Origin of the sequence: Bradyrhizobium sp. USDA 4532 (assembly GCF_024171315.1) — a bacterium.
Classification (GTDB): domain Bacteria; phylum Pseudomonadota; class Alphaproteobacteria; order Rhizobiales; family Xanthobacteraceae; genus Bradyrhizobium; species Bradyrhizobium australafricanum.
Map to the genome: position 1 here is coordinate 5342516 of NZ_JALJZN010000001.1, position 225831 is coordinate 5568346.

Consider the following 225831-nt stretch of genomic DNA (forward strand, 5'->3'; position numbering starts at 1 on the left):
GTTTTTTGGGTTTAAACCGGTTTTGCGGGCCAATTCAGCCCCTTCTTTAGAGCATGATCCGGAAAAGTGGAAACCGGTTTTCCGAGAGAATCATGCTCCGAAAGTCGAGCCATGAAGGGTGCGAGTCAGCCCTTCATGAAGCGGTCAATGATCTCCTGCGGAAACGGCGCCGATTTCAGCTTGGCGGGATCGTCCGGGTGGCGGCCGACCAGCACCCTGGTCTCGAACGCCTCGATCGCCAACGCCTCGCCCTTGAACACGCGGTGCACCACCTCGAAGCTCGAGCGCTTGATGCTCTCGACCCGGCTCTCGATGGTAATCCAGTCGCCATGGGTCGACGGGATGTGAAATTTCGCCCGCGTGTCGACCATGGGAATGCCGACCAGGCCGTATTTGTGGACGAGGTCCTGCTTCGAATAGCCGGCGGCTTCGAACATGATCGAGGTCGAGTCGTCGAACATCGCAAAATAGCGCGGGTAATAGACGATGTTGGCGGGGTCGCAATCGCCCCACTGGATCTGCACGTCGCGCCGATTGACGAACATGGTTTATCCTCGATCGAGCATGAGCGATCCGGAAGGGCGTTCATGCTCTTCCGGATCATGCTTCAGCGCGGCGCCATCCGGAGCGCGGCATCGAGCCGCACCACTTCGCCGTTCAGATAGGGGTTGTCGATCATGTGCAGCGCCAGCGAGGCGAACTCGTCGGCCTGGCCGAGCCGGCGCGGGAACGGGATCGCGGCGGCGAGCGAATCCTGCGCTTCCTGCGGCAGGCCGGCCAGCAGGGGCGTCATGAACAGGCCGGGCGCGATGGTCAGAACGCGGATGCCGAATTGCGCGAGCTCGCGCGCGATCGGCAGCGTCATCGCGACGATGCCGCCCTTCGATGCCGAATAGGCCGCCTGCCCGATCTGGCCGTCATAGGCCGCGACCGAGGCCGTTGAGATCACGACGCCGCGCTCGCCGGTTGCGAGCGGCTCGAGCTTGGCCATGTCAGCGGTCGCAAGCCGCAGCATGTTGAACGAGCCGATCAGGTTGACCTTGATCACCTTGTCGAAGTCGCCCAGCGCCATCGGCCCCTCGCGACCGATCACGCGTTTTGCCACCCCAATGCCGGCACAGTTCACCAGCACGCGCGCGGGGCCGTGCGCCTTGGCGGCGGCGGCCACCGCGGCCTCGGCCGCCGCAGCATCGGCGACGTCGCAGACGACGGGAATGCCGCCGATCTCCGCCGCGACGCTCTCGGCGAGCTTGGCGTTGAGATCGCAGACCGCGACCTTGGCGCCCTGCGCGGCGAGACGGCGCGCGGTCGCAGCGCCCAATCCCGATGCACCGCCGGTGACGATGGCGGCCTGGTCCTTCAACTGCATGGCTTTCTCCTGTTCGAGAACTAGACTGACGTGATCACCGATGCCGGCGGCACCGGCGCATAAAGCGCTTCGATGATGTCCGTGCGATGCTCCAGCACCGCGCGCTGGTTGATCGAGCCCTTGTCGGTGACCTCGCCGCGATCGATCGACAGCGGCGTGTCGAGCAGGATCGCGCGCGCGATCCGGTTCGACGAGCCGGTGGCGCCGGCCAGGACGCGCGCGAAGCGCTCGCGGAAGGCCGTCCGCACCAGCGGATCATTGGCCGCGACGGCGATGTCGCCAGAGGCGAGCTGCGGATTGATCAGGCGGCAGCCGTCGAGATCGAGGATCACGATCGCGGCGAGCTCGTCGCGGTTGAGCCCCGCGATCACGACGTCGCGCACCAGCGGCGCGCAGGTGCCGACGAAGCGCGCCCGCAACGGTCCGACGCTGACCCAGGTGCCGCTCGCCAGCTTGAAATCCTCGGCGATGCGGCCGTCGAAATCGAAACCGGCATCAAGATCACCAGCGTCGGCAGGCTTCAGCGCGTCGCCGAACTTGTAAAAGCCCTCCTCGTCGAACGCCTTGGCGGTCAGCTCGGGCTGCCGCCAATAGCCCGGGGTCACGTTCGGGCCCTTGGCGCGGACCTCGAGCTTGCCGTTGTTCGGAACGAGCTTCGCGTCATTGCCCGACACCGGAAGCCCGACATGGCCGGAGCGGCTGGTATCCGGGCGCACCGACATGAAGAACGGCGAAGTCTCGGTGGCGCCGAGGCCGGTCAGCATGGGCACGCGATAGCCCTTCTCCTGCACGGCGAGCGCATCGAGGCTGTTCCAGACGAACGGCGACAGCGCGGCGCCCGAGAAGAACATCGCATGCAGCCGGTCGAAGAATTTTGCCCGCAGACCGGCGTCGTCGCGCAGATAGGGCAGCAGCGATTCATAGCCCTTGGGCACGTTGAAATAGACCGTCGGCGAGATCTCGCGCAGGTTACGCACCGTCTCCTCGATGCCGCCGGGCATCGGCTTGCCCTCATCGAGATACATCGAGCCGCCGTTATAGAGCGTCAGCCCGACGTTATGGTTGCCACCAAAGGTGTGATTCCACGGCAGCCAGTCGACGATCACCGGCGGCTCGTCCTTGAGGAACGCCAACGTCTCGCGCAGCATCACCTGGTTGGCGCAGATCATGCGCTGGGTGTTAATAACGGCCTTGGGATTGCCGGTCGACCCCGACGTCAGCAGGAATTTCGCGATCGTGTCCGGACCGATTGCCGCATGGGCCGCATCGAGGCGCGGGTCTTCCGGCGTCGCCAAGAGGCCGGCAAGGCGCGTCACCTCACGGCCGGGCACGGTGCCGCGGCTCGCGGCGATCTCGACATCGGATCCGATATTGGCACGCAGCGCGTCGGCGAATTTATCGGCATCGTCGACAAAGATGAGGCCCGGCGTCAGAAGCTTGATGACGAAGCTGAGCTTGCCATAGTCGCGCGACACCAGCGAATAGGCCGGCGACACCGGGCAGAACGGAACGCCGGCATAGAGCGCGCCGAGCGCCATCAGGGCATGATCGATCGAATTGCCCGACAGGATCACGATCGGCCGCTCGGCCGACAATCCGCGCGCGATCAATGCGGAGGCGATGCGCCTGATAGACTCGAGCAATTGCGCGTAGGTGATTTGCCGCCAGCCGCCACCGGGGGCACGCTCGGCCATGAACACGCGGTTCGGCTCGGCCTTTACCCAGTGGTGCAGGCGATCGGTGAGGCGAACCGGAAAATCGGCGAGGCTGAGCTTCGGTCGGAGATAGATGGTGCCGTCGTCGCGGCGCTCGACGGTAACGTCGGGATTGCCGAACGAGATCGGGCGCAGCGGATGCGCGCTCGCAGTGTTCGCAGACGGCGCGGCGCTCATGTCGGCTTTACCTTGGCGGTCTTGCGATCAAGAAACGCGCGGATGCGCTTCTTGGCTTCCTTGTCGCTCTGCGCCACCGTCGCCATCAGCGATTCCATCAACAGGCCGGTCTGCGGATTGGCCTCGGCGATCATCGGCAGCGCCTGCAACACGGCGAAGTTGGTCAGCGGCGCATTGGCGGCGACGCGCTCGGCAAGCTCCAGCGCTTTCGGCAGCGCGCCGTCGGCCTCGGTGAGGTATTGCGAGAAGCCGTAGGCGGCGCCCTCGGTCGCCGAATAGACCCGCCCGGTCAGCATCATGTCCGCCATCCTGGGCACGCCGATCAGGCGCGGCAGCCGCACCGATCCGCCGCCGCCGACGAAGATGCCGCGCTGGCCCTCGGGCAGCGCGAAATAGGCCGACGGCTCGGCGACGCGGATATGCGCGGCGCAAGCCAACTCCAGTCCGCCGCCGATCACCGCGCCCTTCAGTGCGGCGATGACAGGCACGCGGCAATACTGGATGCGGTCGAACACGCGATGCCACATCTGGGAATGCACCAGGCCCTCGGTGGCGTCGCGCTCGGTCAGTTCGGAGAGGTCGAGGCCGGACGAGAAGTGGTCGCCGATGCCATGGATGACGACGGCGCCGACCGCATCCGGTATCGCGGAGAAGCAATCCCGCAGCGCCAGGATGATGCCGTCGTTCAGCGCATTGCGCTTGGCGGGACGGTTCAGCCCGACCGTCAGCACCGCCCCTCGCGTCTCGATCCTGAGCAGCGAGGCGTCTCCCTCGCCGGCAGCGTTTCCCATGGCGTTATTGTTTCCCGTTCAGAATAGTTATGTTTTATAACGATTAGCGGGAGAGTCAATATGGGCGCGCACGGCTGGTGGCCATCGACCCTTCGAGACGGCCGCTGCGCGGCCTCCTCAGGGTGACGGTGATGGAGTTGATACGCGCGGCTCCCTCCACCCGTCGTCCCTGCGAAAAGCGGGGACCCATAACCACAAACGGTTATTGCTGCGCGACGGCGGAACGACGAGTCCCGTTCACGGCACAGACCGCGGAGTATGGGTCCCTGCTTCGCAGGGACGACACCGAATGTGTGGCGGATCCCGGCGGGTGAGACGGCAAGTGTGCGAAGCTACAGCACCTGATGCACGTCGATCACGACGCGGTCGGCGTGGCGGGCGGCGGAGCCGACGAAGATGTGCTGCATCAGCCAGCGGTAGTTTTCGGCGCCGGTTTCGAATTTCGGCACGGTGCGGAAATAGATCAGCTTCGGGTCGACCGGCTCGCCGCGCTTCAGCTTCTGCAACAGCTCGACCGGCCCGAAGCGGATGCCCTTGTTCTCGACATAGACGACGGCGCCGTCGTCGGTCTCGAACGCATATTTCGCCTCCAGCTCGATCAGCTCATTGGGCCGGATGATCTGGAAGTCCGCACCGAACGCCAGCACCTTGCCGTTGACCTTCTCGCCCTTCACCTCGCCGCCGATGATCGGAATGATGCGGCGGACGCCGGTGCCGATGTCGCCGGCGGACGTCACCTCCGCGATCCGGGCGGTGATGGTGAAGACGTATCTGGTCTCAAGCTCGGGATTCATAGGCCTAACCAATCATGCGCTGCGGCAGCCAGGTCGCGAGCAGCGGGAACAGGATCAGGATCACCAGCCGGATCAGGTCGGTGATGACGAACGGCAGCACCCCGACAAAGATCGTCGACATGTTGACGTCCTTGATGACGCTCTTGATCACGAACACGTTCATACCGACCGGCGGATGGATCAGGCCGAGCTCGACCGTCATGACGATGATGATGCCGAACCAGATCGGATCGAAGCCGAGCGCGGTCACCACCGGAAACACGATCGGCACGGTGAGGATCACCATCGCCATCGCGTCCATCAGGCAGCCGAGCACCAGATACATCAGGAGGATCAGCGCCAGCACGCCATAGGGGCCGATGCCAAGCCCGGTGAGGAATTCAGTGACGTGCTGCGGCGTCTGGGTGATGGTGAGGAAATAGCGGAAGCAGAGCGCGCCGATCAGCACCGTGAACACGGCGGCCGCGGTGCGCGTCGCCTGCAGCAGCGATTGCAGGATGCCGTCCCTGGTCAGCTTGCCGCGGAGGATACCGATGATGAAGGCGCCCACCGCGCCGACCGCGCCGGCTTCGGTCGGGACAAAGAAGCCGCCATAGAGCCCGCCGATCACGAACAGGAACAGCAGCAGCGGCGACCAGACGTCGCGCAGCGCAACGAAGCGCTCGTGCCACGACGCCTTCTTTCCCGCCGGCAGGAAAGCGGGCCGCGTCACGCCGATGATGCCGATCGTGATCATATGCATCAGGATCGCGAGCAGGCCCGGCACCACGCCCGCGATGAACAGCTTGCCGATGTCCTGCTGGGTGATGATGCCGTAGACCGCGAGCACGGTGGACGGCGGCAGCATCGCTCCGAGCGTGCCGCCGACCGCGATCACGCCGGCGGCGAATGATTGCGGATAGCCGAAGCGGCGCATCTCGGGATAGGCGACGGCCGAGAAGGTCGCGGCGGTCGCGACCGACGAGCCGGAGATCGCGGCGAAGCCGCCGCAGGCGGCGATCGTCGCAATGCCGAGCCCACCCTTCCAATGGCCGACGAAGGTGTTGGCGGCGCGGAACAGCTCGCGGCTGATTCCCGAGACCGACACGAAGGCGCCCATCAGCAGGAACATCGGGATCACGCCGAAGGAATAATCCGTCACCGTGCGCATCGTGGTCTGGCCGACCAGCTTGAGCGCCGGCGCGAAGCCGGTGAGATAGCCAAAGCCGGTGATGCCGACGAGGCCCATCGCCATGCCGACGGGGACACGGAGCAGCATCAGCACGAACAGGCTGACAAAGCCGATGACGGCGACGGTCTCGGGACTGAGGTCGAGACTCATGGCCGTCTACTCCGCGGTCTTGATCTTGGCGTCATGGATATCTTCCGGATGGAAGATCAGGCGGTAGGTGCGGATCGCGATCAGCAGCACCGCGGAGACGTCGCCGATCCACGACACCAGGAAGAACGGCCAGACCGGCACGCCGAGATCCATGGTGACGATATGGCTGTTCCTGGTGTCGATCACCTTGTCGACCAGCGTGTAGGTCTGCACGCTCACCACGAACAGCAGCACCAGCGTCGCGAAGATGTCGATCCAGCGCTGGTAGCGCGGCGAGGCATTGGCCCAGACCAGATCCACCGTAATGTGGGTACCGCGATAGCTCGTCGCCGCAATTCCCCAGAAGATCAGGATGCCGAGCAGGAACTGGCCGAAATTGTAGTAGTCGGGGATCGTCACCGCGAAGAATTTGCGCATGAACACCGCGGTGAAGGTGTTGAGCGCGACGACGCCAACGAAGAAGGCCGCGACCCATTCGATCGAATCGATGAAGCGATCCATGAAATTCTTGCGCGCCGGCTCGGGTGGGCCGGTGATCGCGCCGTCTTGGGAAACTTCGGCAGATTGCGTCATGCGTTGCTTCGATGAGCTCCCTCTCCCCCGCTCTTGCGGGGAGAGGGTTGGGGTGAGGGGCTGCTTCCACGAGTCGTGAATGCGGTGAGACCTGTACCCCCTCACCCGGATCGCATCTGACGATGCGATCCGACCTCTCCCCGCAATCGGGGAGAGGTGAAGGGGAGCGGGATCAGATCCCCGCCTCGAACTTCTTCAGCGTGGCCTGCAGATCGGCATCGATCTTTGCCGCATCGCCGCCGGCCTTCTTCACCGCCTCGGCCCAGCTGTCGCGCAGCGGCTTGACCGCCTTCTTCCACTCGGCGAGCTGATCCGAAGTCAGCGGATAGACCTCGTGGCCTTCCAGCGCCTTCATCTTGGTGCGGCCATTGGCTTCGAAATCGGTCCAGGGGTCGGTGACCTTGGAGGCCCATTCCGGCGTGCAGTGATCGTCGATCACCTTCTTCTGGGCAGCCGACATCGAATTATATTTGGCGAGGTTCATGTTGTAGGTGAACACCGTCGAATAGAGCGGCACGTCCATGTGGTACTTCACCACCTTGTCGATGCCGAACAGGAAGATCGAGCCCCAGGGGAAGGTGATCTCGTCGGCCACGCCGCGCTCGATCGCGTCGCGCGATTCCGGCGCGGAGGCCTGCACATTGGTGCCGCCGAACATCTTCACCATCTCGCCGATGGTGCTCTGCGCGGGCCGCACCTTGACGCCGGAGAGGTCGCTCGGCAGCACGATCTTCTTCTTGCCGTGCAGCGCGCCCGGATCGTGGATGAAGGCGAAGCACAGCTTGGTGTCCTTCATCTCGGTCGGCGCATATTTGTGATACCACTCGTTCAGCGCCAGCGTGCCCTTCTTGCCGTCGGAGAAGGTGAACGGAAGCTGGCCGGCGGCCGCGATCGGGAAACGGCCGGGCTGATAGCCAGGATTGACATAGGTGACGTCGGCGATGCCGTCGCGCGCCATGTCGTAATGGTCGAACGCCTTGCCGAGTTGCTCGGACGGAAACACGGTGACCTTGATGGTGCCGCCCGATGCCTTCTCGATGTCGGCGGCCCAGGCCTGGGTCGCGGGCACCAGCGGATGCGCCGGCGGCACCCATAGCGACACCTTGAGATTGACGGTCCTGTCCTGCGCGACGGCAGGTCCCGCGGCCGGCACGATGGCGGCGGCCATCACCACCGCCAACATTGTCTTCCTCATCACGTCTCCTCCTCTCCAGGACGGGCTTCGTGCCCGGCTCATTACTTAACATGTTATCTAATTCGCGCGGATATTCAAGATGAAATCCGGCGGGCGGACGCCTCGTCGCACCCTCCGCCCGGTCCCGCGCCACCGCATCTTGCGCTGCGGCGAACGCGCGGGTCCCGCGCAAATCCGCCTTGCCAAAATCGTTATATGATATAGTTGCCTTGGCAAGTTGCCGGCGCGGGCACCGGCTAAAAGCCTATCCGATCGGGAGGACAAGGTATTGCGGACAAAAGTAGCAATCATTGGTGCAGGTCCGGCCGGACTGTTGCTTGGGCAACTACTTCATACTTTCGGCGTAGACAACATCATTCTTGAGCGGCAGACCCCGGACTATGTGCTGGGGCGGATTCGCGCCGGGCTGCTCGAGGAAGGCACCGTGTCGCTGCTCGAGAGCGTCGGCGCCGCTGCCCGGCTGCACCAGGAGGGCCTGATCCATCACGGTCTCGAACTGGCGTTCGGCGGCGCACGGCACCGCATCGACCTGCATGGATCGACCGGCAAGACCGTGACCATCTACGGCCAGACCGAGGTCACGCTCGACCTGATGAATGCCCGCAAGGCGGCCGGCCTGACCTCGATCTACTCGGCGGCCGACGTCAAGCCGCTTGATTTCGATACCGATCATCCGCGCGTCAGCTACGTCAAGGACGGCGTCACCCACGAGATCGCCTGCGACTTCATCGCCGGCTGCGACGGCTTCCACGGCATCAGCCGCGCCAGCATGCCGGCGTCGGCGATCACCAGCTACGAACGGGTGTATCCGTTCGGCTGGCTCGGCATCCTCTCGGAGACGCCGCCGGTCTCGCCGGAGCTGATCTACAACAACCACGAGCGCGGCTTTGCGCTGTGCACGATGCGCTCGTCCCACCGCAGCCGCTATTACGTGCAGTGCCCGCTCGACGATCATGTCGACCAATGGTCGGACGAGCGGTTCTGGGACGAATTGAAGCGGCGCCTCGACCAGAAGGCCGCCGACGAGATCGTCACCGGCCCCTCGATCGAAAAGAGCATCGCGCCGCTGCGCAGCTTCGTCGCCGAGCCGATGCGGTTCGGCCGCATGTTTCTGGCGGGCGACGCCTCGCACATCGTGCCGCCGACCGGTGCCAAGGGCCTCAACCTTGCCGCCAGCGACGTGCATTATCTGTCGCAGGCGCTGCGCGAATACTACGACGAGAAATCCTCCGCCGGCATCGATGCCTATTCGGGACGCGCGCTGGCGCGGGTCTGGAAGGCGGTGCGCTTCTCCTGGTGGATGACCTCGATGCTGCACAAATTCCCCGACGAGGGCGAATTCGCCGCGCGCATCCAGATCGCCGAGCTCGACTACCTCGTCAGCTCGAAGGCGGCCTCGACCTCGCTGGCGGAGAATTATGTGGGGCTGCCGTTCTAGATAAGTCGCGGATGCTTTTGTCGAGCAGCATCCTCTTCGCAATCTCCGTCGTCATACCCCGCGCATGCGGGGTATCCAGTACGCCGCGGCTTCTCGATTCATGCGGTGCGGTCTCTGGAATACTGGATCACCCGCTTTCGCGGGTGATGACGAGCCGGGCCGCTTCAAACAGCCGTGCAAATCCCGTTTAAAACTTTGTAGGCGGTGAAACCGTCATCGACATCGCGTTCAATGGCGTCAACCCAACGTCATATGCGAGCTTCAGATGACCACCGATACGCAAGTCGTGCCCGACAATCCCCAAGACGTCCCTCAAGGCTTCGAGCCGCTGTTCCGCAAGAGCCCGCTCACCGAGCCCTGGGAGCCGCTTTACCAGAAGAAGACCGAGCGTGCCGTCATCATCGGCCTGCGGCTGGCGAGGCCGCATACCAACGGCCGCGGCCTGATCCATGGCGGCCTGATCGCAGCCCTTGCCGACAACGCGATGGGCTATAGCTGCGGCCAGGCGACCGGCTGGACCACCTCGTTCGTGACGATCTCGCTCGCGGTCGATTTCGTAGGCTCCGCCAAGGTCGGGCAATGGCTCGCGATCGAGAGCGACGTGATCAAGACCGGCAGCACGATCTGCTTCGCGCAGAGCCTGATCAAGGCCGACGGGGTGACCATCGCGCGCGCCAACGGCACCTTCCGCGTGGTGCCGAAGAAGCCGCCGGTGAGCTAGTCGAAATACCAGTCGGTGACCTCGGTCACGAGATCGATGAAGGTCCGCACCTTGGCCGACAACAGCCGCGTCGTCGGATAGACGACGTGGATCGGCACAGCCGGCTGCTCGAACTCGGCGAGCACGATCTGGAGCCGCCGCGCCTTCAGCGATTCGGCCGCCTGGTAGGCCATCACCCGGGTCAGTCCGCCGTCCTGCTCGGCGTACTGGATGGCGGCGTCCGAGCTGTTGCTGGTGAAGCGCGGCGTAGGGGTGATGCGGACTTCGCGGCCATCCTCCATGAAGCGCCAATCCGGCGTCGCGGTCATGGCGCCGAACTGGATCGTGTCGTGGGCGGTGAGGTCCGCCGGCCGCTTCGGCCTGCCGCGAAGCTTGAGATAGCCGGCCGACGCCACCACGATGCGGCGCATCCGGCCGACATGCCGCGCCACCAGCGTCGAATCCGGCAGGTGCCCGAGCCTGACCGCGAGGTCGACGCCGTCCTCGACCAGATTGATCCTGCGGTCCGACAGCCGCAGGTCGACGCCGACGCCGGGATAGCGCTTCAGATAGGCGCTCACCACCGGGCTGACATGGAGCCGCCCGAAGCCGAACGGTGCCGAGATCACCAGCCGCCCCTCGGGGCGGGTGCGCTCGTTCTCCACCGCGTCCTCGGCCTCCTCGACATCGGCGAGGATCCGGCGCGCCCGCTCCAGATAGCGCGAGCCGGCGTCCGTCAGCGTCACCTGCCGCGTGGTCCGCTGCAGCAGCCGCGCGCCGAGCCGCTCCTCCAGCGCCGCGATCAGCCGCGTGATGGCGGACGGCGACAGGCCGAGCTTGCGGGCGGCGGGGGCGAACCCCTCGAGGTCCGCCACCGCGACGAAGGCCTGCATGGCGTCGATCCGGTCCATGGCACTATTGCATAATCGGCAACAGTGAAGTGTCAATGCACAAGATTGCTTACGATCTGGGAATGTCCATCTTGAGCGGCGAGGACAACCACTCAGGCGCCCGTCACGGGAGGCTCCGATGTCAGATGGTCACAGCTATGCGAGCGACGTCGCATTCAGTCCGGCGGTGAAGGCGATCCAGACCCGCAAGGGCTCACGCGCCACCTACGCCGAAGTCGAGGCACATGGCGGCTGGCGCAGCGAGATCGACGAGAACCTCGCCGGCTTCCTCGGCGAGGTGAACAGCTTCTATCTCGCGACCGCCTCGGCCGACGGCCAGCCCTACATCCAGCATCGCGGCGGACCGAAGGGTTTTATCAAGGTGCTCGACAAGCACACCATCGCGTTCGCCGACTACAGCGGCAATCGCCAGTTCATCACCCAGGGCAATCTCTCGGAGAATGCCAAGGCCTATATCTTCGTGATGGATTACGCGCACCGCCGCCGCGTCAAGCTGTGGGGCGAGGCGAAGGTGGTGGAGGACGATCCGGCGCTGACCCGCACGCTGATGCCGCAGGGCTACCGGGCGCGGCCCGAGCAGGTGATCCTGTTCAAGGTCACGGCGTGGGACACCAACTGCCCGCAGCACATTCCGCAAAAGTTCGACGCGGCCGATGTGGCGGCAGCGCTGGCCTCGCGCGACCAGCGCATCGCCGAGCTCGAGGCGGAGCTGGCCGCATTGAAGGGCCAGCCCGCTCCTGCCGCGCCGGCTTAGGCATGATCCGGAAAAGTGCGAAGCGGTTTTCCGAAAGGATCATGCCCCGAACTAAACCTAAAGCGCGATCGCGCTTTAGGCCGCCTGCTGCTGCAGCGGCGCCCAGGCGAATTCCGGATAGTATTGCCGCATCATCCGGCCGACATAGGCGGTGAGATTGTCGAACTTCTCGGTGCGCTCGCGCAGCGGCGAATCGAAGAACGGGGTGAGGATTCCCGCCAGCGCGCCGAACGCGGTGGCATCGGTGCCGCACGGCGCATCGCCCATCAGATACGGCTTGTCGCCGAGTTGCACAGACAGCGCGAACAGCGAGCGGATCGCGAGATCGACGTCTTCGTCCGGTCCGTGACGGCCAAGCCCGCTCAGCAGATAGTTCTCGGCAACGCGGAACTGGGCGTCCTCGCGCATCTTGTCGCGCATATGGTCGGGCGCGCCGTCGAAGAAATGCGCGGGCCCCTTGGCGAAATTGGTGTCGTCGACCCAGCGCGCGCCGACCAGCGCCCAGTAGACGTGATGCTCGATCATGCGCTCGAAGGCCCAGGCCTGGGCGCGCGCCTGCAGGCTGAGCGGCGCGTCGAAATCGAAGCCGTATTTGCCCTCGATATGGGCGCGGATGAAGGTCGAATCGGCGATCGTCTCGCCGTCGTCGACGATGAACGGCAGCTGGCCCTTGGGAGAGGCCGGTGGCATCGCCTTCTCCTTGCGATAGTCGAGCCCGGCCATCTTGAGCTGGACCTCGGTTTTGGTCACGAAGGGGCTGATTTCCGGCAAGCCGAAGCCCGTGCCAAAGCCAAAAAGCGTAATCATGTGAAGCTCCCGATCGCCTGTGGTCGTGAATTGAAGCTAGCCGTCCCCTGCTGCCAGCATGGTGTCAGCAGTAGTGGCATTCACTGTCGAACGGGCCGGCGGGTGCGAGGCGGCGAACCGCCCCGCGAACGCGCTTGACCAGCCGTGCCCGCCCGTAGGACCAGACCGTGCTGATCGACTGTGCGATCAGCGCGACCAGGGCCCAGCGCAGGTCGCCGGAGGTGGAGTAGACCGTGACCAGCTGTTCCAGCGCAAAGCCTTGCGCCTGCCGGAAACCGAGTTCGTCAAGATTCGTCATGGACAAATTCCCTTCACTTGAGGTGTTGTCCTGATATAGCCCCCACCTGCTGCCAACATGCTGTCAGCAGCAGCCGGACGGGACCCAGAAAAGCCTGCGCACCGAGAGACGACGAGACCCGTCAAGACACTCGTCAAGACGGCTGCCAAAACAGCTACCGAGACACTCGACAAGACACGTGCCAAGAGAGCGATCGAGAGAGTTGCCATGAGACGCGCCGACCGGCTGTTTCAGATCATCCAGGTGCTCCGACGCACCCGTAAGCCTTTGACTGCCGATGCAATCGCCGCCGAGCTCGAGACATCGAAGCGGACGATCTATCGCGACATCGCCAGCCTGATCGAGCAGCGGGTGCCGATCCGCGGCGAGGCCGGCATGGGCTACATCCTGGAGAAGGGATTCGACCTGCCGCCCTTGATGCTGACACCCGACGAGATCGAGGCCTGCGTGCTCGGCGCGCAATGGGTGGTCGGCCACGCCGATCCCGCGCTGGCGCGCGCGGCCGAGGACCTGATGGCCAAGATCGCCGAGACCGTGCCCGACCGGCTGCGGCCGTTCGTGCTGGAGCCGGCGAGCCGGGCCCGCTCGGCCTGGAACCGGGAGCCCGACCGCATCGACATGGTCAGGACCCGCAGCCAGATCCATGAGGGCAAGAAGATCACGCTGAACTATCGCGACGAGCATGGCCGCGATAGCGAGCGCACGATCTGGCCGATCGCGGTCGGCTATCACGAGGCGGTGCGGCTGCTCGCCGCCTGGTGCGAGCTGCGCAAGGATTTCCGCAGCTTCCGCACCGACCGCGTGGTCACGGCGGTCTATCACGACGAGAAGTATCCGGAGCGGCGCGACCTGCTCAGGGCGCGCTGGCGGCGCAGCCTGGTCTGGGAAGCGCCGAGGGACACGTGATGGCCGACAACGCGACCGACACAAGCCCCTGCCAGTCCTGCGGCGCCTGCTGCAGCTATTCGGAGAACTGGCCGCGCTTCACCATCGAGGACGACGCGCAGCTCGATCTGATCCCACCGCAATTCGTCAATGCGCGACAATCAGGCATGCGCTGCGAGGGCGATCGCTGCTCGGCGCTAGCGGGCCGGGTCGGAGAAGCAACGCGCTGCGAAGTCTATGCGGTGCGGCCGGAAGTATGCCGGACCTGCCAGCCGGGCGACGCGGAATGCGCGATGGCGCGGCGCCGGCACGGGCTGCCGCTCATCGCGAGCGCGCAGCCGATCTAACCAGACGTTACGCCGTGACCCTGTCGCTGACGTCCTCGTCGTCGAGTTCGTCATCGACGATCGGCGCGAAGGTCGTCAGCGGCTTGGTCGACAGCGTGATCGGCTTGCGGCCACCATGCGAAACGGTGGCGGCGCGGGCCGGCTCGCGCGACAGCGCGTAGAGCGTCGAGCCGACACGGCCGCCTGAATTCGCCAGCTCCCACTCGCTGCAGCTCGACGCGATCGCGACCGCGAGCGCGTGCAGATGGCTGCGGCGATAGCAGAACAGCGCGAGCCTCGCCCTGACATCGGGCGCGACATTGGCAACCAGCAACGAGAGCCCGTTCGGATTGGCGCGATACATCTGGCCGAGCAGATCGTCGGCCACCGGGCAGGCATCGTTCTCGAAGGCGTCGCGGCTTGAAAACATTTGCAAATCCCCCTCGATCGGGAAGATGCCGCGTAATCCTCTAACGAAAGGTTAACCACGGCCTCCGGTCGCTTCCGGAGGGTCTTGCCCGTTGCGCGCGAATCACATCCGCCCGCCGCAACCCGGCTGGATTCGTGGTTCAGGACGGGAGGAAAGGTGCGCGCGAGCCGCTCAGTTCGCGGCCATGTAGATCGACAGCGCGAAGCCGGTGAGGTGGTGCAGCGCCTGGTCGACCCCGATCAGGGTCCAGAACCAGGGGTGGCCGGATTCCAGCGTCACGCCGAAATGCGAGGCGCAGATGCCCTTGGCCCGATCGACGATGATGTGGATCACGAAGTCGATGAAGGCGACATACCAGAACCGCGGCGCCACCACCAGGATCAGCGCCAGCGCGACCGCGAGATGGACCAGGCAGTGCGCCAGCAGCGGCAGCGCCCAGCCGGTCTTCTGGTCCTTTCCGATCGCCATCCAGGCGTTCTGCAGCATGAAGTCGGCGATGATGTGCTTTGCGGTGAGAAGCGACATCCATCCCACCAGGGCACCAACCGACACCGACGATGACATGGAGGGAAACAACAAGCTGACGCCCTTTTACTTCGATGAATGTGATTGCAAGAAATCCGGGTCAGGCCGTCAGCACAATTCCGCAAACCGAAGCGTGTCTCATTTATGACATCTCCGGCGCCGGAATGCACCTGCGCCTCCTCGAAAAACACATCTCGCTCCGACCGTCGATAGTGGCAATGGTCATGTGGCATCGCGGCGCAGGCCGGCCGAGATTAAGGTTACGGCCGGCGGCCGGTTTGCATTCCCCCCGGGGAGGTATATCGTCGGCAACATAGGAAATTTTCTTTCTTTTATAGCCATTTACGGATTCACCGGGCAGCGCCGCGCCGATCGGGTCGCGGCAACGGGCCGTCCCGGACGGGTGATGAGCCAGGTAATCAGCCATGAGTGCCGAAGCCCCCTCGCCTGCGCCGCTGCCGCCGCCGAGCCCTCCGGTCGCCAAACCGGTCGTCAAGACCAACCGCGCGCAGATCATCGTCTTCACCCTGCTGACGCTGCTCCTGAGCGCGGTCACCGTGATCGGCGGCCGGCTCTGGCTGCGCAATTCCGAATTGCTGGTGTTCGCGGTCGGCGATGCCAAGGGCCCGGAGGCGAAATTCGCCGCCAAGCTCGCCACCGTGCTGAAGAACAATTCGTCGCGGCTGCGGCTGAAGATCGCGCCGAACCCCGACAACGCCAGGGCGCTGGCGCAATTCGATCGCCGCGACGCCTCGCTTGCCATCCTGCGTACCGACGCAAGGGTGCCGCCGCGTGCCCGCGCCATCGCGATCCTCGAGCATGACGTGGTGCTGGTGCTCAGCCCCGGCGGCAAGAAGATCAAATCGCTGAGCGAGCTCAAGAAGAAGCGGATCGCGGTCGTCGGCGACGGCGAGAACAGCGTCAATTTCGTCCGCAGCGCGCTCGAGATTGCGGACAGCCCCGACGCGGCGCAGCGGGTACAGCAGGCGCCGCCGAACACACCTTTCGACAAGCTGTTCGCCTCCGGCTTTGCCGCCGTGATCGCGATCGAGCATGCTTCGAAGATCGTGAAGGACAAGACCTACGAGCAATATGCCAAGCGCGCCGGCGGCTTCACGCTGAATGCGATCGACGCGGCCAAGGCGCTGGCGCGCAAATACCCGGCGATTTCGGAGGAGACGGTCTCGACCGGCATGCTGTCGTCCTCGCCGGCGATCCCCGATGACGAGGTCGACACCATCGGGCTGGAATGGCTGCTGGTCGCGCAATCCTCGATGTCCACGACGACAGCCGCCGAGCTCGCGCGCATCATCTATGAGAACAAGTCGGAGCTCGCGCTCGACGACGGCTTTGCCTCCAAGATCGAGCCGGCGGCGACCGACAAGGACGCCTTCATCGTCGCCCATCAGGGCGCCGCCGAATACATCAACGACGATACCAAGTCGTTCATGGATCGCTACAGCGACGTGATGTATCTCGGCGCCGCCGCGCTCAGCATCATCGGCTCGATCTTCGCCGCGATCTACACCAAGATCACCCGCGTCGCACCGGAGAAGGCCAGCGAGCTGGCGGGCAGGATCCTCGACATCGGCGAGCGCGTCGAGCACGCCACTTGCGCCGAGCATCTCGACGAATTGCAGGATGAGCTCGAGGCGATCCTGCGCGGCGCGGTGACCGGCCTGCGCGACGGCACCGTTTCCGGCGACGGAATGGACACGTTCAAGCTCGGCTACGAATTGGTCCGCGACGAGATCGCACTGCGCCGCGATCACCTCAAGCGCCACCCGGCGACGCCGGACGAGAACCTCGTGGTGGTGAAGGCGGCCAATGGGTGAACCAAGCCGTTGGTCACGCCACAGATACAACTGTCGTCCCTGCGATCGCGCCGCATGCACCACTGTCGTCCTGGCGAAAGCCAGGACCCATTACCACCGCTTTCGCTGATGAACGGGATCGCGGCCCCAGCATCGCGCAACAATTGAGACTTGGGGTAATGGGTCCTGGCTTTCCCCAGGACGACACCGCGTATGTTGAACGGCCGGTGAACCATACATCGGCACGCTCTCGACATGCACCGGAGCGCAGCGCTTATCACCCGACCGCCGCGTCCGTCGGCGTCGCAGCGGCGTCGAGCTGCCGTCCCTCGTGATCCATATGCAGGTAGTTCGGGTTGAACAGGCCGGCGTGCATCAGCCGCTCGAGATTGGGGACGACCAGGGTCTTTCCCTTGAGTACGATCAGGCCGCCGGCGCGCAATTCCTGCAGCGTTCGGTTGACGTGAACCTTGGAGAGCCCGGTGGCATCGGCGAGATCGCCCTGGGTCAGCGGGAAATCGCAGCTGTCGCCCTGGGTCAGGCCTGCGGCCCGCAGCCGGAGCCAGATCTCGCACAGCAGATGGGCCATCCGCTCCAGCGCCGTTCGCTGGCCGAGGCTCATGGTCCATTCGCGCTGGATCGCCGCGTTGACCAGGGTTTCCCACCAGAACGCGGTCACGATGCGCGGATGTCCGGCTGCGACCTTGTCGAAGAATTCGCGGGAGAGGTCGGCGATCGACACTGCGGTGACGGTACCGATCGAATGATCCATCTCGCGCAGGATGAAGACGTTCACATCGCAAATGTCGCCGGGCAGGAAGAAGGCCACGATCTGACGCCGGCCGTCCTCGAGCTGCTTGTAGCGATAGGCCCAGCCGGACAGGATCAGATGGACGTCCTTCGGCTTCTCGCCCTCGCGGACGATGTCGACCCGCGGACCAAAATGGCGGACGCGCTCGGTAGACGCGCGATTGAGAAGAACCTGGTCTACCGGCGAAAGCCGTGCAAACTGCTCCAATTTCCGGACTAGCGACGCCAACGATTGGTCTCCCGCATGTTTAATCGGGCAACTGCAGGACCGACTTCAATTACGTATGTTACCTTGCACAGTTATTGAGGTATGTTCACTAGTGTACAGACGTCCCAAGGATGCGACGGTTACATCCCCGAGCATCACGCACACCTCGACGCCCGGTGGTACCACCGGTGAAATACGGATCCCCCGGCTCAGGGGGACGTCTAAGGGACGTTCAGACGAACGGCACGCCGTAGTAGTCGTTCACCGCGCGCGTGGTGCCGATATCGGACCAATTCCACTCGCGCTCGCTGCCGTATTTCGGCGCGCCGCGCAGCTGGCTCTCGGTGACGCCGGTGACATAGCCGCCCAGCCTCGTATCGTATTTGAGCGACTGCCAGGGCAGCGGATAATGGTCGTTGCCGAGACCGAGAATGCCGCCGAAACCGAGCACGGCGTAAGACACCCGCCCGCTCTTCTTGTCGATCATCACCCGTTCGATCGAGCCGATCTTGCGCTCGTCGGAGCCATAGACCGCGGTGCCCTCGACCTTGTCGCTGCCGATCAGGTTTCCGACCTCCTTCTCGTCCATCGCCATGTCGATTCTCCATTGATCCCTCGACGCCAACGGTCAACCCGGGTCATCGTTCCTGCCGCATTGCCGCGATTGCTGCAAAAGCAGAACGCCGTTCAGCCCGTTGGAGGATCGCCCCGGTCGTCCGATGTCATGCCGGATCCCAGTGTCTTGTCGGCATCGTTCAATTTCGGATCACGCGTCGCTTCGCGCGCATTCGACTTTCGCGGGTCGGTCTTGTGCGCGGCCTGCGCGCGCTGCTTGTCGGCCGGCTGCTCCTGCCCCTTGTCGTCTTTGACGATACCCTGATTGGAATGTGCCACTGCTTATGTCCTTCTTGTTGCCTTGGCTGCCTTGCCTGAAGACATGCGGGCCCCGGCGATCAAATTCGCCGAGGCCCGTCACCGGAGTGGTCCACCGCCTTTCGGGGAGCAAAGCAGCGAACGCACGGGTGTTACGCAGAGCGCCGAAGATCGTTCCTGCGATCTTCGCGATCCCGGGTCGCGATCTCAGGTCCCGATTTTGGGTCGCAATTTCCGGCGCGCGTTTTTTCAATTCGACCGATGTCATGGGTTAACGACGGCATCCGGGGAACAAGCCTAGTATTGCTGGTTCCAGCTCGGAGACGGCATGATCAAGAAGAAGCGCAACAGGTCGCGGCCTCCCGGATCGTTCGAAAACCGCTTGCAAAAATTCGCCGAAGATTCGCGCATTGCGGCACGCAAGCTGCCGCCGGGACGGGAACGCGAAATGCTGATGAAGAAGGCCAGACAGACCGAGACGGTGATGGAAGTCAGCGAATGGCTGACGTTCCGCAAGTAGCCGCGAGTCGCAAAGGAGAGCTGCGATGATCGAGGAACGGTTTGACTCACGCACGCTCTTCGCCATGAACGTTGCGCTCGATCGCGTTTGCGCAGACGCACCTCACGGCGAGGAACATGACACCCGCCGCCGCGTTGCCCGATACATCATCAAATGCGCCAAGAGCGGCAGGACGACGCTTTCCGAGCTGACCGAAGCCGGACGGCAGGCGTTGGCCAAGGCCACCGCCGCGGCGTGAAAACCGGCGTAAGTGCCTGTTGCCCTCGGCCCTCAGCAGAGGCAGCTACGCATGCGCATTGCAATCAGTATCGGCCTGCTGGCCTTTTTGGCCGCCGTCGGCGCCTACGCCTATGAAGGCCTGACCGTGGATGCTCCGGTGCCGACCTACGGCATCGTGGTGTTTACGATCGGCATTGCGCTTCTGGCCGCGGTCTGCATCGGCCTGATGGGCCTGTTGTTTTATTCCAGCCGTCGCGGCTACGACGAGCCGCCGCACATCAAGCAGTAGATAGCTTCGGCAGATTCCCGCTGCATTGCGAGCGAAGCGAAGCAATCCACAGCGCCGCAAGCGGGGAACTGGATTGCTTCGTCGCTTCGCTCCTCGCAATGACGGCGAAGGTTCTTACGACACCGCCGGCGCCCGAGCGCGGATCTCCGCGATCTTGCGCTTCAGCGCTGCCTGCCGCGGATCGGGCATGGTGGCAGCGCGCGCTTCCGCAATGGCGCCGGCAAGGTCGGGGAGCACGAGCACGCCGTCGAAGGTCGGCTTGGCGAGCCCGTCGATGATCACGTGCCAGTCCGCGATGCCCTGGCGGTAGGGATCGCCGTAACCCTGGATCATGGTCGCGGTCTGCACGACCGCCGGGGCGGCGCTCGGCTGCTTGGTCAGGCTGCGGTCGATCATGTGCAGCCAGCGCTCGACCCAGACGCGCTCCCTGGCATAGCGTCCCGAGAACAGCCGCCAGCGCTTCAGGCCCGCTTCGATCCTGAGCCGGCGAACGCTGAAGCGGTTGTTCGCGCTGAAGCGGATCGAGACCCGGCGACGCCGCCAGCCGAACTGATCCAGCACGCCGAGCACCGGATCGGCGACCACCGCCGGCAGGGCGTCGATCAACTCGTCAAGGCGAAACTTCTTGACGTCGTCGGCCGAGCGCGCCGCAAGGCCGCCCACCGCACTGACTTCGCCAAGCTTGAGCTGCGCGATGCGGATCGCGTCCTCATAGGCCATGCGCTCCGCCATCAGGCGGGCGATCTCGGCAAGCAGGGCGTCGTCAACGCCGCGGCGGCCGACGAAGCGCTTGAGCCGGTCGATATAGAGCTGGGCGTAGCTCGTGCTCTGATAGGCGATCAACAGATCGATGGCCTTGGTGACGGCCGGCCCGAGATGGTCCGGGCAGGCGTCGGGCAGCACCGGCGGCCCCTCGTCCTCATCGCCGATGATATCGGCAAAGAGGTAACGGAGCGAAGCCAGGAGACCGTCGTCATCCGCCACTGCGGCGCCTCCAGAACTCGTCACGGGGCTCATGCAGGTTTGGGCTCCGCGACCTGTGGGGTGGCGTGCTGCGCGAGCTGCTGCTCGAGCGTCGAGATATTCTGGAACAGGCGGGCGCTGGCGAGGCGCAGGAAGTAGAAGCCGAACGCCGGGTTCTGGACGTAGAGCTGCTCGACCTGGTCATAGGTCACCGACAGCACCATGCCGGTCTCGACGCACTCCAGCGTCTGGGTTCGCGTGTTCGACGGCGACAGCATGCCGAACTCGCCGACGAGGGCGCCGACCGGCAGCTCGATGCCGGATTCGACCAGGCGGAAGCGGCCACTGACAATGTAGAACATGCTGTCGGCCTTCTCGTCCTTGTAGAACAGGACTTCGCCCGCGGTGCATTTGCGTTCCGTCGTGAACGGCTTCAGCCATTCCATCGACAGATCGCTGTTGACCGATTTCTTCACGTTGCGGACCAGTTGCAGCATCTGGTGCAGCCGATAGGTGTTCACCGGCAGCAGCACGGCATGCAGGATCAGCGTCGCGTAATTGTGGGTCGGGACGGCGGTCGCGATCAGGATGATGTTGGTCAGGATGGCGAAGACGCGCAACGGGATCATGGTCCGCATCGACAGCGTGGCAACCACGAAGATCGATGCGAAGAAACTGCCGGCGGCGCCTGCGTGCTCCGCGAGATGTGAGGTATCCATCGGAAACCAACCAATTTCTCAAGAAGTGAATAAGATCGCCTTATTAGTCGCTTCATTCCGGCCAAGGTCGCATCGGCGAACCAGCATCCCTGATATACGGGGAAAAAGCGACGTTTTGTCCGATTTCTCACATTCGCGGGCGCAAAATCGGGCCAACATGGTTAGGCCTTTCGTCCAACTGATCGGTCTTCCGCCGCGAGCATCCCGCCATGGCCTGCGCGTTGACGGCCTCAACCGGGAGGGGCACGTTGTGACATCGGCTCTGCCGTTCGCAGGGCCTCAATTCCAGCAATTCATCGACAGGCAAGCTTCGTTCCGATGTCCAAGCGGCTCGTCCTTCCGGCCCTGACGCGCTTCGTTTCCGCCACCGCCGGCCGCAACATGACCACGGCGGCCTATGTCGCCGTCGCGGCCGGTGTCGCCATGATGACGCTGCTGACGGTCGCGCCGGCCCATGACGCGGCGCCGCGCTGGGTGGATGCGCTGCTGTGGGCCTGCCTTGCCTATTTCGTATTCGAATGGCTGGTGCGGCTGCGCCACATGGGCCGGCAGGGCAAATTCTGGTTCTACGCGCTGTCCAGCGCCGGCGTGGTCGACGCGATCGGCGCGCTGGCCGTGCCGGTGGCCTTGCTGTCCGGAGTCGAGCCGAAAACCGCCTGGCTGCTCGGCGTGCTCTGGGTGCTCAAGGTGGTGCCGGGCATTCCCGGCCTGCGCCAGCTCCGGCGCGTGCTGGTGGTGGAATCCGGGCCGCTGCTCAGCGTGCTCGTGATCTTCCTGATGGTGGTGTTCCTGGCCTCCGTTGCGGAATATTTCCTGGAGCGGGACGTCCAGCCGCAGACCTTCGGCAGCGTGCCGGCGGCGCTGTGGTGGGCGGTGGTGACGCTGACCACGACCGGCTACGGCGACGTGGTGCCGATCACCCCGCTCGGCCGCGTGGTCGCCGCCATGGTGATGATCTCGGGCCTCGGCGTGTTCGGGCTGTGGACCGGTATCCTGGCGACCGGTTTTGCCGCCGAAACCCGCCGCGACAATTTCTTGAGAACCTGGGAGACCGTCAGCAAGGTGCCGTTCTTCGCGCATCTCGGCCCGGCCGCGATCGCCGACGTCACCCAAATGCTGCGGACCATGGACCTGCCGCCGCGCACCATGATCATCCGCAAGGACACCAATGGCGACTGCATGTATTTCGTCGCCGCCGGCGAGGTCGAGGTCGACCTGCCCGGGCGCAAGGTGAAGCTTGGCGAAGGCGAGTTCTTCGGCGAGATGGCGTTGCTAGGCAACACCAAGCGCGGCGCCAGCGTCTCGACCAGCAAGGTGACCAGGCTGTTGGTGCTTGACCTGGTCGATTTCCGCCTGTTGATGGCAAGGCATCCCGATCTCGCCGAGACCATCGACGCCGAGGCCAAGCGGCGCGAACGTGAGAATCAATAATGATGGAGACCAAGATGGCTGACGCGGCCGACACCGCCAGCGGACCCGTGCTCGAAATCGCGGGCGCACGCGCAACGATCCGCCTCAACCGGCCGAAGCATCTCAACCGCCTGCAGGCCGAGGACCTCGGCGAGTTGCTGACATTGTTCGACCGGATCGAGGCCGATCCCGCGATCCGCGTGCTGGTGCTGACCGGAACCGGCCGCGCATTCTCCGCCGGCTACGACCTCAACTCCGTCGCCGAGCGTGCGGTGAGCGCCAGCGAACAACAGAGCGCGGGTTCGGCGTTCGAGGTCGTGGTCAACCGCCTCGAGGATCTCAGCGTGCCGACGATCTGCCGGCTCAATGGCGGGGTCTATGGCGGCTCGACCGACCTCGCGCTCGCCTGCGACTTCCGCATCGGCGTCGATACCGCCGAGATGTTCATGCCGGCGGCGCGGCTCGGGCTGCACTATTACAAGAGCGGCATCCAGCGCTACGTCACGCGGCTTGGCGTCGACAACGCCAGGATGCTGTTCCTGACCGCGCAGAAGATATCGGCGCCGGAGATGCTGCGGATCGGCTACCTCACCGCGATGGTATCGCTCGACCTGCTCGACGAGGAAGTCGACAAGCTCGCGACGATTTTAGCGGGCAACGCGCCCAAGGCGATGGCCGGCATGAAGCGCGCAATCAACGAATTCGCCCGCGGCGCACTGGATGAAGCCGCCGCCGACGCCCGCCACCGCGACAGCATGCGCGGCGACGAGATCAAGGAAGGCATCAAGGCCTTCGCCGAGAAGCGGGCGCCGCGGTTTTAGCGATTGTTCGCACGGCACACCCTTCACCCTCCCCTGGAGGGGGGGGGGGGGTCGGGTCACATGGAGCGCAGCGGAATGTGAGACGGGGTGGGGTGATCTCTCAGCACGAACGGTGCCCGAGTGGAGAGATCACCCCACCTCGGTTCGCATTGCATGCGAACCGATCCTCCCCCTCCAGGGGAGGATGAGAGCAGTGCCTCTTCACGCCCGCTTCGACCGCATCGCGCGGACCTGCGCGATGTCAGGATCCGCGGCGAGTGCCTGGTAGCGCTTGCTGTCGACGGCGTAGAGCGCGATGCGGCCCTCGGCGTCGGCATGGACACCCCAGCCGAAACGCTTGCCGAGCGGCGAGGCGCGCATGCAGGCCTGGCCGCGCGAGAAGAACGTCTCGCGGGCGAGGCTGCGCGCCTTCTTCGCTGCTTTCGCATCGAGCACGCGGCCGGCCGCCGACGTCGCGAACACCACATCGTCGGAGGTGTACTTGTAGGGCGCGCCCGCGATCATCCGGTATTGCAGCACGGCAACCGTCGGCTGGCCGCCGCGCAACTGCGGCTCCTCGCCGCGCTGCGCCGGGCAGTCCTCCGCGACGCGGATCAGGGTGTTGAAGCAGTTGGTGCTGTGCAGGACTTTCGCCATCGGCCCGATCCGTATCACACCCCGGCGGCCGCGGCATGCTGCGCCGCCATCTCGTCGTCAGCCTTCGATATCCGCTGGAAGGCCGGGCGCGCGGCGATGCGCTCGGCATGGCGGACGAACACGTCCCTTTTCGGCACGATGCCGAACATCATGGTCCAAGAGAGCGCGATGCCCCAGAGGATGTCGGCCGCCGTGATCTCTTCGCCGAGCAGATAGGGCCCCTTTGCCAGTTGCGATTCCAGCGCGCCCAGCATGGTGTCGTAATCGGCATAGGGCGACTGCGTGATCGGCGCGCGCTCGCGCTTCATGAAATGGTCGATCACGGCCGGCTCGAACGATGCGCCGTAATAGGCGATCCAGCGCAGATACGGGCCGCGGCGCGGATCGTTCAGCGCCGGCGTCAGGCCGGCCTGCGGAAACAGATCGGCGAGATAGATGAAGATCGCGACCTGCTCGGTGACCAGCGCGTCACCATGGCGGATCGCCGGCACCTTGCCGAGCGGATTGATGGCGAGATAGGCGTCCTTGCGCTGCTCGCCGGCCTTCATGTTCAGGACGTGCAGGTTATACGGCGCGCCGAGTTCCTCCAGCAGCACGCGGGTGCCGGTGGCGCGGCTTTGCGGCGAATAATACAGCGTGACGCGGTCGGTAGTGGTGGTCATGGCGGGTCTCCTTGCGCCGTCGGGGGCATGGCCTCCTTATGTCCGCCTATACCTGACATCTTGTGTCAGGTATGATCCAGCCATGCGCGCGAGCCGGCTGTTTTCCATCCTCACCACCCTGCAGGCGCGGGGGCAGGTCACCGCGCCTGAGCTTGCGGAGGCCTGCGAGGTTTCGGTGCGCACGATCTACCGCGACATCGACGCGCTCGCCGCCGCCGGCGTTCCCGTCTATGCCGACCGCGGTGCCGAGGGCGGCTATCGCCTGCTCGACGGCTATCGCGTCCGGCTCAACGGCCTGTCGCAGGGCGAGGCCGAGGCGCTGTTCATGGCCGGTCTCCCGGGGCCCGCCGCCGCGCTTGGCCTCGATGCCGCGATGGTGGCGGCGCAGACCAAGCTGATGGCGGCGCTGCCGGAGAACCTGCGGCCCAACGTGAGAGGGATGCAGCAGCGCTTCCATCTCGACGCGCCCGGCTGGTTCGGCGAGACCGAGGAGCCGGAGCATCTGCGCGCCATCGCCGGCGCCGTGCTGCGCGAGACCATGCTCGAGATCCGCTACCAGAGCTGGAAAGCCGAGAAGCGGCGGCGCGTGGCGCCGCTCGGCCTCGTGCTGAAGGGCGGCAGCTGGTATCTCGCCGGCCTCGTCGACGGCAATGTGCGCACCTACCGCGTCGCGCGCGTACTGGATTGCACCGCGCTGGAGACGCCGTTCGCGTGGCCGGCGGAGTTCGACCTCGCCGCCTATTGGCGCGCCTCGATCGAGCGGCTGGAGGCCGAGCTGCATCCGAACGAGGCCACGGTGCGGCTGTCGCCGCTCGGGCTGAAACTGTTCGATGCGCTGGCCCACCCTTACGTGAAGGCGCGGATGCGGCTCACTGATGGCACCGACGCCGACGGCTGGCGGCTCGCCACCATGCCGGTCGGCAAGACGGTGTGGCATGCGGCGACCGAGCTGCTGCGGCTCGGCGCCGAGGCCGAAGTGGTCGCGCCGTTAGAGTTGCGCGAGAAGATGGCCGAGCTGACGGGCGCGATGGCCGCGCGCTATGCCGACGCGCCAGCCCGCCGCGCGGTGGCGGGACGCTGAAGCGTAATGAGATTGGGTTGAATGGAGCCGCAGGAGCAGTGCGCTCCCTCGCCCCGTTCTTACGGGGAGAGGGTTGGGGTGAGAGGCTGTCTCCGCGCATACGGTGATAGCTGCGCTTGCTGAGCCCCCTCACCCGGAACGCATCTAACGATGCGTTCCGACCTCTCCCCGCGCGCGGGCGAGGTGGAGCAGAGTCTGCGGTTCGCTGCTTGCTAGTAGCGGCTGTCGGAGCTGATCACGAAGCGGTCGAAAAAATTGACCGGCAGGATCTCGAACCGCTCCAGCGTCAGCGTAATCCCGGTCACGAAGTCGACGCCCTTGATCGTGCCCTCAAGATCGATCCGCCGGCCGCGACGCAGGCCGCGGGTTTCCGGATGTTGCTCGATGTCGATATAGGCATAGATCGGATTGTCGAGCCGCGAATGGCGATGCCAGCCGCGTTGCAGGAAGCTGAATTGCAGCACCGAGCCCGCGCCCCAGTCGATCGCGTCGAAGAAGCGGGTCTTCCAGGCAACGCCCTGTCCCAGGTAATGCGCGGCGATGAACGCGTCGCGCTCGAGTGCAGGCAGACGGTGCAGCTGCCAGCTGATCTCAGCCGGCGTCAGGGAGGCGTTATTCGCCATTTTTGTTCTTGTCGTTTCTTTGTAGCTTTTCTTGTCCTCGGCGGGGAGTGAACCGACCTTCCCGCCTTGAGGAAATTATACATCGACGAATGTGACAGTGTCTTCCACGGTCGCGCGCGACGTGCGGTAGCTGTTCACCTTTTGCGCGTGATCCGCATAGCCGAACGAGATACCGCAGACAACCCGGCGATCGTCGGCCAGGTTGAAATGACGACGGATCAGCCCGGAATGGCGCGCGATCGCCGCCTGCGGGATGGTGCCGAGCCCGAGCGCCTGCGCCGCCAGCATGAAGTTCGAGACATAGCCGCCGCAGTCGATCGCACCATAGATGCCGAGCGGCTCATTGGTGTGGATCACGGCAATGTGCGGCGCGCCGAAGAAATTGTAGTTCTCCAGCGCCTGTTTTGCATAGGCCGCCTTGTCGCCGCGCGCGATGCCGAGCGTGTTGTAGAGCTGGAAACCGCTTTCGCGGCGGCGCTCCAGATAGACCCCGACATATTCGCGCGGCGGCGTGAAGTCGTAATCCTCGCCGAGGCCGCGCGACGCCTCGGCATAGATCGCCTTGCGAAACCGCTCCTTGGCCTCGCCGGAGACGATCAGCACCTGCCAAGGCTGGCTGTTGCACCAGGATGCGGTGCGCTGCGCGGTCGACACAATGTGCTCGATGACCTCGCGCGGCACCTCGCGCGGCTGGAACGCGCGCACCGAGTAGCGCTCGTTGAGCAATTCCTCGAGCGCGCCGATACGGTCCTCGGTCGCGTAGCGCGGGTTCGGTGTCTTCGCGTCCATGATATATCCTCTTTTTTCGTCATTCCGGGGCACGCGAAGCGTGAATCCGGAATCTCGAGATTCCGGGTTCGATGCTTCGCATCGCCCCGGAATGACGACTAACCACCCCGCCCCTTGGTCGGGATCTTGTTGTAGGGCACATCCTTGTCGACGCGAATGTCGCCGGGCAGGCCCAGCACGCGCTCGGCGATGATGTTGCGCAGGATCTCGTCGGTGCCGCCGGCGATGCGCATCGAGGGCGACGACAGCAGCATCTGCTGGAACTGGCCGTTGGCCTGCTCCTCATCGGTGCCGGTGAGGCTGCCCGCCGCGCCTTCAAGGTCCATCGCATAGGTCGCGATATCCTGCAGCATCAGGCCGGAGACGAGCTTGCCGATGGAGTTTTCCGGGCCCGGTCGCTCGCCCTTCGACAGCGCCGAGATGGCGCGGTAGCTGGTGTATTTCAGCCCGCTCGCCTTCACCGCCCAGCTCGCAAGTCGGGAGCGCACCGCCGGATCGTCGATCGCAAGACCGTCCTCCAGCATCAAATTGGAGCAGAACTCGAACATCTCGGGCACGCCGGTGGCGAGCCGCGCGCCGATCGACATGCGCTCGTTCATCAGCGTGGTCAGCGACACGCTCCAGCCCTCGCCGACCGCCCCTAACCGCTGGCTGTCCGGGATTACGACGTCGGTGAAATAGACCTCGTTGAACTCCTGCATGCCGTTGGCCTGCTTGATCGGCCGCACCTCGACGCCGGGGCTCTTCATGTCGAGGAAGAACATCGTGAGGCCCTTGTGCTTCGGGACATTCGGATCGGTGCGCGCGATCAGGAGGCCGTAGTCGGAGTAATGCGCGCCTGACGTCCAGATCTTCTGGCCGTTGACGACCCAATTGTCGCCTTTCTTCTCGGCGCGGGTGCGCAGCCCCGCGACGTCGGAGCCGGCCGACGGCTCGGAGAACAGCTGGCACCAGATCTCCTCGCCGGAGGCGAGCTTCGGCAGATAGCGGCGCTTGGCATCCTCGCTGCCCCAGGCCATCACAGTCGGGCCGCACATGCCCTCGCCGATCTGGAACGGCTGGGTCAATTTGCCGTAGACGCCCTCTTCCTGCTGCCAGATCACGCGCTCGATCGGGGTGGCGCCGCGGCCGCCATATTCCTTCGGCCAGTGCAAGCAGGCCCAGCCGCCCTCGGCCTTCTTCTTCTGCCAAGCCTTGCCGACCTCGACCATGTCGTGCCTGGCGAGCCTGATACGGCCGAGCGACGACTTCGAGAGCTCCTCTTCGAACTCCTTCGGCGCATTGGCCGCGATCCAGTTGCGGGCGATGGCGCGGAACTCGGCTTCCTGCGGCGTGTCATCGAAATTCATGGCGGCTCCTTTTCTTTGTCATTCCGGGGCGCGCGCAGCGCGAACCTCAGATGCGCGGTTGCGCATCGGGGAATCTAGAAGTTATGTCGCTCGAGTTCCGGGTTCGCCGCTTCGCGCCGCCCCGGAACGACGGTTAAGCTCTTCCCTTGGTCGGGATCTTGTTGAAGGGGACGTCCTTGTCGACCCTGATGTCGCCGGGCAGGCCCAGCACGCGTTCGGCGATGATGTTGCGCATGATCTCGTCGGTGCCACCCTCGACGCGGGTGCCCGGCGCGCGCAGCAGCATCGCCTGGAATTTGCCGGCGACCTCGGCATCCTCAATCCCGTTCAGCGCGCCGGCCGCGCCCTGCAGATCGAGCGCATAGGTCGCGACGTCCTGGATCATCGAGCCGGCGACCAGCTTGCCGATCGAATTCTCCGGTCCCGGACGCTCGCCCTTCGACAGCGCCGAGATCGCGCGCATGCTGGTGTATTTCAGCCCGCTCGCCTTCACGGCCCAGTTGGCGAGCTTGGAGCGCACCGCGCGGTTCTCGATCGCGGGGCCGTCCTCCAGCATCAGGCTGTTGCAGAAGTCGAACAGCTCGGGAAAGCCGGTGGCGACACCGGCGCCGATCGACATCCGCTCGTTCATCAGCGTGGTCAGCGACACGTTCCAGCCGTCATTGACATTGCCGAGCCGCTGCGAGTCCGGAATGCGCACGTCGGTGAAATAGACCTCGTTGAAGTCGGAGGCGCCGCTCGCCTGCTTGATCGGCCTGACCTCGACGCCCGGGCTCTTCATGTCCAGGAAGAACATGGTGAGGCCCTTGTGCTTGGGCACGGTCGGGTCGGTGCGGGTGAGCAAGATGCCGTAGTCGGAATAATGCGCGCCCGAGGTCCAGATCTTCTGGCCGTTGATCACCCACTCGTCGCCATGCTTCTCGGCGCGGGTGCGCAGGCCGGCGACGTCGGAGCCGCCGGCCGGCTCGGAGAACAGTTGGCACCAGATCTTCTCGCCGGAGGCAAGCGGCGGCAGATATTTGCGCTTCTGCTCCTCGCCGGCGAACGCCATCATGGTCGGGCCGCACATGCCGTGGCCGATGATGAACATCGAGCTAAGGCGGCCGAACGGGCCCTCCTCCTGCTGCCAGATCACGCGCTCGATCGGCGACGAGCCGCGGCCGCCATACTCCTTCGGCCAGTGCAGGCAGGCCCAGCCGGCATCGGCCTTCTTCTTCTGCCAGGCCTTCGCGACCTCGAGAATGTTGGCGCCCTTGAGCGCAACACGGCCGAGCGAGGCCTTGCGCAGCTCGTCCTCATGTTGCTTCGGTGCATTGGCCGCGATCCAGGCTTTCGCCTCGGCGCGGAATGCGGCCTCCTGCGGGGTGTCATCGAAATTCATGGTGGCTTTCTTTCCGTCATTCCGGGGCGATGCGCAGCATCGAACCCGGAATCTCGATTCCCAACCTCTGGATTCCGGGTTCGCGCTACGCGCGCCCCGGAATGACGAATCGTATCGTTACGCCGCGTTCTTCTTGCGCATGCGGTCGATCAGCGCGTCTTCCCAATAGGACAGGCTGCCGAGACCGAGCGCCACCGCATTGGCGCGGCGGTAGTACATGTGGCAGTCGAACTCCCAGGTGAAGCCCATGCCGCCATGAACCTGGATGTTGTTTTTGGCGCAGTGCTGGAACGCCTGCGTCGCGCTGATGCGCGCGGCGGCGGCGGCTTCCGGCAATTCGCCGGCATTGGTCGAGAGCGCCCAGGCGCCGTAGTAGCAATTTGAGCGCGCCAGCGTCGCCGACACATACATGTCGGCCAGCATGTGCTTGACCGCCTGGAACGAGCCGATCGGACGGCCAAAGGCAATACGATCAAGCGCATAGTCGCGGCCCATCTCCAGCGCGCGGTCGGCGCCGCCGACCTGCTCGAATGCCGTCAACACGGCCGCGCGATCCAGCACCTGGGAGATGACGCTCCAGCCCTCGCCGGTAGCGCCGAGCGGCTCGGCCTTCGCATCCTTGAAGGTGAATTCGGCCTGGCCGCGGGTCAGGTCGATGTTGGTGAGCGACTTGACCTCGACGCCGCCGGCCTTGAGATCGACGATGAACAGGGAAATATCGGACTCGCGTCCGCTCGAGCCGGTGCGCGCGGCGACAACGGCGAAATCGGCGATCGCGCCATCCGGCACCGGCTTCTTGACGCCGTTGAGCACGCCGCCATTGGCCGTGAGCTTGATCGCTTTCGGCGACGGGTTGCCCTTGCCTTCGAACAGCGCCAGCGTGCCGATGGCTTCGCCCGCGGCGATCTTCGGCAGCCACTTCTGCTTCTGCGCGTCGCTGCCTGCGATCAGGATCGCTTCGGCGGCGAGATAGACGGTGGAGGAAAACGGCACCGGCGCCAGCGCGCGGCCCATTTCCTCCGCGATCACGCAGAGCTCGAGATGGCCGGCGCCCGCACCGCCGAACTGTTCCGGGATCGCAACGCCAAGGAAGCCCATCTCGGCGAGGCCCTTCCACAGCGCCTTGTCGTAAGGCGCCTTGCCGTCGAGCACCTCGCGCACGGCTTTCGGCGGGCACTGTTCGCTGAGGAATTTCCGCGCCTCGTCGCGCATCTGCTTCTGTTCGTCGGAGAAATCGAAATTCATGGCGCTTACCTTTTCTTGCTGTCATTCCGGGGCGATGCGCAGCATCGAACCCGGAATCTCGACGTAAGGAACCTCTGGATTCCGGGTTCACGCTTCGCGCGCCCCGAAATGACGCGTTTGCTTTCGTAGGATCAGTTCAAGATGATCACGTCGTCGCCGGGCTTGCCGGCATACAGCTTCTCGACCAGTGCGGCGCGGCGTTCGAGGCCGGCGCGCTGGTTGATGTAGCCCTTGTCGGTGAGCTCGTTGCCGTCGATCGACGGCGGCTCGACCATTAGCATCGCACGCGCGATACGCATGCTGCTGCCGGTGGTGGACGCATTGTGCGCCTGCAAACCCTTCTTCAGGCAGGCAAGCACTTCGGGATGCCGGATCACGTCCTCGTAGCTGGCATCGGCATTGCCGACGAGCTGGCGGCAGGCGTGCAGGTTCGGCCAGCACAGCAGGCCGATGAACTCACGGTCCTGCCCCGCAACCAGCGCGTCATGCACGACCGGCGTCGCGGCTGATATCGCATCGGTGCGCAACGAGCCGACATGCACGAACGTGCCGGTGGTCAGCTTGAAATCCTCGACCACCCGGCCGGCAAAGATGATGCCCTGCAGCGGGTCTTCGGGGTTCACGAACACGCCGGCGTCGCCGATGCAGTAGAAGCCCTCCTCGTCGAACATCTTGGCCGTGAGGTCCGGCTGGCCGAAATAGCCTGGCGTGACGTTGACGCCGCGCAGCCGCAATTCATATTTCGAGCCGCACGGCACCATCTTCAGCTCGACGCCAGGGAACGGCAGGCCGATCAGGCCGACGCGCTCGGTGTCCCAATAGGTGCCGGTCGAGGTCGGCGCGGTCTCGGTCGAGCCCCAACCGGTGTAGAACACGATGCGCTCGCCCGTGGTCTTCACCGCCAGCGCCTGCATGCGGTCATAGAGATCGTCGGGCAGCCGGGCGCCGCCATAGGCCATGATCGAGAGGTTCTTGAAGAAGCTCGCGCACAGCGCCTCGTCCTTCTCCATCGCGGCGGCGAGCGCCGCATAGCCGGCCGGCACGTTGGCGTAATAGGTCGGCGACACCTCGCGCAGGTTCCTGATGGTCTCCTCGAGCTGGCCCGGCATCGGCCGGCCGTCGTCGATATAGAGCGTGCCGCCATCGACCAGCACCGGATTGAACGCGGCGTTGCCGCCCATGGTGTGATTCCACGGCATCCAGTCGAGCACCGTCGCGATCGGTCCCTCCGTTTCACGCGGGCGCACCTGCATCATCATCGCCGCGTTGGCACACATCATCTCCTGGGTGTTGATGACGGCCTTGGGCATGCCGGTCGAGCCCGAGGTGAACAGCAGCTTGCCGACGGTCCTGGGCGTGATCTTCGCGATGGACTCGCCGACCGCAGCCGTCACCGGCGTTGCCGCGAGGTCGGCAAAGGCCGCGCTCCTGATGCCCTCGCAGGGACGCAGGACGTGGACGACCGTGATGCCGGTGAGATCGATCGCCTTCATCGCCTTCTCGAAGGTCGGGCCGTCCTGCACCATCACGACGGCCGGCTTGATCAGGTTGAACAGGTATTTAAGCTTGAGATGATCCTGGCTCATCAGCGAATAGGCCGGCGACACCGGCGCGGCCGGCAGCCGCGCCTGCATCGCGGCCTGCGTCATCAGCGCGTGCTCGATCGAATTGCCTGACAGGATCGCGACGGGCCGGCCGTCGCCGCCGCCGAGATCGAGCAGGCCTTGCGTCAGCGCATCGACGGTGCGCTTGGCTTCGCCATAGGAGACCTTGCGCCATTGGCGGTCGGGACCACCGCGTTGCGCGAGCCAGATCCGCTCCGGCGCCTGCGCCGCCCATTTGGCGAGATAGGCCGGAATATGCGTCTCGTAGGCCTGGAGCGGAATCCGCGACTTCAGGACGACGGTGCCGTCACCGCGCCGCTCGACCGCGATGTCACGTGCGAGCCAATCCACCTTGCGAAAGGCAGGTTTCGTCAGCATCGCCGCGTCTCCATCCATTTTGCGTCTCCCGGAATTCTTGTCCTTTTGAGGATCTGTTCTCAGCGCCTGATATAGACAGGCTTTCGTTTCTCGAGAAAGGCCCTGATGCCTTCCTGGAAATCTTCCGAGCGGCTGCACAGCACCTGATTGCGATCCTCCATCGCAATCACGGCCTCGATCGAGCCGGCATCGACGCTCATGTTGATGCATTCCTTCGAGAGGCGGAGACCGACCGGCGAGGCCGTCATCATCGCCTCGACATAAGGATTGGCCGCAGCATCAAGATCGGCGACCTCGACCACCTCGGACACCAGGCCGACCGCAAGCGCGCGGTCGGCATGGATGAAGCGCCCGGTGAGGATCAATTCGGACGCAACCGACACACCGACGAGGCGCGGCAGGAAATAGCTGGTGCCGATATCGCAGCCGCCGAGACCGAGCTTGATGAAGGCGCAATTCATCCGCGCGTTCTTCGCCGCGATGCGGATGTCGGCGGCAAGCGCCAGCGCGAAGCCGCCGCCGGCGGCCGCGCCCTGCACCAGCGCGATGATCGGCTGCGGAGCGCGCCGCATCAGCATCACGATGTCGGCGATGCGCCGCTGCGAGTCCAGCGACTCCGTGACGCCGGGCGGCTCGGTCTGTCCACCACGGCGCGCCATCGCGTGCTTGAGATCGAGCCCGGCGCAGAAATTCGCACCGGCGCCCTTCAGCACCACGACGCGGGTGTCGCGATTGCGCTGCAGGCCCTGGAAATAGACGTTGAGCGCGTCGATCAGCGAAGGGTCGAGTGCGTTGAGGCTCTCGGGACGATTGAGCGTGACCCAATCGACCCCGTCGTGATGTTCGATCAGCAGCGGCTGAGACACGCGCATGGTCCTCCCGACCGTCGTCCCGGCCAAGCGAAACGCGAGCCGGGACCCATAACCACAGGCTTTTGTTGTTTTGCGCGGTGTCTGCCAGCTTGCCTGTTACAGACGCCGCGGAGTATGGGTCCCGGCTCCAGCGCGCAATTGCGCGCAAGGCCGGGACGACAGCGGAATTCGCCGTTAGCGCGGCGCCATGCGGATGGCGCCGTCGAGGCGGATGGTTTCGCCGTTGAGCATCGGGTTCTCGACGATGTGGACCGCGAGATTGCCGTATTCCGAGGCATCGCCGAGGCGGGCCGGATGCGGCACCTGGGCGCCGAGGCTCTTACGCGCTTCCTCGTTCAGACCCATCAACAGCGGCGTCAGGAACAGGCCCGGCGCGATGGTGTTGACGCGGATCTTCAGGCTGGCGAGGTCGCGCGCAGCCGGCAGCGTGAGGCCGACGACGCCGCCTTTCGAGGCGGAATAGGCGATCTGGCCGATCTGGCCTTCATAGGCCGCGACCGATGCGGTGTTGATCGCGACGCCGCGCTCCTCGCCGATCGGGGCTTCGGTCGCCAGCCGCTCGGCGAACAGGCGCAGCACGTTGAAGGTGCCGATCAAATTGACGTTGATGATGCGGACGAACTTTGCCAGCGGATAGACGCCGTCCTTGCCGACGATGCGCTGCGAACCGCCGATGCCGGCGCAGTTCATCAGCACGCGCGCGATGCCGTGCGCGGCCTCGGCCTTGGCGATCGCAGCCTTGATCGCGTCCTCGTCGGTGACGTCGGCATGCAGCGCGACGCCCTTCACCTCGGCGGCGACTTTCTCAGCGTTTTCCTTGTTCTGGTCGATCACGCCGATCTTGGCGCCCTTGGCGGCCATGGCGCGCGCGGTTGCGGCACCAAGGCCGGAGCCACCGCCGGTGATGAGAACGGCAACGTCTTTCAACTGCATGGATACAACCTTTCCTTGGGCGTTTCTTCTCTAGACTCGAACTTTGTTATCCGGCGGCGACTGCTGCCGTTTCCTTATCGGGATTGAGCACGCCGCCGAAGATCAAGGCTTCCATGTGCTTGATGTAATCGCGGCAGACCTCGTCGGTGACCGGACCGACGCCGACCGCGCGCGACATCGCGTGGCGGCCGAAGAACAGATGATCGCAGGCGCCGATCAGGCTGGTGTAGAACAGCACCGGATCGATCTTGCGGAATTCACCGGCCTTGATGCCTTCTGCGAGCAGCCGGCGGTGAAAATCCAAAAGCGGCGCGACGAAGAATTTCGACACCTCGTTCGCAGCGGCAGGCGAGCTCTCGTGCAGGAGATAATGGATCAGCCGGTTCATATAGGGGAACTGGTGATAGGCGCGGATGATGCCGCCGATATGCAGCCGCAATTTTGCGGACGGCGTGATCGGTTGGCTGATGAGATATTCGAGTTGCGATATCTCGGTGGCGGCGTCGCGCGCCAGCAGCGCCAGCAACAACCCGTCCTTGTTGCCGAAATGATATTTCACCAGCGCGGCGTTGACGCCCGACTTCTGCGCGATGTCGGACAACGAGACCTCGATCGAGGCGCGCTCGATCATCAGCTCACTGGCCGCAACCAAAAGCTTGTCGGCGGTGGCATTTTTGCCGGCCGGAAGTTTCGTCGGTACGCTGGTATTCAACTGCGCTCTGGTCCCGCTCTGTGTCAGGGGTCGACGGTAAATCGAGGCCGCACATAAGCCCATGGCGGGGCCGCACTCAAGAGTTAATTGATTGATTGACTAAATGCTGAGCCACCCCTTAAATCCGGCCCAACTTTCAGACCGCCCAATCCGGAAACATCAGGGAGATCAGACATGGCCGAGGCATATATCGTCGCCGCCGCTCGCACCGCGGGCGGCCGCAAGGGAGGACGCCTCGCCGGCTGGCATCCGGCCGATCTGGCCGCGACCGTGCTCGATGCGCTGGTCGAGCGCACCGGCGCCGACCCCGCGCAGGTCGAGGACGTGATCATGGGCTGCGTGATGCAGACCGGCGAGCAGTCCACCAACATCGCGCGCAACGCTGTCATGGCCTCGAAGCTGCCGGAGAGCGTGCCGGCGACCTCGATCGACCGCCAGTGCGGTTCCTCGCAGCAGGCGCTGCACTTCGCGGCGCAGGCGGTGATGTCTGGCACGATGGACTGCGTGATCGCCGCCGGCGTGGAATCGATGACCCGCGTGCCGATGGGCCTCGCCTCCTCGCTGCCCGCCAAGAACGGCTTCGGCCACTACAAGAGCCCGGGCATCGAGGCGAAATATCCCAACATCGTGTTCAGCCAGTTCACCGGCGCGGAGATGATGGCCGAGAAGTACGGCCTGTCGAAGGACGAGCTCGACGAATACTCCTATGACAGCCATCAGCGCGCGATCGCGGCCACGCAAGCCGGCCACTTCAAGGACGAGATCGTGCCGGTCAAGATCACCCGCGCCGACGGCTCGACCGACACCCATCACATCGACGAAGGCATCCGCTTCGACGCCAGCCTCGACGGCATCAAGGGCGTCAAGCTGATCGCCGAGAACGGCAAGCTCACCGCGGCGAGCGCCAGCCAGATCTGCGACGGCGCCTCCGGCGTCATGGTCGTCAACGAGAAGGGCCTGAAGGCGCTCGGCGTCAAGCCGATGGCGCGCATCCATCACCTCACCATGATGGGCGGCGACCCCGTGATCATGCTGGAAGCGCCGCTGCCGGCAACCCAGCGCGCGCTGCAGAAGGCCGGCATGAAGATTGACGACATTGATCTCTTCGAGGTCAACGAGGCCTTCGCCTCGGTGCCGACCGCTTGGCTGAAGACCACCGGCGCCGATCCGGCCCGGCTCAACGTCAACGGCGGCGCGATCGCGCTCGGCCATCCGCTCGGCGGCAGCGGCACCAAGCTGATGACGACGCTGCTGCATGCCCTCAAGCAGCGCAACAAGCGCTACGGCCTGCAGACCATGTGCGAAGGCGGCGGCATGGCGAATGTGACGATTGTCGAGCGGCTGTAAGAAAAGTCCGCATCAGCGGCCACAACAATGATGTCGTCCCGGCGTAGGCCGGGACCCATAACCACAGCCGTTTGTGGTTAGGCGCGGCTGGGGCCACAACTCAGTCCAACAAGAAAAATTGGTGGTTATGGGTCCCCGCGTTCGCGGGGACGACCACTATTGATGCTCCGAGGAAACACAATGACCCATCCGTCGATCCACGCGCGCACCCATCCGAACAAGATCGCCTATCAGATGGCGGCGTCCGGCAAGGCCATCACCTATCGCGAGCTCGACGAGCTTTCGAACCAGGGCGCGCATCTGTTCCGCTCGCTCGGCCTGAAGGCCGGTGACCACATCGCGCTGCTGATGGAAAACCGGCTCGCATTCATGGAGATCTGCTGGGCAGCGCAGCGCTCGGGTCTCTATTACACGGCGATCAGCCGCTATCTGACGGAAGAAGAGATCGCCTACATCATCAAGGACTGCGGCGCGAAGGTGTTCATCACCACCCCGCAGTGCGCCGACAAGGTGAAGGGCCTGATCAAGGGCGAAGCGGGCGAGCCGCTGTTCTACATGATGGACGAGCCCTCACCGGGCTTCCGCTCCTACGACAAGGAAGCCGGCGCGCAGCCGACCACGCCGGTTGCCGACGAGGTCGCCGGCTACGACATGCTGTATTCCTCCGGCACCACCGGCCGACCCAAGGGCATCAAGAAGCAGTTCGAAGGCAACCGGATCGACGTGCCGAACCCGTTCCTGCGCATTCTCACCGCCGACATGTGCGGCATGAATGCCGACAGCATCTATCTGTCGCCGGCGCCGCTCTATCACGCGGCCCCGCTGCGCTTCAACATGATGGCCACCGTGCTCGGAGGCACCTCCGTCATCATGGAGCATTTCGACGCCGAGGAATTTCTGAAGCAGGTCGAGAAGCACAAGGTGACGCAGTCGCAGCTGGTGCCGACCATGTTCGTGCGCATGCTGAAGCTGCCCGACGAAGTGCGCGCACGCTACAAGGTCTCGTCGCTGAAAGGCGCGATCCATGCCGCGGCGCCCTGCCCGGTCGACGTCAAGGCCAAGATGATCGAATGGTGGGGACCGATCCTGATCGAGTATTACGCCGGCTCCGAAGGCAATGGCGTCACGGTCTCGACCTCGCAGCAATGGCTGACCCACCGCGGCACGGTCGGCCGCGCGGTGGTCGGCAAGGTCAAGATCCTCGACGAGAACGACGAGGAAGCGCCGACCGGCCAGATCGGTCAGGTCTTTTTCGCCGACGCGCCGGCGTTCTCCTATCACAACGATCCGGAGAAGACGAAGAAGGCCTACAACACCAAGGGCTGGTCGACGCTCGGCGATGTCGGCTACCTCGACGAAGAGGGCTTCCTCTATCTGACCGACCGCAAGAGCTACATGATCATCTCCGGCGGCGTGAACATCTATCCGCAGGAGACCGAGGACGTCCTGATCACGCATCCGGCGGTGTCCGACGTCGCGGTGTTCGGCGTGCCGAACGAGGAGATGGGCGAAGAGGTCAAGGCCGTGGTGCAGCCGCACGACATCACCAGGGCCGGCAAGGAGCTCGAGGCCGAGCTGATCGCGTTCTGCCGGCAGCATCTGTCGCCGATCAAATGCCCCAAGAGCATCGACTTCGAGCAAGAGCTGCCGCGCACGCCGACCGGCAAACTGGTGAAGCGCCATCTGCGCGACCGCTATTGGCCGAAGGTGCCTGCCAGGCCGTGACCGCGGTTCGCCGCTCCCCGGAGGGGCCGTCGTCGCGCCGCGGCCAAAATATCGAAAACAACCCCATGCAAAGGAGCTGGCGGCTGCCCGCGTTCGACAAGGCAGCTTGACACGTCGGGCAACTCAGAGATAGATTTCCAATATTCCGAAATAGTGCAAATGGTCCGGTGGAGGATGAAGAGCGCACGCGGGACGCCGCTTGCGCGCACCCCGCCGACCTACAACTCCGCCGCCGGTTCGCAAGCGGCAGACGCCGCGGCGCGCAGATGCAGTTGGCCGTGCTTGCCATTTGCCGTGGTGGTCCACTGCGCATCGATCTGCTGAAAATCCTCCGACAGCTTGCCGCGGTGGCTGCCCTCGGTCTCGAACGATCCACTGTCGTCGGGCGACCGCTCAAACAGCTCGACCTCGAGATCGGACAGCCGGATGAACATCTGCACGCCGATCTTGGTTACGTGACCGCCGACCTCGTATGACCCGCAGCCGCGCGCTTCCGCGTTCTGCTCGTTCAGCGCTTGCACCTTGTCGAAGGTGATGACGAGGTGCTGCACCGTCGTGTCACCGTCCCACAGGAATTCGCCGATATAGGCGTGCGGCAGTCTTTCGGTCAGTTGCTTGATGTCGGCGGCACGCACGGCCGATGCCAGCATCAAGCTTGCGGCCACGACCGTCAGACCGAGGCGCGACATCGAGCCGGTCAGCTCTGCAATCCTGGCGTGGCGCATGCGGTATGCATCCCCTGGGCAAAGTTGCTATCGTGAAACAATGGCCGCCAGCATACAGCGAAATGCGCTGGTTGTGCGGCGATGCCAAACAGGTGATCTCCGATGCCAGCCCTCCCCGACATCCCGCTGCCCTCCACCATCCGCTCGCGTTATGTCGACGGGATCAACGGCCTGCGCATGCATGTGCTGGAAGCGGGCTTCGAAACATCCGGCCGGCCCTGCCTGTTGCTGCTGCACGGCTTTCCGGAGCTGGCGTTCTCCTGGCGCAAGGTGATGCCGAAGCTCGCCGCCGCCGGCTATCATGTGATCGCGCCGGACCAGCGCGGCTATGGCCGCACATCAGGGTGGAGTGCGGAGTATGACGGCGATCTTGCGTCATTCCGCCTGCCCAATCTGGTGCGCGATGCGCTCGGGCTGGTCGCTGCGTTCGGCTACAAGCACGTCGATGCGGTGATCGGGCACGATTTCGGCTCGTCGGTTGCGGCGTGGTGCGCACTGATCCGGCCCGACGTGTTCCGCGCGGTGGTGATGATGAGCGCGCCGTTTTCGGGGCCACCGTCGCTGCCGTTCAACACCGCGAGCGCGCCGACAAAGCCAGCGACCGACGACCCCGTGCATCGCGAGCTCGCCGCGCTGCCGCGGCCGCGCAAGCACTACCAATGGTACTATTCGACGCGCCCGGCCAGTGACGACATGCATCGCGCGCCGCAGGGCGTGCACGACTTCCTGCGTGCCTATTACCACCACAAAAGCGCGGACTGGAAAGACAACAAGCCGTATCCGCTGCAATCCTGGTCGGCAGGCGAACTGGCAAAACTGCCGACCTATTACGTGATGGATATCGCCAAGGACATGGCCGCGACCGTCGCCGAGGAGATGCCGTCACGCGAGGCGATCGCCGCCAACACGTGGCTGCCGGATAGCGAGCTCGCATATTACAGCGCCGAATATCAGCGGACCGGATTCCAGGGCGGGCTGCAATGGTATCGCTGCGGCACCTCGGGGGCGTTCGTCCCGGAGCTACAGACCTGGAGCGGCCGCACGATCGACCAGCCGTCCGCCTTCATTTCGGGCAAACAGGATTGGGGCACCTATCAGCGGCCTGGCGTGTTCGAGGCGATGCAGACGAAAGCCTGCACCAACATGATCGGCTGTCATCTGGTCGACGGTGCCGGCCACTGGGTGCAGCAGGAGCAGCCCGATGAGGTGAGCCGGCTGCTGCTCACATTCCTGCGAGACGCCGGCGCACAGCGCTAGATTCCCGTTCGGCCGTCGCGTCGCATCCCGTTGATCTCAGGCGTTTTCTTCGCTCAACCCGCGCGGCTTGCCGGTGCTGCAACAGCGAATCCGGGCCGATCCGGATTTGACCCGGCGCCGGTGCAACCCTATAGTTTAGAACTATTCTAATTTTAAACTCTGTGAACAAGGCGTTGCCGTGAAGAACTTTGCCGATCTGACCGAGCGCGAGGTGCTGGCGGTCGCGATCGCCTCCGAGGAGGAGGACAGCCGCATCTACATGACGTTCGCGGAGGATCTCGCCGGGCGCTATCCCGATACCGCCAAGATTTTCGAGGAGATGGCCGAGGAGGAGCGCGGCCATCGCCACCGACTGCTGGAAACCTACGAGCAGCGCTTCGGGGCGCATCTGCCGCCGATCCGGCGCGAGGACGTCAAAGGCTTCCTGCGCCGCCGCCCGATCTGGCTCACCAAGAACCTGCCGCTCGACACCATCCGCAAGGAAGTCGAGACCATGGAGTTGGAAGCCGAGCGCTTCTATGCCAAAGCCGCCGAGAAGGCCGAGGATGTCGGCGTGCGGCGGCTGCTCGGCGATCTCGCCGAGGAGGAGAAGGGCCACGAGAAGCTCGCGGTGAAGCTGACCGGCGAGATCCTCAAGCCGGACGTGCGCGCCGAGGAAGACCGCACGCGGCGGCGGATGTTCGTGCTGCAATATGTGCAGCCGGGTCTCGCCGGATTGATGGACGGCTCGGTCTCGACCCTGGCGCCGCTGTTCGCCGCCGCCTTCGCAACGCATCACAACTGGCAAACCTTCCTGGTCGGGCTTGCCGCCTCGATCGGCGCCGGCATCAGCATGGGCTTTGCCGAGGCGCTGTCCGACGACGGCTCGCTGACCGGCCGCGGCTCGCCCTGGCTGCGCGGCCTGACCTGCGGCTTGATGACGACGCTCGGCGGGCTCGGCCACACCATTCCCTATCTGGTGCCCGATGCCTGGCCGAACGCATTCTGGATCGCGACCGCGATCGCCGGGATCGTGGTGTTCTTCGAATTGTGGGCGATCGCCTTCATCCGCGCGCGCTACATGGACACGCCGTTCCTGCAGGCGGTATTCCAGATCGTGCTCGGCGGCGCGATCGTGCTCGCGGTCGGCATCCTGATCGGCGCGGCGTAGCAACGGTTCAATTCTCCCTCTCCCCGTTCTTACGGGGAGGGTTGGGGTGAGGGGCCATATCCACACGTGACGCAAGTCGACGTACCTGTACCCCCTCACCCGCCGCGCAAGCGCGCGGCGACCTCTCCCCGCAAGCGGGGCGAGGTAGAGCAGAGCAATTCCGATCAAACACGGCGACAACGTCACGGCTACAGCGCTTGCGGGCGACAGCCAAACTGCCCATCATCGCGCCAACAACAAACCGGGAGCACGCCGTGGCCAAATCGCAATACAGCTTCAAGACCGCCGTCGAATTGTCGGAGGCGCTGCGTAACAAAAAGGTCTCGGCGGTTGAACTCGCACAGGACGCGATCGGCCGCATCGAGCGCCACGACGGCAAGGTCAACGCGGTCTGCGTGCGCGACTTCGAGCGCGGCCTCGCCGCTGCGCGCGCTGCGGATGCCGCGATCGCGCGCGGCGAGCACAGGCCGCTGCTCGGCATCCCCATGACGGTGAAGGAATCCTTCAACGTCGCCGGCTTGCCGACGACCTGGGGCTTCCTGCCGCAAAAGGATTTTGTCCCGACCGAGGACGCGCTGTCGATTCAGCGCGTGAAGGACGCCGGCGGCGTCATCCTCGGCAAGACCAACGTGCCGGTCGGGCTCGCCGACTGGCAGAGCTACAACGAGATCTACGGCACCACCAACAATCCCTACGACCTCGGCCGCACACCGGGCGGCTCCTCCGGCGGATCGTCGGCGGCGCTCGCCGCGGGCTACGGCGCGCTGTCGCTCGGCTCCGACATCGGCGGCTCGCTGCGCGTGCCGGCGTTTCATTGCGGCGTCTATGCGCACAAGCCGACCTTCGCGCTGCTGCCGTCGCGCGGCCACACCGCGCCGCCGGCGCCGCCCATCATCTATGAGCGCGACCTTGCGGTAACCGGCCCGATGGCGCGCGGCGCGACCGACCTGTCGCTGCTGCTCGACGTGATGGCGGTTCCCGATCCGCTCGATGCCGGCAAGGCCTATCGCCTCGACCTGCCTGCGGCGCGCCACGCCAGCCTGAAGGATTTCCGGATCCTCGTCATCGACACCGATCCGGTGTTGCCGACCGACAAGGCGGTGCGCGGCAGCATCGACAAGCTCGCCAGCCACCTCGACAAGGCCGGCGCAAAGATATCGCGTTCGAGCCCGCTGCTGCCGGATTTCGCGGCGTCCTCGCGGCTCTATATGCGGATGCTGCTGTCGTTCCTCGCCGCGACCTTCCCGCCGGAGGTCTATGCCGGCGCCTGCGCGGCGGCGGCCGCGCTGCCCGTCGGCGACACCAGCCTGCAGGCCGAGCGGCTGCGCGGCATCGCGCTCAGCCACCGCGACTGGGTGCAGGCGACGGTCGCCCGCTCGCGGTTGCGCGCGCAATGGCGCGAGCTGTTCAAGTCGTTCGACGCGGTGATCTGCCCGATCATGCCAACGCCGGCCTATCCGCACGATCATGAGCCCGACCAGGAGCAGCGGCGAATCCTGATCGACGGCGAGCCTTACATCTACACCGACCAGCTCGCCTGGCCCGGCATCGCGACCCTGCCCGGCCTGCCTTCGACTGCGATCCCGACCGGCTTTGCGCCCGACGGATTGCCGGTCGGCGTGCAGATCGTCGGCCCATGGCTCGAGGACCGCACGCCGCTCAAGCTCGCCGAGCTGATCGAGCACGAATTCGGCGGCTTCGTGCCGCCGAAGATGTTCGATGATTAGGTGCTGGAAAAAACCGTCATTGCGAGGAGCGAAGCGACGAAGCAATCCATATCTCAACGAGCGGCGAGATGGATTGCTTCGCTGCGCTCGCAATGACGGACAACAAAACCAGGGAGAAGGCCAATGAGCAACGATCTCGAGGAGCTGACAAAGCTCAACAAGGACTACGTTGACTCCGTTCAGAACTGCGACGTCAAGCGCTTCGACGAAATTCTGGCGCAGGACTTCTACTGCACCAATCCCGACAAGAGCCTGGTCGACCGCGCTGCCTTCCTGAAGCAGACCGCGATCCCGGTGAAGATCAAGGGCCTGAAGGCCGAGGACGTCAAAATCCGCATCCTCGGCGATTTCGCCATCATCCACGCCCAGACCAGCTACACCAACGCGGACGGTGAGCCGGCGCACGGCCGCTATACCGATTGCTGGGCGCGGCAGAACGGAAAATGGCGCGCGGTATCCGCGCATGTCGCGCGGTGAGCGATTCAGGTGTCGTCCCGGCGCAGGCCGGGACCCATAACCACCGCAGCTTGTGGTGAGTAAAGAAAGTCGTCCACCCACGTGCCCAAAGCGAGGCCGCGGCGTATGGGTCCCTGGCCTACGCCGGGACGACACACGCTCAGCTATCAAACATGATCACGCTGCGCAGCGTCTTGCCGGCTTTCATGTTGGCAAAGCCCTCGTTGATCTCGGAGAGCTTCAGCTTGGCCGAGATCCAGTCTTCCAGATGCAGCTTGCCGCGCATGTAGAAGTCGACGAGGCGCGGCATGTCGACGCGGAAGTGGTTGGAGCCCATCGACGAGCCCTGGATGCGGCGCTCGCGCAGGAAGTCGAAGCCGTGCAGCTCGATCTTCTGGCCGAACGGGATCATGCCGACGATGGTCGCGGTGCCGCCCGCCGCCAGCATGGCGAAGGCCTGCTCGGCGGTGTCCTTGCGGCCGAGCACCTCGAAGGAGTGCTGCACGCCGCCGCCGGTGAGCTCGCGCACCTGCTGGACCACGTCGCCGCGGGCCGGATCGACGATATCGGTGGCGCCGAGCTTGGTCGCAAGCTGCAACTTGGCCGGATTGGTATCGATCGCGATGATGCGGCCGGCGCCGGCGATCTGCGCACCGTTGATCGCGGCCATGCCGACGCCGCCGCAACCGATCACAGCCACCGTCTCGCCGGCGGTCACCTTCGCGGTGTTCACCACCGCGCCATAACCGGTGATGACGCCGCAGCCGATCAGCGCGGCGAGATCGAGCGGCATCTCCTTCTTGATCTTCACGATGGCGTTCTCGTGCACCAGCATCTGCTCGGCGAACGACGACAGATTGAGGAACTGGTTGAGCTTCTCCTTCCTGCCCCATGACAGGCGGTTGGAGGCGCCGGGCAGCATCTTCACCGTGGTGTCGGTGCACAGCACGGTGCGGCCGGTGGTGCAGTTGTCGCAGGTGCCGCAGAACACCGACAGGCAGGTGACGACGTGATCGCCGGGCTTCACGTAATTGACGTCGGAGCCGACCTTCTCAACCACGCCGGCCGATTCATGGCCGAGCACCGCCGGCAGCGGATGCGGATAGAGGCCTTCCATGAAGTGCAGATCGGAATGGCAGAGGCCCGCGACCGCGGTGCGGATCAAGACCTCGCGCGGCCCCGGATTGGGCACGCTGACATCCTCGATCACCAGCGGTTGATTGACTTCATGCAGGACGGCGGCCTTCATCGGGGTCTCCCTTGACGTTTTTGATTGTTTGAAAAGTTCGCTCGCGCAGCAGCCTACGCTGCGTCAAGCAATTCGCCAACCTCGGCCATGCCGACCGCGCGATCGCCGAGCAGGTGCTCGGTCATCCTGCGCTGAACGGTATTTTCCGTTAGCCGGAACGGATCGCCCGGCAGCACGCGGTGGTCGATCACCATCCGCGACAGCAACAGCCGACGCGCATCGCCGCGCATCTGGTGGATGCGCCCGCCCTCCCACGCCAGCGCGACCGCGCTTGCGACATGATAGAGCAGGCTGGTGGCGCGGCGCGCATCGCCCTCATTGTCGATGCGGCTCGCCACCTCGCGCGCAAACGCGACCGCACGGTCGCTAAGATCGCGCAGCCGGTTGCGCCAGGCTTGCGGAACATTCGCGCTATCATCGAGCCGCGCATGCAGATCGGCGGCGAAAGCATTGTCGGCGCCATGGCGGCCGACCGCACGCTTCAGCGCATCGATCGCGACGATATTGCCGGTGCCCTCCCAGATCGAGCCGAGATGCGCGTCGCGCAGCAGCCGCGGCGTGACGAATTCCTCGATGTAGCCGATGCCGCCGCGCATCTCCATCGCATCGCCGCAGACCTTTCGGGCGTCGCGAGTGGCGCGGAATTTCAGCGTCGGCGTCAGGATGCGAAGCAGCGCCGCGGCGTCCTGACTGCCGGCCTCGGCGCGGTCGAGCGCGTCAGCGGTCAAAAAGCTCATCGACAGCGCCTGTTCGGTCGGCAGCATGATCTTCATCAGCTGCCGCCGCGCCAGCGGCAGGTCGATGATGCGCTGGCCGAACACCACGCGGCCACGCGCCACTGTCATCGCGTCGTGCCAGGCGCGGCGCATCAGCGCAGTCGATTTCACGCCGTTGGAGAGCCGCGACGAGTTCACCATCTCGGCCATCTGCACGAAGCCGCGGTCGAGCTTGCCGACGGCGTAGGCGATCGCGCCGTCGAACTTGATCTCGCCCGAGGCCATCGAGCGGGTGCCGAGCTTGTCCTTCAACCGCACGATCCGGTAATGGTTCTGCGAACCGTCGTCGAGGAAACGCGGCATCAGGAACAGGCCGACGCCGCGGGTGCCCGGCCCGGCGCCTTCCGGCCGCGCCAGCAGCATCACCACCTTGGCATCGGCGTTGGAGCAGAACCACTTCTCGCCATAGAGCCGCCAGTGGTCGCCCTCCTGCACGGCGCGCGTGGTCAGCGTGCCGACATCGGAGCCGCCCTCCTTCTCGGTCATGAACTGGCCGCCCTGCGTCAGCTTGCTCATGTCGGTCTGGGTCAGGCCGTCGAGATATTTCGCCTTCAATGCCTCGCTGCCGAAATTTGCCAGCAGCTTGGCGCACCCGTCGGTGACGTTGATCGGGCAGCCCATGCCGAATTCGGTCTGGTTGAACAGGAAGGTGAAGGCGTGCTTGGCGACGACAGGATACTTGTCGGGCCAGCCCATGATGCCCTTGCGGAGCGACAGCGCGTGAATGCCGAACTCGCCGAACGCGGCCTTCTCGATCTCGCGATAGGCCGGATGATATTCGATGTGCTGCACGTCGCGGCCGAACTTGTCGCGCTGGTGCAACACCGGCGTATGCCGGTCGGCAAGCCGCGCGCATTCGTCGAGATAGCCTCCGGCCAATCCACCGAGGCGGTCGAGATGCGGCTCGATATGGCGGAACAATGCATCGGGCAAATGCAGCTTCAGAAGATCGGTCAGCGCCGGATCGGCCCGGTAGAAATTCATTCCCGTCGTGTCGGGCGCCAGCAGGCCCGGCTGGCTGGCGGCTGACGTTTTCGGATCCTGCTTGTGCGGCTGCATTGAATTCCCGGCTTCGGTGCTCATTTGTTTGGGCACGACTATCCTCCTCCGGCCGAGCAAAGGAAAGCCCAATGGATATTCCAAAATACAAGATCGCCCTGATCGTCGGCGCCGGCGAGGGCCTCAGCGCCTCGCTGACGCGGCTATTTTCGCGGGAGGGAATTCGTGTGGCACTCGGCGCCCGCAGCATCGAGAAGCTCGGCGCGCTCTGCACCGAAACAGGCGCGCGGGCCTACGCCTGCGACGCCACCAAGGCCGAGGATGTCGAACGTCTTTTTGGTCTGGTCGAGCGCGAGATCGGAACGCCTGATCTCGTGGTCTACAACGCCTCCGGCCGCTCGCGCGGGCCCTTCGTCGAACTGGTCCCTTCAGAGGTCGAACAGGCGATCGCGGTCTTGGCGTTCGGCGGATTCCTGGTGGCGCAGGAGGCGGCGAAGCGCATGCTGCCCAACAAGAAGGGCGCAATCCTGTTCACCGGCGCCTCCGCCAGCGTGAAGGGCTATGCGCAATCGGCGCCGTTCGCGATGGGCAAGTTCGCCTTGCGCGGCCTCGCGCAGAGCATGGCGCGCGAACTGTCGCCGCAGGGTATTCACGTCGCGCATTTCGTGATCGACGGCGGCATCCGCAGCGCTGCCCGCGCCGAGCCCGCCGACCGGCCGGACTCGATGCTCGATCCCGACGCGATTGCACTGAGCTACTGGAGCGTGCTGCAGCAGCCGCGCAGTGCCTGGACCTGGGAGCTGGAATTGCGGCCCTGGGTTGAGAAGTTTTGAGATGACGAAGATCATGTAAGCAGCGTAGGCTGGACGAAACGCCAACGTGATCAAGATCGCGAGCAAGCTGTGAGGCGGTGCGCACGAGGCTTGGCGCCTTTTGCTCACCGCGTGAAGTAACTTTCACCGTCATTCCGGGATGGTGCGCTATCACCAGACCCGGAATCTCGAGATTCCGGTCTGGTGCTAGCGCACCATCCCGGAATGACGAAACAAACAGACATGGGGAGCGACGACATGACCGCTGAAATCAAGATCGAGACCGGCACCGACGAACTGCTCTGCGTGATCCGCGATCGCGTCGCCGTCATCACGCTGAATCGCCCGGACGCCCGCAACTCGCTGTCGGACACACTGACGCCGGCGCTGCGCACGATGATCAAGACCTGCGGCGAGAACCCCGAGGTCGGCGTGCTGCTCGTCACCGGCGCCGGCAAGGCGTTCTGCGCCGGCGGCAACGTCAAGGGCATGGGCGCGCATCGCGACAAAAAGAAGCTCGAAATGTCCTATGAGGACAAGGTCGCGGATTTGCAGGAGCGCCAGCGCCTGCTCACCGGCTCGCTGGCCTCGGTGCGCAAGCCGACCATTGCTGCCCTTCCCGGTCCCGCGGTCGGCGCCGGCCTTGCGATCGCGATGGCCTGCGACATCCGGATCGCGGCGCAATCCGCCTTCATCTCGACCGGTTACTTGCGCGTGGCGCTGAGCGGCGATTACGGCATGGCATGGCTGTTGACGCGGCTGGTCGGCACCTCGCGCGCCCGCGAGCTGATGTTCACCTCGGAGAAGGTCGACGCCACGAGATGCGAGCAGATCGGTCTCGTCAATCGCGTGGTGCCGGACGAAACGCTGCAGGACGACGCCTTTGCGCTGGCGAAGTCCATCGCCGAAGGCCCGACGCTGGCGCTGCGCTACATGAAGGACAATCTCGACGAGGCGCTGCAGTTCGACTTCGCCACCGCACGCGACCACGAGGCCGAGCGGCTAATCCGCCTCACCACGACTGCCGATCACAAGGAGGCGGTGCAGGCCTTCATCGAGAAGCGCAAGCCGGTGTTTCGGGGGAGTTGATCCCAGTTCGGTGTCCCGTCATTGCCGGGCCTGACCCGGCAATGCATCGAAAGAAACGCTTTCGCTCAATGGATGCGCGGGTCAAGCCCGCGCATGACGAGTAGCAGTCGCGGCACCGGTTGGGAAAAGAAAAGGGCCCGGTTCTGGAGGGGCCAGAACCGGGCCTAGTCAGTCAAACCGCAAGCGAGGACATCGCGGCCAAGCGGGAAGTGGCGGCAAGCCGCCAGCTGGCACAGGGAATGTCTTGCGGTTCGACGTGGATCTCTTTCACGAAGCGTACCAGCTTCCAGTCGCCGGGGCTCTGGGTGAAGGCGTAGCCCGACTTGCGGGCGAGGCCGATCATCGTCGCATTGGAACGCAGCGTGTCGCCGAAGATGCGTTCGGCTCCGAAGGACGCCGCACGGCATTCGAGATTCCTGAGCAGCGCCTTGCCAATGCCGTGGCCCTGCCACCGATCATCGATCGACAGGCCGAACTCGACGCTCGACGTATCGGCATGGAAGGCGTAGCGGGCTTCGCCGACGATGGTCTCAAAGCCATCGACCGGCATCGTCGCGACCACCGTGAACCGGTCAGCCTCGCCGACATGGATGAAACGTTCGAGCTCCGTCTTCGGCAGCTCGCTCAACGCGCCCAGGAAGCGGTTGTAACGGGACACCGCGGAGAGCGAGCGGATGTAGCTCTGCAGCTCTTCGCGGTCGCGCGGCTCGACGAAGCGCACCTTGACCTCGCTGCCGTTCTTGGCGCGCAGCACGTCAGAGTATTGCTTGAGATCGTCGAGATGCAGCGCAACCATGACACGCTCCTCGGGTGAAGAAATTAGCCAGCGTCCCTCGATCGAGGCGACGCCAGCGGTGGCGTCCTTCTCAGGCCCGCCAGAACGGCTTCTCGGTCTCGAACACGATGTCGCTGCGGGACATGCCGATGTCGTGCAGGTCGCGCTCGGTCCACTGCGACAGCTCGCGGCGGCGCTCGTAGCGCTCCCACCAGACATGCAGCGTCTCGCCGACCTGGTTCAGCAGGCCCGATGCGTGATGATTTGGCGTATGATGATTTGTCATCGGTTCATGGGTGAAAATGGACATCTGCGGCTCCTGTCGGTAACCTGTTGGCGGTAATATCGGGGCTATTCGGCCCGCTCACAAACGACACTTTGTACCGTTTCGCATGAATTAAAGTCATGTATTTGGAGACGCCCCAGAGATGACCAGCCGCCTGCCTTCGCTGAATGGCCTGAGGGCGTTCGAGGCCGCCGCGCGGCATATGAGCTTCACGCTGGCGGCGTCCGAACTGAACGTGACGCAGACCGCGATCAGCCATCAGATCCGGCGGCTTGAGGAGGAGCTCGGCGTCCGCCTGTTCGTCCGCCAAAACCGCTCGCTGAGCCCGACGCCGGAGGCTGCCGAATACCTTCCCGGCGTCCGGGCCGCCTTCAACGACCTCAGGCTCGCCACGGATCGCCTGTTGCGCCGGGACGACGATCACGTGCTGACGGTCTCGACGCTGGCATCGCTTGCCGCCAAATGGCTACTGCCGCGGCTGTCGGCCTTCCAGGAGGCGCATTCCGGCATCGACGTTCGCATCACCACCTCGACCAGCCTGGTCGACTTCCAGCGCGACAAGGTCGACGCGGCGATCCGCTATGGCCGCGGCCAATGGGCGGGCCTGCGTGCCGACTGGCTGATGGCGGATGAGCTCTTTCCGGTGTGCAGCCCGTCGCTGCTGCAGGGCACCAGGCCGCTGAAATGCCCTGAAGACCTCAGGGATCACACGCTCCTGCACACCAGCAACGCCAACAGCGACGATTGGCGGCTGTGGCTGACCGCGGCGGGGCTGCCGACCGATATTTCCAAGCAGCCCGGCGTCACCTTCGACCTGCTGTTCGTGACGATCCAGGCCGCGATCGACGGCATCGGCATCGCGATGGGCCGCACCTCCTATGTGCAGGACGACATCGCCAAGGGTCGCCTCGTGGTTCCCTTCAAGATCGCGCTACCGGCCGACGCCGGCTTCTACCTGGTTTCGCCGCAGGGACGCGCCGATACGCCAAAGCTCTCCGCGTTCCGGAGCTGGCTCGGCACAACGGCGCACGCCGCGCCTTGATGCGGCGCACGCGCCGGCCGGAGCTTCGGTTCTGATTGGACCTGGGCCAAAGCGCCAGATCGTTGTTTTGACGAGGTTTCTTCGCGCGAACCAATATCCCCTTCGCTCGAAAGGCTCCCTGCGATTTCCACCTACGGCTTTTTTCCCATAGCCCCCCGCGTGATTCCGGGTTGGTCGCGCCGGACAGCCGTGCCAAATTGCCGCACATGGCAGTTAACTGCTTTGGCCGGCGAGACAATTTGCGCCGGCCGTTTTTGTCACGGGGAGGAAGGGCGTTATGTCGCAGTCGAGTTCATCGCAAGTCCCGCAGATCAAATCGCGTCTTGGCGCCATCCTGCGCGCGACCAGCGGCAATTTCCTCGAGCAGTTCGACTTCTTCCTGTTCGGCTTCTACGCCCAGGCGATTGCGAAGGCCTTCTTCCCCTCCGAGAACGAGACCGCGGCGCTGCTCAACGCGTTCGGCGTGTTCTGGCTCGGCGCCCTGATGCGCCCGGTCGGCGCCGTCGTGCTCGGCGCGTATATCGACCGCATCGGCCGCCGCAAGGGCCTGATCGTGACGCTGTCGATCATGGCTATCGGCACCGTGGTGATCGCGCTCTGCCCGAGCTATTCGACCATCGGCATTGCGGCGCCGATCATCGTGCTGATCGCGCGCCTGCTGCAGGGCTTCTCCGCCGGCGTCGAGCTCGGCGGCGTCTCGGTCTATCTCGCGGAGATCGCCACGCCCGGCAATCGCGGCTTCTACACCTCGTTCCAGTCGGCGAGCCAGCAGGTCGCGATCTTCGTCGCCTCGATCCTCGGCTTCGTCCTCAGCGAGAGCATGCCGGCCGCGACCGTGGCCTCCTGGGGCTGGCGCATCCCGTTCTTCGTCGGCTGCCTGATCATCCCGGTGATCTTCTTCCTGCGCCGGACGCTGGAGGAGACCCCGGCGTTCCTCGCGATGAAGAAGCATCCGACCGCAAGCGAGGTGTTCGCCTCGGCGATCGCGAACTGGCGCATCGTCGTGCTCGGCATGATGATCGCGGTGCTGACCACCACCACCTTCTACTTCGTCACCGTCTATACGCCGACCTTCGGCAAGACCGTGCTGAAGCTCTCGACCCAGGATGCGCTGCTGGTGACGCTGCTGGTTGCGGTGACCAATTTCATATGGAATCCGGTCGGCGGCGCGGTGTCCGACCGGATCGGCCGCAAGCCGGTGCTGCTGGCGATCGCCGGCCTGTCCCTCATCACGGCCTATCCGGCGCTGCACTGGCTGGTGACCAATCCCTCGTTCGGCAAGATGCTGGCGGTCGAGATGATGTTCTCGTTCTATTTCGGCGTCTACAGCGGCACCATGCTGGGCTGCCTGGTCGAGATCGTGCCGGCGCATGTCCGCACCACCTGCTTCTCGCTGGCCTTTGCATTGGCGGCCGGGCTGTTCGGCACCTTCACGCCGTTCGCCTCGACCTGGCTGATCCAGCAGACCGGCGACAAGGCTTCGCCCGGCTACTGGCTGATGTGCGCCGCAGCTCTCGGCATCGTCGCCGCGCTGATCGTCTATCGTGGCGGCCAGACCATCGAGCAGCGCGAGACGGTTGCGGCCTGATATTCCACTTCGCGGCCGGGTGGGCTCGCTGGGCATGACTTCTCCGGAAAATCGCGACACGCTTTTCCGGATCATGCTCATGCGTCCGGCCGTGTTGCTTTCCATGCCAACAACGATAACAAGAGCGCATGGTTGATCTGACGCGCAGGTTCGACGTGCTGGTGATCGGCGGCGGCAACGCCGCGCTCTGCGCTGCGATCAGCGCACGGCGCGCCGGCGCTTCCGTCCTGGTGCTGGAAGGCGCCCCGAAATTCTATCGCGGCGGCAACACCCGCCACACCCGCAACATGCGCTGCGCCCATGACGCGGCGACCGAGATCCTCACCGGTCCCTACACCGAGGAGGAGTTCTGGAAGGATTTGCTGCTGGTGACCGGCGGCCAGACCGACGAGGAACTGGCCCGCTTCATGATCCACGAGTCCAAGGACATCCTGAACTGGATCGTCGAGCAGGGCGTGCGCTGGCAGCCGTCGCTCGGCGGCACGCTGAGCCTTGGCCGCACCAACTCGTTCTTCCTCGGCGGCGGGCGCGCGATGCTGAACGCGCTCTATCGCACCGCCGAGGAGCTCGGCGTCGACATCCTCTACGATGCCGAGGTCATCGATCTCACGGTCGAGGACGGCATGTTCCTTTCGGCGCAGCTGAAGCAGCCGGTCGGCGGCAAGACCGAGGTCCGCGCCTCGACCCTGGTTGCGGCCGCCGGCGGCTTCGAGGCCAACATCGAATGGCTGAAGGAATCCTGGGGCGATGCGGCCGACAATTTCCTGATCCGCGGCACACCCTATAATCGCGGCGCGATCCTCAAGATGCTGCTCGCGAAGGGCGTTCAGGAGATCGGCGATCCGACGCAATGCCATGCGGTGGCGATCGACGCCCGCGCACCGAAATTCGACGGCGGCATCATCACCCGTCACGATTCGGTCGTGTTCGGCATCGTCGTCAACAGGCATGCCGAGCGCTTCTACGACGAGGGCGAGGACATCTGGCCCAAGCGCTATGCGATCTGGGGCCGGCTGGTCGCCGCGCAGCCGGACCAGATCGCCTACATCATCTTCGACTCGACCGTGGTGACGAGCTTCATGCCGACGCTGTTTCCGCCGATCGCGGGCGCGACGATTGCCGAGCTCGCCGGCAAGCTCGAGCTCGACGCGGCCGCGCTGGAAAAGACCATCACCGAGTTCAACGCCGCGGTGCAGCCCGGCACCTTCGACCACACCATCCTCGACGACTGCGCTACCCAAGGCATCACGCCGCCGAAGACGCATTGGGCGCGCCGGATCGAGACGCCGTCCTATCTCGCCTATCCGGTGCGGCCCGGCATCACCTTCACCTATCTCGGCACCCGCGTGAACAGGGAGGCGCGGATACTGATGAAGGACGGCAAGCCGTCCGCCAACATGTTCGCCGCCGGCGAGATCATGGCCGGCAACGTGCTCGGCAAGGGCTATGCCGCCGGCATCGGCATGACCATCGGCAGCGTGTTCGGCCGCGTCGCCGGCCGGGAAGCAGCCAAGAATGCGCGGAACTGAAGGTGGGACAGACGCGATGCACGGGACGAGGATCTTGCAGGAAGCCGACCGTCTGATGACGGTGTGCAATTCCTGCCGCTATTGCGAGGGCCTGTGCGCGGTGTTTCCCGCGATGGAGATGCGCCGCGCCTTCTCCGACGGCGATCTCAACTACCTCGCCAACCTCTGCCATAGCTGCGGCGCCTGCTACACCGACTGCCAGTTCTCGCCGCCGCACGAATTCAACGTCAATGTACCGAAGACGCTCGCGGTCGCGCGCGCCGAATCCTATGCCTCCTATGCCTGGCCGCGCGCCTTTGCCGGCGCGTTCGCGCGCAACGGCCTCGTCATCAGCCTGATCGCAGCGCTCAGCGTCGCCGCCTTTATCTTCGGCTTCGCCGCGGTCAATGATCGCGGCGTGCTCACCGGCATCCACACCGGCCCCGGCGCGTTCTACAAACTGATGCCGCACAATGCGATGGCGCTGCTGTTCGGCTTAGCCCTGCTCTACGCGATCCTGGCGCTGGTGATGGGCGTGCGCGCGTTCTGGCGCGACATCGGCGAGCCGGTCGGCATGACGACGGATGCGAAGGCGCTGTTGCAGGCGGTCCGCGACGCCGGCGAGCTGCGCTATCTCGACGGCGGCGGTGTCGGCTGCTTCAACGAGGACGACCAGCCGACCGACCGCCGCAAGCTGTATCACCACTTCACCTTCTATGGCTTCGCGCTGTGCTTCGCCGCGACCTGCGTCGGCACGTTGTATCACTACCTCCTGGCGCGCGAGGCACCTTATGCGTGGTGGGACCTGCCCGTCGTGCTCGGCACGCTCGGCGGCATCGGGCTCGTGGTCGGCCCGCTCGGACTCCTGTCGGAGAAATGGAAGCGCGACCGCGTGCTGGTCGACGAACAGCGCATGGGCATGGACACCGCGTTCATCCTGATGCTGTTCCTGACCAGCATCACCGGCCTCGCCTTGCTGCTGTGGCGCGAGACCGCCGCGATGGGCCCGCTGCTGGCGCTGCATCTCGGCGTGGTGTTCGCGCTGTTCATCACCATGCCCTACGGCAAATTCGTGCACGGTATCTACCGCTTTGTCGCGCTGGTGCGCTATGCGCGCGAACGGCAGATGATGGCGGAATGAATGGTGGTGGGTTAGTGCAGCGTAGCCCGGCTTACACTTGCATCGGGCTTTGTCGCCAGGGCACAGAACCACTCATTTGTCTCGACCAGCTGAGCCTGCGTGAAGCCGGCCGCTGCCAGCTTTTCCGTCACCCCTTCCTTGGGCTGTCCGGAGTAGCGCGTAAAGCCGAGTGCGATCCTGCCGCTCGGCTTCATCACGCGACGGACCTCACGTAGCCCGGCGACGGCGTCCGGCCAGACTTGCATCGAGTTGATCGCCAGCGCCGCATCGAAGCTGTCCGCATCGAATGGCATGCGCTCACGGAGCCAAGCCAAAGCTCGACACGACCATCCTCGATCGCGGCCGCGTTCCGGGCTCGAGCTTGCCCGACCATCTCCTGCGACGGATCGATGCCCGCGACGCGTCCCGCCGGCACCAATGTCGACAGGCGTTGAAGGACGACGCCCGGACCAAACCCGACTTCGAGCACGCTGTCGTCAGGTCCGACCTCGAGGCGATCTGCGACCCACGCGCCGCAATCTGCATTGGTGCGCGACATGATCATGCCGCCGAGCCTCCCCAGGAGGCCCCGAGGACGGCCAAACGCACGCAAGAGGATGCTTTGCATGACGCTCACCGATTGCCATCTCCGGTGAACAGGATTTCGGGACGGTCGCGGCTACAAATCCACCACCACGTAGTCACTCTCCACCGCGACCTTGATGGTCTCGGCGACATACGGTCCCTTCACCACATTGGTGCCCGGCTCGACGCTGACCGGATAGGCGCGCACGCGGAAGCGGCGCGGGTCGCAATAGGACTGGCCGGTGCGGATGTCGAACTCCCAGCCGTGCCAGGGGCAGCGCAGGATCTCGCCGAGCTTGGTGTATTCGATTTCGCCGGGGTCCGACGACGACGCGAGCCCGATCAGCGGCCCCTCACACAGCGCCGCGCCCTGATGCGGGCAGCGGTTCAGCAGGCCGAAGAACTCGCCCTTGACGTTGAAGACCGCGATCGGCCGTCCGTCGATCTCGAGAAATTTTCGCGAACCCGGCGGCAGCTCGTCCACCGGGGCTATCACATGCCGCGCCATCAATCGTTCTCACGCATGATCTGATTCGAAAAACCGGTTCCCACTTTTTCGGATCATGCGATACCGTACAGCTGCTTGGCGTTGTCGAGATAGAACGCCTGGCGATTGGCATCGCTGACGCCGGCCGGCAGCACGCGCGACGGCTCGTCGTAATCCCAATGCGGGTAATCGGTCGCGAACAGCAGCCTGTCCCAGCCGATCCACTCGATGGTCTGGAACAGATGGTCGCGGCTCTCCGGATCCTCCATCGGCTGCGTCGTCCACCAGATGTGGTCGCGGATATATTCCGACGGCTTGCGCTTCAGATGCGGCACCTCGGCATGCAGCCGCGAAAACACCTTGTCGAGCCGCCAGGCCAGCGACGGCGCCCAACCGAAGCCGGCCTCGACCATCACCATCTTCAGTTTCGGGAAGCGCTCGAACACGCCCTCGAGCACGAGGCTCGCCAGCGCGGTCTGCTGGCACTGCGAATGCCCGACCATCTCCTCGATATAGTAGCTCGGCCACCCCGACGCGGTAATCGGGTTGCCGCCGAAGCCGAAGGCGTGCACACCGATCGGAAGGCCGGCTTCCTGTGCCGCCTCATAGATCGGCCAGTAACGGCGCTGGCCGAGCGGCTCGACATTGCGGCTGAGCAGCAGCACCTGGACGAAATTTGTGTCGCCCGCGCGCTTGCGGATTTCGGCGGCGGCCGACATGCCATCCTCATTGGCGACGACGACCGAGCCTTTCAGGCGGGAATCCTTGCTGGTCCATTTCTCGATCTGCCAGTCGTTGATTGCCGAACAGATCGCGCCGGCGAGATCCTGGTTGCGGATGCCCTGTCCGGTGTTGAGCGGGTTGAGCACGCCGAGCGCGACATTGTTGGGATCGAGGTGCTGCTTCTGCATGAAGGACAGCGACGAGCCCTGCGGGCCTCCTTCCGGCGGATAGGCATCGCGGCGCGACGCATTCGGCTGCGCCTTCGGATAGGGCGGGCCTCCCATCATGCCCTGATAGGCATGGACGCCGAAGGTCTCGAGATGCGCATGCCAGCGCTTTTCGAGATAAGGATACAATTCATCCTTGGTGGCGCGGGCCGGATGGATGTCGCAGTCGGCGATCGCGGTCTTGATGCTGGTCGGCGATGCGGTTTCGGGACGCTCGCGGAGCTGGATGTTCATGGCGTCTTCTCCTTCACCTTGAGCCGGCCATAGGTCGCATGCGGATTATCGATCATGATCTTGCGTACCAGATCCTGCGACAACCCGTGCGGCAGCACCTCGTCACCGTCGAACTGCCAATGCGGATAATCTGACGAGAATAGGATCAATTCGTCCGACTGCATATGGTCGAACAGGCGGTTCAGCGTGTCTCCGTCCGGCGGCGCATCGACCGGCTGCAGCGAGAAGCGGATGTTGCTGCGCACAATCTCCAGCGGCGCGCGGTCGACCCACGGGGTCTCCATGCGCACGCCGCGCCAGAACTTGTGCAGCCGCCACAGGAATGGCGGCAGCCAGGTGAAGCCGGACTCCAGCATCACCATTTTCAGGTTCGGATGGCGCGCGAACACGCCCTCGACGATCAGGCTGGTGAGCTGGGTCTGGAACGCCTGCGCCTGCGCAACATAATCCTCGATGTGATAGGAGCCCCAGCCGACCGAGGTCGGCGGATTGTGATAGGCGCTGCCGGCATGGATGCCGACCGGCAGGCCGAGCCGTTCCGCCGCGGCGTAGATCGGCCAGTAGTGCCGCTTGCCAAGCGGCATGTCGCCCATCACCAGCATCAACACCTGCACGAAGCGCTTGTCCTGCGCACAGCGCTCGATCTCGGCGACCGCCTTCTCGATGCTCTGCACCGGGATCACGATCGAGCCGCGCAGGCGATCGTCCTTGTCGAGCCATTCCTTGACCAGCCAGTCGTTCAGCGCGCGGCAGAACGCATCGGCCATGTCCTCGGAGAACACCATCTGCACGCCGTAGAGCGGATTGCAGATGCCGTAGGCCGTGCCGAACTGGTCGAGTGCCTGGCGCTGCATGTCCGCAAGGCTCGAGCCCGGCTTGCCTTGCGCTGGACGCCAGTCCGGCCGCGACGAGATCGGCGAATTGGTCGGGTAGGATTGCGAGATCAGGTCGGTCATGCCGCGCGTCGTCACCTGGTCGCGCCAGTAGTCGTTCATGTACGGCAGCAGGCTGGTGAGGTGAGGCACGGCGGGATGCAGATCGCAATCCACGCCGCCCGCGATCGGCGACGTCATGATGTTTCCTCCGCGCACGCTCTCACGACAAGCTTGTCGGGCGGCGCCTGGTTCTTGTCTTGCATTCAATCAGGCCATGCCGCGGCCTGCAACTCGGCAAAGGGCTGCGTGGTGTGCTAGGAGGGCAGGACGCCCCACGGGATTTTCATGGCAAGCAACGAGAAAGAAGGCCGATGAACGCGCTCACATCCATCGCCGAACAGGTCGCCGCAAAACTGATCGCGAACAAGCAGACGATTGCGGTCGCGGAATCCTCAACCGGCGGACTGATCTCCGCATCGCTGCTCGCGGTTCCCGGCGCGTCGGCCTATTTCCTCGGCGGCGGCGTGATCTACACCCGCGACGCGCGGCGCGCGCTGATGGACATTCCCGACGACGCCATGCGTGGGCTCCGCTCGGCGTCGGAACCTTACGCGCAATTGCTGGCGCGGCAGATCCGCGAGCGCCTCGCGACCGACTGGGGATTGTCGGAGACCGGTGCCGCCGGCCCGACCGGCAACCGCTACGGCGATGCCGCCGGCCACAGCTGCATGGCGGTCGCAGGCCCCCACCAGCAGGTGATCACGCTGGAGACCGCGAGCGGCGACCGGCAGGCGAACATGCTGGCATTTGCGAAGGCGGCGCTGGAGCTGTTGTTGAAGAATCTGGAACGGTAATTTTTCCCTGTCGTCCCGGGCAAGCGACTTGTCTCACCGAAGCTCGAAGAGCGGAGGCGGAAGCGCGACCCGGGACCCATAATCACCGATGGCAATTGACGATGGTCCGCTGGAGCCACAGCCTGCTTCAACAACTCGATCCTGTGGTTATGGGTCCTTGGTTTCGCAGGGACGACTTGGGGAAAGAGCCTGCAATCTAACGAGGACTGCGTAGCCCGGATGAAGCGAAGCGCAATCCGGGACGACTTCATCCGCTGAGCGACTGTTCCCGGATTTCGCTGCGCTTCATCCGGGCTACAAGAGCAGCGCGCGGCTCACTTTTCGCGGAACGAGCGCATGAACTGGTCGCTCATCGGCTTCATCAGATAGGACAGCATGGTGCGGTCGCCGGTCTGGACGAAGGCTTCCACCGGCATGCCCGGGATGATCTTCACCTCGCTGCCGAGGCGCGCCACTTCTTCCGGCGGCATCGAGACGCGGATGGTGTAATAGCTCTGCCCGGTGCGCTGGTCGGTGGTGACGTCGGCGGAGACGCGGGTGACGACGCCGTTCAGCTCCGGCGTGGTGCGCTGGTTGAAGGCGGAGAGCCGCAGCACTGTCTTCTGTCCGACCTGCAGCTTGTCGATGTCCTGCGGATTGACCTTGGCCTCGACCGACAGATCGTCGGCCTTCGGCACGATCATCATGATGGCATCGCCCGCGGTAATGACGCCGCCGACGGTGTGCACGGTCGATTGCAGCACGACGCCGTCCTGCGGCGCGCGGATGTCGATGCGGCGAAGCTGATCCTCGGCGGTGACCTTGCGCTCGACGAACTCGCCGATCTTGTCGTTGGTCTCGCGCAGGTCCTTCGAGACCTCTGCCAGCATGTCCTTGTCGACCTGGATGATCTGCAGCTCGGTCTCGGTGATCTTGCCCTTGGCCTGCGCGCGCGAGGCGATGTACTGCGCGCGCTCGCCGGAGAGCCGCGCCGCGTCGCGCTCGAGCGTGGTCAGGCGGGTCAGCTGCACCAGATGCTGCTCATAGAGCTGGCGGACGCCGACCAGCTCCTGCTGCACCAGCGCGATCTCCTTGTCCTTGGCGCTCTCCTGCGCCTGCAGGCCGGAGATCTCCTCGTTGAGCTGGGTGACGCGCTCGCGCAGCTGCGCCTTCTGGCCGGTGCGGCCGTTGACGCGGACCTCGAACAGCTTGGTTTCGCTCGCCATGATGTCGCGAACGTCCGGCTCCTTGGCCTGCTCGAGCAGCTGCGGCGGGAAGGCGATCTTGTCGCGGCCCTGCTGCTCGGCCTCGAGCCGGGCCGCGCGCGCATAAAGACCGTTCAGCGTCTTGACCACGATCGCAAGGCTGGCCTTCACGACGGTCTCGTCGAGGCGCACGACGATGTCGCCCGCCTTGACCACGTCGCCGTCGCGCACCCGCACCTCGCCGACCACGCCGCCGGTCGGATGCTGCACCTTCTTGACGTTGGATTCGACCACCACCGAGCCCGGCGCGATCAGCGCACCCGAGATCGGCACCGTTGCGGCCCAGCCGCCGACGCCCCCGCCGAGAACCAGAACCACGGCGAGGCCGACGATCAGATGCTTGCGGATCGAGCGATGTGCGTTGCGCGGTTGATCGGTCATGACTTTGCGGCTCCCGCATCCGCGACGATCTTGATCGGCGTCGGCACCGGCGGCGCGGCACGCTGCAGCACCTGCGCGAGCACAGCCTCCTTCGGCCCGAAGGTCTGCATGCGGCCGTCCTTCAGCACCAGCAGATGGTCGACGCCCTCGATGCCGATCGGCCGGTGCGCAACCACGATGACGACCGCGCCGCGCTCGCGGGCGCCGCGCACCGCGCGGGTCAGCGCCTCGTCGCCTTCGCTGTCGAGATTGGAGTTCGGCTCATCCAGCACGATCAGGAACGGGTTGCCGTACAGCGCCCGCGCCAGCGCCACGCGCTGCGCCTGGCCCGCGGAGAGCGCGGTGCCCTGCTCGCCGACCTGGGTGTCGTAGCCCTCGCGCATCTTGATGATCATCTCATGCACGCCGGCCTCCTTGGCCGCCGCGATGATGCCGTCGGACTTGGCGTCGGGATCGAACCGGCAGATGTTCTGGGCGACCGTACCGGCAAACAGTTCGACGTCCTGCGGCAAATAGCCGACGTGGCGCCCCAGTTGGTCGGACGACCATTGGTCGAGCGCGGCGCCGTCGAGCCGTACCTTGCCCCGCGCCGGCATCCAGACGCCGACCAGCGCCCGGATCAGCGACGACTTGCCGGAGCCGCTCGGGCCGATCACGCCGACGCCGCTGCCGGCTTCGACGGCGAAGGTGATGTCCTGCACGATGGCGCGCTGGTCGCCCGGCGCGACCATGGTCACGGCCTCGACCGAAAGCTTCTTCTCCGGCGCCTGCAACAGCGTCTGCTCGGGCCGCGCCGGAATTTGCTGCAGCAGGCGGTTGAGCCGCTGCCAGCTCTGCCGCGCGGCGACGAAGCCCTTCCAATGCGCGATCGCGAGATCGACCGGCGCCAGTGCCCGCGCGCTCAGGATCGAGCCGGCGATGATGATGCCGCCGGTGGCCTCCTGATGGATCACGAGATAGGCGCCGACCGCGAGCACGGCGGACTGCAGCATCATGCGCAGCACCTTGGCGACCGCGCCGAGCCCGCCGGTGACGTCGCTCGCACGCTGGTTGCCGGACAGATATTCCTCGTTGGCCTCGTTCCAGCGCCTGTTCATGCGGCCGGCCATGCCCATCGCCACCAGCACCTCGGCGTTGCGGCGGCTGGAGGCGGCAAGATCGTTGCGCCGCGCCGCGAGCGTCATCGCTTCCTTGGCCGGCGTGCGCGACAAGTATTCGGTGATCAGCGTCAGCGTCACCAGGATGACGGCGCCGATCAGCGCCGTGACGCCAAGCAGCCAATGGAAGGCAAAGCAGATCACCATGTAGAACGGCAGCCAGGGCAGATCGAAGAACGCGCCGGGACCCATGCTGCCGAGGAAGGAGCGCACATTGTCGAGGTCGCGCAGCGGCTGCAGGCCTTCGCTGCGATTGCCGGCCATCAGCGGCAGCCGAACGACGGTGTCGAACACCCGCGCATTGAGCGCTTCGTCGAGCGAGGTGCCGACGCGGCCGAGGATCCGTCCGCGCAGCAGGTCGAGCACGCCCTGAGCCATGTAGAGGACCGCGGCGATGACCACGAGGCCGACCAGGGTCGGAACGCTGCGGCTCGGCAGCACCCGGTCGTAGACTTGCAGCATGAACATCGAACCTGTCAGGTAGAGCAGGTTGATCATGCAACTGATGAGGCCGACGCCGATAAAGGCGCTGCGGCAAGCGCGCAGCGCCTCAGCCAGTTCGGAACGCCGGACAGCGGGCGCGGCTGCCATAAAAACTGATCTCTGCAAAACAAAAGGGTTACGTGATCACCACGTTGTATAGACGTTTGCGACCACCGTCCATTTTAAGTCGCGTGAACCAAAGCATGGTTCGCGGCCTCATTTTGTGATCGCACCGACAGTTGACGGAATAAATCAGGGTTAACCGGCGGCGGAACCCTGGCCTCGCGCGGGCGCGCTTCCCGGAAGCGGCACGAGAATGACCGACATCGAGACCCGGCCGATCTCGCCATCCACATCGAGCAACACCCCGCTGCCGACACCGAGCCCCGCCTCCGGGCGCCAGCGCGCATCGGCGCGAACGCCGATCCAGGCGCCCCGCGGCGACCGGAATAGCTGCACCGCAAGGTTCGGATTGGGGTCTGCCACCACGTTCTGGACCGGCCGCGCGATGCCGTGGGTCCAGTCAGCCGGGCCGAGCACCCGCGCCAATGGGCCGGCGTCCGCAATGACGGCGTGATGCAAGCGAAACCAGGCGGTATCGCCGCCGGCACGGGCTTCCATCGCATCCATGAACCAGCTGCGGCCATGGACGGCGTGTAGGTTGCGCAACGGAAATGCCGTGGGATCCACCGGATCGGCTGCGCTCCCGTAAAACCCCGGGACCTCGACGGCACGCTCGCGCGACAGCGTCACGCGCACCGTCGCGCAGGGTCGCTCCTCACCGGCCGGCCAGAGCGTGTTGTCGACGACGCTGACCCGGCCGCCTTCGGTCACCACGGTAACGTGCGTGCGCAGTTCCGCCATTGGCGTCGGCCGCAGGAACCAGGCCGCCGCCGAGATCGCGGTGCCCCAATTGCGCGCACCGGCCATGGCCTCGACCTCGCCGGTCAGCAGGCTTGCGACCGCCCCGCCCTGAAGGCCGGTGAACGGCCCGGCCGCCAGCGCCGCGGGCTTCCAGTGATGGGGCGTGGCGAGCGGTTCGAAGATGGCCAAGGCGAATGGTCCCTTGAGATGAACAGGATTGAGCGTTCAGCCAATCTCATCCAAGAATAGCGGCCATGACAAAAGGCCATTCATCACTTCAGGTGAGCAAGATTCACCCATTGGATGCCCCCGATCCGCGGGTGATCCCGCCGCTGCCGGCGCTGCTCGCCTTCGAGCGCGCGGCCACCCAACTCAGCTTCCGGCGCGCCGCGCGAGACCTGTCGCTGAGCCCGTCGGCGATCAGCCACCAGATCCGCGGGCTGGAAGAGCAGTTCGGCACTAAACTGTTCGTCCGCGGCGCGCGCCAGGTGCGGTTGACCGACGACGGCGAGCGCTACCTTGCAAAAGTGTCGGCCGCGCTGGCGACGCTGCAGGAGGCGAGCCGTGACATGCTGCGGCGACGCGGTGAGGCCGGCAGCGAGCTCTGGATCAGCTCATTGCCGTTCTTCACCAGTGCCGTGCTGCTGCCGGCGCTGCCGGATTTCAAGCGGCGCCATCCGCAACTGACGCTGCGGATCGAGGCCACCCACCAATATGCCGACTTCAACGGATCACGCGTCGATGTCGCGATCCGTTACGGGCGGGAACATGCCACCGGGCTGAAAGTCGAGCCGCTGGTACAGGTCAAAGGATTGCCGGTCTGTACGCCGGCGCTGGTCAAGGCAGGTCTTCGGACCCCAGCGGACCTGTCGCGCGAGGTGCTGATCCATGTCACGACGCAGCCGCGGGCGTGGCCGGCCTGGCTGAGGGAGGCCGGGCTGCCGAATCTCGCTCCGCGCGGACATCTGTGGCTCGACAGCGTGCCGGCGATGCTGGAGGCCGCCGAACACGGACTCGGCGTCGCGATTGCGATCGCGCCGCTGATCAAGGCGCGGCCGGGCTTCGGCAAGCGGCTCGTGGCGCCGTTTGCGTTCGAGGCGGCGCACAGCGAGACGATCTACCTGGTCTCCCGCACCGAGCAGGCGCGGGACCGTCGCATCGCGGCGGTGCGGCGCTGGATCACGGACGCCGTCGCGCGGGCGAGCTAGGCCGTGGCGGGCGCCGGCTCGGCCAGGATGCACCGTGCCAAACGGCCGGGAGCGACCTGCACGACCGGCGGCAAGCGCTCGCTGCAGCGCGGCTCGGCGAACTTGCAACGCGGTGCAAAGGAGCAACTGGCCGGCGCATGATCGAGCGAGGGCGGGGTGCCCGGAATGGTTTCCAGCCGCTGGCCGCGCATCGCGCCGTGAATGGTCGAGGCCAGCAGGCCCTTGGCATAGGGATGCACCGGTGAGCGCACGATATCGCGCAAGGCGCCCTGCTCCACGATCTGGCCGGCATACATCACCGCGACCCGATCGCAGATCTCGATCGCGACACCAATGTCGTGAGTGACGAAGATGACCGACATGCCGAACTCGCGCTGCAGCTCGCGCAGCAGCAGCAGGATCTGAATCTGGACGGTGGCATCGAGCGCCGTGGTCGGCTCGTCGGCGAGCAGGATCTTCGGCTTGCAAGCCAGCGCCAGCGCGATCATCGCACGCTGGCGCATCCCGCCCGACATTTCGTGCGGATAGGAGTCCAGCCGTCGCTTCGCGGAGGGGATCCGCACCACCTCGAGCATTTCAAGCGCACGCGCGGTAGCCTCGCGCTCGCTCTTGCCCTCGTGGCGCATCACCGTCTCCGCGATCTGGCGGCCGATGGTGTAGACCGGATCGAGCGCCAGCGCCGGCTCCTGGAAGATCATCGAGACGGTCTGGCCGCGGAACGCGGACAGCGCCTCATCGTCCATCGCCAGCACCTCTTGTCCCAGCACCTTGACGCTGCCGGAGATCTGCGTGCGTTTCTTCGGCAACAGCCGCATCAACGCGCGCAGCGTCACGCTCTTGCCCGAGCCGGACTCGCCGAGCAGCCCCAACACCTCGCCCTCGCCGAGCTGCAGGCTGAGATCGTTCACGGCATGGACCGTGCGATCGCCGGTGAAGCGGATATTGAGGTTGTTGATCTCGACGAGGTTGGTCATGCGAGCTTGGGCACCCTGGCGTGGAAATCAGCGGCACGCTGGAACGCGGCGCCGATCCGGAGCAGAACCGCTTCCTCGAAGGAGCGACCAATCAGCTGCATGCCGACCGGCAGACCCGTCTTGGTGAAGCCGGAGGGAATCGAGAGCGATGGCAGACCGAGATAGTTGACCGGGCGGGTGAAGCGCGTCAGGCGCTGCAGCACCGCGTCGGCGCCCGGACCATTGCCGACATCACTCTCGGCAATCGTGGGCGCCGGCACCGGCGACGACGGCGCGATCACCGCATCGACCCCGTTGACCGCCGCGTTATGCGCGGCGAGCGCGGGGCCACGCCAGCGCATCGCCTCGAGATAGGTGACCGCCGGAATGGTCAGGCCGTTCTGCAGCCGCATCAGGACCTGCGCGCCGTAATCCTGCGGCCGCTCGATCATCCAGCGCTTGTGGAAGGCGGCAGCCTCGACCGCGAGCACCAGCTGCGATGCCGAGGAGAGCTGGCGCTGATCGGGCAGCTCGACCTTGACGATCTCGGCGCCCTCTTTCTTCAAGGTGGCGATAGTCTCGTCGAGGATACGCGCCACCTCAGGGTCGAGGTCGTCGACATAGAACGCCGTCGGCACGCCGATCTTCAGGCCCTTCAGCGACTGTTTGGTCGCGGCCATATAGTCCGGGACCGGCTGCGTCGACGCTGTCAGGTCCTCCGGGTCCGCCCCGGCCATCAGGCCGAGCAGCAGCGCGCAGTCCTCCGCGGTCTGCGCCAGTGGGCCGACCGTATCGAGCGACTGCGACAGCGGCATCGCACCGGCGCGGCTGACGCGGCCGACCGTCGTCTTCAGGCCGGTGACGCCACAGAAATGCGCCGGCATGCGCACCGAGCCGCCGGTGTCGGAGCCGAGCGCCGCGAAGGTGAGCCGCGCGGCGACCGCCGAGCCCGAGCCCGACGACGAGCCGCCGGTGATGTGCTCGGTGTTCCAGGGATTGCGCACCGCGCCGTAATGCACGTTGTGGCCGGTCGGCCCATAGGCGAACTCGACCATTTGCAACGAGCCGAGGCGGACCTGTCCGGCATCCTTCAGCCGCTGCAGGGCGGTCGCGGTCGTCTTCGGCGCGAAGTCGCGGCGAATCAGCGAGCCGCAGGTCACGACCTTGCCGGCATCATAATACATGTCCTTGTGCGCCAGCGGCACGCCGTGCAGCGCACCGCGACTATTGCCCCTGGCAAGCGCGGTATCGGCCTCGGTGGCGGCGGCCAGCGCCTGCTCGGATTCGACCGCCATATAGGCGTTGAGGCGCGGCTGCCATTCCGCAACGCGATGCAGCACGGCGCGCGTCACCTCATGCGAGGAAACTTTCTTGTCGGCAATCGCCTTGGCGACCGCGGTCAGCGTCATCAGGGCCGGATCAGAACTCATTTCGACACCTTCTCGATCTTCTGCGCGATCTGCGCCAGCAGGAAGCTCGCGGGTTCGAGATCGAAGGGCAGCGTGCCGGAGATCGGTGCGAAGCCGTCGAATGCCGGCCCGATCGAATTGGCGATCCGGGTGGCGACTTCGTCGTCGGCGGGCACGTCGGCGACGTGCGCGATCACCTTGGCATCCTTGGGAGTAGGTCTGGTCATGCCGCGTTTTCTCCTTTTGCTTTTGCCGGCGCGCGGCTGTGCCCCGAGCCAGGAATGGCCATGTAGCACGCCGCTTGATGGCCCATTGTATCGAGATCGCTGAGTTTTGGCGTGTCGTTTGCGCAGAGCGGCTCCGCAAACGGACAACGGGTGTGAAACCGACAGCCCGATGGCGGATCGATCGGATTGGGCGGATCGCCCGAGATCGGCGGCACCTCGGTGCGCCTGTCGGGATCGGATGACGGCATCGCCGCCAGCAGTGCGCGGGTATAGGGATGCGCCGGCGCGTCCCAGACCGCATCGACCGGGCCGAGTTCGACGACCTCGCCGAGATACATCACCAGCACGCGGTCGGAGATGTAGCGGACGACGTTGAGGTCGTGGCTGATGAACAGGTAGGTCAGGCCGAATTCCCGCTTCAGGTCGGCGAGCAGATTGAGCACCTGCGCCTCGACCGATTTGTCGAGTGCGGACACCGCTTCATCGAGGATCACGAGCCGCGGCGACAGCGCGAGCGCACGCGCGATATTGACGCGCTGACGCTGGCCGCCGGACACCTCGTGCGGATAGCGGTTGGCGAAAATCTCCGGCCGCAAGCCGACCTTGCCGAGCAATTCGCGCGCCAGCGTCCGCGCCGTGTCGTCGGCCATGCCGTGGACCTTTGGCCCGAAGGCGATCGATTCCTCGATGGTGAGGCGCGGATTGAGCGAGGCGTAGCTGTCCTGGAACACCATCTGCACGCCGCGCCGCAAATCGCGCAGCGAGAGCGACGGGCCGACCTGCCTTCCGTCATAGATGATATCGCCGGCATCGCGTGCCATCAGGTGCATCAACAGCCGCGCGGTGGTCGATTTGCCGCAGCCGGATTCGCCGACAATGCCGACGGTCTCGCCCTTCATGACCGCGAAGGTGACGTCGTCGACGGCGCGCACGGTCTTGCGCGGACTGAACAGGCCGCCGCGCACCGGGAAGTGCTTGGTCAGTCCCTTGACCTGCAGCAGCGGCTGCGCGGCGCCGCCGATGTCGGCGACCGGCTCCAGCATATCGACGGAGAGATTGGCGTCGCTCATGCTCTAATTCCTGATGTCCATGGCGCTGCGCATGCCGTCGCTCAGCAGATTGAAGCAGATCGAGACCGCGAAGATCATCGCGCCCGGCAGCGCCGCGACCCACGGATTGACGTAGATCGCGGTGCGCAGCGTATTCAGCATCAAGCCCCACTCCGGCTCCGGCGGCTTGGTGCCGAGCCCGAGGAACGACAGACCGGCGGCGAGGATCATCGACACCGAGATCAGGCCAGTGGCGTAGACGAAGATCGGGCCGAGCACATTGCCGAGCATGTGGACGCGCATGATGGTGAAGGGCCCGGCGCCGGACGCGCGCGCCGCCTCGACGAAATCCATGTTGCGCACGCCGGTGGTGACGCTTTCGGCGACGCGGGTGATCTGCGGCACGAACACGATGGTCAGCGACACGATCGAATTGGTGATGCCGGCGCCGAGCGCTCCCGAGATCGCGATCGCCAGCAGCACCGACGGGAAGGCGTAGAACACGTCGACCGTGCGCATGATCGCGGTGTTGAGCTTGCCGCCGACATAGCCGGCGACGAGGCCGAGCGAGGTGCCGATCACGAAGGCGAAGATCACCGGCAGAATGCCGATGACCAGCGACAGCCGTCCGCCATAGATCAGCCGCGCCAGCATGTCGCGGCCGAGCTCGTCGGTGCCGAGCGGATAGCCCGGCGTGCCGATATGGCGGAGACGGCGGATCATCGAGCCCTGATAGGGATCGGCAAGATGCAGCCATGGTGCCAGCAGCGCCGAGGCAAAGATCAGCACCAGGATGATGGCGCAAGCCATGCTGACCTTGTCGCGCCTGATGCGGCGGCCAACCGTCGCCCAATAGCCACGCGCCTTGGTCGCGGGGACGGCCTGCAATGCGGTATCCAACATCGCACTCATGGCTAGCTCCGCTTGATGCGCGGATCGATCGCGGCCTGCGCGATGTCGACCAGGAGGTTGAGCAGCACGAAGAACAGCGCCAGCACCAGGATCGTGCCCTGCAGCAGCGGCAGATCGCGCTGAAAGATCGCCGAGTTCAACAGCAGGCCCGAACCCGGCCAGGAGAACACGGTCTCGATCAGGATCGAGCCGCCCAGCATGTAGCCGAGCTGCAGGCCCATCACCGCGAGCGCGGTCGGCGCCGCATTCTTGATGACGTGGCGAAACACCTCGGTCTCGCGCAGGCCTTTTGCGCGCAGCGCCTCGACGAAATCCTGGCTCAGGATGTCGCCGGTCAGCGCGCGCACCGTACGGGTGACGATGCCCATCGGGATCACCGAGGTGGTGATCGCCGGCAGCACCAGATAACGCAGATGCTCCCAGTCCCACGCCCAGGCGCCGGAGCCGCCGGGACCTGCGCCGACCGCGGGCAGCCAGTTGAGCTGCACCGAGAAGATGATGACCAGCACCATGCCGAGCCAGTAATGCGGCAGCGACACGCCGGCTATCGCAACCGAGGTCGCGACCTTGTCGACCCAGGTGTCGCGGAAATAGCCGGCGATCAGGCCGAACAGCAGGCCGAGCGTAAAGCCGATCATCGCGGCCGCGATCGCCAGCATCACGGTGTTGCCGACGGCGCGCATCACCTCGGTCAGGACGGGCCGCCCGGTCGCGATCGAATTGCCGAGATCGCCGTGGATCGCGCGCCACAGCCACAGACCGAATTGCACGGGCAACGGGCGATCGAAGCCGTAGGCCGTGCGCAATTGCGCGGCGAGCTCCTGCGAGGCATCGGCCGGCAGCACCGCGACCAGGGGGTCGCCGGGCGTGATGTGCACCAAGAGGAAGCACACCAGCGCCACGCTGAGCACGATCGGAATGACGTAGACAATCCGTCTGGACGTATAGGCGAACACGTTGCGTTCTTTCTTCCTTCTCACCTTGTGGGAGAAGGTGGCGCGCCGAGCGCGCCGGATGAGGGGTTTCTATCCGCGGACAAAGTCATTTCAGATCGGAGAGGAGCGCCCGCGGAGACAACCCTCACCCGGCTTCGCTTTGCGAAGCCACCCTCTCCCACAAGGGGAGAGGGTACACCTATTGCGCGGCTAGCGCCTCACGGCGCGACCGTGACCGGCGAGAAGTCGACGAACCAGCTCTTCGGCTGCACAAATCCCTTGATCTTCGGGCTCATCGCGCGCGGTGCGACGTCGTGGGCGACATAGAGGAAGGCCGCGTCGTCGACCGAGGCCGCATGCAGCTCGGCCAGCGCGGCGTCGCGCGCCGCCGGCTCGAAGGTCTGGCGGGCCTTCTTGACCAGCTCGTCGAACTTCGGGTTGTTGTTGAAGCCCCAATTGTTCGATACCGGCGGCGCCATGCCCGACTGCAGGAAGCGCACCAGCGCGAAGAACGGATCCATCGCCGCATAGGTGACGTTGATGGCGTTCGAGCCGTTGGCGGTCGGATCCTTGGTGCCGCGCCGCCAATTGGTGAACAGCGTGTTCCACTCGATGACGTCGAGCTGCACATCGAAGTAGCATTCGGCCAACGCCTGTTGCAGATACTCGTTCATCGGCAGCGGCAGCATCTGGCCCGAGCCCGATGCCGAGGTCTGGATCTTGACCGTCAGCTTCTTGTTCGGACCGAAGCCCGCCTCCTGCATCAGCTTCTGCGCGGCCGGCTTGTCGTACTTGATCTGGAAGGTCGGGTTGCCGCGCCAGGGATGGCCGGGCTCGAACGTGCCGGTCGCCGGCACCATCAGGCCGGCAAGCAGGCCGTCACGCAGCCCTTCGCGATCGATGCAGAGATTGGCCGCCTTGCGGACGCGGATGTCATTCCACGGCGAGCCCTCGACGCGCGAGAACTGCCACGGCCAGACATGTGGCTCCTCGTTGGAATAGAGGTTGAAACCACGCTGCTTGATCTCGGGCAGCGCGTCCGGCGCCGGCGCCTCGATCCAGTTGACCTGTCCCGACAGCAGCGCCGCCGTCCGGGCATTGGCCTCCGGCATCGGCAACAGCACCATCTTGTCAGCCTTCGGCACCCGTGCCTTGTCCCAGTAATTCTCGTTCTTCACCAACTCGAGCCGCTCGCGCGGGGTGAAGCTCGACATCTTCCAGGGGCCGGTGCCCGACGCGTCCTTGGCGAACGCGGCCCACGCGGCCTGCGACTTCGCCTTGGCGTCGGCGCCTTCGGCCTTGTCGTAGAATTTCTGCCACTTGGCCGGGCTCGCCATGAACAAATTGGTGAGGTTGATCGGCAGGAAGCTGTCCGGCTCCTTGGTGGTCAGCTCCACCGTCATGTCGTCGATCTTGCGCGCCGAGACCAGCGTCGGCATGCGCGAGGCGGTGACGCCGACCTGGCTCGCATCGTATTGCGGCGCGTCCTGCTTCAAGACCTTGTCGACGTTCCAGACCACGGCGTCGGCATTGAACGGCGAGCCGTCATGAAAGGTGACGCCGGGACGCAGCTTGAAAATCCACTTGGTCTTGTCGGCATCGTCGACCTTCCACTCGGTGGCGAGGCCCGGAATCATCGCACTCGCCTTGTCCGACGACGACAGGTCCCACATCGTCAGCGCGTCATACATCGTCAGACCCGTGAAGCGATTGCCCTCAAAGCCCTGGTCGGGCTGGCCGAGCGTGCGCGGAATATCGGCAGCGGTCATGCCAATGCGCAGCACAGTCTCGGCGCCGGCGATCGCCGGCACGCCTATGGCTATCGCAAGCGCCAGCATGATCGCCGTCGCATTGGTTTTCCTGTTACGCATCTGAGCAGCCCCTTCGAGTCTGGTGACGTTTTGGTGATTATTTCTTGGGCAAGCGTATGCAATGCCTGTGCCAAGGGGAATAGTTCATCAGCAAATAACCGCCGGGCGCGTCATTTCTTCCCACCTCGGGGCCTGAACGGAGCGAAGATGCCTATTCTGGCATCATGCTTGCAGGATTTGGCTCCAACGTCTTTCCAACGGAGCCTTCATATGCGTGCGCGCAATTCGATCCTGATGGCGGCAATGGCGCTTGCCTTGACCGCGGGCTGGCCGGCCATGTCGGCGCAAGCCGAGTCCATTGTGCGCTACGGCATTTCGATGGCCGACATTCCGCTGACCACCGGCCAGCCCGATCGCGGCGCCGGCGCCTATCAGTTCACCGCCTACACGATCTACGATCCGCTGGTTGCCTGGGAGATGGATGTTGCCGACCGGCCGGGCAAGCTGGTGCCCGGGCTTGCGACCGAATGGAAGGTCGACGACAGCGACAAGACCAAATGGCGCTTCACGCTGCGCAAGGGCGTCAAATTCCACGACGGCAGCGACTTCAATGCCGACGCGGTGATCTGGAATCTCGACAAGGTGCTGAACGACAAGGCACCGCAATTCGACAAGCGGCAGAGCGCGCAGGTCAAGACTCGCCTGCCTTCGGTTGCGAGCTACGCCAAGGTCGACGATTTCACCATCGAGATCACCACCAAGACGGTCGACTCCTTCTTCCCCTATCAGATGCTCTGGTTCCTGGTCTCGAGCCCCGCACAATATGAAAAGCTCGGCAAGGACTGGGACAAGTTCGCCAGCCAGCCCTCCGGCACCGGTCCGTTCAAGCTGACCAAGCTGGTACCGCGCGAGCTCGCCGAGCTGACGAAGAACCCGGACTATTGGGACAAGAAGCGGCTTGCGAAGGTCGACAAGATGATCCTGATTCCGATGCCGGAGGCGCTGACCCGCACCAACGCGCTGCTGGCCGGCCAGGTCGACCTGATCGAAACGCCGGCGCCCGACGCCGTGCCGCAGCTCAAGGCCGCCGGCATGCGGATCGTCGACAACGTGACGCCGCATGTCTGGAACTATCACTTGAGCGTCCTGCCGGGCTCGCCATGGACCGACATCCGCCTGCGCAAGGCGCTCAACCTCGCGATCGACCGCGACGCGGTGGTTGGCCTGATGAACGGCCTCGCCAAGCCCGCCAAGGGCCAGGTCGATCCGTCGAGCCCGTGGTTCGGCAAGCCGACGTTCGAACTGAAATACGACCTCGCGGCCGCGAAGAAGCTGGTGGAGGAAGCCGGCTATTCGAAGGATAAGCCGCTGAAGACGACGTTCATCATTGCCCAGGGCGGCACCGGGCAGATGCTGTCGCTGCCGATGAACGAGTTCCTGCAGCAGAGCTTCAAGGAGATCGGCATCGACATCGACTTCAAGGTGGTCGAGCTCGAGACATTATATACGCACTGGCGCAAGGGCGCGGCGGACGAGATGAATGCCGGCATCACCGCCAACAACATCGCCTATGTCACGTCGGATCCGCTCTACGCCATCGTGCGGTTCTTCCACTCCGGCCAGGTGGCGCCGGTCGGCGTCAACTGGGGCGGCTACAAGAACCCGAAGGTCGATGCGCTGATCGACGAGGCCAAGCAGACCTTCGATTCCGCCAAACAGGATGCGCTGCTGGCGCAGGCGCACGCGCTGATCGTCGACGATGCCGCGCTGGTGTGGGTGGTACACGACACGAATCCGCACGCGCTGTCGCCGAAGGTGAAGACCTTCGTGCAGGCGCAGCACTGGTTCCAGGATCTGACCCAGATCGGGCTGGAATAGACATTCCATCGTCGTCCCGGCCTAGTGCGCAATTGCGCACGGGAGCCGGGACCCATACGCCGCGGCCGCCGCAATGGGCACGCGGCGAGACGATCTTCCGTCAACGACCATTCGTGGTTATGGGTCCCGGCCTTCGCCGGGACGACAGCGGGCTTGCGTCGGCTATTTCGTCGTCAACGCGAATGCGCCGTTCCAGTCGTCGGGCGGCGGCTCCTTCTCGAAGGCGTGGATGCGCGCCTCGTAGAGGCGGTAGAGATGTTGCAGCGTCTGCGCCTCGTCGGTCTTGCGGCCGCGTTCGATCGCGCCGAGCGCGCCGTCCCAATCGCGGCCGCGGTAGCAGGCGAGCATCTCGATGGTCAGGTTGCGCAGCCGCTGGAAACGGCCGGAGCTCGCGACATCCTCGCGGCCGGCAATCGCATAGATCACCTCGGGCTCCTTCTTGCCCTTGACCATGATGAAATCGAGCTCGAGGATCGCAAACTTCTCCTTCACCGCAAGCGCAGTCTTCGATCCGACGATGATCGGGAAGCCGTATTCCTTGGACTGTCCCTCGAGCCGCGAGGCCAGATTGACGCTGTCGCCGAACACCGAATAGTCGAAACGCACATCGGAGCCCATATTACCGACCACGCAGGAGCCGGTGTTGAGACCGACACCGATGTTGAGCGGCACATAGACGTGGCCGCCGTCCTTCGCTTCCTGCTCGCGCTCACGGTTGAGGTCGTCGACGCGCTCCAGCATGTCGAGCGCCGCATCGCAGGCGTTGAGCTGGTGCTGCTTGTCATCGAGCGGCGCGTTCCAGAACGCCATGATGGCGTCACCCATATATTTGTCGATGGTGCCCTTGCGGGCGAGGATCGCGTTGGAAAGCGGAGTAAGGAAGCGGTTCATCAGCGCCGTGAGGCCCTGCGGATTGCTCTTGTAGGTTTCCGAGATCGAGGTGAAGCCGCGCATGTCCGAGAACATGATGGTCATCTCGCGTTCCTCGCCGCCGAGCACCAGCCGCTCTGGCGACTGCGCCAGTTGCTCGACCAGCGCCGGCGACATGTACTGCACGAATTGCGACCTGATCTGTCGACGCTGCTGCTGCTCGCGCACGAAGGCGGAGAAGATCAGCGTGAGATAGATCGCCGTGGTCGACATCAGCGGATAGGTGAAGTCGATCAGCAGCCGGTGCTGGGAATAGAAATACCAGGAGGTGCCGATCAGCACCGAGGCAAACATTCCGCCGACGGCGACCAACGTGATCGGACCGAACTTCGGCGCGAAGGCGATGACAAGGAGCCCCATGATCAGCGCGGCGAAGAACTCGATGCCGATGCCGTAATTCGGCTGCGAAACGACATCGCCGGTCAGCGCGCTCTCCAGCACCTGGGCGTGAACCTCGACACCAGGCATCGCCGGCGTCACCGGCGTCGTCTTGATGTCGTTCAGCCCGGTTGCTGAGGTGCCGATCACGATCAGCTTGCCGGCAATTCGGTCCGGTGAGACGCGCCCGTCCAGCACATCGACCGCCGAGACATAGATCGAGGGATCGCGGCGGGCGTAGTGGATCCAGAGTTGGCCGTGGAGATCGGTCGGGATCGCAAAGCCCTTGAGACCCAGGCTCTTGATACCGGCCTTGTCGGCCTTGATCAGGATCGTGCCGGAGCCGCTCGCCACCCGCAGCATCTCGAAGCTCAGCGACGGCATGGTGATGCCCTGCGCCACCATGATCATCGGCACGCGCCTGACGATGCCGTCGCGCTCCGGCCTGATCGTGAACAGGCCGCGCCCGGCAGCCGCCTCCTCAAGCACCGGCACGTTGCGCAGCAACCCCGGGAACATGTACATGAAAGGCTGCGGCTCCTCACCGAGCATCGCAAGTCCGGTGACCGGAAGCTTTTCGTTGAGGTCGGCGCGCACGTTGGGCCCGCCGGATTCGCCGAGCACCACGCGCGAGTTCTTGATGGCTTCGGCCATGATGCTGTCGTTGCTCGGCAGCTGCCGCAGCCTCGCGCGCATCTCCTCATCGAGGCTGCTGAACGTATCGGCGGCGATATCGGGGTTGAGACGATCCGGCTCGGAGAACACCGCGTCGAACGCGATCACCACGGCGCCGAGCCGGGTGAGATTGGTGACGATGTCGGCGAGCCGGGTCCGTGGCCACGGCCACTGTCCGAGCCGGGGATCGGCGAGGCTCTTTTCGTCGATGTCGACGATGGTGACGGGCCGCGCGGTCTTCTGGCGTGGTTGCAGCGCCTGGAATGTGTCAAACGTCCTGACGCGAAGCTCCTGAACCGGAGCCGGATCCACGATCCGCAGCGCAGCAATGCCGATCAACAGCGCCACGCAGACCAGCCGCGCGTAGCCGAAGCGCCGTGCGAACCACCTACGTATCGCCTTCAGCCGTTTCATGCCATCTGGATATCACGCGCGCAGAATTGTTCCAATCGAGCAAGCATGCGCAGTGCACAATCAGCCGGACCAGCCCCCCGGCGGCACGGCCGGGCGTCCGTCACGTAAAATGAATAATGAAGTCGTTCTGGGACAGGCTCGCCTTCGCGACATTGTGCAATGTGATCGTATCTGCGCTGTCGATCGTGATCAGCGTGTCCGCTGAATTGGTCGGCGATGTCGCAACATGCTGATCGAACCAGGTGCTGAAGGTGCTTGCCGAGACGACCGTGGACAGATCGATCTGGTCCTCGCCTGGCGTGAAGTTCAGGATCGTGTCGTGGTTGAAGTTCGGCGCAAACACGAACTTGTCCTGGTAACCCGACCCGAAGAACACGTCCTTGTCGCTGGTCCCGGTCAGAATCACGGGCTCGGGCCGATCCTGTTGGACGTTGAAGATCAGGTTGACCGTATCGGTTGCGCCATGGCCATCGGTCACGGAAAGCGCGATCGTGTCGGTCGCCGGAGCCGTCTGGCCGGGGTTGTAAACGAGACCCGACGATCCAAGCGCGGTGTTGATGCCGGAGAGAAGCCCCTCCTGCGACGAAGGCGCAACGCTGCTGCCCGCACCGGGCGTCGTCGCCGCGGCCATGTTGAAGGTCTCGTCGGCCGTCGCATCGGCGTCCGTCACGGTCAGGCCGGAGATCGTCTCGGTCCCGTTGGGATGTTCGGTGATACTGACGTTGTCGGTGTGGATCACGGGCGCGTCGTTGGCGCCGATCACGTCGATCGTCAGCTTCGCGGTCCCGACGGCGCCATGCGCGTCGATCGTCTCCACATCGAACGTGTCGGCATAGGTGCCCTTGCCCAACGCGTTGATCGCGGCAGCATCGGGAACATAGCTGTAGGTGCCGTCCGGGTTGACGGTCAGCGAGCCGTAGAGGCCCGCGATCTGCGTGACCGCAGTGTGGTCCGAATTGAGCGCGGCATAAGTCAGCGTCGCGGTTTCGCCATGGTCGACGTCGTTGCCATGGAGCGTGCCGGTCAGCGTGCCGAACGTGTCGTTATCGGCGGTATCGGTGAGCGTGCCGGCATTGACGTCGGCGAGTGTCGGCGCGTCGTTGGCGCCGTTGATCGTGATCGTCACGGGCTCGTTGACGACGCCGCCATGGTGGTCGTCGATCTGGATCGTGTAGGTCAGCGTCAGCGTCTCGCCGAGGGCGAGATAGTCGAAATTCTGGTCCGCGGCCGAGAACGTCCAGGTCGACGATCCGGTTGAACCGCCGGTCGCGTCCGTCAACGTCCCCAGCGACAGCCAGTTCAGGATCGTGGCCTCGTCGGGCAGGCCCGTGGTCGCCCCGGATTCGGCGACGCCGGTGATGGTCATGGTGTGGGTGTCGCTGAGATCCACATCGGTGAAGGTCACGGTGCCGGATGCGCTGTCCAGCGTCGATGAACCGGTCGTATCGGGTTGTTCGGGGATGATGGCCGCCTGAGGCGCCGACGTGACGATCGGCGCGTCATTGCTGCCGGTAATCGTGATCGTCACCGGTTGGCTGATCACGCCGCCATGATGGTCATTGACCTCGACCGTATAGGTCAGCGTCAGTGTCTCACCGTCGGCAAGATAATCGAAATTGCGGTCGGCGGCCGAGAAGGTCCAGGCCTGGGATCCGGCGACCCCGCCGGTCGAATCGGTCAGCGTCCCCAGCGAGAGCCAGTTCAGAATCGTGGACTCGTCCTCAGGCAGGCCTGTGGTCGTTCCGGATTCCGCGACGCCGGTGATGGACACGATGTGGGTGTCGCCGAGATCGACGTCGGCAAATGTCACCGCGCCCTGGGCCACGTCGAGCTTGATCGATCCGGTCTCGCCGATCATCTCGGGGACCGTGGCGGTCGGCGGCTCCGACGTGAACGTCGGCACGTCGTTGGTGCCCGTGATGGTGATGGTGACGGGCTGGGTGACGACACCGCCGTGGTGGTCGTCGACCTGGATCAGGTAAGTCAGCGTCAACGTCTCGCCGACAGCGAGATAGTCGAAATTCCTGTCGGCGGCCGAGAAAGTCCAGGCGCGCGATCCGGTTACTCCGCCGGTCGAATCCGTCAGCGTGCCGAGCGACATCCAGCCCAGTATCGTCGCCTGATCGGGAAGCCCCGTGGTCACGCCCGTTTCGGTGACGCCGGCAACGGTGACGCTGTGGGTGTCGCTGAGATCGACATCGACGAAGGTCACGGTACCGGATGCGGTATCCGGCACGACCGAGCCGGTCGTCTCCTCGGCTTCAGTGATGGCGGCCGCCTGGGTCGGCGAGGTGATCACCGGCCTGTCGTCGGTGCCGACGATCGTGATGGTGACCGGCAGCGTGACGACGCCGCCCTGATGGTCGTCGATCTCGACCGTGTAGGTCAGCGTCAGCGTCTCGCCGGTGGCGAGATAGTCGAAGCTCCTGTCGGCGGCCGAGAACGTCCAGGAGCGCAATCCCGTCACGCCATCGGTCGAATCCGTCAGCGCGCCCAACGACAGCCAGCTCAGCACGGTGGCATGGCTGGCAAGTCCGGTGGTGACGCCGGCCTCGGTGACGCCGGTGATGGTGACCGTATGCGTGTCGGTCAGATCCGCATCGGTAAATGTCAGCGTGCCGTGCGCCGTATCAGGCTGGGCGGAATTCGTCGTTGCTGGGAGTTCGGTGATCGAACCGGCCTGCGCCGAGGACGTCACCACCGGGGAGTCGTTGGTGCCGGTGATCGTGATCGTGAAGGTCTTGAACGTGGTCTCGTTGTTCGGTGCGAAATTGTTATCGACGCGCGCGACATAGGCCAGCGTCAGCGTTTCTCCGGCAGCCAGGAAGTCGAACGCGCTGTCGGCAAGGTTGTAGGTCCAGGTCGCCGAACCGGCATTCTTGTTGTTCGGATCGGGCTCAAGCAGCAACGGGATCTCGACGGTCTTGATGGCCGCAAGCTGCGCTGCCGTCAGCGATGAGGTCACGTCGCTGCCGTTGGCGTCCCGGTAGCTGAACGCGGAATAGTCGACCTTCGCACTCGGTATGTCACCGACATTGAGGTCCAGCCATTTGATCTGGCCCGTCGCGGTGTCGAACAGCCCGCTTTGGGTCAGCCCCGGCCGCTCGGTAAACGCCGCGTCCTGGGTCACGACCTGCGGCGGCCCCGGAATGTGCTCGATCCTGCTGTTGGGAACGCCGCCGGCCTGAGGGCCGGTCGTGTTGACGAAGGTCAGCAGAATGATGATCGGCGCGCCACTGTCGCTGCTGGTGAGCTTGAAGCTGCTCGAGACCGGGACGACGCTGTCCGTGAAGTTGGTGGTGAGCTTGGTGTTGGGATTGTTGTTGTCCGTGAACTTCAGCGCAAAGACGTCAGAGATCAGCTTCTGCGCATCGGTCGACAGTTGCGCCGACGAGACGAAGCTGACGCTGCCCTGGCCGTTGACAATGGTCTGGGTGCCGGCCTGATCGACGGTCGCGATCGGATTGAGCGTCGTCTTGTCGAACAGGATGTAGGAGCCGGTGCTGCCATCGGGCTCGACCAGCACCTGGAATTTGGCCGGCGGCACGCCGCCGGTGCCCTGCACGTCGAAATCGATCTCGACCAGCACCGCGGTGCCGCGGATGCCCATGGTCGCGACCGGCGTATCGACCTTCATGTCGCCGTGCTTGGCGGTCGCGCCGGCCACGAAGGAGATCGTGCCCGAGACCAGACTCATCAGCGACGTATTGCTCGACCCGTTCGGGTCGTAGATCATTTCGTTCAGCACCATCTTGGCGTTCGGGCCGAGACCGAACACGGTGCCGTCGATGAAGGTGATGCCGAGCGTCGAGTCGCCGCCGGATTGCACCACGTCACCCTTGTTGACGTTATCGCCCTGGTTCAGGACGATCGCGACGCCGTTGCGGATGGCCGTCGCGTTCCCGGTCAGCTTGGTGACATGGCCGATGACCTTGGCCGGCTCCGCCGCGCCGCCGGCCTGGGCATATTGAGTATAGCCGGTGAGTGCGCTGACGAGATCACCGGTGAGATGCGCGCCGTCAGGCGACGCCAGCGGCGCGCGCTTCTCGCCCTTGAAATAGTCGTGCAGGACGAGTTCCCGATCGTCCTTCGCGATGACGAGGTCGAGCCCGGCCCGCTTGAAGTCGCCGGTGAACAGCAATTGCCCGTCGTCGACGATGATCGCGCCGGGCGGAGCATGCGTGGAAACGCTGTCGACGTGCACGTATCCACGGGCATAAGCGTCCGTGTTCGGCAACAGGCCGTCGAATTTCTCGACAAAGTTCACTGCGGATCACCGCACGAGAGTTAATATTGTTAAAATATCCGAATGATTATGCCTGCATATCATCGGATAAAGCTTGGCGAAACCACTCTGTGCTTGCGCAAGGTGGCCCTGTTGTGCGGTTTGACTGGATGTGACTTGGCTCACGCTGTGAAGAGCCGTGTAGTTCGGATTCGTTTGACGGTACCATAAGGTGGGATTCAAGCCAAGATACGTACTGAGCCACGTATTCGTGGTATTGATTGGCATTTCTGTACTTGCCTCTATTTCCCCTTAGCCCAGAGCGGGCATTTGACCCCAATTTCCCGGCCAAAGCTGTGACTTAGCTTACAAATCACAGCAGTCCCGTGCGCGGACCGGCCGGGTTAACCAGAGGGCAAGGATGAGTTGCAAAGCAGTGGAAAAAGGTTCGCCGCTTCCTTTCACAAACCGGTAAAGTTTTCGGGACCCCAAGCAGGCGCCCTTTAGCCTCTTCCCCTGATTCCCCACATCTTAAGTCGATTCGAAGGGATCGTTCGCCATGCTGCCCGGCATGAAACGATCCGGTCGCGTGCGCGGTGCAATGTCCACCCGCCGAAGAGCGGACAGGGGGTGTCAGATGAGATTCTCGCTTCGCCCGCTTGCGCTGCGCGCCGTCATGCTGGGCTTCGGCCTGGCCCTGGCCGCGCCGGTTGCCGAGCTCAATGCCGCTTCGCTGCTTTCGCCCGGTCCGGCGACGCTGATCAGAAAATCGACCGAGCCGTTCGGCCTGACGACCAGCCTGCTTGCCGACGGCGGCCTGCACGACAAATGGCTCGGCGTGCAGCGCCAGCTCGCCGACGAATTGGAGCAACTGGCAGCCTGCGAGAGCGACCGCGCCGGCTGCGCGTCGCCGGCGGCGCTGCGATTCCTGGCGATCGTCGATGCCGGACGGGCGCGTCAGGGTCGCGCCCGGCTCGGCGAGATCAACCGCGCGATCAACCTTGCGATCCGTCCGGGCAGCGATCTTGCGGCCTATGGCGAGCCCGACGTCTGGGCGACGCCGCTCGCCACCTTCGCCCGCGGCAGCGGCGACTGCGAGGACTATGCGATCGCGAAACTCGTGGCGCTGCGCAAGGCCGGCGTGGCGCCGGAAGATCTGCGGATCGTCGTCCTGCATGACCTCGTCGGCGGCGAAGACCATGCGGTGCTCGCCGCGCGGCTCGACGGCCGCTGGCTGACGCTCGACAACCGCCGCATGGCGATGATCGAGGACAGCGACATCAGGAGTTTTCGGCCGACCTTCGTGATCGACCAGCACGGCATCAGCCGCTATGTCGATGCCCCGCTCGTCGCCGAGGCCGCTTGGCGGCCGGCGGCGCGTACGAACTAAGAGCCGGCCAGACATACTTTCCGTGATTGCGAGCGAAGCGAAGCAATCCATCCCTCCGCGGAAAGATGGATTGCTTCGTCGCTCGCTCCTCGCAATGACGAGTGAATCCAGATGAGCGACTACCCGTCAGAACATCAGATTATCCTTCACCAGCACCCAGCGGCCGCCCTTGACCTGCTGCACCTGGGTGATGGTGTTGGCGAGATGATCCGTCTTGGAGAACTTGGTCGGCGGCGAGCTGAAGATGTCGAGGAACTTGTCGCCTGACTCCAGCGAGTCCAGCATCTTCTGGCCGGAGAGATCCTTGCCCGCCTTCTGCGCGTAGAAGGCAAAGGTCATCACCGCGTTGTAGCCGATGATCGCCTGGGTATTGGCGTCGGTGTTGAACATCTTCTTGTAGTTCACCAGCCAGTCCTTCACCTTGCCCTTGGCCGTGTCCTCGTAGGGAATCTCGAAGCCCGAGGCCGCATAGAGCCCTTCGACGGCATCCTTGCCGAGCGCCGGCACTTCGAGCACGTTGGTCGGGGTGGCGCCGAGGAAGGTCACATCCCAGCCGAGCTTCTTGGCCTCGTTCATCGCGCCGATGGTCTCGCGGATCACGGTGCCGAGCACGACGAGGTCGCAGCCGTCGGCCTTCATCTTGGCGACCTGCGCCGAGAAGTCGGAGGCGCCGCGCTTGTAGCTCGTGACCGATGCCGGCTGCACCTTCATCGCGCCAAGCTGCTGGGTGAAGCCGTCGAGCACGTTTTTGCCGTACTCGTCATCCTGATGCATGATGCAGGGCTTCTTGAAGTTCTTCCACTCCATCATGTATTTGAGCGCGGCGCGCGTGCTCTCGACATAGGGCAGGAGGTTGTTGAACTTCAGCCGCTCCTGCGGCTTGGCGGGATCGAACTTGAAGGTGAATTCGGCGGCCGTCAGCGGGAACAGCTGCAGCACGCCGGCGTCGAACAGGACGTCCTGCGCGGCGAGCACGGTCGGCGAGCCCATCGGGCCGATCATCGCGAACACCTTGTCGCGCTCGACCATCTTCTGCGAGGCCAGCACCGCCTTCTTCGGATCGTAGCCGTTGTCCTCCAGGATCATCTTGATCTTGCGGCCGTTGATGCCGCCGCCGGCGTTGATCTCCTCAACCGCCATCTTCATGCCGTTGGACACCGGAACGCCCCAGACCTTGATCGGGCCGGACAAGTCCTGATGCGTTCCGATCACGATCTCGGTCGGCGAGATGCCTTCATTGGTGACCTTGGTCTGGGCTGCGGCCGGCAGACAGGTCAGCGCCAGCGCACTCACCGCAAGGCCCAGCGCCTTCAGCGATTTCGACATTGCAGTCTCCTCCTTACATGGCCCATGTTAAGCGAAGGGTCGGGCCTGCTCGCTCCTTCGCCAATTTCTTTCTCCTCGGCTATGCTACCGCGCGTTCGCCATACATGGCGGCGATCTCGGCCGCGTAGCGCTTGTTCACGAAGCTGCGCTTCAGCTTCATGGTCGGCGTCAGCTCCTCGTCCTCGGGCGTGAGCTGGCGCTCGATCAGATAGAATTTCTTGACGGTCTCGACGCGCGCGAACTTGACGTTGACCGCCTCGACCTCGCGCTGGATCAGATCCTGGATTTCGCGTGCGCGGCACAGGCTCGCGTAATTGGTGAAGGGGATGTCGTGGTCCTGGGCGTATTTCTCGACATTCTCCTGGTCGATCATGATCAGGCAGGTGAGATACGGCCGCTTGTCACCGATCACGACCGCATCCGAGACATAGGGTGAGAACTTGAGCTGGTTCTCGATCTCGGACGGCGTGATGTTCTTGCCGCCGGAGGTGATGATGATGTCCTTCATCCGGTCGGTGATCTTGACATAGCCTTCATTGTCGATCGTCCCCACGTCGCCGGTGTGCAGCCAGCCTTTAGCGTCGATCGTCTCGGCGGTCCTCTCCGGCTGGTTGAGATAGCCCATGAACAGGAAATCGCCCTTGATCAGGATCTCGCCCTTCGGGCAGATCATCACCTCGCCCCAGGGCGCGGCCTTGCCGACCGAGCCGAGCTTGATGCGATCCGCCGGCATCATGGTCGCGACGCCGCAATTCTCGGTCTGGCCGTAGACCTCGCGCATGTCGATGCCGAGCGCGAGATACCAGCGGATCAGATCCGGCGAGATCGGCGCGGCGCCGGTCAGCGCAATCCGGCAGCGGTCGAGCCCGAGCATGCGGCGGATGTTGCGGAACACCAGCCAATAGGCCGCGCGGTTGGCGAGCCGCAGCGACAAGGGCGGCGTCTCGCCCTGCAGCCGACAGTCGGTCATCCGGTTGCCGATCGCGAGCGCGCGGGCATACATCCAGTTCTGGAACGGGGTCGCATCCTTCAGCGCGATGGTGATGCCGGAATAGAACTTCTCCCAGATCCGGGGCACCGCGAGGAATGCGGTCGGTTGCACCTCGCGAAGATTGTCCGGCACCGTCTCCGGGCTCTCGGCGAAATTCATCACCGATCCCAGGGCGAGCGAGAGGTAATAGCCGCCGACCCGCTCGGCGACGTGGCAGAGCGGCAGAAACACCAGCCGCTCCTCGCTGTCGGTCGAGGGGTAGAGATCGTTGGCGTGGCGCATCTGGTGCGTCACGCTGCGGTTGGAGTGCATCGCGCCCTTGGGCGGGCCCGTGGTGCCGGAGGTGTAAACCAGGATCGCGAGATCGGAGGCGGTGCGGCTGCCGGTCATCTCGTCCCACAGCGCCGGATTGCCCCAGGCATGATTGCGGCCGAGCGACGTGAATTCCGCGAGCGACAGCACCATCGGATCGGAGAAGCCGGAGAGGCCCTCCATGTCGAACACGACGATCCTCTCCAGCGTCGGACAGCGCGACCGGCAGGTCAGCACCTTGTCGAGCTGCTCCTCATCCTCGACGAAGATCACCCGCGTGCGGGAATCATTGATGAGGTATTCGACCTGCGCGGCCGAATCGGTCGGATAGATGCCGGACGAGACGCCGCCGGCGCACAGGATGCCCATGTCGGCGTAGACCCATTCCGGCACCGCGTTGGCGATGATCGAGCCAACGTCGCCGGGACGGAAGCCTGTGGCATGCAGGCCGTAGGAGATGTCCTTGGAGATCTGCAGCCATTCGCGCCAGCTGGTCGGTTGCCAGATGCCGAACTTCTTCTCGCGGATCGCGGGCCTGTCGCCACGCGTTTGAACCGCGAGCAGAAAGCTCCTCGCGATCGTGTCGGCAACCGTCAGCACCGCTGGTCCGGCCATGCGCGCTCCCTCCTCTGCCGCCCGTCTCACGCGCCGGCTTGTGTTGCCGGTCTTGTTGGCGAAGCGGGCCTGAAATCTAGCTCCAACTCTCGTTCAGTGCCAAACCTTCCTCGGCGCCATTGCCAGCGCCCAGTCATTCTCAACGCCACGTCTTCTTCTTTTTCCAGCGCCGCTCGCCGCGCGCACCGGCTTCCTTGGCGCCGAGGTAGAACTCCTGGATATCGGGTGAATTCATCAGCCGCTCGCAGCTGTCGTTCATGACGACGCGGCCGATCTCCAGCACATAGCCGTAATGCGCCGTCTCCAGCGCGATCTTGGCATTCTGCTCGACCAGCAGGATCGACATGCCCTGCTCCTCATTGACGCGGCGGATGATGGTGAAGATCTCCTTCACCAGGATCGGCGACAGCCCGAGCGACGGCTCATCGAGCAACAGCAGCGTCGGCCGGTTCATCAGCGCCCGCCCGATCGCCAGCATCTGCTGCTCGCCGCCCGAAAGCTGCCCGGCCGGCTGGCCGAGCCGCTCCCTTAACCGCGGAAAATAGCCGTAGACGCGCTCGAGGTCCTGCGCCACACCGTCGCGGTCCTTGCGCAGATAGGCGCCCATCATCAGGTTTTCGCGCACCGACAGGAACGGAAACACCTCGCGCCCCTCCGGCACGTGGCTCAGCCCGAGCCTCACGATCCGGTCGGCCTCCATGCGCTGGATCGGCTTGCCGAGGAATTCGATCGAGCCCTTCTGCGGGTCGAGGATCCCGGAGATCGTCTTCAGGACCGTGGTCTTGCCGGCGCCGTTGGCGCCGAGCAGCGTCACGATCCGGCCGCGCGGCACCTCGAGGCTGACGCCGCGGATCGCCATGATCGGCCCGTAATAGCTTTCGATGTTGGAGAGTTTCAGGATGATGTCCGCTGTGCTCATGGCATCATCCTCATGCGCCGAGATACGCTGCGACGACGTCGGGATGGTGCTGCACCTCGGACGGCGAGCCCATCGCCAGCACGCGGCCGTAGTTCAGCGCGATGACGCGGTCGGAGACGCGGTTGACCAGCGTCATGTCGTGCTCGACCATCAGCACGGTGATGCCGAGCTCGCTCTTCATGTCGCGGATCCAGAACGACATGTCGTCGGTCTCCTCGACATTGAGGCCGGAGGACGGTTCGTCGAGCAGGATCAGCTTCGGCTCCGAGCACAGCGCCCGCGCCAGCTCGATCACCTTGCGCACGCCGTAAGGCAGTCCCGAGATCAGCTTGTCGCGGTAGGGCTCGAGATCGAGGAACTCGATCACCTGCTCGACGCGGCGGCGATGCGCCTTCTCGCCGGCGCGAACGCTCGGCAGGAACAATAGCTCCTGCCACAGCCGCGTGGTGGAATGGCGATGGCGGCCAACCAGCAGATTGCTCAGCACGGTCGCGTTCTCGAACAGCTCGATGTTCTGGAAGGTGCGGGCGATGCCGAGTTTCGCGATGTCGTAGGCCGGCTCCTGGGTGATGTCCTGATCCTCGAAGAAGATCTTGCCGGAGGTCGGCGGATAGATCCGCGAGATCAGGTTGAAGATCGAGCTCTTGCCGGCGCCGTTGGGCCCGATGATCGAGAGGATCTCGCCCTTCTCGACCGCGAAGCTGACCGCATCGACCGCCTTGAGGCCCCCGAAATGCAGCGACAGGTTCTCGGCGCGGAAATAGCTCATCTGTTCCGCTCCGATTTCACGTAGATCTTCTGCCGCTTGAAGGTGGCGCGCTTGTAGAGCGGGAACAGCTGGAAGAAGAGCTTGATCTTGAGCCAACGGCCATAGAGTCCGAGCGGTTCAAACAGCACGAACAGCACGATGATGATGCCGTAGATCGCGCCCTTCAGTCCGTTGGCGGAGGCGAAGGCTGCGACCGCGTCCTGGATATGGCCCGCGCGCTCGGTGCCGGCGCCGAGGGTGGCAGCAATGCCGCCGATCACGCCGGGCATATCGTCCTTCAGATAGGTCAGGAACGGATCGATCATGACCAGGAAGATCGCGCCCAGCACCGCACCGTGCAGGCTGAACGTGCCGCCGATCAGGATCACGATGATGAACTCGATCGAAAGCTGCAGCGTGAACATCTCGGGCGAGATGAAGGACAGCTTGTGCGCGAACAGCACGCCGGCAAAGCCGGTGATCGCCGCCGAGATCGCGAACGACTTCACCTTGTAGAGCGCGACATTGATGCCCATGCTGCGCGCCGCGGTCTCGCTGTCGCGGATCGCGACAAAGGCGCGCCCGGTCGGCGAGCGCAGCAGATTGAGCGTGCCGACGATGGTCAGCACCAGCACCGCAAGGCAGAGGTAATAGAAGGTCGGGCCGTCGCGCGACACCGTCGTGCCGAGCAGCTGCATGGTCTTGACCCGCATGCCCTCATTGCCGTTGGTGACGCTTTCCCAGCGCGCCAGGATCTCCTCGACGATGAACGCAAAGGAGATCGTCGCGATCACCAGATAGATGCCCTGCAGCCGCAGCGCCGGAAACCCGACCAGCGCGCCGACCACGCCGGTCAACAACCCCGCGGCGAGGAAGTAGACCGGAAACGGCACATTGAACTGCTGCAGATAGGCCGCTGTGTAGGCGCCGATCGCAAGAAACGCGGCATGGCCGAGCGAGGCCTGTCCGGTGAAGCCGGTCAGGATCAAGAGCCCGACGCCGACGGTCGCGTAGATGCAGACGAAGACCAGCTGGCTCATCAGATAGCTCGAGAGCACGTAGGGCGCGATCAGCAGCACCGCCAGCAACAGGCCGTAGGAATAGATGTAGCCCGAATGCGGGAACAGCTTGATGTCGTCTTCGTAATCGGTCTTGAAGAGAAACCGCATCCGTTGCTCCTCAGACTTTCTTCCGGACGTGAAGGCCGAACAGGCCCTCGGGCTTGACCAGCAGCACCGCGAGCAGCACGATGTAGGGCGCGACGTCCTTCCATCCCTGCGGCAGATAGAAGCCGGCCATGCTCTCGATCACGCCGATCAGGACGCCGCCGACCACGGCGCCCGGGATCGAGCCGAAGCCGCCGAGCACCGCAGCCGGAAACGCCTTCAGCCCCAGCACCAGGCCGACATTGGAATGAATGAAGGTGATCGGCGCCAGCAGCACGCCGGCGCAGGTCGCGACCGCGGCCGAGATCGCCCAGACGATCGAGACCACCCGCTTGACCGGAATGCCCATGTAATAGGCAGCCAGCATGTTCTCGGAGCTGGCGCGCATCGCGGTGCCGAGCGTGGTCCGGTTGAAGAACAGATAGAGCAGCGCGCACAGGATGATGGTCGCCGCGATCACCGACAGCTTGTCGTAGGCGAGCACCAGGCTGCCGATCCGAAGCACGCCCTGGCTGAACGGCGTCTCGATCTTGAAGTCGTCGGTGCCCCAGATCATGCCGGAGACCGAGCGCAGGAAATAGCCGAGCCCGATCGTCGCCATGATGATGGAGAATTGCGGGTAGCCGAGGATCGGCCGCACCACGAGCCGCTCGGCCAGCATGCCGAACAGCGCCATGCAGATCACCGCGCCGGCGAACCCGACCCAGTAATTCAGCCCGAGCATGCCGATGAAGGTGAAGGCGAAAAAGCCGCCCAGCATCATCAAATCGCCTTGCGCGAAGTTGACGACCTCGGTTGCCTTGTAGACCAGCACGAAGCCGAGCGCGATCAGGCCGTAAACGCAGCCGAGCGCGATGCCGCTGACGAGCTGCTGAACAAAGTCCAGCATCGTTCCCTCCCCGATGCCCGGCGATTCTTATCCGATCGCTCGTTGCATCCCGCCTTCACGCCCTTGTGTCTGGAGCGCCGAAAGCCGCCTATGTCCGCCCCGATTGAGCCAAAAGGCCCGATCCCTGTCAACAAACCGCTGTTGTCGCTGTATCATCACATTTGCGGAGATTTGCCGCAGCACGGACTAATACGGATATCACCTTTGATTTGCCCCGTGCGATTCACTGCACCGAAACGGTTTTTGTCCAAGCTTTGCGCAACCGACGAGCGAAATTCCGGATCGCCACCCCGCCATGACACCTGAACTGTCCGCACTCGCCGTGCGAGGGTTAACCAAGCGTTTTGACCGCCCGGCGGTCGACGCGCTCGATCTCACGATCCGTGTCGGTGAGTTCTATGCGCTGCTCGGACCGAACGGCGCCGGCAAGACCACGACGCTGCGCATGGTGGCGGGGCTATTGCGGCCCGATGCCGGCTCGGTTTCGATCCTCGGCATCGACGCGCTGGCCGATCCGGTCGCCGCCAAGCAGATCATGGCCTGGGTGTCCGACGAGCCGATGATCTACGACAAGCTGACGCCGCTGGAATATCTCGAATTCGTCGCCGGCCTGTGGGGCATCGATCCGCGCACGTCGGAGAGCTCGGCGCGCGATCTCCTGGTGTCGCTCGGGCTCGAGCCGCATCTCAACGAGCGCTGCGAAGGCTTCTCCAAGGGCATGCGCCAGAAGGTGGCGCTGGCCGGCGCGCTGGTGCACGATCCCCGCCTGATCATTCTCGACGAGCCGCTGACCGGCCTCGACGCGCTGTCGGCACGTCACGTCAAGGGACTGCTGCAGGAGCGCGTCCGCGCCGGCTGCACCGTGATCATGACGACCCACATTCTCGAAGTCGCCGAGCGGATGGCCGACCGGATCGGCGTGATCGCGGCCGGCAGGCTCATTGCCGAGGGCACGCTGGCCGAGCTGCGCGCGCAGAACGGCCGCAACGACACCACCCTCGAGGACATGTTCATCGCGCTGGTCGATACCGAAGCGGCGGCCGCGTGAGCTCGGTCGCCCACCTCACCTGGTTCGTCCGCCACGAATTCCGCCTGGCGTGGCGCGAATGGCTGGCGATGATGACCGGCGGCCGGCGCCGGCGCAATCGCGCCGTGATCGGCCTCTTGGTCTTCGCGGCGATCCTGCATCTGCCGGCTTATGCCGTGGTCAACCGCTATTCCGACTTGCGGTTTCCGCTCGACCCGTCGTCGCTGATCGTGCTGACCGCGACGATCTTCCTGGCCTGGGCGCTGATGCTCTCGCAGGCGATCGAGTCAGTGACGCGCGTGTTTTACGCCCGCGCCGATCTCGATCTGATCATGTCGTCGCCGGCAAAACTCACCAACATCTTCTCGATCCGGATCGCCGCGATCGCGCTGACGGTGAGCAGCATGGCGCTGTTGCTGTCGACGCCGTTCATCGACGTGCTGGTCTATCTCGGCGGCCCGCGGTGGCTCGCCGGCTTCGGCGTCGTCCTTGCGATCGGGCTGTCGGCGGCAGCCGCCGCGATCGCCGTCACCGCGTTCCTGTTCCGCCTGATCGGGCCGAGCCGGACGCGGCTGGTGGCGCAGGTCGTCTCCGCCGTGATCGGCGCCGGCTTCGTCATCGCGCTGCAGGTCGTGGCCGTGCTGTCCTACGGCACGTTGTCGCGCTTTGCCTTCCTGACCTCGGAAACCGCGGCGCGAATTGCCCCCGCCCTCGGCAACCTGCTGTGGTGGCCGGCGCGGGCATCGCTCGGCGACCTCGAAATCATGATGCTGCTGCTCGCCGCGGCGCTGGTGATGCTCGGCGGCGTGATGGCGATATTCGCACCGCGGTTTGCCGATACGGTCGCCAGCGTCGCCGCCAATCCAGCTGCGGTGACGCGGGGACGCGCCCGCGCGTTCCGGGCGGGCTCGCGGCAGCAGGCGCTGCGGCGCAAGGAATTCTTGCTGCTGCGTCGCGATCCGTGGCTGCTGTCGCAGACCCTGATGCAGATGCTCTATCTGTTGCCGCCGGCGCTGATGCTGTGGCGCAGCTTCTCCGGCACGTCGACCGCGATCGTGCTGATTACGCCCGTCATCGTAATGGCCGCAGGCCAGCTCGCCGGCGGGCTCGCCTGGCTGACCATCTCCGGCGAGGACGCGCCCGATCTGGTGGCGACCGCGCCGCTGCCGCCGTCACGCGTGACCCGCGCCAAGGTCGAGGTGGTCCTGATCGCAATCGCCGTTATCTTCGCCCCGCTGGTGGCCGCGCTGGCGTTTGCCTCGCCAGGGCAGGCCGCGGTCACGGCGATCGCGATCCTCATCGCGACCGGATCCGCCGCCGCGGTCCAGCTCTGGTTCCGCGCGCAGGCCAAGCGCAGCCAGTTCCGCCGGCGCCAAACCTCCTCCCGTATCGCCACCTTCGCGGAAGCCTTCTCCTCGATCGGCTGGGCCGCAACCGCGGCGTTGGCCCTGACAATCCCGACGGCCGCGCTGGTCAGCGGCATTCTGACGCTGCTGACGCTTGCCATCGCCTGGAAGATCAGCCCGCGGCGCTAGCCTTCATCACCTCGATCACCGCCGCGGCAAACGCCTCGGGCGCTTCCTGCGGCAGATTGTGGCCGGCATGCGGAATCAGGCGATGGGCAAGGCGGCCGGTGTACTTTGCCGCGGTGCGACTGCCGTCGGTCGCGAACGTCACGCCGTCGTCGGCGCCGTCGAGCGAGATGGCGGGGACCCTGATGACAGGCAATGTGTCGAGCCGCCGCTGCAAATCCGCATATTGCGGATCCCCGTCGACAACGCCGTAACGGTGCCGATAACTGTGGATCACGACGTCGACATAATCAGGATTGTCGAACGCAACCGCGGTCCGCTCGAAGCAGGCGTCGTCGAACGCCCAGCTCGGCGACCATTGCGACCACAGGATTTTGGCGATGCCGCGCCGGTTGGCGGCGAGCCCCGCCCGCCCCCGCTCGAGCTGGAAGTAGTACTGATACCAAAGCGGCACCTCGCGATCAGGCGGCGCCGGCACCATCGCATGCGCGATGTCCTGGATCATGTAGCCGTTGGTGCAGACGAGTCCGATGCATCGTTCCGGCCACAGCGCCGCACCGATCGATGCGGCGCGGCCGCCCCAGTCATAGCCGGCGAACACCGCGCGCGCGATGCCGAGCGCGTCCATCAGCGCGATCAAGTCGGCGCCGACCGCCGCCTGCTCGCCCGAGCGCGGCGTCGCCTTGTCGCGGAACGCCGTCGGTCCGTAGCCGCGCAGATAGGGCACGATGACCCGACAGCCTTGCGCCGCCAGCATGGGCGCGACGTCCACATAGGAATGGATGTCGTAGGGGAAGCCATGCATCAGCAGCACGGCCGGCCCAATGGAGGGGCCCGCTTCGTAATAGGCGATGTTGAGCACACCGGCGTCGACATGGCGCAATGGCTCGAGCCGTTTGGTCGAAGGCGCGCGCTGCGAAGAGACGGTATCAGTCACGCAGAACTCCCTGATCTCGATCGTTTGCGCGGCATCCTAGCGTGTCCCGACGCAATAATCGCCCGGCTCGTGTTGCAGCCCGCGCCATGGAGCGATGCACGGGCCTCATCATGACGGCGCGCCAATTGCGCGCTACTCTTCCGTCCGCGGATGCCGCCGCAGACGGAACAGGTCATGCTGAGATTGCTCGCCGCGCTCGTCTTGCTGGGATCATTGACCGGTCACGCCTTCGCGCAGGACGCCCAGCGCAGCGAATGCCTGGCGATGGCAAATGCGCCGCCGCGCGCCGTTCCCGTGAGCTACCGCCGCGTCGCGGACAAGAACGCGACCAAGTCCGACGAAGTCGCGATCACCTATGCCGGCCATTCGACCTACTATATCGACACGCCCGGCGGCATCCGGATCGCGACCGACTACAACGGCGTCTATCGGACCGGGCGGCTGCCCGACGTCGCGACCATGAACCGGGCCCACGCGACCCATTACACGCTGTTTCCCGACCCCAAGATTCCCCACGTGCTGCATGGCTGGGGCGAGAACGGCCAGGCCGCGCATTACGCCGAGCGCATCGGCGACGTCTATATCCGCAACGTCACCACCGACATCCGCCGCTACTGGGGCGAAGACCCCGGCGGCGAGATGATCAAGGACGGCAATTCGATCTTCATCTTCGAGGTCGCCGGCCTCTGCATCGGCCATCTCGGCCACCTCCACGTCAAGCTCGACGACAGCCATTTCGCCGCGATCGGCCGGCTCGACATCGTGATGGTGCCGATCGACGGCACCTATACGATGTCGCTCGACGGCATCTCCGAAATCACCAGGCGATTGCGCGCCGCCGTCGTGCTGCCGATGCACCGCTTCGCCACCCCGCTCGACGAGTTCATGCGCCTGATCGGCCAGCAGTTCGAGATCGATCGCCGCGGCGGCGAGCGCACTTTGCGGATTTCACGCGACACTCTGCCGGCGACGCCGACGGTGATCATCCTCGACGGGGTGTGAGGCTCAACGGACTCATTCCTCCGCCGCCTGGCTGCGCCGGTAGTGCCGCCGCGATTTGGCAAGATTGCCGCAATCGCCCATCGAGCACCACCGCCGGTTCTGAGTACGGCTCTCGTCAACGAATAACCAACCGCAACCCCGCTCATCCTGGCACTGCTTCACCCTCAGCGCACGGGGCCCGGTCAGAAGGCTCACCGCCGACCATGCGATCGGCTTGAGCAGCGTCTCGGGCGCAACTTTCCCGGCTGTCGGCAGCCACCGCAGGGTGTCGCCGACAGGTGCGAGCGCAACACCGCCCAACGCGGCTTCAAGGTATCGGTTGATATCGGCCAGCGCCGTCGGATCGATCCGGCCGCCTCCGATGCGGGCGATAAAGATCCTGTAGAGCGCCTCGCGCAGACCATGCGCCGCATTCAGAAAGGCATCGGCCTCGTGCGGTGAGGTTTTCCATCGCGCCCTGAGCTGCGCGGCGATCCGGCGATCCGCCAGTTCGGCATCGACCAGCCATTTCAGAATGGAATCCGAGGTCGCGATCCGATCCTCAACCAGGTCGCGGAGACGCCATGCGACGGTATTGACGAACTTGATGCTGAGCTCTTCCCGGGACGACGCCTCAGGCGAAGGAACGCGCGGCATGGTCCAGCAACTCCTTTGGAACGCATAACCCCTTAATGGGTTGGATTTGATAACCCATTAAGGGGTTAGAATCTAGCTCGGGAAGCCCCGTATGCCCAAGCGCCTTTTGATTGTCGGCGCGTTCGCCGCCATCTATCTGCTTTGGGGTTCCACCTACTTCGCGATCGCGCTCGGCTTGAAGTCGATCCCGCCGTTCCTGCTGATGGGCCTTCGCTCGCTTGGCGGCGGCCTGATCCTGATCGCGCTGAACGGGGCTGACGTCACGCGCGTTTCGCGGTGGAACTGGCTGACCGCAGCACTCTGCGGCGTGCTGTTCTTCGTCGGCTGCCATGGTGTTCTCGCTTATGCCCAGCAATCGGTTCCGTCCGGCATCGCCGCGATCATGCTGGCTACGATCCCGTTCTGGGTGTTGCTCATCGATTTCCTGTATCCGCAAACCCGGCGTCCCGCGACCATGACGCTGGCCGCATTGCTGCCCGGCCTTGCTGGTGTGGCAATCGTGGGCTGGCAATCGGCCGAACAGGGCCATTTCAGTATCCTTCCCATTCTGCTGCTGCTCGCTGCGGCGTTCTCCTGGGCGATGGGCACGGTGCTGTCGCGTCGGACTTCGGATCATGGTTCGCCAACATTGTCGTCAGGCATGCAACTGTCGATCGGCGGCGCGGTCCTGTTTGCAATCAGTCTTGCGTCCGGTGAACTGGAAGGCTTCTCGCCGCGCGGCGTTTCGGCGCCCTCGCTCGCGGCCGTGATCTATCTCGCCATCGCCGGCAGCGTCATCGGCTTCACGGCATTTCGCTGGCTGCTAGACAATGTGTCGACGTTCATGGTCTCGACCTACATCTTCGTCAACCCGATCATCGCCGTGCTGCTCGGCACGCTGATTCTGGGCGAGCCGTTTTCCGTCACGATGTTGTTTGGAGCGCTTCTTGTCATCGCCTCGGTCATCATCACATGGCGCGCCGAGCAGGCATCGCCGGCATCGGGGAGGCAAGCTCAGTCGATGACATGGTCGCGACCGGCAATACGGTCGGGTTGACCGGCACGCGCAGACGTACGCATGCCTCCTCAGGCAGAGGTCAGGCAGAGGCCCGGGTTTGACGCGCTCGTGCGGCTCGTTATCCTCCCCAAAGCCGACATGGTATCGGCGGCCGACAAGAGCAAGAACAGGGAGCATCATCGATGGCCAGCACTCTGCCCGCCTCCGCCAGCGGGCTCTATGCCAATCCGCGCGAAGACTGGCTCGCCCAATACACCGAGGAGATCATCGATCCGGCCCGTCCGATCGTCGATCCGCATCACCATCTCTGGGACCGCGGGGGCTTGCGCTATCTGATCGAGGAGATGCGCGACGACATCGCGTCCGGCCACAACATCGTGGCCACCGTCTATGTCGATTGCCGGTCGATGTACCGCGCCGACGGTCCGGAGGCGTTCCGTCCGGTCGGCGAGGTCGAGTTCGCCAACGGCGTCGCGGCGATGGCGGCGAGCGGCGGCTACGGCAAGGCGGCGATCTGCGCCGGCATCGTCAGCCACGTTAACCTTCTGATCGGCGATCAGGCCAAGGCGGTGCTGGAGGCGGAGATTGCCGCCGGCAACGGCCGGTTCCGCGGCATCCGCCACTCCTCGGCCTGGGATGAAGACCCCAACGTCGCGCATATGTACGCGAACCGTCCGAAGGGCATTCTGCTGGACTCCACCTTTCGTAGGGGGTTCGCCTGCCTGGCACCGCTCGGCCTCAGCTTCGATGCCTGGTTGTTCCACCCGCAGATCGGCGAGCTGACCGACCTCGCCCGCACCTTCCCCGACACTCGGATCGTGCTCGATCATTGCGGCGGGCCGGTCGGCACCGGCCGTTTCGCCGGCAAGCGCACGGAGACCTTTCCGGTCTGGCAGGCGTCGATCCAGGAGATCGCCAAATGCCCGAACGTCGTGGTCAAGCTCGGCGGGCTGGCGATGTGCCTGCTCGGCTACGACTTCCACCTCCGCCCCAGGCCGCCCTCGTCGGAGGAACTTGCTGCCGCCTGGCGGCCTTATGTCGAGACCTGCATCGAGGCGTTCGGTCCGGACCGTTGCATGTTCGAGAGCAACTTCCCACCTGATAAGGGGCAATGCAGCTACCAGGTCATCTTCAACACCTTTAAACGGCTTGCATCACAATATAGCGAAGCCGAAAAGACGGCGTTGTTCTTGAAGACGGCAAAGGATGTCTATCGGCTCGATATCGGGTAAGCTCTCGACTCATGGATGACGGCATCACCATCCGGCCGCTTCGAGAGGCTGATGCGGAAGCGGTGGTCGAACTTTACGCAAAGGCAGCCGCGGTGGAACCGCGGCTAGGCCCTGTCACGCTGCCGCAATGGGACCAGTTCCTGAAGCTGCCGCAGAACCGCGGCGGGCGCGACTTTCGCGTAGCCGAGCGCGATGGCGTGCTCGTCGGCCTCGCCGAGTCGTCGTTGCGCGACCAGGGCGCGCATCACACCCGATTCCTCAAGATCGTCGTGGCGCCCGAGATGCGCCGCCGCCGGATTGGCCTCGCGCTGTTCGACGAGGTGCTTGGGATCGACGCCGACGCCGATCTCACCGTTCAGACGCTGGTGAGCAGCGACTGGCCGGCCGGAATGGCCTTCGTGGCCGCCTTCGGCTTTGTTCATGTCGAGTCCGAGATCGGGATGAAGTGCGTCGAGCCGTTGCAGCCGGCGCGCACGCTCGCGGCCGCGCGCGCCACCATCGAGCAGGTCAGCGACGTCACCGCCTGCGCGGGCGAGGTCGCGCGCATCCATAACGCCGCCTATGCGTCGGACGCCGCCTTCCGCCTGTACTCGCGGGAAGAGATGGCGCAGGTCCTGACCGAGAGCGAAGTCTGGATCGCGTCGGAGGATGGACAGATGTCGGGCTTCTGCCTGACCGAACTGGAGCGGAACTCGATGTGGATCGAGTCGGTCGCCGTCGACCCGGTGCGGCAGGGACGCGGGCTCGGCCAGCTGCTGGTTTATCGCGTGCTGGCCGCACACGACGTATCGGTCGAGCACCCGTGCTGGCTCAACGTCTCGAGCCGCAACGCTCCCGCGCTGAAGATCTATCGCCGGCTCGGCTTCCGGCCGCAGCACGAGACCTGCCGCTTCAGCGCGCCACGCTGCGACCTGCTCGCCGCGCGGGGGCGGAGGTTTCAGTAGAGCGCGATGAGATTGGGTCGGTAGCGACGGCGACGGGATTGCGCTCCCTCGCCCCGTTCTTACAGAGGGTTGGGGTGAGGGGCCTCTCCACATATTCGGTGACAGCTGCATTCGCGGAGGCGCCCCCTCACCCGGATCGCATCTGAAGATGCGATCCGACCTCTCCCCGCACGCGGTCGCACGCGGGGCGAGGTGAAGAGCGTCGGCCCCCTTACGCCCACTCGCCCTTGCGGAACACCGGCACGCTGCGACCGTCGGCATGGATGCCGTCGATATCGGTGTGGGCGGAGCCGATCATCCAGTCGATATGGATCAGGCTCTTGTTGCCGCCCTGCTCGGCGATCTGCTGCGGCGTCAGCTTGTCGCCATTAACGAAGCATTTCGAGTAGCACTGGCCGAGCGCGATGTGCGAGGCGGCGTTCTCGTCGAACAGCGTGTTGAAGAACAGCAGCCCGCTCTTCGAGATCGGTGAGGAATGCGGCACCAGCGCGACCTCGCCGAGGCGGCGCGCGCCCTCGTCGGTGTCGAGCACCTTCTTCAGCACTTCCTCGCCGCGCGAGGCCTTGGCCTCGACGATGCGGCCTTCCTCGAACTTGACCGAGATATTGTCGATCAGCGTGCCCTGATAGGACAGCGGCTTGGAGCTGACGACGTGGCCGCTGACGCGGCGGCAGTGCGGGGTGGTGAAGACTTCCTCGGTCGGGATGTTGGCATTGCAGACGATGCCGTTCTTGGCAGTCGACGCACCGCCCTCCCATTCATGACCGTCGGCGAGGCCGATCGTGAGGTCCATGCCGGGTCCGGAATATTTCAGCGCGTGGAAGCGCTGGCCGTTCAGCCATTCGGTGCGCTCGCGGAGCTTCGCATTGTGCTGTGCCCAGGCGGCGACGGCGCCATCCTGATCGACGCGGGAGGCGGAGAAGATCGCATCGGCAAGCTTGGCCACCGCGACGTCCTCGGCATCGTCGGGGAACACCTGCTTGGCCCAGGACGTGCTCGGATAGGCGATGATGTTCCAGTTGGTGTCGAAATTGACGATCTTCTCCAGTGCCGGCTGGTAGGCGATCGAATTGGCCTTGCTGGCGCGCGCCACCTTGACCGGGTCTTCGCCCGACAGCAGCATCGGATTGTCGCCGACGATCGCAAGCCGCGCGGTGTTGGCGCCGAACGCCTTCGCCATGCCCTCATAGAGCCAGCTTGCGGCGCGATCGAAACTCGCATCGTTGGCGTAGCGGTAGCGCGCCAGCGTGAGCTCCTCGTCCGAGAAGAATGGCGTCACGAGACCCGCACCGGCCTTGTAGGCATGCTCCACCACCCGCCGCACCAGCGGCATCGCTCCGGCGGGCGCCGTGAGCAGCAGATCCTGCCCCGGCTGCAGCTGCAGGCCGACCTTGATCGCGACTTCGGCGAGCCGGTCGAGCTTCACGGGATCGATCGATGCGGAAAGGTTGCGTTGATGTGCGGTCATGAAGCGCCGTGTCGTTTGAGGAACCCTCGGGATTCGTAGTCCAATTCGATCCGCATCCGCAAGGTTCCTGCCCGCCGCGCCCGATCACGCGACGGCGAGCAATTGCCTCGAATTTTACCGCTTCACCGAGGCCAGCACCCGGTCGACCATCTGCGGCGCCAGGCCGAGATAGTTTTTCGGCGCGGTGAGGCGGTCGATCGTCGCCCGATCGATCCGGCTGGCAACGCGATCATCCGCCGCCAGCGCCTCGGTCAGCGTCAGGCCCTTGTCGTTGGCGAGGCGGCAGGCGTCATAGACCACGTCATGCGCTTCCTGCCGGCCGATCGAAGGCGCGAGGCCCATCATCACGGCTTCGGCCACGATCAGCCCGCGGCTGATGTCGAGATTGTCGGCCATCCGTTGCTCGTCGACGATCAGACCGCCAAGCGCCAACCTCGCCTGGTGCAGCGCGCCCGCGGTCAGCACGAAGCTTTCCGGGATCGCGATCCATTCGGCGTGCCACGGACCGGTGGCGCGCTCGAAATCCTGCACCATCGCATCCAGCATCAGGCCGGCATGCTGGCGCACCGCCTTGGCGGCGGCGAGCATCAGCTCCGACGAGATCGGGTTGCGCTTTTGCGGCATGGTCGAGGACGCGCCGCGCCCTTTGACAAACGGCTCGTAGACCTCGGCGAACTCGGTCGACGCCATGATCATGATGTCGAGTGCGATCTTACCGAGCGTTCCCGTGACCAGCGCGAGGAAATTCACCGCTTCCGCCAGACCGTCGCGGGCGACATGCCAGGTCGAGACGGGCACGCCGAGCCCGAGTTCCTCGCACAGCGCCCGCTGAACCTCGAATCCCTTGTCGCCGAGCGAGGCCAGCGTGCCGGCGGCGCCGGCGAACTGGCCGACCAGCACGCGCGGTTTCAGCTCCACAAGCCGCGCGGCGTGGCGATCGAACGCGGCTAACCAGATCGCGGTCTTGTAGCCGAACGTCACCGGCAGCGCCTGCTGCAGATGGGTGCGGCCGGCCATCGGCGTGTCGCGGTATTTTTTCGAGAGATCGGCGAGGATGCCGCGCAGCGCACCGATGTCGTCCTCGATGATCTTCAGGCCGTCGCGGAGCTGCAGCACCACGGCGGTGTCCATGACGTCCTGCGTGGTCGCGCCCCAATGAACGTAGCGGCCGGCCTCGCCGCACTGCTTGGCCATCTGATGCACCAGCGGCAGGATCGGGTAGCCGACGACGTCGGTCTCCTGCCGCAGCAGATCGAAATCGAGCGCGGCAACATCGGTACGTTTTGCGATCTCCGCGGCGGCTTCAGCGGGAATCACGCCGCAGCGCGCTTCGGCCTTCGCCAGCGCGACCTCGACCTCGGCGTAGCGCTCGATCAGCCGCAGGTCGGAAAACACCTCGCGCATCTCGCGCGTGCCGAAGGCATCGCGAAACAATACGGAATCGAGCATGGTGGTCGAGGTCGGGAAGGCGGACATGGGCAAATCCTGTTGCCGGTCGCAGACGGCAACGTCCCTATCACGGCAAGGGCCCGTGCCCTACCCCTCCGGCGGCGCCTCGCCGAACACCTCGGCTGCAATCTTGCTGGTCTCGATCGCGGCCGGAATGCCGCAATACATCGCGACCAGCAGCAGCACGTCCTGCACCTGCGCGGCGGTGCAGCCATTGGCCAGCGCGCCCTTGGCATGGACGCGGAACTCGGCCGGCTTGCTGCTCGCCGCGGTGATGCCGAGCATCACGAGGCTGCGGATCTGGTCGGACAGCCCGCTACGCTCCCAGACGTCGCCGTAGACATAGGCATTGATGATGTTCTGCAGCGGCGTGCCGAAGTCACCCGCAGCCGCCATCCGCTTGGCGACATCGACCTCGCCGAACATCTTCTGGCGCCGGCGCAGTCCGCGCGCATGGAGATCGCTGATGTCCACCATCGTCGTCGGGCTCCCTGAATGGGCTATTTATACGGATAAATATGACACACCTCAACATTCCTGCGGTCCAAATGCTTGCCTTTCTGATGTATTTGTCCGTATAAATTTGCAAAAGCAGACACGGGAGGAGACCGGGATGAAGTTACGGCTGGGGCTGCTCGTCGTCCTGCTTGCGACGCTTCCCATCCTGCCGGCTTTCGCCGCCGACGATTTCCCGCAACGGCCGCTCAAGATCATCGTGCCGTTCCCGGCCGGCGCCGGCCCCGACAATGTTGCGCGGCTGGTCGGCCAGCATCTGCAGGACGCGTTGGGCCAGACCGTGCTGATCGAGAACCGCGCCGGCGCGCTCGGCAGCATCGGCGCCCAGGAGGTCGCCCGCAGCGCGCCCGACGGCTACACGCTGTTGATGGGCACCAACACCACCCATGCCAGCAACGTCGCGACGCTGAAGAGCCTGCCCTACGACCCGGTGAAGGATTTCGCACCTGTCATTCGCACCACCACCACGGCGATGGTGCTGCTGGTCAATCCCAAGCTCGCGGCCAGGGACCTGCCGCAGTTCCTCAGCTACGCCAAGGCCAATCCCAACCTGACCGCGGGCTACGGTTCCGGCGCATCGCAGATCTCGATCGCCCAGCTGCAATCGCGCGGCGGCCTGTCGCTGGTCGCGGCGTCGTATCGCGGCGTCCCGCAGGCGATGACCGACGTGATGGCGGGGGTGATCGATCTCACCTTCGGCGACTTCTCGGTCGCGATCCCGCAGATGCAGGGCGGCACCTTGCGCGGCATCGCCGTGACGTCGGCGACCCGCAACGAGCTGACGCCCGGCCTGCCCGCGCTCGCCGAAGCGATGCCGGGCTTCGAGGCCACGATCTGGTACGGCCTGTTCGCGCCCGCGGGCACGCCGGAACCCGTGGTCAGCAAGCTCTACGCCGAGTGTGCGAACTACCTCGCGATGCCGGAGACGAGGAAGAAGCTCGCCGATGTCGGCGTGATGGTGGCGCCGCTCGCGCCCGCCGAGTTCGGCGCCTTCGTCAGGAGCGAGGTCGTGCGCTGGTCGGCAGAGGTCAAGGCGGCCGGCATCCAGCCGCAATAAAGCGAGGCGGCGTCGCATCATGGCTTGCGAGACACCTGTCGGCATGATTGGCCTCGGGCTGATGGGATCGGCGCTCTCCGCGCGGCTGATCGACGCCGGCATCGGGGTGATCGGCTTCGACATCGACGCGGCGAAGACCGATGGCCTGAGAGCCAGCGGCGCCGAGTTCGCAGCGTTCGCCGCCGACGTCGCGGCGCGCTGCCGGACCATCGTCATCGCGGTGTATGACGCGGCCCAGGTCAGGACGCTGCTGCCGGACCTCGCCAACGCGACGTCGCCGCCGCGCGTCATCTGCACCACCACCTGCGCGCCGGGTGAGATCGTGGCAATCGCCGAATTCGCCTCCCGCTCGCGCCTCGCCTTCATCGAAGCGCCGATCTCGGGGACCAGCGCCGAGGTCCGGGCGGGCACGGCCACCGCGCTGGTCGCCGGCGATGCCGACATCATCGACGCCGCCGCGGCGACGCTCGACATTCTCTGCCCGCAGCGGGTCAATGTCGGCGCGATCGGCAATGCCAGCCGCACCAAGCTCGCCATCAATCTGATCCTGCAGAACAACCGCGCCGCGCTGGCCGAGGGCATCGCCTTTGCGGAAAGCCTCGGCCTCGACGGCGCGGCGTTCCTTGCGACCGCGCGGCAATCGGCGGCATATTCCAAGGTGATGGACAGCAAGGGGCCGAAGATGCTGGCGCAGGATTTCTCGCCGCAATCGCATATCGCGCAGACCTTGAAGGATGCCGAACTGATTCTGCGGGAGGCCGGGCGGCACGGCCTGCCCTTGCCGCTGACCTCGGTGCAGGCCGAACTGCTGCGCGCGGCGATCGCGCTTCAAGGGCCGGACAACGACAGCGCCGCGGTCATCGAGGCGATCCGGGCCGGCCGCGGCCACGGTGAGGGACAATCATGATCAACTGTGCGATCGCAGGCCTCGGTCGATGGGGCCGCGCACTGGTCCGGGCCGCGCGCAACGAGCCGCGGCTCAGGATCGTCCGAGCGGTGGAACCCGACGCCAACGGCGCCGCCGGCTTTTGCGAGGCGCACGGCCTTTCCATCGCGGCGAGCCTGGACGATGTCCTCGCCGACCCTCGCATCGATGCCGTCCTGCTAGCGACGCCGCATTCGCTGCACAAGGGCCAGGTGATCGCGGCAGCCGGCGCCGGTAAGCAGGTGTTTTGCGAGAAGCCGCTGGCGCTTCGGCGCGCCGATGCCGCAGAGATGTTCGCGGCGTGCCGCAGCGCCGGCGTGGTGCTCGCGGTCGGGCATAACCGCCGGTTCTGGCCGTCGATGCAGGCGCTGCGCGCGATCACAGCCAGTGGCGAGCTCGGCACCATCCTGCATGTCGAGGGTCACAACAGCAACGAGAACTCGCAGGCCATCACACAGGGCTGGCGGCTGTCGCCCGAGGAATCGCCGGGCGGCGGCCTGACCGGCGCGGGGCTGCATGTGCTCCACGGCTTCGTCAACCTGCTTGGTCCCGCGCGCCAGGTCTATGCCCGGTTGAGTGCGCGCGAGGCCGGACCGCCGCCGCTCGACACTGCAACCTTGGCGATTGAATTTGTGAATGGCGTGAGCGCAACCCTTGCGACAATTCGCGCAACACCGTTCTATTGGCGCGTGCATGTGTTCGGAACGAAGGGATCCGCCGAGGTGCTCGACGAACAGACGATGGTGCTGCGGAAATCCGGCGAGGCGCCTGCGACGACGCGCTATCCGGCAATCGACACCCTCACCGCGGAACTATCGGCCTTTGCCGACGCCGTCGAAGGCAAGCAGCCGTTCCCGGTGCTCGAGGCAGACGTGCTGGCGACGCTCGCCGCGTTCGAGGCCGCGCTGCAGTCGATGCAATCGGGACATCCGGTCGTCTGCCATACGGCATACCAGTGATCCGCCATGTCTGAACAACCGGACCGAGCGCGATCGTCCCGCTACCGCGACATCGCCACCGGACTGCAGAAGGACATCCGGCTCGGCACCTACGCGGTCGGCAATCTGCTGCCGACCGAGACCGAGCTGATGGCGAGCTATCAGGCCAGCCGGCAGACCGTGCGCGAGGCGCTGCGCATCCTGATCGACCAGGGCCTGATCGTGCGCCGCGCCGGCCTCGGCTCGGTGGTGATCGCATCCGAGCCGCCGGTGCTGTTCACCCACAGCGTCAAGTCGCTCGGCGAGTGGCTGCGTTATTCCAACGAAACCTACCGCGAGGTCGTTGCGAGCAGCGACATCGTCGCCGACCGCAAGCTGGCCGGGCTCTTGAAATGCGAGCCCGGCAAGAGCTGGTTCCTGATCGAGGCGGTGCGCCGCTCCGACCAGTTCGCAGCCCCGCTCGGCTGGGCCGAGATCTACGTGCTGCGCAGGTTCGCCGATGTCGCGACCCGGCCCGACCACGGCCGCACCCCGGTGCATGAGCAGATCGCCAGGATGTACGGCCAGGTCACCGAGCGCGCGCAGATGGAAATCTTCGTGCGGGGCATGCCGGCGCCGATCGCCAGGGCGCTCGGCGTCAAGACCGGCTCGCCGGCGCTCACCGTGGTACGCCGCTACTACGGCCAGCGCGAGGAACTGTTCGAGGTCACCATCACCACGCACCCCGAGGGGCGCTACACCTACACGATGGATATGCAGCGCTCGCTGCGGCCGAAGCTCTAGCGCACCCGGGCCAGATGGGTGCTGGCAGAGGTGTGTGCCGTCTGCGGGGTGCCGCTCACGCCCCAGATCGCGACCGCAATCAGCGCGGCCGCCCAGACATAAGGCACAGCATTCAACTTCTTCATTTCCGGGATCATCCCCAACGTCTCAGCAGGACCGACCGACCTCTCGACCCAGGTCGTGAATCTCACCACCGCAGTCCTCAGCGTCTCACCAGGCAGCCGTCCTTCACAACGCTACTAAGGTTAGACCTTGTCGGTTTCAGGACGCCTTCGTGCGAATCCGGAAATGATTTCGTCGGAACCGGGCTCTCTTATCCGAATTGATGAGACGGCGGGCCGAAGGGGTCCGGCTCCATTCGAGGCAACACTTAAGAGAATTTTCTGCCCAAATTTGAATCAGACGCACAGCAAACCTTCCAAAGATGCACCCACTGAATTCTTTTTGATTGTCGCCCCGACTCCCGCCGTGCGATCAGGGCCTGCGACACTGTGATGACAAGGGCTTCTCCCGTGACTGCCGAACCGGCCAAACCGCAAGGCGACTCCCGTCGCCGCTCCAAGGAAACCCAGGACGAGGTGGCGCGGTCGCTGGAACGGGAATTGAAGCTGCTGACGGAAGAGCGCCAGGAGCGCGCGCTCCGGTTCGGCCTCGACATTGCGGGCAAGACGCCGAAGGTGGACCAATAAGGTCGCCGCCGCGCTGAGAGCCTCGGGCGCATAGTTTCCTTAGCATTGTCGATTCGCGCGGCCGTCTGCCATGGCCGGTGTGCGTGTTGGCGTACGCCGGTCGTGATTTCCTGCGATCATGCCGCCAAGGTCGCTGCGCGGGCACGACGCCTTCTGCACTATTGCACGACCAGTCCCAGCTACAACGTCCGCCGCGGCGTATGGGTCCCGGCCTTCGCCGGGACGACGCGAAGGAAGCCGAGCTTCACGTGCCCGAAATGGACAGGGACGCGGCCCGCGCTCGAGCTATTGCGCGCCCGGCGCTTCAGCGTCGGCCTTAACGTCACGGCCGAAGCGATCCTTGCCGCTGAGCCGGGCCTTGCCGCCATCGAACGACAGCAGCCATCGGCGGTCGGTATCGCCGCCGACCAAACGCAGATCGATCGCGAATGTCTGGTTGTCCTGCCACGTCCCTTTCAGCGCCATCACGCCGAGCGCCGTCGGTTGACCGAGACGGTAGGCACCGTCGAGCCCGATCGGTCCCGCCAGTGTCGTCACCGGCCTCGCCGAATCCGGCGTCGCCGTTTCGAGTTCGTAGTGCGCGGGCTGATCCGTCAGATGCAGCGTCAGTGCCCGCAAATTGAAGCCATTGGCCGGGAAGCGCCAGGTCTTGCCGGAGATGGCGGCGGCCGTCTCGGGCACGGCACCAACCGTCGACAGCTTCTCGGTTGCGATATCGCGCAACGCGCCCGCGAGCTGATTGCCGCCGACGGAGTTCACCGGCAGCGCCGTGTCGGATTTGACCGCGCCCGAAATCTCGTCGGCCATTCTGCCGAACGAGCAATAGTCGCGCGCGGTCACGACGGTGACGATGTCGAGCGCGGGAAACAGCATGAGGAGCTGGCAGCGGTCGCCGACCGCCATGACAACCTGCCGCTGCGGCATGAGCCAGAAGAAATTGGCGTAGCGCAACGATGAGTCGAACGAGGCGTGCATCTCCGTCGTCGCATGCCTGATGCGGTCGACCCAGCCGGTCACCAGCAAGCGCTGCCCGTCCCATTCACCGTCATGCAGATAGAGCAGACCGATCCTGGCCGCGTCGCGCGGCGCGAGCTGAAGCCCGCCGCCGCCCTGCGTCAGTCCGGGACCGATGCTGTGCCAGTACGGCGCGGCTATCCCGAGCGGGCGAAACAGTTTGGTCACCGCGTAGTCCCGCGCGCTCATGCCGGTGAGCTTGTTGATGATCGCAGCCAACAGCTGCGCATTGCCGGTGTTGTAATCAAACGCCTCGCCCGGCGCCTTCGCCATCGGGCGGTCGAGGATGTACTGGATCGCATCAGGGCTGCGCCCCCACTCGATCAGCGAGTCCGGTCGGCCACCCTCAACGCCTTCGGTCCAGGCCATTCCCGAGGTCATGTCCAGCATGGTCTGGACCGTGATCGCCCGCTTGCGGTCGTCGAGATTGGCGATGGTGCGATCGCCGAAGAAATCCACCATGCGATGGTCGAGGCTGTCGAGCACGCCATCCCTGAGCAGCATCGCGACCAGCGTTCCGGTCACCGCCTTGGTGACGGAATTGAACAGATGCGGGATCTCCGGCGTGTAGGGCGCATAGTAGGCGTCGAGCACGATCCGGCCATGCCGCGCGATCAGGAGGCTATCGAGACTGTGGTCCGCGCCAAAATTGACGAGCCGCGCCAGCGCGGCGGAATCCATCCCCTGCTCTTCCGGCGTCGAGGTCTGCCACTGCCAGGTCTGCCACTGCGAGGTCTGCGGCATCGGCTCGGCGGCGCCTTGCGCCCGGGCTGCGCCCGACAAAGCCGAAGCTGCAAGCACGAGCCCTGCAAGCATCGGCAGCGCCAAACGTTGAACTTGCATCGGCGTCTCATTGCGACACGGCGGAGAGCCGCACCATCCGCGATCCCTCGCTTGCTTGTCAATCGCCGCCGCGACCGCGCGCCAATCAGGACGGGCAAGCCGTCTAGCGCTGCCGCTGCGCGAGATAGAATCCGGCCAACACGGCGGCCAATCCGGCCGCCTGCAGCGTGGTTGGTGGCTCGCCGATCAGGAGCCATCCCAACAGCAGGGTCAGCACCGGCACGGTCGCAGGAAATACGGCTGCGCGGGCAACGCCGAGGCGCTGGATCGACACCGCGAACAGATACATCGCCGCGGGCCCGGCCAGGATGCCCTGGGCGATGGCCTGCAGCGTGTTTTCATGCAGGCCGATGGCCGCATCGCGAGCGAGCCCACCCGAGGCGGCATAGAGTGGAAACAGCGAGAGCGACAGCACGCTGATGACGCTGGCCACGGAGAATGCCGAGACACGCCAATAGCGCACCAGCGTGGCGAAGCCCGCGAACATCAAGCCGGTCGCAACGAAGATCAAATCGCCGATCACGGCGCTCGGCCCCATATGGCCGATCGACTCGCTGCCGATCACGGCAAGGCCGACGACGATGACGACAGCGCCGGCCGCCCGCGAGAGCGAGACCGATTCCTTCAGCAAAACGACCGCGAGAAACAATCCACCCAGCGTCGCGCAGGACGGCTGGATCACGCTGCCATGCCCCAGCGGCACGAACATGAAGCCGGCATAGCTGATCAGCGACATCACCGGCCCGCCGAGCAGCATCAGCGCCATGCCGCGGCCCCAGCCGATGCCGCAGAGATCGCGGAGGCCGGCGCGCACAACGAGCGGCAGGAAGACGATGCCCGACCACAGGAAGCGATGCATCAGCAGGTCGACCGGTGTGAAACCGACCTTCAGGCCGTGTCGGGTCGCCACGAAGCCGAGCGCCCAGCACAGCGCCGCACCGAGGCCGCATGCGACCCCGAGCAGGATGGCTTTCGTATCCGGAAGAGCTGCAGCCTTGGCGATGGCCGAACGTTCGTTCATCGCGAACGACTACGTTAGTGCCGGAAGCGGATCAACCCATCGATACGCACGGCTGGTTGGCGCAAGCCTGCCAGGGTCCGCTTGGATCAAGCTCTGACGTCATTCCGCGCTGCCGCGATGTCCGCTTGCTGCAAAGGGCGAGCTCGAGGGCCGGTTCACCCTAAGGGAAGCTGGCCTTTCACAGACAAGACGTGGGACTTACTTCCGCGGTTCAACCACGGTTTTTGTCGATCCGTCCGGCGCTCCCTGCATTCCCGGCGGGCTTTGACCTTGCGGGCTTTCCGGCGGCGCACCACCTGATTTTGTTTCAAGTGGCCCGGTCCAACCTTGTGGCTGCAATTGACCTTTTTCTTCCGGTGCCGAGCGCCCCGTTGCCGTGTTCACGTCCTTGTTGGGATCGGCCTGGGCTAGCGCGAATCCACACGACAACGCCCAGCCAATCGTCGTCATCAGAATGATCCTCATTCCGACCTCCCTTGGCTAATCGTACCAAACAGGCTGGACCGGCTTCGGTTCCGTTTGCCGAAGGAGGCGACCAAAACCGGCGTCAAACGATGCCCGCTATGGGTCCAGCAGCGGACGTTCGGATGTGGAGCATCAGTCTTAAGCCGCGGGCGAGCCGCTGCGTTGAGGAAACAGCCGAGGTGCCCCCTCAGGAAGTAACTCGCAAGCCTGGAGCACGCCGTAGACGAGCGCTGCTAAAATGATGAAACTGACAATGCGATTGAGTTTGAACACCAAATCTCGAAGCTCTTCGTTGCCAAGCGCCATATTGCCCGAGATGCATCACTCGCAGCAAGAGCACCGAGGCCACGAAGATCAACGCCGCCATCATGCCGCGACGATCGAATGCTTGTACAACCGGGCCACCAACGTAAACAAAGGCCCTTCGGAAGATCAGGCGGCGCTGTAGCCGCCGTCGACCACGTGCGATGCGCCGGTCATGAACGACGCCTTGTCCGAGCACATCCAGACCACGGCTTCGGCGATTTCCTCGGGCACGCCCAGGCGACGGACCGGCACTTTGGCGATGATCTCGTCGTAGCGTTCATCCATCGTCTCCTTTGTCATCGGCGTCTTGATGTATCCGGGATTGACGCAATTCACGCGGATGCCGTCCTGGGCATATTCGATCGCGGCGGACTTGGTCAGCCCGACGACACCGTGCTTGGTCGCGACATAGTGGCCGGACGTCGCGAGGCCGACCAGGCCTGCGATCGAGGCCGTATTGACGATGGCGCCGCCACCGCCCTGTTTGAGCATTTGCGCGACCTCGTATTTCAGGCACAGGAACACGCCCATCAGGTTCACCGAAAACATCTTGGCCACCGAGGCTTGCGTGAGTTCATGAATGCGCTGGCCGGGCGGGCCGACGGAGCGCCCGGCAACGCCGGCATTGTTGAACGCACAATCGATGCGCCCGAACGCCGAAACCGTGCGGGCCACCATGTTCGCGACGTCGGCCTCGTCGGTGACGTCGCCCTGGATCGCGATCGACTGGCCGCCGGCGGCATTGATCAGCGCGACCGTCTCCTCGATGCCGTCCTTCGAGAGGTCCGACACCGCCACGCGCGCGCCTTCACGCGCCATGGCAATTGCCGTCGCCCGGCCGATGCCGGAGCCGCCGCCCGTCACCAATGCGGCCTTGCCGTCCAGAATGCCTGCCATGAGAGACTCCTCGAGCGCGATGAGAGTACGATGAAATTGGGCTGAATCATTAATGCGCATGAGCTCTTTGTTTGAGCATGTTCTTGTCGGAAAACCGCTTCGCACTTTTCCGGATCATGCTCTAGCGCTTGCCTTCGATTGCGATCTCGACGAGGTACGGCCGATGCGCCGCGACAGCCTTTGCGACGGCACCGGCAATGTCGTCGGCCTTCTCGACCCTGACCGCCTCGACGCCCATGCCGGCCGCGAGATGCACGAAGTCGAGCGCGGGGCCGGTGATGTCCATGTTCTGATAGGGATGCTGGGTACCGGCCTCAAAGTTCTGGCGCCAGACGTCCACATTGTGCTTGAGGATGCGGTACTCGCGGTTGGCCAGCACCACAAACACGATCGCAAGCCTGTGGTGCGCGGCGGTCCACAGCGCCTGGATCGCGTACATCGCCGAGCCGTCGCCGGAGATCGCGACCACCGGACGATCCGGCATCGCGACCTTGACGCCGATCGCCCCGGCGAGGCCCTGGCCGATGCCGCCGCCGCGGCCGCCGAAATAATCGCCGAAGCCGCGATAGTCGAAGGCGCGCGCGAGATCGAGGCTCGCGGTGATGCTTTCATCAACGATGACGACATCATCGGGCAGGCCGCGACGAAGCTCCGCGGTGACACGCGGCATCGCGGTCGGCTGCCGGTCCCGGCTTTTCTCGACCCGCGCGCGATAAGCCTCCTTCTCCTTCGCCTGCAATTCGGCCAGCGCGGCATTGCGGTTCTGCGCGGCCTGCCTGAAGTCCGCGCTGGCCTTTGCACGCACCGCCTCCGTCAAGGCACCGACGCTGACGGCGATGTCGCCGACGATGCCGGCATCGAGCCGGTTGTTGAGCGCGAGACGCTCGGCCGAGGCTTCGATCTGCAGCACGGACGCGCCGTCAGGGATGTGGCCGCCAGGCGCAAACCAGATGTCCTCAAAGAACGGGCCGCCGACCAGCAGCACGAGATCGGCATCGCCGAGCGCCTTGCGCACCTGCCTTGCGTCGCCCGGAAGCGACTGACGATAGCTCGGATGGCTGGTCGGGAACGGCGCGTGATGGCGGAGCCCCTCGAACCACACGGTGGCGCCGATCGCTTCCGTGAGCACCACCAGCGCCTGCTCGCCGCCCGATCGTGCCACGTCGTCGCCAGCGATGATGGCCGGCTTTTTCGACTTCAGAAGCAGCGCGACAAACGCTTCGATGCCGGCCGGATCGGGGCGCGGCGAGCGCCACAAATTGTCCGGCGCCAGAGCATCGACCGCGGTCTCCTGTTCCATGACGTCGATCGGCAGCGACACGAACACCGGCCCCTGCGGCGCATCGGTCGCCACCTTGAACGCGCGGCGCATGATCGGCGCGATCTCGTCGGCGCGCTCGATCTGCACGCTCCACTTGGTCACCGGCACCGCCATCGCGACGAGGTCATGGCCGAGCAGCGGATTCTTCAGCCGCATTCGCGTATCCTGCTGGCCGGCCGTCACGACCACGGGCGAACCCGCCTTCAGCGCGCCGTACAGCGAGCCGATGCCGTTGCCGAGGCCGGGAGCGACGTGCAGGTTCGCGACCGTGACACGCCCCGACGCCTGCGCGTAGAAGCTGGCGGCGCTGACCGCGACACCTTCATGCAGCGCCATGATGTATTCGAGTTGCGGAAATGCCGGCAGGCTGTCAAGCAGTGGCGTTTCGGTCGTGCCAGGATTGCCGAAGATATGACGCACGCCGTGCGACACGAACGATTCCATCAGCACACGACGCCCGCGCATCCGCTCCCTCTCGATTGTTCTGATCCGTTTTGCGCATCATCGGCCGGGGAGCGCCCCGTGGCAACCGTGCGAGACGGCCAGCATCCGCGCGCCCGGCTGCGTCTTCCGCATGGCTTCAAGGCGCAGCCGCGCCAGCGAGGCCGCGGCCCTGCCACTTCCGCGGCCGAACCAGCCAAAGAAACGGGCCACCGTTTAGGTGGCCCTTTTGCTTATTTCTTGAGGTTGGCGGCAAACAGCTTGGCGGCTTCGGCCTTGGATTCCTGATCGGCCTTGGCGTCGTATCTGAGCGGCAAATTGAACTTCTTGCCGAGCTCGGTGGCTTCGGGGTTGGTGAACGCGTGAACCGCGCCGGGATACTCGACGATGCGGTAATCGGCCTTCGCGGCGTCGAAATCCTTCTTCAGCGCATCATACTGCTCGCGCTTCACGAACGGGTCGTCCGCGCCGTTCAGGATCAGGATTTTCGCCTTGACGGTGCCCGGCGCCGGTGCGGGGGTGTTGAGACCGAGCGAGGCGTGGAAGCCCGCGACGGCGGCAAGATCGGCGCCAGTGCGCGCCATGTTCAGCACCACCGCGCCGCCGAAGCAGTAACCGACGGCGCCGATCCGCTGCGGATTGACCGAGGCCTGCTTGGCGAGTTGCTCGCGCGCGGCATTGAAGCGCTGCTCCATCACCTTCGGGTTCTTCATCACCGAGCCCGAGAGCGCGCCGGCATCCTTCGGGTTGTCGGCAGTCTTGGCGTCGCCGTACATATCCGCGATGAAGGCCACGTAGCCCTGCTCCGCGAACTTCCGCGCCTCGTTATGGATATGCGGGGTGATGCCCCACCATTCGTGCACCATGACGATGCCGGGCCGCTTGGCCTGGGTCGCGTCGTCATAGACGACGAAGCCCTTCATCGTGGTCTCGCCGTCGGTATAGGTGACCGGCTCTTCCTTGACCGCTGCGTGTGCGCTCGCGACCATCGCGATGGCGCAGAGTGCTCCCACTATGTTCGTTATGATCGTTCGCATGCTGACCTCCTGCGGGTTTGGCACGACGCGACATTGGCATACCAGCGAATCCTGCGCTAGGCTTGGAAAGCGGAGCCGCTTCGCTCGCCGGCTGCGCATCATCTCCCGAGCGCGCCAACATTTCTGTCGGTTGCTGATCTGTGAACGATGTTGCGTCAAGGTCAGCGCGTCGCCGTTGCTGAGCTTGTCGCGCTATCGATGAACGCAACCGGCGTGCCCTTCGCGACACCGGCCGCGACGCGCTGCGCGTCCCAGTTGGTGAGCCGGACGCAGCCGTGAGACTCCGCCTTGGAGACCTTGCCGGGATCGGGCGTGCCGTGAATGCCATAGCCTTCGCCCGAGAGGTTGATCCAGACCACACCGACCGGGTTGTTCGGACCGGGCCTGATCGTGAACGGCGTCTTCGATCTGACGCCCTTGAACGCGTATTTCGGATTGTAGCGATAGGTCGGGTTCTTGTTGATCGCCGTCACCTTGAGCGTTCCGCTCGGCGTCGGCTTCTCCGCGCTGCCGACGGTCGCAGGATAGAAGCCGAGCAGCTTACCTGCTGCATCGAACGTGCTGAGCGCCTGCCGCGTCTTGTCGACCTCGACGCGCGCGACCTGCGGCGGTTTTCCGGCGTCGACGACGTTGGCAACCGCAATGGTCTCGCCGGCCTTGTCGAACTTCTGTCCCGGATTGAGCGCCTGAAGCAGTGCTTCGCTCATGTGGAACTTTTCGGCGAGCGCTTCGCGCGGACTGGTATAACCCAGCGCCGGCAGGCTCTTCATGCTCTCCATCCTCGCGGGAATCCTCTTCGCGAACGGCCCCTTCACGTCGGCGTCGACGATCGTGTAGCTGACGATCGCAGGCCCCTCGCTGGCGGTTGTGAGCCCGCTCCAGAGCTCCGGCGTCACCGCCTTGTCGAAGGACAATCCATTCGCGTCGGCAAACGCCCGGAGCGCCTTCTGCGCGTTGTCGCCCAGCTTGCCGTCGATCTCGCCGGGAGAAAAATGCGCGCGGTCGAGCAGGATCTCGAGCCTGGCAACGAAGGCGTTGAGCTGACGACGGTCCGGCAATTTTGCCGGCGGCGCCGCCACGTCGTTGATCGCGGCCGCATCAAGACCCGCGGCCACCGCCGGCGCGGCCGACACAAGCGAAAGTGCAATCGCAAAACGTGCAACGGAAAACGGTCGGAACATCGTGCATCCCAACGTGATCATCTTCCGTAAAGCTACGGAAAGCGTCGAAGTTCCAATGCGAACAGCGGCGAAGTTCCACGGCGGAACAGGTGATTTCGCGGCTTCGCCGCAATCGACCCGCTAAAAAGTCGTGATCCGAAGTGCATTTGCGCGCAACTCACATCACAATTCAGGTCTCTGGAAGCAAATGCGATTTGTCATCGCGGCGCTTGCCGCGTTTCTTGTCTTGATGCTCGACTTCGATCGTTCGCCCGGCTCGATCAACGCCTCAACCCAAGCCCCGACATTCTCGCGCGACGCGACATCCGACGCCGTTCCGTTTGCCGCGCGCTTTATCGAAAGCGCTGATGCCAGCGAGGCGCCCGCTGCGACGGACGCGGACAAGACGCCCGCGCCTGCGGCGCAGCCGAGCGATGCCGCGGCCGAGCCGCAGATGTCCGCGATCGACAAATTCTGCCACAGCCTGAAGGACGCGGCGCAGGCGAGCGAAATCCCCGTTGCGTTCTTTGCGCGGCTGATCTGGCAGGAGAGCCGCTTTCGCTCGAACGAGATCAGCCATGCCGGTGCGCAGGGCGTTGCGCAGTTCATGCCGGAGACGGCGGCCGAAGTCGGGCTCGACGATCCCTTCGATCCGCTGCAGGCGTTGCCGGCATCCGCAAGACTGCTGCGCAAGCTGCGCGACGATTTCGGCAATCTCGGCCTGGCGGCGGCCGCCTACAATGCCGGCAGCGGCCGCGTCCAGAAATGGCTCGCCCGGCGGAGCGAGCTGCCGCGCGAGACCCGCGACTATGTCCGGATCATCACCGGCACCAAGGCGGAGGACTGGATCGAGCGTGCCGACACGCTCGCCATCCGCATCGACTTGCCGGGCGAAGCGCCGTGCGAAGGCATAGGCGGCCTCTCGAAGGCGAAGGATGTCGCCTTCGTCGCGGCGTCGCCGGCGTCCGCGGTGACGACGATCATCCGCAAGGCCGAGGCCGCGCGAGAGGCGGCAAGGTCGGTCGCCGGCCGCGCGCGCAAGCGGCTCGCGCTGCTGCTCAGAAAGAGCTCGCCGGGCGCGGCCCGGCTCGGCAAGGCGCGCCCGACCGTCGTCGCCGCCAAAACGAAATCCGGCAAGACCCGCGCCATTCACGTCGCCTCGCGCGCGCGTTCGTCGAGCTGAGGCAGCGTCACGACGCGTGCACCGCCGCAAGCGTGGGCCGGCGATATTTCCGCTCAGGAAACTGAGCGCACTGGTGTATGTTGCCGGTCGTTTTCAGATCGGTTTGCTTGCAATTTTCATTTCCCAGTGGGCGTTGTCATGACGTTGATCGATGGTTTGGGTTATCTGGCGTCGGCGCTTGTGTTGCTGACGTTCTGCATGAGTACGATGTTGAGCCTGCGCGCTGTCGCGATATTCAGCAATCTGGCATTCATCAGCTATGGATTGGGCGACCGGATCTACCCGGTGCTCATCCTGCATATCATTCTGCTGCCCCTGAACGTGGTGCTGCTGTTCCAGATGGTTCGGCTGCTTCGGAAAGCGAAGCGTGCTGCAGCGACGGACCTTTCTCCGAACTGGCTGCAGCCGTTCATGCAGCCGAAGCATCTCAAGGCGGGAGAAACGATCTTCCGGAAGGGCGACGACGCCGACCTGCTGTACATGGTCGTGTCCGGCGAGGTCAGGTTTCCCGAGATCGATCGCGGGGTATCGGCGGGTGAACTGTTCGGCGAGATCGGGCTGTTTTCGCTCGAGCGCCGCCGCACGCAAACCGCTCAAGCCGCGACCGATGTAGATCTGCTCTGGATCAGCGACAGCGCACTGAGGAAGCTGTGCGAGCGCAACCCGGGACTGTCGCTGTATTTCCTGCGCCTGACGGCGACGAGGATGACGGAAAACGCGGCTCGCGCGATCGGGGTCGGCGAGGTGGCGCCCAGTCCGGCGTAAGGTGCGCCGCCTCGCTTGCCGGCGCTACGGCGCGGACGACGCCGCAAGGCTCGGCAGCGGCGCAAACTGCATCTCTGCAACGGCCGAGCCGGCGTATGCACTGGCGATCAGGATCATGACTCGAATGGCGACGAACATGGTGCCTCCTCAGTCTTGTTGTTGGTCTTTCAATGCCAGAGACTTCTTTCCCGCCGGTGAGGAAAGCTGGTTGCCGCAACCTTGAAGGCATTGGTAAGCGGGCCGTTTACGCAAGCCCATTCATGAGTTGGGAACCGTATCGGCCGATCGGCCGCAGCACTAAACGCGCGGTTCACCGTCACCGGGCATTGTTCGCCTCAATCAAGAAGGCGCAAGCACAATGCCGATTTTCAGGACGATCCTTGTTGTCGTATCGATTTTTCTTGCCGGTTTGTACGTCTACGACAGCTGCCGCAGCGATGGGCTCGCCATGCCGGTTTCGGTAAACGAAATCCTTGCACGGCGCTGGCCGGAACCGGACGCGTTTCATCTGACGGCAGCCCCTGTTTCCGCGACCGCCGGCACCGTGACGCCGGCCGCGCGCGTTAGGGAAACGTTTGCGATGTTCATCCCCAAGGATGCGCGACGCCATCCGATGCAGCGCAGCCTTTAGCGGCCTCGAGTCAGCCCAGCGACACGCCGGCCTTGGCGCGGCTTATTCCGAGCGTCACGATGCGCTGCAGGAGATCCGGATAGTCCAGCCCGTCATGCCCGGCGGCCGTCGCGAACTCCTGGCTCTTGGCGATTTCGGGGTTGGGATTGGCTTCGATGAAATACGGAACGCCATTGGTGGACAGGCGGAAGTCGATACGCGCATAGCCATCGAGCCCCAGCGTCCGGTAGATGCGCTTCGCCAGCCGTTGGATATGGGCGGATAGCTCCGGCGTGAGATCCTCGGCCGGGCCATCGACAATCCCGACGCGCTCCTGATAGCTGGTATCGTGCTTGACCTTTTCGGTGGCGATCTGGCGCGCGGCAGGGCCGCCCATGCTGCCGAATTTCAATTCCCACACCGGCAGCACCCGCAGCCGGTTGTTGCCGAGCACGCCGACATAGAGCTCGCGTCCCTCGATGAACTGCTCGGCGATCGCGGCCGTTCCGATCCGCTCATGGATGAAGGCGACGCGCTCGGCGAGCTTCTCGTCGGTATCGACGATCGACGCCTGCGAGATGCCGAGCGATCCATCGCTGCTCAGGCTCTTGACGATCAGCGGCAGCTCGAGACGCGGCGGCCGCTTGACCTTGCGGCGCATCGGAAACACGGCGAAGGCCGGCACCGGGATCCGGCGATGGTGCACCAGCGTCTTGGACAGATCCTTGCCGCGCGCCAGGATCAGGCCGCGCGGGTTGCACCCGGTATAGGCGATCTTCATCAGCTCGAGATAGCTCGCGATGTGCTGGTCGTACACGACGTCGTAGTGAAACTCCTCCAGCAGCGTGAACACGACGTGCGGCTTGAAGCCCTCGATCTCGTCGCGCACCGGCTTGATTTCCTCCTGCACGCCGAGCGGACGTACCTCATGGCCGGCCGCGCGCAGGGTGCTGACGACGTCGTATTCCGTCTTCCACTCGTTGATCTCCCGCGCGCTGTATCCATCGCTGGAGTCGGGCGGCACACAATCCGGGTGCATCAGCACCAGAATGCGAAGCTGTTTCATAGCGCGATCCATTTCCGGCGCGACGGGCCGAACAGCGCGTGCATGGTCTTGGCGGTCAGCAGAATGGTGAAGTTTGTCACGAGCTTCTGCTCGGGGCCGACGGCACGCAGATTGAGCTCGCGGCAGCGCGAGATCATATCATCGAGCACGGCATCGAGCGTCAACTGGTTCTCGCCGGTCCACCGCGCCACCAGCTGCCTGATCTGCGCGCGGTGCCGCCTGATGAAGGCCGCGGCCGGCGGACGCCGATAATGCCGCGGATCGGCGGAGAACAGCTTGGAGAGATCGCGGTCGTAGGTCTTCGGCGGCGTGAAGGCGTAGAATGCCTGCTTCTTCCTGTAGTGCTCGGCGAGCGTTTGCTTGAGCGTATGCAGCGGATCGACCCGCTCGCGCGTCGGGAGCAGCGGCCGCTTGCCGGCGATCTCGCCCATCAGCTCGTCGACATATTCGAGCTTCTTCAGCGCGGGCCAGCCGGCATAGCGCGTCCGCCAGTTCGAGCGCGGCCGCAGCCACACCGCGAAGGTCTCGGCGAAGTCCTCATCCGGATGGCTCTGCGCGTACCAGAGGCGAAGATGCTGGACATAATTGCGGCTGGCCGGATTGGGCCGGTAGTAGCGCGGATAGTGCTGCGACGACGGGCCGAACAGCTGCTGCCAGCGCCGGCGGCGCTGCAGCTGGTAGCCGTGCTGCACGGCATGCCCCGCCTCGTGGCGGAGAATCGCCATGCACTCGGACCACGAGGCGCCCTCGACGTCGAGCATCATCTTCTTCTCGAGCTTCATCAGGCGGGGATGGGCGAGGTAGAACGGGATCGCGATGCCGGGCACATCTGCCGGGCTGAACCATTCGCTCGAGATCCACGTGTGCGGCCGCAACCGGATGCCGCGCTCCTCGAGCTCCTCATAGAGCGTATTCACACAATCGGCGAGCCAGGTGCCCTCGACGGCAACCCTCAGACGATTGAGCGGTTGCGCGAGCAACTGCTCGTCCGTCAGCTTTTCCCAGGCAAATTTGCGGCGCGGCATAGGCTTCCAAAGTCTAAAACAAATCGGACTCTGGATGGTGTCATAGGTTGCCGCCGGCAACAACCGCCGGGCCTTCGCGGCGAGCCTCCGGCCAATGCCGGCATCGGGCCGGCCCGAGTGTCCGCCTTGGGCGGCGGGCAGCGCGCCGAGCCCGATTCGCCGGCTCAAGGCGACGCCCATCTGGCGTCCTACGGCCTGACCCAGCGTTGCACGGCCGCGGCGGTGTCGGCCGGCCTGGTGTTGAAGCAGATGGCGGCATCGGGGGCGAGCCGGTGCACCAGATTCAGGATCGTCTCGAACAGCAAGAGCCGCTCCGGCGGCTCGCGCAGCCCGGCACCGATCACGACGCAGTCGTAGCGGCGCGCGTTGAGGGCCGCCGCCGTCACGGCTTCCGCCGTATCGCCGAGGTCGATCAGGCAGCTCTCGACGTCGTAGCCGAGCGTCCGCAGGCCGTCGATCTGCGCGTCGAGATAGCTGCGCACCAGTTCGGGCGTGAACTGCGGCATGACGGACAGATCGACGAAGGTCGGGTCGAGGCCGATCGCCAGCACGGATGGCTTCGTCATGGTGGCAGTTCCCGGTCCGAGAGAATTTCGTCCGAGCATGCCGCAGGTTTGAGTCGAAATCGCGGACACGACGACCCGCAGCAACCTTGTGAAAGCCCGGGTGAGCGAAGCGACACCCGGGGTTGCTCGTCGCAAAGACCCGCATGTCGCTTCGCTTATGCGGGCTACATGGTTTCGCTCCGCCGGAATCGCGGAGCCGTCAGCGGCAGCCATGATCCTGCGCGGCACGCGCAGCGATTGCGGCGCGCCGCTTGAGGAACTCGCGCTCGCGCGAATTGCCGGCTAATGCGGCGGCGGCCTCGAACGCGGCATGCGCCTCCGCGAAACGGCTCAGCTTATTCAGCAGATCGCCGCGCACGCTCGGCAGCAGATGATAGGATTTCAGCGCCGGCTCATCGGTGAGGCCGTCGACGATCGCGAGCGCGGCAAGCGGCCCCTCGGCCATGCCGATCGCAACTGCGCGGTTGAGCTCGATCACGGGTGAATCCAAGAGCGCGGCGAGATCGCCGTACAGCGCGGCGATGCGGCGCCAGTCGGTCGCGTCCGGTGTTCCGGCTTCGGCGTGGCAGGCGGCGATCGCGGCCTGCAGCACATAGAAGCCGCCGGCGCCGCCGAGCTCGCGGGCACGCGCCAGCGCGAGCTGCCCGCGGCGGATCTGCAGGCGATCCCACCGCGCACGGTTCTGGTCCATCAGCAGGATCGGCTCACCGGACGCATCGGTGCGCGCCGCCATCCGCGAGGCGTTGAACTCCATCAGCGCCAGCAGGCCGTGCGCCTCCGGCTCCGATGGTGCGATCGAGGTCAGCACGCGGCCCATGCGCAGCGCCTCGTTGCAGAGCTGCGGCCGCAGCCATTCGTCGCCGCTTGCCGCGGTATAGCCCTCGTTGAAGATGAGGTAGACGACCTCGAGCACGGAGGCGAGCCGCTCGGACAGCTCCTCGCCACGCGGCGTCTCGTAGGCAAGGCCTGACTCCGACAACGTGCGCTTGGCGCGCACGATGCGCTGGGCGATGGTCGCCTCCGCCTGCAGGAAAGCGCGCGCGATCTCCTCGGTGGTGAGGCCGCAGATCATCCGAAGCGCCAGCGCGGCGCGCGCCTCCCGCGACAGGCGCGGATGGCAGGCGGTGAAGATCAGCCGCAGCAATTCGTCACCGATATCGTCGTCGAGCGCGGCATCGAAGTCGGGCATGGTCTCCTGCTCCCGCGCCAGGTCGTGCGCGATCACGCCGTGCTTCTCGGCCAGCATGCGATTGCGGCGCAGATGGTCGAGCGCGCGGCGTTTGGCCGTCGCCATCAGCCAGGCACCGGGCTTTTCCGGCACGCCATCGGCCGGCCAATGCTCGAGCGCGGCGACCAGCGCTTCCTGGGTCAGGTCCTCGGCGAGCGGCACGTCGCGCAGCATCCGCGACAGGCTGGTGATCAGCCGCGGCTGCTCGATGCGCCACACCGCAAGGATCGTGGCCTGGATGTCGGCGGCCGTCATCGCCGCCGACCTGGATTCTCGGCTTGACGCGTTTTCTTCACGCGAACCGGCGTCCACTTCGCTTGCGAACGCCCTGTTCGCGCGGCGCATCAGGCGCAGGCGGACACATCGACCTGACAGCCGCCGTCGGCGCCCGGGGTGGCGAACGGACGGACCTCACAGGTTCCCTCCCAGCCCGGCATATGCTCCTTGTGCAGCTGCATGAACTCGACGGCGGCGGCGACCGCCTCTTCCTTGTTGCGGAGCTCGAAGATCGCGTAGCCGCCGATCATCTCCTTGGTCTCGACGAAGGGCCCGTCGACGACGTTGAGCTTGCCGTCGGTGATGCGGACCTGGGCGCCCATCGCTACCGGCAACAGCCCGCCGGTGTCGATCATGCGGCCCGCCTTGATTTCCCGCTCGGCAAGCCTGCCCATCGCCTCCATCAGAGCGGGCGTCGGCGGGCCCGGGGGCTGCGCGGAGGTGACGATATACATGAAGCGCATCGGAAAACTCCTGTTGGGCGAGACGCGGCGATGATCGCCGCAAGACCGGCTCGCTATGGGGAACGACGATTTGGGAGGGGGTGAATCGACAGCGGAAAGGGAATTTTTTCAGGCAGAAGCAAATCCTTGGCGTCCCTGCGAAAGCAGGGTCCCATAACCACTGGGTTGAGTTGCTGAAGCGAGCCATGGCCACAGCCGCGCAAAACCAACCGGCATCGTGGCTATGGGTCCCTGCTCCCGTGCGCAATTGCGCACTAGGCGCGGACGACACGGAGCTTGTGGCAATCCCGTAGCCGGGTGAGCGAAGCGATACCCGGGGAATGCACCGGCGAAATCCCGCATATCGCTTGCGCTCATGCGGGCTACGAAGCCAGCCCCGACCTACTGCTCCCGCAGCATGATCAGCGGATCGGCGCTGTCCGGGACACGGCGCCACTGGGCGTTGTCGTCGGCCTCGAACTGCCAGGTCTCGCCTTTGGCCGACATCAGGATCATCTGGCCGTGATCGAGCCGCCACATGGTCGGGTTGAAGGAAGCGACCGCGGGATCGCATTTGCCCTTCAGGAACACCTGGAAATTGTCGTTGCCGGCGTCGGTGTTGGTCAGCACCAGCGTGCAGATCGCCTGGCCGTTGCCGCGCACCATCGACCAGTCGCCGATCATCTGGTCCATCGATTTGGCGAGCGAGCGCGCCGCGGCAAGGTTTTGCAGGATGTAGACGCCCTCGTTGGTGCGCATGCCTTCGAAGATGCCGGTTTCGACCTCGGTGAAATCGATCACGGTCTCGCCGGCGGCATTGTGCAGCCGCACGATGTCGCCGAGGCCCTTGATGCTCCAGCCGGTGATGTCCTTGGTGAAGGGCAGCGCGGCGGCGCAGGCGGGCTCGAGCTCGAGCTTGAAGCCTTGCGGCGCCGTATCGCCCTTCAGCGTCACGACGCAGGTCTTGCTGCGCTCGGTGGTGGCGAGCTCCCACTGCCCGATCATGTCCTTCTTCAACGTCGTGACGTCCTGCGCCGCTGCCGGACCGCACGCGGCCAGCAGCAGACACAGCACGGCGTTGAAGCGGGACAACGACATCAGCGATCCTTGACGGGCGTTTCGGCAACCGGCGTCAGCGGCGGCTTGCCGGCGAACCAGTTCTTGATATTGTCGACCACGAGCTGGTCCATCGCGTTGCGCGTCACCACCGAGGCCGAGCCGATATGCGGCAGCAGCACGACGTTCTGCATCGCCTTCAATTCGTCGGGCACGTTCGGTTCGGCCGCGAACACGTCGAGACCGGCGGCCAGGATGGTGCCGGACTTCAGCGCCGCGACCAGCGCCGGCTCGTCAACCACCGAGCCGCGCGCGACATTGATCAGCACGCCGCGGGGACCGAGCGCCTTCAAGACGTCGGCATTGATCATCTTCGCCGTCGAGGCGCCGCCCGGCACGATGACGATCAAGGTGTCGACCGCCTTCGCCATCTCGATCAGATCGGGATAGTGCTTGTAGGAGACGTCCTTGGACGGATTGCGCGAGTGATAGGACACCGGCACCCGCGACGCATCGAGCCGGCGCCCGATCGCCTGGCCGATCCGGCCCATGCCGACGATGCCGATCTTGCGGTCGCGCAGCGAGCCGACGCTGAGCGGATAATTCTGGGTCTGCCACAGGCCGGAGCGCACGTAGCGGTCGGCCTTGACGAATTCGCGCAACGTCGCGATCAACAGGCCCATCGCGACATCGGCGACCTCCTCGGTCAGCACGTCGGGCGTATTGGTGACCACGATATTGTGATCGCGCGCATAGGCGGAATCGACGTGGTCGTAGCCGACGCCGAAGCTGCCGACGATCTCGAGCTTCGGAAACATCGCCAGCGCGGTCTTGTCGGTCGCCATCGTGTGATAGGTGACGGCGATGCCGCGGATCTTGGCCAGCGTATCGGGCGTCAGCCGCTCGAGGTCGCCGCGGCTCTCGGCACGGTGCAGCGCGTATTGATCGGGAAAGCCGTTTTCGAGGATTGGCCGGATCGGTCCATAGATCAACAGATCGATCTTTTCGGAAGAAATCGGGGCCATCAACTGTCCTTTCCTAACGCGCTTTCATGCCAACGCCGCAGCAACAAATGCGAAACTAGCGCCAGCAACCCATAAATGACAATCCCGGCCAGCGATAGCAGCAGAAGTGCCGCGAACATGCGGGGAATATTCAGCCGGTAGCCTGATTCAGCGATCCGGAAGGCGAGGCCCGAGCCGGCGCCGGCGCTGCCCGCCGCGATCTCCGCGACCACGGCGCCGATCAGCGACAGCCCGCCGGCGATGCGCAGACCGCCGAGGATATAGGGCAGCGCCGCGGGCAGCTTCAGGAACAGCAGCGTCTGCAGCTGCGAGGCGCCATAAAGTTGAAACAATCCGGCGAGGTTGCGATCCACCGAATTGAGGCCGAGCGTCGTGTTCGACAGCACCGGAAAGAACGCCACGATCCAGGCGCAGACGATCACCGCGGTCTGCTGCTGCAGATAGATCAGGAGCAGCGGCGCGATCGCGATGACGGGCGTGACCTGCAGCACCACGGCATAGGGAAACAGCGAATACTCCAGCCATTTCGACTGGTTGAACAATAGCGCCAGCACGATGCCGCCGACTGCCGCGGCAACGAAGCCTTCGAGCGTGGTCAGGAGCGTGACGCCGAGCGATTGCGACAGGATAGGCCAGTCCGCAACCAGCGTCTTCAGCACCAACAGCGGGCTCGGCAGCACGTAAGGTTGGATGCCATAGCCGCGGACGATGGCTTCCCAGAGCAGGAGGCCAGCGGCGAACACCGCAAGCGGCAGCAGAAAACGGACGAGGTCTTGCGGAGATTTCATGCGCCCGCCTGCCCTGCATAGGATGGCGCCAGCGCGCTGGAGACCTCGCGGCAGAACGCGGCGTATTCGGCCGAGGTGCGGAACTCCTCGCCGCGCGGTTCCGGCGAGGTGATGCGAAACTCGGCGCCGATCCGGCCCGGGCGGGCGGTCATCACGATCACGCGCTCGGACAGATAGACCGACTCGAACACCGAGTGCGTCACGAAGATGACGGTCTTGTGCAGACTGCGCCACAGCGACAGCAGGTCGTTGTTGAGGCGAAACCGCGTGATCTCGTCGAGCGCCGCGAACGGCTCGTCCATCAGAAGGACATCCGGATCGGTGACCAGCGCGCGCGCCAGCGACACCCGCATCTTCATGCCGCCGGACAGTTCGCGCGGATAGGCCCTCGCGAACTCCGCGAGCCCGACCTGGTCCAGCGCCGCATCGATGCGCGCATCGGCGTCCGTCGCGGGCGCACGGGCGAGCTTCAGCGGCAGGCGGACATTGTCGCGCACGGTAGCCCACGGCATCAGGGTCGGCTCCTGAAATACGAAGCCGATGCGGTGGCTGCCGCGCTGCTCCGCGCCATGATGCGAGACCTCGACCGTGCCGGCGCTTGGCGTGGCGAGACCTGCAATCAGCCGCAGCGCGGTGGATTTGCCGCAACCGGAGGGCCCGAGCAGCGAGACGAACTCGCCGCGCCTCACGTCGAGGTCGAGCGGCCCGAGTGCCCTCACGCCGCTGTCATAGGTCTTGCTGACGCCGCGCAGGCGCACGGCCGACGCTGCATCAGATCCAGACAACGCAGGCTCCGCCATCGCCCGTCCGCACCCGTCAGTTCTTCGGCCGGAGCTCGGCGCCGACCGCCTTGTTGACGAAGCGCAGCGTGTAGCCCTGGCGATAGTCGATGGCGCTCTTGACCACGCCGGCGCGCACCATCGTGTCGAAGAAGCTCGCCATCCGCTCGTCGGTCATGGCGCCGATGCCGTTCTTGATGGAATCGCCGGAATCGACGATGCCGTGCTCGCGCATCTTGGCGACGCAATAGGCGAGCAGCTCGTCGTTCATGTCGGGATTGAGCTTCTTGATCATCGCATTGCCGGCCGAGTTGTCGCCGTAGACGTAGTGGTACCAGCCGACGATCGAGGCATCGACGAAGCGCTGCACGAGGTCAGGCTTCTTGTCGACCAGGTCGCGGCGGGTCTCGATCAGCGTCGAGTAGGAGTTGAAGCCGTAATCGGCGAGCAGCAGCACGTTCGGCTTGAAGCCGGCGGCTTTCTCGACCGCGAAGGGCTCCGAGGTGACGTAGCCCTGCATCGCGGTCTGCTTGTTCACGATGAAGGGCTGCGGGTTGAAGGTGTAGGGCTTCACCTTGTTCTCGTCGAAACCGTATTCGGACTTCAGCCACTGGAAGTAGCTGGTGATGCCCTCCTTCGAAATCAAAAGCGTGAGCGGCTTCAGATCCTCGATCTTTGCGACCTTGACCTCGGGATGGGTCAGGAAGACCTGGGGGTCCTTCTGGAACATGGCGGCGACAGCGACCAGCGGCACGTTGTTGGTGACGGCGTCGAAGGTCTGCAGCGAGTTCGCGCTCATGAAGAAGTCGAGCTTGCCCGCGATCAGCAGCATCCGGTTGTTCTCGTTGGGACCGCCCGGCACGATGGTGACGTCGAGGCCGTATTTCTTGTAGGTGCCGTCGGCGAGCGCCTGGAAGAAACCGCCATGCTCTCCCTCGGCGACCCAATTGGTGCCGAACGAGACTTTGTCCAAGATCTTGTCTGAGGTCTGCGCCTGCGCCGGGGCAAGCGTCGCGGCAACGCAAAGCGCGGCGGTCAGAAGGCTTGTGGTTAACGCTCGCAGCAAAAAGGCCGGGATCATGGTTGGACTCCGTCGATCATTATGGCCCATGATGGAAGGCGGGAAGACGTGGACCGCGCCCGGAGACGCGAACCCGTTATGATGTTAAACAAACTAGCCTGCAAATCCATCCCGTGAAACGCTTGTATTGAAACGACCGGCTTGATGACTTCTCAGCTTCCGCCCCGCGACTGGACCGCCATCCACTGGCCCGATATCGCCAGGGATACGGCCGCGCGCTGGATTGCGGTGCTGCCGCTGGCCGCGACCGAGCAGCACGGGCCGCATCTGCCGCTCGGAACCGACGTCATGATCGGCGAGGCCTATCTTTCGCGGGTGCGAGAGTTGCTGCCGGCGCCCACTCCCGCCACGTTCCTGCCGTTGCAGCCGGTCGGCATCTCAACCGAGCACATCGATTTTCCGGGTACCTTGACCTTGCCGACCAACGTGGCGCTGAAGAGCTGGATGGCGCTCGGCGAGAGCGTGGCGCGCGCAGGCGTCAGGAAGCTCGTGATCGTGACCAGCCATGGCGGCAATTCCGCCGCGATGCAGCTGGTGGCGCAGGATCTGCGCGCGCACCATCAGATGCTGGTGGTGACCACGAGCTGGTCGCGCTTCGGCGCGCCCGACGGGCTGTTCGACGCCGGCGAATTACGCCACGGCATCCATGGCGGCGCGGTCGAGACCTCGATCATGCTGGCGAAATATCCGCACGCCGTGCGCAAGGACGCGATCGCGGACTTCAAGCCGGCCAGCGTGCGGATCGAGAAGGATCATCGCTTTCTGTCGACGCAGCGGCCGGCGCCGTTCGCCTGGCAGGCGCAGGACCTCAATCCGAGCGGCGCGATCGGCGATGCGACGAAGGCCTCGGCCGAGAAGGGCGAGAAGCTGATCGAGCACGGCGCGCGCGCGTTCTGCGAGCTGCTCGCCGATGTCGACAGGTTCGATCCCGGCGTATTTCGCGGCAAATGACCGCGATTGCTTCGTCCTGACAAGCGCGACGAAACAATTCGCGAAACCATATTTCCGCCCCGATCTTCGAACCGGAACCGGACAGCCTCCGTCCAACGGGCATGCGGACCACACCGGCGCCGCCCACACAGGATGGAGTATTCCATGTCGATCAAGACCAAGTTCGCCGCCCTCGCCCTGACCGCGCTCGCCGTGACCGGCACCATCGCGTCCACGACGTCGCAGGCTGAAGCGAAGCCCTATGGCTGGGGCTGGGGCGTTGGCGCAGGTCTCGTCGGCGCCGCCGTTGTCGGCAGCGCAATCGCGGCCAGCGACGGCTATTACTACGGCGGTGGCTATCGGCGCTGCGGCTGGGTGCGCCAGTTCGACGCCTACGGCAATTACATCGGCCGCGTGCGCAGCTGCTCCTACTGATCGACGCAATTCCCAGGGTTGCGGATCCTGCGTTCGGCACGGGTCCTCATCCACCCCGTGTCGCAACCGACCCGTCCGGCGATCCCCCCGGGCGGGTCAATTCTTGAACGCAGCGATCACAGATACTTCGCGACCAGCCTGAAATCGCGCAGCACGGCTCGCCCTTTCGGCCCCGATGCCTTCAGCGTCTCCTCCAGGCTGTGACCGATGTGATCGTGGATCAGCGCCTTCTTGGCGCTCTCGATCGCGCTCTCCACCGCCTGCAATTGCTGGGCGATCTGCGCACAAGGCCGGCCCTGCTCGATCATCTCGACGATGGTGTCGAGATGGCCGTTGGCGCGCTTCAGGCGCCTGGCGATCGCAGCGTGCGGATGGTCGTCGGACATCTGGCTCTCCTATCCTCCGGGGAGGATAGCAATGATCCTCCCCGGAGGATAGCCGAATCGACTTGACAGGCCATTGTCGCGGGCGTAGTGCCCGATGGCGGGACGTTCGTTCCGCCCCGGGGTTCTGGCTCCGGAGACAAGTCGATCCACGAGCCAGCACAGAAGGCACATGGGCAGTAGCAACTCAGGCGACAGTAGTCCGGCGATGCCGGGACTGGGGACGCCGCAATACAGCAAGACTGATCGCGCAGATCTCGCCTGCGTGGACGGGTGGTCGCGCCCAAGCTGACCACTGCTCCTCACCGGCCTGCCGCGACCAGCGGAAGTGGAGGTGAGCGATGTTCGAAAAGCTCGCAAAATTCCGGCAAGCAAGCCCGCGGCGCGTGGTCGAGCCGCGGCGCATGCCGCCGCCGGCCGCCATTCATTGCAATGACAACCTGCCGGGCTTTCGCCGCCTGGCGGATCGTCGCCGGCGTCCAACCCCGGCCTGTCATTGGGTCCCGATCGACGGCCGCCTGGAATGCCGTTGGATCGTCGACGACAGCGGCGGTGATCTCGATCAGCAGCGACGCGCCGCAGCGAAGCCACGGCTGTGCGCTTAGGCCGACCGTGAGGGCGGGCTTGATAACGACAGTGCTGGCCGCTCCCTCTCCCCGTTCTTGCGGGGAGAGGGTTGGGGTGAGGGGCCGTCTCCGCGCACACGGTAATAGCTGAGTTCGCGGAAGCTCCCCCTCACCCGGATCGCATCTGACGATGCGATCCGACCTCTCCCCGCACGCGCAGGGGTGTCCGGGGAAATTCAGGCATAGCGGAGCTCCATCTGGTCAGGTGAGATGGTTGATTTCCGACGGCTGGGGTTGATGGGCGGAGGTTTGTCGATGGCAGCGAGGGATCGACGCGTGAGCAGGAGCTGGCCGACGAGTTCGGCGAACCTGAGCGGGAGCATTTTGATGCAGTTGGTGTGAGCGGCGATGCGCAGCAGCAGGTAGGCAATCATCGCAGCGAGCACCTGAAGGCGGATCGCGTTGTCGTTGGCGCCGAGGAACTTGCGAATATCGAGATGCTGCTTGATCCAGCGGAACAGCAGCTCGATTTGCCATCGGCTCTTGTAGAGGGCGGCGATCTCGACGGCGCTACGGGCAAGGTCGTTGGTCAGGAGTGTGATCTTGCCGCCTTTCTCGCGTCTGATCTTGATGCGGCGGAGCGGGATTGGAAGGCGCGAATCGCCCTTGCTGGTGAGCTTCACCTCGTCATCGGCAAGGATTTCGAAGCCATCCCCGTTACGCTTGCGGATGGCGCGATGCCTGAGCGAGCGAAGACGGATGCTCGTCTTCGCCCGGGTAACGAAGAAAGCCTTGCTATCATTGATCTTCTGCCACCAGTCGAAACGGCAATAGCCCTTGTCAAACACATAGGTGGTGGCGGGCTGGATTGGGGTCTGTCGGCCGATCTCGATGTCATTGACGTTCGCGGCCGTCATCTCGACGCAGGTCGGGACATCGCTCCTTGGGTCGTAGACGACATGCAGCTTCATGCCGCGGATGCGGCCGTTCCACGTCGCCCAACTGCAGACCTTGCCGAGCGGGATCGGACTGGCGTCGATCAGACGCACCATCTCCATGCCTTCACTCCGCAGCTGGCGACGCGCCATCGCCGACAGCGCCGCAAAGGTTTGCGCGAAAATGCCGATCGGACGGCGGGCATTGGCATCGGACAACGTCGAGCGCGACAGCTTGCCGGTTCCCAAGTGATAGTGATGCTGCGAATTGGCGTTGAAGCCAGTCACTACCCCGCGCAGACTGCTGTTGCCGCTAAGCTGGGCATAGATCAGCGCCACCAGATGATCCCAGCTCCTGAACGACTTGTCGTAGGCATCCCCGTCCAGACGATCCACAACCGTCTGAAACTGCCGTCGATTGATCGGTTCAAGCAGCCTTCCAAAAATGCTACCGCGATATCGCATGCTCGGCCCTCTGTGTCTCGACAACCAGAAAAGACCGATTTGCCTCGGTCCTGCCGAGCATGCACCGCGACACAGTGAATCATTCCCCGGACACCCCTGCCGCACGCGGGGCGAGGTGAAGCGGCGCCCGCTGCTCGGTCGGAAGTAGTTGTCTTGGTTTAGGAGGCCGACATGGACGAAGGACCTAGTTGCCCCGTTGCGCGGCATTCAGGCGCGGCAACGGGATTCTCGATCTGCATCACATCTGGAAATGCCGCTGCTCACGGCAGCGGAGACGTGCGCGCCTGACGACGCCTGCGTCCCTCCCGCCGTGCCGAAAGGCGGCGAGGAGACGCGAAATGACCGAAAGCAAGACCACACAAACCGCCATTCTCGACAGCGCGCATGCCGGCGACATCCACGGCGCGCTCGGCAGCATCGCTCGCGACGACACCGCGCCGCGCGCGACCTTGCTGGCCCGGCTGAAGACATTGCTGGCGATCGTCGGCCCCGGCCTGATCGTGATGGTCGGCGACAACGACGCCGGCGCGTTCGGCACCTATACCCAGGCCGGACAGAATTACGGCACCACGCTGCTGTGGACGCTTCTGCTGCTGATCCCGGTACTCTACGTCAACCAGGAGATGGTGGTGCGGCTCGGCGCCGTCACCGGGGTCGGCCATGCGCGGCTGATCTTCGAGCGCTTCGGCAAGTTCTGGGGTGCCTTCAGCGTCATCGACCTCCTGGTATTGAACGCGCTGACCATTGTCACCGAGTTCATCGGCATCACGTTTGCACTTCATTTTCTCGGCGTCTCGCAGTTCTGGGGCGTGTTGGCCTCGGCTGTTATCGTGATGCTGGCGGTCTCGACTGGCGACTTCCGCCGCTTCGAACGCTTCGGCATCGCGCTGGTCGCAGGCAGCCTGCTGCTGGTACCCGTGATCCTGATGGTGCATCCGCCGGTCGGGCAGATCGCCTCCGACTTCTTCGTGCCGAAGATGCCGCAGGACGCCAAGCTCAGTGAGGTGATGCTGCTGATCGTCGCCATCGTCGGTACCACGGTGGCGCCGTGGCAATTGTTCTTCCAGCAGAGCTACATCGTCGACAAGCGGATCACGCCGCGTTTCATCCGCTATGAACGGATGGATCTATGCATCGGCATCGTGCTGGTCGTGGTCGGCGCGGTGGCGATGATCTCGTTCTGCGCGGCAGTGTTCGCAGGAAAGCCCGAATTCGGCAATTACACGGACGCGCTGGGGACCGCGGTCGGCCTCGAGACATATGCCGGCCGGCTGCCGGCGGTGCTGTTCGCCCTTGCGCTGCTCGATGCCTGCATCATCGGTGCTGCGGCAGTCTCCCTCGCGACCGCTTATGCGATCGGCGACGTGTTCGCGGTCAAGCACTCGCTGCACCGCAAGCCGTGGGACGCGAAGGGCTTCTACAGCGTCTATTGCGGCCTGATCGTGCTCGCGGCGGTGCTGGTGCTGACGCCGGGCACGCCGCTCGGACTATTGACCAACGCGGTGCAGACGCTGGCCGGCGTGCTGTTGCCGAGCGCGACCGTGTTCCTGCTGCTGCTGTGCAACGATCGCCACATCCTCGGGCCCTGGGTCAATTCCCTCAGGCTGAACCTGTTCACCGGCGCGGTGGTCGCGGGGCTGGTGATGCTGTCGGTGATCCTGACCGCCGCGGTGCTGTTCCCCCATCTCGGCGAGACGTGGATCATCGGCATCCTCGTCGGCGGCAGCGTGCTTGCGCTCGCGATCACGGCAGCCGTCAAGTTCTACGGGACGTCGTCGCGCCGCAATGCGTCCTTCCGCTTCAAGCGCAAGCCCTCGCTGGTCGACCGCGACAGCTGGCGGATGCCGCCGCTCGACCGGCTGCCGCCGGCGCGGCTCAGCCCGCTGAGCCGGATCTGGATGATCGTGCTGCGCGGCTATCTCGTCGTCGCCGCCGGCCTCGTGCTGCTGCGGATCGTCCAGCTCGCCACGGTGGGAGCGTGACCGCGCTCAGTCGCGGCCGGCGATGGGGCGCGATCGTGCTGCTCAGGCTGGCGAGCGCCATCCTGCGCGGCGCGGCCGCGCTCCACCGGAAACGCACAATCTCAAACGCCGGGCTGCGGACGGCGCTGTCGCTGGCGCGATGTATCGAACGGGCCGGCGCGCGGGTCGTGCTCGGCAGGGCATCGCAGCCGGCACTCATCAACACATAGGACGAGGACAATGGCGGCATCGATTGAACGGTCGGGTCGCGACCGGTTTGCCACCGACACGCGCTGATCGCCGCCGATGTGGCCCTGCCGCCTCGCGCTGTTACGTGACTGTCACGGTGGCGTGCAAATCGGAACGGTATTGGGTGCGCCTCAGTTGCTATTGCGAATTATTTGCAATAAGTAACAGGGGATGCTAGGTGCTGATCTGGCTTTGGATGGGACGACACAGATCGGACCGGGGACGGCGGGCGATGATTTCAAATCTCGGGTGGCAAGCGGCCACCAAATCTGCAGTGATGCCGGGCGAAACCGCCACTCGTTCGCGGAAAGCCGCGTCATGACCTGCGTCCGCCTCTTCCGGGTCCAGATCGCCGCCGGCGCAGCGCTCGGTGCGGCAACCTTCGGCGCGCCGGCGACCGCGGCCGATCTGGCGCTCAAATCCCCCGCCGCCAGGGCGGTCTACAGCTGGACCGGATTCTATGTCGGCGCCCATGTCGGCTATGGCGACGGCACGCTGGGCCCCGGCACCAATCCGATCCTGGAACAGGGCGTGTTCTTTCCGCCCACCATCACCGGCGGGATCGGCGGCTTCCAGGTCGGATACAACAGGGAATTCGCCAACCGCTTCGTGCTCGGCATCGAGGCGGATGCGACCTTCACCGGCCCGACCGACCTGCCGCGGCGGGTGCTCGGCCCCTTCAATTCGTCGATCGACTATGTCGGCACGCTGCGCGGCCGCGCCGGCTACTCTTTCGGCACCTGGATGCCTTACGTGACCGGCGGCTTCGCCTGGGGCCACAGCCAGGTTCGGGTCAACGACGCCGTGGGCGAGGTGATCTCGGAGCCCGGCCAGTACCAGACCGGCTGGACCGTCGGCGCCGGCGCCGAATTCGCGGTGAGCGGCAATTGGACCGCCAAGGTCGAATACGACTACATCGACCTGTCGCGCCGCACGCTCGGCCTCAATGATTTCGGCCTGCCCGGCGTCAGCATCGACCCGCGCATCCATTTGCTGAAATTCGGCCTCAACTATCAGCTCGGCGACTCGCCATGGTCGGCAACGCCGACGCGCACCGCGCTGCCCGAATCGAGCGACTGGAGCGTGCACGGCCAGACGACGCTGCTGCCGCAGACCTATCCGTCCTTCCGCTCGCCCTATGCCGGCACCAACAGCCTTCCCGGCGCGGGGCAGTTGCAGCAGACCTGGACCACGACGGCGTTTCTCGGCGTGCGGCTCTGGGAAGGCGGCGAGTTCTACTTCAACCCGGAAACCGCGCAGGGCTTTGGCCTCAACGGCACGCTCGGGCTTGCCGGCTTCTCGAACGGCGAAGCCCAGAAGGCCGGCGCGCCGTTCCCGAAAATCCGGCCGCAGCGCTACTACTTCAAGCAGACCTTCGGCTTCGGCGGCGAGCAGGAAGACGTCGCCGACGGCCCGAACCAGATCGCCGGCAAGCGTGACATCGATCGCCTCACGCTCGTGGTCGGGCGCTTTGCGGTCGGCGATTTCTTTGACGGCAATTCCTACGCCAAGGACCCGCGCGCCGATTTCATGAACTGGGCGATGTGGGCGTCCGCCGCCTACGACTTCCCGGCCGACTTGCCCGGCTACACCCGCGGCGCCGTGGTCGAGCTCAACCGCAAGGATTGGGCGGTGCGCGCCGGCGTGTTCCAGGTGCCGAACGCGCCGAACAGCGACGTTCTGGTGTTCAACACCGGCGGCGCCGTGGTGGAATTCGAGGGCCGCTATTCGATCTTCGACCAGCCCGGCAAGCTGCGCGTCGGCGTGTTCGGCAACCGCGGCAACACCGGCAATTACGCCCGGGCGCTCGCGATCGAGGACGCCAATCCGGGGCTCGACATCAACGACGTGATGGCCGGCATCCGCAAGGACAATCTGAAATACGGCTTCTATCTGAACGGCGAGCAGCAGATCGTAAAGGATGTCGGCCTGTTCGGCCGCCTCAGCTGGAACGACGGTCAGAACGAAATCCTGTCGTTCACCGATGTCGATCGCAGCGTGTCGGGCGGCCTGTCGATCAAAGGCAGCAGGTGGGGACGGGCGAACGACACGATCGGCATCGGCGGCGCGATCAACGGGCTATCATCAGCGCATCGCGACTATCTTGCCGCCGGCGGCCTCGGCCTGCTGATCGGCGACGGCGCGCTGAACTACAGCCCGGAGCGGATCTTCGAGACCTACTACGCCTATCAGGTGAACAAGAACCTGACGCTGACCGCGGACTATCAGTTCATCACCAACCCCGCCTACAACGCCGACCGCGGCCCGGTGCACATTTTCTCCGGCCGCATCCACGGCGAGTTCTGAACGCGCCATCTCTGGGTCCCGGCCTGCGCCGGGACGACAGCAAATTTGCCGCGCCGTTCTTGTCAATGATGTCTCGGAATTGGTTCGATAGAGCAAACGCCCTCTCCCCACTCAGATATATGTAGACCCCCCGGGCTTGCCGCAAGCCCGGGGTCATCCCGTAGAACGCGCGCCCAATCGAACGGAGGGAGTGCGGGATGCGGGAACATGCTGTCGTGATTGCCGGCGGAGGTCCGACCGGGCTGATGCTGGCGGGCGAGTTGACGCTGGCGGGAATAGATGTTGCGATTGTCGAGCGGCGCGCGGGGGAGGACCTGATCGGCGCTCGGGCCGGCGGCCTGCACGCGCGCACCATCGAGGTGCTCGATCAGCGCGGCATCGGCGACCGCTTCGTCGCGCTGGGGACGCGCCATCCGGCAGTGCTGTTCCATTCGCACCTGGTTCCGCTTGAGATCACCGACTTTCCGACCCGGCGCAATTTCACGCTGGGGCTCCGGCAGAACCATATCGAGCGCCTGCTCGGCGAATGGGTCGGCGAACTGGCGGTGCCGATTATTCGCGCGCGCGACGTGACCGGCTTCACGCAGGACGACGCCGGCGTCGACGTCGAACTGTCGGATGGCCAATTGCTCCGGGCACAATATCTCGTCGGCTGCGACGGCGGCCGGAGCCTCGTCCGCAAAGCGGCCGGCATCGAATTCGCCGGGTGGAATCCTACCACGAGCTGGCTGATCGCCGAGGCCGAGATGGCGGGCGAGCCGGAATGGGGCTTTCGCCAGTACGACACCGGCACCTCGGCGATCGGCAAGGCGGACGATGGCGGGCGGGTGCGGCTGGTGCTGACCGAGCGGCAACTCGGCACCGACCGGGAGCCGACCTTGCGCGACGTCAGCGAGGCACTGGTCGCCGCGTACGGCACCGATTTCGGCATCCACAGTCCGGTCTGGATCTCGCGCTTCACCGACATGACCCGGCAGGCCCTGACCTACCGCAAACAGCGCGTGCTGCTGGCCGGCGACGCCGCCCATGTGCATCCGCCGATGGGCGGCCAGGGCCTCAATATCGGCGTGCAGGACGCGGTGAACCTGGGCTGGAAGCTCGCCCAGGTGGTCAAGCAGATCGCGCCGGACAGCCTGCTCGACACCTACGAAGCCGAACGGCATCCGGTGGCGGCCCGCGTGCTGCGCAACACCATGGCGCATGTCGCGCTCAACCGCACCGATCCGCGCACCCGGGCGCTGCACGAGATCGTCTCCGACCTGCTGCGCATGGAGGAGCCGCGCAGGAGCTTTGCCGCGATGATGTCCGGCCTCGATCTTCACTACGATCTTGGCGACGGCCATCCGCTGCTCGGACGCCGCATGCCCGATCTCGATCTGGTCACCGCCAACGGCCCGGCGCAGGTCTTCGCGCTGCTGCAGCGGGCGCGGCCGGTGCTGCTGAATTTCGGCGCGCCCGGCGACATCGCCATCGCGGGATGGACCGACCGGGTTCAGCTGGTCGATGCCGAGTATCGCGGCGCATGGGAGCTTCCCGCGCACGGCACGGTTTCGGCTCCGACCGCGGTGCTGGTGCGGCCCGATGGCTACGTGGCGTGGGTTGGCGAGCGAACGCAGGCCGGCCTAACCGAGGCGCTGACCAAATGGTTCGGCGCGTCCGCTGCTACGTAATGAGCGTAGCCCGGATGGAGCGCAGCGTAATCCGGGATCGGTCGATCCGCACAGAGAGTGGTCCCGGATTGCGCTGCGCTTCATCCGGGCTACGGATTTGCCGCCCCCTACCCCGCCGGCTGGAACGAATCCGCGCGCGCCATCGCCCAGGCGTCGCGGAAGCGGCGGTCCTGGGTGCCTTCGAGCAGTTCGCCGGAGCGCAGCGTCGGATAGAGCTCGGCGAAGGAAGAGACCTCGGTGGTCGAAGACCGCTGCGAGAAGTGGATCGGGCGCAGCTCCTTGGTGTGCTCGAGGCCAGCGGCGGCGAGCAGCTCGGTCAGCGCGTGCAGGGTCGAGTGGTGGTAGTTGTACACGCGGTCGATCTTGTCGGGCACATAGAGCGCGCGGTTGCGGATCGGGTCCTGCGAGGTGACGCCGGTCGGGCAGCGATCGGTGTGGCAGCTCAGGGACTGGATGCAGCCGAGCGCGAACATGAAGCCGCGCGCCGAATTGCACCAGTCGGCCCCGATCGCCATCGCGCGCGCCATGTCGAACGCGGTCGCGATCTTGCCGGAGGCACCGATCTTGATGCGATCGCGCGCGCCGATGCCGATCAGCGCGTTGTGGACGAAATTGACGCCCTCGCGCATCGGCATGCCGAGATGGTCCATGAACTCGAGCGGCGCGGCGCCAGTGCCGCCTTCATTGCCGTCGACCACGATGAAGTCGGGATAGAGCCCGCTCTCGTGCATCGCCTTGCAGATCGCCAGGAATTCCCAGGGATGGCCGATGCACATCTTGAAGCCGGCCGGCTTGCCGCCGGACAGCTGGCGCATCCGGGCGACGAATTCCATCATCTGCAGCGGCGTCGAGAACGCCTTGTGATAGGCCGGCGAGATGCAGTCCTCGCCCATCGGTACGCCCCGGATCTTGGAAATCTCCTCGGAAACCTTCGCCGCCGGCAGCACGCCGCCATGGCCGGGCTTGGCACCCTGGCTGATCTTGAGCTCGACCATCTTGATCTGATCGTCGCCCGCGACGCTTGCGAAGAGATCCGGATTGAAGGTGCCGTCGCGGTTGCGGCAGCCGAAATAGCCGGAGCCGATCTCCCAGATGATGTCGCCGCCCATCTCGCGGTGATAGGGGCTGACACCGCCCTCGCCGGTGTCGTGGGCGAAGCCGCCCTTCTTGGCGCCGGCATTGAGCGCCCGCACCGCGTTCGGGCTCAGCGCGCCAAAGCTCATCGCGGAGATGTTGAAGACCGAGGCTGAATACGGCCTGGTGCAGTCGGGGCCGCCGATGGTGATGCGGAATTTCTGGTCGGCACGCGGCTTCGGCGCCACCGAGTGGTGCATCCACTCATAGCCCTCGCGATAGACGTCCTCCTGGGTGCCGAACGGCCGCTTGTCGAGCACCATCTTGGCACGCTGGTAAACCACCGCGCGGGTGTCGCGGGAGAACGGCATGCCGTCCTTCTCGCTCTCGAAGAAATATTGCCGCATCTCCGGGCGGATTTCCTCGAGCAGGAAGCGGACATGCGCCGAGATCGGGTAGTTGCGCAGCACCGCGTGGTTCTTCTGGGTGAGGTCGCGGATGCCGAGCAATGTCAGCGCGCCGAAGATGACCAGCGGAATCAGGACGATCTTGAAGACCTTGTGATCGAAAATTCCAACCAGCAGCAGGAGCGCGGTGACGACGGCGCAGATGGTCAGCACGATGAAGCGCGGCGAGAACGGAAGCAGCACTGTATCCATGAAATTCCTCCGGTCTGCCCAAATGACCTGTCGGCCGCGAGCCTAATCCAACTCGCGGAACAAGTGCACTACGGTTATACGGCCGAGCAGTCACAGATGTGACAACCGCCCGAATGGGCGGGTGCGGATACCGGTCAAACTAAAACGAAATCGACTTTTGCACTGCAACGAAGGGGAGCGCATGCGATAACCTGCCGTCGCAGGGCGCGCTGCCAAAATATCGAAAACAACCCCATGCAAAGGAGCCGGCTGCGGCCGGCGCTCGACAGGGCGACTTGACACGTCGGGCAACTCACCGGCACAATTCCACTATTCCGAAATCGTGATGTGAGTCTGCGGCTCCTCCAACCCGTCGTCCCTGCCTAGTGCGCACTTGCGCACGGGAGCAGGGACCCATAACCACAAATGCCAATTGTTGGGCCGCGCTGGAACGACGAGTCCCTTCAACAAGGTCCGCCGCGGCGTATGGGTCCCTGCTTTCGCATTGCGAAAGCAGGGACGACGATGAGGATGGTTCTCGATTCAAGGCGTCACGCCACGCGGTGCGGCGCATGTGAGTGCGCTTGCGGGGAGATGAGGAGAATGCACCGTTCGCCTAATGCTCGTGCGGCTGCAATTCGTGCGGGATGTGGCCCGGCTTCAGACCGTCGCCGTCGAGCCAGGCGTTGGTGGTGTCGAGCGCCCGCGTGATATGATCCGAGGTCCGGGAGAAATCGTAGGGCGAGCCGACCAGCGGGCAGAGCGGCGGCACCACGAAGTACTCGACATCGGGCCCGATGTTCTCGAGCTCGTTGACGAGCTGCCGCGCGATCAGGAGCGTCAGCGCGTGCAGGGCATTGGCGAGCGCGCCGACCGGCGGCGCCTGGTTGGCGCAGGCATGCCCGGTCGGCAGCACGATCAGGCGTTTGGCACCGTGCCTGACCGCAACGCGGACCGGCGTGTTGCTGGAGATCGCGCCATCGGCCAGGAAACGATCGCGGTAGTGCACCGGCGTGAACGCGCCCGGGATCGCGGTCGACGCGACGATCGCCTCCGCTGTCGAACCTTCCGACAGCACCACGCTGTCGCCGCTGATGATGTCTGTGGTGACGATGTGGATCGGGATCCGCGCGTCCTCGAGATTGCGGAACGGGATGTAATCGTCGATCAGCTTGCGGACGCCGTCATGCGGGATCAGGAAGTCACGCCGCCACAGGAAGCTCACCAGCGTCCGCCAGGTCACCGGAAACACGTCCTGACGGCTGAGGCCGCGCCAGATCTCGGCCAACCGCGCGACGCCCGAGACCGTCGGGTCGCCGGCGTAGAACGCGCCGTTCAGTGCGCCGACGCTGGAGCCGACCACCATGTCGGCAACCACGCCATGCGCGGCCAGCGCCTGCAGCATACCGACCTGGATCGCGCCAAAGCTGCCGCCGCCGGCAAACACAAAGGCGGTTTTCGGTGCATCCGGATCGGTGATGGACAAGGTTCTGCTCCCAAATCGCCGCGTTCGCGCAAAGGCCGCGCGGCGTTGGGGGCGTTATAGCAGCGTGGCAATGGTGCGCACTACAAACACCATCGTCGTCCCGGCCTAGTCTAGTGAGCAATTGCGCACGGGGCCGGGGCCCATAACCACAAATGCAAAAGGCTGAAGCACGGTGGGGCCTCAGCCTTCGTCCAATCAGCAACGGTGGTTATGGGTCCCGGGTCGCGCTTCGCTTGCCCGGGACGACACCGGTTAGCGCTCGACGAACGCCTTCTCGATCACGAAGTGACCGGGAGTGTTGCCGCTGCCTTCCTTGAAGCCGCGCGTCTCGAACAGCTGCTTCAGCTCTTCCAGCATCGCCGGGCTGCCGCACATCATGATGCGATCGGTCTCGATGTCGAGCGGGCCCTGATGCAGGTCACTGAACAGCTGGTTGGAGGTGATCAGATCGGTGATGCGGCCGCGGTTGCGGAACGGCTCGCGCGTCACGGTCGGGTAGTACGAGAGCTTCTCGGACAGCAGCGGCCCGAACAGCTCGTCGTCGCGCAGCTTGGCGACCAGCTCCTCGCCATAGGCGAGCTCCGAGACCTGACGGCAGCCATGCACCAGCAGGATCTGATCGTAGCGATCATAGACCTCGGGGTCCTTGATCAGGCTGGCGAACGGGGCGAGGCCGGTGCCGGTCGACAGCAGCATCAGCCGCTTGCCGGGAATCAGGTTGTCGGTGATCAGCGTGCCGGTCGCCTTGCGGCCGACCAGGATGGTGTCGCCCTCGCGGATCTTCTGCAGCTTGGAGGTGAGCGGGCCGTCCTGCACCTTGATCGAGAAGAACTCGAGCTCTTCCTCGTGATTGGCGCTCGCCATCGAATAGGCGCGCAGCAGCGGCCTGCCGTCGACCTCAAGGCCGATCATGGCAAACTGCCCGTTCTGGAAGCGGAAACCGGAATCGCGGGTCGCCCGGAAGCTGAAAAGCGTATCGGTCCAGTGCTGAACGGAAAGAACTTTCTCTCGATAGAACGCGCTCATGGGTTTTCGTTTTCTCGACTGACCAGAATTAGAATGGTTTGATTTCTAGACGGCTCGCGACGGCGCGGAAGTGGCCGAAATCACTGAAGATCTCGCGTGTCCATTGCGCCAATGCAGGAGATAGTCAAGATCAACTGGCGTGCAATTGCGATCTCAGAATGGCAGTCGTTCGATTTCGCGCAGAGGTTCAACGGCGTCATCGTTAACACGTGGCGCTGTACGTAATTTACTTGCTGAGATCGGCATCGATCTGGCAATTAATTGCTACAAAAACCGCGGTGAAGGGAAAATGATCTCGTGGTCCTGATCAGCCAGCGAATCTTCCTGGAAACCATCAAAAAATATTGTTTGGCGCACGCGATTGCCGTCGAGGTGCGGTCCGGCGGCTGGCTGGTCACCATGACCAAGGGCAACGCGCGGCGGCTCGCGATCGGCTACGACGTCGGGCTGAACAGCGCGGTCGCGCATCAGGTCGCCAACGACAAATCGGCCTGCGCGGACGTGCTGGCATCGGCCGGCGTCCCCGTCATTCCGCATACGCTGTTTTTGGGCGCGAAGCTCAGCAAGCACATCCCGGGATCGGACTCGCTGGACGCGATGCAGCGTCTGCTCGAGCAGCATCCGCAGGGGCTCGTCATCAAACCCAATGAGGGGACCTCCGGCGAGCTCGTGTTCCGCGTGACGACGCGGGCGCAATTGGAGACCGCGGTCGCGCGCGTCCTTGCCGCACATCCAAGTCTCGCCATCTCGCCCTATGTCGAGATCGTGGACGAGGTGCGCGTCGTGCTGCTCGATGCGCGCGCGCTGACCGTCTACGGTAAGGCGCGCCCGTCGGTGACTGGCGACGGCATCCAGTCGCTGCGCGCGCTGGCGCAGGCGAGCGCGACGGCCGAGCAACTCAAGACCATCACCGAGGATTTCGATGCCGCCGCGCTCGACGCCGTTCCGCCCGCCGGCGAACGGCTTCTGCTGAACTGGCGGCACAACCTCGATGCCGGCGCGGAGCCCGTGCTGCTCGCCGATGACGCAATGCGCGAGGCCTGCGTCGCGCTCGCGATCAAGGCCGCGCAAGCCGTCGGCATCCGCTTCGCCTCGATCGACGTCGTGCGCACGGACGGCGCGTGGAAAATCCTCGAGGTGAACACCGGGGTGAAGATGGAAGCGCTGGGGCGCCGGCATCCGGCGTTGGTCGAGGCGGCGTATTCGGCGGCGCTGGACGAAGTGTTCGCGTAGCGTTTCCCTGCCCGACGACCCAGGCTCGCCGGCGCGATCCTGCACTGTGTGCGCCCGATCAGTCTTGCGGGTGCTCCTTTTCATAGGCGGCGACGATCAATTCCGATTGCTCGATCTGTGCCGTGAGACGATCGATCTCGGCTTGCGTCTCTGGAAACACGTCAGCCCCCGCCGTATTTCCGGATTGCAATTCCGCGATCAGTTCCCGGTTCTTCGCAATCTGCTCCCGGTGCCAATCGATTTCGGGATCGTCTTGCATGGGCCACCCGTCGGCGAGATCTACGACGCCAGCTCTCGCAGCAGCATGGGTGGATAAACCGGCTTCTCGAAAAACTTGACGCCCTCAGGCAGCGCGCTGTCCGGGGGCCGGCCCGAGATGACCATAACGCGCACGCCCGGGTCGCAATCGACGGCCAAGCGTGCAAGCTCGACGCCATCCATTTTGCCCATGAGCTTGATATCGGTAACCACCAGCGACGGATGACGCATCTTGATGGCCAGCGCTGCCGTCTCGGCGTCTTCGCACTGGATGACGTCGAAATGGCCTTCTTCCAACAACAGCGCAATCATGTCGCGCTGGATCGTGTCGTCTTCGACCACAATTGCTATTTGACGAATTGGTCTCGCGTAAGCCATGGCGACCTCCGAACGATCAACCAGAGTTAATGATCGAGGACGCTGATGGTTCTGGTTCCCGCTTCATGAGGGACTGTTCCGGCAGACCTTGCAGGTTCCGTGCGGAACAACTTTGCAGGTTTCAGCGTCATCGATGGGCGACAAGCCGGACGAGCCGAATGGTTCGGGCCTGAGCAAGGGAATTCTTGCGAGATAGTGCCAGGAGGCAGAGCTCATGAAGAACGTTGTGCAGTCGGATCAGGATCCTTGCGAATCCCACGGGACTAACGTGACGGCCGGCGCGACAGGCTATGCGTCCTCTCGACGATTGATCGAGGATCAGGCGCTTAAACGACCCGCGCTCGCCAAGCGGCCCAGGATGCAGCACGAGACGACCGATCCGCTCCGCGCTCGCCTGCCGCACGACGTCATTTCCGAAATGGAAGCAGAGCTGAAGCAACAGGTCGATCGAATCGTCGCCGAACGACATTAGCCGGTGAAGCGACGAGTTCGCAGACCGCAACAGCCGAATCTTGCCTGCCGATGATGCTCCAGAGATCGCGGCGCGTGGACACTCGAAGGAAGATCCCGCCGGATCGACGGAGCTTTGATGGGAGCGATTCTTGGGCGCGCGGTTTTCCAGGTCATGGTTGTTCTGGCGGCGGTCGGCATCGTTGCCCTCGCATGCATGGCGGTTCGCGGCGGCTGACGCGGGGGCGGCGGTACAGCCGGCACCGAAGTTCTGACCGTCATTTTGATCGATTCAGCGCCTTGCTCATCCTGCGCAAGGGAGTACGCTTCCGTGCATTGATTGATCCGGAAACAGATTATGCGCAAACTTCTTTTGAGCTTCGTCGCACTCGCGGCGTTCGCCGCCGCCTTCAATCCTCCGGCCGCCAACGCGGTGTTTTGGCGCGGCGTCACGGCGCCGACGAATATCGACATCCACGGCTACCCGATCATCAAGGAGCCGCCTCCGAGCACATGCCAGTTGATCCATGTGAACGGATACTGGGTCCGGCAGTGCCTGGATTTGTCGCGGCGTTATTGGCGGTGAACGGCGCGCACCGGGCTTTCCGACCTCTCCCGCAAGGGGAGAGGCCTAAATTCGCGGCTAGTTCGACCCGCCCGGCGAATCGTCGAGCGCCTTGAAGGCCTCTTCGAGCTGCGGTGACAGCGCGACGTTCAGCTTCTCGCCGGTCGGCAGCCGGGCGACGAACCATTTGTTGTAGAGCGGGACGATGTCGCGGTTCGAGGCCAGCCTGCGGAACGCGCGCTCGACCACGTCCTTCATCTGCGGCTCGCCCTTGCGGTACATGATGCCGTAGGGATCGTAGGACAGGTAGTCGCCGGTGACGCGGAATTTGTCCTGCGACTTGTGCCGCGCGATCAGGCCGTGGAGCAGGATGTCGTCGGTCGCGAACGCATCCGCCTTGCCGTCCACCAGCATCTGGTAGGACTGCTCGTGGTCGGGGGCGGTGACGATGTTGAGGCCGAGCTTTTGCTTGGCGTCGACATTGTGCATCGCCTGCTCGTTGGTGGTGCCCTTGGTCACCACCACCGTCTTGCCCTTCAGGTCGGCGACCTGGGTGACGCCGGAGGCCTTCGGCACCATCAGCTTGGTGCCGGCCACGAACATCAGCGGCGAGAATGCGACCTGCTTGCCGCGCTCGGCATTCGCCGTGGTCGATCCGCATTCAAGGTCGATCTTCTTGTCGACGACCGCCGGAATGCGGTCGTCGGAGGTGACCTTGACGTAGTCGACCTTGAGATTGGCGTCGTCGACCTCGGTCCCGATCTCCTCGACGATCGCATCGCACAGCTCGAGGCTGTAGCCGATCGGCCGGTTGGAGTGATCGAGGAACGAGAACGGCGGCGAGCTTTCGCGATAGCCGATCCGCACCGTGTGCGTGGCCTTGATGTTGGCGAGCGTGGGGCTGAGCCCCTCGACCGCCGGCTGTGCGGACGCCGGTGCGGCGAGCAGGCTTGCCGCCAGCAGACAAGCTGACAGCAGGCGTGTCGACAGGAGAGGCGCCTCAGCCCGTATCGGCCTCCAGCGGGCGCGGTGCATGCATGCCTCCCGTCAATGGCCGGCCATCACGGCGCCGGGCACCGCATCCTGCGGCACCGCGTCGTCGGGCCCGAGCTCGTGCTCGGGCTTCAACTCACCCTCCCACTTCGCGACCACGGCGGTCGCCAGCGAGTTGCCGATCACGTTGGTGGCGCTGCGGCCCATGTCGAGGAAGGTGTCGATGCCCATGATCATCAGCAGGCCCGCCTCGGGGATGTTGAACTGCGCCAGCGTCGAGGCGATCACCACCAGCGACGCGCGCGGCACGCCGGCGACGCCCTTGGAGGTGATCATCAGCGTCGCCAGCATCGCGAGCTGCGTGCCGAGCGACATCTCGATATGGTAGGTCTGCGCGATGAAGATGCTCGCGAAGGTGCAGTACATCATCGTGCCGTCGAGGTTGAAGGAATAGCCGAGCGGCAGCACGAAGGCCGAGATGCGCGAGGAGGCGCCGAACCTGTTCAGCCCCTCCAGCGTCTTCGGATAGGCCGCCTCCGATGAGGCGGTCGAGAACGCGATCATCAGCGGCTCGCGGATCAGCCGCAAAAGATGGCTGTAGCGCGGCCCGATCACGATGAACCCGACGACGACCAGGATGCCCCACAGGATCAGGAGCGAGAGATAGAATCCGCCCATGAAGACGATGAGCTTCCAAAGCACGCCGAGGCCGTTCTTCGAGACGGTCGCCATGATCGCGGCCCATACCGCGAGCGGCGCGAACAGCATCACATAGCCGGTGACCTTGAGCATGATGTGCGCGAGGTCGTCGATCAGGCTCATGATCGGCTTGGCCCGTTCAGGCATCGCACCGAGCGCGACCGCGAAGAACACCGCGAAAACGACGATCTGCAGAATCTCGTTCTGCGCCATCGCGTCCGCGATCGAGGTCGGGATCAGATGGGTGAGGAATTTTTCGATCGAGAACGCCGACACCGGCAGTCCGGTCGACTGCGCCTTGTCGGGCAGCGTGCCGGGGAAGTTGGCGCCGGGCTGCAGCAGGTTGACCATCACGAGGCCGAGCAGCAGCGAGACGAAGGAGGCGGAGACGAACCAGCCCATGGTCTTGGCAAAGATGCGGCCGAGCTTGGCGCCGCTTCCCATATGGGCGATGCCGCCGACGAGGGTTGCGAAAACCAGCGGCGCGATGATCATCTTGATCAGACGCAGGAACAGCATCGCGATCAGGTTGACGTCTGCTGCGATCTCGGCACGGCTGTCAGGAAAGTAGTTGAAGACAATCGTCCCCATCGCGATGCCAAGGACCATCGCAATCAGGATATACTGCGTAAACCTGCTGGACATTCTCTTACCCCCGTCAGTTCCCGGCGGAGGGCAAGTGTGGCAGATTTACGCAGCTACGCAACACGCTTCGCGTCCAGCGGGACTTTGCCGAAACGTTCCCGTTGTGGAATGCCAGCGCGCGGACTAGCGTTCATGCAGCGCACAATCTGTGCAAGGCGCTGCGCGCGTCGCGGTCAATTTGCATGCGAAACGACCAACGCCAAGGGAAGGCAAAGCGAAGGCAAAGGGGGAGACACCGCCAATGAACGACACCGTCAATCGCCAGATCCTGCTTGTCGAAAAGCCGACCGGCAAGCTTGGCCCCGAGCATTTTCGTCTGACCACGGGGACGATCCCCACGCCGAAGGACGGCGAGGCGCTGGTGCGGACGCGCTACATCTCGCTCGATGCCGCCAACCGCGCCTGGATGCACGGCGCCACTTACCGCGCTGCGGTGGAAGCCAACACCGTGATGGCCGGCGGCAGCATCGCCGAGGTGATCTCGTCGAAGGATTCTAGCCTGAAGCCCGGCGACATCGTGTTCGGCGACACCGGCTGGCAGGATTATGCCGCCGTGCCCGCCAAGCACCTGGCAAAGATGCCGAAGCTCGAGCCGATGACGCATCTGCTCAGCGTCTACGGCGTTGCCGGCCTGACCGCCTATTTCGGCCTGCTCCACGTCGGCAAGCCCAGGGAAGGCGAGACCGTGGTGGTGTCGGCGGCCGCGGGCTCGGTCGGCTCGATCGTCGGCCAGATCGCTGGGATCAAGGGCTGCCGCGTCGTCGGCATCGCCGGCGGCAAGGACAAGTGCCATTGGCTGACCAGCGAGCTCGGCTTCGACGCCGCGGTCGACTACAAGGACGGCGCGACCTACAAGGCGCTGCGCGCGGCGGCGCCCAAGGGCATCGACGTCTATTTCGACAATGTCGGCGGCGACATTCTGGAAGCCTGCCTGGCGCAGATGAACAATCGCGGCCGCATCGCCTGCTGCGGCGCGATCTCGCAATATGACGGCGTCCCCTCCGCGCACGGCCCGCGCGGCGTGCCCGGCCTGATCGTGGTGAAGCGGCTGATCATGCAGGGCTTCATCGTGATGGACTACATGGACCAGCGCGACGCCGCACTCGCCGACCTGCAGTCCTGGGTCGCCTCGGGCAAGCTCAAGGTGCAGGAGGACGTGATCGACGGCCTCGAGAACACGCCGCAGGCGCTGATCGGGCTCTTGGCCGGCGAAAATCGCGGCAAGCGCATGGTGAAGGTGTAGGCGGGGAACATCTCCGAACCCGTCATCCCCGCGCAAAGGCTTCGCCTTTGTCGCTGGAGGAGCGCGTAGCGCGTCTCGAAGGATGCACGGCCCGGCTGGTGGCCGTCGCCCCTTCGAGACGGCCGCTTCGCGGCCTCCTCAGGGTGACGGGGATGCAGCGCAATCTCTCCCCTCGTCGTCCCGGCGAAAGCCAGGACCCATAACCACAGGGTTGAGTCGTTAGAAAGCTGTGACCCCAGCGTCGTGCAACAATGACCTTCGGTGGCTATGGGTCCCGGCTCCCGTGCGCAATTGCGCACTAGGCCGGGACGACATCGAGTATGTTGCGTCATCGAGAGTCATCCATTCACGGCCTCTCAGGGGCACGGTGATAGGTTTGAATGCGCAGACCTAATGCGCCGTGCCCGACGCCTGTGGAGCGGCTTGCGGCGCCGTCTTGCCTTTCTTCGCCTTGCGCCAGTTCTCAAAACTCTGCACCACGACGAAGAACGCCGGCACGAACAGCACGGCGAGGCAGGTCGAGGCGATCATGCCGGAGAACACGGTGATGCCGATCGACTTGCGGGCGTTTGCGCCGGCGCCGGTCGCGATCACCAGCGGCAGCACGCCGAGGATGAAGGCGAACGACGTCATCAGGATCGGCCGGAATCTCGCGCGTGCCGCGTCGATCGCCGCATCCAGCACCGACCGTCCGTCGCGCAGATGACGTTCCAGCGCGACCTCGACGATCAGGATCGCGTTCTTGGCCGACAGCGCGATCAGCAAGATGGTGCCGATCTGGGTGTAGAGGTTGTTCTCGATATTCAGGCTCAGCAGCACCAGCGTCGGGCCGAGCAGCGACAGCGGCACGGCGAGGATCACCGAGATCGGCGCGTACCAGCTCTCATATTGCCCGGCGAGCACGAGATAGACCAGCAGCAGCGCCAGCGCGAACACGTAGTAGATCTGACTGCCGACCTCCTTCTCCTGGTACGACATCGCCGTCCACTCGAAGCCCGACCCGGGCGGCAGCGTCTTGGCCGCGATCTCCTCCATCAGCGCCATCGACTGGCCGGACGAGTAACCCTGCGCCGGCAGCCCGATGATGGAGGCGGACGGATAGAGGTTGTAGAGGCTGATCAGCGACGGTCCGATCGAGGGCGTGATCTTGGCGACCGTGCCGAGCGGGATCATGTCGCCGTTGCTGTTGCGCACCATCATGTTCTCGATGTCGCGCAGGCTCAGGCGGTACTGTGCCTCGGCCTGGGTATAGACCTGGAAGGTGCGGCCGAACTTGGTGAACTGGTTGACGTAGCTGGCGCCGAGATAGGACGACAGCGCCGCGAAGATCTGGTCGGGGGTGACGTGCAGGGTCTGCGTCTTGATGCGATCGACGTCGACGTCGAACTGCGGCACCATCGAGCGGAACGACGACTGGACCCGCTGCAGCGCGCTCTGGGTCTGTGCATTGGCCACGATCGCCCCGGTGACCGCCTGCAGCTTGCCGTAGTCGGCATTGCCGTCGCGCAGCTCGACCTGCATGGCAAAGCCGGCGGCGTTGCCGATGCCCTGGATCGGCGGCGGCGGGATCACCAGGATGCGCGCCTCCGGGATCACCGCGAGCTTGTCGTTGAGCCCGTAGACCAGCGAGCGCAGATCCTCGCCCGGCCCGCGCGCGCCCCAGTCCTTCAGGATCAGATAGGCGACGCCGGCATTGGCGAGGCTCGAGGAATTGTCGAGCGCAGAGATGCCGGCGATCGAGACCACCTGGTCGACGCCGGGCGTCTTGCCGGCGATCCTGGTGACCTCGTCGAGCACGTGCTGGGTGCGGTCGAGGGCCGCGCCGTCGGGCAATTGCACCGCGGCGAGCAGATAGCCCTGGTCCTCGATCGGAATGAATCCGGTCGGCACCCGCGACAGGCCGTAGCCGGCAAGCCCGATGATGACAAGCGCAACGGCGACCGAGGTCTTGGCATGCCCGGCGATGCCGCTGACCAGCCGAGTGTAGCCGCGCTCGAGCCGGTCATAGACCGCGTTGAAGCCGCGATAGAAGAAATTGCGCTGCTCGGGCGGCGCGGGGGGACGCAGCCATAGCGCGCATTGTGTCGGCTTCAGCGTCGCGGCGTTGACGGCGCTGAGCAGCGCGGTGGCGGCGATCACCAGCGCGAATTGCGCGTACATTCGCCCGGTCAGCCCGGGCAGGAACGCCGCCGGCAGGAACACCGAGATCAAGACCAGCGTGATGCCGACGATCGGCGCGAACAATTCGTCCATCGCCTTGATCGCGGCGTCGTGGCCCGACATGCCGCGCTCGATATTGTGCGCCGCGCCCTCGACCACGACGATGGCGTCGTCGACCACGATGCCGATCGCCAGCACGATCGCAAACAGCGTCGACAGGTTGATGGTGAAGCCGAGCGCCGCCATGGCCGCGAACGCGCCGATGATCGTGACCGGCACGGTGGTTGCCGGCACCAGCATCGCCCGCCAGTCCTGCAGGAAGACCAGGATCACGACCAGCACCAGCAGGCCGGCCTCGAACAGGGTCTTGTAGACCTCCTCGATCGAGGCGTTGACGAATTTGGTGGTGTCGAACGGCGTGTCGTATTTGATGTCCTGCGGGAACTGCCTGGCGAGCTCCGCCATCTTCTTCTCGACGGCCTTCTCGACCTGCAAGGCATTGGCGCCCGGCGACTGGAACACGCCGATGCCGGTCGCGGGCTTCTGGTTCAGCGAGAAGATCTGGCTGTAGGTCTGCGCGCCGAGCTCGACCCAGCCGACGTCGCGGACCCGGGTCACGTCGCCGACATTGCCTGTCTTGACGATGATGTCCTCGAACTGGCTCTTGTCGTCGAGCCGGCCGTTGACGTTCAGCGTGTACTGGAACGCCTGGCCCGCCGGCGTCGGCGGCGCGCCGACCTGGCCGGCGGTGACCTGCTGGCTCTGCTGCTGGATCGCCTGGATGACGTCCTGCGGCACCAGCCCGCGCACCTGCAGCTTGTTCGGATCGAGCCAGACCCGCATCGAATATTGCCCGGCGCCGAACACCGTGACGTTGCCGACGCCCGGAAGGCGCGACAGCTCGTCCCGGATGTTGATGGTGGCGTAGTTCGACAGGAACAGGCTGTCATAGGTCTTGTTCGGCGAGGTCAGCGTCACGAACAGCAGGATCGAGGTCGACCGCTTCTGGACCGTGACGCCCTGGTTCTGCACCGAGGTCGGCAGCTGCGACAACGCGCTGGAGACACGGTTCTGCACCAGCACCTGCGCGAAATTGAGGTCGGTGCCGATCTTGAAGGTCACCGTCAGCGTATAGGTGCCGTCGGCGCCGCTGTAGGACTGCATGTACAGCATGTCCTCGACGCCGTTGACCTGCTGCTCGATCGGCAGCGCCACGGTGTCGACCACCGTCTTGGCCGAGGCGCCGGGATAGCGCGTCGTCACCTGCACCGTCGGCGGCACCACGTCGGGATATTGCGCGACCGCGAGATTGTACAGCGCCACGCCGCCGATCAGGATCATCAGGATCGCGATGACGTTGGAAAGGACCGGGCGCTCGATGAAGAATTTCGAGATCATGGCGCGTGCGTCCTATTTGGCGGCTGTCGGCGCCGCGTCGGCCTTCTGCACCTGCGGATCGACCTTCTGCCCGGGGATCGCGCGCAGCAATCCGGCAGTCACGATGCGGTCATCCGGCTTCAGGCCCCTCTCGATGACGCGCAGCCCCTCATCGAGCGGGCCGGTCGTCACCTTGCGCTGCTCGACCACATTCTCGGCATTGACGACCAGCACGTAGCGGCCGGCCTGGTCGCTGCCGATCGCGACGTCGGGCACCAGCAGCGCGTTGTCCTGCTTGTCGAACGGCACGCGAACGCGGACATAGAAGCCGGGCAGCAAGGTCCGGTCCGGATTTGCGAACACGCCGCGGACCGCGAGCGTGCCGGTCGACTGGTTGAGGGTCGGCGAGATGTAGTCAAGCTTGCCCTTGTGAGGAAAGCCGGTCTCGGTCTGCAGGCCGACCTCGACCGGCAACTGCCTGAGCTCGTTGACCGTCAGACCACGACGGCGCGCTTCATCCCGCACGCGCTGCACGTCCTGTTCGTTGACGTTGAAATTCACATAGATCGGATCGAGCTGCACGATGGTGGCAAGCTGCGTCGGCGACGTCACGCCGACCAGTTCGCCGACCGAGACCAGGTGATTGCTGACGATGCCGTCGAACGGCGCGGCCACGTTGGTGTAGCCGTAGTTGACCGCCGCGATCCTGGTGTTGACCTGGGCCTGCTGCAGGCTGGCCTGGGCGTTGTCCCGGGTGGAGGTCGAGGTATCAAGGGTCGCCTGCGAGACCGCCTGCCGCTGCACCAGATCGGTCTGCCGCTTGAAGTCGAGCTCGGCCTGCTTCAGCGTCGCCTGCGCGCCGACCTCTGCGGCCTGCGCCTGTTCCAGCTTCAGCTTGTAGGTCTCCGGCTCGATCGTGAACAGCGTGGTCCCCGCCTTCACGAAGGAGCCGTCCTGATAGTTGATCGCCTGCAGGAAGCCCTGCACGCGCGCGACCAGATCGACGGTCTGGATCGGCGCGGTGTTTCCGGTGGCGTCCAGATAACGTGTGATGGCGCGCTGCACCGGCGGCGCAACCTCGACCTTGGGCGGCGGCGGCGCAACAAAACTGTTTTGCTCGCAGGCACTTAAACTGACGAAGGCCGATACGACGAACGCGATGCGCGCAAGCGGTGCATTTCGCAGCCGCACAAAACTGCTCCGACCGAAATGTGCTGACGCGCGCGCATGCCTCATTTCCGAGCCTCGATTCAAATGACTAAATTTAAAGATCTCGTGACGGGCAAAAAATCCGCCTGCTTCATCCATAGCAACAATCCGCTTGCAGCGGAACTCGAAAGCGAAAATGATGCCGCTCGCCGAGGTTGCTACAACAAGACTTTTTCAGAACTCAGTTCAGTTGAGCCGGAGACATCCGGCGCGACCAGAGGATTAATTCAGATGATCAATGCGTTGACACGAGCAACGAAGCTGTCCGCATGTCTTGCGCTTGCAGCATCCATGAGCACCGCACCGGCCTTGTCGCAGGCGCCGACCCAGGCGCAGCGCGACGCCATCAAGTCGCAATGCCGCAACGACTACATCGCCCATTGCTCCAGCGTACCGCCGGGCGGCGAAGCCTCGCTGCAATGCCTGCAGAAGAACATGGCAAGCCTCGGACCGGGCTGCGCCAGCGCGGTGAAGGCCGTCGAAGCGCCGGCTGCCGCACCGAAGGCAGACTCCGCGCCCGCGGCGGCCAAGACCGAGGCTGCGCCCGCGGCAACGGCCAAGCCCGCCACCGAAGCCGCCGCACCGAAGGCGGCCGGGACGCCGTCCAACACGCAGATCTCCGCGATCCGCAGCGCATGCCGCTCCGATTATCCCAAGGTTTGCGCGGGCGTGCCGACCGGCGGCGCGGCGGCGCTGCAGTGTCTCGAAAAGAACAAGGGCAAGCTTTCGCCGGCCTGCGAGAAGGCCGTCGCCGCCGCTGGTGGCGGCGCCGCCGCGCCGGCCGCCGGCGCTGCAGCGACGACAGCACCAGCCGCGGCGCCGGCCGTGATCGCGTTGCGGCCGCTGCGACCGCGCGAAGAGCTGTTCGTGCTGCGCTCGGCCTGCGGCGCCGACGTCCGCTCGATCTGTGGCGGCGTCCAGCCGGGCGGCGGGCGGATCGTGCAGTGCCTTGCGACCAATGCCGGCTCGCTGTCGCCGGCGTGCCGCGATGTGTTGGCGCCGTTCGCGGCGCGGTAATCCTGTTGTCACGCGACTGACCGGAAAAGCGAGCGAACAATGCTGCGTATCGTCCTGACCGCCGCGCTGCTTTGCGGCGCAACCGCTGTCTACGCGCAGGAACTGACCACCGCGCAACGCGACGCCTGCATGGGCGACTACGAGAAGTTCTGCAAAAGCGTGACGCCCGGCGGCGGCCGCATCATCGCCTGTCTCGCCAAGCAGAGCGACAAGCTGGCGCCCGCCTGCAAGAAGGTGCTGGCGGAAGCGGAAAAGAAATAGCCGCGCGGGCGGTGAGACGACATGTGCCCGGCGATTTGCCGGGCACGGAACCGCAGCACCTTGTTGCCACCTGCAGGCCAACCATGCCTCACCCGGGAGAGGGAATTTTCATGCGTTCAATATTGCTGATCGCCGCGGCCCTGCTGTCCTTTGCCGCGACCATGACCTTCGAGTCCTTCGGCGCCAATGCGGTCGTTTGCGCGCGCGGCGTCTACCGCGCCGGCTGCGCCGGTCCCAACGGTGCGGTCGTCGCCCGCAAACCCGTCGCCGCCGGCTGCCGCTGGGTATGGGTCGACGGGGTCAAGGCCCGCCGCTGCTACTGAACCCTTCGGCCCCACGCGGCTAGTCGCTGCACGCATTTTCCCTCTGGCGTTCCCGCCGGAGGGCGATTAGTCTGGAGCCAAATTGTAAGTACACTGTCAATCTGGGAGGCAGACGTTGCGGATCGCCGTGATCGGCGGAGGGCCCGGCGGGCTCTATTTCGCCTATCTGTGGAAGAAGCGTCATCCCGACGCCGAGATCGACCTGTTCGAGCAGAACGCGGCCGGCGCCACCTGGGGCTTCGGCGTGGTGTTCTCCGAACAGGCGCTGGACTTCCTGCGCGCCGACGACCCTGAGACGGTCGACGCCATCGCCCCGCTTATGGAGAGCTGGAAGAACATCACCCTCAATCTGCGCGGCAAGAGCGTCGAGATCGACGGCGTCGGGTTCTCCTCGATCGGCCGGCTGGCGCTGCTGACGATCCTGCAGGAGCGGGTCCGCAGCACGGGCGTCACGCCACGCTTCGACACCGTGGTGCAATCGGTCGACCAGCTCAGGGGTTACGACCTGATCGTTGCCGCCGACGGGCTGAACTCGATGGTTCGCCGCGGCTATGAGTCCGCCTTCGGCGCCTCGGTCTCGCATTCCACCAACAAATTCGCCTGGTACGGCACCACCAAGACCTTCGCGACGCTGTCGCAGACCTTCGTGGCGACCGAGCGCGGCAGCTTCAACGCCCATCACTATCGCTATGCGAAGGACATGAGCACCTTCCTGGTCGAATGCGACGCGGCGACCTGGGCGGCCTACGGCTTCGCCGACAAGAGCATCGAAGAGTCGCAGGCGATCTGCGAAGATATATTCGCCGCGGCGCTGGACGGCCACCGGCTGATCTCGAACAAATCGGTGTGGCGCAATTTCCCGTGGATCTGGAACGAGCGCTGGTCGCACGGCAACATGGTGCTGATCGGCGATGCGCTGCATTCGGCGCATTTCTCGATCGGCTCGGGCACGCGGCTCGCGATCGAGGATGCGATTGCGCTGACCAAGGCGCTGGAGACCGAGAGCGGCATTGGCGCCGCGCTTGCCCGCTACGAGAGCGAGCGCAAGCCAATCGTGAAGAAGCTCGTCACCGCGGCGCGGACCAGCGCCGACTGGTACGAGCACTTCCCCGCGCACATGACGCTCGACCTGATGGATTTCGCCTACAGCTACATCACCCGTTCCGGCCGGATCGACGACGCGCGGCTGCGCGCGATGTCGCCCGCCTTCATGGCCCGCTACGCAGCCGCAAAGGGACAATCATGACCGGGATCGCCGACCAGGTTCCGCTGGACAATCCCGGTGCGCGCGAGATCGGCTTTACGATCCCCGAGCGCTACAATGCGAGCTGCATCCTGTTCGACAATCTCGGCAACGGGAATGCCGAGCGCCTGGCGCTGACCGGCCCGGCCGGCACGCGGACCTATCGCGAGCTCTGCGCTGAGGCCGCACGCTGGGGCCACGCCTTCCGGTCGCTTGGACTGCAGCGCGGCGATCGCATCCTGCTGTTTCTCGACGACACCCCGGCCTATCCCGCGGCATTCTTCGGCGCGGTGCGTGCCGGCTTCGTGCCACTCTTGATCAACACGCTGACGACGCCCGAGCTGCTGCAATTCTACCTGTCCGACGCCGGCGCGCAGGTCGCCGTCACCGATGCGGAATTCTGTGCGCGCTTCAACGCGGAAGCCTGCAAGGACACGCCGCTGCGTACGCTGGTGGTGGTCAACGGCGCCGCCGGTGATCACGCGGCTGCCGAAACGCGCGAGGCCGCTGATTGGCTGCAAGCGTTTCCGACCGAGCTCGACGCGGCCGACACGCACCGCAACGAGATGGCATTCTGGATGTATTCGTCGGGCTCGACCGGCCGTCCCAAGGGCATCGTGCATCTGCAGCACGACATGGCCTATAGCGAGCGCGCCTTTGCCCGCAATGTGCTGAAGCTTTCGCCCGGCGACATCTGCTTCTCGGTGCCGAAGATCTTCTTCGCCTACGGTTTCGGCAACTCGATCACGTTTCCATTCTCCGTCGGCGCCGCGACGCTGCTGCTGCCGGGCCAGCCGAAACCGGCCGCGATCTTCGCGGCGATCGGGCAATATCGCCCGACCGTGTTCTTCGGCCTGCCGACGCTCTACATCTCCCTGACCAAGGCTGAAGGTGCCGACACCGCCGATTTCTCCTCGCTGCGGATGGCGGTCTCGGCCGCCGAAGTGCTGTCAGCCGACGTCTTCAACGGCTGGAAGCGGCTCACCGGGCTCGAGATCATCGAAGGCCTCGGCTCGACCGAAGTGCTGCACGTCTATCTCAGCAACCGCGCGGAACAAAAGAAGCTCGGCGCCGCCGGCCTGCGCGTGCCCGGCTACGAGATCATGCTGCGCGACAGCGATGACCGCGAGGTCGGCGACAATGAGGAAGGCATCCTGTGGGTGCGCGGCGATTCCGCGACCCCGCTGTACTGGAACCGGCCGGACAAGACCGCCGAGACCGTGCGCGAGGACGGCTGGATCTACACCGGCGACCGCTTCATGCGCGACAGCGACGGCTTCCACTTCTTCCGCGGCCGCGCCGACGATCTGATCAAGATCTCCGGCCAGTGGGTCTATCCGCTGGAGGTCGAGCTCTGCCTCGCCGATCACCCCGACGTCCGCGAATGCGCCGTCTACGCCGCCGAATTGCCGGACCGGCGCATGACGCTGCGCGCCGTGGTTGTCATGAACAAGGCCGGCTTCGACACAGCCGAAGCGACGCGGCGGCTGCAGGACTACGTCAAGACAAGGCTGTTGCCGTACAAATATCCGCGCGAGGTCAAATTCATCGACGAGCTGCCGAAGACCGGCACCGGCAAGATCGACCGGCAGGCGGTGATGCGGATGTAGGGCGTTGGTTGATGGACGCGGCCACCGCAAATTCAATGTCGTCCCGGCGAAAGCAGGGACCCATAACCACAAATGCTTGTGGCGCAAAGGCTGGGGCCCCAGCCTGCCATCACAACAGCCTTCGGTGGTTATGGGTCCCGGATCGCGCTTCGCTTGTCCGGGACGACGAGCATTAGCTGCCCCGCCATCCCGCCACACATTCGATGTCGTCCCGGCGAAGGCCGGGACCCATAACCACAAATATTTGCGGCGCAAAGGCTGGGGCCCCAGCCTGCCATCACAACAGCCTTCGGTGGTTATGGGTTCCGAATCGCGCTTCGCTTGTCCGGGACGACGAGTAATTAGCTGCCCAGCCCCGTCCCGCCATACAGCCAGGCGATGTCATCGCACCACTCGACCTGCGACTTCGCGCTCATGATCGCGTTGCGGATGCGGGCGTGCTCGCCTGCGGGATGGTAGACGTGTTCGCCGATCGCGCGTGACATCAGTTGCACGCGCGCGGTGCGCGGGAAGCGTTGCGCGCTGTAGACCTCCAGCGCCGCTGTCTGGTCATCGTGACTGGCCAGCATGTGCGACAGGCAGACCGCGTCCTCCATCGCCTGGCAGGCGCCCTGCGCGAAATATTGCAGCATCGGATGCGCGGCGTCGCCGAGCAGCACCACGCGGCCGTCGATCCACTGCTCGTTCGGATCGCGGTCGCACAACACCCAGAGCTTCCAGTTGGTGCCGTGGCGGATGATGTTCTGCGCCCGCTCATGGACGTGGGTAAAACCCTTCATCACCTCGGCCTCGGACACCGGCTTGCCTGCAACCGGCTCCGGCGCATTGTTGTGATAGGTGACGACGAGGTTGAACACCTTCCAGCCCGACAGCGGATAATGCACGATGTGGCATTTCGGGCCGGCCCACAGCGTCGCCGCATTCCAGCGCAAATCCTCCGGCATCTGCTCGGTCGGGATCACCGAGCGATAGGTGGTGTGGCCGGAGACGCGCGGCGGGCCGTCCGACGTCACCTGCTTGCGGATGTTCGACCACAAGCCATCGGCGCCGATCAGAAGCCGGCCGGTGATCCGCTCGCCATCGGCGAGCTTTGCCGTCACCGACGAACCATCCTGCTCGTAGCCTGCCACCTCGCTGGACACGCGCAGTTCGATCAGCTCGTGATTCTGGCACGCGCGCAGGAATACGCCATGCAGATCGCCGCGATGTACCACGGCATAGGGATTGCCAAACCGCGCGCGAAAGGCGTCGCCGAGATCGATATGGGTGATCTCGTCGGCGGTCAGCGCATCCATCAGCCGGAGCTGATCGATATAGACGGCCATGTTGCGCGCGGCCTCGCCGACACCGAGATAGTCGAAGGCGTGGAACGCGTTCGGGCCGAGTTGGATGCCGGCGCCGATCTCGCCGAGCGCGGCGGCCTTCTCCAGCAGGATCGAGCGGATGCCTTTTTGCGCGAGGCCCAGCGCCACGGCAAGGCCGCCAATGCCGCCACCCGCGATCAGGACAGGTCTCGTCTCCGCCATCAGCCCGACCTCCCGAGATGTTCGAGCGCGTCCTCGGCGCGCAGCGGCACCCGCGACGCTTCGTTGTTGAGGTCGACGAGCTGGGTCAACAGCGCCAGCAGCGTCTTGCGGTCGGCCGGCTTCAGCGGCTGCAGCATCCGCGCCTGCGCCTTGTCGACCGAGGGCATGATGTCGCTCAACACAGCCGCGCCGGCCTTGGTAAGATAGAGCAGCTTGACGCGCTTGTCCTCGGGCGCCGGCTTGCGCACGATGAACTCCTTGGCCTGCAGCCGTTCGATCACGTTGCCGAGCGTGGAACGGTCGAACGCGATCACCGCCGAGAGCCTCGTGGCGTCGATACCGGGATGGGTCGAGATCGTGACCAGCGCGGCGTATTGCACCGGCGTCAGGTCGAACGCCCTGCACTCCTCGATGAACAGCGCGACCGCGATCTGCTGCATCCGCCGGAACAGGTAGCCGGGCGCGGTATAGACCGCGTCCATGGTGACAGGCGCTGGTTTGTTATTCGGCATCGGGCTGCTTGTCCGGAGCGGCGTCGGCAAACGCCTTGATTTGCTTTGCCGCGGCCTCGGCCTTGAGCAGGCGCGGATAGGCCGAGACGTCGACACCGAAGCGCCGCGCATTGGCGAGCTGCGGCACCAGGCAGAGATCGGCCAGTGTCGGCGCATCGCCAAAGCAGAACGGGCCGGACTCCGCCGCGATCAGGGTCTCGCAGGCCGACAGTCCCTCGCGATTGGCCCAGGCCGCCCATTCCGTCACCTGCTCCTCGGGCAGGCCGAGCTGACGCAGCCGCGCCAGCACCTTCAAATTTTGCACCGGATGCGTATCGCAGGCGATCGCCTGCGCAAACGCCCGCACCTTGGCGCGCCGCAGCGGATCTTTCGGCAAGAGCGGCGGGTTGGGATTGGTCTCGTCGAGCCATTCGATGATCGCGAGCGACTGGGTGAGGATCGCGCCGGCGTCGCTCTCCAGCGTCGGTACCAGCCCCTGCGGATTGATCGCGAGATAGGCCGGCGCGCACTGCTCGCCCTTGCGCAGATGATGCGGCAGATGCTCTGAGGTGAGCCCCTTCAGGTTGAGGGCGATCCGGACCCGGTAGGACGCGCTGCTCCGGAAATAGCCATGCAGCTTCATCGGAACCTCCCTTGCATTATTCTGGTTTGGCGCGCTTTCTTTGCGCGAACCGGTATCCACTTCGCTCGAAAACGCCATGGCTTGCTTCATTGACGCTAGCCATATTGTCAGTATACTGTCAATTAAATTGCACCGACAAGAATGATGGGAGGCTTGCCATGGAAGCCGTGCAGAAGACCCCGGAGCGCGACGCATTCTACAAGAAGATCGACGGCCAGAACCTCTCGGCGCTGTGGAACGTGATGAACGATCTGATCACGCCGGAGCCGAAAAGCGCCTGCCGTCCGCACTTGTGGAAGTTCGACCAGATCCGCGACTACATGAACGAGGCCGGCAAGCTGATCACGGCCAAGGAAGCCGAGCGCCGCGTGCTGGTGCTGGAAAATCCCGGCCTGCGCGGCCAGTCCAAGATCACGACCTCGCTGTTCGCCGGCGTGCAGATGGTGGTGCCGGGCGACATCGCCCCCGCCCATCGCCATGCCCAATCGGCGCTGCGCTTCGTGCTCGAGGGCAAGGGCGCGTTCACCGCCGTCGACGGCGAGCGCACCGCGATGTCGCCGGGCGACTTCGTCATCACGCCGTCGATGACCTGGCACGATCATTCCAACGAAACCAATGAGCCGATGTTCTGGCTCGACGGGCTCGACATCCCGATGGTGCAGTTCTTCGACTGCTCGTTTGCCGAAGGCGCCAAGGAAGATCAGCAGTCGATCTCCAAGCCGGCCGGCGCCAGCTTCGCGCGCTACGGCCACAATCTGCTGCCGATCGACCAGAAGCGAACCTCGAAGACCTCGCCGATCTTCAACTATCCCTATGAATACACCCGCGAGGCGCTGGAGAAGGCCAAGGTCAGCGACGAGTGGGACGCCTGCCACGGGCTGAAGCTGAAATTCTCCAACCCCGAGACCGGCGATTTCGCGATGCCGACCATCGGCACCTTCATCCAGCTGCTGCCAAAGGGTTTCAAGACCGCGCGCTATCGCGCAACCGATGCGACCGTGTTCGCCGCAATCGAGGGCAAGGGCCGCACAAGGGTCGGTGACCAGACCTTCGAGTGGGGACCGCGCGATTTGTTCGTGGTACCGAGCTGGCACTGGGTCACCCACGAGGCCGATGCCGACTCCGTGCTGTTCTCGTTCTCCGACCGCCCGGTGCAGCAGAAGCTCGACCTGTTCCGCGAGGACAGGGGGAACGCGTAACGATCGTCTGCGCAAGGCACGCAGCGCCCACCTCACGTCGTCCCGGCGAAAGCCGGGACCCATAACCACCAATCTTGATTGGTTGAACGCGTTGGAGCCCCAGCCTTTTTCTAACAACCACGCCCTGTGGTTATGGGTCCCGGCCTTCGCCGGGACGACACTTTGTGTGTGGCGGCAGCGCCCCCCTTACCGCCAGTGCAGCAACCGCGTCTCCAGCAAATTGATCAGCTTCCCCACCGCAAGCCCGAACAGCGACAGGATCACGACGCCGGCGAGCAGCTGATCGGTCTGCATCAAATTGCCGGCCTGCAGGACGAAAGCGCCGATGCCGTATTGCGCGCCGATCATCTCGGCGCTGACGACGAGCAAGAGTGCCACCGACGCGGTGATGCGGAAGCCGGCGAGGATCGAGGGCAGCGCGCCCGGCCAGATCACGCGGCGGACAATGGCGTGGAACGGCACGTTGAAGCTTTGCGCCATCCGGATCAGATTGCGCGGCACCGCATCGACGCCGCTATAGACCGAGATCGCGGTCGAGAAGAACACGCCAAGCGCAATGGTCGCGATCTTCGGCTCCTCGCCGATCCCAAGCCATAGAATGAGCAACGGCAGCAGCGCGATCTTCGGAATCGGAAACAGCGCCGAGATGAAGGTGATGCCGACGCCGCGCGCCATCGTCGACAGCCCGATCGCGAAGCCGACCACGACGCCGGCGGCCGTGCCGATGATCCAGCCGGTACCGATCCGCATGATCGACCACGACAAGTGCTGCCACAGCGCACCCGACATCGCGAGCTTATAGATCGCGAACGCGATCGCCGACGGCGCCGGCAGGAACAGCGGATTGACCCAGCCTGCGCTGCCGGCGAGTTGCCAGACCGCGATCACGAGCGCGAGCGCGATCCAGCCGGCATGGCGGCTGCCACCAGACGTGAAGCCGGCGCCGCGAAACGCGACCGGGCGCGTCGCCTCCGCCGACTGGTCTTTCGCTTCCTGCGGCGCGCGGTCAAGCATGCTGGACCTCGCGCTCGGCATCGATCGCCTCCTTCCGGATCAACGACCACAGCTCACCCTGTAGCGCGGCCATCGGCCCGCGCGCATCCGTCGTGCCGCGCTCGGCGCGCGTCATCGGGATGGTCACGATTTCCCGGATCCGGCCAGGGCGGCGCGACAGCACCACGACGCGGTCGGCGAGCCGCACCGCTTCCTCGAGATTATGCGTGACATAGACCGCGCCCATCGCGCCGTCGGCGAGCAGGCGCACGAAATCCTCCATCAGAAGCTCGCGGGTCTGCGAATCCAGCGCCGACAGCGGCTCGTCCATCAGCAGGATCGCGGGGCGAACCGCGAGTGCCCGCGCAATGCCGACGCGCTGGCGCATGCCGCCGGACAGTTGCTTCGGATAGGCGCTGCGGAAATCCGACAGCCCGGTGCGGCGCAGCGCATCGTCGATCACGGCGCTGCGCTCGCCGGCGCTCAAACCCGTATGCAACAACGGAAACGCGACGTTGTCCTCGACCGTGCTCCACGGCAGCAGCGCAAAATCCTGGAACACGAAGGTCAGCGGATTGAGGCTATCAGCCGGCGCCGCGCCGCGCAGCTCGGCGGCACCTTTGCTCGGCCGCAGCAGGCCGCCGAGGATCGACAGCAGCGTGCTCTTGCCGCAGCCGGACGGACCGACGATCGCAACAATCTCGCCCGCGCGGACCGTGAAGGAGACATCGTCGAGAACGTCGAGCGCGCCGAAGCGATGGCTGATATGGTCGGCGATCAGGTCCATCTACCGGCTCACTCTTTGACCCGTCATCCTGAGGAGCGCGCACTTGCGCGCGTCTCGAAGGATGGACGGCCGGTCACTATCGGGGCCGTCGATCCTTCGAGACGCCGCTTCGCGGCTCCTCAGGATGACGGGGATAGAGTGGTGTCTGCGGTCTAACATCAATCCGCCTTCACGTAATCCTTGGCGATGATCGCATTGGCATCGAAACCCTTGTCCACGAAACCCTGCCCCTGCAGCCATTTGATCTGGTTGTCGAGGTTCTTCACGTCGAGCTTGCCGTCGGGATCGATATAAGCGCAATTGCCGACCACCTGCGCGACCGGCAGGTTGGTGTATTTGGCGATGATCTCGAGCAGCGGCCTGGTCTTGTCGTTGATCGGCGCCACGCCGTCCTTGATCGCAGTCAGGATCACGTCGTGATATTCGTGGTCGGCACGGGTGAGCGCGGTGAGCAGCCTGGTCACCAGCGGTGCGTTGGTCAGCGCCTTCGGCGACGCGAAGATCGCCCCCAGCTGCCACGGCGTCTCGTCGCCGACCCAGCCGAGCAATTTCGCGCCGTTGGAATCCATCAGCGTCCGCGCGGTCGAGACCGGCAGCAGCGCGGCGTCGACGGTTTCGCCCTTCAGCGCCGCGGCCGCGTTCGACAGCGACTGCAGCGGCACTACCTTCACGTCGGACAGCTTGAAGCCGTATTTGTCGGCGAGCAGGCCGAGCGAATAATGGAAGCTGGAGCCGACCTGGGTCACCGCGACGCGCTTGCCCGCCAGATCCTTCGGCGTCTTGAGGCCGGCGGCATAGGCGTTGTTGCTGGCGAAATAGCCAATCAGGGGATAGCCGGCCTTCTCGCGGCTCATGCCGCCGATCACCTTCAGCGTGCCCTTGCCGGCGAGATTGTAGAGCCCCGCGGTGACGGCGGTGACGCCGAAATCGACATCGCCCGACGCGGTCGCGACCGCGATCGGCTGCGCCGCGTCGAAGAACTTGAGCTCGACGTCGAGTCCGGCGTCGCGGAGATAGCCCTTGTCCTGCGCGATGAACACCGGCGCCGAGGACGACAGCCGCAAGACGCCGATCTTCGCCTTCAGGAGATCGTCGGCCCGCGCGATGCCGCTCGCGGCCCACACCAGCATGCCCGCGACTGCGAGCCGCGCCCAACCCTTCATTCCGTCCTCCGCCTGGAGCCGCTTCCGTCCCGATTAAATCGGAACGGGGCTCCAGATTCCTGTTTTGACGCGTTTTCTTCACGCGAACCGGTATCCACTTCGCTTGAAAACGCTCTAGATTCCTTCGGGCACGGCCTGATCGCGGCCGATGAACGCGCCCTGTGTGCCGAGCTGTTGTTGCAACTTTTCGACGGAAATGTCGCGCGGAATCGTATTGCCCGACAGCGCGAGCGCGGCTGCGGTTCCCGCCGCCTCGCCCATCACAAAGCAGGCACCGGAGACGCGCGCCGCCGATTGCCCCTCATGGGTCATCGAGGCGCAGCGGCCGGCGACCAGGAGATTGTCGACGCCCTCCGGTACCAGCATGCGGTACGGCAACTCGTTATAGCCGCGGCTCTCCGGGATCGGCGGAAACTCGAAGATCACATCACCCGGCACATGGGATTCCTTCGGCCAACCATTGACGCCGATCGAATCCTCGAACGAGGCGCAGCCCAGCACGTCCTCGCCTGACAGCATGTAGCCGCCGATCACGCGCCGCGTCTCGCGGATGCCGAGCTGCGGCGGCAGATCGACGATGTAGGAATTCTCGAAGCCGGGCACCGTGCGCAGGAACCTGAACGCTTCGACCGCCTGGCGGCGGCCCTCGATCTCGCCGCGCGTCATGTCGTCAGGATCGATACCGGAAATGGCGCCGCCGTCGCTTCGCGTCACCTGGGTGAAATTCACCCGCCATTCGATCTGCGATTTCTGCGGCCGCACGATCGCCGACTTGCGCGGGAATGTGTGGGTGCCGGCGGCCTCGGCCTCAGCCATCAGCGCCGGGATGGTGCGCCAGGCATCGCCGGCCTTCGCTGGATCGATGCCGTTGAGGCGGAACATCATCGAGGGGTAGAGCATGCCGCCGGCATTATCGCCGACTTCATGGGGCGCACCGGCCCACACCGCGAGATCGCCGTCACCGGAGCAATCGATGAAGATGCTGGCGCGCACGGCCTGACGGCCGGCCTTGGTTTCCACCATCAGCGCACGGATATGCGAACCATCCATGACGACGCCGGCGCCGAGCGCGTGGAACAGAATGTCGACCTTGTGATGTGCGAGCAGATCGTCGGCCGCGATCTTGTAGGCCGCGGTGTCGTAGGCCTGCGCAAGGATCTTGCCGAGGATCAGATGTGGCGCGTTCAGCCCGCCGAGCCGGTCAATCCGCGCCAGGAGGTCGGAGGCGATGCCCTGCACCACGCGGTGCATCTCGCCGAAGATGTTGGCGTGCAGTCCGCAGAAGTTGGTCACGCCGGCCGCGGTGCCCATGCCGCCGAGAAATCCGTAACGCTCGATCAGGAGCGTCCGCCGTCCGGCACATGCCGCGCCGACCGCTGCCGCGATGCCGGCCGGTCCGCCGCCAAGCACCACCACGTCATATTCGCCATAGACCGGGACCTGCCGCGCAGGTTCTTCGATCGTGCTCGCTCGCATCATTTCCGCCCTGAACAAAGTTGATTGGGCCAACTATGAATTGATGCAGATTGCAGTACAATCCACCAAATTATGTAATCAGCTTTCGCGAATCGAGAAAGACGAGCAAGGCAGATGGATACGCTGGTCAATCTCGAAGCCTTCCTTGCCACCGCCGATGCCGGCGGCTTTTCCGCCGCGGCGCGCAAGCTCAACGTCGCGACATCCGTCGTCGCCAAACGCGTCACCCAACTCGAGGAGCGGATCGGCACCGCGCTGTTCCACCGCTCGACCCGCCAGTTGCGGCTGACCGAGTCCGGGCAGCAATATGTGCACCGCGCCCGTGGCGTGGTTGCCGATGTCGGCGATCTCTTGTCGCGGATGGGCGAGAAGCAGCGCGACCTCTCCGATCATCTGCGCGTCAAGGCGCCGACTTCGCTGACGGTGGCGCGGCTCGCCGATGCCTTCACGATCTTCCAGAAACAGAACGGAAGCGTGAAGCTCGAGATCGTGATGATCGATCGTCCGGTCGATCCGGTAACCGAAGGTTTCGACCTCGCGATCGGCGCCTTCCCGCATTCCTTCGGCGGCGTGGTCGACGAGCCCTTGTGCCGGCTGCCGCGCCTCGTGTGCGCCTCACCGGCCTATCTGAAGAAGCACGGCATACCGAAGCATCCGCGCGACCTGGTCGATCATCGCTGCCTCAGCTTCCTGCCGACCGGACCGGAATGGCCGTTCGAGGGACCGCGCGGCCGCATCAATATCCAGGTCCGCCCGATTCTCTCTTCGAACGAAGGCCGCGTGCTGACGCAAAGCGCGATCGCCGGCAACGGCATTGCGCTGCTCTCGCATTATCTGGTCGCGGACGCGCTGCGCGACGGCGCGTTGCAGCCGGTACTCACCGACTTTCCTATTCCGGAATTGTGGGTCAAGGCCGCCGTTCCCGAGCGCCGCATCGATGCCGCCGCGGTGCAGGCGCTGCTGAAGACATTGAAGAAATCGCTGTCGCAGCCGCTGTGATGCGACGCCGGCGTTGCCGTTGGCATGCCGACCTGAGACAAGGACGCGAAAGGATCGCCCGCTTGAAACTCCTGATCTCAATGTCGTTTGGTCTCATCATCGTCGCTGGGCCCGCGGCCGCGATCGAGACCTGCCGCTTCATTGAGGCCAAGGCGGAGCGCGAGGCCTGCTACCATCGGCAAGAGCAGGAACTTGCGGCGAAGCGCAAGCCCGAGCCGCCGGTGACGCGGTCGAGCGAATCGAAGACGTTAGATCAGCTGCAGCAGATGCGCCGCGACGACGAAGAGGTCTATCGCAGCATGCGCGGCATCTGCCGCGGCTGCTGAGCTTACGCGCCGCCGCCCCACCGGCCCGCGCGCTTCTCGGCGAAGGATGCGAGCCCCTCGGCAGCTTCCGCGGTCTGCCGCTTGGCTGAATGCAGCTGGACGAGGCGCTTGTAGGCCGCATCGTCCACCGCCATGCCGCCGAACGAGCTTTCCATCGCGAGCTTCTTGGTCTCGGCCATCGCATCCGGGGCATTGCCGAGCAGCTGCTCGACGACCTTGGCGCCGGCGCTGTCGAGATCGGCCAGTGGCACCACCTCATGGACGAGGCCGATGCGGCGGGCATCCTCGGCGCCGAACCGTTCGCCGGTCAGCGCATAGCGGCGCACCTGGCGGACGCCGATCGCGTCGCAGAGCTGCGGGATGATGATCGCCGCGGTCAGGCCCCAGCGCACCTCGGTGATCGAGAACAGCGCATTGTCGGCCGCGATCACGATATCGCAGGCCGAGATCACGCCGGTGCCGCCGCCGAAGCAGCCGCCCTGCACCAGCGCGACGGTCGGGACCGGCAGCGTGTTGAGACGCTGCACCGCCTCGAAGGTGGCGCGCGACGCCGCCTCGTTCTCCTCGAACGATTTCGGCCGCACGCCGTTGATCCATTTCAGGTCGGCGCCGGCCTGGAAATGCTTGCCGTTGCCCTTCAGCACGACGACGCGCACCGGCCTGGTCGAGAGATCGTCGATCGCGGCCAGCACGCCTGCAATCAGCGCGCCGTCATAGGCATTGTTGACCTCGGGACGATTCAGCGTGACGGTCGCGACACCCCGCGCATCGAGGCTCCACAGGACTGGGCTGGCCGACATGACGTTGCTCCCTCGTTCGGCATTGCTGTTATCTTGTACTGGCCTTGCACTATGGCGAGAGCGGATGCCTTGATCCATCACTTTCGAGCGCGCGCGACCGCGCCACGCGCATGACGGGTTGCGCGATGCCCCGCGCTTGTGGAAACTGACCGGGCACGTTGCGGAGAATTGTTCCACTCATGCGTATTTGCATTTTCGGCGCGGGCGCCGTCGGCAGCCACTTCGCGATCCGGCTCGCACGTGCCGGCCATGATGTGGCCTGCGTGATGCGCGGGCCACATCTCGACGCGGTCAGGACCAACGGACTGACGCTGAAGGTCGGCGACACCAGCATCACCGCGAAGGTGAAGGCCTCAGCCGATCCTGCCGATTTGGGACCGCAAGACATCGTCATCAGCACACTGAAGGCGACCGGCATCGGCGCGCTCGCAGCCGGGCTCCCGCCGCTGCTTCAGCGCGACACATCAATCGTGTTCGCGCAGAACGGCATTCCCTGGTGGTACGATCTCGGCCTCCCGCCACAGCATCCCGCGATCCCCGATCTCGGCTTCCTCGATCCCGGCGGGCATTTGCGCAGCGCCGTCCCGAAGCAGCGGATCATTGGCGGCGTGATCTTTTCCTCCAACGAGGTGGTCGCGCCGGGTGTCGTCGCGAACCTGTCGCCGGACCGCAACCGCCTCTTGATCGGTGAATGCGACGATCGCCAGAGCGAGCGCATCGCCCGCCTGCGCGCGGCGCTCAACGACGCCGCGATCGAATCGCCCGAGGTCAAGCAGATCCGCGAGACGATCTGGTCGAAGCTGTTGACCAACATGTCGATGTCGGTGCTCTGCCTGTTGACCGGGCTGACTGCGCGCGGCGTCCGCGACGATCCTGACATGCAGGACGTGATCCCGCGCCTGCTCGACGAGGCCAATGCGGTGGCGACACACTATATTCCCGAGGTCAAGCGTGTCACCCGCTCAGGGCCGGCGCCGGACCACAAGCCGTCGATCCTGCAGGACTACGAACTCGGGCGCGCCATGGAGATCGATGTGCTGGTGCGCGCACCGGCGGCATTCGCCCGCGCGGCCGCCATTTCGACCCCGATGCTCGACCTGATGGCCGCGCTCGCGATCCAGAAGGCGCGTGACAAGGGCCTGTATCAGGGCTGACAATCCGACCCACCACGATAACAAGCAGGGACATCGAACCATGCAAGTCAAGGACAAGGTCTGCGTCGTCACCGGCGGCGCGAGCGGGATCGGCGAGTCGGTGGCGCGGGCCTATGCGGACGCCGGTGCACGCGGCGTCGTGGTCGCCGATCTCAAGACCTCGCGCGACAGGCTCGCGAGCGTCGCCGGCGATATCGACGGCCTCGCCGTCACCGCCGATGTCGGGCTCGAGGAGGACGTCAAGGCGCTGATCGCCGCGGCCGAGGACAAATATGGTCCGGTCGACGTGTTCTTCTCCAATGCCGGGCTCTCGCGCAAGGGACAAGAGACCGCGTCCGATGCCGACTGGGACGTGAGTTGGCGCGTGCATGTGATGAGCCACGTGTACGCGGCGCGCGCGCTGGTGCCCGGCATGCTCGCGCGCGGCTCCGGCTATCTCATCAACACCGCATCCGCCGCGGGGCTATTGGCCTCGCTGAACTCGATGCCTTACGGCGTGACCAAGAATGCCGCGGTCGCGCTCGCCGAGCATCTCGCCATCCAGTATGGCGATCGCGGCATCCGCGTCTCCGTGCTCTGTCCGCAATCGGTGCAGACGGGCATGACGACGCCGGGTCCGAGTGCCGCGCGCGTCGACGGCGTGCTGCAGCCGGGCGAGGTTGCGCGCATGGTGATCGAGGCGATGGCGGAAGAACGTTTCCTGATTCTGTCGCATCCGCAGGTGCACGAATACATGCAGCGCAAGGCCACCAATCGCGAGCGCTGGCTGTCCGGCATGCGCCGCCTGCGCGACCGGATCTATCGCGGGGTGGCGTCATAAAAACTTCATCCGTCATTGCGAGGAGCGACAGCGACGAAGCAATCCATTCTCGGCATGCGGCGCCATGGATTGCTTCGCTTCGCTCGCAATGACGAAGCTTAGTCTTCTGGAGCCGGCGCGAATCCTTCGAGCAAACCCGTGTATCTCTTCGCCCCAGGTGAGGCATAGGCACCGCGGCGCGACGTCGTCAGCTTGAGGCCGGCAAGCGCTTCCGCCTGCTTCACCGCGGCGGCCACGCCGTCGACCACGGGCACGCCGAATTTCACCGACAGCTCATGGGCAAGATCAGCCATGCCGGCGCAGCCGAGCACGATGGCGTCCGCGCCCTTGTCCAGCGCGCGGGCGATCTCGGCCTCCAGCTTCGGCCTCGCGCCCGAGCCCGGCTTCTCGAGATCGAGCACCGCGACATCGCAGGCAGTAACCACCGCGCGGTCGGCAAAGCCGTAGCGGCGGACCAGTTCCTCCAGCGGGACGATCGAGCGCGGCAGCGTGGTGACGATGCCGATGCGCTTGGCGATCTGCCCGGCGGTGACCAGCGCCGCCTCGCAGATGCCGACCACCGGATAGCGGGCCGCCGACCGCGCGGCATCGAGCCCGGTATCGTCGAAGCAGGCGATGATGCCGGCGTCGGCATCGGGCGTCTTCAGCAACGCCTCAATCAGCCCGGGAACGGCGAAGGCCTCGTCATAGAAGCCTTCGATCGAGGCCGGTCCCATCGCAGACGTGACGGCGACGATCTCGGTGCCCGGTGAGGCCACCGCCCGCGCGGCGGTCGCGATGGTTGCGGTCATCGACGCGGTGGTGTTGGGATTGACGATCAGGATCTTTGTCATGGGTGGAGAATAACATCCCTTTCGCGGCCAAGCGTAGCCCGGATGAGCCAACGGGTCGCGCGAACGCGCGCCCGATGACAGGCTCCGCGATATCCGGGACCGATCTCGCCCGCGGCATGCAGACCCCGGATGTCGCTTGGCTCATCCGGGCTACACACCTATGCATGCTCCGCCACCCAGCCCGCGAAGGCATCGAGCACCTCGGCCATCACCTCGTGGTCGTTGCGGCCGGAGCGCTTGAGGACATGGAAGGAGTGGTCGGCCTCCTGCACCAGATGCAGCGTCGCGCGATGACCCAGCCCCTTCACCACGGGCTCGAGCAGGTCGAGCTCGGCCAGCGCGTCGCGGGTGCCCTGCAGGAACAGCATCGGGACCTTGACCTCGGCGAGATGCCTGGCCCGCTCGCTCGATGGCTTGCCGGCGGGATGCAGCGGAAAGCCGAGAAACAGCAGCCCGCGCACGCCGGCGAGCGGCGCCTTGGCCTGTGCCTGCGAGGTCATGCGTCCGCCGAACGACTTGCCGCCGGCGAACAGCGGCAGTTCGCCGCAATGACGCGCAGCTTCCGCCACGGCGGCACGCACCGTTGCCTGCGCGACGGCGGGCGGATCGGGCCGCTTGCTGCCCTTCTCCATGTAGGGAAACTGATAGCGCAATGTCGCGATGCCGCGCTCCGCCAGGCCCTCCGCAATCGCGACCATCGAGGGATGCGTCATGCCGGCGCCGGCGCCATGGGCAAACACATAGGCGCTACGGGCCTGCGCCGGCCGCAGCAGCAGCGCGGACACCGTGCTGTCGTCCGAGACCGTGATCGTGAGCGGCTGCACGCCTGACGTGTTCAAGATGACATCTCGAAGAATTGTTGCGCCGTTGTTTCTAGCCGCAGGCCTCGATGCGCGCAAATGCCGCCGCGGAGGGAACGCCGCAAGTGAACTGGCTCACAGCCAATCAACATTTCCGTTGTTAGACCAAGCGCCGCGACTGTAGGATGGCGCACACCGCATCACACGCTTAACGCGAACTCGTTTTTCGGCGAATTTTAACATCTCATCCATATCACGCGCGGATACCGCGAATTGGGGGAACGGGGCATGCCTCGCAAGACGATATTCGTCATCGGACTGTTGATTGTCGCCGGCGTGCTCTATTTCAAGGACGATATCGAGACGGTGGCGAGCGGCTTCCGCGTCAAGGTCGTCGACTACCAGCCGCCGGCAAAGACGGTGTGGCTGGATCAGAATGTCAGCGCGGAGCGGCTGCGCTGGTTCTATCACGCCGACCAGGGCACACGGACCTTCGGCATTCCCCATGAATGGTTCATGGCGCTGGAGCAGCCGACGGTCTGGCCGCTGTTCACCGCGGCGCCGCGACTCAGCGAGACCAATTATCTCGGCCGCTTCGGCTTTATTCCCGACACGGTGATTCCGGGCAAACCCGATGCGCTGCCGATCGGCTTTTCGCAGGGCGGCCCGATGGCCGATGCCAACGGCGCGCCGTGGCGCAATCCGCACAGCAAGGCGGATATGACCGGCGTCGGCCTGACCTGCGCCGCCTGCCACACCGGCAGCTTCAGCTATCGCGGCACCGAGATCGTGATCGACGGTGGGCCGGCCAACACCAATCTGTTCGAATTCCAGAAGAGCGTCGGCGTCTCACTGCTGCTGACGCGGTTCTGGCCGGGGCGCTTCTCGCGCTTTGCCGACGAGATCCTCGGCAAGGATGCCAGCCTCGACGAACGCATGGCGCTGCGCGGCCAGCTCGACCTCGTGCTGAAGCAATACGCCAACATCAATTCGCTGGAGAACAAGGTCGCCGCCAACAGCGTCGAGGAAGGCTATGCGCGGCTCGACGCGCTGAACCGGATCGGCAACCAAGTGTTCTCGATCGACCTGAACAACCCGAACAACTACGCCTCGCATTCGGCGCCGGTGCATTTCCCGCGAATCTGGAACGCACCGTGGTTCAGCTGGGTGCAATATGACGGCTCGATCATGCAGCCGATGGTACGCAACGCCGGCGAGGCGCTCGGCGTCAGCGCCGAGCTCAACCTGCTCGACGAGTCCAAGGGGCTTTACAAATCGAGCGCGCGGATCGACGTGCTGCACGAGATGGAGCGGATGATCGCCGGCGAGCCGCCCAGCGAGGACAAGGGTTTTGGCGGACTTGCTTCGCCGAAATGGCCGGAGAACATCCTGCCGCCAATCAACATGGACCTCGCGAAGAAGGGCGGCGAGCTCTACAAGACGCATTGCCAGGGCTGTCACGGCCCGGCGATCGACAGCAAGGCGCTGCCCGCGAGCGAAGCCTTTGCGCTGTTCAAGGACAAGAGGCGCTGGACCAGGAACGAGGCCGGCCAGCCGCTGCTCGATGTCGAGATGATTCCGATCAGCCATATCGGTACCGACAGCGCGCAAGCCGAGGGCCTCGCGCACCGCACCGTCGAGACGCCGGCCAATCTGAACATCAAGGACAGCAGTTTCGGTCCTGCGCTCGGCGATCTCGTCGAGAAGACCGTCGACTATTGGTACGACCAGAACAAGACCCCGCCGGAAGATCGCAAGCGCATCAACGGCTACCGGCCGAACGAGATCCAGGCGCCGCTCGCCTACAAGGTCCGGCCGCTCAACGGCATCTGGGCGACCCCGCCGTATCTGCACAACGGCTCGGTCCCGACCATCTACGCACTGCTGTCGCCGGTGAAGGACCGTCCCGCGACCTTCTATCTCGGCGGCCGGGAGTATGATCCCAAGGATCTCGGCTACGTCTGGAAGGACAAGATCAGGAACGCCTTCATGCTCGACACCACCAAGCGCGGCAACGGCAATTCCGGACACGAATTCTCCAACGAGAAGCGCACCGGCGTGATCGGGCCGGAGCTGAAGGAAGACGAGCGCCGCGCCCTGATCGAGTTCATCAAGACGCTGTAGGCCTCCGAAGGGACTGCGCCCCCTCTCCCGCTTGCGGGGGAATCGCATATAGAAAAATCTGTCGGGCAGCGTCCTCGCGGCCATCCTTCGAGACGCCGCTGCGCGGCTCCTCAGGATGACGGGTCTTGTTTTGCGGCACTCATGGTGAGGAGCGCCGCTTGCGGCGCGTCTCGAACCACGAGGCCGGAGTTACCTCCGTAGCCGCTGAAGGTCATATGCGATTGCCCTACCCGCAAGCGGGAGAGGGAGCCGACTGCCGATGCAGCGGCTGTCCTTCAACTCCTCGGCACCGGCTGCCGGCGCGCCGGGCGGGTCATGGCCTCGAGCTCGAGGAGCTGGTTGAGCTGCGCTTCGGTCAGCAGTTTTTCCTCCAGCACGATGTCGGCGACCGAGCGGTTCTCCTTGAGCGCACGGCGCGCCACGCGCGATGAGGCCTCGTAGCCGAGCGACGGCGCCAGCGCCGTGATCAGACCGATCGAGCCCTGCACCAGGCTGCGGCAACGCTCGCGATCGGCCTCGATGCCGTCGACACAGCGCTTGGTCAGCGTATCGACCGCCGCCGTCAGCATGCGCAGCGAACTCAAGACGCAATAGCCGATGGTCGGCTCGAACGCGTTGAGTTGCAACTGGCCGCCTTCGGCGCACATCGTGACCGTGAGGTCGTGCCCGATCACCAGGAAAGCCACCTGGTTGACCACTTCGGGAATGACAGGATTGACCTTGCCGGGCATGATCGACGAGCCGGCCTGCACGGCGGGCAGGCGGATTTCGCCGATGCCGGTGCGCGGCCCCGACGACAGCAGCCGCAGGTCGTTGCAGATCTTGGACAGCTTGACCGCAACGCGCTTGAGCACGCCGGAGAACAGGACGAAGGCGCCGAGATCGGACGTCGCCTCGATCAGGTTGGAGGCAAGCACCATCGGCTGGCCGGACAGCCGCGACAATTCCTCGACCGCGAGCGCCGCATAGCGCGGATCGGCATTGATGCCGGTGCCGATCGCGGTGGCGCCGAGATTGACCTCGCGGAACAGCGCGGAAATCTCGTTCAGGCGCGCGACATCCTCCTTCACGGTCACGTGGAAGGCATCGAATTCCTGGCCGAGCGTCATCGGCACCGCATCCTGAAGCTGGGTGCGCCCCATCTTCAACACGTCGGCGAACTCCACCGCCTTGCCTTTGAGCGAGTAGGCGAGATCGTCCAGCGCGCGCACCAGCGGCTGGGTGGCGAAAATCACCGCGAGCCGCAGCGCGGTCGGATAGGCGTCGTTGGTCGACTGCGCCATGTTGACGTCGTCGTTCGGATGCAGCGCGTGATAGTCACCCGGCTTGCGCCCCATCAGCCGCAGCGCGACGTTGGCGATCACCTCATTGGCGTTCATGTTGGTCGACGTGCCGGCGCCGCCCTGGATCGCGTCGACGACGAAGGATTCGGCATAGACCTTGTCGGTCGCAATCTGGGTGCAGGCCGCTTCGATCGCATCCGCCTTCCCCGGTGCGAGATAGCCGAGCCGCTTGTTGGCGCGCGCGGCAGCCTGCTTCACCAGCGCCAGCGCGCGGACGAATTCCGGGAAGTGCCCGACCGGCACGCCGGTGATCGGAAAGTTCATCACCGCGCGCTTGGTGTGAATGCCCCACAGCGCATTGGCCGGGACGTCGTCCTCGCCGAGCAGATCGTGCTCGGTGCGGGACTGCGCCTGCTCGATCGGCACGGTGCGGACGGTCGCGACCGCGAGCTGGCTGGGGCCGCTGCCGCTCTCGCCGGAGGGGGACGCGGCAGCTGCAGCGTTGGCGGTCTCAACCTTCGATTCGGCCATGGTGCCTCCGTTACCTCACGCGGATCGTGTCGTCAGCGACGCCATGATGCGCCCGGCGGGCGTCGAAAGCCAATGCCTATCGGCAGAGTCTTGCACACCGGTGAGCGGCAAGACGCGGAAAACCGGCATTGGCGCGCGCCGAACCGTGAGATTAAGGACTTTGCCTTATCCGTCATGATAACAACAACTTATAGCTCGATATCGCGGCTCGCTTCGCGACCGATGCGGCTGCTTTCTCCGCCCCGTCGTCGCGTGCTAGACGAGCATCGACTGGCGCAAGGGCGCCGCCGACACTGAACGAACCAAGGACCAAAGCCGTGTCCAACAATAACGAAGCGATCACCATCAAATTCCGCTGCCCCGCGGAGCTCGAGGGCAAGATTCCGCCGCCGATGCCTGCGTCGTTGGGGCTTCCCGGATGGCTCAAGGCGATGCCGACGCAGGCCTTCAATACGATGAGCAATCGCGAAGAGGATACCGTCAAGCGCTGCCCGCCATTCGTCGATGCGATGACATCGGGTTTCCTTTTGCCGCTGATCTGCGATCTCAAGGTCGAGAATGGCGCGATCACCTGGGACAACGACCTTCCCGCCGGCGGCGCGCTCGAATTCCCGCGCTCGCCGGTCGGCTTCCACGACGAAAGCCAGGTAGTCGGCTCGCCGCTGTTCGAGCCCGACCGCTTCGTCATCAAGTTCGTCAATCTGTGGACCATCGAGGCGCCGCCCGGCTACTCGCTGTTCTTCACGCATCCGGTCAACCGGTTCGACCTGCCGTTCACCACGCTGACCGGCATGGTCGATTGCGATCTGTTTCACGACAGCTGGGTTCATTTCCCGGCACGCTGGCACGACACCAGTTTCAACGGCGTATTGCCCAAGGGCACGCCGGTTGCGCAGTGCTTCCCGGTGAAGCGCGAAAACTGGGTCGCGCAGACCGCCGCGATGACGCCGGATGAAACATCGCGCGCCCAGGAACTGACCAACAGGATGGCCCGCGAGTCCGGACTCTATCGGCGGCAGTTTCGGACGTAGAGCGGGCGCGCGAAGCTCCGCTGCGGCCTCCTCCGTCATTGCGAACTACCCGATGGGAGGCTCGGCATCCACCGCCGTCGTCCTGGCGAAAGCCAGGACCCTTAGCCACCGTCTTCGGTGATGAGCGGGATCGCGGCCCGGTAGCGCTCAACAATTGAGATTTGGGTAATGGGTCCTGGCTTTCGCCAGGACGACACCGACTATGGGGCGCGATCCTGAGCCAGTTCGGTGTCTTCACCCGGATGCGGGCGATCCAGCATTCCAGAGGCGCTTGTGCTTGAGCGCAGAGGCCGCGGCTTATCCCCGCCGCTCTAGATTCTAGTTTTGACGCGTTAGCGCGAGCCGGTGTCCGCTTCGCTCGAAAACGCCCTAGCTCAGAAATTCCGCAAAGGCGCTGCGACGGAAGAAGAAGCGGCCGTGCGATGACATGATCAGCGCGGCGGTCGTGCGGCCGATCATTTGCGGCCGGCCGCGCAACGCGAGACGCAGATTGGCCTCGCCGGCCGCGCGGTCGCCCATTTCCAGAAGACTGGCGGAGAAGCTGAGACGCGTCAGCGGGTCGTCGGGGCGCTGCGCCACCACCTGGCGGTAGAGATCCGCCGCGGCAGCATATTCGCCATCGAGCAGCAGCACACGCGCGAGCGCGGCCAGAACATCGGGATGTCCCGGCGCCGCATTGCGCAGCTTCTCCAGAATCTCGCGCGCCCGGCCACGCTCATTGCGCTGGGGCAGCAGCTGCGCCAGCAGCAGCTGAAACTCGAGGCTCTCCGGCGCGAGAACGAGCGCGCTCTCGATGACGGCAACCGCCTCGTCGATGCGACCGGCCGAGTGCAATTGCCCTGCCAGCGCCTGGAATGCGGGCAGGTACGGCGGCCGCCGCGCGGTGGTTCGCCGCAGCACATCGATCGCCTCGCTGCCGCGACCAGCGCCGCCGAGCGCTGCGCCAAGCAGGGTCTCGAGGCCGGGATCCTCGACGCGGCGTACGGCTCGCTCGAGCGGTGCGATCGCTTCCTCGTTGCGGTTCTGGATCATCAGCGCCCGTGCCAGGATCGAGGCCGCGCCGACATCGGTCCGGTTTGCCTTCAAGACCTCCGCCGCCAGCCGCTCGGCTTCGACGACCTGTCCCATCTGCAATGCGACCACGGCGCGTTGCAGTACCGGGGATGGGCTGGGCCCGCGATTGGAAAAAGGCGGCGGTTTCGGCATGCGGTCCGTCGTGAGATGGTTCTTGTCAGCCGTTATCACTGCCGCCGACGGAGCGTCCAGCGAAAGTCGCATCCGGACACCGAGATACCGTCCGGTTCCAGCCTCCACCGACCGATTTCATGCATCCCTGCGGCTGTCAGGCCACAGGGGATCCACCCTCTCCCTGCAATTTTTCGACTGCTTAACCTATTCAATCTAGCTTGGGTTGCCATAACAGGGCCCGGCCTGATGCTCGCAACAACGCTCGAAACAATTCAGTCGACGGACTCGAAGCGCGCCAACTACACACGCGGAATCCTCGTGATGCTGGTCGCCGCCCTCCTGTTCAAGGTTGTGTGGTTCTCCCAGCTGGGGCTGGGGCACGGCCGCGAACTGGTCGACTTCGCCGCCTTCTACATCACCGCAAAGCTGGTGTGGCTCGGCGACCTCGACCAGGCCTATCAATTCGCGAAGCTCGCCATCATCGAGAAGCAGGCGTCGGGCGGGCACGACGGCTTCATGCCATGGACCTATCCGCCGCAATTCAACCTGCTGCTGGCTCCGTTCGCGCTGGTCCCGTTCGGGATGGCCTATCTGTTGTTCATGGCCTCGACGCTGGCTCTTTATCTCGCGGTGCTGCGGCGTCTTGCCGGAAACCGGTTCGTGCTTGTGCTGATCGTTTTCTTTCCGACGATCGGGGTCACGCTGGCATGCGGTCAGAACAGCTTCCTTACCGCCGCACTGATCGGGCTGGTGTGCCTGTACTTCGAAGAGCGGCCGATGCTCGCGGGCGTGGCCCTTGGTCTCATGATCATCAAACCGCATTTCGCCGTTGCTTTCGCACTCTACGCCATCCTGCGGCGCTCGTGGATCGTCGTGATGACGGCGGGCGCCGTCGTGCTGATCAGCTCGGCGATCTGCACGGTGCTGTTCGGCATGCAGATCTGGACCGTGATGCTGCAGAGCGTGCACGATTCATCGGTATTCCTGCGGGAAGCCTATTATCCGCTGTACCGAATGGTCTCGACCTATGCCGCGCTGCGAACCACGGGGTTCTCCGCGTCGGCAGCGTTTATCGGCCAGGGCATCGTCGCCGTCCTTGCGCTCGGCATCGTGCTGGTCGCGGTCTACCGCAAGATGCCGGTGCGCGAGAGTCTCGGCCTGACCGCGATCGTATCGGTCTGCATCAGCCCCTATGCGTATGATTATGACTTCCTGATCTTCAGTGTCGGAATGGCGCTGCTGTTGCCGGCGCTTCAGGCCAAGGCCCGCGAGTGGGAACGTGCGATCATCTATGCCGCGCCGATACCGATCGGAGCCTTCGGCTACATGCACACGGTCCATAACAACACGCCGCGCACGGACGTCCATTGGGTCGACGTGCTTTCGATCGGAGGCTTCGGGATCGCCGCGCTGATCACGCTGATCGTCGCAATCCTGCTGCTGCGCGAGTCAAGCAGGGGCTCTCCCGTTCCGGCGCAGGGGCCTCTTGCGAGGATTTGAGCACCCGGCGCGACACGCCCCGCGATCACGCAACACTCACGGCGCCACCATTTCGAGACGATCGCGCGCCGGCAGGGTCGACGCGAAGGCCTTCAGCGCGCCGGCGACGAGTTCTGGCTCCGCGGCCGGCGTGACGTAGAAGCTTACGTCACCCCGCGCGCCGGTCACCGGAATCGTGTGCAGGATCGCGACCTTCCTCCAGCTCGCCGGCACGCCCTGCGCAAACCAGCTGTCGTAGATCATGGCGACGCCGACATGATACTCGTCGGCGAGCGCGGCCATCTCGGCCGGGCCGTAGCGGCCGGCCCGCTTCGCCTTGCGCACGCGCTCCGAACCGAGCCCCCACAGATCCAGGACGAAGTTCGCATTTCCCCAGGCGACGAGTCCAAGATCGTTCACGGCAACCGGCCGCCGGTATAGCTGCTGGGCGAAGCGGCCCAACTGATAATGCTGCTCGTAGACGCCGCGCGAGGCAAACGGCGTCTCCAGGGCGGCGCTGACATAGCCCACGCTGGCAAAACCGGCCAGCCCGACGCTGGCGAGCGTCGCGGCGGTCCATTGCGGGACGCTCAAGACCGCTCGCGCGCGTGCAACCGCGTAGAGCAGCGCCAGCACCGCAAGCGCAACGATGTAAACCTCATACCGGTGGAACCAGCCATATTGGCCAAAGCCGAGATGCGCAGCGATCGCGGCGAGCACCGTCGCACAGACGATCAGGGCGCCGCGGTCGGAGCGGAGCAGCGCCATCACGGCGGCGAGCGCAAGACCGAGCAGCATCAGCCTGAAGCCGGCGGGATCAGCGAAGCTGTCGCCGAGATTGCGGAGGATGGAGGCGATGACGCCGGTCCCTTCATAGCCGGATTCGGCGATGCGCGATTTGAGCAATACCGAACTCGGCAAAAGCGGGAGACCGAGCGAGGCCATTCGCGCGAAATACGCGGCGAACGCGCAGAGCGTGACGGCAGCGGCCGCGGCGGCAAAACGGCGCTGGCCGAGCAGGGCAAACCCCATCATCGCCGCGATGGCGAACGCGATTCCCTCGAAGCGAATCAGCGGCAGCAGCACCAGCGCCGCGAAATGCATGGCGGTCGGCGACCGTCCGCGCGCGGCTTCGGTCAGGCCGCCGAAAGTCGCGACCGTGGCCCAAACGTGAAGACTGTGCTCCATGCCGGTCATCGGCAGGGCGATCGCGCTTGACGAAAAAATGGCGAGCAACGCGACGAAAAGCAGCAGCGGCTTCTCCCGGCCGGGGTCGAGCAGTTCAGCCGATTCAAGGATGCGCAGGAAAGCCACGACGGTCGCTGCCGCTGCCGCGGCATTGATCAGGAGCGGACCGAATGCGCCAAGACGCAGCGTCTCCGTCACGGCCAGCAGATAGGGCCAGATGATCGACGAGCTTGGCGACGAGACCTCGGACGCATTGACGCCGTAGCCGCCGGACCGGATGTGATCGGCGACGGCGAGGTGGATGTAGGGATCGTCGAGGGTGAAGATCAGCCTGCCGTCGCAGAGCATGACGCTGAAGATCAGCGTCGCCGCGAACAGCGCGAGCCACAGCGATGCCGTCACGAGCGGGACGCTCGGCCGGATCGCGCTGGATCGCGGGAACGACGCGTGGTTGGCGGCGACGCCGGGCATCAGATACGCATCCGTTTGAAGATCGTCTCCGGCAGCGCGCAGATGATCGCCATCACCAGCCGGAAGCGGCGCGCCACATAGATCACGTCACGCGGCCTCGTCACATCGGCCCGGAAGATATCCTCCGCGACCCGATCCGGCTGCACCGTCAGGGGAGCCGGCAGCTTCATATGCGCCGTCATCCTGGTCCGCACGAATCCCGGCTTGACGGTGACGACACGGACCTTACCCGCAAGCGCCAGACGATTGCGCAAGCCGGACAGGAATTGCGAGAAGCCGGCCTTGGCCGCGCCGTAATAATAGTTCGAGGCCCGCCCGCGATCGCCGGCGACCGAGCTCACGCCGACGATGGTTCCCGAGCCGCGCGTCGCGAAGGCTTGCGCGAACAGTTCGAGCAGCAGGCTGGGCGCCTCGAAATTGGTGCGCATGATCTTCGTCGCAAGCTCGGGATCGGTCTCGGCACGCTGCTGATCGCCGAGCTCCCCGACAACGCATACGACGGTGTCGGGAAGTGGGGAAAGACCGGCGACGAAGCCGGCAAGCTGCCCGGTCTGCAGCACGTCGAGCGCGACAACCGAGATTTCGGTACCGCTTCGCGTCTTGATGTCGTCCGCATTGCGCTGTGCCGCGGCGATATCGCGGGCGGCGAGCATCACGCGCCATCCGTCCCTCGCATAGCGCAGCGCGGTCGCGTGCCCGATGTCCGAACTGCCGCCAATCACCAGAATTGATTTTGTGCCGGTCATCAAATTCCAAGCCGTGCTGAAAGATGGGACACGAGGCGACTGTTCGCCCCGATCTGCTGGCGGATGTCGCGCAAGGCCGCAAGGCCGGGATATCCGGATTCGAATGTCGCGCGGGACTGCCGCGCATCCTTGGCGAGATAGAGCCGGCCGCCGGCATCGACCACCAGCGCGTCGAGCTGGTCAAGAAACCCGAACAGCGCGTCGGTGACCGGAAAGTCCATCGTCAGCGTGTAGCCGCGGAGCGGAAACGACATCGGCCCGCTGCCTTCGCCGAGCTGCTTGAGCACCGCGAGAAACGACGCATCGCCGCGCCGCGACACACGATCGAGAATTTCGGCGAGAACGCGGCGCGCGCGGCTAGCCGGGATCACGCATTGATATTGCACGAAGCCGCGCCAGCCGTAGATCCTGTTCCAGTCGGCGATCGCATCGAGCGGAAAGAAATACGGGTCCCAATGGACCAGCCGTGGCTTGCCCGGATGCGCGGCGCCGCGGCGGAAGTACAGCTCGTTGAACACCCGCATCGATGCGCGATTGAGCAGCCATCCCGGAAACAGCTCCGGGACCGCGAGCCGCGACGCGCGAAGCCTGGGAAACGTCTCGAGGCCGGGCCCAAGCATATCCTTGTCGCGCCGCGTGGCGTGCTCGGCCAGATAGACCAGCGACCGGCCGAGCGCCGCGCCGCGCGCAAGGCAGTCGATCCAGGCCACCGAATAGGTGGTCGATGCGCTGCTTTCCAGCTGATCGATCGCCGCGTCGAGATTGCCGGCGACGCGGGTGTCCTGACGTAGCCAGGCGGTCTCGATCGGCAGCAGCCGCAGCGTCGCGTCGAGGATCATGCCCGTCAGGCCCATGCCTCCCAACGTCGCCGCGAACAGCGCGGCGTTTTCCGATCGCGAGCAGGTGACGATCTCGCCGCCAGGCAGCGCAATGCGGAACGAATCGACGACGGTGCCGAAGCCGCCATCGCGATGATGGTTCTTGCCGTGAACGTCGGCCGCGATCGCGCCCCCGACCGTCACGAATTTCGTGCCGGGCACGACTTTGAGGAAGAAGCCGCGCGGCTCGAAAACGGCAAGGATGTCGGCGATGGTTACGCCGGCTTCGACCGTCAATCGCGCGGTTGCGGCATCGAAGCTCCGCATCCGGTTCAGGCCGCGCGACGAAATCGTGGATTGCGTTCCGATCGCGGCATCGCCATAGGCCCGCCCGGCCCCGCGCGCGACGACGCCGGACCGCGCAAGCAGGTGGTCCCGCGCGCCTGCGGGCGTCTGCGGCGCCAGCAGTTCGGACGACGCCCTGGGATAGTTGCCCCAGCCGGACAGGCCAATGCCGCCCGGACTGGAGGTCGACATCACAGCTCCTGGTAACGCAGCCGCCGGCATCGCTAGATGGCGGCGAGCATGATGGCGCCGATCGCGCCGAGCGCGACCCAGCTGACGCGATCCCTCAGCGCAAAGATGACCGGATCGTCGTCGATCAATCCGCGCTGCGCGAACAACATCACGCGGCCGATCCAGTACATCAAGATCGGACAACCGACCCAGAGCAGTTGCGGATGGCTGTAAAGCGCGCGCACCGTATCGGACGAGATGTAGAGCGTGAAGATCACGACGGCGTTGAAGCCTGACGCGGCGGCGAGGATCGCGATCATCGATTTGTCTTCGACCTGGTAGCCGCGCGCCGCCAGCACGGCGCCGTCCGGCTGGCCGGCGAGCTCGATATAGCGCTTCACCAGCGCCAGCGACATGAAGATGAACAGCGAGAACGCGAGCAGCCATTCCGACATCGGCACGCTGATCGCGACGGCGCCGCCGATCACGCGGACGGTGTAAAGCGTGGCGAGCACGACGACGTCGACGGTCGCGATGCGCTTGAGCCAGAACGAATAGGAGGTGGTCAGCGCGAAATAGCCGAGCAGGACGCCGCCGAACTCGATCGATATCGACATTGCGATCGCGAATGCGGCGACCAGCGCCAGGGCCATCGCGCCGACGGCCCGCGATGCCGGGATGGCGCCGCTTGCGATCGGGCGGTTGCGCTTGGTCGGATGCGCGCGGTCGGCCTCGACGTCGAGAAGGTCGTTCAGGATGTAGGCGCCCGACGCGCAGAGCGAGAATGCGATCACCGCAAGCAGCGACGTCGCCGCCGATCCCAATGCGAATTTGTGTGCGGTCAGCAGCGGCACCAGCACGAGGGCGTTCTTGGCGTATTGATGCACCCTGAACAGCTTCAGCCAGCTGCGCATACTGACGCGCATACTGACCCGCGCGGGCGCGGACGGCTCGGATCGAGCGGAGCGCGCGAGGCGCGATGCGGAATCGGGCAACGCGACCGCCGCGCTGCCGATATAGTCAAAGCCCTGCCGAAGCACGGGCGGCAGCTCTTCGCGCTGCGCCGGCGGCAATCGACGTTCCGGCGCGGCAGCCCAGGCGGTGAAGACGCCAAGATGCTCGGCGACCGCGCTGACGAACGGCTCGGGATGGGTTTCCGAGCAAAGGTAGACCGGGCGGCCTTCGCCCAGCACCTGCAGCAGGAACCTCACCGCGTCGGGGTCAAATTGCGCCCGGGATGGATCGAACCCCGATCGAGCTACACCATGAGTCGATCGCGCTTGCGCTCCAAGGGAAGCGGTGATCGCCGCGGCGAAAGCGCGAAGGCGGCGGATCAGATCGGATGCGATATCGGCCGGGACGGAGCTTCCCCGCACCATGACCTCGTCGACATCGACGACGAGCGGCCGGCCCTTCGAACGCAGCGGATCGCGAAGGGCATCGCCGCCCCCCTGCTCAACCCGTTCTGGAACGCTAGCTCGCATACGTGCGGTCTTCCGGTGCCCCCTCCCCATTGTCCCGGGCTTTCCCTAATTTGGGGTGAACTTGATCTCGGGTGAACTTGGGGGGAGCGAACGCCGGGCAGATGGCGCCGAAATGCGTGGTGAAAAGCCTCACCGACAGCGCGCGGCGAGCGAAAAATGGCGATCCCGGGAAGACTCGAACTTCCGACCTACGGTTTAGGAAACCGTCGCTCTATCCGGCTGAGCTACGGGACCGCACGGCCCGCAGCGAAAGCATGCGGGCGTCGCCATCCCATAGCAGAGCTGCCGGGTGATCGCCAGCCCGCGCCACATCGGGCGCGCGCGAAGTTGCATGGCGTTTGGCGCGTCGCGCGTTACGCCACCTGGCGTGCCGGATTCGAGGCGGCATCCGCGCTGGCCTGACGCGCCGGGAGAAACTCGATGGCTTCATCCTTCAGCGAGCCGAAGCGCAGCGTCATGATATCGAGAGCATAATTCTGGTAGAGCCGCCACGGCCGGCGCGAGCCCTGCTTGGGGAACCTGGCGGCGGCGCGCTGGATATAGCCCGATGAGAAATCCACCCAGGGCAGTTCGGCGACATCAGGGTCGTTCCGCCGCGGCGTGACCTGCGCGTAGCCGTTCGCCTTCATGTGGTTGAGCATGCGGCAAACATATTCGCAGGTCAGGTCGCATTTCAGCGTCCAGGACGCATTGGTGTAGCCGAAGGCGGCGGCGAGGTTCGGCACGCCCGAGTACATCAGCCCCTTGTAGTTCATGGTCTTCGACAGATCGACGCGCGCGCCGTCGACATTGATCTCGAGTCCGCCGAGCACCTGCAGATCGAGGCCGGTCGCGGTCACCACGATGTCGGCGTCGAGCACATTGCCGCTCTTGAGCTTGATGCCCCCACGCGTGAAGGTCTCGATCTGATCGGTGACGACGGACGATCTGCCGTTGCGCAGCGATTCGAAGAGATCGCCGTTCGGCACCAGACAAAGCCGCTGGTCCCACGGATTGTAGCGCGGCGTGAAATGGGTGGCGACGTCGTAGTCCGGACCGAGTGCATGCCGCACGCCGCCGAGGATCAGCTTCTTGACGCGCTCCGGATCGCGCTTGCAGAGCCGGTAGAAATACATACCGAACAGCACGTTCTTCCAGCGCGTGAGGCCGTAGGCGAGTTTCGCGGGCAGCCGCGCGCGCAGCCAGTTGGCGACTTTGTCCTCGTCGGGCCGCGCCACGACATAGGTCGGCGAGCGCTGCAGCATCGTGACATGGGCGGCGGTCTTGGCCATTTCCGGCACCAGCGTCACCGCGGTCGCGCCGCTGCCGATCACCACCACCTTCTTGGCGGCATAGTCGATGTCGTCGATCCATTTCTGCGGATGGACGACACGGCCGGCGAAATCGGCGATGCCGGGGAAGTCGGGCGTGTAGCCGTGTTCATATTTGTAGTAGCCGCTGCACATGAACAGGAAGCTGCAGGTGAAGCGCTCGATCGTCTTCTCCGGCCCGCGCTCGACCTCGACCGTCCATTGCGAGTCCGCCGACGACCAGTCGGCGCGCACGACGCGATGGTTGAAGCGGATGTTCTTGTCGATGCCGTAGGCGCGCGCGGTCTCGCGCACATAGTTCAGGATCGACGGGCCATCCGCGATCGCCTTCGGCTCGGTCCACGGCCGGAACGAATAGCCAAGCGTGTACATGTCGGAGTCGGAGCGGATGCCGGGATAGCGGAACAGGTCCCAGGTGCCGCCAATGCAGTCGCGGCCTTCAAGAATGGCGTAGCTGCGGTCAGGGCAGTTGGCCTGCAAATGATAGCCGGCGCCGATGCCCGACAGTCCCGCGCCCACGATCAACACGTCGAAATGAACGGACACGCCTTGACCCTCCCGTGGCAGTATTGACAATACATATTGTCAGATAACTTGACGTCTGACAATGCCTCGTGTCAATACACTTTCATGGCAAGCAGCCGGAAAGCCCGCCTCTATGGCGGTATGGACGCCGAGGAACGCCGCGCCGAGCGGCGGCTCAAGCTGATCGACGCGGCGATCGAGGTCTATGGCGAGGTCGGCTATCGCGGCGCCACCGTGAAGGCGATCTGCGAGGCGGCCGAGCTGACCGAGCGCTATTTCTACGAGTCCTTTACGAACAGCGAGGCTCTGCTGATCGCCGCTTACGGCCATGTCGTCGGCCACCTGCACGAGGAAATGACCGCGGCCGCTGCAGCCGCAGGCGACGATGCCGAGATGAGGCTGCACGCGGCGCTGACGCTCTATTTCACGCGGCTGAAGCAGCACCCGAAGCCCGCCCGGGTCTTTCTGCTGGAAATTTCAGGCATCAGTCCGGCGGTCGATGCCGTCAAGCTCGACGCCTTGCGCGTCTTCAGCGACATCCTGGTGCCGCCGGCGCTCGACCCGAAGCGCAGCGGCAAGGGCGCGGCCGCCTCGCTGCTCTCGGTCGGCATGGTGGGCGCCGTCATCTCGATCGCGCTGCGCTGGGTGTCGAAGCAATATCCGCAGGCCGTGGAAGAGGTCGTCGCGATCGCCGCCAGCTTCTGCCGCGTGGCGCTGACCGAGGCCGGCCACCGTGAGGATGGTCACTTATCGTAGCGGCCGGATCGCACCGGCCAGCGGGACCCGCCGATTTTCGATCATGTTTCGCCAGCGCTTGCGGACCCGGCCCCTAGCCTGTCGCTGATTTAACTTGCATATCGGGCCCCTGGGTTTTCTTATGCCCGGTACCGGGCGCAACGAGGTGCAGCCTGTTTCGCCTGACAAAACAACGCTGTTTGCATCGGCGGAGCTGAATTTTGGTCGATCTGCACAGGCTTGACGATGTGACCGCGCGCCTCGGCGATGTGGTTCTCGATCCCTCGACCTGGCCGTCCTTCATGGACGAGGTCTGCGCCGCCGTCGGCGCGACCGGCGCTGCGATGCTTCAGAGCGATATCCGCACTGAAGACATTCCGCGCACGGACTCGATCACCGAGTATTTCACCAAGACCTACTTCCCGCACAATCTTCACCTCACCGACATCCGCGCGGCCCGCGGCGTGCCGCTGATGCATGCCGGCGTCGATGTCATCACCGATGCGGATCTGTTCGAATCCGAAACCGAGATGCTGCGCGATCCGCTCTACGCCACGCTCGGCGAGTTCGGACTGAAATGGTTCGCGGCGATCGGCTTCCACTCCGGCCCGGCGTTATGGGCACTGACGATCCAGCGTTCGCCCAGGGAAGGCTTGTTCGACGCCGACGAGATCAAGGCGCTGCAAAGGGTGTCGGCGCCGCTCACGGAAGCCGCGACGCTCTCCGCCGTCGTCGGCCGCTCCGCACTCTCGGGCATCACCGGCGCGCTCGATCTGATCCAGGTCGCTGCGATTGCCGTCGGCCGCTTCGGCACCATCATCGGCATGAACAGCCAGGCGGAACGCTGCCTCGGCTACGACCTTGCGATCCGCAACAATCGCCTCACCCTGCTCGACCGACAGGCCAATGCCGATCTGACCAGGCTGATCGATCAGTTGGCCCACAGTTCGGACCTGCACCCATTGCCGTCGTCGCCGATCGTGGTGCGCAGGATCGACAAGCGGCCGATCGTGATCCAGATCCAACCGGTGCCTCCGGCGGCGCGCTCGCCGTTCCTCGGGGCGCGCGCGATCCTGTTGATCCGCGATCTCGAAGGCAGCGCCGCGTTCGATCAGGCGCTGCTGGCGGCGACGTTCGAGCTGACGCCGGCGCAGGCACGCCTCGCCGCGCGGCTTGCGCGCGGCGATTCGGTCGAAGCGGCCGCTCAGGCGGCCGGCGTTGCCCTTGCCACCGCGCGCAATCAGCTCAAGACGATCTTCCAGAAGACCGGCACCCACCGGCAGGCGGAACTGGTTGCGTTGCTGCACAGGGTGAAGTGAACGATTAAAGGCGAATTGTTCTGATCTCCGGCCCGTTCCGACGAGATTCTTCAATTATTCCAATCGCGAAGGCTGTGTTCCATCAGCCGCGGCAACATTCCACAGGTCAGGAAAATCGTCGGGTTCCCGGGTGACAAGTGTCACTAAAATGGCGACAATCTGCTCACTCTGTGTCGTTCGGGTTTGGTCTCAATGTCCGTGATGCCGTCACGATCATCGACGTTGGCTGTTGCCGCTTTCGCCGTCGCTTGCGTGCTGGCGCCGATGAGCGCGCACGCGCAATGGTGGCGCGGCGGCCCGAAAGACTTCGAGGACTGCGCCGACCTCGCCGAGAAGGCGAAGACCAGGGAAGACAAAACCGCGCAACTCGCCGATTGCAACGCCAAGTTCGCCGGCCGTCGCAAGCCTGGCGGTGGCTACACCTATTACGACTTCATGCAGGACCGCAGCTTCGACATCGCGGGTCCCAATCCGACGCCGGACGAGCAGAAGAAGATCGACCAGGAATATACCGGCTATCTCGAGCAACAGCGCCGCTCGCGTATCGTCGCGGCGTTCAATGCGAAGCAGCTCGAGCGGCAGGAGACACAGCCGGTGCGGCCGCCGCAGATCCAGCAGGCGTCATTGCACAATGAACCGGCGCGCAGTGAGATTGCGAAAGTCCCCGTCCCCGCCGCAAGGCCGGTCAAGCCGCGGGTCGCGGCCGTCCCTATTCCCGAACCGCGGCCGCGGGCAAGCAACTGCATGAAGGGTACGTTCTCCTGCGAATGGCCGCGGCTTTCCGAGGGATTGGACGGCCTGAAGAAGCTGTTCACGCCGACACCGCCGCCACCGACCAAGGTTGCGAAGCGAAACTGACGGTTCGCTTGGTCATTCCGGGGCTCGCGCAAGCGAGAACCCGGAATCTCTCTGCCATTTCCGTCGAGATTCCGGGTTCGTCGCTTCGCTCCGCCCCGGAATGACACCGCAGGCTCAATCGGTAATCACCATCGCCCAAAACCTGCGGTACGGCGACTTCGGATTGTCGACGAAGGCGACGCCGACGCGCTTGGCGCCCGGCATCAGCAGGTTCTCGCGATGGCCCGGCGAATTCTCCCACTGCTTCAGCATCTCGGCGAAGGCGATGAAGCCGGCGCCGATATTCTCGGCGGCGCGCTGCTTCTTGAGCGGCGCGATGCGCGTGAAGAAGCTGCCGCCCGCGGAGTGGCTGACCGATCCGGTCGCCGACATCGCCTGGGCCTGCTTCAGCGCCATCGCGTTCAGCTTCGCGTCGAGCTTCACCGCGGGCATGCGGTTGGCGCGCCGGTAGGCACTGATCGAGCCGGCATAGTCGGCGGCACCTGAGGCCGTGGTGAAGCCAAACACGAAGGTGAGCGCGAGGAACAGCAGCTTCATCTGAAGTCGTCTCTGTAATGGATCAGTGCGCGCGGGTGCGCTTGTGGTGTCGGGGCGCGACCGATTTGTGCGCAGGCGTGGCCGCTCGGCTGGCTGCCGCAGCCGCCGCGCGCTGCTCCTGCAAGCGCGCATCATAGCCAGGCGACGGTGTCACGGTCGGCGGCGCCGCACGGACCGGGCCGGCCGCGAGCGCAACAAGCGTGAACAGCATGATGCTGGACCATTTCATGATGTCATCTCCTCTGTTGTTCGATCGACGTGGCGGACGATCATCGGCGTTCATGGTCACTGCCATCGCGGATCTGTTCGGGCGTTAGCCCCGGCGAGCCCTTGCCGTCCGCCTCCGCCTTCCGGATCAGCGCGATGACGCGGCGCGACAATGGCGCCTCGAGCCCGCGGCGATCCGCGATCGCGGTAATCACGCCCTGCAAATAGTCGATCTCGGTGCGGCGGCCGCGCTGCAGATCCTCCCACATCGAGGAGCGCGCCTCGGGATCGATCTTCATGGTGCGGCCGAGCAGCATGTCGAACAGCGCATCGGGCAGCCGCAGCAAAGGCGGCATCCAGTTCGACGGCAGCGGCGTCGGCGACACCGGCGCAATGCCTTCGGCGCGCACCGCGGCCAGGCCCTCGGCCATCTGATCGGCAAGCAGTCGTCGCCAGCCGCGCTGCGCGAGCTGTTGCCGCAGCGGAATATTGGACAGCGCATTGAGCGCATTGTTGAGATTGACGACCAGTTTGCCCCACTGCACGCCGTCGATATTGCCAGTGGACTTGATCGCAAGACCCGGCACCGACAGCCGCGCCGCGGTGCCTGCGTCATCCTGCGCGATGACGATGTCGCCGGAGGTCGAGCGATGGAAGCGGCCGTCGCCGAGCGCGACCACGTTGAACGGCACCATGCCGCCGAGCACCCTGCGGCCCGGCAGAAGGTCGCGCAGCAGCGGCACATTGCCGACGCCATTCTGCAGGCTGATCACCGCGGCATCGCCAGGCGCGTGGCGCGCGATCGCATCGGCCATCGCAGCGGTATCGGCGCTCTTCACCGTCACCAGCACGGTCTGAACGTCGGACAAGATCGACGGATCGTCGGACACAATGAGCCGGTCCGCGGATACCGTCCGCTCGGAGCCGTCAAAGCTGCTGACCCGCAAGCCGTTGCCTGCGATCTCCTGGATCAGCCGCGGCCGCGCCAGCAGCACGACACGGCGCCCCGCAGCCGCGAGCGTGCCGCCGACGAAGCAGCCGATGCTTCCCGCGCCCGCAATGCCAATCGGCCGGTCCTGGTTCATCTGGCCAAACGTCCATTCATCATTGGCTCGATAGCAGACCTTGGGTTGCCTGCCTATTTCGACGCACCGCGGTCCGGGTGGCCCGCCTTGTAACCGTCATGGGCGGAAGCTATGTTTCCCGCTCGGGGCACGGTTGCGGCAGGAGACGATCATGGGTTTACTCGACGTACTCAATGGCATGCAGAACGGCCCGCGCGGTCCGAGCGCGCCAAGCACCTCATCCGACAGTTCGAGCGGCGGCGGAATGTCGCCGATGACGATGGCTATCCTCGCGCTGCTCGCCTGGAAGGCGGTCAAGCATTTCTCCGGCGGCCAGGCGGACGCGAGCGCCCCTGAGCCGAAGCCGGCGCAGGCGCCGCCGCTTCCTCCCGGCAACGTCACCGCAGGCCTGCCTGGCGGCGCCGGCAGCGGCGGGCTCGGCGATCTGCTGAAGGGCGGCCTTGGTGGCCTGCTCGCCGGCGGCGCAGCCGGCACCGTGCTCAGCGGCGGCCTCGGCGATCTGCTCAACCAGCTGCAGCAGAAGGGCCATGGCGACGCGGCCAATTCCTGGGTCAGCAACGGTCCCAACAAGCAGATCGCGCCCGGCGATCTCGCCAACGCGCTCGGCGCCGACCAGATCAACTCGCTGGCATCGCAGAGTGGCCTCTCGCGCGACGAACTGCTGCAGGGCCTCAGCCAATATCTGCCCGACGCGATCAATCACCTGACGCCGGACGGCCGGCTGCCAAGCGGCGACGAGTTGCACCGCAGGCTCTGACGGTAGCGTTGATTCCATCTGAGGAGGACGACAGTCATGGGCGGCATCATCTGGGTCATCATCGTCGGCTTTGTCGCGGGGATCATCGCGCGATTCCTGTCGCCGGGACCGAACAATCCAAGCGGCTTTATTCTCACCACCGTGCTCGGCATCGCCGGCGCGTTTCTTGCGACTTTCATCGGCCAGGCGATCGGCCATTACGGTCCCGAACAAGGTGCCGGCTTCATCACCGCCACGATCGGCGCTCTGGTGGTGCTGTTCATCTGGAATCGGCTGGTCGCGGCGCGCGTGATCCCGGATATCGGAAACAGGTGACGCCGTAGGCGTCATCCCGGAGCGATGCGAAGCATCGAATCCGGGATCTCGAGATTCCGGGTTCGATGCTAACGCATCGCCCCGGAATGACGGAACAACGACAGGTTCAAAATCAAAATGCCCGGGCCAGGCCCGGGCATTTTTCATTTGTGCAACGGCGCTCCGTCACTGAATCAGATGCATGCCGGCGTCCATGCGGACGAACTCACCGGTCATGTTGCTCGACGCCGGGCTCGCCAGGAAGCAGACCAGGTTGGCAATGTCTTCGGCCGTCGAGGCGACCTTCAGCGGCACGCGCGCCACCACGGCATCGCGCACCTGCTTGGCGCCGGCCTCGCCGCGGCCCTTGGTGAACCAGGGCGTATCTATATAGCCCGGACACACCGTGTTGACGCGGATCAACGGTGCCAACGCGCGCGCCAGCGACTGCGTCATGGTGTTGAGCGCGCCCTTGCTCGCGGCATAGGCGACCGACGAACCACCGCCGGAAATGCCTGCAACCGAGGAGACGTTGACCACAGCCGACGGACGGCTAGATGCCTTCGCGCCGGCTTCGAGCAGCGCGCGCGCGGCACGAACCATCTGGAACGGGCCGATGGTGTTGACGGCGTAGATGCGCTGGAAATCTTCCGCGGTCAGGCCGTCGAGATCGTGATGCGGCACGTGCTTGGTGGTGCCCGCATTGTTGACGAGCACGTCGAGGCGGCCCCAGCCCTGCGCGGCGGCTGCGATCTTCTTGCAGTCCTCATCGCGCGAGACGTCGCCCTGCACCACCAGCACCTCGGCGCCCTGCTTGCGGCAGACTTCCGCGGTCGCCTCGGCTTCCGCCTTGCTGTTGGAATAATTGATGATGAGGCGCGCGCCCTGCGTGGCGAGGATTTGCGCGGTGGCGGCGCCGAGTCCCGATGCCGATCCCGTCACGATCGCGCACAAACCATCCTTGGACATCTGCATTTTCCTTGTTGTTGTGAGCCAGATGAACTCCGGCGGCGGCACACCATATCGCGTGGAACGACATCTGCAAGCCGCGCCCAAAATCCTCACGTGTACGCGTTCAGGCCCTTTTGCAGGCTGGCCCACTGCGCTTCGTCATGGCCGCAGATGATCTTGACGCCGGACGCCTCGAGCCTGGCGATCTCGTCGAGCGACTTCAGGAACTGGCCGACGTCAAGGCTGTTCCTCGGCGAGGTCCGCTGGTCGAGATTGGCGCGCACACTGAGCGCGTCGGAGGCGAGCAGGAATTCGCCGCTGTTGTCGAGCTTGACCAGCGCGCCGGTCGTTCCCTTCGAGTGTCCGGGCAGCGGGACCAGCGTCAGCTTGCCGTCGCCGAACACATCCATCTGCTTGTCGAAGATCTCCATCTTCAGCGGATGATCCCAATCCGCCTTGATGTATCCGCGATCGAACGCGTTATCGGCATTCGCGGCCTCGATCTCGAGCGCGTGGACGAAGATCGTCGCCTTCTTGAAGAAGGCGTTGCAGCCGCAATGGTCGGTGTGCAGGTGGGAGCAGATCACCACGTCGATGTCATCAGCGCCAAGGCCAACGGCCTTCAGGCTCGTCAGCACATGATCATCCGCCGGCATGATCGGGCGCATGTATTTGGCGAGCGTGCCGAGCCGCCCTTCAGGATCGGTCGCGACATCGGGATGGCATCCGGTGTCGAACAGCACATTGCCCTGCGCATGCCGCAACAGCACGCAGGCGACCGGAAGCTCAATCATCTCGCCGCGCGCCGCATCGGGCAGATAGGTCCGCTTCGACATCTGGAGACGGCCGCCCGACAACATATGCATCTTCATCTCGTTACCTCCGCTTTTGGCTTCAAACTACATATGAGTTTTATGGAAACTCATAATGGATTTGACAGCATATTATTCGTCCTTATAGCTTCCGCGCAACGTCGCGATCGCATGACAAATGCGCTCAACGAAGCACCCGGGCTCCTTCGGATCGGCATCGTTGGCATCGATCAGCGGCCGTCGAAGGGAAGTTTCGCCACGATGTACACCGTGTTCAGCACGTTCGCTGCGACATCCGATGCGGCAGCGTTCAAACCCTTTCTCTGCATTCCCGCGCGTGCCGACCGCGCATACTTTCCCGACGGCGTCGAACTGTCCTATGGCGGCATCGCGCGGCAGGTCTGCGCGTTGCGCGATCAGTACCGTGCAGCAGGCTTCGGCCACGGCCACCGCGCCTGCCTGCTGCTGGAGAATCGCCCCGATTTCATCGTGCACTGGCTGGCGCTCAACGGCATCGGCGTTTCGATCGTTCCGATCAACCCGGCCTATCGCGCAGCGGAAATCGAATACCTGATCGCGCATGCCGAACCCGACCTGATCGTCACGCTGGCCGATCAGAAGGAATTGCAGAAGGCGCTGACCGGCGACGTTCCGCTGCTCACCGTCTCCGGTGACGATCTCGGCGCCAGCGTCGAGACAGTCCCGCACGCCCAGCGACCGCCACCGCGCGCCGACGAGCCGGGAAGCGAGACCGAGGCTGCGCTGCTGTACACGTCAGGCACGACGGCGCGTCCGAAGGGATGCATCCTGACCAATGAATACGTGGTCTCGACCGGCCGCTGGTACGTCAGCCACGGCGGCGAGGCGACGTATCATGCCGGAATGGAGCGCCTCTACAGCCCGCTGCCGCTGTTCCACATGGCCGGCCTGACGCTGACCCCGATCGCGATGATCTTGACCGGCGGCTGCCTGATCCTGCCGGAACGCTTCAACGCAAAGTTTGCCTGGCACGACATCGTCGCATGCCGCGCCAGCGTGCTGCATTATCTCGGCGTGATCGTCGCGGCCCTGCTGGCGCAGCCGGAGACGCCGGACGAGAAGGCCCATGCGCTGCGCTTCTCGATGGGCGTCGGCGCCAATCCCGAGCAGCGCGCGCGAGCCCGCGAGCGCTTCGGCATCCCCTTCGTCGAAGGCTGGGGCATGACGGAGACCGGGCGCAGTCCGTTCAACACGGTCGAGCCGCGCCATCTCGAGACCAACACCATCGGCCGCAGCGTACCGGGGCTCGAAATGACGATCCTCGATGCCGACGGCAATACGCTGCCGGCTGGCGCAGTCGGTGAACTCTGCGTGCGCCATTCGGAAGCGACGCCGCGGCGCGGCTTGTTCTCCGGCTATCTGAAGGACCCCGAGGCCACCGAGCAGGCCTGGCGCGGCGGCTGGTTTCACACCGGCGACAGCGCCTGGCAGCACGAGGACGGCGCCTTCGTGTTCGTCGACCGGCTGAAGCATCTGGTCCGGCGCGCCGGCGAGAACATCTCGGCGGCGGAGGTCGAGGCCGTGCTGACGACGTCGCCTCAGGTCAAGCAGGCCGCAGTCATCGCCGCGCGCGATCCGATCCGCGACGAGGAAGTTGCGGCCTTCATCGTGAGCAACGACGGCGCCGATGCTTCACGCGAGCTCGCGCAGGACATCTTCCGCTTCTGCCGCGAACGCCTGGCGGCGTTCAAGCTGCCGGCGTGGATCGCTTTCGTCGCCGAGTTGCCGCTGACCTCGACCAACAAGATCCAGAAGCACGTGCTGCTCGGCGCGGACAGGGATCCGCAGTCGCATCCGGGCATGATCGACCTGCGGCAAGACAAGACCAACGCCATAAGGCAATCGAACTAGAGGAAACCAGGGACAATGACATCGAGATACGGATGGATCGCCGCGAGCGCTGCAATCCTCTCAGTCGCCTTCGCCGCCGCGCCATCCCACGCGCAGATTTCCGACGACGCGGTGAAGATCGGCGTGCTGACCGATCAGGCCGGCCTCTACGCCGACGCCGCCGGCCCCGGAGCGGTCGAAGCGGTCCGGATGGCGATCGCGGATTTCGGCGGCAAGGTGCTGGGCAAGCCGATCGCGATGGTCGATGCCGACCATCAGAACAAGGCAGACATCGGCGCCGGCATCGCGCGGCGCTGGTATGAGCAGGAGAATGTCGACGTCATCGTCGATTTCGCCAATTCCGCCGTCGCCTTCGCCGTGCTCGAGCTCACCAAGCAGAAGAACAAGGCGATGCTGGTGTCGTCGGCCGGCTCCTCCGATCTGACCGGAAAGGGCTGCTCGGCGAATTCGGTGCAGTGGACCTACAACACCTATGCGCTCGCCAACAGCACGGTGCGGGCGCTGGCCAAGGAAGGCGCGAAGAGCTGGTACTTCGTCACGGTCGACTACGCCTTCGGCCACGCCCTGCGCAACGACGCGGCCAGGACCGTGGAGAAGGTCGGCGGCAGCATCGCCGGCGAGGTGCGGCATCCGCTCAACAGCATGGATTTCTCGTCCTATCTGCTGCAGGCCCAGAGCTCGAAGGCTGAGGTGATCGCCTTTGCCAACACCGGCGGCGACCTCGCCAACTCGATCCGGCAGGCGCAGGAATTCGGGATGGCGCATACGCAGAAGCTCGCGGCCTTCCTGATGCAGACCAGCGACATCCACGCGATCGGCTTGCAGGCCGCCCAGGGGCTGCAGCTCGCGACCGCCTTTTATTGGGATCTCGACGACAAGACCCGCGACTTTGCCGCGCGCTTCATGGCCAGGACCAAGAAGCGGCCGACCATGGTGCAGGCCGGCCTCTACTCCGCGGTGATGAACTATCTCAAGGCGGTCGAGAAGTCCGGCACCGACGACGGCCCCAAGGTGATCGCGCAGATGAAGGACATGCCGATCGACGATTTCTTTGCCCGCAACGCATTCCTGCGCGAGGACGGCCAGCTCATTCACGACATGTATCTCGTGCAGGTGAAATCGCCGGCCGAATCGAAGGGCGCCTGGGATTACGAGAAGCTGGTTCAGGTGATTCCGGGCAAGGAGGCGTTTGCGACGCCGGAGGAGAGCGCCTGTCCGCTGCTGAAGAAATGACTGCGCGCACGAATCCACGCACCACAGGCAAGAAACCACAGGCAAGGCTGGACATCCCATGACTGAGCTGCCGCTGCTGTTCACCCCGCTGCAACTGCGCGACCTCGAACTGAAAAACCGGATCATGGTCTCGCCGATGGCGACCTATTCGGCGCAGGAGGGGCGCGCCACCGATTGGCACACCGCGCATATCGGCAAGCTCGCCGCCGGCGGCGCCGGCCTCGTGTTCGTCGAGCAGAGCTCGGTGAACACCCAGGGGCGCATCACCCATGGATGCCTCGGCATCTGGGACGATGCGCACATCGCGGACCACGCCGCCCTCGCCGCGCTGATCCACAGCTTCAACGCCAAGGCCGCGATCCAGATCGCACATGGCGGCCGGAAAGGCTCCTCGCAGCGGCCGTGGGAAGGCGGCAACCCGCTCGGCGAAGCTGACATCAAGGCACGCGGCGAAGGCCCATGGCAGATCGCGGCCTCGAGCGGCATTCCCTTCGATGACGGCTGGCCGGCACCGCAGATGATGACTTCAGAGCAGATCGATGCCCTGGTGGACGACTATCGCCAGGCATTTCGTCGCGCCAGGGCGGCCGGCTATGACGTCATCGAGCTGCACTGCGCGCACGGCTATCTGATGCACTCGTTCCTGTCGCCGCTGGCGAACAACCGCAACGACGAGTATGGCGGGTCGCGCGAGAACCGCATGCGCCTGCCGCTGCGGATCGCGGCGATCATGCGCGAGGAGTGGCCCAGCCATCTGCCGGCCTTCGTCCGCATCTCGTCGGTCGACGGCGTCGACATCGGCTGGTCGATCGAGGACTCGATCGCGTTTGCGGCGGAGCTGAAGGCGATCGGGATCGACATGGTGGACTGCTCGTCGGGCGGCATGAAGCTACCGCGCGGCAATTCGCTGGTGTCGCGCACCCCGGGCTTCCAGGTGCCGTTCGCCGAGCGCATCCAGAAGGAAGTCGGCATGCCGACGGTGGCGGTCGGGCTGATCCGCGAACCGGACTACGCCGAAGCCATTTTGCGGGACGGCAAGGCGACGCTTATTGCGCTCGGCCGCGAACTGCTGTGGAATCCGAACTGGCCCGCGCAGACGGCGCTTGCGCTCGGATGCGATCCGGAGTGGACGAGTTGGCCGGAGCAATATGGCTGGTGGCTGAAGCGGCGGGTGGCGCAGCAGGGACGATAGCGATGCCGGTGGCGAAGAAGGATGTAGCGAAGGCCGGCGCGGCTGCCGGCGCGCGGTCTTTCGACGGCCCCGATTTCCCCGGCGACACCTCGCGCGACCTGCCGAAGATGGACAATGCAGTCAAGTCGGCGCGGCGCGTGTTCGACGTGCTCGAATTCTTCGAGGAGCACCAGCGCGCCGCCTCCGCGATCGAAGTCGCGGCCGCGCTCAAGTTCCCGCAATCCAGCACCTCGGCGTTGATGCGGACGATGACGGCGTTCGGCTATCTCCACTATGACACCAGCCGCCGCACCTATATCCCGACGCCGCGGATCTCGATGCTGGGGCACTGGCTGAGCCCGGCGTTGTTCACGAAGGGACGCCTGGTCAATCTGATGGAAGAGCTCTCCGCGCGGACCGGAGAGACCATCATGCTCGCGGTGCGCAACGGGCTCAGCGCGCAGTATGTCCATATCATTCAGGCCAAGCTGCCGATGCGGCTGTATGTCAAGGCCGGAACGCTGCGGCCGCTGGCGCGATCCGCGTCGGGTTACGCGCTGCTGTCGGCCTATCCGGACAAGGAGGTGCGCCGCCTGGTGCGCCTGATCAACGCCAACGAGAGCCGGCCCGATCGTCAGGTCGACATCAAGGCGCTGCTGCTTGAGCTGAAGAAGGTCCGCGCCAAGGGGCACGCTTTCTCGCTCGGCCTGGTCACGCCGGGCGCGGGCGCCGTCGCCATGAACCTGCCGCCGATTGCGGAATCGAACGAACCGCTGGTGCTGTGCGTGGCCGGATTGAACGACGCACTGGTCACCCAGGAGACCGAGTTCGCCGACCTGATGCGGAAGGCAATCGAGTTTCATCTGGCGGACTGAACTTATGTCGGCGGCCGGTTTGCGCGTGTGCGTGGCATACAAACGGGGACAATCGAAAGTTCACTATGCGGAATTCATGCGCCAAGTCCGGCTTCATGCCATCCGCGCAAGTGGCCCTGCGGGCAGCGCTTGTCACGGCTATGGCTTTTCCGCATCATTGAGCGCAAGACAACATCGCGAGCAGGGCATGGCCGAACAGCCAGCCCGAGCCAATCAACACGAGGAACGCTGTGGCGGAGAGTGAAAACATCGTCGCCGAGACCGCGGAAAAGATTTTCGCCGATCTCGCGGATGCCCAAACCATCAATCACGACAAGCAGGGCGCATGGAAGGCGCCGCTGTGGCAGGCGCTGACCGAAGCCGGCCTGCCGCTGTCCTGGGTGCCCGACGATCTCGGCGGTTCCGGCGCCAGCCTCGCCGAAGGATTCAGCGTCCTCAACGTCGCTGGGCGGCATGCGATCGCTGTTCCGCTGGCCGAAACAATGCTGGCCGGCTGGCTGCTGACGCAAGCCAGGATCGCCTCTCCCGAAGGCGAGATGACCGTGCTGCCGGCAAGCCCGAAGGACCGCGTGACGCTCAACGCCGACGGCTCGCTCTCCGGCCGCGCCCGCGGCGTGCCGTTCGCCAAGGACGCAAAACATTTCGCGGTGCTGGCTGAAGGCAATGGCGGCGTGTCGATCGCGCTGATCGATGCAGCGAAGTGCCGGATCGAATCCGGCATCGGGCTCGGCGGCGATCATAACGACATTGTCACGCTCGATAAGGTGCAGCCGGTCACGACCAGGCCGGCGCCGAAGGGTTTTGACCAGTCCACGCTGATGCTGATGGGCGGCGTGGTGCGCAGCCTGCAGATCGCCGGCGCGCTGGAAGCGATGCTCGACATTTCCGTGCGCTATTCCAATGAGCGCATCGCCTTCGAGAAGAAAATCTCGAAATTCCAGGCGGTGCAGCACAACCTCGCCCGGCTCGCCGGCGAAAACGCCGCGGCACTCGCTGCCGCAACCTCCGCGGCGGACACGATCGTGAATGCCAAGTCGCTGGACACTGATGCGGTGTTCCTGGAGGCCGCAGCGGCCAAGGTCCGCTGCTCGGAAGCGGCGGAGAAGGGCAGCGGCATCGCGCATCAGGTGCATGGCGCGATCGGCTTCACCATCGAGCACATCCTGCACCGCTATTCGCTGCGGGCGCTGGCCTGGCGCGACGATTTCGGCTCGGAGAGCTACTGGGCGGTCGAGCTCGGCAAGCTCGTCGCGAATCGTGGCGCCGATGAATTGTGGCCGCTGGTGGCTTCGCGCTGAGATCAGGCAGAAAGATCAGGACTGGACATCATGACTGCAGCCCTTCGTTTCGATCCGATCCGCCTGCCGGAAAAATGCGAGCAGCTCCGCAAGGAGGTGCGCGCCTTCCTCGCCGAGGAAATCGCCGCCGGCACCTTCGATCCCCACGCGCCGAACCGCGAGGACAATGACGCGCCGGAATTCTCCCGTCGCGTCGGCGCCAAGGGCTGGCTCGGCATGACCTGGCCGAAGAAATATGGCGGCCAGGAGCGCTCGTTCCTCGAGCGCTACGTGGTCACCGAGGAGATGCGGGTGGCGAACGCGCCGACCCGGCGCTTCTTCGTCGCCGACCGCCAGAGCGGGCCGGTGCTGCTGAAATACGCGCCCGAGCACATCAAGATGGACATCCTGCCGCGCATCTGCCGCGGCGAGGTCTGTTTCGCCATCGGCATGAGCGAGCCGAACTCCGGCTCTGACCTGTTCGCGGCGAAGACCCGCGCCACCAAGACCGACGGCGGCTATCTGATCAACGGCACCAAGATCTGGACCTCGTCGGCGCACATCGCCGACTACATGATCGCGATCTTCCGTACCTCGCCGCCGACCAAGGAAAACCGCCGCCACGGCCTGACCCAGTTCCTCGTCAAGATGAAGCAGCCGGGCATCCAGGTGAATCCGATCGGCCAGATCACCGGCCAGTTCGAGTTCAACGAGGTCGTGTTCACCGACTACTTCGTGCCCGACGATCACGTGCTGGGCGAGGTCGATGGCGCCTGGAAGCAGGCGACGTCGGAGCTCGCCTATGAGCGAAGTGGTCCCGAGCGCTTCCTCGAGACCTATTACGTGCTCACCGAGCTCGTGCGCGCGGTCGGCAAGAACCCGGACACCCGCAGCGCCGAGGGCATCGGACGCCTGGTGGCGCAGGTGCACACAATGCGCCGCATGTCGGTGTCGGTCGCCGGCATGCTGCAGGCCGGCAAGGAGCCGGTGGTGGAGGCCTCGATCGTCAAGGACATCGGCACGGTGTGGGAGCAGCAGCTGCCGCATCGCGTCCGCGATCTCGCCGCCTTCGTCGAGGAGACCGCGACCAACCGCGAGACGCTGGAAAAGCAGCTCGATTTCGCCATCAAGACCGCGCCCAAGCTGACGATCCAGGGCGGCACCACCGAAGTGCTGCGCGGCATCATCGCCCGCGGACTTGGCCTGCGCTAGCCGCGCGGGCTCGCCTGCGCTAATTCAACGAGGACAGATCATGACCAAGTACACTGATATCGGCGTCGAAACCCACGGCCATGTCGGCCTGATCGAAATCCGGAAACCCCCGCTGAACTTCTTCGACGTCGCGCTAATCAACCAGATCGCCGACGCGCTGGAGGAGTTCGACAACAATATCGAGATCCGCGCCTCGGTGCTGGCGGCGCAAGGCAAGGCGTTCTGCGCCGGTGCCAATTTCGGCGATCCGGCCCGCCAGGAGCAGGAGGAGCGCGCCAAGAGCGATCCGGCTTCCAACCTGCCGATCAACCATCTCTACGTTCAGGCGGTGCGCATCTTCCGCAACAAGAAGCCGATCGTCGCGGCGATCCATGGCGCCGCGATCGGCGGCGGCCTCGGCCTTGCCGTCTCCGCCGACTTCCGCGTCGCCTGCCCCGAGGCACGCTTTTCGGCCAACTTCACCAAGCTCGGCTTCCATCCGGGCTTCGGCCTGACCGCAACGCTGCCGGAACTGATCGGCAAGAACAATGCCGAGCTGATGTTCTACACCAGCCGCCGCGTCACCGGCGAAGAGGCCTATCGCTGGGGCCTCGCCAATGTGCTGGTGCCGCAGGATCAGGTGCGGGCGGAAGCGATGAAGCTCGCGCAGGAGATCGCCGAATGCTCGCCGCTCGGCCTGGTCTCGACCCGCGCCACCATGCGCGCCGGCCTCGCCGACCGCGTGCTCGCCGCAACCAACCATGAGCTCGCCGAGCAGACCAAGCTGCGCGCGACCGAAGACTTCAAGGAAGGCGTCAAGGCCACCGCCGAGCGTCGCGTCGCCAACTTCAAGGGGCGGTAGCCGCAAGCGCCGCTCTCTCCACGGGTCGTCCCGGCCTAGTGCGCAATTGCGCACGGGAGCCGGGACCCATACGCCGCGGCCCGCGGAAGGGGCACAAGCGCCGTCGGCTTCTCTTACAACTCACTTCGGTGGTTATGGGTCCCGGCGAACGCCGGGACGACACCGGGGAGATATCTAGCTAACCCCTCGGCACCACCAGCGCATCGACGATCGTCACGCCCTGCCCCTCCGGGTGCACCAGCACCGGATTGACCTCGATCTCGGCTATCTCGTTCGCATGCTGCGCCGCCAGCACTGAAATCTGCGAGATCAAACGCGCCAGTGCCGTGACATCGGCCTTCGGCGCGCCGCGGAAGCCGCGCAGCAGCGGCGCGGCCTTCAGCGTCTCCAGCATCGTGCTCGCTTCAGCCGGGCTCACCGGCGCGGGGCGATAGACCACGTCCTTGAACAGTTCGGTGGTGATGCCGCCGAGCCCCACCATCACCATCGGCCCGAAGGTCGCGTCCGTCATGGTGCCGACGATGATCTCGACGCCCTTCCTGGCCATCGGCCCGACCAGCACGCCCTGGATTTCAGCGCCCGGCCGCTGCTTCTGCACCGTCTCCAGCATGTCGCGATAGGCCGTGAATGCCGCGCCCTTGGCGGCGATGTTGACGCGGACGCCGCCAACCTCGCTCTTATGCGCGATCGCGGGCGACTGGATCTTCATGACCAGTGGAAATCCGGCGCGCTCGATCGCAGCGTCGAGCCCGTCGCGGTCGGTCACCAGCACCTCATCCGGCAGCGCAATGCCGGCCGCGCGCAGCAGCGATTTGCTGTCATATTCCGACAACGTCTTCGACGTGAGATGCATGGAGAGATCGTGCGCCGGCGACGCTGATGCCGAGATCTCCGGCGCGGGCTTGAAGCCGGCATAGTCCGCCAGCCGCCGCATTGCGACGCCGACATGGGTCAGTCCCGAGAGCACCACCACGCCCGACTTCGCCAGCTCCTGCCGCGCGAATTGCGACGGCAGCGTGTAGGAATAGAACACCACCGGCTTGTTCTGCGCCGCGATCACCGGCTTCAGCTCGGCTTCCTTGAACGGCATCCGCGTCTCGCTCGACAGCGACAGCACCACCAGCGTCGCGTCCACTTCATCAGACGTGTCGAACAGCTCGATGCTCTTCTGCAGTCCGCCGGATGACACGCCCTGCGCGGTCACGTCGACCGGATTGCCCGCCGCGCCGTAGGACGGCATCCATTGCTTGATCTGGCTCTGGATCGCGGCTGAAAGCTCCGGCACGCGCAGGCCCTGCATCGAGACGGTATCGGCGCCCCAGATGCCGGCGCCACCGGACACCGTCAGCACCGCGACGCGATCGCCCTTCGGCAGCGGATTGGTGGTCAGAACCGCGGCAATGGTCACGGCCTCGTCGAGGTCGTTGGAGACGATGAAGCCGTATTTCGCGAACACCGCATCATAGGCCGCCGACCAACCCGCCATGCTCGCGGTGTGCGAGGCCGCCGCGCGCTCGCCGGCGCCGGAGCGCCCGACCTTGGTGACGATCACGGGCTTTTTGAGCTCTGCCGCGCGCTTCGCCGCCGCCAAAAACTTGTCGACGTCGCGGATACCCTCGATGAACAGCAGGATCACGTCGGTCGAGGCATCCTGCACCATGTAGTCGAGGAACTCGCCGGCGCCGAGATCGCTCTCATTGCCGGCGCTGACGACATAGCTCAGCGCGACGCCGAGCGCCTTGGCGCGATGATAGATCGCAAAGCCGATGCCGCCGCTCTGCGCGACGATGCCGATCCGCCGCTTGCTGGCGACCAGATCGGGCGCATCCGGCTTGACGTCGACGGTCGGGCTGAAGGTCGCGGCGACCTTCTGCGCCTGGCTGTAAAACCCTTCGGCGTTAGGGCCACTGATCCGCATCCCGGTCCGCTTCGCCAGCGCGACGATCGCATCCTGCATGTCAGCGCTGTCGCCACCTTCCTCGGCAAAGCCGGACGAGATGATGACCGCGTTCTTCACGCCCGCGGCGGCGCATTGCTCCAGCGCCGGCAGCACTGCACGGGCGGGAATGACGATAACGGCAAGATCGATCGGCGCGCCGATCTCGGCGACCGACTTGAAGCATTTCAGCCCGTCGATCTCGTCATAGTTCGGATTGATCGGATAGAGCGCGCCGGGATAGCCGTTCTTGCGCAGCATCGCGAGCAGCCGCCCGGGAATCTTCTCATGATCGCGCGAGGCGCCGATCAGCGCGATGCTTTTTGGGGCGAAGAAGGTATCGAGCGGATGCGGCATGGGGAGCGTGTTCCCGATTGTTGTTGTTGCTCTTGACGATATTGGATCGCTACAGCGAGCTCAACCGCTCTCCCCGCAAGCGCCAATCGTTCACCGTCACCCTGAGGTGCGATCGAAGAGAGCCTCGAAGGGTGCATGGCCACCAGCCGGGCCGTGCATCCTTCGAAACGCCGCTTCGCGGCTCCTCAGGATGACGGGAGAAAGATGCGTAGCCCGGATGGAGCGGAGCGCAATCCGGGGGCCGGTCTATCCGCGAAGAGCGCGGCCCCGGATTTCGCTTCGCTGGATCCGGGCTACGACGTCACGCCGTCAGCTTGAACGTCACGCCGCAGAGCAGGAACCCGTCGCCCTTCACCGCACAGCCTCTGGCTTTCGCGGCCTCCAGCACCTTCGCCTTGTCGGCGACCTTGAACGTCAAGCCGCTCATGATCTCGCTGTCGCCCTTGACGAAGCGGAAGGTGCTGTTCGGCAGCTTCACCACGGCACCATCGGCGGGAATGCCGATGATCCTGCCCCAATGCGTCGCCAACGCCTCAGGCTCGGGGCTCTGCATCTCGACCGTGGTCAGCGCCAAAGTCGTGTCCTTGCGGATCGACTTCTGCCAGTCGGGGCCGGCCGGCGGGTACGGCCCCAGCACGTCGTCGCTGCCGTCGGTGTGGTTGAACTCGATGAAGGCGGCTCGGCAGTCGCGCGGATGCAGCTGCACGCCGTGATACGGCGCGTGCGTGATCACGTTGGCGGTGCGCACGCCCATCGCGTTGGCCTTGGCGCCACGCGCGTCGGGATCCTCACAAACGAAGATCGCCATATAGCCGCCGCGGCCGCCGGTCTTCTCGATGAAGCGGCCGGCCGCCGTGCCCGGCCCCGGCTGGAACGGCGCGACGACTTCGAGCAGGATGGTATCGACCGGCAGCAGCGCATTCTCGAGGCCGTATTTCGCGACGTTGCCGTCGCGATAGCAGACGTCGAGGCCCATGATCGCGGAGATGTCCGCGATCACGGGCGCAAGCTGCGGCGCCACCAGGCAGATCTGCCGCAGCCGCATGTACTCGGCCATGGTCTACTGCCCCTGGAAGGTGGGCTTGCGCTTCTCGACGAAGGCTTTTGCCGCTTCCTTGTGGTCCGTGGTCTCGCCGGCACGCGTGTGGTGGATCGCCTCGCCGTCGAAGCAGGCTTCGAGGGTCATGGTCTCGGCATTGTTGATGTTGCGCTTGATGTAGCCGAGCGCCACTGACGGGCCCTGCGCCAGCGACCGCGCCAGCTCCAACGTCTCGGCCTCGACGTCGGCATCAGGCACCACCTTGGAGACCATGCCGAGATTGTATGCTTCCTGCGCCGACAGCACCGGCGACATCATGTAGAGCTCGCGCGCTTTCGCGCTGCCGAGCATCTTGGTCAGGAAGTAGGTGCCGCCGTAGTCGCCGGAGAAGCCGACCTTGGCGAAGGCGGTGGTGATCTTGCAGGAGGCGCCGGCAACGCGGAGATCGCAGGACAGCGCGATCGAAAGCCCGGCGCCGGCCGCGGCGCCGTCGAGCTGCGCCACCACCGGCTTCGGCATCTGGTGCAGGATGCGCGAGACCTCCATGCCGCGGCGCAGGTTGGCCATCTTGGCCTCGAACGGCAGCGGGGCGCGGCCTTCCGCCATCGACTTGACGTCGCCGCCGACGCAGAAGGTGCCGCCGGCGCCCCGGATCAGCACGGCGCGCACCTCGGTATCGTCCTGCGCCCGCCGCGCCGCCTCGACGAGGCCGCGCGTCATGTCGGGATTGAGCGCGTTGCGCCGATCGGGGCGGTTCATGGTGATGGTGAGCAGGCCCTTGTCGAGGGATTGGAGGACCATCTGATTATCGCTCATGGCGTTTTGCCTTTCGTTGTTATTTTGAATCCGTCATTCCGGGATGGTGCGTAAGCACCAGACCCGGAACCTCGAGATCCCGGGTTCGTGCTTCGCACGCCCCGGGATGACTGTGTGACTTCGTCACTTCGTCACTTCTTCACCAGCGGGCAGCGCGACTCCGACAGCGGCTGGAAGGCCTGGTCGCCCGGCACGGTCGCCACCAGCTTGTAGTCGTCCCAGCGGCCCTTCGATTCCGACGGCTTCTTGACCTCGAACAAATACATGTCGTGCACCATACGGCCGTCCTCGCGGATCTTGCCGTTCTTGGTGAACATGTCGTTGATCGAGCTCTCCTTCATCACCTTCATGACGGCGGCCGCATCGGTGGTGCCGGCGGCCTTCACCGCCTTGAGATAGTGCGTCACCGAGGAATAGACCCCGGCCTGTGCCGAGGTCGGCACCCGCTTGGTGCGCTCCATGAAGCGCTTCGTGAAGGCGCGGCTGTCGTCGTTGAGATCCCAGTAGAAGGCTTCCGCCAGCAACAGGCCCTGCGCGGTATCGAGCCCGACGCTGTCGATGTCGGTGACGAAGGCCAATAGCGGCGACAGTTTCTGGCCGCTCTTGGTGAGGCCGAATTCGGCTGCCTGCTTGATCGCGTTGATGGTGTCGCCGCCGGCATTGGCAAGGCCGATCACCTTGGCCTTCGACGCCTGCGCCTGCAGCAGGAAGGACGAGAAATCCGAGGTGTTGATCGGATGCCGCACGCTGCCGAGCACCTTGCCGCCCGACTTCACCACGACGTTGCTGGTGTCCTTTTCCAGGTCCTGACCGAACGCGTAGTCCGCGGTAAGGAAGAACCAGGTATCGAGACCGGATTTCACCGCGGCAAGGCCGGTCACATTGGCCTGCGCGAAGGTGTCGAACACGTAGTGCACGGTATAGGGGCCGCAGGCCTCGTTGGAGAGGCGGATCGAACCCGGACCGTTGAACATGATGATCTTGTTGCGCGCCTTGGCGATTTCGGCAGCGGCGAGCGCGGTCGCGGAGGCCGCGACGTCGAAGATCATCTCGACGCCCTGGTTATCGATCATGTCGCGGGCGATGTTGGCGGAGAGGTCAGCCTTGTTGAGATGGTCGCCGACCACGATCTCGACCTTGCGGCCGAGCACCTCGCCGCCGAAATCCTCCACCGCCATCTTGGCAGCGGTTTCGCTGCCCGAACCGGTGATGTCGGCATAGAGGCTCGACATATCGAGGATGCCGCCGAGCTTCAGCGGAGGCTTGTCCTGCGCCAGCGACGCATTCGCCGAGATCGCAAACGCACAGGCCAAAACGCCGGCCAAAACTCGTCTCATTCCAATCCTCCCTTGCAGCGCGGACCTCGTTCCATCAGGTCCGTTTCGAGGGCCGGATCATGCCGCATGGCCTGCACTGCAGCAAGCCGCAGCGGCAGCAATCTGTTTTCCACTAAGCGGAATGAAGCGCCGCGCCGGAGCTTGCGGCGGCGCTGCGATCAGAGATGAAAGTCGGGAACGGTCTGATGGGGCGTTCCCGCCGGCAGGCCGAGGAACAGGTACTGCATGCCATAATGTCCGGCGAATGCCGATGCCGTTGCATCCATGATGATGCGACCGCCCAGATCCAGATGCAATTCCGGCCGGGTAATAGCCCCGAGTGTGTAGGCCGGCACGATGGTCTCGTTGATATGCAGGGCGTCGAACACGGCGGACACCGCCGAAAGCGAGGCCGCATTACCGGGCAGGTCGACGACATCGGCGCCATCGGCGGCGAAGCCGGTCACCGCCAGCGATCCGGCCCGATCCGTCGATGACACGATGTGATCGAATACCAGCTTCGAGGAATCGCCGAGCAGCGCCGTCGCCGCGGCGTCGTAGATTGCGGTGCCGCCATCGTTCAGCGTCAGGCTCGGCGTGCCGCCATTGACATGCACCGCCTCGTTGAAGCCGACCGTCAGTTGCACCAGCGAACCCGGCGCCGCGACGCCGCCGGAGGGCGTCGCCGTGATCCCGGCGAGATGGGGCGCCGTGGTGTCGAGGGTGAACGTCAGGCTCGACGACGCGCTGACATTGCCGGCGGCGTCGACCTCCTGCACCGTGACGGGGTGCATACCATCAGCCGTAAAGACCGGCGCCGCCGTGGAGAAGCCCGAGGCGCCGTCGGCCTTGTAGCGCAGCGTGTCGGCCGCATCGAACTTGGTGTAATCGATCAGCGGATTGCTGGTGATGTGGTCGGCGCTGGAGACGCCGGTGTCGCGGTGCAGCGCCAGCGTCGGCGCCGATGGCGCCTTGGTGTCGCCGGTGAAGCTGACCGCGTTGCTCGCTCCGCCGGCGTTGCCGGCGATGTCGGTGTAGCTCGCCCCGGCAACCGAAAGATCGGCCGACAGATCGTCGGTGACATCGGCGGTGAAGGTCGCTGTGTAGATATCGTGGCCCGCGCCATTGATGCCGACATGGACGAGGCTGCCCAGCAGTCCGCCATGGACCGTGACATCGCCGAGTCCGAAACCTGCGACCGCCTCGGAGAAGGTGAACGTCATCAACGCGGCGTCGCCGGCGTGCAGCAGGGTGTGATCGGCCGCCACCGATACCGTCGGCGGATGCGTGTCGCCACCGATCGTCGCGGTATTGCTCGCCGCGCCGGCATTGCCTGATACGTCGGCATAGCTTGCGGCGGTGACCCGGATCGAGCCCGCCACGACGTCGTTGATATCGGGCGTGAAGGTCGCGGTGTAGACGTCCTGCCCCGACACGTTGAGCCCGACATGGACCAGATTGGTCACCGTGCCGCCGGCGACGACGGTATCGCTGAGCGCAAAGCCCGCGACCTGCTCGGAGAAGGTGAAGGTGACAACCGAAGTCTGGCCCGAAAGCACCGTGCTCGGGCTCGCGGCAACCGACACCGTCGGCGCCCTGGTATCGCCAGTGAAGCTGATGGTGCCGCTCGCCGCACCGGTATTGCCGCCAACATCCGTATAGCTCGCGGCGGTGACCTGCACCGAGCCCGCTTCAGTGTTGCTTTCGTCCGGCGTGAAAATTGCCGTGTAGACGTCCTGGCCCGATGCGTTGACGCCGACATGGAGCAGATTGCCCAACGCCCCGCCATGCACCGTGACGTCACCGAGCGCGAAGCTCGCGATTTGTTCGGAAAAAGTGAACGTCACCAGCGCGGTCTGGCCCGCCAGCAGCGCGTGACGGTCAGCCGCGATCGACACCGTCGGCGCCAGCGTATCGCCGCCGATCGTCGCGGTGTTGCTTGCCGCGCCGGCATTGCCGGCCACATCGCCGTAACCGGACGCATTCACCTTCACCGAGCCGGTCTCGGTGTCGCTGACATCGGGCGTGAAGGTCGCGGTGTAGACGTCCTGCCCAGCGCCGTTGAGCCCGACATGCACGAGATTGCTCAGCGCGCCGCCATGGACGGTGATGTCGCCAAGGGCGAAGCCCGACACCGCCTCCGAAAAGGTGAAAGTCGCGACCGAGAGGTCGCCGGCCAGCACCGTGTCGGGATTGAGCGTGACGGAGACCGTCGGCGCCAGCGTGTCACCGGTGAAGTTGATGGCGTTGCTGGCAGCGCCGGCGTTGCCGGCCGTATCGCTATAGCTCGATGCATTGACCTGCACCGAGCCAGCCTCGGCGTTGGTGACGTCGGGCGTGAAGGTCGCGGTGTAGATGTCCTGGCCGGCGCCGTTGACGCCGACATGGACAAGGCTGCCCAACGCGCCGCCGCTGACGCTGATGTCGCCGAGCGCGAAGCCCGCGACGGCCTCGGAGAAGGTGAAGGTCACGACCGCGGTCTGGCCGGCAAGCAGCGTACCATGGTCAGCTGAAACCGACACGGTCGGCGTTTTGGTGTCGCCGCTGAAGTTGATCGTGTTGCTCGACGCGCCGGAATTGCCGGCAACGTCGCTATAGCTTGACGCATTGACCTGCACCGAACCTGCCTCGGTGTTGGTCACATCGGGCGTGAAGGTCGCGGTGTAGACGTCGTGGCCGGAGCCATCGACGCCGATATGGGTGAGATTGCCCAGCGTACCGCCCTGGACGGTGACATCACCCAATCCAAAGCCGCCGACGGCCTCGGAGAAGGTGAACGTGACAACCGCGCTATCGCCGGCAACCAGCGTGGTGTGATCGGCTGCAACCGCCACCGTCGGCGCCTTGGTATCGCCGGTGAAGCTGATCGCGCTGCTTGCCGCGCCGGCGTTTCCGGCGCTGTCGGTATAGCTTGACGCGTTGACCTGCACCGAGCCCGCCTCGGCGTTGGTCACGTCGGGTGTGAAGGTTGCCGTGTAGATGTCCTGGTGCGCGGCGTTGACGCCGACATGCACGAGGTTGCTCAGCGCGCCGCCGCTCACCGTCGTGTCCGTCAGCGCAAAGCCGGTGACCGCCTCGGAGAAGGTGAAGGTGACAATCGAGGTCTGCCCGGCCAGCAGTGCGGTCGAGCTCGCCGCAACCGACACGGTCGGCGCGATCGCGTCGATCACGAGATGCAGGTCGGTCGCCGCATGGGTCACGTCGGCGTCCTGGCCGCCGGGATCCCTGATCGTGCCGCCGTTGAGCGAGAGGCTCTGCACCTGAAGATCGGACGTGCTGTCGCCGTCCTGCACCGTGTAGCTGAACACCAGCGCCTGCGAGCCGCTGCCGCTCAGATAGGTCGCGGCCTTGCCGTCGTTGAGCAGCAACTCCGGCGCGCCGGTCACGTTCACCGTGTTGCTGAAGTTGACGGTGATGGTCACTACCTTGCCGGCGTTCAGGATCGTGAGATGATCGGTGGTGTCAGAAGTGACCGAGGCGATGCTCGCCTGTGACCGGATCTCGAGATGCGGAGAGGCCGAGCCGTCGGACGCCAGCATCAGCGAGCCGGCCGAGGCGCCAGCGCCAAAACTCAGGTTCAGTGATGCGAGCGTCGTGCCGCTGCCGCTTTTCACCAGCAACACGCCGTTCGCATAGGACAGCGTCGTCGTGGCATCATAGGCGATGTTGCCGAAGTCGATGGTGTCGCCGCCGGCAAAGCCGGTGATCGACGTGCTGAAGGAGGCGCCGGAGAATGCCGCGGCATCGAGCACGAGTTTTTCGGTACTGCCGTCGGTGAAGGCGATCGCGCCGGTCCCTGCCGCGCCGTTCGCCGCCAGCTCCAGGATGGAGCCCTTGATGACGGTGCCGCCCGAATAGGTGTTGTGCGCGGACAGCACCAACCGGCCGCCACCGGTCACCTCGACATCACCAGGCGTCGTGCCATCGGAAATGACGCCGCTCTGGGTAACGGTCTCGCCGGCGGCGACGTTGAAGACCGGATCGCCCGCGACGGTGATGTTGCGGGTCTGCGTGAAGCCGTCGGTGAAGCTGATACCGGTGCCGTCGCCAAGCTTCAGCACATTGGTCACCGCGCCGAGATTCACGTTGGCGGAGATCGACACCCGGGTGTCGGCGCCGCTGACCGTGGTATTGCCGGTGTAGGTGTTGTTGCCGCCGAGGATGACGGTACCGCCGCCGCTGATAACGAGACCGCCGACGCCCGCATTGGCACCGGTGCCGCCATTGCCGCTCTGGTCCGCGATGTCGTTGACGACCGTCAGCGTCTGGCCGCTGGCCGGCGTGAAGCTGAGATTGTTGTTGCCCTGGATGAAGATGCCGGAGCCGAAACCCGAGCCGCTGGCCTGGCCGATGCCATTGGTGCCGCCCTTGACGGCGCTGAAGCCGGAATCGTTCGACAGCGAGCCGCCCTTGACGGTCAGCGAGCCGCCTTGCTGAACGAAGATGGTGCCACCAGCGCCGAGGCCGCCACCCCCACCCGCCGTGCCATCACCGCCGCCGAAGCCGCCGAGCCCGCTGACGCCGCCACCGCCGCCGAAGCCGCCACCGCCGCCATAGCCGCCGCCGCCACCGAAGCCACCATTGCCGAACGCCCCGCCGCCACCGCCGTAGCCACCATTGCCGCCGTCGATTGCGTTGCCGCCGCCGACGCCACCGCCGGTACCGTGCGCGCGGTTGTTGTTGCCGAAGAAGCCACCCGCGCCGCCGCCGCCGCCATTGGCGCCGCCCGTTCCGCCATACCAGTAAAGCATGGTCCCGCCTCCGAACAGGATCAGGTAGCCGTCGACGCCTTTGCCGCCCCCCGCGGCGCCGGGAACGATGCCAGCGGCCCCGTTCTGAAATGCGGCAGAGTTCGCACCCTGTGCGTGAAGGCCGATGCCGCCACCGCTGCTGTTTCCGCCTTGGCCCCCCATGCCGCCACCACCGCCGAAGCCGTCGATGTTGGCGTTGCTCGCGGTACTGCCGGTTCCGCCATTGCCGCCGATCGCGGCACTGTTGTGAAATACGACATTGTCGATCGTGGCGCTGCCGTTCGCCGAGACGAACAGGGCGCCGCCGAGCCCGGCGCCACCGCCGCCGCCGCCCTGGATGATGCCGCCGCCGGCCGCCACCGTGTTCTGGATGGTCAGGTTCTCGAGATTGACGTTGCCCGCATAGACGAAGAACCCACGCTGGGCGTTGAGGCCGTCGATCGTGTGCGTGCCGCCGTGGCCGTCGCTGCCGTTGATGGTGACGCTCGATCCGCTCAAGAGATTGAGCGCGTACAGCTCCGACGAGAGGCTGAAGCTGGCGGTGATGTTGATGGTGTAGTTGGCATTCGGCGCGGCGTTCTGGCCGCCGGAATCCATCTGCAGGATGGCCGCATTGAGCTCGGTGACGTTTGAGACATTGAAGACGCGGGTCGACACAAGCTGCACGACCGTGCCGCCATTCGCATCCTGCGAAAGCTGGAAGCGGGCGCCGCCGTCGAGCCCGTTCACCGTCAGCGTATCCGTCACTGTGCCGTTCGAGATCGAGAGCGTGTTGCCGGAAAGACTGACCGTGTTGAGCGAGGTATTCTGGGTGTTGTAGTGCAGCCCGGTCAGGTCGATGGACTGGCCGGGATTGAAGTTGGAGATGCTGTTGGTGAGCGCGTTGCCGGTCAGCGCGGCGTCGTCGATCTTCAGCGTGCCGGGAAGGCCGGTCGTGAAGGAGATGTTGCCGGTGCCGGCTGCGCCGGCCGTCGCAAGCCACACTGTGCCGGAATAGATCGTCGTGCTGCCATAAGTGTTGGCATGGCCGAGCACGAAGGTGCCGCCGCCGTCGATGCCGAGATTGCCGCCGCCACTGATCAGGGCGGTATCGGTGACGGTTGCGCCGTTCGCGATCTTCAGGAGCGAGCTGCCGCCGACCGAAATTGAGTCGTCGAACGTGCCGCCCGTCGTCAGCGAAAGATGCGCGCTGCTCAGGTTGAGCGTCCCGGTCAACCCCGCGAGCTGACCGAGCCCGAGCTGCAACGTGCCGGCGCCCGACAGCGTGAACGTACCGGAGCCGCTGATCGCGCCGGTGTCGGCAATCGTGCCGGACGAGATGTCGAAGGTGCCGCCAGCGGCGGTGACCTGGATGTTGTGGGTGAAGGTGTAGCCGCCGGTCGTGGTCAGCGTGCCGCCGTTGAGGATCAGCGCACCGGCCGAACCGCCGATGTTGTTGTCGGCCGTGATCGAGAGAGTGTTGCCGGCATCGATCTGCGTGCCGCCGACATAGGTGCTCGCACCCGTCAACGTCAGCGTACCGCCGCCGGAGACGACCAGCTTGCCAGTGGTGCCGCTGCCGCTGATACCCCGCTCATCGGCGATGCTGTCGCCGATCGTCAGCGTGGTGACGGTCTGCAATCCCTCGAAGACCGTGGAAACGGTGTGCGTCGGCGTGACGACCATCGTGCCCTGGATGAAGATGTCACCATAGGCGGAGCCGTTGCCCGCACCATTGGCACCGGTGCCGCCGGTCTCGGTCGCATCCATCAAGGTGCCGCCGATGACGGTCAGCGTGCCGCCTTGTTGAACGAAGATGTCGCCGCCGGCGCCAAGGCCGCCGCCACCGCCGCCGGCGAGCGAGCCGCTGCCGGCGCCGAATCCGCCGGTGCCGGGCGTGCCGTTCGAACCGCCGCCTCCGCCGCCGAAACCGCCATTGCCGCCGGTATGCGCGTATCCGCTGCCGTTACCGGAGCCGCCGCCTCCGCCGGCGAAACCACCATTGCCGCCGCCATAAATGCCGCCGCCGCCACCGCCGCCCATGCCGCCGGCGCCGCCGAAGCCGATCAGGGTGCCCGAGGGGCCGCCGCCCACCGAGTTGGCGCCGCCGATGCCGCCGCCGCCGCCACCGACACCGCCGCCACCACCGCCGCCACTCGCGCCACCGCCGGCATGTGCTCCGTAGCCTGAGCCGCCGTAATTGTCGGCGCCCTGTCCGCCGCCCGCCGCACCTTCGATCGTCGCCGGTGTGCCGCCCGCGGTCTGCGCCCCGGTCGAGGGATGCTGGCTGTCGGAGCCCGCCTCGCTGTAACCGCTGCCGCCATTGCCGTGATAGCCGTAATAGTCTTGGCCGCCGAAGCCGCCGCCACCACCACCGCCGCCATTGCCGCTGCCGCCATCGGCACCGATGCCGCCGCCACCGCCGCCGCCGCCGGCCGGATCGACCACGCCGCCATCGCCGCCCTTGGCCGTGTTGCTGCCGAAATTGACGTTGTTCAGCGTGACGTTGGCGTTCTGTCCGACGAACAGGCCGCCGCCGAGGCCCGCGCCGCCGCCGCCACCGCCGACCCCGCCATTGCCGCCGCTCGCAACCGCGTTGACGATCGTGAGGTTCTTGAACGTCACCGTGCCTGATGTGACGACGAAGCCTTGATAGCCGCGCGCATCGACGATGTCGCTATAGTCCTGTCCGCCGAGTTGATTGTTGTAGTCGGAGTTGCCGTCGAAGGTCAGCGTTGAGCCGTTCATCAGATTGATGGCCGGCAGATCGTCCAGCAATTGCAGCGTGCGCGCGCCGGACGAGAGCGAGAAGTTGATGACGTAATCGGTGTTGGCCGCAGCCAGACCACCACCGACGCTGATCGCCGAGATCGCGTTGTAGAGCTGGAGATAATCGTGCAGCGGATCGCTGGTCGTCAGCGTCAGAACAACGGGATTCGACACAAGGACCTCGGCAATATGCGTGAGCGACCGCAATCGGTCGCCTTTCAAAAAATTGCCGAATAGTTACCTTGCGCCGCAAGTCATTGGCAACAATAACGAATTCTCATTCCGCGCACGGAGTTGCAATCATGAATGGGTAAGGTTGACGCGTGTGAGGGCCGCTCGACGCACGATCGGACGGCAATTTTCGTCACGACAAGGGGTGCTGAAGACGAGTTCGTCCCGCGACAGGCACGCATTGATGTGAAACACCAATTTCGCCTGTGCACGCGATGAGAAGCGCCGCAGAAAAATTGACCACCGAATCAACGATGGCATCCCTCGATGCGATTTCGCTTCGCTTGTGGTGGCTCTGAAGCGATCTTTCCGTCAGACTGTCCTTGTTGGCGACCACGCTCCGAGCGGAGCGCGCCGAAGTGACGAGTGCCGCATGACGCCTCCACGCGATAGTGCATGGCGTCGCCGTCCGTGGGCGGTGATGATGACAGCATGCGTCCTCGCGATCGGCGCGTGCAGCGGACGCGCCGAAGCGGCTGGATGCAATTTCGAGATTCAGGGCGAGGGTCGCGTCGCCGCCATCGTCGATGCGCGCAGCCTGCGGCTCGACGACGCCCGTGAGGTCAAGCTCGCCGGTATCGAGGTGGCCGACAAGGCGAAGACCATCGCTGCACTGACGGCGCTGCTGGTCGGCCGCGAGGTGACGCTGCGCGGACAGGACGACACGCCGGACCGCTATGGCCGGCAGCTGGCCTACGCATTCCTCGAAGGCAGTGAGAAGCCCGTGCAAAGCGAGTTGCTGCGCCAGGGCCTCGCTGTGGCGTCATCCGAGGTCGCCGACAAGGACTGTGCGGCGGCGCTGATGGCGGCCGAGGCCGAGGCCAGGGCCGCCCGATCGGGAACCTGGGCCGAGGCCACCGTCATAAAAAACGCCGAAAGTTCCGCCGATATTTTGACCGGGATCGGGCGTTTTACAGTGGTCGAGGGCAGGGTTTTGTCCGTGCGTCAGGCGGGCGCGACGACCTACCTGAATTTCGGTCGAAACTGGACTCAGGACTTTGCTGCGACTATTTCAAGGCGCATAGTCCCTGCGTTCGAGGCGGCCGGGCTTGCGCCCAAGTCTCTGGAAAATCGTAAGATTCGTGTACGAGGCTGGGTGGAAGCACGACGTGGGCCGCGAATCGAACTGCTCCGGGTGGGGCAGCTTGAAGTGCTCGGCGGGAACTAGAGGCCCAAGGGACTCAAGAGACCCAGGGGCCATGCCCCGGTCTTTTTACGGGACAATTTGTGAGTTTTTGACGTGATTGAGCGCGCAGGACGGCGTGAAGAGGGGACTGGCCGCCGCCTTTTGGCTGCGCCGGCGCTCGTCTGCGCCGCCCTGACGCTGTCGGCCTGCGGCAATGTCGGCCGGTTCGAGCAGGCCGCGCCCACGGCAGCAGCGGCGCCGGTAAAGCCGAACCGCGTGGTACAGCAGACGCCCACGAGCGAACGCGAGCATGAGCGCATCCTGTCGTCCTATGGCGGCGCCTACGACGACCCGAAGCTCGAGGCCCTGATCAGCAAGACCGTCGAGCGGCTGGTCGCCGCCTCCGAACGGCCCGACCAGGCCTACAAGGTCACGATCCTCAATTCCGGCGCGGTCAACGCCTTCGCGCTGCCGACCGGCCAGCTCTATGTCACGCGCGGCCTGATTGCGCTCGCCAGCGACACCTCCGAGCTCTCCTCGGTGCTGAGCCACGAGATGGCGCATGTGCTGGCCAAGCACGCGGCGATGCGCGAGGACCAGGCCCGCCAGGCGGCTGTGGTGACGCGCGTCGTCACCGACATGAGCACCGATCCCGATCTCACCGCGCTGGCGCTCGCCAAGACCAAGCTGACGATGGCGAGCTTCTCGCGCCAGCAGGAGTTCGAGGCCGACGGCATCGGCGTCGGGATCGCCGCTCGCGCGCATTTCGATCCCTACGGCGCGGCGCGCTTCCTGACCGCGATGGAGCGCAATGCCGCGCTCAAGATCGGCAAGACCGCGCTCGATCCGCGCGCGCAGGACTTCACCTCGTCGCATCCGGCGACGCCCGAGCGCATCAACAACGCGCAGACCACCGCACGGCAATACTCATCGCCCGAGAGCAACGAGCGCGATCGCGAGACCTATCTCGCCGCGATCGACAACATCGTCTATGGCGAGGATCCCAGCGAAGGGTTCGTGCGCGGCCGCCGCTTCCTGCATCCCAAGCTCGGCTTCACCTTCACCGCGCCCGATAATTTCACGCTCGACAACACCGCGCAGGCGGTGATCGGCGTGCGCGAGGGCGGCAGCCAGGCGATGCGCTTCGACGTGGTGCGGGTCCCGGCCGAGCAGTCGCTCGGCGACTACCTGAATTCGGGCTGGATGGAAGGCGTCGAGAAGTCCTCGACCGAGGACCTCAACATCAACGGCTTTCCGGCGGCGTCGGCCACCGCCCATGGCGACCAGTGGCAGTTCAAGGTCTATGCGCTGCGCTTCGGCAGCGACGTCTACCGCTTCATCTTCGCCGCCAAGCAGAAGTCCACCGAGAGCGAGCGTAACGCGCGCGAGACCGTCAATTCGTTCCGCCGCCTGACGCTCGACGAGATCCAGGCCGCGCGCCCGCTGCGCATCAAGGTCATTAACGTGCAGCCCGGCGACACCGTGGAATCGCTGTCGCACCGCATGTCCGGCGTCGATCACCCGGCCGAGCGCTTCCGCGTGCTCAACGGCCTCGACGCCCATGCCCAGGTCAAGCCGCGCGACCGCGTCAAGATCGTGGTGGATTGAGGCCGCGAGGCGTCGTGCTCGCGCCTCACCACCGCTGTCGTCCCGGCGAAGGCCGGGACGACAGGCTACATTCTACTTCGCCTTCTCCTTGAGGAAGGCAATGATGTCGGCCCGATCCTTCGGGTCCTGAACCTCGTAGAACATCTTGGTGCCCGGAACCATCGTGTCCGGACCGGTGAGCCATTTGTCGAGATTCTCCTCGGTCCACACGATCTTCGAGTTCTTCAGCGCCGGCGAGTAGTCGTAGCCTGCGACGGAGCCGGCTAGGCGGCCGACGACACCCTTGTGCATCGGGCCGACGTCGTTCTTGTCGATCGAGTGGCAATCGCCGCAGCCCTGGTACAGCGTGGCGCCGCGCGCCGCATCTCCCGCGGCACGGGCGCTGTTCAGGGCGAGCAGAATCGCGATGGCCGCCATCGCGGCAATTTTGGCTTGCCGCGGCGCCAGCACGCCTGCGATCGAACGAATGCTCATTCCCGGGGCTCTCCTGTTTGCCACCACAACAGGAGCAGCCATGCCGCGATTCTATTCCCTGGAATGCCGCGCGCTCGCGCGACCGGCGACTGACGAAGATTTTTGAGCCAACCGGGAATTTCCCCGCGCGCCGCCGATCTCTATCGAAAGCTGCCACCTCCGCAGCGGCGCCGGGCTATTGGAGCATCCCCAGTGTTTCAGAATCGGTTCGGCGCCGTCGCTCGACTTGCCGAACTCGGGTGCGTGCTTGCTGCGCTCACACTCGCAGCAGCCACCGCCGCGCGCGCGGACGGCTGTCCCAAGCCGGGCGACGAAATCGCGACCGACCGGCCCGACGTCACCAATTCGAGTATCGTCGTGCCGGTCGGGAGCCTGCAGAACGAGAACGGCATCAACCTGACCGGCCGGAGCAGTGGCCGCAGCATCGACGGCAGCAACAGCCGCTGGCGGCTCGGGATTGCGCCCTGCCTCGAGGTGCTGATCGACCTACCGAGCTATGTCGGCACCGTGAAATCGCCCGGCGCGTCGGGCTTTTCCGACGTCGCGCCTGCCATCAAATGGCAGATCAGTCCGCTGCCGGGGAAGATCGACCTCTCGATCACGGCCGGCGTCGCGCTGCCGACGGGCGCTGCCGAAATCGCCGGTCGCGGCGCGCAGCCCTACATCCAGTTGCCGTGGTCATGGGAGTTGCATGACGGCTGGGGCGTCAGCGGCATGTTCACGGAATTCTTCCGCCCTGCCGAGCTGACCGGCCGGCACATGTCGGAAGCGACCTTCGTGATCGAGAAGAAGCTGACCGAGCGGATCAGTGTGTTCACCGAATATGTCGGCGACTATCCCGACGGTGCGCGGCCGACCCAGCTCATCAACTCCGGCGGCCTGTACCAGATCACGCCGACCCAGCAGGTCGACTTCCATGTCGCGTTCGGACTCAGCCGCAACTCGCCGAACTACATCGTCGGCCTGGGGTACTCGTTCCGCGTCGACGGATTGTTCCGCTAGCCCACCTCCCCTTGAAAAGGGGAGGTCGCTTTGCTCGCCAGAGCAAAGCGGGTGGGGAAACCTTCCCCCTTTCAGGGGGAAGGAGAAGAGTTCAACCCTCGGCTTCGCGCAATCCGCTCAGCCACAGCGCCAGCAGCGTCCACACCGCGCCCGACAACAGGTACGCACCGGCCGAGATCAAGCCGAAATGCGTCGCCAGCAGCAGCGCCGCGAGCGGCGCAAAGCCGGCACCGAACAGCCAGGCTAAATCCGAGGTCAGTGCCGAGGCCGTGTAGCGATAGTTGCGCGCGAAGCTCGAGGCGATCGCGCCCGACGACTGGCCGAACGACAGGCCGAGCAGCACGAAGCCGAGCACCATGTACACCGTTTCGCCAAACGCGCCGGCATCGAGCAGCTGCGGGGCAAAGCCGCTATAGACCGCGATCGCGACCGCAGACCCGAGCAGCAGCGGCTTGCGCCCGACGCGGTCGGCGATCATGCCGGAGGCGATGATCGCGACGACGCCGACCATGGCGCCGATCATCTCGATGATCAGGAAGCGCACCGGGCTTTCCTTGGTGAACAGGAACACCCAGGACAGCGGAAACACCGTGACCATGTGGAACAGCGCAAAGCTCGCCAGCGGCGCAAAGGCGCCGAGCAGGATGTTGCGGCCCTCCTGCGCGATGGTCTCGCCGACCCGCGCCGGCTCGAGATCGCGGCTTTCGAACAGCTCGGAATATTCATCCGTCGCCACCATGCGCAGCCGCGCGAACAGCGCCACCACGTTGATCGCGAACGCGACGAAGAACGGATAGCGCCAGCCCCAGTCGAAGAAATCATCCGCCGAGAGGTTGCCGGCGAAGAAGGCGAACAGCGCGCTGGCCACGATCAGCCCGAGCGGCGCGCCGAGCTGCGGCACCATCGCGTACCAGCCGCGGCGATGCGCCGGCGAATTCATCGCCAGCAGCGAGGCAAGGCCGTCCCAGGCGCCGCCCCAGGCGATACCCTGCAGCACGCGCGCGGCGGCCAACAGCCAGATCGCCGCGACGCCGATCGTGTCGTAGCCGGGCAGAAACGCGAGCGCCACCGTGGCGGTGCCGAGCAGGAACAGCGCGATGACGAGCTTGGCGCCCTTGCCGTGGCGGCGGTCGACCGCCATGAAGATGACGGTGCCGAGTGGCCGCGCGGCGAAGGCCAGCGCGAAGATGCCGAATGAATAGAGCGTGCCGGTCAGTTCATTGACGAACGGGAACACCAGCTTCGGGAACACGATGACCGAGGCGATCGCATAGACGAAGAAATCGAAGAATTCCGACGTGCGTCCGATGATGACGCCGATGGCGATTTCGCCGGGTTTCGCCTGCCCGTGACCTGATGCGGTCGGGGTGCCGTGAGCCATTGCTGGGGCTTGTGCCATCGCCGGAAAACCGTCCTTTGGAGCACGATCAAACCGGTTTTCCGAACAGACCGTGCTCAAACAAGAAGTGAGGCCACGGGCAGATTGCCACGCGGTCCACCTCACCTTCTGACCCTCCATCCCGCAGTGCAACATTGGACAAATTGTCCAATGTGAACTTTGCTGCATCGCAGCTACCCCTTGGCGGAACTCATAAAATTCAAGTGGGGTGAGCCGTGCGCGCCTTGAAATTATTGGCCTTATTGCCGTTCGCGGCGCTCCTTGGCGGGTGCGATTTCGTCGTCCTGGCGCCTGCCGGCGACATCGCCGTCCAGCAGCGCGACCTCGTCGTCATCTCGACCGTGCTGATGCTCATCATCGTGCTTCCGGTGATGGCGCTGACCGTGTTCTTCGCCTGGCGCTACCGCCAGTCCAACGCCGCGGCCCCCTATGAGCCGGAGTGGGATCACTCCACCCAGCTCGAGCTCGTGATCTGGTCGGCGCCGCTGCTGATCATCATTTGCCTCGGCGCGCTGACCTGGATGGGCACCCATCTGCTCGATCCCTACCGCTCGCTCGGCCGCATCGCCGCCGACAAGCCGATCGAGAGCAAGGACGCCCCGCTCAATGTCGAGGTCGTCGCGCTCGACTGGAAGTGGCTGTTCATCTACCCGGACTACGGCGTCGCCGCCGTCAACGAGCTCGCAGCTCCGGTCGACCGCCCGATCCGCTTCCGCATCACGGCGTCCTCCGTGATGAACTCGTTCTATATCCCCGCGCTTGCCGGCCAGATCTACGCCATGCCCGGCATGGAGACCAAGCTGCACGCGGTCGCCAACAAGGAAGGCACCTATCGCGGCTTCTCCGCCAACTACAGCGGCGCCGGCTTCTCCGGCATGCACTTCGACTTCAAGAGCCTGTCTGGCGCCGATTTCGACAAGTGGATCGCCACCGCCAAGACCAGCGCCAATATGCTCGGCCGCACCGACTATCTGCAGCTCGAGCGTCCGAGCCAGAACGATCCGGTCCGGCTCTACCGCTCGGTCGACCGCGATCTCTACAAGGCGGTCCTCAACATGTGCGTCGAACCCGGCAAGATGTGCATGAGCGAGATGATGGCGATCGACGCCAAGGGCGGCCTCGGCCGCGAAGGCTTCAACAACACGCTGCCGCTGACCTACGACAAATACGCCCGCCGCGGCGCGCCGCTCGGCTCCGAGCCGACCTTCGTCGCCGGCATCTGTTCGATGGACGAGATCAAGGACGCGCCGTCGCACGAGATCACCGCGCCGCTCGACCTGACGCCGCTGCGCGGCTTCGGGCTGAAGCGCCCGCCGTTCTCGCCCGCGCACCCCTCGTCGACATCCTTGCTGCTCGGTCAGCGTCCGAAATCAGAGTCCTGAGGAGGACCGCATGAATCCCGATCTCGTCAAGATGATCTTCGGCCGCCTCAATCTGGAGGCGCTGCCGATCCACGAGCCGATTCTGGTCGGCACCTTCGCGGTGGTGGCGACCGGCGGCCTCGCGCTGTTTGCGATCGTCACCTATTTCCGGCTCTGGACCTATCTGTGGCGCGAGTGGTTCACCACCGTGGACCACAAGCGCATCGGCATCATGTACATGATCCTCGGCATCGTGATGCTGCTGCGCGGCTTCGCGGACGCGCTGATGATGCGGCTGCAGCAGGCGATCGCCTTTGGCGGCTCCGACGGTTACCTCCCGGCCCATCACTACGACCAGATCTTCACCGCACACGGCGTGATCATGATCTTCTTCGTGGCGATGCCGCTGGTCACCGGCCTGATGAACTATGTGGTGCCGCTGCAGATCGGTGCTCGCGACGTCTCCTTCCCGTTCCTCAACAATTTCAGCTTCTGGATGACGGTCGGCGGCGCCGTGCTGGTGATGATGTCGCTGTTCGTCGGCGAATTCGCCCGCACCGGCTGGCTCGCCTACCCGCCGCTGTCGAACATCGGCTACAGTCCCGATGTCGGCGTCGACTATTACATATGGGGACTACAGGTCGCCGGCGTCGGCACGACGCTATCGGGCATCAACCTGATCTGCACCATCGTCAAGCTGCGCGCGCCGGGCATGACGATGATGAAGATGCCGGTGTTCACCTGGACCTCGCTCTGCACCAACGTCCTGATCGTCGCCTCCTTCCCGGTGCTGACGGCGGTGCTGGCGCTGCTGTCGCTCGACCGTTACGTCGGCACCAACTTCTTCACGAACGACTTCGGCGGCAACCCGATGATGTACGTGAACCTGATCTGGATCTGGGGCCACCCCGAGGTCTACATCCTGGTGCTGCCGGCGTTCGGTATCTTCTCCGAGGTGACCGCGACATTCTCCGGCAAGCGGCTGTTCGGCTACACCTCGATGGTCTACGCCACCGTCGTCATCACCATCCTGTCCTACCTGGTCTGGCTGCACCACTTCTTCACGATGGGCTCCGGCGCCAGCGTGAACTCGTTCTTCGGCATCACCACCATGATCATCTCGATCCCGACGGGCGCGAAGATGTTCAACTGGCTGTTCACGATGTATCGCGGCCGCATCCGCTTCGAGCTGCCGATGATGTGGACGGTGGCATTCATGCTGACCTTCGTGATCGGCGGCATGACCGGCGTGCTGCTGGCGGTGCCGCCGGCCGATTTCGTGCTGCATAACAGCCTGTTCCTGATCGCGCATTTCCACAACGTGATCATCGGCGGCGTGCTGTTCGGCCTGTTCGCCGGCATCAACTACTGGTTCCCGAAGGCGTTCGGCTTCAGGCTCGATCCGTTCTGGGGCAAGCTGTCGTTCTGGTTCTGGGTCTCGGGCTTCTACTTCGCCTTCATGCCGCTCTATGTGCTCGGCCTGATGGGCGTGACCCGAAGGCTCCGCGTGTTCGACGACCCCTCCTTGCAGATCTGGTTCATCATCGCGGGCTTCGGCGCGTTCCTGATCCTGCTCGGCATCGTCGCGATGCTGGTGCAGTTCGCGGTCAGCATTCTGCGCCGCGAGCAGCTGAAGGACACCACCGGCGATCCCTGGAACGCGCGGACGCTGGAATGGGCGACCTCGTCGCCGCCGCCGGACTACAACTTCGCCTTCACGCCCGTGGTCTACGACAACGACGCCTGGTGGGACATGAAGCGCCGCGGCTACAGGCGCCCGCTGACCGGCTTCAAGCCGATCCACATGCCCTCCAACACCGGCACCGGCATCATCCTCGCCGGACTTGCGACGGTGATGGGGTTCGGCCTGATCTGGTACATCTGGTGGCTCGCCGCCGTCAGCTTCGTTGCGCTGCTCGCGGTCGCGATCGGCCACACCTTCAACTATCACCGCGACTTCCACATCCAGGCGGATGAGGTGGTGCGGACTGAAGACGCGCGGACACGCGTGCTCGCCGCGGGAGCCCAGACATGAGCGTAGCAACAACCGTCTCCACCCAGGACTCCGAGCCGATCTTTCACGTTGTGGACGAGCACGATCATCCGGAAGGCGCCAGCACCATGCTGGGCTTCTGGATCTACCTGATGAGCGATTGCCTCATCTTCGCGATGCTGTTTGCGACCTATGGCGTGCTCGGCGGCAACTATGCCGCTGGCCCATCGCCGAAGGACCTGTTCGACCTCAAGCTGGTCGCGCTCAACACCACGATGCTGCTGCTCTCCTCGATCACCTATGGCTTCGCCATGCTGACGATGGAGAAATCGAGGATCGGCGCGACGCAAGCCTGGCTCGCCATCACCGGGCTGTTCGGCCTCGCCTTCCTCGGCATCGAGCTCACCGAGTTCGCGCATATGATCCACGAGGGCGCGACGCCCCAGCGCAGCGCCTTCCTGTCGTCATTCTTCACCCTGGTCGGCACCCACGGCCTGCACGTCACCTTCGGCCTCGTCTGGCTGGTGACGCTGATGGTGCAGACCGCGCGCTTCGGCCTCATCGAAGCCAACCGGCGCCGGCTGATGTGCCTCTCGATGTTCTGGCACTTCCTCGACGTGGTCTGGATCGGCGTCTTCACTTTCGTCTATCTCCTGGGAATGCTGCGATGACAACAAAAGCTCACGCCAAAGCTCATACGCTCGAAGCCAATGCCAGCCACGGACATGGCGATCACGGCGGCGCGGCTCACGGCTCGCTGCAGAGCTATCTGATCGGCTTCGGTCTCTCCGTCGTCCTTACTGCGGTGCCGTTCTGGCTGGTGATGACCGGCGCCATCGCCGACAAGCAGGTCACCGCGCTGATCGTGCTGGTGCTCGCCGCGGTGCAAATCGTCGTGCACATGGTGTACTTCCTGCACATGAACACGCGGTCCGAGAACGGCTGGACCATGATGGCGATGATCTTCACCGTCGTCATGGTGGTGATCGCGCTGACCGGCTCGCTGTGGGTCATGCATCATCTCAACATCAACATGATGCCGCTGCACGACATGAGCCAGATGCCGTGACGATGCGGTCTGCCAGACCCTCGCTGTTGCTGCTCACGCTCGGCATGCTGGGCGTGGTGCTGCTGAGCGCGCTCGGTATCTGGCAGATCGAACGCCGGACCTGGAAGCTGGCGCTGATCGAGCGGGTCGAGCAGCGCATGCATGCCGCGCCGGTCGCGCCGCCGCCCCCATCGTCATGGCCGGCGGTCACGGCCGCGAGCGATGAATACCGCCGCGTCACCCTACGCGGCACGTTCCTCAACGCCGACGAAACGCTGGTGCAGGCCGTCACGGCCGAAGGTCCCGGCTTCTGGGTACTGACCCCGCTGCAAGCCGCCGACGGAACCACCGTGCTGGTCAACCGCGGCTTTGTTCCCGCTGATAAGCGCGATCCCGCGACACGGCGCGATGGCGAGCCGCAGGGCGCCGTCAGCGTCACCGGACTGCTGCGGATGTCGGAGCCGAAGGGCGGCTTCCTGCGCAGCAACGATGCTTCGGCCGGCCGCTGGTATTCCCGCGACGTTGCCGCCATCGCCGCCGCGCACGGACTGTCGCATGTAGCCCCCTTCTTCATCGACGCCGATGCGACGCCAAATCCGGGCGGCTACCCAATCGGCGGGCTCACTATCGTGCGGTTTCCGAACAACCACCTGATTTACGCGCTGACATGGTTCGCACTGGCCCTTATGCTGGCGGGCGCGCTCCTGCGCGTCATCAGCGGCAGGAGCCGCGCCGGCGCCTCCGATCCAAGGTGGGGTTCACGGCGCGCCGCCGTGCGCCGCTTGATCGGCGCAGCCCGCAATCTGTCTCGCGACACAGGCCCAGATGCTCGAGCGCACATCGGATCTGCATGACGACAAGGCCGCGACCGGCGCGGCGGCAACGCCGTCCGCCGCGGGCGCGGCCGCCGGCATGCCGTTCGACCTCGCAGCGCCCGCCGACATCGCGACCAATCGCAAGAACATGGCCCTCCTGGTCCAGCTGCGCTGGATCGCCGTGATCGGCCAGATCGCCACCATCGGCTTCGTGCAGTTCTGGATGGGCGTCGCGCTGCCGCTGCTGCCCTTGGCGGCCGTGATCTCCGGGCTGGTGGCGCTCAATGTCGTCAGCCTGCTGTGGCTGCGCTACCGCGCCGACATCAACAACCGCGAGCTGCTGGTCGCGCTGGCGCTCGACGTCGCGGCGCTGACCGCCCTGCTCTATCTCAGCGGCGGCGCCACCAACCCGTTCACCTCGCTCTATCTGCTGCAGGTGACGCTTGGCGCGGTGCTGCTCGATGCGCCCTCGACCTGGTCGCTGGTGGCGCTGGTCTGCATGAACTTCGCCTGGCTGACCAGCTATTACCGGCCGCTGGAGCTGCCGCAGCAAGGCTTCGCCGATGCCTTCAACCTCTATATCGCCGGCACCTTCATCGGCCTCGTGCTCGACGCCGTGCTGCTCGTGGTGTTCATGACCCGGATCAACCGCAATCTGCGCGATCGCGACCTGCGCCTCGCGGCGCTGCGCCAGCACGCCGCCGAGCAGGATCACATCGTCCGGATCGGCCTCCTGGCCTCCGGCGCCGCGCATGAGCTCGGCACGCCGCTCGCCTCGCTCTCGGTCATCCTGGGCGACTGGCGCCGGATGCCCGCGCTCGCCTCCGACCCTGAAATGTCGCAGGACCTCGGCGAGATGGAGATCTCGGTGCAGCGCTGCAAGTCGATCGTGACGGGCATCCTGCTCTCGGCGGGCGAAGCCCGCGGCGAAGGCTCCTCGCCGACCACGGTCACGGCGTTCCTGACGGCATTGGTGGAGGAATGGCGGACGACGCGGCCGTCGGCCACGCTGTATTTCCGCAATGCCTGCGGCGCTGATCTCGCGATCGTATCCGACATCGCGCTCAAGCAGGCGATCTTCAACGTGCTCGACAACGCCGCCGAGGTGTCGCGCGACTGGATCGAGCTGACCGCCGAGCGCAATGCCGACACGCTGGTGCTGTCGGTGACCGATCGCGGCCCGGGCTTCTCGCGCGAGATGCTGGCGCATATCGGCAAGCCGTATCAATCGACCAAGGGCAGCCCCGGCAGCGGCCTCGGCCTGTTCCTCGTGGTCAACGTGGTGCGCAAGCTGGGCGGCGTGGTGACGGCGCGCAACCGGCCGGACATCGGCGCCGCGGTCAGGCTCGAGCTGCCGCTCTCGACGCTCGCGATCGGAGACCATCTTGACGGATGAACGCCAGCTCCTGATCGTCGAGGACGATGCGGGTTTCGCCCGCACGTTGAAGCGCTCGTTCGAGCGCCGCGGCTATGATGTGGCGGTGTCGGCCTCGCTCGACGAGGTCCGCCAGCTGCTCGAGCAGCAATCGCCCGGCTATGCGGTGGTCGACCTGAAGCTCGCCGGCGGTGCATCGGGCCTTGCCTGCGTCGAGGCGTTGCACACGCATGATCCTGAGATGCTGATCGTCGTGCTGACCGGCTTTGCCAGCATCGCGACGGCGGTCGAGGCGATCAAGCTCGGCGCCTGCCACTATCTGGCCAAGCCGTCAAA

208 protein-coding genes and 1 tRNA gene (1 of these 209 running past the window's edge) are annotated in these 225831 nt (G+C 65.0%); 88 read left to right on the forward strand and 121 right to left on the reverse strand.

Features of this window, described 5'->3' with window-relative positions; genetic code table 11:
- Positions 1-125: 125 nt before the first annotated feature.
- The 8 genes from J2R76_RS24625 to J2R76_RS24660 form a co-directional block, all read right to left on the reverse strand.
- Positions 126-545 carry a thioesterase family protein gene (locus J2R76_RS24625; protein ID WP_092085351.1) on the reverse strand — a complete coding sequence of 140 codons (420 nt, stop codon included), beginning with the start codon at positions 543-545 and terminating at the stop codon, positions 126-128.
- A 62-nt stretch (positions 546-607) separates the two neighbouring features.
- Positions 608-1369 carry an SDR family NAD(P)-dependent oxidoreductase gene (locus J2R76_RS24630; protein ID WP_092085349.1) on the reverse strand — a complete coding sequence of 254 codons (762 nt, stop codon included), beginning with the start codon at positions 1367-1369 and terminating at the stop codon, positions 608-610.
- A 20-nt stretch (positions 1370-1389) separates the two neighbouring features.
- On the reverse strand, positions 1390-3261 hold the full coding sequence (locus J2R76_RS24635) for a feruloyl-CoA synthase (RefSeq protein WP_253625114.1): 1872 nt from the start codon (positions 3259-3261) through the stop codon (positions 1390-1392).
- Entirely contained in the window at positions 3258-4052 is a 795-nt protein-coding gene (locus J2R76_RS24640) for a crotonase/enoyl-CoA hydratase family protein (protein ID WP_168857598.1), read from the reverse strand. The genes J2R76_RS24635 and J2R76_RS24640 overlap by 4 nt, the downstream gene beginning before the upstream one ends.
- A 332-nt stretch (positions 4053-4384) precedes the next feature.
- Positions 4385-4846, reverse strand: a complete 462-nt coding sequence (locus J2R76_RS24645) for a DUF3237 domain-containing protein (RefSeq protein ID WP_076832505.1) — start codon at positions 4844-4846, stop codon at positions 4385-4387.
- A gap of 4 nt (positions 4847-4850) precedes the next feature.
- Entirely contained in the window at positions 4851-6167 is a 1317-nt protein-coding gene (locus J2R76_RS24650) for a TRAP transporter large permease (protein WP_253625115.1), read from the reverse strand.
- A 6-nt stretch (positions 6168-6173) separates the two neighbouring features.
- Positions 6174-6740: a TRAP transporter small permease gene (locus J2R76_RS24655; RefSeq protein ID WP_057015996.1), complete on the reverse strand. Its 567-nt coding sequence runs from the start codon at positions 6738-6740 to the stop codon at positions 6174-6176.
- Between the two features lie 172 nt (positions 6741-6912).
- Positions 6913-7935 carry a TRAP transporter substrate-binding protein gene (locus J2R76_RS24660; RefSeq protein ID WP_253625116.1) on the reverse strand — a complete coding sequence of 341 codons (1023 nt, stop codon included), beginning with the start codon at positions 7933-7935 and terminating at the stop codon, positions 6913-6915.
- A 268-nt stretch (positions 7936-8203) separates the two neighbouring features.
- On the opposite strand from J2R76_RS24660, the gene pobA reads away from it, so the two are divergent.
- Positions 8204-9373: a 4-hydroxybenzoate 3-monooxygenase gene (pobA, locus tag J2R76_RS24665; protein ID WP_253625117.1), complete on the forward strand. Its 1170-nt coding sequence runs from the start codon at positions 8204-8206 to the stop codon at positions 9371-9373.
- A gap of 265 nt (positions 9374-9638) precedes the next feature.
- Positions 9639-10094 (forward strand): PaaI family thioesterase, encoded by a 456-nt coding sequence (locus J2R76_RS24670; RefSeq protein ID WP_057015993.1) that lies wholly within the window; start codon positions 9639-9641, stop codon positions 10092-10094.
- Here the strand turns inward: J2R76_RS24670 and J2R76_RS24675 are convergent.
- Positions 10091-10984 (reverse strand): LysR family transcriptional regulator, encoded by an 894-nt coding sequence (locus J2R76_RS24675; protein ID WP_253625118.1) that lies wholly within the window; start codon positions 10982-10984, stop codon positions 10091-10093. The genes J2R76_RS24670 and J2R76_RS24675 overlap by 4 nt on opposite strands.
- Before the next feature lie 118 nt (positions 10985-11102).
- Here J2R76_RS24675 and J2R76_RS24680 point away from each other — a divergent pair, with 118 nt between their 5' ends.
- On the forward strand, positions 11103-11738 hold the full coding sequence (locus J2R76_RS24680; protein WP_057015991.1) for a pyridoxamine 5'-phosphate oxidase family protein: 636 nt from the start codon (positions 11103-11105) through the stop codon (positions 11736-11738).
- Positions 11739-11813: 75 nt separating this feature from the next.
- Here the strand turns inward: J2R76_RS24680 and J2R76_RS24685 are convergent, their stop codons facing one another.
- Together J2R76_RS24685 and J2R76_RS24690 are read right to left on the reverse strand one after the other, a co-directional pair.
- Positions 11814-12545: a glutathione S-transferase family protein gene (locus J2R76_RS24685; protein ID WP_057015990.1), complete on the reverse strand. Its 732-nt coding sequence runs from the start codon at positions 12543-12545 to the stop codon at positions 11814-11816.
- Between the two features lie 64 nt (positions 12546-12609).
- Positions 12610-12843, reverse strand: a complete 234-nt coding sequence (locus J2R76_RS24690) for a hypothetical protein (RefSeq protein WP_057015989.1) — start codon at positions 12841-12843, stop codon at positions 12610-12612.
- 207 nt (positions 12844-13050) lie between these two features.
- Between J2R76_RS24690 and J2R76_RS24695 the strand changes: the two genes are divergently transcribed.
- Together J2R76_RS24695 and J2R76_RS24700 are read left to right on the forward strand one after the other, a co-directional pair.
- Positions 13051-13749, forward strand: a complete 699-nt coding sequence (locus J2R76_RS24695; RefSeq protein ID WP_028336549.1) for a YafY family protein — start codon at positions 13051-13053, stop codon at positions 13747-13749.
- Entirely contained in the window at positions 13749-14075 is a 327-nt protein-coding gene (locus tag J2R76_RS24700; protein WP_057015988.1) for a YkgJ family cysteine cluster protein, read from the forward strand. Before J2R76_RS24695 ends, J2R76_RS24700 begins: the two co-directional genes overlap by 1 nt.
- Positions 14076-14082: 7 nt before the next feature.
- Here J2R76_RS24700 and J2R76_RS24705 read toward each other — a convergent pair whose 3' ends face one another.
- Both J2R76_RS24705 and J2R76_RS24710 read right to left on the reverse strand, forming a co-directional pair.
- On the reverse strand, positions 14083-14484 hold the full coding sequence (locus tag J2R76_RS24705; protein WP_016847470.1) for a hypothetical protein: 402 nt from the start codon (positions 14482-14484) through the stop codon (positions 14083-14085).
- Between the two features lie 171 nt (positions 14485-14655).
- On the reverse strand, positions 14656-15009 hold the full coding sequence (locus J2R76_RS24710) for a DUF3307 domain-containing protein (RefSeq protein ID WP_082653700.1): 354 nt from the start codon (positions 15007-15009) through the stop codon (positions 14656-14658).
- 425 nt (positions 15010-15434) lie between these two features.
- Here J2R76_RS24710 and J2R76_RS24715 point away from each other — a divergent pair, with 425 nt between their 5' ends.
- Entirely contained in the window at positions 15435-16844 is a 1410-nt protein-coding gene (locus J2R76_RS24715) for a TAXI family TRAP transporter solute-binding subunit (RefSeq protein WP_057015986.1), read from the forward strand.
- A 256-nt stretch (positions 16845-17100) separates the two neighbouring features.
- Here J2R76_RS24715 and J2R76_RS24720 read toward each other — a convergent pair whose 3' ends face one another.
- The 3 genes from J2R76_RS24720 to J2R76_RS24730 form a co-directional block, all read right to left on the reverse strand.
- Positions 17101-17862 carry a Crp/Fnr family transcriptional regulator gene (locus J2R76_RS24720; RefSeq protein WP_076832525.1) on the reverse strand — a complete coding sequence of 254 codons (762 nt, stop codon included), beginning with the start codon at positions 17860-17862 and terminating at the stop codon, positions 17101-17103.
- A gap of 211 nt (positions 17863-18073) precedes the next feature.
- Positions 18074-18436 carry a PRC-barrel domain-containing protein gene (locus J2R76_RS24725; protein ID WP_016847466.1) on the reverse strand — a complete coding sequence of 121 codons (363 nt, stop codon included), beginning with the start codon at positions 18434-18436 and terminating at the stop codon, positions 18074-18076.
- A gap of 92 nt (positions 18437-18528) precedes the next feature.
- Positions 18529-18735 (reverse strand): hypothetical protein, encoded by a 207-nt coding sequence (locus J2R76_RS24730; protein WP_253625119.1) that lies wholly within the window; start codon positions 18733-18735, stop codon positions 18529-18531.
- A gap of 361 nt (positions 18736-19096) precedes the next feature.
- Between J2R76_RS24730 and J2R76_RS24735 the strand changes: the two genes are divergently transcribed.
- From J2R76_RS24735 to J2R76_RS24745, 3 genes are read left to right on the forward strand one after another with little or no spacing between them, the layout of a single operon-like run.
- On the forward strand, positions 19097-19234 hold the full coding sequence (locus tag J2R76_RS24735) for a hypothetical protein (protein ID WP_253604911.1): 138 nt from the start codon (positions 19097-19099) through the stop codon (positions 19232-19234).
- Positions 19235-19259: 25 nt separating this feature from the next.
- Positions 19260-19472, forward strand: a complete 213-nt coding sequence (locus J2R76_RS24740) for a hypothetical protein (protein ID WP_016847463.1) — start codon at positions 19260-19262, stop codon at positions 19470-19472.
- 51 nt (positions 19473-19523) lie between these two features.
- On the forward strand, positions 19524-19742 hold the full coding sequence (locus tag J2R76_RS24745) for a hypothetical protein (protein WP_057016270.1): 219 nt from the start codon (positions 19524-19526) through the stop codon (positions 19740-19742).
- 114 nt (positions 19743-19856) lie between these two features.
- On the opposite strand, the gene J2R76_RS24750 is transcribed toward J2R76_RS24745, so the two are convergent.
- Together J2R76_RS24750 and J2R76_RS24755 are read right to left on the reverse strand one after the other, a co-directional pair.
- Entirely contained in the window at positions 19857-20726 is an 870-nt protein-coding gene (locus J2R76_RS24750) for a DUF6537 domain-containing protein (protein WP_082653713.1), read from the reverse strand.
- A 29-nt stretch (positions 20727-20755) separates the two neighbouring features.
- Positions 20756-21424, reverse strand: coding sequence for a Crp/Fnr family transcriptional regulator (locus J2R76_RS24755; RefSeq protein ID WP_016847460.1), 669 nt, complete (start codon positions 21422-21424; stop codon positions 20756-20758).
- Between the two features lie 318 nt (positions 21425-21742).
- Here J2R76_RS24755 and J2R76_RS24760 point away from each other — a divergent pair, with 318 nt between their 5' ends.
- Both J2R76_RS24760 and J2R76_RS24765 read left to right on the forward strand, forming a co-directional pair.
- Positions 21743-22855, forward strand: a complete 1113-nt coding sequence (locus J2R76_RS24760) for a cyclic nucleotide-gated ion channel (protein ID WP_057016272.1) — start codon at positions 21743-21745, stop codon at positions 22853-22855.
- Between the two features lie 14 nt (positions 22856-22869).
- Positions 22870-23655, forward strand: coding sequence for an enoyl-CoA hydratase/isomerase family protein (locus J2R76_RS24765; RefSeq protein WP_076832869.1), 786 nt, complete (start codon positions 22870-22872; stop codon positions 23653-23655).
- A gap of 201 nt (positions 23656-23856) precedes the next feature.
- Here J2R76_RS24765 and J2R76_RS24770 read toward each other — a convergent pair whose 3' ends face one another.
- Together J2R76_RS24770 and J2R76_RS24775 are read right to left on the reverse strand one after the other, a co-directional pair.
- Positions 23857-24291: a DUF6157 family protein gene (locus J2R76_RS24770; RefSeq protein WP_057016273.1), complete on the reverse strand. Its 435-nt coding sequence runs from the start codon at positions 24289-24291 to the stop codon at positions 23857-23859.
- A gap of 14 nt (positions 24292-24305) precedes the next feature.
- Positions 24306-24953 (reverse strand): glutathione S-transferase family protein, encoded by a 648-nt coding sequence (locus J2R76_RS24775; RefSeq protein ID WP_057016274.1) that lies wholly within the window; start codon positions 24951-24953, stop codon positions 24306-24308.
- Between the two features lie 82 nt (positions 24954-25035).
- Here J2R76_RS24775 and J2R76_RS24780 point away from each other — a divergent pair, with 82 nt between their 5' ends.
- Positions 25036-26034 carry a YafY family protein gene (locus tag J2R76_RS24780; protein ID WP_253625120.1) on the forward strand — a complete coding sequence of 333 codons (999 nt, stop codon included), beginning with the start codon at positions 25036-25038 and terminating at the stop codon, positions 26032-26034.
- Between the two features lie 212 nt (positions 26035-26246).
- Here J2R76_RS24780 and J2R76_RS24785 read toward each other — a convergent pair whose 3' ends face one another.
- From J2R76_RS24785 to J2R76_RS24825, 9 genes are all read right to left on the reverse strand, one after another.
- Positions 26247-26657, reverse strand: coding sequence for a hypothetical protein (locus J2R76_RS24785; RefSeq protein ID WP_057016276.1), 411 nt, complete (start codon positions 26655-26657; stop codon positions 26247-26249).
- 75 nt (positions 26658-26732) lie between these two features.
- The gene (locus tag J2R76_RS24790) at positions 26733-27446 is read right to left on the reverse strand and encodes a nitroreductase (RefSeq protein ID WP_168858638.1); all 714 of its coding nucleotides are present in this window, start codon (positions 27444-27446) and stop codon (positions 26733-26735) included.
- A 98-nt stretch (positions 27447-27544) separates the two neighbouring features.
- The gene (locus J2R76_RS24795; protein WP_057016278.1) at positions 27545-28795 is read right to left on the reverse strand and encodes an acyl-CoA dehydrogenase; all 1251 of its coding nucleotides are present in this window, start codon (positions 28793-28795) and stop codon (positions 27545-27547) included.
- A gap of 133 nt (positions 28796-28928) precedes the next feature.
- On the reverse strand, positions 28929-30176 hold the full coding sequence (locus J2R76_RS24800) for an acyl-CoA dehydrogenase (protein WP_076832542.1): 1248 nt from the start codon (positions 30174-30176) through the stop codon (positions 28929-28931).
- Between the two features lie 117 nt (positions 30177-30293).
- Complete coding sequence (locus J2R76_RS24805) at positions 30294-31421, reverse strand: acyl-CoA dehydrogenase family protein (protein WP_076832544.1); 1128 nt, start codon at positions 31419-31421, stop codon at positions 30294-30296.
- A 131-nt stretch (positions 31422-31552) separates the two neighbouring features.
- On the reverse strand, positions 31553-33421 hold the full coding sequence (locus J2R76_RS24810) for an AMP-binding protein (RefSeq protein ID WP_253625121.1): 1869 nt from the start codon (positions 33419-33421) through the stop codon (positions 31553-31555).
- Between the two features lie 41 nt (positions 33422-33462).
- The gene (locus J2R76_RS24815) at positions 33463-34269 is read right to left on the reverse strand and encodes an enoyl-CoA hydratase/isomerase family protein (RefSeq protein ID WP_168858655.1); all 807 of its coding nucleotides are present in this window, start codon (positions 34267-34269) and stop codon (positions 33463-33465) included.
- Positions 34270-34449: 180 nt separating this feature from the next.
- On the reverse strand, positions 34450-35208 hold the full coding sequence (locus J2R76_RS24820; RefSeq protein WP_016847447.1) for an SDR family NAD(P)-dependent oxidoreductase: 759 nt from the start codon (positions 35206-35208) through the stop codon (positions 34450-34452).
- 46 nt (positions 35209-35254) lie between these two features.
- Positions 35255-35983, reverse strand: coding sequence for a TetR family transcriptional regulator (locus J2R76_RS24825; protein ID WP_076832549.1), 729 nt, complete (start codon positions 35981-35983; stop codon positions 35255-35257).
- Between the two features lie 111 nt (positions 35984-36094).
- On the opposite strand from J2R76_RS24825, the gene J2R76_RS24830 reads away from it, so the two are divergent.
- Entirely contained in the window at positions 36095-37267 is a 1173-nt protein-coding gene (locus J2R76_RS24830; RefSeq protein ID WP_253625122.1) for an acetyl-CoA C-acetyltransferase, read from the forward strand.
- A 180-nt stretch (positions 37268-37447) separates the two neighbouring features.
- Positions 37448-38992, forward strand: a complete 1545-nt coding sequence (locus tag J2R76_RS24835) for an acyl-CoA synthetase (protein ID WP_168858641.1) — start codon at positions 37448-37450, stop codon at positions 38990-38992.
- Between the two features lie 218 nt (positions 38993-39210).
- On the opposite strand, the gene J2R76_RS24840 is transcribed toward J2R76_RS24835, so the two are convergent.
- Entirely contained in the window at positions 39211-39717 is a 507-nt protein-coding gene (locus J2R76_RS24840; RefSeq protein ID WP_229193324.1) for a hypothetical protein, read from the reverse strand.
- A 102-nt stretch (positions 39718-39819) separates the two neighbouring features.
- Here J2R76_RS24840 and J2R76_RS24845 point away from each other — a divergent pair, with 102 nt between their 5' ends.
- The 4 genes from J2R76_RS24845 to J2R76_RS24860 all read left to right on the forward strand — a co-directional run bounded on the left by J2R76_RS24845 (position 39820) and on the right by J2R76_RS24860 (position 44328).
- Positions 39820-40974 (forward strand): alpha/beta hydrolase, encoded by a 1155-nt coding sequence (locus J2R76_RS24845; RefSeq protein ID WP_057016286.1) that lies wholly within the window; start codon positions 39820-39822, stop codon positions 40972-40974.
- A 178-nt stretch (positions 40975-41152) separates the two neighbouring features.
- Positions 41153-42124, forward strand: coding sequence for an iron exporter MbfA (mbfA, locus tag J2R76_RS24850; protein WP_057016287.1), 972 nt, complete (start codon positions 41153-41155; stop codon positions 42122-42124).
- Positions 42125-42378: 254 nt separating this feature from the next.
- Positions 42379-43851, forward strand: a complete 1473-nt coding sequence (locus J2R76_RS24855; RefSeq protein ID WP_253625123.1) for an amidase — start codon at positions 42379-42381, stop codon at positions 43849-43851.
- A 123-nt stretch (positions 43852-43974) separates the two neighbouring features.
- The gene (locus J2R76_RS24860) at positions 43975-44328 is read left to right on the forward strand and encodes a nuclear transport factor 2 family protein (RefSeq protein ID WP_057020071.1); all 354 of its coding nucleotides are present in this window, start codon (positions 43975-43977) and stop codon (positions 44326-44328) included.
- 139 nt (positions 44329-44467) lie between these two features.
- On the opposite strand, the gene J2R76_RS24865 is transcribed toward J2R76_RS24860, so the two are convergent.
- Both J2R76_RS24865 and J2R76_RS24870 read right to left on the reverse strand, forming a co-directional pair.
- Positions 44468-45556, reverse strand: coding sequence for a Zn-dependent alcohol dehydrogenase (locus J2R76_RS24865; RefSeq protein ID WP_018269116.1), 1089 nt, complete (start codon positions 45554-45556; stop codon positions 44468-44470).
- 53 nt (positions 45557-45609) lie between these two features.
- Complete coding sequence (locus J2R76_RS24870; protein ID WP_229193342.1) at positions 45610-47391, reverse strand: acyl-CoA dehydrogenase family protein; 1782 nt, start codon at positions 47389-47391, stop codon at positions 45610-45612.
- 71 nt (positions 47392-47462) lie between these two features.
- On the opposite strand from J2R76_RS24870, the gene J2R76_RS24875 reads away from it, so the two are divergent.
- Both J2R76_RS24875 and J2R76_RS24880 read left to right on the forward strand, forming a co-directional pair.
- Complete coding sequence (locus tag J2R76_RS24875; RefSeq protein WP_253625124.1) at positions 47463-48164, forward strand: SDR family NAD(P)-dependent oxidoreductase; 702 nt, start codon at positions 47463-47465, stop codon at positions 48162-48164.
- A 237-nt stretch (positions 48165-48401) separates the two neighbouring features.
- Complete coding sequence (locus J2R76_RS24880; protein ID WP_057020172.1) at positions 48402-49232, forward strand: enoyl-CoA hydratase; 831 nt, start codon at positions 48402-48404, stop codon at positions 49230-49232.
- Positions 49233-49404: 172 nt separating this feature from the next.
- On the opposite strand, the gene J2R76_RS24885 is transcribed toward J2R76_RS24880, so the two are convergent.
- Together J2R76_RS24885 and J2R76_RS24890 are read right to left on the reverse strand one after the other, a co-directional pair.
- Positions 49405-50028 (reverse strand): GNAT family N-acetyltransferase, encoded by a 624-nt coding sequence (locus J2R76_RS24885; protein ID WP_253625125.1) that lies wholly within the window; start codon positions 50026-50028, stop codon positions 49405-49407.
- A 70-nt stretch (positions 50029-50098) separates the two neighbouring features.
- Positions 50099-50293: a DUF1127 domain-containing protein gene (locus J2R76_RS24890; protein WP_092085443.1), complete on the reverse strand. Its 195-nt coding sequence runs from the start codon at positions 50291-50293 to the stop codon at positions 50099-50101.
- 142 nt (positions 50294-50435) lie between these two features.
- Between J2R76_RS24890 and J2R76_RS24895 the strand changes: the two genes are divergently transcribed.
- From J2R76_RS24895 to tcuB, 4 genes are all read left to right on the forward strand, one after another.
- Positions 50436-51335 carry a transcriptional regulator GcvA gene (locus J2R76_RS24895; RefSeq protein ID WP_253625126.1) on the forward strand — a complete coding sequence of 300 codons (900 nt, stop codon included), beginning with the start codon at positions 50436-50438 and terminating at the stop codon, positions 51333-51335.
- 277 nt (positions 51336-51612) lie between these two features.
- A complete protein-coding gene (locus J2R76_RS24900; protein ID WP_076832572.1) occupies positions 51613-52923 on the forward strand; it encodes an MFS transporter in 1311 nt (436 codons plus the stop codon).
- A gap of 128 nt (positions 52924-53051) precedes the next feature.
- Positions 53052-54452, forward strand: coding sequence for an FAD-dependent tricarballylate dehydrogenase TcuA (gene tcuA / locus J2R76_RS24905; protein WP_253625127.1), 1401 nt, complete (start codon positions 53052-53054; stop codon positions 54450-54452).
- 16 nt (positions 54453-54468) lie between these two features.
- Positions 54469-55572: a tricarballylate utilization 4Fe-4S protein TcuB gene (tcuB, locus tag J2R76_RS24910; protein WP_253625128.1), complete on the forward strand. Its 1104-nt coding sequence runs from the start codon at positions 54469-54471 to the stop codon at positions 55570-55572.
- Positions 55573-55583: 11 nt separating this feature from the next.
- On the opposite strand, the gene J2R76_RS24915 is transcribed toward tcuB, so the two are convergent.
- The 5 genes from J2R76_RS24915 to J2R76_RS24930 are packed head-to-tail and all read right to left on the reverse strand — an operon-like array spanning position 55584 to position 58880.
- Positions 55584-55865, reverse strand: a complete 282-nt coding sequence (locus tag J2R76_RS24915; RefSeq protein ID WP_253625129.1) for a class I SAM-dependent methyltransferase — start codon at positions 55863-55865, stop codon at positions 55584-55586.
- On the reverse strand, positions 55766-56179 hold the full coding sequence (locus J2R76_RS41110) for a methyltransferase domain-containing protein (RefSeq protein WP_375166532.1): 414 nt from the start codon (positions 56177-56179) through the stop codon (positions 55766-55768). Before J2R76_RS41110 ends, J2R76_RS24915 begins: the two co-directional genes overlap by 100 nt.
- A 51-nt stretch (positions 56180-56230) precedes the next feature.
- The gene (locus tag J2R76_RS24920; protein ID WP_016846808.1) at positions 56231-56644 is read right to left on the reverse strand and encodes a Rieske (2Fe-2S) protein; all 414 of its coding nucleotides are present in this window, start codon (positions 56642-56644) and stop codon (positions 56231-56233) included.
- Positions 56645-56697: 53 nt separating this feature from the next.
- Complete coding sequence (locus tag J2R76_RS24925; protein ID WP_253625130.1) at positions 56698-57807, reverse strand: amidohydrolase family protein; 1110 nt, start codon at positions 57805-57807, stop codon at positions 56698-56700.
- Positions 57804-58880: an amidohydrolase family protein gene (locus tag J2R76_RS24930; RefSeq protein ID WP_076832583.1), complete on the reverse strand. Its 1077-nt coding sequence runs from the start codon at positions 58878-58880 to the stop codon at positions 57804-57806. The genes J2R76_RS24925 and J2R76_RS24930 overlap by 4 nt, the downstream gene beginning before the upstream one ends.
- 173 nt (positions 58881-59053) lie before the next feature.
- Here J2R76_RS24930 and J2R76_RS24935 point away from each other — a divergent pair, with 173 nt between their 5' ends.
- Positions 59054-59536, forward strand: a complete 483-nt coding sequence (locus tag J2R76_RS24935) for a CinA family protein (RefSeq protein WP_253625131.1) — start codon at positions 59054-59056, stop codon at positions 59534-59536.
- Positions 59537-59850: 314 nt separating this feature from the next.
- Here J2R76_RS24935 and J2R76_RS24940 read toward each other — a convergent pair whose 3' ends face one another.
- The 3 genes from J2R76_RS24940 to J2R76_RS24950 form a co-directional block, all read right to left on the reverse strand.
- On the reverse strand, positions 59851-61161 hold the full coding sequence (locus tag J2R76_RS24940; RefSeq protein WP_057020081.1) for an HlyD family type I secretion periplasmic adaptor subunit: 1311 nt from the start codon (positions 61159-61161) through the stop codon (positions 59851-59853).
- On the reverse strand, positions 61158-62909 hold the full coding sequence (locus J2R76_RS24945) for a type I secretion system permease/ATPase (RefSeq protein WP_253625132.1): 1752 nt from the start codon (positions 62907-62909) through the stop codon (positions 61158-61160). Before J2R76_RS24945 ends, J2R76_RS24940 begins: the two co-directional genes overlap by 4 nt.
- 150 nt (positions 62910-63059) lie before the next feature.
- Positions 63060-63854, reverse strand: a complete 795-nt coding sequence (locus J2R76_RS24950; protein WP_253625133.1) for an acyl-CoA thioesterase domain-containing protein — start codon at positions 63852-63854, stop codon at positions 63060-63062.
- Positions 63855-63964: 110 nt separating this feature from the next.
- On the opposite strand from J2R76_RS24950, the gene J2R76_RS24955 reads away from it, so the two are divergent.
- Positions 63965-64873: a LysR substrate-binding domain-containing protein gene (locus tag J2R76_RS24955; protein ID WP_253625134.1), complete on the forward strand. Its 909-nt coding sequence runs from the start codon at positions 63965-63967 to the stop codon at positions 64871-64873.
- Here the strand turns inward: J2R76_RS24955 and J2R76_RS24960 are convergent.
- The 7 genes from J2R76_RS24960 to J2R76_RS24990 form a co-directional block, all read right to left on the reverse strand.
- Positions 64870-65847 (reverse strand): ABC transporter ATP-binding protein, encoded by a 978-nt coding sequence (locus J2R76_RS24960; RefSeq protein WP_229190236.1) that lies wholly within the window; start codon positions 65845-65847, stop codon positions 64870-64872. The genes J2R76_RS24955 and J2R76_RS24960 overlap by 4 nt on opposite strands.
- A complete protein-coding gene (locus J2R76_RS24965) occupies positions 65844-67256 on the reverse strand; it encodes an amidase (RefSeq protein WP_253625135.1) in 1413 nt (470 codons plus the stop codon). Before J2R76_RS24965 ends, J2R76_RS24960 begins: the two co-directional genes overlap by 4 nt.
- Entirely contained in the window at positions 67253-67462 is a 210-nt protein-coding gene (locus J2R76_RS24970; RefSeq protein ID WP_057020085.1) for a hypothetical protein, read from the reverse strand. The genes J2R76_RS24965 and J2R76_RS24970 overlap by 4 nt, the downstream gene beginning before the upstream one ends.
- Complete coding sequence (locus J2R76_RS24975) at positions 67459-68532, reverse strand: ABC transporter ATP-binding protein (protein ID WP_057020086.1); 1074 nt, start codon at positions 68530-68532, stop codon at positions 67459-67461. The genes J2R76_RS24970 and J2R76_RS24975 overlap by 4 nt, the downstream gene beginning before the upstream one ends.
- A 3-nt stretch (positions 68533-68535) precedes the next feature.
- On the reverse strand, positions 68536-69423 hold the full coding sequence (locus J2R76_RS24980; RefSeq protein WP_156436506.1) for an ABC transporter permease: 888 nt from the start codon (positions 69421-69423) through the stop codon (positions 68536-68538).
- 2 nt (positions 69424-69425) lie between these two features.
- A complete protein-coding gene (locus J2R76_RS24985) occupies positions 69426-70379 on the reverse strand; it encodes an ABC transporter permease (protein WP_050382524.1) in 954 nt (317 codons plus the stop codon).
- A gap of 197 nt (positions 70380-70576) precedes the next feature.
- Positions 70577-72229 (reverse strand): ABC transporter substrate-binding protein, encoded by a 1653-nt coding sequence (locus J2R76_RS24990; RefSeq protein WP_375166533.1) that lies wholly within the window; start codon positions 72227-72229, stop codon positions 70577-70579.
- Positions 72230-72439: 210 nt separating this feature from the next.
- On the opposite strand from J2R76_RS24990, the gene J2R76_RS24995 reads away from it, so the two are divergent.
- Positions 72440-74047 (forward strand): ABC transporter substrate-binding protein, encoded by a 1608-nt coding sequence (locus J2R76_RS24995; protein ID WP_253625136.1) that lies wholly within the window; start codon positions 72440-72442, stop codon positions 74045-74047.
- Positions 74048-74209: 162 nt separating this feature from the next.
- Here J2R76_RS24995 and J2R76_RS25000 read toward each other — a convergent pair whose 3' ends face one another.
- A complete protein-coding gene (locus tag J2R76_RS25000; protein ID WP_253625137.1) occupies positions 74210-76444 on the reverse strand; it encodes a CHASE2 domain-containing protein in 2235 nt (744 codons plus the stop codon).
- A 100-nt stretch (positions 76445-76544) separates the two neighbouring features.
- Positions 76545-80711: a VCBS domain-containing protein gene (locus J2R76_RS25005; RefSeq protein WP_253625138.1), complete on the reverse strand. Its 4167-nt coding sequence runs from the start codon at positions 80709-80711 to the stop codon at positions 76545-76547.
- A 595-nt stretch (positions 80712-81306) separates the two neighbouring features.
- Between J2R76_RS25005 and J2R76_RS25010 the strand changes: the two genes are divergently transcribed.
- Positions 81307-82059, forward strand: coding sequence for a transglutaminase-like cysteine peptidase (locus J2R76_RS25010; protein ID WP_057020091.1), 753 nt, complete (start codon positions 81307-81309; stop codon positions 82057-82059).
- Positions 82060-82185: 126 nt separating this feature from the next.
- Here the strand turns inward: J2R76_RS25010 and J2R76_RS25015 are convergent, their stop codons facing one another.
- From J2R76_RS25015 to J2R76_RS25040, 6 genes are all read right to left on the reverse strand, one after another.
- Complete coding sequence (locus J2R76_RS25015) at positions 82186-83385, reverse strand: ABC transporter substrate-binding protein (protein ID WP_253625139.1); 1200 nt, start codon at positions 83383-83385, stop codon at positions 82186-82188.
- Between the two features lie 79 nt (positions 83386-83464).
- Positions 83465-85303 carry a long-chain fatty acid--CoA ligase gene (locus J2R76_RS25020; RefSeq protein ID WP_253625140.1) on the reverse strand — a complete coding sequence of 613 codons (1839 nt, stop codon included), beginning with the start codon at positions 85301-85303 and terminating at the stop codon, positions 83465-83467.
- A gap of 139 nt (positions 85304-85442) precedes the next feature.
- Entirely contained in the window at positions 85443-86222 is a 780-nt protein-coding gene (locus tag J2R76_RS25025; RefSeq protein WP_253625141.1) for an ABC transporter ATP-binding protein, read from the reverse strand.
- Between the two features lie 10 nt (positions 86223-86232).
- Entirely contained in the window at positions 86233-86991 is a 759-nt protein-coding gene (locus J2R76_RS25030) for an ABC transporter ATP-binding protein (protein ID WP_028336610.1), read from the reverse strand.
- The gene (locus tag J2R76_RS25035) at positions 86988-88139 is read right to left on the reverse strand and encodes a branched-chain amino acid ABC transporter permease (RefSeq protein ID WP_016846829.1); all 1152 of its coding nucleotides are present in this window, start codon (positions 88137-88139) and stop codon (positions 86988-86990) included. The genes J2R76_RS25030 and J2R76_RS25035 overlap by 4 nt, the downstream gene beginning before the upstream one ends.
- A 10-nt stretch (positions 88140-88149) precedes the next feature.
- On the reverse strand, positions 88150-89025 hold the full coding sequence (locus J2R76_RS25040) for a branched-chain amino acid ABC transporter permease (RefSeq protein ID WP_253625142.1): 876 nt from the start codon (positions 89023-89025) through the stop codon (positions 88150-88152).
- Between the two features lie 295 nt (positions 89026-89320).
- Here J2R76_RS25040 and J2R76_RS25045 point away from each other — a divergent pair, with 295 nt between their 5' ends.
- Both J2R76_RS25045 and J2R76_RS25050 read left to right on the forward strand, forming a co-directional pair.
- Positions 89321-90073, forward strand: coding sequence for an ABC transporter ATP-binding protein (locus J2R76_RS25045; protein ID WP_050382508.1), 753 nt, complete (start codon positions 89321-89323; stop codon positions 90071-90073).
- Positions 90070-91587, forward strand: coding sequence for a permease (locus tag J2R76_RS25050; RefSeq protein WP_253625143.1), 1518 nt, complete (start codon positions 90070-90072; stop codon positions 91585-91587). The genes J2R76_RS25045 and J2R76_RS25050 overlap by 4 nt, the downstream gene beginning before the upstream one ends.
- Here the strand turns inward: J2R76_RS25050 and J2R76_RS25055 are convergent.
- A complete protein-coding gene (locus J2R76_RS25055; RefSeq protein WP_057020095.1) occupies positions 91571-92521 on the reverse strand; it encodes an alpha/beta fold hydrolase in 951 nt (316 codons plus the stop codon). The genes J2R76_RS25050 and J2R76_RS25055 overlap by 17 nt on opposite strands.
- Before the next feature lie 174 nt (positions 92522-92695).
- Between J2R76_RS25055 and J2R76_RS25060 the strand changes: the two genes are divergently transcribed.
- Positions 92696-93523, forward strand: coding sequence for an MBL fold metallo-hydrolase (locus tag J2R76_RS25060; RefSeq protein WP_253625144.1), 828 nt, complete (start codon positions 92696-92698; stop codon positions 93521-93523).
- 12 nt (positions 93524-93535) lie between these two features.
- On the opposite strand, the gene J2R76_RS25065 is transcribed toward J2R76_RS25060, so the two are convergent.
- Entirely contained in the window at positions 93536-94159 is a 624-nt protein-coding gene (locus tag J2R76_RS25065; RefSeq protein ID WP_057020096.1) for an ABATE domain-containing protein, read from the reverse strand.
- Positions 94160-94250: 91 nt separating this feature from the next.
- Between J2R76_RS25065 and J2R76_RS25070 the strand changes: the two genes are divergently transcribed.
- From J2R76_RS25070 to J2R76_RS25080, 3 genes are all read left to right on the forward strand, one after another.
- Positions 94251-95195, forward strand: coding sequence for an EamA family transporter (locus J2R76_RS25070; protein WP_063790166.1), 945 nt, complete (start codon positions 94251-94253; stop codon positions 95193-95195).
- A gap of 143 nt (positions 95196-95338) precedes the next feature.
- Complete coding sequence (locus J2R76_RS25075) at positions 95339-96388, forward strand: amidohydrolase (RefSeq protein WP_076832638.1); 1050 nt, start codon at positions 95339-95341, stop codon at positions 96386-96388.
- An 11-nt stretch (positions 96389-96399) separates the two neighbouring features.
- Entirely contained in the window at positions 96400-97332 is a 933-nt protein-coding gene (locus tag J2R76_RS25080) for a GNAT family N-acetyltransferase (protein WP_253625145.1), read from the forward strand.
- Between the two features lie 211 nt (positions 97333-97543).
- Here the strand turns inward: J2R76_RS25080 and J2R76_RS25085 are convergent, their stop codons facing one another.
- The 3 genes from J2R76_RS25085 to J2R76_RS25095 all read right to left on the reverse strand — a co-directional run bounded on the left by J2R76_RS25085 (position 97544) and on the right by J2R76_RS25095 (position 100726).
- Entirely contained in the window at positions 97544-98800 is a 1257-nt protein-coding gene (locus J2R76_RS25085; RefSeq protein ID WP_253625146.1) for an aminopeptidase, read from the reverse strand.
- Between the two features lie 114 nt (positions 98801-98914).
- Positions 98915-100276, reverse strand: a complete 1362-nt coding sequence (locus tag J2R76_RS25090; RefSeq protein WP_253625147.1) for an adenylosuccinate lyase family protein — start codon at positions 100274-100276, stop codon at positions 98915-98917.
- Positions 100277-100336: 60 nt separating this feature from the next.
- The gene (locus J2R76_RS25095) at positions 100337-100726 is read right to left on the reverse strand and encodes a carboxymuconolactone decarboxylase family protein (RefSeq protein WP_083715163.1); all 390 of its coding nucleotides are present in this window, start codon (positions 100724-100726) and stop codon (positions 100337-100339) included.
- Positions 100727-100862: 136 nt separating this feature from the next.
- Here J2R76_RS25095 and J2R76_RS25100 point away from each other — a divergent pair, with 136 nt between their 5' ends.
- From J2R76_RS25100 to J2R76_RS25115, 4 genes are read left to right on the forward strand one after another with little or no spacing between them, the layout of a single operon-like run.
- Positions 100863-101822 (forward strand): tripartite tricarboxylate transporter substrate binding protein, encoded by a 960-nt coding sequence (locus tag J2R76_RS25100; protein ID WP_253625148.1) that lies wholly within the window; start codon positions 100863-100865, stop codon positions 101820-101822.
- 19 nt (positions 101823-101841) lie between these two features.
- Positions 101842-102729, forward strand: a complete 888-nt coding sequence (locus J2R76_RS25105) for an NAD(P)-dependent oxidoreductase (protein ID WP_253625149.1) — start codon at positions 101842-101844, stop codon at positions 102727-102729.
- Entirely contained in the window at positions 102726-103706 is a 981-nt protein-coding gene (locus tag J2R76_RS25110; RefSeq protein ID WP_253625150.1) for a Gfo/Idh/MocA family protein, read from the forward strand. The genes J2R76_RS25105 and J2R76_RS25110 overlap by 4 nt, the downstream gene beginning before the upstream one ends.
- A 6-nt stretch (positions 103707-103712) precedes the next feature.
- Positions 103713-104468, forward strand: a complete 756-nt coding sequence (locus J2R76_RS25115; RefSeq protein WP_168858223.1) for a GntR family transcriptional regulator — start codon at positions 103713-103715, stop codon at positions 104466-104468.
- Here J2R76_RS25115 and J2R76_RS40695 read toward each other — a convergent pair.
- A complete protein-coding gene (locus J2R76_RS40695; RefSeq protein ID WP_016847287.1) occupies positions 104465-104593 on the reverse strand; it encodes a hypothetical protein in 129 nt (42 codons plus the stop codon). The genes J2R76_RS25115 and J2R76_RS40695 overlap by 4 nt on opposite strands.
- Positions 104594-104980: 387 nt before the next feature.
- On the opposite strand from J2R76_RS40695, the gene J2R76_RS25120 reads away from it, so the two are divergent.
- Positions 104981-105157, forward strand: coding sequence for a hypothetical protein (locus tag J2R76_RS25120; RefSeq protein ID WP_162832420.1), 177 nt, complete (start codon positions 104981-104983; stop codon positions 105155-105157).
- A gap of 285 nt (positions 105158-105442) precedes the next feature.
- Here J2R76_RS25120 and J2R76_RS25125 read toward each other — a convergent pair whose 3' ends face one another.
- The 7 genes from J2R76_RS25125 to J2R76_RS25155 all read right to left on the reverse strand — a co-directional run bounded on the left by J2R76_RS25125 (position 105443) and on the right by J2R76_RS25155 (position 113683).
- Positions 105443-107014, reverse strand: a complete 1572-nt coding sequence (locus J2R76_RS25125) for a serine hydrolase (RefSeq protein ID WP_253625151.1) — start codon at positions 107012-107014, stop codon at positions 105443-105445.
- Between the two features lie 103 nt (positions 107015-107117).
- On the reverse strand, positions 107118-108035 hold the full coding sequence (locus J2R76_RS25130; protein ID WP_253625152.1) for a DMT family transporter: 918 nt from the start codon (positions 108033-108035) through the stop codon (positions 107118-107120).
- A gap of 198 nt (positions 108036-108233) precedes the next feature.
- Positions 108234-108500: a hypothetical protein gene (locus tag J2R76_RS25135; protein WP_141340539.1), complete on the reverse strand. Its 267-nt coding sequence runs from the start codon at positions 108498-108500 to the stop codon at positions 108234-108236.
- A 432-nt stretch (positions 108501-108932) separates the two neighbouring features.
- Positions 108933-109703 carry an SDR family NAD(P)-dependent oxidoreductase gene (locus tag J2R76_RS25140; RefSeq protein ID WP_076832663.1) on the reverse strand — a complete coding sequence of 257 codons (771 nt, stop codon included), beginning with the start codon at positions 109701-109703 and terminating at the stop codon, positions 108933-108935.
- 121 nt (positions 109704-109824) lie between these two features.
- The gene (locus J2R76_RS25145) at positions 109825-111489 is read right to left on the reverse strand and encodes a thiamine pyrophosphate-binding protein (protein WP_253625153.1); all 1665 of its coding nucleotides are present in this window, start codon (positions 111487-111489) and stop codon (positions 109825-109827) included.
- 209 nt (positions 111490-111698) lie between these two features.
- Positions 111699-112502 carry a dienelactone hydrolase family protein gene (locus J2R76_RS25150; protein WP_225163114.1) on the reverse strand — a complete coding sequence of 268 codons (804 nt, stop codon included), beginning with the start codon at positions 112500-112502 and terminating at the stop codon, positions 111699-111701.
- A 161-nt stretch (positions 112503-112663) separates the two neighbouring features.
- Entirely contained in the window at positions 112664-113683 is a 1020-nt protein-coding gene (locus J2R76_RS25155; protein WP_253625154.1) for a L,D-transpeptidase family protein, read from the reverse strand.
- A gap of 187 nt (positions 113684-113870) precedes the next feature.
- Here J2R76_RS25155 and J2R76_RS25160 point away from each other — a divergent pair, with 187 nt between their 5' ends.
- The 3 genes from J2R76_RS25160 (at position 113871) to J2R76_RS25170 (ending at position 116241) form a co-directional block, all read left to right on the forward strand.
- On the forward strand, positions 113871-114845 hold the full coding sequence (locus J2R76_RS25160) for a lytic transglycosylase domain-containing protein (RefSeq protein ID WP_253625155.1): 975 nt from the start codon (positions 113871-113873) through the stop codon (positions 114843-114845).
- Positions 114846-114983: 138 nt separating this feature from the next.
- Positions 114984-115610 (forward strand): Crp/Fnr family transcriptional regulator, encoded by a 627-nt coding sequence (locus J2R76_RS25165; protein ID WP_076832668.1) that lies wholly within the window; start codon positions 114984-114986, stop codon positions 115608-115610.
- Positions 115611-115968: 358 nt separating this feature from the next.
- Positions 115969-116241: a hypothetical protein gene (locus J2R76_RS25170; RefSeq protein ID WP_253588189.1), complete on the forward strand. Its 273-nt coding sequence runs from the start codon at positions 115969-115971 to the stop codon at positions 116239-116241.
- Between the two features lie 10 nt (positions 116242-116251).
- Here J2R76_RS25170 and J2R76_RS25175 read toward each other — a convergent pair whose 3' ends face one another.
- From J2R76_RS25175 to J2R76_RS25220, 10 genes are all read right to left on the reverse strand, one after another.
- Complete coding sequence (locus J2R76_RS25175) at positions 116252-117286, reverse strand: ATP-grasp domain-containing protein (protein WP_253625156.1); 1035 nt, start codon at positions 117284-117286, stop codon at positions 116252-116254.
- Positions 117283-118311 (reverse strand): putative zinc-binding metallopeptidase, encoded by a 1029-nt coding sequence (locus tag J2R76_RS25180; RefSeq protein ID WP_057020110.1) that lies wholly within the window; start codon positions 118309-118311, stop codon positions 117283-117285. Before J2R76_RS25180 ends, J2R76_RS25175 begins: the two co-directional genes overlap by 4 nt.
- 188 nt (positions 118312-118499) lie before the next feature.
- Positions 118500-118877, reverse strand: a complete 378-nt coding sequence (locus J2R76_RS25185) for a hypothetical protein (RefSeq protein WP_076832674.1) — start codon at positions 118875-118877, stop codon at positions 118500-118502.
- Positions 118878-119076: 199 nt separating this feature from the next.
- Entirely contained in the window at positions 119077-120360 is a 1284-nt protein-coding gene (locus tag J2R76_RS25190) for an RNA polymerase sigma factor (protein ID WP_057020111.1), read from the reverse strand.
- An 89-nt stretch (positions 120361-120449) separates the two neighbouring features.
- Positions 120450-120845, reverse strand: coding sequence for a YciI family protein (locus J2R76_RS25195; protein ID WP_057020112.1), 396 nt, complete (start codon positions 120843-120845; stop codon positions 120450-120452).
- Between the two features lie 381 nt (positions 120846-121226).
- Positions 121227-121922 (reverse strand): AprI/Inh family metalloprotease inhibitor, encoded by a 696-nt coding sequence (locus tag J2R76_RS25200; protein WP_057020113.1) that lies wholly within the window; start codon positions 121920-121922, stop codon positions 121227-121229.
- Positions 121922-122905 (reverse strand): 2-hydroxyacid dehydrogenase, encoded by a 984-nt coding sequence (locus tag J2R76_RS25205; protein WP_229193051.1) that lies wholly within the window; start codon positions 122903-122905, stop codon positions 121922-121924. The genes J2R76_RS25200 and J2R76_RS25205 overlap by 1 nt, the downstream gene beginning before the upstream one ends.
- Complete coding sequence (locus tag J2R76_RS25210; RefSeq protein WP_076832691.1) at positions 122905-123693, reverse strand: ABC transporter permease; 789 nt, start codon at positions 123691-123693, stop codon at positions 122905-122907. Before J2R76_RS25210 ends, J2R76_RS25205 begins: the two co-directional genes overlap by 1 nt.
- Entirely contained in the window at positions 123690-124493 is an 804-nt protein-coding gene (locus J2R76_RS25215) for an ABC transporter ATP-binding protein (RefSeq protein WP_375166534.1), read from the reverse strand. Before J2R76_RS25215 ends, J2R76_RS25210 begins: the two co-directional genes overlap by 4 nt.
- Positions 124494-124509: 16 nt before the next feature.
- On the reverse strand, positions 124510-125553 hold the full coding sequence (locus J2R76_RS25220; RefSeq protein WP_253625158.1) for an ABC transporter substrate-binding protein: 1044 nt from the start codon (positions 125551-125553) through the stop codon (positions 124510-124512).
- Positions 125554-125697: 144 nt separating this feature from the next.
- On the opposite strand from J2R76_RS25220, the gene J2R76_RS25225 reads away from it, so the two are divergent.
- Positions 125698-126504, forward strand: coding sequence for a creatininase family protein (locus J2R76_RS25225; protein ID WP_253625159.1), 807 nt, complete (start codon positions 125698-125700; stop codon positions 126502-126504).
- 144 nt (positions 126505-126648) lie between these two features.
- Positions 126649-126918 carry a hypothetical protein gene (locus tag J2R76_RS25230; RefSeq protein WP_057020179.1) on the forward strand — a complete coding sequence of 90 codons (270 nt, stop codon included), beginning with the start codon at positions 126649-126651 and terminating at the stop codon, positions 126916-126918.
- 116 nt (positions 126919-127034) lie between these two features.
- Here J2R76_RS25230 and J2R76_RS25235 read toward each other — a convergent pair whose 3' ends face one another.
- Positions 127035-127304, reverse strand: a complete 270-nt coding sequence (locus J2R76_RS25235; RefSeq protein ID WP_016840607.1) for a metal-sensing transcriptional repressor — start codon at positions 127302-127304, stop codon at positions 127035-127037.
- Positions 127305-127642: 338 nt separating this feature from the next.
- Here J2R76_RS25235 and J2R76_RS25240 point away from each other — a divergent pair, with 338 nt between their 5' ends.
- Complete coding sequence (locus J2R76_RS25240) at positions 127643-127906, forward strand: hypothetical protein (RefSeq protein ID WP_253625160.1); 264 nt, start codon at positions 127643-127645, stop codon at positions 127904-127906.
- A gap of 197 nt (positions 127907-128103) precedes the next feature.
- Here J2R76_RS25240 and J2R76_RS25245 read toward each other — a convergent pair whose 3' ends face one another.
- Complete coding sequence (locus tag J2R76_RS25245; protein ID WP_057015126.1) at positions 128104-129267, reverse strand: IS4 family transposase; 1164 nt, start codon at positions 129265-129267, stop codon at positions 128104-128106.
- A 338-nt stretch (positions 129268-129605) separates the two neighbouring features.
- On the opposite strand from J2R76_RS25245, the gene J2R76_RS25250 reads away from it, so the two are divergent.
- From J2R76_RS25250 to J2R76_RS25265, 4 genes are all read left to right on the forward strand, one after another.
- On the forward strand, positions 129606-131249 hold the full coding sequence (locus tag J2R76_RS25250; RefSeq protein ID WP_253625161.1) for an NRAMP family divalent metal transporter: 1644 nt from the start codon (positions 129606-129608) through the stop codon (positions 131247-131249).
- Positions 131246-131458 (forward strand): hypothetical protein, encoded by a 213-nt coding sequence (locus tag J2R76_RS25255; protein ID WP_057020122.1) that lies wholly within the window; start codon positions 131246-131248, stop codon positions 131456-131458. The genes J2R76_RS25250 and J2R76_RS25255 overlap by 4 nt, the downstream gene beginning before the upstream one ends.
- A 337-nt stretch (positions 131459-131795) precedes the next feature.
- The gene (locus J2R76_RS25260) at positions 131796-133784 is read left to right on the forward strand and encodes a carbohydrate porin (RefSeq protein ID WP_253625162.1); all 1989 of its coding nucleotides are present in this window, start codon (positions 131796-131798) and stop codon (positions 133782-133784) included.
- A 197-nt stretch (positions 133785-133981) separates the two neighbouring features.
- Positions 133982-135454 carry an FAD-dependent monooxygenase gene (locus J2R76_RS25265; RefSeq protein ID WP_253625163.1) on the forward strand — a complete coding sequence of 491 codons (1473 nt, stop codon included), beginning with the start codon at positions 133982-133984 and terminating at the stop codon, positions 135452-135454.
- A 107-nt stretch (positions 135455-135561) separates the two neighbouring features.
- Here J2R76_RS25265 and J2R76_RS25270 read toward each other — a convergent pair whose 3' ends face one another.
- The 3 genes from J2R76_RS25270 to J2R76_RS25280 form a co-directional block, all read right to left on the reverse strand.
- A complete protein-coding gene (locus tag J2R76_RS25270) occupies positions 135562-137187 on the reverse strand; it encodes an FMN-binding glutamate synthase family protein (RefSeq protein ID WP_253625164.1) in 1626 nt (541 codons plus the stop codon).
- 595 nt (positions 137188-137782) lie between these two features.
- Positions 137783-138652: a patatin-like phospholipase family protein gene (locus J2R76_RS25275; protein ID WP_082654003.1), complete on the reverse strand. Its 870-nt coding sequence runs from the start codon at positions 138650-138652 to the stop codon at positions 137783-137785.
- Between the two features lie 252 nt (positions 138653-138904).
- Positions 138905-139678, reverse strand: coding sequence for a ferredoxin--NADP reductase (locus J2R76_RS25280; RefSeq protein ID WP_076832718.1), 774 nt, complete (start codon positions 139676-139678; stop codon positions 138905-138907).
- A 297-nt stretch (positions 139679-139975) separates the two neighbouring features.
- Here J2R76_RS25280 and J2R76_RS25285 point away from each other — a divergent pair, with 297 nt between their 5' ends.
- Complete coding sequence (locus J2R76_RS25285) at positions 139976-140911, forward strand: RimK family alpha-L-glutamate ligase (RefSeq protein ID WP_253625165.1); 936 nt, start codon at positions 139976-139978, stop codon at positions 140909-140911.
- Between the two features lie 58 nt (positions 140912-140969).
- On the opposite strand, the gene J2R76_RS25290 is transcribed toward J2R76_RS25285, so the two are convergent.
- The gene (locus J2R76_RS25290; protein WP_076832724.1) at positions 140970-141170 is read right to left on the reverse strand and encodes a hypothetical protein; all 201 of its coding nucleotides are present in this window, start codon (positions 141168-141170) and stop codon (positions 140970-140972) included.
- 20 nt (positions 141171-141190) lie between these two features.
- Positions 141191-141547, reverse strand: a complete 357-nt coding sequence (locus J2R76_RS25295) for a response regulator (protein ID WP_076832727.1) — start codon at positions 141545-141547, stop codon at positions 141191-141193.
- A gap of 214 nt (positions 141548-141761) precedes the next feature.
- On the opposite strand from J2R76_RS25295, the gene J2R76_RS25300 reads away from it, so the two are divergent.
- Both J2R76_RS25300 and J2R76_RS25305 read left to right on the forward strand, forming a co-directional pair.
- On the forward strand, positions 141762-142019 hold the full coding sequence (locus J2R76_RS25300) for a hypothetical protein (RefSeq protein WP_158074232.1): 258 nt from the start codon (positions 141762-141764) through the stop codon (positions 142017-142019).
- Positions 142020-142355: 336 nt separating this feature from the next.
- Positions 142356-142583 carry a hypothetical protein gene (locus J2R76_RS25305; RefSeq protein ID WP_028337614.1) on the forward strand — a complete coding sequence of 76 codons (228 nt, stop codon included), beginning with the start codon at positions 142356-142358 and terminating at the stop codon, positions 142581-142583.
- Positions 142584-142640: 57 nt separating this feature from the next.
- Here the strand turns inward: J2R76_RS25305 and J2R76_RS25310 are convergent, their stop codons facing one another.
- Both J2R76_RS25310 and J2R76_RS25315 read right to left on the reverse strand, forming a co-directional pair.
- Entirely contained in the window at positions 142641-143597 is a 957-nt protein-coding gene (locus tag J2R76_RS25310; RefSeq protein WP_076832732.1) for an amino acid ABC transporter substrate-binding protein, read from the reverse strand.
- A gap of 12 nt (positions 143598-143609) precedes the next feature.
- Positions 143610-144899, reverse strand: coding sequence for a dicarboxylate/amino acid:cation symporter (locus J2R76_RS25315; RefSeq protein ID WP_057020131.1), 1290 nt, complete (start codon positions 144897-144899; stop codon positions 143610-143612).
- A gap of 241 nt (positions 144900-145140) precedes the next feature.
- Here J2R76_RS25315 and J2R76_RS25320 point away from each other — a divergent pair, with 241 nt between their 5' ends.
- The gene (locus tag J2R76_RS25320; protein WP_057020132.1) at positions 145141-146142 is read left to right on the forward strand and encodes an NADP-dependent oxidoreductase; all 1002 of its coding nucleotides are present in this window, start codon (positions 145141-145143) and stop codon (positions 146140-146142) included.
- 390 nt (positions 146143-146532) lie between these two features.
- Here J2R76_RS25320 and J2R76_RS25325 read toward each other — a convergent pair whose 3' ends face one another.
- Both J2R76_RS25325 and J2R76_RS25330 read right to left on the reverse strand, forming a co-directional pair.
- Complete coding sequence (locus tag J2R76_RS25325; RefSeq protein ID WP_253625166.1) at positions 146533-149700, reverse strand: efflux RND transporter permease subunit; 3168 nt, start codon at positions 149698-149700, stop codon at positions 146533-146535.
- Positions 149701-149712: 12 nt separating this feature from the next.
- Positions 149713-150870, reverse strand: a complete 1158-nt coding sequence (locus J2R76_RS25330; protein ID WP_253625167.1) for an efflux RND transporter periplasmic adaptor subunit — start codon at positions 150868-150870, stop codon at positions 149713-149715.
- A 249-nt stretch (positions 150871-151119) separates the two neighbouring features.
- Here J2R76_RS25330 and J2R76_RS25335 point away from each other — a divergent pair, with 249 nt between their 5' ends.
- The 5 genes from J2R76_RS25335 (at position 151120) to J2R76_RS25355 (ending at position 155342) form a co-directional block, all read left to right on the forward strand.
- Complete coding sequence (locus J2R76_RS25335) at positions 151120-151905, forward strand: cysteine rich repeat-containing protein (RefSeq protein ID WP_375166535.1); 786 nt, start codon at positions 151120-151122, stop codon at positions 151903-151905.
- A gap of 39 nt (positions 151906-151944) precedes the next feature.
- Positions 151945-152166 carry a cysteine rich repeat-containing protein gene (locus tag J2R76_RS25340; RefSeq protein WP_028336261.1) on the forward strand — a complete coding sequence of 74 codons (222 nt, stop codon included), beginning with the start codon at positions 151945-151947 and terminating at the stop codon, positions 152164-152166.
- A 110-nt stretch (positions 152167-152276) separates the two neighbouring features.
- A complete protein-coding gene (locus tag J2R76_RS25345) occupies positions 152277-152489 on the forward strand; it encodes a hypothetical protein (protein WP_076832741.1) in 213 nt (70 codons plus the stop codon).
- A 115-nt stretch (positions 152490-152604) separates the two neighbouring features.
- Positions 152605-153735, forward strand: a complete 1131-nt coding sequence (locus tag J2R76_RS25350; protein WP_076832743.1) for an FAD-dependent monooxygenase — start codon at positions 152605-152607, stop codon at positions 153733-153735.
- Positions 153732-155342, forward strand: coding sequence for a benzoate-CoA ligase family protein (locus J2R76_RS25355; protein WP_076832746.1), 1611 nt, complete (start codon positions 153732-153734; stop codon positions 155340-155342). Before J2R76_RS25350 ends, J2R76_RS25355 begins: the two co-directional genes overlap by 4 nt.
- 341 nt (positions 155343-155683) lie before the next feature.
- Here J2R76_RS25355 and J2R76_RS25360 read toward each other — a convergent pair whose 3' ends face one another.
- The 3 genes from J2R76_RS25360 to maiA are packed head-to-tail and all read right to left on the reverse strand — an operon-like array spanning position 155684 to position 158002.
- Positions 155684-156868: a 3-hydroxybenzoate 6-monooxygenase gene (locus J2R76_RS25360; RefSeq protein ID WP_076832749.1), complete on the reverse strand. Its 1185-nt coding sequence runs from the start codon at positions 156866-156868 to the stop codon at positions 155684-155686.
- A complete protein-coding gene (locus J2R76_RS25365) occupies positions 156868-157380 on the reverse strand; it encodes a MarR family winged helix-turn-helix transcriptional regulator (RefSeq protein WP_057020139.1) in 513 nt (170 codons plus the stop codon). The genes J2R76_RS25360 and J2R76_RS25365 overlap by 1 nt, the downstream gene beginning before the upstream one ends.
- Positions 157370-158002, reverse strand: a complete 633-nt coding sequence (maiA, locus tag J2R76_RS25370; protein WP_076832895.1) for a maleylacetoacetate isomerase — start codon at positions 158000-158002, stop codon at positions 157370-157372. Before maiA ends, J2R76_RS25365 begins: the two co-directional genes overlap by 11 nt.
- A gap of 158 nt (positions 158003-158160) precedes the next feature.
- Here maiA and gtdA point away from each other — a divergent pair, with 158 nt between their 5' ends.
- Positions 158161-159201 carry a gentisate 1,2-dioxygenase gene (gene gtdA, locus J2R76_RS25375; RefSeq protein WP_076832754.1) on the forward strand — a complete coding sequence of 347 codons (1041 nt, stop codon included), beginning with the start codon at positions 158161-158163 and terminating at the stop codon, positions 159199-159201.
- A 186-nt stretch (positions 159202-159387) separates the two neighbouring features.
- Here the strand turns inward: gtdA and J2R76_RS25380 are convergent, their stop codons facing one another.
- The 4 genes from J2R76_RS25380 to J2R76_RS25395 form a co-directional block, all read right to left on the reverse strand.
- Entirely contained in the window at positions 159388-160215 is an 828-nt protein-coding gene (locus tag J2R76_RS25380; RefSeq protein ID WP_076832755.1) for an ABC transporter permease, read from the reverse strand.
- Positions 160208-160981 (reverse strand): ABC transporter ATP-binding protein, encoded by a 774-nt coding sequence (locus J2R76_RS25385; RefSeq protein ID WP_076832758.1) that lies wholly within the window; start codon positions 160979-160981, stop codon positions 160208-160210. The genes J2R76_RS25380 and J2R76_RS25385 overlap by 8 nt, the downstream gene beginning before the upstream one ends.
- A gap of 158 nt (positions 160982-161139) precedes the next feature.
- Positions 161140-162144, reverse strand: coding sequence for an ABC transporter substrate-binding protein (locus J2R76_RS25390; RefSeq protein WP_076832761.1), 1005 nt, complete (start codon positions 162142-162144; stop codon positions 161140-161142).
- A 114-nt stretch (positions 162145-162258) separates the two neighbouring features.
- Positions 162259-163620: an FAD-dependent oxidoreductase gene (locus J2R76_RS25395; RefSeq protein WP_076832897.1), complete on the reverse strand. Its 1362-nt coding sequence runs from the start codon at positions 163618-163620 to the stop codon at positions 162259-162261.
- A gap of 114 nt (positions 163621-163734) precedes the next feature.
- On the opposite strand from J2R76_RS25395, the gene J2R76_RS25400 reads away from it, so the two are divergent.
- Positions 163735-164619 carry a LysR family transcriptional regulator gene (locus tag J2R76_RS25400; RefSeq protein ID WP_057020144.1) on the forward strand — a complete coding sequence of 295 codons (885 nt, stop codon included), beginning with the start codon at positions 163735-163737 and terminating at the stop codon, positions 164617-164619.
- A 62-nt stretch (positions 164620-164681) separates the two neighbouring features.
- Positions 164682-164945, forward strand: a complete 264-nt coding sequence (locus tag J2R76_RS25405; protein ID WP_063790168.1) for a hypothetical protein — start codon at positions 164682-164684, stop codon at positions 164943-164945.
- Between the two features lie 2 nt (positions 164946-164947).
- Here J2R76_RS25405 and J2R76_RS25410 read toward each other — a convergent pair whose 3' ends face one another.
- Complete coding sequence (locus tag J2R76_RS25410) at positions 164948-165745, reverse strand: enoyl-CoA hydratase-related protein (protein WP_057020146.1); 798 nt, start codon at positions 165743-165745, stop codon at positions 164948-164950.
- A gap of 179 nt (positions 165746-165924) precedes the next feature.
- Between J2R76_RS25410 and J2R76_RS25415 the strand changes: the two genes are divergently transcribed.
- A complete protein-coding gene (locus J2R76_RS25415; RefSeq protein WP_076832768.1) occupies positions 165925-166899 on the forward strand; it encodes a ketopantoate reductase family protein in 975 nt (324 codons plus the stop codon).
- A 40-nt stretch (positions 166900-166939) separates the two neighbouring features.
- Positions 166940-167719 (forward strand): SDR family oxidoreductase, encoded by a 780-nt coding sequence (locus tag J2R76_RS25420; protein WP_253625169.1) that lies wholly within the window; start codon positions 166940-166942, stop codon positions 167717-167719.
- 98 nt (positions 167720-167817) lie between these two features.
- On the opposite strand, the gene J2R76_RS25425 is transcribed toward J2R76_RS25420, so the two are convergent.
- Positions 167818-168552 carry an aspartate/glutamate racemase family protein gene (locus J2R76_RS25425; RefSeq protein WP_076832774.1) on the reverse strand — a complete coding sequence of 245 codons (735 nt, stop codon included), beginning with the start codon at positions 168550-168552 and terminating at the stop codon, positions 167818-167820.
- 158 nt (positions 168553-168710) lie between these two features.
- A complete protein-coding gene (locus J2R76_RS25430; protein ID WP_076832777.1) occupies positions 168711-169391 on the reverse strand; it encodes an alpha/beta family hydrolase in 681 nt (226 codons plus the stop codon).
- Between the two features lie 249 nt (positions 169392-169640).
- On the opposite strand from J2R76_RS25430, the gene J2R76_RS25435 reads away from it, so the two are divergent.
- Positions 169641-171476, forward strand: coding sequence for a cytochrome c (locus tag J2R76_RS25435; protein WP_076832780.1), 1836 nt, complete (start codon positions 169641-169643; stop codon positions 171474-171476).
- A gap of 275 nt (positions 171477-171751) precedes the next feature.
- Here the strand turns inward: J2R76_RS25435 and J2R76_RS25440 are convergent, their stop codons facing one another.
- Positions 171752-173290 carry an aspartate ammonia-lyase gene (locus J2R76_RS25440; protein WP_076832783.1) on the reverse strand — a complete coding sequence of 513 codons (1539 nt, stop codon included), beginning with the start codon at positions 173288-173290 and terminating at the stop codon, positions 171752-171754.
- Between the two features lie 317 nt (positions 173291-173607).
- Here J2R76_RS25440 and J2R76_RS25445 point away from each other — a divergent pair, with 317 nt between their 5' ends.
- On the forward strand, positions 173608-174321 hold the full coding sequence (locus tag J2R76_RS25445) for a hypothetical protein (RefSeq protein WP_028336241.1): 714 nt from the start codon (positions 173608-173610) through the stop codon (positions 174319-174321).
- Between the two features lie 369 nt (positions 174322-174690).
- On the opposite strand, the gene J2R76_RS25450 is transcribed toward J2R76_RS25445, so the two are convergent.
- Positions 174691-175527, reverse strand: a complete 837-nt coding sequence (locus tag J2R76_RS25450; protein WP_076832785.1) for a lipopolysaccharide assembly protein LapB — start codon at positions 175525-175527, stop codon at positions 174691-174693.
- A gap of 228 nt (positions 175528-175755) precedes the next feature.
- Here J2R76_RS25450 and J2R76_RS25455 point away from each other — a divergent pair, with 228 nt between their 5' ends.
- Complete coding sequence (locus J2R76_RS25455) at positions 175756-177009, forward strand: glycosyltransferase family 87 protein (RefSeq protein ID WP_076832788.1); 1254 nt, start codon at positions 175756-175758, stop codon at positions 177007-177009.
- 36 nt (positions 177010-177045) lie between these two features.
- Here J2R76_RS25455 and J2R76_RS25460 read toward each other — a convergent pair whose 3' ends face one another.
- From J2R76_RS25460 to J2R76_RS25485, 6 genes are all read right to left on the reverse strand, one after another.
- The gene (locus tag J2R76_RS25460; RefSeq protein ID WP_076832791.1) at positions 177046-178647 is read right to left on the reverse strand and encodes a hypothetical protein; all 1602 of its coding nucleotides are present in this window, start codon (positions 178645-178647) and stop codon (positions 177046-177048) included.
- Positions 178647-179393: an SDR family oxidoreductase gene (locus J2R76_RS25465; RefSeq protein ID WP_057020153.1), complete on the reverse strand. Its 747-nt coding sequence runs from the start codon at positions 179391-179393 to the stop codon at positions 178647-178649. The genes J2R76_RS25460 and J2R76_RS25465 overlap by 1 nt, the downstream gene beginning before the upstream one ends.
- Positions 179393-180748, reverse strand: coding sequence for an FAD-binding oxidoreductase (locus tag J2R76_RS25470; RefSeq protein WP_057020154.1), 1356 nt, complete (start codon positions 180746-180748; stop codon positions 179393-179395). Before J2R76_RS25470 ends, J2R76_RS25465 begins: the two co-directional genes overlap by 1 nt.
- Positions 180749-180780: 32 nt before the next feature.
- On the reverse strand, positions 180781-182241 hold the full coding sequence (locus J2R76_RS25475) for a UbiA family prenyltransferase (protein WP_307720405.1): 1461 nt from the start codon (positions 182239-182241) through the stop codon (positions 180781-180783).
- Between the two features lie 127 nt (positions 182242-182368).
- Positions 182369-182445: transfer RNA gene (locus J2R76_RS25480), tRNA-Arg, on the reverse strand.
- Positions 182446-182564: 119 nt separating this feature from the next.
- Positions 182565-184067, reverse strand: a complete 1503-nt coding sequence (locus J2R76_RS25485; RefSeq protein WP_083715167.1) for an NAD(P)/FAD-dependent oxidoreductase — start codon at positions 184065-184067, stop codon at positions 182565-182567.
- Between the two features lie 84 nt (positions 184068-184151).
- Between J2R76_RS25485 and J2R76_RS25490 the strand changes: the two genes are divergently transcribed.
- The 3 genes from J2R76_RS25490 (at position 184152) to J2R76_RS25500 (ending at position 186958) form a co-directional block, all read left to right on the forward strand.
- The gene (locus J2R76_RS25490; protein ID WP_076832797.1) at positions 184152-184802 is read left to right on the forward strand and encodes a TetR/AcrR family transcriptional regulator; all 651 of its coding nucleotides are present in this window, start codon (positions 184152-184154) and stop codon (positions 184800-184802) included.
- Between the two features lie 200 nt (positions 184803-185002).
- Entirely contained in the window at positions 185003-186100 is a 1098-nt protein-coding gene (locus J2R76_RS25495; RefSeq protein ID WP_057020156.1) for a hypothetical protein, read from the forward strand.
- A gap of 192 nt (positions 186101-186292) precedes the next feature.
- Positions 186293-186958, forward strand: coding sequence for a hypothetical protein (locus tag J2R76_RS25500; protein WP_076832800.1), 666 nt, complete (start codon positions 186293-186295; stop codon positions 186956-186958).
- 114 nt (positions 186959-187072) lie between these two features.
- Here the strand turns inward: J2R76_RS25500 and J2R76_RS25505 are convergent, their stop codons facing one another.
- The 3 genes from J2R76_RS25505 to J2R76_RS25515 are packed head-to-tail and all read right to left on the reverse strand — an operon-like array spanning position 187073 to position 188787.
- Complete coding sequence (locus J2R76_RS25505; protein ID WP_057020158.1) at positions 187073-187495, reverse strand: CAP domain-containing protein; 423 nt, start codon at positions 187493-187495, stop codon at positions 187073-187075.
- Between the two features lie 22 nt (positions 187496-187517).
- Positions 187518-187724 carry a hypothetical protein gene (locus tag J2R76_RS25510; protein ID WP_057020159.1) on the reverse strand — a complete coding sequence of 69 codons (207 nt, stop codon included), beginning with the start codon at positions 187722-187724 and terminating at the stop codon, positions 187518-187520.
- A 40-nt stretch (positions 187725-187764) separates the two neighbouring features.
- The gene (locus J2R76_RS25515) at positions 187765-188787 is read right to left on the reverse strand and encodes a 2-dehydropantoate 2-reductase (RefSeq protein ID WP_076832803.1); all 1023 of its coding nucleotides are present in this window, start codon (positions 188785-188787) and stop codon (positions 187765-187767) included.
- Positions 188788-188938: 151 nt separating this feature from the next.
- Between J2R76_RS25515 and J2R76_RS25520 the strand changes: the two genes are divergently transcribed.
- Entirely contained in the window at positions 188939-189544 is a 606-nt protein-coding gene (locus J2R76_RS25520; protein ID WP_076832806.1) for a YidB family protein, read from the forward strand.
- 36 nt (positions 189545-189580) lie between these two features.
- A complete protein-coding gene (locus tag J2R76_RS25525) occupies positions 189581-189859 on the forward strand; it encodes a GlsB/YeaQ/YmgE family stress response membrane protein (RefSeq protein WP_024582682.1) in 279 nt (92 codons plus the stop codon).
- 165 nt (positions 189860-190024) lie between these two features.
- Here the strand turns inward: J2R76_RS25525 and J2R76_RS25530 are convergent, their stop codons facing one another.
- Together J2R76_RS25530 and J2R76_RS25535 are read right to left on the reverse strand one after the other, a co-directional pair.
- Positions 190025-190807 (reverse strand): SDR family NAD(P)-dependent oxidoreductase, encoded by a 783-nt coding sequence (locus J2R76_RS25530; RefSeq protein ID WP_076832902.1) that lies wholly within the window; start codon positions 190805-190807, stop codon positions 190025-190027.
- Between the two features lie 92 nt (positions 190808-190899).
- Positions 190900-191661: an N-acyl homoserine lactonase family protein gene (locus J2R76_RS25535; RefSeq protein ID WP_076832809.1), complete on the reverse strand. Its 762-nt coding sequence runs from the start codon at positions 191659-191661 to the stop codon at positions 190900-190902.
- Positions 191662-191772: 111 nt separating this feature from the next.
- On the opposite strand from J2R76_RS25535, the gene J2R76_RS25540 reads away from it, so the two are divergent.
- The 7 genes from J2R76_RS25540 to J2R76_RS25570 all read left to right on the forward strand — a co-directional run bounded on the left by J2R76_RS25540 (position 191773) and on the right by J2R76_RS25570 (position 200100).
- Positions 191773-193491 carry an AMP-binding protein gene (locus tag J2R76_RS25540; RefSeq protein WP_057020162.1) on the forward strand — a complete coding sequence of 573 codons (1719 nt, stop codon included), beginning with the start codon at positions 191773-191775 and terminating at the stop codon, positions 193489-193491.
- A 15-nt stretch (positions 193492-193506) separates the two neighbouring features.
- A complete protein-coding gene (locus J2R76_RS25545) occupies positions 193507-194724 on the forward strand; it encodes an ABC transporter substrate-binding protein (RefSeq protein ID WP_076832812.1) in 1218 nt (405 codons plus the stop codon).
- Positions 194725-194782: 58 nt separating this feature from the next.
- Complete coding sequence (locus J2R76_RS25550; protein ID WP_076832814.1) at positions 194783-195916, forward strand: NADH:flavin oxidoreductase/NADH oxidase; 1134 nt, start codon at positions 194783-194785, stop codon at positions 195914-195916.
- 2 nt (positions 195917-195918) lie between these two features.
- Positions 195919-196770, forward strand: coding sequence for an IclR family transcriptional regulator (locus J2R76_RS25555; RefSeq protein ID WP_057020165.1), 852 nt, complete (start codon positions 195919-195921; stop codon positions 196768-196770).
- Between the two features lie 230 nt (positions 196771-197000).
- Positions 197001-198068, forward strand: coding sequence for an acyl-CoA dehydrogenase family protein (locus J2R76_RS25560; RefSeq protein ID WP_057020166.1), 1068 nt, complete (start codon positions 197001-197003; stop codon positions 198066-198068).
- A 30-nt stretch (positions 198069-198098) separates the two neighbouring features.
- A complete protein-coding gene (locus J2R76_RS25565; protein ID WP_018269158.1) occupies positions 198099-199259 on the forward strand; it encodes an acyl-CoA dehydrogenase family protein in 1161 nt (386 codons plus the stop codon).
- A 40-nt stretch (positions 199260-199299) separates the two neighbouring features.
- Positions 199300-200100 carry an enoyl-CoA hydratase/isomerase family protein gene (locus J2R76_RS25570; RefSeq protein ID WP_028341859.1) on the forward strand — a complete coding sequence of 267 codons (801 nt, stop codon included), beginning with the start codon at positions 199300-199302 and terminating at the stop codon, positions 200098-200100.
- A gap of 178 nt (positions 200101-200278) precedes the next feature.
- On the opposite strand, the gene J2R76_RS25575 is transcribed toward J2R76_RS25570, so the two are convergent.
- From J2R76_RS25575 to J2R76_RS40855, 5 genes are all read right to left on the reverse strand, one after another.
- Positions 200279-202393 carry an acetate--CoA ligase family protein gene (locus J2R76_RS25575; protein ID WP_076832817.1) on the reverse strand — a complete coding sequence of 705 codons (2115 nt, stop codon included), beginning with the start codon at positions 202391-202393 and terminating at the stop codon, positions 200279-200281.
- A gap of 301 nt (positions 202394-202694) precedes the next feature.
- Positions 202695-203450 carry a hypothetical protein gene (locus tag J2R76_RS25580; RefSeq protein WP_076832819.1) on the reverse strand — a complete coding sequence of 252 codons (756 nt, stop codon included), beginning with the start codon at positions 203448-203450 and terminating at the stop codon, positions 202695-202697.
- Between the two features lie 3 nt (positions 203451-203453).
- Positions 203454-204248 carry an enoyl-CoA hydratase gene (locus J2R76_RS25585; RefSeq protein ID WP_076832822.1) on the reverse strand — a complete coding sequence of 265 codons (795 nt, stop codon included), beginning with the start codon at positions 204246-204248 and terminating at the stop codon, positions 203454-203456.
- 131 nt (positions 204249-204379) lie between these two features.
- Positions 204380-205585 carry an ABC transporter substrate-binding protein gene (locus tag J2R76_RS25590; RefSeq protein WP_076832824.1) on the reverse strand — a complete coding sequence of 402 codons (1206 nt, stop codon included), beginning with the start codon at positions 205583-205585 and terminating at the stop codon, positions 204380-204382.
- A 158-nt stretch (positions 205586-205743) separates the two neighbouring features.
- Entirely contained in the window at positions 205744-213237 is a 7494-nt protein-coding gene (locus tag J2R76_RS40855) for an Ig-like domain-containing protein (RefSeq protein WP_309143554.1), read from the reverse strand.
- Between the two features lie 478 nt (positions 213238-213715).
- Here J2R76_RS40855 and J2R76_RS25615 point away from each other — a divergent pair, with 478 nt between their 5' ends.
- The gene (locus tag J2R76_RS25615; RefSeq protein ID WP_253626090.1) at positions 213716-214462 is read left to right on the forward strand and encodes a thermonuclease family protein; all 747 of its coding nucleotides are present in this window, start codon (positions 213716-213718) and stop codon (positions 214460-214462) included.
- Between the two features lie 72 nt (positions 214463-214534).
- Positions 214535-216028 carry a M48 family metalloprotease gene (locus J2R76_RS25620; protein WP_076824772.1) on the forward strand — a complete coding sequence of 498 codons (1494 nt, stop codon included), beginning with the start codon at positions 214535-214537 and terminating at the stop codon, positions 216026-216028.
- A 72-nt stretch (positions 216029-216100) separates the two neighbouring features.
- On the opposite strand, the gene J2R76_RS25625 is transcribed toward J2R76_RS25620, so the two are convergent.
- Complete coding sequence (locus J2R76_RS25625; protein WP_057015128.1) at positions 216101-216502, reverse strand: cytochrome c family protein; 402 nt, start codon at positions 216500-216502, stop codon at positions 216101-216103.
- A 192-nt stretch (positions 216503-216694) separates the two neighbouring features.
- Between J2R76_RS25625 and J2R76_RS25630 the strand changes: the two genes are divergently transcribed.
- A complete protein-coding gene (locus tag J2R76_RS25630) occupies positions 216695-217504 on the forward strand; it encodes a transporter (RefSeq protein ID WP_076824774.1) in 810 nt (269 codons plus the stop codon).
- Between the two features lie 91 nt (positions 217505-217595).
- Here J2R76_RS25630 and J2R76_RS25635 read toward each other — a convergent pair whose 3' ends face one another.
- Positions 217596-218885 carry an MFS transporter gene (locus tag J2R76_RS25635; RefSeq protein WP_057015508.1) on the reverse strand — a complete coding sequence of 430 codons (1290 nt, stop codon included), beginning with the start codon at positions 218883-218885 and terminating at the stop codon, positions 217596-217598.
- Positions 218886-219118: 233 nt separating this feature from the next.
- Between J2R76_RS25635 and cyoA the strand changes: the two genes are divergently transcribed.
- The 7 genes in view from cyoA to J2R76_RS25670 are tightly spaced (at most 26 nt apart) and all read left to right on the forward strand, a layout consistent with a single transcriptional unit that may run on beyond the window.
- Positions 219119-220285, forward strand: coding sequence for a ubiquinol oxidase subunit II (gene cyoA, locus J2R76_RS25640; RefSeq protein WP_076824776.1), 1167 nt, complete (start codon positions 219119-219121; stop codon positions 220283-220285).
- Between the two features lie 10 nt (positions 220286-220295).
- On the forward strand, positions 220296-222299 hold the full coding sequence (gene cyoB, locus J2R76_RS25645; protein WP_057015510.1) for a cytochrome o ubiquinol oxidase subunit I: 2004 nt from the start codon (positions 220296-220298) through the stop codon (positions 222297-222299).
- Positions 222296-222928, forward strand: a complete 633-nt coding sequence (gene cyoC, locus J2R76_RS25650) for a cytochrome o ubiquinol oxidase subunit III (RefSeq protein WP_057015511.1) — start codon at positions 222296-222298, stop codon at positions 222926-222928. Before cyoB ends, cyoC begins: the two co-directional genes overlap by 4 nt.
- Positions 222925-223326, forward strand: a complete 402-nt coding sequence (gene cyoD, locus J2R76_RS25655; RefSeq protein ID WP_076824778.1) for a cytochrome o ubiquinol oxidase subunit IV — start codon at positions 222925-222927, stop codon at positions 223324-223326. The genes cyoC and cyoD overlap by 4 nt, the downstream gene beginning before the upstream one ends.
- 26 nt (positions 223327-223352) lie before the next feature.
- Entirely contained in the window at positions 223353-224159 is an 807-nt protein-coding gene (locus J2R76_RS25660; RefSeq protein ID WP_076824829.1) for an SURF1 family protein, read from the forward strand.
- Complete coding sequence (locus J2R76_RS25665) at positions 224131-225516, forward strand: ATP-binding protein (RefSeq protein ID WP_076824780.1); 1386 nt, start codon at positions 224131-224133, stop codon at positions 225514-225516. The genes J2R76_RS25660 and J2R76_RS25665 overlap by 29 nt, the downstream gene beginning before the upstream one ends.
- On the forward strand, positions 225506-225831 hold the 5' portion of the coding sequence (locus J2R76_RS25670) for a response regulator transcription factor (RefSeq protein ID WP_057015515.1). The gene runs 211 nt beyond the window's last position; the window shows 326 of its 537 coding nt (coding positions 1-326); it begins with the start codon at positions 225506-225508; the stop codon falls past the right edge of the window. The genes J2R76_RS25665 and J2R76_RS25670 overlap by 11 nt, the downstream gene beginning before the upstream one ends.

Bases quoted from the DNA above. Each gene is read 5' to 3' on its own strand.
- J2R76_RS24625 (WP_092085351.1), bottom strand. From the start codon at position 545: ATGTTCGTCAATCGGCGCGACGTGCAGATCCAGTGGGGCGATTGCGAC.
- J2R76_RS24630 (WP_092085349.1), bottom strand. From the start codon at position 1,369: ATGCAGTTGAAGGACCAGGCCGCCATCGTCACCGGCGGTGCATCGGGA.
- J2R76_RS24635 (WP_253625114.1), bottom strand. From the start codon at position 3,261: ATGAGCGCCGCGCCGTCTGCGAACACTGCGAGCGCGCATCCGCTGCGC.
- J2R76_RS24640 (WP_168857598.1), bottom strand. From the start codon at position 4,052: ATGGGAAACGCTGCCGGCGAGGGAGACGCCTCGCTGCTCAGGATCGAG.
- J2R76_RS24645 (WP_076832505.1), bottom strand. From the start codon at position 4,846: ATGAATCCCGAGCTTGAGACCAGATACGTCTTCACCATCACCGCCCGG.
- J2R76_RS24650 (WP_253625115.1), bottom strand. From the start codon at position 6,167: ATGAGTCTCGACCTCAGTCCCGAGACCGTCGCCGTCATCGGCTTTGTC.
- J2R76_RS24655 (WP_057015996.1), bottom strand. From the start codon at position 6,740: ATGACGCAATCTGCCGAAGTTTCCCAAGACGGCGCGATCACCGGCCCA.
- J2R76_RS24660 (WP_253625116.1), bottom strand. From the start codon at position 7,935: ATGAGGAAGACAATGTTGGCGGTGGTGATGGCCGCCGCCATCGTGCCG.
- J2R76_RS24670 (WP_057015993.1), top strand. From the start codon at position 9,639: ATGACCACCGATACGCAAGTCGTGCCCGACAATCCCCAAGACGTCCCT.
- J2R76_RS24675 (WP_253625118.1), bottom strand. From the start codon at position 10,984: ATGGACCGGATCGACGCCATGCAGGCCTTCGTCGCGGTGGCGGACCTC.
- J2R76_RS24680 (WP_057015991.1), top strand. From the start codon at position 11,103: ATGTCAGATGGTCACAGCTATGCGAGCGACGTCGCATTCAGTCCGGCG.
- J2R76_RS24685 (WP_057015990.1), bottom strand. From the start codon at position 12,545: ATGATTACGCTTTTTGGCTTTGGCACGGGCTTCGGCTTGCCGGAAATC.
- J2R76_RS24690 (WP_057015989.1), bottom strand. From the start codon at position 12,843: ATGACGAATCTTGACGAACTCGGTTTCCGGCAGGCGCAAGGCTTTGCG.
- J2R76_RS24695 (WP_028336549.1), top strand. From the start codon at position 13,051: ATGAGACGCGCCGACCGGCTGTTTCAGATCATCCAGGTGCTCCGACGC.
- J2R76_RS24700 (WP_057015988.1), top strand. From the start codon at position 13,749: ATGGCCGACAACGCGACCGACACAAGCCCCTGCCAGTCCTGCGGCGCC.
- J2R76_RS24705 (WP_016847470.1), bottom strand. From the start codon at position 14,484: ATGTTTTCAAGCCGCGACGCCTTCGAGAACGATGCCTGCCCGGTGGCC.
- J2R76_RS24710 (WP_082653700.1), bottom strand. From the start codon at position 15,009: ATGTCGCTTCTCACCGCAAAGCACATCATCGCCGACTTCATGCTGCAG.
- J2R76_RS24715 (WP_057015986.1), top strand. From the start codon at position 15,435: ATGAGTGCCGAAGCCCCCTCGCCTGCGCCGCTGCCGCCGCCGAGCCCT.
- J2R76_RS24725 (WP_016847466.1), bottom strand. From the start codon at position 18,436: ATGGCGATGGACGAGAAGGAGGTCGGAAACCTGATCGGCAGCGACAAG.
- J2R76_RS24740 (WP_016847463.1), top strand. From the start codon at position 19,260: ATGATCGAGGAACGGTTTGACTCACGCACGCTCTTCGCCATGAACGTT.
- J2R76_RS24745 (WP_057016270.1), top strand. From the start codon at position 19,524: ATGCGCATTGCAATCAGTATCGGCCTGCTGGCCTTTTTGGCCGCCGTC.
- J2R76_RS24755 (WP_016847460.1), bottom strand. From the start codon at position 21,424: ATGGATACCTCACATCTCGCGGAGCACGCAGGCGCCGCCGGCAGTTTC.
- J2R76_RS24760 (WP_057016272.1), top strand. From the start codon at position 21,743: ATGTCCAAGCGGCTCGTCCTTCCGGCCCTGACGCGCTTCGTTTCCGCC.
- J2R76_RS24765 (WP_076832869.1), top strand. From the start codon at position 22,870: ATGGCTGACGCGGCCGACACCGCCAGCGGACCCGTGCTCGAAATCGCG.
- J2R76_RS24770 (WP_057016273.1), bottom strand. From the start codon at position 24,291: ATGGCGAAAGTCCTGCACAGCACCAACTGCTTCAACACCCTGATCCGC.
- J2R76_RS24775 (WP_057016274.1), bottom strand. From the start codon at position 24,953: ATGACCACCACTACCGACCGCGTCACGCTGTATTATTCGCCGCAAAGC.
- J2R76_RS24780 (WP_253625120.1), top strand. From the start codon at position 25,036: ATGCGCGCGAGCCGGCTGTTTTCCATCCTCACCACCCTGCAGGCGCGG.
- J2R76_RS24785 (WP_057016276.1), bottom strand. From the start codon at position 26,657: ATGGCGAATAACGCCTCCCTGACGCCGGCTGAGATCAGCTGGCAGCTG.
- J2R76_RS24790 (WP_168858638.1), bottom strand. From the start codon at position 27,446: ATGGACGCGAAGACACCGAACCCGCGCTACGCGACCGAGGACCGTATC.
- J2R76_RS24795 (WP_057016278.1), bottom strand. From the start codon at position 28,795: ATGAATTTCGATGACACGCCGCAGGAAGCCGAGTTCCGCGCCATCGCC.
- J2R76_RS24800 (WP_076832542.1), bottom strand. From the start codon at position 30,176: ATGAATTTCGATGACACCCCGCAGGAGGCCGCATTCCGCGCCGAGGCG.
- J2R76_RS24805 (WP_076832544.1), bottom strand. From the start codon at position 31,421: ATGAATTTCGATTTCTCCGACGAACAGAAGCAGATGCGCGACGAGGCG.
- J2R76_RS24810 (WP_253625121.1), bottom strand. From the start codon at position 33,421: ATGGATGGAGACGCGGCGATGCTGACGAAACCTGCCTTTCGCAAGGTG.
- J2R76_RS24820 (WP_016847447.1), bottom strand. From the start codon at position 35,208: ATGCAGTTGAAAGACGTTGCCGTTCTCATCACCGGCGGTGGCTCCGGC.
- J2R76_RS24825 (WP_076832549.1), bottom strand. From the start codon at position 35,983: ATGGGCTTATGTGCGGCCTCGATTTACCGTCGACCCCTGACACAGAGC.
- J2R76_RS24830 (WP_253625122.1), top strand. From the start codon at position 36,095: ATGGCCGAGGCATATATCGTCGCCGCCGCTCGCACCGCGGGCGGCCGC.
- J2R76_RS24835 (WP_168858641.1), top strand. From the start codon at position 37,448: ATGACCCATCCGTCGATCCACGCGCGCACCCATCCGAACAAGATCGCC.
- J2R76_RS24840 (WP_229193324.1), bottom strand. From the start codon at position 39,717: ATGCGCCACGCCAGGATTGCAGAGCTGACCGGCTCGATGTCGCGCCTC.
- J2R76_RS24845 (WP_057016286.1), top strand. From the start codon at position 39,820: ATGCCAGCCCTCCCCGACATCCCGCTGCCCTCCACCATCCGCTCGCGT.
- J2R76_RS24860 (WP_057020071.1), top strand. From the start codon at position 43,975: ATGAGCAACGATCTCGAGGAGCTGACAAAGCTCAACAAGGACTACGTT.
- J2R76_RS24865 (WP_018269116.1), bottom strand. From the start codon at position 45,556: ATGAAGGCCGCCGTCCTGCATGAAGTCAATCAACCGCTGGTGATCGAG.
- J2R76_RS24870 (WP_229193342.1), bottom strand. From the start codon at position 47,391: ATGCAGCCGCACAAGCAGGATCCGAAAACGTCAGCCGCCAGCCAGCCG.
- J2R76_RS24875 (WP_253625124.1), top strand. From the start codon at position 47,463: ATGGATATTCCAAAATACAAGATCGCCCTGATCGTCGGCGCCGGCGAG.
- J2R76_RS24880 (WP_057020172.1), top strand. From the start codon at position 48,402: ATGACCGCTGAAATCAAGATCGAGACCGGCACCGACGAACTGCTCTGC.
- J2R76_RS24885 (WP_253625125.1), bottom strand. From the start codon at position 50,028: ATGGTTGCGCTGCATCTCGACGATCTCAAGCAATACTCTGACGTGCTG.
- J2R76_RS24890 (WP_092085443.1), bottom strand. From the start codon at position 50,293: ATGACAAATCATCATACGCCAAATCATCACGCATCGGGCCTGCTGAAC.
- J2R76_RS24895 (WP_253625126.1), top strand. From the start codon at position 50,436: ATGACCAGCCGCCTGCCTTCGCTGAATGGCCTGAGGGCGTTCGAGGCC.
- J2R76_RS24900 (WP_076832572.1), top strand. From the start codon at position 51,613: ATGTCGCAGTCGAGTTCATCGCAAGTCCCGCAGATCAAATCGCGTCTT.
- tcuA (WP_253625127.1), top strand. From the start codon at position 53,052: ATGGTTGATCTGACGCGCAGGTTCGACGTGCTGGTGATCGGCGGCGGC.
- tcuB (WP_253625128.1), top strand. From the start codon at position 54,469: ATGCACGGGACGAGGATCTTGCAGGAAGCCGACCGTCTGATGACGGTG.
- J2R76_RS24915 (WP_253625129.1), bottom strand. From the start codon at position 55,865: ATGCCATTCGATGCGGACAGCTTCGATGCGGCGCTGGCGATCAACTCG.
- J2R76_RS41110 (WP_375166532.1), bottom strand. From the start codon at position 56,179: ATGCAAAGCATCCTCTTGCGTGCGTTTGGCCGTCCTCGGGGCCTCCTG.
- J2R76_RS24920 (WP_016846808.1), bottom strand. From the start codon at position 56,644: ATGGCGCGGCATGTGATAGCCCCGGTGGACGAGCTGCCGCCGGGTTCG.
- J2R76_RS24925 (WP_253625130.1), bottom strand. From the start codon at position 57,807: ATGAACATCCAGCTCCGCGAGCGTCCCGAAACCGCATCGCCGACCAGC.
- J2R76_RS24930 (WP_076832583.1), bottom strand. From the start codon at position 58,880: ATGACGTCGCCGATCGCGGGCGGCGTGGATTGCGATCTGCATCCCGCC.
- J2R76_RS24935 (WP_253625131.1), top strand. From the start codon at position 59,054: ATGAACGCGCTCACATCCATCGCCGAACAGGTCGCCGCAAAACTGATC.
- J2R76_RS24940 (WP_057020081.1), bottom strand. From the start codon at position 61,161: ATGACCGATCAACCGCGCAACGCACATCGCTCGATCCGCAAGCATCTG.
- J2R76_RS24945 (WP_253625132.1), bottom strand. From the start codon at position 62,909: ATGGCAGCCGCGCCCGCTGTCCGGCGTTCCGAACTGGCTGAGGCGCTG.
- J2R76_RS24960 (WP_229190236.1), bottom strand. From the start codon at position 65,847: ATGACCAACCTCGTCGAGATCAACAACCTCAATATCCGCTTCACCGGC.
- J2R76_RS24965 (WP_253625135.1), bottom strand. From the start codon at position 67,256: ATGAGTTCTGATCCGGCCCTGATGACGCTGACCGCGGTCGCCAAGGCG.
- J2R76_RS24970 (WP_057020085.1), bottom strand. From the start codon at position 67,462: ATGACCAGACCTACTCCCAAGGATGCCAAGGTGATCGCGCACGTCGCC.
- J2R76_RS24975 (WP_057020086.1), bottom strand. From the start codon at position 68,532: ATGAGCGACGCCAATCTCTCCGTCGATATGCTGGAGCCGGTCGCCGAC.
- J2R76_RS24980 (WP_156436506.1), bottom strand. From the start codon at position 69,423: ATGAGTGCGATGTTGGATACCGCATTGCAGGCCGTCCCCGCGACCAAG.
- J2R76_RS24990 (WP_375166533.1), bottom strand. From the start codon at position 72,229: ATGCGTAACAGGAAAACCAATGCGACGGCGATCATGCTGGCGCTTGCG.
- J2R76_RS24995 (WP_253625136.1), top strand. From the start codon at position 72,440: ATGCGTGCGCGCAATTCGATCCTGATGGCGGCAATGGCGCTTGCCTTG.
- J2R76_RS25000 (WP_253625137.1), bottom strand. From the start codon at position 76,444: ATGAAACGGCTGAAGGCGATACGTAGGTGGTTCGCACGGCGCTTCGGC.
- J2R76_RS25010 (WP_057020091.1), top strand. From the start codon at position 81,307: ATGAGATTCTCGCTTCGCCCGCTTGCGCTGCGCGCCGTCATGCTGGGC.
- J2R76_RS25015 (WP_253625139.1), bottom strand. From the start codon at position 83,385: ATGTCGAAATCGCTGAAGGCGCTGGGCCTTGCGGTGAGTGCGCTGGCG.
- J2R76_RS25020 (WP_253625140.1), bottom strand. From the start codon at position 85,303: ATGGCCGGACCAGCGGTGCTGACGGTTGCCGACACGATCGCGAGGAGC.
- J2R76_RS25025 (WP_253625141.1), bottom strand. From the start codon at position 86,222: ATGAGCACAGCGGACATCATCCTGAAACTCTCCAACATCGAAAGCTAT.
- J2R76_RS25030 (WP_028336610.1), bottom strand. From the start codon at position 86,991: ATGAGCTATTTCCGCGCCGAGAACCTGTCGCTGCATTTCGGGGGCCTC.
- J2R76_RS25035 (WP_016846829.1), bottom strand. From the start codon at position 88,139: ATGCGGTTTCTCTTCAAGACCGATTACGAAGACGACATCAAGCTGTTC.
- J2R76_RS25040 (WP_253625142.1), bottom strand. From the start codon at position 89,025: ATGCTGGACTTTGTTCAGCAGCTCGTCAGCGGCATCGCGCTCGGCTGC.
- J2R76_RS25045 (WP_050382508.1), top strand. From the start codon at position 89,321: ATGACACCTGAACTGTCCGCACTCGCCGTGCGAGGGTTAACCAAGCGT.
- J2R76_RS25060 (WP_253625144.1), top strand. From the start codon at position 92,696: ATGCTGAGATTGCTCGCCGCGCTCGTCTTGCTGGGATCATTGACCGGT.
- J2R76_RS25065 (WP_057020096.1), bottom strand. From the start codon at position 94,159: ATGCCGCGCGTTCCTTCGCCTGAGGCGTCGTCCCGGGAAGAGCTCAGC.
- J2R76_RS25070 (WP_063790166.1), top strand. From the start codon at position 94,251: ATGCCCAAGCGCCTTTTGATTGTCGGCGCGTTCGCCGCCATCTATCTG.
- J2R76_RS25075 (WP_076832638.1), top strand. From the start codon at position 95,339: ATGGCCAGCACTCTGCCCGCCTCCGCCAGCGGGCTCTATGCCAATCCG.
- J2R76_RS25080 (WP_253625145.1), top strand. From the start codon at position 96,400: ATGGATGACGGCATCACCATCCGGCCGCTTCGAGAGGCTGATGCGGAA.
- J2R76_RS25085 (WP_253625146.1), bottom strand. From the start codon at position 98,800: ATGACCGCACATCAACGCAACCTTTCCGCATCGATCGATCCCGTGAAG.
- J2R76_RS25090 (WP_253625147.1), bottom strand. From the start codon at position 100,276: ATGTCCGCCTTCCCGACCTCGACCACCATGCTCGATTCCGTATTGTTT.
- J2R76_RS25095 (WP_083715163.1), bottom strand. From the start codon at position 100,726: ATGGTGGACATCAGCGATCTCCATGCGCGCGGACTGCGCCGGCGCCAG.
- J2R76_RS25100 (WP_253625148.1), top strand. From the start codon at position 100,863: ATGAAGTTACGGCTGGGGCTGCTCGTCGTCCTGCTTGCGACGCTTCCC.
- J2R76_RS25105 (WP_253625149.1), top strand. From the start codon at position 101,842: ATGGCTTGCGAGACACCTGTCGGCATGATTGGCCTCGGGCTGATGGGA.
- J2R76_RS25110 (WP_253625150.1), top strand. From the start codon at position 102,726: ATGATCAACTGTGCGATCGCAGGCCTCGGTCGATGGGGCCGCGCACTG.
- J2R76_RS25115 (WP_168858223.1), top strand. From the start codon at position 103,713: ATGTCTGAACAACCGGACCGAGCGCGATCGTCCCGCTACCGCGACATC.
- J2R76_RS40695 (WP_016847287.1), bottom strand. From the start codon at position 104,593: ATGAAGAAGTTGAATGCTGTGCCTTATGTCTGGGCGGCCGCGCTGATT.
- J2R76_RS25125 (WP_253625151.1), bottom strand. From the start codon at position 107,014: ATGCAAGTTCAACGTTTGGCGCTGCCGATGCTTGCAGGGCTCGTGCTT.
- J2R76_RS25130 (WP_253625152.1), bottom strand. From the start codon at position 108,035: ATGAACGAACGTTCGGCCATCGCCAAGGCTGCAGCTCTTCCGGATACG.
- J2R76_RS25135 (WP_141340539.1), bottom strand. From the start codon at position 108,500: ATGAGGATCATTCTGATGACGACGATTGGCTGGGCGTTGTCGTGTGGA.
- J2R76_RS25140 (WP_076832663.1), bottom strand. From the start codon at position 109,703: ATGGCAGGCATTCTGGACGGCAAGGCCGCATTGGTGACGGGCGGCGGC.
- J2R76_RS25145 (WP_253625153.1), bottom strand. From the start codon at position 111,489: ATGCGCGGGCGTCGTGTGCTGATGGAATCGTTCGTGTCGCACGGCGTG.
- J2R76_RS25150 (WP_225163114.1), bottom strand. From the start codon at position 112,502: ATGCGAACGATCATAACGAACATAGTGGGAGCACTCTGCGCCATCGCG.
- J2R76_RS25155 (WP_253625154.1), bottom strand. From the start codon at position 113,683: ATGTTCCGACCGTTTTCCGTTGCACGTTTTGCGATTGCACTTTCGCTT.
- J2R76_RS25160 (WP_253625155.1), top strand. From the start codon at position 113,871: ATGCGATTTGTCATCGCGGCGCTTGCCGCGTTTCTTGTCTTGATGCTC.
- J2R76_RS25165 (WP_076832668.1), top strand. From the start codon at position 114,984: ATGACGTTGATCGATGGTTTGGGTTATCTGGCGTCGGCGCTTGTGTTG.
- J2R76_RS25170 (WP_253588189.1), top strand. From the start codon at position 115,969: ATGCCGATTTTCAGGACGATCCTTGTTGTCGTATCGATTTTTCTTGCC.
- J2R76_RS25175 (WP_253625156.1), bottom strand. From the start codon at position 117,286: ATGAAACAGCTTCGCATTCTGGTGCTGATGCACCCGGATTGTGTGCCG.
- J2R76_RS25180 (WP_057020110.1), bottom strand. From the start codon at position 118,311: ATGCCGCGCCGCAAATTTGCCTGGGAAAAGCTGACGGACGAGCAGTTG.
- J2R76_RS25185 (WP_076832674.1), bottom strand. From the start codon at position 118,877: ATGACGAAGCCATCCGTGCTGGCGATCGGCCTCGACCCGACCTTCGTC.
- J2R76_RS25190 (WP_057020111.1), bottom strand. From the start codon at position 120,360: ATGACGGCCGCCGACATCCAGGCCACGATCCTTGCGGTGTGGCGCATC.
- J2R76_RS25195 (WP_057020112.1), bottom strand. From the start codon at position 120,845: ATGCGCTTCATGTATATCGTCACCTCCGCGCAGCCCCCGGGCCCGCCG.
- J2R76_RS25200 (WP_057020113.1), bottom strand. From the start codon at position 121,922: ATGTCGTTGTCCCGCTTCAACGCCGTGCTGTGTCTGCTGCTGGCCGCG.
- J2R76_RS25205 (WP_229193051.1), bottom strand. From the start codon at position 122,905: ATGGCCCCGATTTCTTCCGAAAAGATCGATCTGTTGATCTATGGACCG.
- J2R76_RS25210 (WP_076832691.1), bottom strand. From the start codon at position 123,693: ATGAAATCTCCGCAAGACCTCGTCCGTTTTCTGCTGCCGCTTGCGGTG.
- J2R76_RS25215 (WP_375166534.1), bottom strand. From the start codon at position 124,493: ATGGCGGAGCCTGCGTTGTCTGGATCTGATGCAGCGTCGGCCGTGCGC.
- J2R76_RS25220 (WP_253625158.1), bottom strand. From the start codon at position 125,553: ATGATCCCGGCCTTTTTGCTGCGAGCGTTAACCACAAGCCTTCTGACC.
- J2R76_RS25225 (WP_253625159.1), top strand. From the start codon at position 125,698: ATGACTTCTCAGCTTCCGCCCCGCGACTGGACCGCCATCCACTGGCCC.
- J2R76_RS25230 (WP_057020179.1), top strand. From the start codon at position 126,649: ATGTCGATCAAGACCAAGTTCGCCGCCCTCGCCCTGACCGCGCTCGCC.
- J2R76_RS25235 (WP_016840607.1), bottom strand. From the start codon at position 127,304: ATGTCCGACGACCATCCGCACGCTGCGATCGCCAGGCGCCTGAAGCGC.
- J2R76_RS25240 (WP_253625160.1), top strand. From the start codon at position 127,643: ATGTTCGAAAAGCTCGCAAAATTCCGGCAAGCAAGCCCGCGGCGCGTG.
- J2R76_RS25245 (WP_057015126.1), bottom strand. From the start codon at position 129,267: ATGCGATATCGCGGTAGCATTTTTGGAAGGCTGCTTGAACCGATCAAT.
- J2R76_RS25250 (WP_253625161.1), top strand. From the start codon at position 129,606: ATGACCGAAAGCAAGACCACACAAACCGCCATTCTCGACAGCGCGCAT.
- J2R76_RS25260 (WP_253625162.1), top strand. From the start codon at position 131,796: ATGACCTGCGTCCGCCTCTTCCGGGTCCAGATCGCCGCCGGCGCAGCG.
- J2R76_RS25265 (WP_253625163.1), top strand. From the start codon at position 133,982: ATGCGGGAACATGCTGTCGTGATTGCCGGCGGAGGTCCGACCGGGCTG.
- J2R76_RS25270 (WP_253625164.1), bottom strand. From the start codon at position 137,187: ATGGATACAGTGCTGCTTCCGTTCTCGCCGCGCTTCATCGTGCTGACC.
- J2R76_RS25280 (WP_076832718.1), bottom strand. From the start codon at position 139,678: ATGAGCGCGTTCTATCGAGAGAAAGTTCTTTCCGTTCAGCACTGGACC.
- J2R76_RS25290 (WP_076832724.1), bottom strand. From the start codon at position 141,170: ATGCAAGACGATCCCGAAATCGATTGGCACCGGGAGCAGATTGCGAAG.
- J2R76_RS25295 (WP_076832727.1), bottom strand. From the start codon at position 141,547: ATGGCTTACGCGAGACCAATTCGTCAAATAGCAATTGTGGTCGAAGAC.
- J2R76_RS25300 (WP_158074232.1), top strand. From the start codon at position 141,762: ATGAAGAACGTTGTGCAGTCGGATCAGGATCCTTGCGAATCCCACGGG.
- J2R76_RS25305 (WP_028337614.1), top strand. From the start codon at position 142,356: ATGCGCAAACTTCTTTTGAGCTTCGTCGCACTCGCGGCGTTCGCCGCC.
- J2R76_RS25310 (WP_076832732.1), bottom strand. From the start codon at position 143,597: ATGCACCGCGCCCGCTGGAGGCCGATACGGGCTGAGGCGCCTCTCCTG.
- J2R76_RS25315 (WP_057020131.1), bottom strand. From the start codon at position 144,899: ATGTCCAGCAGGTTTACGCAGTATATCCTGATTGCGATGGTCCTTGGC.
- J2R76_RS25320 (WP_057020132.1), top strand. From the start codon at position 145,141: ATGAACGACACCGTCAATCGCCAGATCCTGCTTGTCGAAAAGCCGACC.
- J2R76_RS25325 (WP_253625166.1), bottom strand. From the start codon at position 149,700: ATGATCTCGAAATTCTTCATCGAGCGCCCGGTCCTTTCCAACGTCATC.
- J2R76_RS25335 (WP_375166535.1), top strand. From the start codon at position 151,120: ATGATCAATGCGTTGACACGAGCAACGAAGCTGTCCGCATGTCTTGCG.
- J2R76_RS25340 (WP_028336261.1), top strand. From the start codon at position 151,945: ATGCTGCGTATCGTCCTGACCGCCGCGCTGCTTTGCGGCGCAACCGCT.
- J2R76_RS25345 (WP_076832741.1), top strand. From the start codon at position 152,277: ATGCGTTCAATATTGCTGATCGCCGCGGCCCTGCTGTCCTTTGCCGCG.
- J2R76_RS25355 (WP_076832746.1), top strand. From the start codon at position 153,732: ATGACCGGGATCGCCGACCAGGTTCCGCTGGACAATCCCGGTGCGCGC.
- J2R76_RS25360 (WP_076832749.1), bottom strand. From the start codon at position 156,868: ATGGCGGAGACGAGACCTGTCCTGATCGCGGGTGGCGGCATTGGCGGC.
- J2R76_RS25365 (WP_057020139.1), bottom strand. From the start codon at position 157,380: ATGCCGAATAACAAACCAGCGCCTGTCACCATGGACGCGGTCTATACC.
- maiA (WP_076832895.1), bottom strand. From the start codon at position 158,002: ATGAAGCTGCATGGCTATTTCCGGAGCAGCGCGTCCTACCGGGTCCGG.
- gtdA (WP_076832754.1), top strand. From the start codon at position 158,161: ATGGAAGCCGTGCAGAAGACCCCGGAGCGCGACGCATTCTACAAGAAG.
- J2R76_RS25380 (WP_076832755.1), bottom strand. From the start codon at position 160,215: ATGCTTGACCGCGCGCCGCAGGAAGCGAAAGACCAGTCGGCGGAGGCG.
- J2R76_RS25385 (WP_076832758.1), bottom strand. From the start codon at position 160,981: ATGGACCTGATCGCCGACCATATCAGCCATCGCTTCGGCGCGCTCGAC.
- J2R76_RS25390 (WP_076832761.1), bottom strand. From the start codon at position 162,144: ATGAAGGGTTGGGCGCGGCTCGCAGTCGCGGGCATGCTGGTGTGGGCC.
- J2R76_RS25395 (WP_076832897.1), bottom strand. From the start codon at position 163,620: ATGCGAGCGAGCACGATCGAAGAACCTGCGCGGCAGGTCCCGGTCTAT.
- J2R76_RS25400 (WP_057020144.1), top strand. From the start codon at position 163,735: ATGGATACGCTGGTCAATCTCGAAGCCTTCCTTGCCACCGCCGATGCC.
- J2R76_RS25410 (WP_057020146.1), bottom strand. From the start codon at position 165,745: ATGTCGGCCAGCCCAGTCCTGTGGAGCCTCGATGCGCGGGGTGTCGCG.
- J2R76_RS25415 (WP_076832768.1), top strand. From the start codon at position 165,925: ATGCGTATTTGCATTTTCGGCGCGGGCGCCGTCGGCAGCCACTTCGCG.
- J2R76_RS25420 (WP_253625169.1), top strand. From the start codon at position 166,940: ATGCAAGTCAAGGACAAGGTCTGCGTCGTCACCGGCGGCGCGAGCGGG.
- J2R76_RS25425 (WP_076832774.1), bottom strand. From the start codon at position 168,552: ATGACAAAGATCCTGATCGTCAATCCCAACACCACCGCGTCGATGACC.
- J2R76_RS25435 (WP_076832780.1), top strand. From the start codon at position 169,641: ATGCCTCGCAAGACGATATTCGTCATCGGACTGTTGATTGTCGCCGGC.
- J2R76_RS25440 (WP_076832783.1), bottom strand. From the start codon at position 173,290: ATGGCCGAATCGAAGGTTGAGACCGCCAACGCTGCAGCTGCCGCGTCC.
- J2R76_RS25450 (WP_076832785.1), bottom strand. From the start codon at position 175,527: ATGCCGAAACCGCCGCCTTTTTCCAATCGCGGGCCCAGCCCATCCCCG.
- J2R76_RS25455 (WP_076832788.1), top strand. From the start codon at position 175,756: ATGCTCGCAACAACGCTCGAAACAATTCAGTCGACGGACTCGAAGCGC.
- J2R76_RS25460 (WP_076832791.1), bottom strand. From the start codon at position 178,647: ATGCCCGGCGTCGCCGCCAACCACGCGTCGTTCCCGCGATCCAGCGCG.
- J2R76_RS25465 (WP_057020153.1), bottom strand. From the start codon at position 179,393: ATGACCGGCACAAAATCAATTCTGGTGATTGGCGGCAGTTCGGACATC.
- J2R76_RS25470 (WP_057020154.1), bottom strand. From the start codon at position 180,748: ATGTCGACCTCCAGTCCGGGCGGCATTGGCCTGTCCGGCTGGGGCAAC.
- J2R76_RS25475 (WP_307720405.1), bottom strand. From the start codon at position 182,241: ATGGGGAGGGGGCACCGGAAGACCGCACGTATGCGAGCTAGCGTTCCA.
- J2R76_RS25490 (WP_076832797.1), top strand. From the start codon at position 184,152: ATGGCAAGCAGCCGGAAAGCCCGCCTCTATGGCGGTATGGACGCCGAG.
- J2R76_RS25500 (WP_076832800.1), top strand. From the start codon at position 186,293: ATGTCCGTGATGCCGTCACGATCATCGACGTTGGCTGTTGCCGCTTTC.
- J2R76_RS25505 (WP_057020158.1), bottom strand. From the start codon at position 187,495: ATGAAGCTGCTGTTCCTCGCGCTCACCTTCGTGTTTGGCTTCACCACG.
- J2R76_RS25510 (WP_057020159.1), bottom strand. From the start codon at position 187,724: ATGAAATGGTCCAGCATCATGCTGTTCACGCTTGTTGCGCTCGCGGCC.
- J2R76_RS25515 (WP_076832803.1), bottom strand. From the start codon at position 188,787: ATGAACCAGGACCGGCCGATTGGCATTGCGGGCGCGGGAAGCATCGGC.
- J2R76_RS25520 (WP_076832806.1), top strand. From the start codon at position 188,939: ATGGGTTTACTCGACGTACTCAATGGCATGCAGAACGGCCCGCGCGGT.
- J2R76_RS25525 (WP_024582682.1), top strand. From the start codon at position 189,581: ATGGGCGGCATCATCTGGGTCATCATCGTCGGCTTTGTCGCGGGGATC.
- J2R76_RS25530 (WP_076832902.1), bottom strand. From the start codon at position 190,807: ATGTCCAAGGATGGTTTGTGCGCGATCGTGACGGGATCGGCATCGGGA.
- J2R76_RS25535 (WP_076832809.1), bottom strand. From the start codon at position 191,661: ATGAAGATGCATATGTTGTCGGGCGGCCGTCTCCAGATGTCGAAGCGG.
- J2R76_RS25540 (WP_057020162.1), top strand. From the start codon at position 191,773: ATGACAAATGCGCTCAACGAAGCACCCGGGCTCCTTCGGATCGGCATC.
- J2R76_RS25545 (WP_076832812.1), top strand. From the start codon at position 193,507: ATGACATCGAGATACGGATGGATCGCCGCGAGCGCTGCAATCCTCTCA.
- J2R76_RS25550 (WP_076832814.1), top strand. From the start codon at position 194,783: ATGACTGAGCTGCCGCTGCTGTTCACCCCGCTGCAACTGCGCGACCTC.
- J2R76_RS25555 (WP_057020165.1), top strand. From the start codon at position 195,919: ATGCCGGTGGCGAAGAAGGATGTAGCGAAGGCCGGCGCGGCTGCCGGC.
- J2R76_RS25565 (WP_018269158.1), top strand. From the start codon at position 198,099: ATGACTGCAGCCCTTCGTTTCGATCCGATCCGCCTGCCGGAAAAATGC.
- J2R76_RS25570 (WP_028341859.1), top strand. From the start codon at position 199,300: ATGACCAAGTACACTGATATCGGCGTCGAAACCCACGGCCATGTCGGC.
- J2R76_RS25575 (WP_076832817.1), bottom strand. From the start codon at position 202,393: ATGCCGCATCCGCTCGATACCTTCTTCGCCCCAAAAAGCATCGCGCTG.
- J2R76_RS25580 (WP_076832819.1), bottom strand. From the start codon at position 203,450: ATGGCCGAGTACATGCGGCTGCGGCAGATCTGCCTGGTGGCGCCGCAG.
- J2R76_RS25585 (WP_076832822.1), bottom strand. From the start codon at position 204,248: ATGAGCGATAATCAGATGGTCCTCCAATCCCTCGACAAGGGCCTGCTC.
- J2R76_RS25590 (WP_076832824.1), bottom strand. From the start codon at position 205,585: ATGAGACGAGTTTTGGCCGGCGTTTTGGCCTGTGCGTTTGCGATCTCG.
- J2R76_RS25615 (WP_253626090.1), top strand. From the start codon at position 213,716: ATGATGACAGCATGCGTCCTCGCGATCGGCGCGTGCAGCGGACGCGCC.
- J2R76_RS25625 (WP_057015128.1), bottom strand. From the start codon at position 216,502: ATGAGCATTCGTTCGATCGCAGGCGTGCTGGCGCCGCGGCAAGCCAAA.
- J2R76_RS25635 (WP_057015508.1), bottom strand. From the start codon at position 218,885: ATGGCTCACGGCACCCCGACCGCATCAGGTCACGGGCAGGCGAAACCC.
- cyoB (WP_057015510.1), top strand. From the start codon at position 220,296: ATGAATCCCGATCTCGTCAAGATGATCTTCGGCCGCCTCAATCTGGAG.
- cyoC (WP_057015511.1), top strand. From the start codon at position 222,296: ATGAGCGTAGCAACAACCGTCTCCACCCAGGACTCCGAGCCGATCTTT.
- cyoD (WP_076824778.1), top strand. From the start codon at position 222,925: ATGACAACAAAAGCTCACGCCAAAGCTCATACGCTCGAAGCCAATGCC.
- J2R76_RS25665 (WP_076824780.1), top strand. From the start codon at position 224,131: ATGCTCGAGCGCACATCGGATCTGCATGACGACAAGGCCGCGACCGGC.